The sequence below is a fragment of the Providencia sp. SP181 genome (assembly GCF_050446505.1).
Taxonomy (GTDB): domain Bacteria; phylum Pseudomonadota; class Gammaproteobacteria; order Enterobacterales; family Enterobacteriaceae; genus Providencia; species Providencia vermicola.
Window position 1 is genome coordinate 346028 of record NZ_JBBPXM010000001.1, and the last position, 230686, is coordinate 576713.

Annotated in this window: 247 protein-coding genes, 3 tRNA genes, 1 other RNA gene, 1 riboswitch and 1 other annotated feature (2 of these 253 cut by a window edge); of the genes, 99 read left to right on the forward strand and 152 right to left on the reverse strand. The window is 39.8% G+C overall.

What is annotated here, in order from left to right; genetic code table 11:
* On the reverse strand, positions 1 to 121 hold the 5' portion of the coding sequence (gene sra, locus AABS66_RS01595; protein ID WP_206084082.1) for a stationary-phase-induced ribosome-associated protein. It extends 68 nt beyond the left edge of the window; only the first 121 of its 189 coding nucleotides appear in the window; the start codon lies at positions 119 to 121; the stop codon falls past the left edge of the window.
* A 380-nt stretch (positions 122 to 501) separates the two neighbouring features.
* Entirely contained in the window at positions 502 to 915 is a 414-nt protein-coding gene (locus AABS66_RS01600; RefSeq protein WP_430224467.1) for a hypothetical protein, read from the reverse strand.
* A gap of 332 nt (positions 916 to 1247) precedes the next feature.
* Here AABS66_RS01600 and AABS66_RS01605 point away from each other — a divergent pair, with 332 nt between their 5' ends.
* The 3 genes from AABS66_RS01605 (at position 1248) to catA (ending at position 3344) form a co-directional block, all read left to right on the forward strand.
* Entirely contained in the window at positions 1248 to 1943 is a 696-nt protein-coding gene (locus tag AABS66_RS01605) for an aspartate/glutamate racemase family protein (protein ID WP_206084080.1), read from the forward strand.
* A 315-nt stretch (positions 1944 to 2258) separates the two neighbouring features.
* Positions 2259 to 2501 (forward strand): helix-turn-helix domain-containing protein, encoded by a 243-nt coding sequence (locus tag AABS66_RS01610; RefSeq protein ID WP_206084079.1) that lies wholly within the window; start codon positions 2259 to 2261, stop codon positions 2499 to 2501.
* A gap of 201 nt (positions 2502 to 2702) precedes the next feature.
* Entirely contained in the window at positions 2703 to 3344 is a 642-nt protein-coding gene (catA, locus tag AABS66_RS01615) for a type A chloramphenicol O-acetyltransferase (protein ID WP_430224468.1), read from the forward strand.
* Positions 3345 to 3602: 258 nt separating this feature from the next.
* On the opposite strand, the gene AABS66_RS01620 is transcribed toward catA, so the two are convergent.
* A complete protein-coding gene (locus AABS66_RS01620) occupies positions 3603 to 3749 on the reverse strand; it encodes a hypothetical protein (protein WP_206084077.1) in 147 nt (48 codons plus the stop codon).
* 274 nt (positions 3750 to 4023) lie between these two features.
* Between AABS66_RS01620 and ttcA the strand changes: the two genes are divergently transcribed.
* Positions 4024 to 4938, forward strand: coding sequence for a tRNA 2-thiocytidine(32) synthetase TtcA (ttcA, locus tag AABS66_RS01625; protein ID WP_206084076.1), 915 nt, complete (start codon positions 4024 to 4026; stop codon positions 4936 to 4938).
* A 261-nt stretch (positions 4939 to 5199) separates the two neighbouring features.
* Here the strand turns inward: ttcA and zntB are convergent, their stop codons facing one another.
* Both zntB and AABS66_RS01635 read right to left on the reverse strand, forming a co-directional pair.
* Positions 5200 to 6183 (reverse strand): zinc transporter ZntB, encoded by a 984-nt coding sequence (zntB, locus tag AABS66_RS01630; protein WP_206084075.1) that lies wholly within the window; start codon positions 6181 to 6183, stop codon positions 5200 to 5202.
* Between the two features lie 357 nt (positions 6184 to 6540).
* On the reverse strand, positions 6541 to 8163 hold the full coding sequence (locus tag AABS66_RS01635; RefSeq protein ID WP_430224469.1) for a peptide ABC transporter substrate-binding protein: 1623 nt from the start codon (positions 8161 to 8163) through the stop codon (positions 6541 to 6543).
* 649 nt (positions 8164 to 8812) lie between these two features.
* Here AABS66_RS01635 and tpx point away from each other — a divergent pair.
* Complete coding sequence (gene tpx, locus AABS66_RS01640) at positions 8813 to 9316, forward strand: thiol peroxidase (protein WP_272538591.1); 504 nt, start codon at positions 8813 to 8815, stop codon at positions 9314 to 9316.
* A gap of 90 nt (positions 9317 to 9406) precedes the next feature.
* Here the strand turns inward: tpx and AABS66_RS01645 are convergent, their stop codons facing one another.
* The 9 genes from AABS66_RS01645 to pspA all read right to left on the reverse strand — a co-directional run bounded on the left by AABS66_RS01645 (position 9407) and on the right by pspA (position 16359).
* Positions 9407 to 9781 carry an ATP-binding protein gene (locus tag AABS66_RS01645; RefSeq protein WP_206084072.1) on the reverse strand — a complete coding sequence of 125 codons (375 nt, stop codon included), beginning with the start codon at positions 9779 to 9781 and terminating at the stop codon, positions 9407 to 9409.
* A gap of 225 nt (positions 9782 to 10006) precedes the next feature.
* The gene (locus AABS66_RS01650) at positions 10007 to 10438 is read right to left on the reverse strand and encodes a hypothetical protein (RefSeq protein ID WP_272538592.1); all 432 of its coding nucleotides are present in this window, start codon (positions 10436 to 10438) and stop codon (positions 10007 to 10009) included.
* A gap of 5 nt (positions 10439 to 10443) precedes the next feature.
* Positions 10444 to 12003 carry a transcriptional regulator TyrR gene (gene tyrR / locus AABS66_RS01655; protein WP_206084070.1) on the reverse strand — a complete coding sequence of 520 codons (1560 nt, stop codon included), beginning with the start codon at positions 12001 to 12003 and terminating at the stop codon, positions 10444 to 10446.
* 237 nt (positions 12004 to 12240) lie between these two features.
* Positions 12241 to 13296 carry a YcjF family protein gene (locus AABS66_RS01660; RefSeq protein WP_430224470.1) on the reverse strand — a complete coding sequence of 352 codons (1056 nt, stop codon included), beginning with the start codon at positions 13294 to 13296 and terminating at the stop codon, positions 12241 to 12243.
* Positions 13293 to 14690, reverse strand: a complete 1398-nt coding sequence (locus tag AABS66_RS01665) for a YcjX family protein (protein WP_206084068.1) — start codon at positions 14688 to 14690, stop codon at positions 13293 to 13295. The genes AABS66_RS01660 and AABS66_RS01665 overlap by 4 nt, the downstream gene beginning before the upstream one ends.
* Before the next feature lie 83 nt (positions 14691 to 14773).
* A complete protein-coding gene (locus AABS66_RS01670; RefSeq protein WP_430224471.1) occupies positions 14774 to 14953 on the reverse strand; it encodes a hypothetical protein in 180 nt (59 codons plus the stop codon).
* An 83-nt stretch (positions 14954 to 15036) separates the two neighbouring features.
* Complete coding sequence (gene pspC, locus AABS66_RS01675; RefSeq protein ID WP_206084066.1) at positions 15037 to 15393, reverse strand: envelope stress response membrane protein PspC; 357 nt, start codon at positions 15391 to 15393, stop codon at positions 15037 to 15039.
* Entirely contained in the window at positions 15393 to 15623 is a 231-nt protein-coding gene (pspB, locus tag AABS66_RS01680) for an envelope stress response membrane protein PspB (RefSeq protein WP_206084065.1), read from the reverse strand. The genes pspC and pspB overlap by 1 nt, the downstream gene beginning before the upstream one ends.
* Positions 15624 to 15693: 70 nt before the next feature.
* Complete coding sequence (pspA, locus tag AABS66_RS01685) at positions 15694 to 16359, reverse strand: phage shock protein PspA (protein ID WP_206084064.1); 666 nt, start codon at positions 16357 to 16359, stop codon at positions 15694 to 15696.
* A 286-nt stretch (positions 16360 to 16645) separates the two neighbouring features.
* Here pspA and pspF point away from each other — a divergent pair, with 286 nt between their 5' ends.
* The 7 genes from pspF (at position 16646) to sapF (ending at position 24453) form a co-directional block, all read left to right on the forward strand.
* Entirely contained in the window at positions 16646 to 17653 is a 1008-nt protein-coding gene (pspF, locus tag AABS66_RS01690) for a phage shock protein operon transcriptional activator (RefSeq protein ID WP_272538594.1), read from the forward strand.
* A gap of 499 nt (positions 17654 to 18152) precedes the next feature.
* Entirely contained in the window at positions 18153 to 18773 is a 621-nt protein-coding gene (locus AABS66_RS01695) for a hypothetical protein (RefSeq protein WP_206084062.1), read from the forward strand.
* Between the two features lie 357 nt (positions 18774 to 19130).
* Positions 19131 to 20816, forward strand: a complete 1686-nt coding sequence (sapA, locus tag AABS66_RS01700; protein WP_272538595.1) for an ABC transporter substrate-binding protein SapA — start codon at positions 19131 to 19133, stop codon at positions 20814 to 20816.
* Complete coding sequence (sapB, locus tag AABS66_RS01705) at positions 20813 to 21778, forward strand: putrescine export ABC transporter permease SapB (protein ID WP_206084060.1); 966 nt, start codon at positions 20813 to 20815, stop codon at positions 21776 to 21778. The genes sapA and sapB overlap by 4 nt, the downstream gene beginning before the upstream one ends.
* Positions 21765 to 22655 (forward strand): putrescine export ABC transporter permease SapC, encoded by an 891-nt coding sequence (gene sapC, locus AABS66_RS01710; RefSeq protein WP_206084059.1) that lies wholly within the window; start codon positions 21765 to 21767, stop codon positions 22653 to 22655. Before sapB ends, sapC begins: the two co-directional genes overlap by 14 nt.
* Positions 22655 to 23650, forward strand: a complete 996-nt coding sequence (sapD, locus tag AABS66_RS01715) for a putrescine export ABC transporter ATP-binding protein SapD (protein WP_206084058.1) — start codon at positions 22655 to 22657, stop codon at positions 23648 to 23650. The genes sapC and sapD overlap by 1 nt, the downstream gene beginning before the upstream one ends.
* A complete protein-coding gene (gene sapF, locus AABS66_RS01720; protein ID WP_206084057.1) occupies positions 23650 to 24453 on the forward strand; it encodes a putrescine export ABC transporter ATP-binding protein SapF in 804 nt (267 codons plus the stop codon). Before sapD ends, sapF begins: the two co-directional genes overlap by 1 nt.
* 471 nt (positions 24454 to 24924) lie before the next feature.
* Here the strand turns inward: sapF and AABS66_RS01725 are convergent, their stop codons facing one another.
* Positions 24925 to 25791, reverse strand: a complete 867-nt coding sequence (locus AABS66_RS01725; protein WP_206084056.1) for a DUF817 domain-containing protein — start codon at positions 25789 to 25791, stop codon at positions 24925 to 24927.
* 306 nt (positions 25792 to 26097) lie between these two features.
* On the opposite strand from AABS66_RS01725, the gene gstA reads away from it, so the two are divergent.
* A complete protein-coding gene (gene gstA, locus AABS66_RS01730; RefSeq protein ID WP_206084055.1) occupies positions 26098 to 26703 on the forward strand; it encodes a glutathione transferase GstA in 606 nt (201 codons plus the stop codon).
* Between the two features lie 62 nt (positions 26704 to 26765).
* On the opposite strand, the gene pdxY is transcribed toward gstA, so the two are convergent.
* The 4 genes from pdxY to anmK form a co-directional block, all read right to left on the reverse strand.
* Positions 26766 to 27629, reverse strand: a complete 864-nt coding sequence (gene pdxY, locus AABS66_RS01735; protein ID WP_272538597.1) for a pyridoxal kinase PdxY — start codon at positions 27627 to 27629, stop codon at positions 26766 to 26768.
* A 236-nt stretch (positions 27630 to 27865) separates the two neighbouring features.
* Positions 27866 to 29140 carry a tyrosine--tRNA ligase gene (gene tyrS, locus AABS66_RS01740; protein WP_206084053.1) on the reverse strand — a complete coding sequence of 425 codons (1275 nt, stop codon included), beginning with the start codon at positions 29138 to 29140 and terminating at the stop codon, positions 27866 to 27868.
* 161 nt (positions 29141 to 29301) lie between these two features.
* Positions 29302 to 29955: a pyridoxamine 5'-phosphate oxidase gene (pdxH, locus tag AABS66_RS01745; RefSeq protein WP_225818251.1), complete on the reverse strand. Its 654-nt coding sequence runs from the start codon at positions 29953 to 29955 to the stop codon at positions 29302 to 29304.
* Positions 29956 to 29980: 25 nt separating this feature from the next.
* The gene (anmK, locus tag AABS66_RS01750) at positions 29981 to 31096 is read right to left on the reverse strand and encodes an anhydro-N-acetylmuramic acid kinase (protein WP_430224566.1); all 1116 of its coding nucleotides are present in this window, start codon (positions 31094 to 31096) and stop codon (positions 29981 to 29983) included.
* 527 nt (positions 31097 to 31623) lie between these two features.
* Between anmK and AABS66_RS01755 the strand changes: the two genes are divergently transcribed.
* Positions 31624 to 32091 carry a glycine zipper 2TM domain-containing protein gene (locus AABS66_RS01755; RefSeq protein WP_206084051.1) on the forward strand — a complete coding sequence of 156 codons (468 nt, stop codon included), beginning with the start codon at positions 31624 to 31626 and terminating at the stop codon, positions 32089 to 32091.
* Between the two features lie 495 nt (positions 32092 to 32586).
* Here AABS66_RS01755 and slyA read toward each other — a convergent pair whose 3' ends face one another.
* Together slyA and AABS66_RS01765 are read right to left on the reverse strand one after the other, a co-directional pair.
* Entirely contained in the window at positions 32587 to 33021 is a 435-nt protein-coding gene (gene slyA, locus AABS66_RS01760) for a transcriptional regulator SlyA (RefSeq protein ID WP_206084050.1), read from the reverse strand.
* 540 nt (positions 33022 to 33561) lie between these two features.
* Entirely contained in the window at positions 33562 to 33807 is a 246-nt protein-coding gene (locus tag AABS66_RS01765) for a DUF1289 domain-containing protein (protein ID WP_206084049.1), read from the reverse strand.
* Between the two features lie 181 nt (positions 33808 to 33988).
* On the opposite strand from AABS66_RS01765, the gene gloA reads away from it, so the two are divergent.
* Together gloA and rnt are read left to right on the forward strand one after the other, a co-directional pair.
* Positions 33989 to 34396 carry a lactoylglutathione lyase gene (gene gloA, locus AABS66_RS01770; protein WP_206084048.1) on the forward strand — a complete coding sequence of 136 codons (408 nt, stop codon included), beginning with the start codon at positions 33989 to 33991 and terminating at the stop codon, positions 34394 to 34396.
* A 128-nt stretch (positions 34397 to 34524) separates the two neighbouring features.
* A complete protein-coding gene (gene rnt, locus AABS66_RS01775; RefSeq protein ID WP_206084047.1) occupies positions 34525 to 35169 on the forward strand; it encodes a ribonuclease T in 645 nt (214 codons plus the stop codon).
* Positions 35170 to 35244: 75 nt separating this feature from the next.
* On the opposite strand, the gene AABS66_RS01780 is transcribed toward rnt, so the two are convergent.
* Positions 35245 to 35589 (reverse strand): Grx4 family monothiol glutaredoxin, encoded by a 345-nt coding sequence (locus tag AABS66_RS01780; RefSeq protein ID WP_206084046.1) that lies wholly within the window; start codon positions 35587 to 35589, stop codon positions 35245 to 35247.
* Positions 35590 to 35947: 358 nt separating this feature from the next.
* Here AABS66_RS01780 and AABS66_RS01785 point away from each other — a divergent pair, with 358 nt between their 5' ends.
* On the forward strand, positions 35948 to 36283 hold the full coding sequence (locus AABS66_RS01785) for a hypothetical protein (protein ID WP_430224472.1): 336 nt from the start codon (positions 35948 to 35950) through the stop codon (positions 36281 to 36283).
* Between the two features lie 58 nt (positions 36284 to 36341).
* On the opposite strand, the gene AABS66_RS01790 is transcribed toward AABS66_RS01785, so the two are convergent.
* Positions 36342 to 36611, reverse strand: a complete 270-nt coding sequence (locus AABS66_RS01790) for a helix-turn-helix domain-containing protein (RefSeq protein ID WP_430224473.1) — start codon at positions 36609 to 36611, stop codon at positions 36342 to 36344.
* 231 nt (positions 36612 to 36842) lie between these two features.
* Between AABS66_RS01790 and AABS66_RS01795 the strand changes: the two genes are divergently transcribed.
* The gene (locus tag AABS66_RS01795) at positions 36843 to 37142 is read left to right on the forward strand and encodes an HdeA/HdeB family chaperone (RefSeq protein ID WP_273804212.1); all 300 of its coding nucleotides are present in this window, start codon (positions 36843 to 36845) and stop codon (positions 37140 to 37142) included.
* 267 nt (positions 37143 to 37409) lie between these two features.
* On the forward strand, positions 37410 to 37820 hold the full coding sequence (uraH, locus tag AABS66_RS01800; RefSeq protein ID WP_430224474.1) for a hydroxyisourate hydrolase: 411 nt from the start codon (positions 37410 to 37412) through the stop codon (positions 37818 to 37820).
* A gap of 85 nt (positions 37821 to 37905) precedes the next feature.
* Here the strand turns inward: uraH and AABS66_RS01805 are convergent, their stop codons facing one another.
* The 13 genes from AABS66_RS01805 to AABS66_RS01865 all read right to left on the reverse strand — a co-directional run bounded on the left by AABS66_RS01805 (position 37906) and on the right by AABS66_RS01865 (position 53488).
* Positions 37906 to 38463: a DedA family protein gene (locus AABS66_RS01805; RefSeq protein ID WP_430224475.1), complete on the reverse strand. Its 558-nt coding sequence runs from the start codon at positions 38461 to 38463 to the stop codon at positions 37906 to 37908.
* A 199-nt stretch (positions 38464 to 38662) separates the two neighbouring features.
* The gene (locus tag AABS66_RS01810; RefSeq protein WP_430224476.1) at positions 38663 to 38929 is read right to left on the reverse strand and encodes a helix-turn-helix domain-containing protein; all 267 of its coding nucleotides are present in this window, start codon (positions 38927 to 38929) and stop codon (positions 38663 to 38665) included.
* 267 nt (positions 38930 to 39196) lie between these two features.
* Positions 39197 to 40702: a hypothetical protein gene (locus tag AABS66_RS01815; RefSeq protein WP_430224477.1), complete on the reverse strand. Its 1506-nt coding sequence runs from the start codon at positions 40700 to 40702 to the stop codon at positions 39197 to 39199.
* Positions 40703 to 40780: 78 nt separating this feature from the next.
* Positions 40781 to 41776: a DUF6453 family protein gene (locus tag AABS66_RS01820; protein ID WP_430224478.1), complete on the reverse strand. Its 996-nt coding sequence runs from the start codon at positions 41774 to 41776 to the stop codon at positions 40781 to 40783.
* A complete protein-coding gene (locus tag AABS66_RS01825) occupies positions 41766 to 46019 on the reverse strand; it encodes a phage tail tip protein J-related protein (RefSeq protein ID WP_430224479.1) in 4254 nt (1417 codons plus the stop codon). Before AABS66_RS01825 ends, AABS66_RS01820 begins: the two co-directional genes overlap by 11 nt.
* A complete protein-coding gene (locus tag AABS66_RS01830; protein ID WP_430224480.1) occupies positions 46020 to 46418 on the reverse strand; it encodes a DUF6950 family protein in 399 nt (132 codons plus the stop codon).
* A 57-nt stretch (positions 46419 to 46475) separates the two neighbouring features.
* A complete protein-coding gene (locus tag AABS66_RS01835; protein WP_430224481.1) occupies positions 46476 to 47135 on the reverse strand; it encodes a hypothetical protein in 660 nt (219 codons plus the stop codon).
* A gap of 48 nt (positions 47136 to 47183) precedes the next feature.
* On the reverse strand, positions 47184 to 47768 hold the full coding sequence (locus AABS66_RS01840; protein WP_430224482.1) for a hypothetical protein: 585 nt from the start codon (positions 47766 to 47768) through the stop codon (positions 47184 to 47186).
* The gene (locus tag AABS66_RS01845; RefSeq protein ID WP_430224483.1) at positions 47768 to 48364 is read right to left on the reverse strand and encodes a hypothetical protein; all 597 of its coding nucleotides are present in this window, start codon (positions 48362 to 48364) and stop codon (positions 47768 to 47770) included. Before AABS66_RS01845 ends, AABS66_RS01840 begins: the two co-directional genes overlap by 1 nt.
* A gap of 3 nt (positions 48365 to 48367) precedes the next feature.
* The gene (locus tag AABS66_RS01850; protein WP_430224484.1) at positions 48368 to 51775 is read right to left on the reverse strand and encodes a phage tail tape measure protein; all 3408 of its coding nucleotides are present in this window, start codon (positions 51773 to 51775) and stop codon (positions 48368 to 48370) included.
* A gap of 115 nt (positions 51776 to 51890) precedes the next feature.
* Positions 51891 to 52187: a hypothetical protein gene (locus AABS66_RS01855; RefSeq protein ID WP_430224485.1), complete on the reverse strand. Its 297-nt coding sequence runs from the start codon at positions 52185 to 52187 to the stop codon at positions 51891 to 51893.
* 73 nt (positions 52188 to 52260) lie between these two features.
* Positions 52261 to 53232, reverse strand: a complete 972-nt coding sequence (locus tag AABS66_RS01860; protein WP_430224486.1) for a trypsin-like peptidase domain-containing protein — start codon at positions 53230 to 53232, stop codon at positions 52261 to 52263.
* Between the two features lie 67 nt (positions 53233 to 53299).
* Entirely contained in the window at positions 53300 to 53488 is a 189-nt protein-coding gene (locus AABS66_RS01865) for a hypothetical protein (protein ID WP_319867924.1), read from the reverse strand.
* Positions 53489 to 53663: 175 nt separating this feature from the next.
* On the opposite strand from AABS66_RS01865, the gene tam reads away from it, so the two are divergent.
* Positions 53664 to 54434 (forward strand): trans-aconitate 2-methyltransferase, encoded by a 771-nt coding sequence (gene tam, locus AABS66_RS01870; protein WP_430224487.1) that lies wholly within the window; start codon positions 53664 to 53666, stop codon positions 54432 to 54434.
* 40 nt (positions 54435 to 54474) lie between these two features.
* Here tam and AABS66_RS01875 read toward each other — a convergent pair whose 3' ends face one another.
* Together AABS66_RS01875 and AABS66_RS01880 are read right to left on the reverse strand one after the other, a co-directional pair.
* On the reverse strand, positions 54475 to 54813 hold the full coding sequence (locus AABS66_RS01875; RefSeq protein WP_430224488.1) for a hypothetical protein: 339 nt from the start codon (positions 54811 to 54813) through the stop codon (positions 54475 to 54477).
* A 104-nt stretch (positions 54814 to 54917) separates the two neighbouring features.
* The gene (locus tag AABS66_RS01880; RefSeq protein WP_430224489.1) at positions 54918 to 55856 is read right to left on the reverse strand and encodes a hypothetical protein; all 939 of its coding nucleotides are present in this window, start codon (positions 55854 to 55856) and stop codon (positions 54918 to 54920) included.
* Between the two features lie 216 nt (positions 55857 to 56072).
* Here AABS66_RS01880 and AABS66_RS01885 point away from each other — a divergent pair, with 216 nt between their 5' ends.
* On the forward strand, positions 56073 to 56882 hold the full coding sequence (locus AABS66_RS01885) for a DUF3800 domain-containing protein (RefSeq protein WP_404460652.1): 810 nt from the start codon (positions 56073 to 56075) through the stop codon (positions 56880 to 56882).
* A gap of 174 nt (positions 56883 to 57056) precedes the next feature.
* On the opposite strand, the gene umuC is transcribed toward AABS66_RS01885, so the two are convergent.
* From umuC to AABS66_RS01980, 19 genes are all read right to left on the reverse strand, one after another.
* Positions 57057 to 58319 carry a translesion error-prone DNA polymerase V subunit UmuC gene (gene umuC, locus AABS66_RS01890; RefSeq protein WP_430224490.1) on the reverse strand — a complete coding sequence of 421 codons (1263 nt, stop codon included), beginning with the start codon at positions 58317 to 58319 and terminating at the stop codon, positions 57057 to 57059.
* Positions 58319 to 58732, reverse strand: coding sequence for a translesion error-prone DNA polymerase V autoproteolytic subunit (umuD, locus tag AABS66_RS01895; RefSeq protein WP_430224491.1), 414 nt, complete (start codon positions 58730 to 58732; stop codon positions 58319 to 58321). The genes umuC and umuD overlap by 1 nt, the downstream gene beginning before the upstream one ends.
* A gap of 319 nt (positions 58733 to 59051) precedes the next feature.
* Positions 59052 to 59312 carry a bacteriocin immunity protein gene (locus AABS66_RS01900; RefSeq protein ID WP_430224492.1) on the reverse strand — a complete coding sequence of 87 codons (261 nt, stop codon included), beginning with the start codon at positions 59310 to 59312 and terminating at the stop codon, positions 59052 to 59054.
* Positions 59313 to 59314: 2 nt separating this feature from the next.
* Positions 59315 to 61024: a colicin-like bacteriocin tRNase domain-containing protein gene (locus tag AABS66_RS01905; protein WP_430224493.1), complete on the reverse strand. Its 1710-nt coding sequence runs from the start codon at positions 61022 to 61024 to the stop codon at positions 59315 to 59317.
* A 121-nt stretch (positions 61025 to 61145) separates the two neighbouring features.
* Positions 61146 to 61310, reverse strand: coding sequence for a hypothetical protein (locus AABS66_RS01910; protein WP_430224494.1), 165 nt, complete (start codon positions 61308 to 61310; stop codon positions 61146 to 61148).
* Positions 61311 to 61477: 167 nt separating this feature from the next.
* Entirely contained in the window at positions 61478 to 61912 is a 435-nt protein-coding gene (locus AABS66_RS01915; protein WP_404460670.1) for a hypothetical protein, read from the reverse strand.
* A gap of 52 nt (positions 61913 to 61964) precedes the next feature.
* Entirely contained in the window at positions 61965 to 62897 is a 933-nt protein-coding gene (locus AABS66_RS01920) for a phage tail tube protein (RefSeq protein ID WP_430224495.1), read from the reverse strand.
* Positions 62898 to 62905: 8 nt separating this feature from the next.
* Positions 62906 to 63301 (reverse strand): phage tail terminator-like protein, encoded by a 396-nt coding sequence (locus tag AABS66_RS01925; RefSeq protein ID WP_430224496.1) that lies wholly within the window; start codon positions 63299 to 63301, stop codon positions 62906 to 62908.
* Positions 63298 to 63711, reverse strand: coding sequence for an HK97 gp10 family phage protein (locus AABS66_RS01930; protein ID WP_430224497.1), 414 nt, complete (start codon positions 63709 to 63711; stop codon positions 63298 to 63300). Before AABS66_RS01930 ends, AABS66_RS01925 begins: the two co-directional genes overlap by 4 nt.
* 1 nt (position 63712) lies before the next feature.
* Complete coding sequence (locus AABS66_RS01935; RefSeq protein ID WP_430224567.1) at positions 63713 to 64099, reverse strand: glutamate 5-kinase; 387 nt, start codon at positions 64097 to 64099, stop codon at positions 63713 to 63715.
* Between the two features lie 2 nt (positions 64100 to 64101).
* A complete protein-coding gene (locus AABS66_RS01940; RefSeq protein ID WP_430224498.1) occupies positions 64102 to 64494 on the reverse strand; it encodes a protein singed in 393 nt (130 codons plus the stop codon).
* A gap of 9 nt (positions 64495 to 64503) precedes the next feature.
* Positions 64504 to 64674 (reverse strand): hypothetical protein, encoded by a 171-nt coding sequence (locus tag AABS66_RS01945; RefSeq protein ID WP_404460684.1) that lies wholly within the window; start codon positions 64672 to 64674, stop codon positions 64504 to 64506.
* Positions 64675 to 64718: 44 nt separating this feature from the next.
* On the reverse strand, positions 64719 to 65852 hold the full coding sequence (locus AABS66_RS01950) for a P22 phage major capsid protein family protein (RefSeq protein WP_430224499.1): 1134 nt from the start codon (positions 65850 to 65852) through the stop codon (positions 64719 to 64721).
* Between the two features lie 90 nt (positions 65853 to 65942).
* The gene (locus tag AABS66_RS01955; protein WP_430224500.1) at positions 65943 to 66707 is read right to left on the reverse strand and encodes a DUF6651 domain-containing protein; all 765 of its coding nucleotides are present in this window, start codon (positions 66705 to 66707) and stop codon (positions 65943 to 65945) included.
* Between the two features lie 114 nt (positions 66708 to 66821).
* The gene (locus AABS66_RS01960; RefSeq protein WP_430224501.1) at positions 66822 to 67934 is read right to left on the reverse strand and encodes a phage minor head protein; all 1113 of its coding nucleotides are present in this window, start codon (positions 67932 to 67934) and stop codon (positions 66822 to 66824) included.
* A gap of 3 nt (positions 67935 to 67937) precedes the next feature.
* Positions 67938 to 69323, reverse strand: a complete 1386-nt coding sequence (locus AABS66_RS01965) for a DUF4055 domain-containing protein (RefSeq protein WP_430224502.1) — start codon at positions 69321 to 69323, stop codon at positions 67938 to 67940.
* A 3-nt stretch (positions 69324 to 69326) separates the two neighbouring features.
* Entirely contained in the window at positions 69327 to 70898 is a 1572-nt protein-coding gene (locus tag AABS66_RS01970; protein ID WP_430224503.1) for a terminase, read from the reverse strand.
* A complete protein-coding gene (locus AABS66_RS01975) occupies positions 70895 to 71470 on the reverse strand; it encodes a terminase small subunit (protein ID WP_273804178.1) in 576 nt (191 codons plus the stop codon). The genes AABS66_RS01970 and AABS66_RS01975 overlap by 4 nt, the downstream gene beginning before the upstream one ends.
* Positions 71471 to 71568: 98 nt before the next feature.
* Positions 71569 to 72084: a lipocalin family protein gene (locus AABS66_RS01980; protein ID WP_273804177.1), complete on the reverse strand. Its 516-nt coding sequence runs from the start codon at positions 72082 to 72084 to the stop codon at positions 71569 to 71571.
* A gap of 172 nt (positions 72085 to 72256) precedes the next feature.
* Here AABS66_RS01980 and AABS66_RS01985 point away from each other — a divergent pair, with 172 nt between their 5' ends.
* Positions 72257 to 72454, forward strand: coding sequence for a KTSC domain-containing protein (locus AABS66_RS01985; RefSeq protein ID WP_430224568.1), 198 nt, complete (start codon positions 72257 to 72259; stop codon positions 72452 to 72454).
* A 630-nt stretch (positions 72455 to 73084) separates the two neighbouring features.
* A complete protein-coding gene (locus tag AABS66_RS01990; RefSeq protein WP_273804176.1) occupies positions 73085 to 73216 on the forward strand; it encodes an entericidin A/B family lipoprotein in 132 nt (43 codons plus the stop codon).
* A gap of 347 nt (positions 73217 to 73563) precedes the next feature.
* On the opposite strand, the gene gss is transcribed toward AABS66_RS01990, so the two are convergent.
* Entirely contained in the window at positions 73564 to 75444 is a 1881-nt protein-coding gene (gene gss, locus AABS66_RS01995) for a bifunctional glutathionylspermidine amidase/synthase (protein ID WP_273804175.1), read from the reverse strand.
* A gap of 296 nt (positions 75445 to 75740) precedes the next feature.
* Here gss and AABS66_RS02000 point away from each other — a divergent pair, with 296 nt between their 5' ends.
* Complete coding sequence (locus tag AABS66_RS02000; protein WP_273838957.1) at positions 75741 to 76016, forward strand: DUF883 family protein; 276 nt, start codon at positions 75741 to 75743, stop codon at positions 76014 to 76016.
* Positions 76017 to 76908: 892 nt separating this feature from the next.
* Here the strand turns inward: AABS66_RS02000 and AABS66_RS02005 are convergent.
* The 3 genes from AABS66_RS02005 to AABS66_RS02015 all read right to left on the reverse strand — a co-directional run bounded on the left by AABS66_RS02005 (position 76909) and on the right by AABS66_RS02015 (position 78270).
* Positions 76909 to 77355: a lysis protein gene (locus AABS66_RS02005; protein WP_430224504.1), complete on the reverse strand. Its 447-nt coding sequence runs from the start codon at positions 77353 to 77355 to the stop codon at positions 76909 to 76911.
* Positions 77356 to 77530: 175 nt separating this feature from the next.
* Positions 77531 to 78001, reverse strand: a complete 471-nt coding sequence (locus AABS66_RS02010) for a lysozyme (protein ID WP_430224505.1) — start codon at positions 77999 to 78001, stop codon at positions 77531 to 77533.
* Positions 78001 to 78270: an HP1 family phage holin gene (locus AABS66_RS02015; protein ID WP_430224506.1), complete on the reverse strand. Its 270-nt coding sequence runs from the start codon at positions 78268 to 78270 to the stop codon at positions 78001 to 78003. Before AABS66_RS02015 ends, AABS66_RS02010 begins: the two co-directional genes overlap by 1 nt.
* 195 nt (positions 78271 to 78465) lie before the next feature.
* Here AABS66_RS02015 and AABS66_RS02020 point away from each other — a divergent pair, with 195 nt between their 5' ends.
* The gene (locus AABS66_RS02020) at positions 78466 to 79458 is read left to right on the forward strand and encodes an acetyltransferase (RefSeq protein ID WP_430224507.1); all 993 of its coding nucleotides are present in this window, start codon (positions 78466 to 78468) and stop codon (positions 79456 to 79458) included.
* Positions 79459 to 79631: 173 nt separating this feature from the next.
* On the opposite strand, the gene AABS66_RS02025 is transcribed toward AABS66_RS02020, so the two are convergent.
* Positions 79632 to 79979, reverse strand: coding sequence for an MliC family protein (locus AABS66_RS02025; RefSeq protein ID WP_273804170.1), 348 nt, complete (start codon positions 79977 to 79979; stop codon positions 79632 to 79634).
* Between the two features lie 597 nt (positions 79980 to 80576).
* On the opposite strand from AABS66_RS02025, the gene AABS66_RS02030 reads away from it, so the two are divergent.
* A complete protein-coding gene (locus tag AABS66_RS02030; protein WP_273804169.1) occupies positions 80577 to 80783 on the forward strand; it encodes a thiamine biosynthesis protein ApbE in 207 nt (68 codons plus the stop codon).
* A 92-nt stretch (positions 80784 to 80875) separates the two neighbouring features.
* On the opposite strand, the gene AABS66_RS02035 is transcribed toward AABS66_RS02030, so the two are convergent.
* The 12 genes from AABS66_RS02035 to AABS66_RS02090 all read right to left on the reverse strand — a co-directional run bounded on the left by AABS66_RS02035 (position 80876) and on the right by AABS66_RS02090 (position 87027).
* Entirely contained in the window at positions 80876 to 81268 is a 393-nt protein-coding gene (locus tag AABS66_RS02035; protein WP_273804168.1) for a YgiW/YdeI family stress tolerance OB fold protein, read from the reverse strand.
* 251 nt (positions 81269 to 81519) lie between these two features.
* Positions 81520 to 81903 carry an antiterminator Q family protein gene (locus AABS66_RS02040; RefSeq protein ID WP_273804167.1) on the reverse strand — a complete coding sequence of 128 codons (384 nt, stop codon included), beginning with the start codon at positions 81901 to 81903 and terminating at the stop codon, positions 81520 to 81522.
* Positions 81904 to 82228: 325 nt separating this feature from the next.
* Positions 82229 to 82846 (reverse strand): recombination protein NinG, encoded by a 618-nt coding sequence (locus AABS66_RS02045; RefSeq protein ID WP_430224508.1) that lies wholly within the window; start codon positions 82844 to 82846, stop codon positions 82229 to 82231.
* Between the two features lie 105 nt (positions 82847 to 82951).
* A complete protein-coding gene (locus AABS66_RS02050) occupies positions 82952 to 83167 on the reverse strand; it encodes a hypothetical protein (RefSeq protein ID WP_430224509.1) in 216 nt (71 codons plus the stop codon).
* Positions 83164 to 83613, reverse strand: coding sequence for a hypothetical protein (locus AABS66_RS02055; protein WP_430224510.1), 450 nt, complete (start codon positions 83611 to 83613; stop codon positions 83164 to 83166). The genes AABS66_RS02050 and AABS66_RS02055 overlap by 4 nt, the downstream gene beginning before the upstream one ends.
* The gene (locus AABS66_RS02060) at positions 83603 to 83818 is read right to left on the reverse strand and encodes a DUF7279 family protein (protein ID WP_430224511.1); all 216 of its coding nucleotides are present in this window, start codon (positions 83816 to 83818) and stop codon (positions 83603 to 83605) included. Before AABS66_RS02060 ends, AABS66_RS02055 begins: the two co-directional genes overlap by 11 nt.
* Before the next feature lie 187 nt (positions 83819 to 84005).
* Positions 84006 to 84389 carry a DUF551 domain-containing protein gene (locus AABS66_RS02065; protein ID WP_210781953.1) on the reverse strand — a complete coding sequence of 128 codons (384 nt, stop codon included), beginning with the start codon at positions 84387 to 84389 and terminating at the stop codon, positions 84006 to 84008.
* 45 nt (positions 84390 to 84434) lie between these two features.
* The gene (locus AABS66_RS02070; RefSeq protein ID WP_430224512.1) at positions 84435 to 84635 is read right to left on the reverse strand and encodes a hypothetical protein; all 201 of its coding nucleotides are present in this window, start codon (positions 84633 to 84635) and stop codon (positions 84435 to 84437) included.
* Between the two features lie 25 nt (positions 84636 to 84660).
* Entirely contained in the window at positions 84661 to 85395 is a 735-nt protein-coding gene (locus AABS66_RS02075) for a replication protein P (protein WP_430224514.1), read from the reverse strand.
* A complete protein-coding gene (locus AABS66_RS02080; protein ID WP_430224515.1) occupies positions 85392 to 86333 on the reverse strand; it encodes a replication protein in 942 nt (313 codons plus the stop codon). The genes AABS66_RS02075 and AABS66_RS02080 overlap by 4 nt, the downstream gene beginning before the upstream one ends.
* A gap of 66 nt (positions 86334 to 86399) precedes the next feature.
* A complete protein-coding gene (locus tag AABS66_RS02085; protein ID WP_430224516.1) occupies positions 86400 to 86726 on the reverse strand; it encodes a hypothetical protein in 327 nt (108 codons plus the stop codon).
* Positions 86727 to 86841: 115 nt separating this feature from the next.
* Positions 86842 to 87027 (reverse strand): Cro/CI family transcriptional regulator, encoded by a 186-nt coding sequence (locus tag AABS66_RS02090; RefSeq protein WP_042847907.1) that lies wholly within the window; start codon positions 87025 to 87027, stop codon positions 86842 to 86844.
* A gap of 107 nt (positions 87028 to 87134) precedes the next feature.
* Here AABS66_RS02090 and AABS66_RS02095 point away from each other — a divergent pair, with 107 nt between their 5' ends.
* The 23 genes from AABS66_RS02095 (at position 87135) to purR (ending at position 101045) form a co-directional block, all read left to right on the forward strand.
* Positions 87135 to 87845, forward strand: coding sequence for a LexA family protein (locus AABS66_RS02095; RefSeq protein ID WP_430224517.1), 711 nt, complete (start codon positions 87135 to 87137; stop codon positions 87843 to 87845).
* A 142-nt stretch (positions 87846 to 87987) separates the two neighbouring features.
* The gene (locus AABS66_RS02100; protein WP_262410967.1) at positions 87988 to 88122 is read left to right on the forward strand and encodes a hypothetical protein; all 135 of its coding nucleotides are present in this window, start codon (positions 87988 to 87990) and stop codon (positions 88120 to 88122) included.
* A gap of 41 nt (positions 88123 to 88163) precedes the next feature.
* A complete protein-coding gene (locus AABS66_RS02105) occupies positions 88164 to 88748 on the forward strand; it encodes a DUF6932 family protein (RefSeq protein WP_430224518.1) in 585 nt (194 codons plus the stop codon).
* Positions 88741 to 89631 (forward strand): hypothetical protein, encoded by an 891-nt coding sequence (locus tag AABS66_RS02110; protein ID WP_430224519.1) that lies wholly within the window; start codon positions 88741 to 88743, stop codon positions 89629 to 89631. Before AABS66_RS02105 ends, AABS66_RS02110 begins: the two co-directional genes overlap by 8 nt.
* 372 nt (positions 89632 to 90003) lie before the next feature.
* Positions 90004 to 90270 (forward strand): hypothetical protein, encoded by a 267-nt coding sequence (locus AABS66_RS02115; protein ID WP_430224520.1) that lies wholly within the window; start codon positions 90004 to 90006, stop codon positions 90268 to 90270.
* A 13-nt stretch (positions 90271 to 90283) separates the two neighbouring features.
* Entirely contained in the window at positions 90284 to 90559 is a 276-nt protein-coding gene (locus AABS66_RS02120; RefSeq protein WP_430224521.1) for a hypothetical protein, read from the forward strand.
* A 37-nt stretch (positions 90560 to 90596) separates the two neighbouring features.
* The gene (locus AABS66_RS02125; protein WP_430224522.1) at positions 90597 to 90944 is read left to right on the forward strand and encodes a hypothetical protein; all 348 of its coding nucleotides are present in this window, start codon (positions 90597 to 90599) and stop codon (positions 90942 to 90944) included.
* Between the two features lie 2 nt (positions 90945 to 90946).
* Positions 90947 to 91267 carry a hypothetical protein gene (locus AABS66_RS02130; RefSeq protein ID WP_430224523.1) on the forward strand — a complete coding sequence of 107 codons (321 nt, stop codon included), beginning with the start codon at positions 90947 to 90949 and terminating at the stop codon, positions 91265 to 91267.
* A 17-nt stretch (positions 91268 to 91284) separates the two neighbouring features.
* On the forward strand, positions 91285 to 91485 hold the full coding sequence (locus tag AABS66_RS02135) for a hypothetical protein (protein WP_430224524.1): 201 nt from the start codon (positions 91285 to 91287) through the stop codon (positions 91483 to 91485).
* The gene (locus AABS66_RS02140; RefSeq protein ID WP_430224525.1) at positions 91470 to 92468 is read left to right on the forward strand and encodes a hypothetical protein; all 999 of its coding nucleotides are present in this window, start codon (positions 91470 to 91472) and stop codon (positions 92466 to 92468) included. Before AABS66_RS02135 ends, AABS66_RS02140 begins: the two co-directional genes overlap by 16 nt.
* A gap of 127 nt (positions 92469 to 92595) precedes the next feature.
* Entirely contained in the window at positions 92596 to 92724 is a 129-nt protein-coding gene (locus AABS66_RS02145; protein WP_430224526.1) for a hypothetical protein, read from the forward strand.
* Complete coding sequence (locus AABS66_RS02150) at positions 92721 to 92921, forward strand: hypothetical protein (RefSeq protein WP_430224527.1); 201 nt, start codon at positions 92721 to 92723, stop codon at positions 92919 to 92921. Before AABS66_RS02145 ends, AABS66_RS02150 begins: the two co-directional genes overlap by 4 nt.
* Positions 92918 to 93391: a class I SAM-dependent methyltransferase gene (locus tag AABS66_RS02155; RefSeq protein ID WP_430224528.1), complete on the forward strand. Its 474-nt coding sequence runs from the start codon at positions 92918 to 92920 to the stop codon at positions 93389 to 93391. The genes AABS66_RS02150 and AABS66_RS02155 overlap by 4 nt, the downstream gene beginning before the upstream one ends.
* Before the next feature lie 141 nt (positions 93392 to 93532).
* Positions 93533 to 93886 carry a hypothetical protein gene (locus tag AABS66_RS02160; protein ID WP_430224529.1) on the forward strand — a complete coding sequence of 118 codons (354 nt, stop codon included), beginning with the start codon at positions 93533 to 93535 and terminating at the stop codon, positions 93884 to 93886.
* A 15-nt stretch (positions 93887 to 93901) separates the two neighbouring features.
* Complete coding sequence (locus AABS66_RS02165; protein ID WP_264403435.1) at positions 93902 to 94516, forward strand: ERF family protein; 615 nt, start codon at positions 93902 to 93904, stop codon at positions 94514 to 94516.
* Positions 94517 to 94981 carry a single-stranded DNA-binding protein gene (locus AABS66_RS02170; RefSeq protein WP_430224530.1) on the forward strand — a complete coding sequence of 155 codons (465 nt, stop codon included), beginning with the start codon at positions 94517 to 94519 and terminating at the stop codon, positions 94979 to 94981.
* A gap of 75 nt (positions 94982 to 95056) precedes the next feature.
* A complete protein-coding gene (locus AABS66_RS02175; RefSeq protein WP_172974374.1) occupies positions 95057 to 95218 on the forward strand; it encodes a hypothetical protein in 162 nt (53 codons plus the stop codon).
* Positions 95219 to 95349: 131 nt separating this feature from the next.
* On the forward strand, positions 95350 to 95973 hold the full coding sequence (locus AABS66_RS02180; protein WP_430224531.1) for a hypothetical protein: 624 nt from the start codon (positions 95350 to 95352) through the stop codon (positions 95971 to 95973).
* A 48-nt stretch (positions 95974 to 96021) separates the two neighbouring features.
* Complete coding sequence (locus AABS66_RS02185) at positions 96022 to 96231, forward strand: hypothetical protein (RefSeq protein ID WP_430224570.1); 210 nt, start codon at positions 96022 to 96024, stop codon at positions 96229 to 96231.
* A 367-nt stretch (positions 96232 to 96598) separates the two neighbouring features.
* On the forward strand, positions 96599 to 96865 hold the full coding sequence (locus AABS66_RS02190; RefSeq protein ID WP_430224532.1) for an excisionase: 267 nt from the start codon (positions 96599 to 96601) through the stop codon (positions 96863 to 96865).
* Positions 96822 to 97886: a tyrosine-type recombinase/integrase gene (locus tag AABS66_RS02195; protein WP_430224533.1), complete on the forward strand. Its 1065-nt coding sequence runs from the start codon at positions 96822 to 96824 to the stop codon at positions 97884 to 97886. The genes AABS66_RS02190 and AABS66_RS02195 overlap by 44 nt, the downstream gene beginning before the upstream one ends.
* 1121 nt (positions 97887 to 99007) lie before the next feature.
* On the forward strand, positions 99008 to 99586 hold the full coding sequence (gene sodB / locus AABS66_RS02200; RefSeq protein ID WP_430224534.1) for a superoxide dismutase [Fe]: 579 nt from the start codon (positions 99008 to 99010) through the stop codon (positions 99584 to 99586).
* Between the two features lie 433 nt (positions 99587 to 100019).
* A complete protein-coding gene (gene purR / locus AABS66_RS02205; RefSeq protein WP_206084044.1) occupies positions 100020 to 101045 on the forward strand; it encodes an HTH-type transcriptional repressor PurR in 1026 nt (341 codons plus the stop codon).
* On the opposite strand, the gene punR is transcribed toward purR, so the two are convergent.
* The gene (gene punR, locus AABS66_RS02210; RefSeq protein ID WP_272538600.1) at positions 101046 to 101957 is read right to left on the reverse strand and encodes a DNA-binding transcriptional activator PunR; all 912 of its coding nucleotides are present in this window, start codon (positions 101955 to 101957) and stop codon (positions 101046 to 101048) included.
* 123 nt (positions 101958 to 102080) lie between these two features.
* On the opposite strand from punR, the gene punC reads away from it, so the two are divergent.
* The 3 genes from punC to AABS66_RS02225 all read left to right on the forward strand — a co-directional run bounded on the left by punC (position 102081) and on the right by AABS66_RS02225 (position 104673).
* Positions 102081 to 103301: a purine nucleoside transporter PunC gene (gene punC, locus AABS66_RS02215; RefSeq protein ID WP_430224535.1), complete on the forward strand. Its 1221-nt coding sequence runs from the start codon at positions 102081 to 102083 to the stop codon at positions 103299 to 103301.
* Positions 103302 to 103617: 316 nt separating this feature from the next.
* On the forward strand, positions 103618 to 104376 hold the full coding sequence (locus tag AABS66_RS02220; protein WP_241016832.1) for a helix-turn-helix transcriptional regulator: 759 nt from the start codon (positions 103618 to 103620) through the stop codon (positions 104374 to 104376).
* A 24-nt stretch (positions 104377 to 104400) separates the two neighbouring features.
* Positions 104401 to 104673, forward strand: coding sequence for a putative quinol monooxygenase (locus AABS66_RS02225; RefSeq protein ID WP_206084041.1), 273 nt, complete (start codon positions 104401 to 104403; stop codon positions 104671 to 104673).
* A 188-nt stretch (positions 104674 to 104861) separates the two neighbouring features.
* Here the strand turns inward: AABS66_RS02225 and AABS66_RS02230 are convergent, their stop codons facing one another.
* Positions 104862 to 105527, reverse strand: a complete 666-nt coding sequence (locus tag AABS66_RS02230) for a riboflavin synthase subunit alpha (protein ID WP_206084040.1) — start codon at positions 105525 to 105527, stop codon at positions 104862 to 104864.
* Positions 105528 to 105803: 276 nt separating this feature from the next.
* Here AABS66_RS02230 and AABS66_RS02235 point away from each other — a divergent pair, with 276 nt between their 5' ends.
* From AABS66_RS02235 to AABS66_RS02260, 6 genes are all read left to right on the forward strand, one after another.
* Positions 105804 to 107177 carry an MATE family efflux transporter gene (locus tag AABS66_RS02235; protein ID WP_206084039.1) on the forward strand — a complete coding sequence of 458 codons (1374 nt, stop codon included), beginning with the start codon at positions 105804 to 105806 and terminating at the stop codon, positions 107175 to 107177.
* Between the two features lie 156 nt (positions 107178 to 107333).
* Positions 107334 to 107410 (forward strand) — tRNA-Val (locus AABS66_RS02240).
* A 30-nt stretch (positions 107411 to 107440) separates the two neighbouring features.
* A tRNA-Val gene (locus tag AABS66_RS02245) sits at positions 107441 to 107517 on the forward strand.
* A gap of 33 nt (positions 107518 to 107550) precedes the next feature.
* Positions 107551 to 107627: transfer RNA gene (locus AABS66_RS02250), tRNA-Val, on the forward strand.
* A gap of 405 nt (positions 107628 to 108032) precedes the next feature.
* On the forward strand, positions 108033 to 109445 hold the full coding sequence (gene pykF, locus AABS66_RS02255) for a pyruvate kinase PykF (RefSeq protein ID WP_206084038.1): 1413 nt from the start codon (positions 108033 to 108035) through the stop codon (positions 109443 to 109445).
* Between the two features lie 415 nt (positions 109446 to 109860).
* Positions 109861 to 110097, forward strand: coding sequence for a major outer membrane lipoprotein (locus AABS66_RS02260; protein WP_047756290.1), 237 nt, complete (start codon positions 109861 to 109863; stop codon positions 110095 to 110097).
* Between the two features lie 96 nt (positions 110098 to 110193).
* Here the strand turns inward: AABS66_RS02260 and AABS66_RS02265 are convergent, their stop codons facing one another.
* The 9 genes from AABS66_RS02265 to ydiJ form a co-directional block, all read right to left on the reverse strand.
* A complete protein-coding gene (locus AABS66_RS02265; RefSeq protein ID WP_206084037.1) occupies positions 110194 to 111258 on the reverse strand; it encodes a L,D-transpeptidase family protein in 1065 nt (354 codons plus the stop codon).
* Between the two features lie 204 nt (positions 111259 to 111462).
* The gene (gene sufE / locus AABS66_RS02270) at positions 111463 to 111879 is read right to left on the reverse strand and encodes a cysteine desulfuration protein SufE (protein ID WP_272538654.1); all 417 of its coding nucleotides are present in this window, start codon (positions 111877 to 111879) and stop codon (positions 111463 to 111465) included.
* A gap of 36 nt (positions 111880 to 111915) precedes the next feature.
* Positions 111916 to 113154 (reverse strand): cysteine desulfurase SufS, encoded by a 1239-nt coding sequence (sufS, locus tag AABS66_RS02275; protein ID WP_206084036.1) that lies wholly within the window; start codon positions 113152 to 113154, stop codon positions 111916 to 111918.
* 4 nt (positions 113155 to 113158) lie between these two features.
* Positions 113159 to 114466 (reverse strand): Fe-S cluster assembly protein SufD, encoded by a 1308-nt coding sequence (gene sufD, locus AABS66_RS02280; RefSeq protein ID WP_272573289.1) that lies wholly within the window; start codon positions 114464 to 114466, stop codon positions 113159 to 113161.
* Positions 114441 to 115187: a Fe-S cluster assembly ATPase SufC gene (gene sufC, locus AABS66_RS02285; RefSeq protein ID WP_047757043.1), complete on the reverse strand. Its 747-nt coding sequence runs from the start codon at positions 115185 to 115187 to the stop codon at positions 114441 to 114443. The genes sufD and sufC overlap by 26 nt, the downstream gene beginning before the upstream one ends.
* 45 nt (positions 115188 to 115232) lie before the next feature.
* On the reverse strand, positions 115233 to 116732 hold the full coding sequence (sufB, locus tag AABS66_RS02290) for a Fe-S cluster assembly protein SufB (RefSeq protein WP_206084034.1): 1500 nt from the start codon (positions 116730 to 116732) through the stop codon (positions 115233 to 115235).
* A 16-nt stretch (positions 116733 to 116748) separates the two neighbouring features.
* Positions 116749 to 117117, reverse strand: coding sequence for a Fe-S cluster assembly scaffold SufA (gene sufA, locus AABS66_RS02295; protein WP_047757040.1), 369 nt, complete (start codon positions 117115 to 117117; stop codon positions 116749 to 116751).
* Between the two features lie 408 nt (positions 117118 to 117525).
* The gene (gene menI / locus AABS66_RS02300) at positions 117526 to 117942 is read right to left on the reverse strand and encodes a 1,4-dihydroxy-2-naphthoyl-CoA hydrolase (protein WP_206084033.1); all 417 of its coding nucleotides are present in this window, start codon (positions 117940 to 117942) and stop codon (positions 117526 to 117528) included.
* On the reverse strand, positions 117942 to 120995 hold the full coding sequence (ydiJ, locus tag AABS66_RS02305; RefSeq protein WP_272538603.1) for a D-2-hydroxyglutarate dehydrogenase YdiJ: 3054 nt from the start codon (positions 120993 to 120995) through the stop codon (positions 117942 to 117944). The genes menI and ydiJ overlap by 1 nt, the downstream gene beginning before the upstream one ends.
* 256 nt (positions 120996 to 121251) lie before the next feature.
* Between ydiJ and ydiK the strand changes: the two genes are divergently transcribed.
* On the forward strand, positions 121252 to 122367 hold the full coding sequence (ydiK, locus tag AABS66_RS02310; protein WP_206084398.1) for an AI-2E family transporter YdiK: 1116 nt from the start codon (positions 121252 to 121254) through the stop codon (positions 122365 to 122367).
* Between the two features lie 226 nt (positions 122368 to 122593).
* Positions 122594 to 122704: antisense sRNA RprA (gene rprA / locus AABS66_RS02315), an RNA gene on the forward strand.
* A 375-nt stretch (positions 122705 to 123079) separates the two neighbouring features.
* On the opposite strand, the gene ppsA is transcribed toward rprA, so the two are convergent.
* Complete coding sequence (gene ppsA, locus AABS66_RS02320; protein WP_206084031.1) at positions 123080 to 125458, reverse strand: phosphoenolpyruvate synthase; 2379 nt, start codon at positions 125456 to 125458, stop codon at positions 123080 to 123082.
* 265 nt (positions 125459 to 125723) lie between these two features.
* Here ppsA and ppsR point away from each other — a divergent pair, with 265 nt between their 5' ends.
* From ppsR to AABS66_RS02355, 7 genes are all read left to right on the forward strand, one after another.
* Entirely contained in the window at positions 125724 to 126584 is an 861-nt protein-coding gene (gene ppsR / locus AABS66_RS02325) for a posphoenolpyruvate synthetase regulatory kinase/phosphorylase PpsR (protein ID WP_272516246.1), read from the forward strand.
* A gap of 124 nt (positions 126585 to 126708) precedes the next feature.
* On the forward strand, positions 126709 to 127758 hold the full coding sequence (locus AABS66_RS02330) for a 3-deoxy-7-phosphoheptulonate synthase (protein WP_272538605.1): 1050 nt from the start codon (positions 126709 to 126711) through the stop codon (positions 127756 to 127758).
* 254 nt (positions 127759 to 128012) lie between these two features.
* The gene (gene hemP / locus AABS66_RS02335) at positions 128013 to 128219 is read left to right on the forward strand and encodes a hemin uptake protein HemP (protein ID WP_206084029.1); all 207 of its coding nucleotides are present in this window, start codon (positions 128013 to 128015) and stop codon (positions 128217 to 128219) included.
* An 85-nt stretch (positions 128220 to 128304) separates the two neighbouring features.
* Positions 128305 to 130455 carry a TonB-dependent receptor domain-containing protein gene (locus AABS66_RS02340; protein WP_430224536.1) on the forward strand — a complete coding sequence of 717 codons (2151 nt, stop codon included), beginning with the start codon at positions 128305 to 128307 and terminating at the stop codon, positions 130453 to 130455.
* A 91-nt stretch (positions 130456 to 130546) separates the two neighbouring features.
* Positions 130547 to 131596, forward strand: a complete 1050-nt coding sequence (locus tag AABS66_RS02345) for a hemin-degrading factor (protein WP_206084027.1) — start codon at positions 130547 to 130549, stop codon at positions 131594 to 131596.
* Between the two features lie 84 nt (positions 131597 to 131680).
* Positions 131681 to 132427, forward strand: coding sequence for a heme/hemin ABC transporter substrate-binding protein (locus tag AABS66_RS02350; protein ID WP_272538608.1), 747 nt, complete (start codon positions 131681 to 131683; stop codon positions 132425 to 132427).
* A gap of 607 nt (positions 132428 to 133034) precedes the next feature.
* Entirely contained in the window at positions 133035 to 133406 is a 372-nt protein-coding gene (locus AABS66_RS02355; protein ID WP_206084025.1) for a helix-turn-helix domain-containing protein, read from the forward strand.
* Positions 133407 to 133485: 79 nt separating this feature from the next.
* On the opposite strand, the gene AABS66_RS02360 is transcribed toward AABS66_RS02355, so the two are convergent.
* From AABS66_RS02360 to btuC, 11 genes are all read right to left on the reverse strand, one after another.
* The gene (locus AABS66_RS02360) at positions 133486 to 134502 is read right to left on the reverse strand and encodes a lipoate--protein ligase A (RefSeq protein WP_206084024.1); all 1017 of its coding nucleotides are present in this window, start codon (positions 134500 to 134502) and stop codon (positions 133486 to 133488) included.
* 63 nt (positions 134503 to 134565) lie between these two features.
* On the reverse strand, positions 134566 to 135054 hold the full coding sequence (locus AABS66_RS02365) for a C40 family peptidase (protein WP_206084023.1): 489 nt from the start codon (positions 135052 to 135054) through the stop codon (positions 134566 to 134568).
* 91 nt (positions 135055 to 135145) lie between these two features.
* Positions 135146 to 135547 carry a 4-amino-4-deoxy-L-arabinose-phosphoundecaprenol flippase subunit ArnF gene (arnF, locus tag AABS66_RS02370; RefSeq protein WP_206084022.1) on the reverse strand — a complete coding sequence of 134 codons (402 nt, stop codon included), beginning with the start codon at positions 135545 to 135547 and terminating at the stop codon, positions 135146 to 135148.
* Entirely contained in the window at positions 135544 to 135891 is a 348-nt protein-coding gene (gene arnE / locus AABS66_RS02375) for a 4-amino-4-deoxy-L-arabinose-phosphoundecaprenol flippase subunit ArnE (protein ID WP_206084021.1), read from the reverse strand. Before arnE ends, arnF begins: the two co-directional genes overlap by 4 nt.
* Positions 135888 to 137546 (reverse strand): lipid IV(A) 4-amino-4-deoxy-L-arabinosyltransferase, encoded by a 1659-nt coding sequence (gene arnT / locus AABS66_RS02380; RefSeq protein WP_430224537.1) that lies wholly within the window; start codon positions 137544 to 137546, stop codon positions 135888 to 135890. The genes arnE and arnT overlap by 4 nt, the downstream gene beginning before the upstream one ends.
* A gap of 7 nt (positions 137547 to 137553) precedes the next feature.
* Positions 137554 to 138447 (reverse strand): 4-deoxy-4-formamido-L-arabinose-phosphoundecaprenol deformylase, encoded by an 894-nt coding sequence (gene arnD, locus AABS66_RS02385; protein ID WP_206084019.1) that lies wholly within the window; start codon positions 138445 to 138447, stop codon positions 137554 to 137556.
* The gene (arnA, locus tag AABS66_RS02390) at positions 138447 to 140432 is read right to left on the reverse strand and encodes a bifunctional UDP-4-amino-4-deoxy-L-arabinose formyltransferase/UDP-glucuronic acid oxidase ArnA (protein WP_206084018.1); all 1986 of its coding nucleotides are present in this window, start codon (positions 140430 to 140432) and stop codon (positions 138447 to 138449) included. Before arnA ends, arnD begins: the two co-directional genes overlap by 1 nt.
* On the reverse strand, positions 140432 to 141424 hold the full coding sequence (gene arnC, locus AABS66_RS02395; protein ID WP_206084017.1) for an undecaprenyl-phosphate 4-deoxy-4-formamido-L-arabinose transferase: 993 nt from the start codon (positions 141422 to 141424) through the stop codon (positions 140432 to 140434). Before arnC ends, arnA begins: the two co-directional genes overlap by 1 nt.
* Complete coding sequence (gene arnB / locus AABS66_RS02400; RefSeq protein WP_206084016.1) at positions 141424 to 142569, reverse strand: UDP-4-amino-4-deoxy-L-arabinose aminotransferase; 1146 nt, start codon at positions 142567 to 142569, stop codon at positions 141424 to 141426. Before arnB ends, arnC begins: the two co-directional genes overlap by 1 nt.
* 128 nt (positions 142570 to 142697) lie before the next feature.
* Positions 142698 to 143465 carry a vitamin B12 ABC transporter ATP-binding protein BtuD gene (gene btuD / locus AABS66_RS02405; RefSeq protein ID WP_206084015.1) on the reverse strand — a complete coding sequence of 256 codons (768 nt, stop codon included), beginning with the start codon at positions 143463 to 143465 and terminating at the stop codon, positions 142698 to 142700.
* A 5-nt stretch (positions 143466 to 143470) separates the two neighbouring features.
* On the reverse strand, positions 143471 to 144472 hold the full coding sequence (gene btuC / locus AABS66_RS02410; RefSeq protein WP_206084014.1) for a vitamin B12 ABC transporter permease BtuC: 1002 nt from the start codon (positions 144470 to 144472) through the stop codon (positions 143471 to 143473).
* Positions 144473 to 144584: 112 nt separating this feature from the next.
* Here btuC and AABS66_RS02415 point away from each other — a divergent pair, with 112 nt between their 5' ends.
* The gene (locus tag AABS66_RS02415; protein ID WP_430224538.1) at positions 144585 to 145691 is read left to right on the forward strand and encodes a RhoGAP domain-containing protein; all 1107 of its coding nucleotides are present in this window, start codon (positions 144585 to 144587) and stop codon (positions 145689 to 145691) included.
* Positions 145692 to 145758: 67 nt separating this feature from the next.
* On the opposite strand, the gene ihfA is transcribed toward AABS66_RS02415, so the two are convergent.
* The 14 genes from ihfA to fos all read right to left on the reverse strand — a co-directional run bounded on the left by ihfA (position 145759) and on the right by fos (position 156814).
* Positions 145759 to 146055: an integration host factor subunit alpha gene (gene ihfA / locus AABS66_RS02420; RefSeq protein ID WP_206084012.1), complete on the reverse strand. Its 297-nt coding sequence runs from the start codon at positions 146053 to 146055 to the stop codon at positions 145759 to 145761.
* A gap of 4 nt (positions 146056 to 146059) precedes the next feature.
* On the reverse strand, positions 146060 to 148447 hold the full coding sequence (gene pheT / locus AABS66_RS02425; RefSeq protein ID WP_430224539.1) for a phenylalanine--tRNA ligase subunit beta: 2388 nt from the start codon (positions 148445 to 148447) through the stop codon (positions 146060 to 146062).
* Between the two features lie 14 nt (positions 148448 to 148461).
* Complete coding sequence (gene pheS, locus AABS66_RS02430; RefSeq protein ID WP_048606990.1) at positions 148462 to 149445, reverse strand: phenylalanine--tRNA ligase subunit alpha; 984 nt, start codon at positions 149443 to 149445, stop codon at positions 148462 to 148464.
* Between the two features lie 123 nt (positions 149446 to 149568).
* Positions 149569 to 149696 (reverse strand) — a sequence feature (Phe leader region).
* Entirely contained in the window at positions 149646 to 149690 is a 45-nt protein-coding gene (gene pheM / locus AABS66_RS02435; RefSeq protein WP_206084394.1) for a pheST operon leader peptide PheM, read from the reverse strand. (Overlaps the previous feature by 45 nt.)
* A gap of 88 nt (positions 149697 to 149784) precedes the next feature.
* The gene (gene rplT / locus AABS66_RS02440) at positions 149785 to 150141 is read right to left on the reverse strand and encodes a 50S ribosomal protein L20 (RefSeq protein WP_004263714.1); all 357 of its coding nucleotides are present in this window, start codon (positions 150139 to 150141) and stop codon (positions 149785 to 149787) included.
* 45 nt (positions 150142 to 150186) lie between these two features.
* On the reverse strand, positions 150187 to 150384 hold the full coding sequence (gene rpmI / locus AABS66_RS02445; protein ID WP_004263702.1) for a 50S ribosomal protein L35: 198 nt from the start codon (positions 150382 to 150384) through the stop codon (positions 150187 to 150189).
* Positions 150385 to 150479: 95 nt separating this feature from the next.
* On the reverse strand, positions 150480 to 151019 hold the full coding sequence (gene infC / locus AABS66_RS02450; RefSeq protein WP_206084392.1) for a translation initiation factor IF-3: 540 nt from the start codon (positions 151017 to 151019) through the stop codon (positions 150480 to 150482).
* A 370-nt stretch (positions 151020 to 151389) separates the two neighbouring features.
* Positions 151390 to 151929, reverse strand: a complete 540-nt coding sequence (infC, locus tag AABS66_RS02455; RefSeq protein ID WP_206084385.1) for a translation initiation factor IF-3 — start codon at positions 151927 to 151929, stop codon at positions 151390 to 151392.
* Positions 151930 to 151932: 3 nt separating this feature from the next.
* A complete protein-coding gene (thrS, locus tag AABS66_RS02460) occupies positions 151933 to 153861 on the reverse strand; it encodes a threonine--tRNA ligase (protein ID WP_206084009.1) in 1929 nt (642 codons plus the stop codon).
* A gap of 258 nt (positions 153862 to 154119) precedes the next feature.
* Complete coding sequence (locus tag AABS66_RS02465) at positions 154120 to 154707, reverse strand: hypothetical protein (RefSeq protein ID WP_206084008.1); 588 nt, start codon at positions 154705 to 154707, stop codon at positions 154120 to 154122.
* A gap of 69 nt (positions 154708 to 154776) precedes the next feature.
* The gene (locus AABS66_RS02470; protein WP_206084007.1) at positions 154777 to 155226 is read right to left on the reverse strand and encodes a methyltransferase family protein; all 450 of its coding nucleotides are present in this window, start codon (positions 155224 to 155226) and stop codon (positions 154777 to 154779) included.
* A gap of 99 nt (positions 155227 to 155325) precedes the next feature.
* On the reverse strand, positions 155326 to 155724 hold the full coding sequence (locus tag AABS66_RS02475) for a hypothetical protein (RefSeq protein WP_206084006.1): 399 nt from the start codon (positions 155722 to 155724) through the stop codon (positions 155326 to 155328).
* 149 nt (positions 155725 to 155873) lie between these two features.
* On the reverse strand, positions 155874 to 156383 hold the full coding sequence (locus AABS66_RS02480) for a GNAT family N-acetyltransferase (RefSeq protein WP_206084005.1): 510 nt from the start codon (positions 156381 to 156383) through the stop codon (positions 155874 to 155876).
* A gap of 17 nt (positions 156384 to 156400) precedes the next feature.
* Positions 156401 to 156814 carry a fosfomycin resistance glutathione transferase gene (fos, locus tag AABS66_RS02485; RefSeq protein ID WP_206084004.1) on the reverse strand — a complete coding sequence of 138 codons (414 nt, stop codon included), beginning with the start codon at positions 156812 to 156814 and terminating at the stop codon, positions 156401 to 156403.
* A 466-nt stretch (positions 156815 to 157280) separates the two neighbouring features.
* On the opposite strand from fos, the gene AABS66_RS02490 reads away from it, so the two are divergent.
* Positions 157281 to 157985, forward strand: coding sequence for a MarC family NAAT transporter (locus AABS66_RS02490; protein ID WP_206084003.1), 705 nt, complete (start codon positions 157281 to 157283; stop codon positions 157983 to 157985).
* On the opposite strand, the gene AABS66_RS02495 is transcribed toward AABS66_RS02490, so the two are convergent.
* Positions 157979 to 158638 carry a transglycosylase SLT domain-containing protein gene (locus tag AABS66_RS02495; RefSeq protein WP_206084002.1) on the reverse strand — a complete coding sequence of 220 codons (660 nt, stop codon included), beginning with the start codon at positions 158636 to 158638 and terminating at the stop codon, positions 157979 to 157981. The genes AABS66_RS02490 and AABS66_RS02495 overlap by 7 nt on opposite strands.
* Positions 158639 to 158921: 283 nt before the next feature.
* On the opposite strand from AABS66_RS02495, the gene AABS66_RS02500 reads away from it, so the two are divergent.
* From AABS66_RS02500 to AABS66_RS02515, 4 genes are read left to right on the forward strand one after another with little or no spacing between them, the layout of a single operon-like run.
* Positions 158922 to 159833 carry a metal ABC transporter substrate-binding protein gene (locus AABS66_RS02500; RefSeq protein ID WP_206084001.1) on the forward strand — a complete coding sequence of 304 codons (912 nt, stop codon included), beginning with the start codon at positions 158922 to 158924 and terminating at the stop codon, positions 159831 to 159833.
* 1 nt (position 159834) lies between these two features.
* The gene (locus AABS66_RS02505; RefSeq protein WP_206084000.1) at positions 159835 to 160725 is read left to right on the forward strand and encodes a manganese/iron ABC transporter ATP-binding protein; all 891 of its coding nucleotides are present in this window, start codon (positions 159835 to 159837) and stop codon (positions 160723 to 160725) included.
* A complete protein-coding gene (locus AABS66_RS02510) occupies positions 160722 to 161603 on the forward strand; it encodes a metal ABC transporter permease (RefSeq protein ID WP_430224540.1) in 882 nt (293 codons plus the stop codon). Before AABS66_RS02505 ends, AABS66_RS02510 begins: the two co-directional genes overlap by 4 nt.
* Positions 161596 to 162462: a metal ABC transporter permease gene (locus AABS66_RS02515; protein WP_206083998.1), complete on the forward strand. Its 867-nt coding sequence runs from the start codon at positions 161596 to 161598 to the stop codon at positions 162460 to 162462. The genes AABS66_RS02510 and AABS66_RS02515 overlap by 8 nt, the downstream gene beginning before the upstream one ends.
* Positions 162463 to 162567: 105 nt before the next feature.
* Here AABS66_RS02515 and AABS66_RS02520 read toward each other — a convergent pair whose 3' ends face one another.
* Genes AABS66_RS02520 through AABS66_RS02540 form a run of 5 tightly spaced genes read right to left on the reverse strand, consistent with a single transcriptional unit; the run spans position 162568 to position 172691 of the window.
* Complete coding sequence (locus AABS66_RS02520) at positions 162568 to 163917, reverse strand: hypothetical protein (RefSeq protein ID WP_430224541.1); 1350 nt, start codon at positions 163915 to 163917, stop codon at positions 162568 to 162570.
* A complete protein-coding gene (locus tag AABS66_RS02525; protein ID WP_430224542.1) occupies positions 163914 to 170198 on the reverse strand; it encodes a protein kinase domain-containing protein in 6285 nt (2094 codons plus the stop codon). The genes AABS66_RS02520 and AABS66_RS02525 overlap by 4 nt, the downstream gene beginning before the upstream one ends.
* Positions 170199 to 170219: 21 nt before the next feature.
* Positions 170220 to 170849: a 4Fe-4S single cluster domain-containing protein gene (locus AABS66_RS02530; RefSeq protein ID WP_206083995.1), complete on the reverse strand. Its 630-nt coding sequence runs from the start codon at positions 170847 to 170849 to the stop codon at positions 170220 to 170222.
* Positions 170850 to 170853: 4 nt separating this feature from the next.
* Positions 170854 to 171846 carry an AAA family ATPase gene (locus tag AABS66_RS02535; protein WP_430224543.1) on the reverse strand — a complete coding sequence of 331 codons (993 nt, stop codon included), beginning with the start codon at positions 171844 to 171846 and terminating at the stop codon, positions 170854 to 170856.
* Entirely contained in the window at positions 171801 to 172691 is an 891-nt protein-coding gene (locus AABS66_RS02540) for a hypothetical protein (RefSeq protein WP_430224544.1), read from the reverse strand. Before AABS66_RS02540 ends, AABS66_RS02535 begins: the two co-directional genes overlap by 46 nt.
* A gap of 268 nt (positions 172692 to 172959) precedes the next feature.
* On the opposite strand from AABS66_RS02540, the gene AABS66_RS02545 reads away from it, so the two are divergent.
* On the forward strand, positions 172960 to 173826 hold the full coding sequence (locus AABS66_RS02545) for a fructosamine kinase family protein (protein ID WP_206083993.1): 867 nt from the start codon (positions 172960 to 172962) through the stop codon (positions 173824 to 173826).
* A gap of 513 nt (positions 173827 to 174339) precedes the next feature.
* Here AABS66_RS02545 and AABS66_RS02550 read toward each other — a convergent pair.
* Positions 174340 to 174879 (reverse strand): YniB family protein, encoded by a 540-nt coding sequence (locus AABS66_RS02550; RefSeq protein WP_430224545.1) that lies wholly within the window; start codon positions 174877 to 174879, stop codon positions 174340 to 174342.
* A gap of 365 nt (positions 174880 to 175244) precedes the next feature.
* Between AABS66_RS02550 and hxpB the strand changes: the two genes are divergently transcribed.
* The 4 genes from hxpB (at position 175245) to AABS66_RS02570 (ending at position 178885) form a co-directional block, all read left to right on the forward strand.
* Positions 175245 to 175910, forward strand: coding sequence for a hexitol phosphatase HxpB (hxpB, locus tag AABS66_RS02555; RefSeq protein WP_206083991.1), 666 nt, complete (start codon positions 175245 to 175247; stop codon positions 175908 to 175910).
* A gap of 191 nt (positions 175911 to 176101) precedes the next feature.
* Positions 176102 to 176677 carry a metal-dependent hydrolase gene (locus AABS66_RS02560; RefSeq protein WP_206083990.1) on the forward strand — a complete coding sequence of 192 codons (576 nt, stop codon included), beginning with the start codon at positions 176102 to 176104 and terminating at the stop codon, positions 176675 to 176677.
* A 180-nt stretch (positions 176678 to 176857) separates the two neighbouring features.
* Positions 176858 to 178249 (forward strand): L-cystine transporter, encoded by a 1392-nt coding sequence (locus AABS66_RS02565; protein ID WP_206083989.1) that lies wholly within the window; start codon positions 176858 to 176860, stop codon positions 178247 to 178249.
* Positions 178250 to 178498: 249 nt separating this feature from the next.
* Positions 178499 to 178885 carry a YkgJ family cysteine cluster protein gene (locus AABS66_RS02570; RefSeq protein WP_206083988.1) on the forward strand — a complete coding sequence of 129 codons (387 nt, stop codon included), beginning with the start codon at positions 178499 to 178501 and terminating at the stop codon, positions 178883 to 178885.
* Between the two features lie 93 nt (positions 178886 to 178978).
* Here the strand turns inward: AABS66_RS02570 and AABS66_RS02575 are convergent, their stop codons facing one another.
* On the reverse strand, positions 178979 to 179983 hold the full coding sequence (locus AABS66_RS02575) for a luciferase-like monooxygenase (RefSeq protein ID WP_206083987.1): 1005 nt from the start codon (positions 179981 to 179983) through the stop codon (positions 178979 to 178981).
* Positions 179984 to 180257: 274 nt separating this feature from the next.
* Here AABS66_RS02575 and AABS66_RS02580 point away from each other — a divergent pair, with 274 nt between their 5' ends.
* Both AABS66_RS02580 and AABS66_RS02585 read left to right on the forward strand, forming a co-directional pair.
* A complete protein-coding gene (locus AABS66_RS02580; protein ID WP_430224546.1) occupies positions 180258 to 180572 on the forward strand; it encodes a hypothetical protein in 315 nt (104 codons plus the stop codon).
* Positions 180573 to 180865: 293 nt separating this feature from the next.
* A complete protein-coding gene (locus AABS66_RS02585; RefSeq protein ID WP_206083985.1) occupies positions 180866 to 181054 on the forward strand; it encodes a YegP family protein in 189 nt (62 codons plus the stop codon).
* Positions 181055 to 181092: 38 nt separating this feature from the next.
* Here the strand turns inward: AABS66_RS02585 and AABS66_RS02590 are convergent, their stop codons facing one another.
* On the reverse strand, positions 181093 to 181410 hold the full coding sequence (locus tag AABS66_RS02590; protein WP_206083984.1) for an AzlD domain-containing protein: 318 nt from the start codon (positions 181408 to 181410) through the stop codon (positions 181093 to 181095).
* 2 nt (positions 181411 to 181412) lie between these two features.
* Positions 181413 to 182081 carry an AzlC family ABC transporter permease gene (locus AABS66_RS02595; RefSeq protein ID WP_206083983.1) on the reverse strand — a complete coding sequence of 223 codons (669 nt, stop codon included), beginning with the start codon at positions 182079 to 182081 and terminating at the stop codon, positions 181413 to 181415.
* A gap of 81 nt (positions 182082 to 182162) precedes the next feature.
* Between AABS66_RS02595 and AABS66_RS02600 the strand changes: the two genes are divergently transcribed.
* Both AABS66_RS02600 and AABS66_RS02605 read left to right on the forward strand, forming a co-directional pair.
* Complete coding sequence (locus tag AABS66_RS02600; RefSeq protein ID WP_206083982.1) at positions 182163 to 182723, forward strand: helix-turn-helix domain-containing protein; 561 nt, start codon at positions 182163 to 182165, stop codon at positions 182721 to 182723.
* 66 nt (positions 182724 to 182789) lie between these two features.
* Positions 182790 to 182966, forward strand: coding sequence for a DUF2526 family protein (locus tag AABS66_RS02605; protein ID WP_206083981.1), 177 nt, complete (start codon positions 182790 to 182792; stop codon positions 182964 to 182966).
* Positions 182967 to 183055: 89 nt separating this feature from the next.
* On the opposite strand, the gene AABS66_RS02610 is transcribed toward AABS66_RS02605, so the two are convergent.
* From AABS66_RS02610 to dalD, 6 genes are all read right to left on the reverse strand, one after another.
* Entirely contained in the window at positions 183056 to 184240 is a 1185-nt protein-coding gene (locus AABS66_RS02610; protein WP_430224547.1) for an amidohydrolase, read from the reverse strand.
* Between the two features lie 51 nt (positions 184241 to 184291).
* The gene (locus AABS66_RS02615) at positions 184292 to 185527 is read right to left on the reverse strand and encodes a Zn-dependent hydrolase (protein ID WP_206083979.1); all 1236 of its coding nucleotides are present in this window, start codon (positions 185525 to 185527) and stop codon (positions 184292 to 184294) included.
* Positions 185528 to 185533: 6 nt separating this feature from the next.
* Positions 185534 to 186757, reverse strand: coding sequence for a hypothetical protein (locus tag AABS66_RS02620; protein WP_206083978.1), 1224 nt, complete (start codon positions 186755 to 186757; stop codon positions 185534 to 185536).
* A 611-nt stretch (positions 186758 to 187368) separates the two neighbouring features.
* Positions 187369 to 188658, reverse strand: a complete 1290-nt coding sequence (locus AABS66_RS02625) for an MFS transporter (protein WP_206083977.1) — start codon at positions 188656 to 188658, stop codon at positions 187369 to 187371.
* Positions 188659 to 188746: 88 nt separating this feature from the next.
* Positions 188747 to 190216, reverse strand: a complete 1470-nt coding sequence (xylB, locus tag AABS66_RS02630) for a xylulokinase (RefSeq protein ID WP_206083976.1) — start codon at positions 190214 to 190216, stop codon at positions 188747 to 188749.
* An 11-nt stretch (positions 190217 to 190227) separates the two neighbouring features.
* Positions 190228 to 191616 carry a D-arabinitol 4-dehydrogenase gene (gene dalD / locus AABS66_RS02635; RefSeq protein ID WP_206083975.1) on the reverse strand — a complete coding sequence of 463 codons (1389 nt, stop codon included), beginning with the start codon at positions 191614 to 191616 and terminating at the stop codon, positions 190228 to 190230.
* Between the two features lie 177 nt (positions 191617 to 191793).
* Between dalD and AABS66_RS02640 the strand changes: the two genes are divergently transcribed.
* Positions 191794 to 192744, forward strand: coding sequence for a sugar-binding transcriptional regulator (locus tag AABS66_RS02640; protein ID WP_272538625.1), 951 nt, complete (start codon positions 191794 to 191796; stop codon positions 192742 to 192744).
* A gap of 51 nt (positions 192745 to 192795) precedes the next feature.
* Here AABS66_RS02640 and crcB read toward each other — a convergent pair whose 3' ends face one another.
* From crcB to AABS66_RS02670, 6 genes are all read right to left on the reverse strand, one after another.
* Positions 192796 to 193176 (reverse strand): fluoride efflux transporter CrcB, encoded by a 381-nt coding sequence (gene crcB / locus AABS66_RS02645; protein ID WP_430224548.1) that lies wholly within the window; start codon positions 193174 to 193176, stop codon positions 192796 to 192798.
* Between the two features lie 238 nt (positions 193177 to 193414).
* Positions 193415 to 193486: riboswitch (Fluoride riboswitch) on the reverse strand.
* A 254-nt stretch (positions 193487 to 193740) separates the two neighbouring features.
* Positions 193741 to 194703 carry a sugar-binding transcriptional regulator gene (locus tag AABS66_RS02650; protein ID WP_206083972.1) on the reverse strand — a complete coding sequence of 321 codons (963 nt, stop codon included), beginning with the start codon at positions 194701 to 194703 and terminating at the stop codon, positions 193741 to 193743.
* Positions 194704 to 194860: 157 nt separating this feature from the next.
* Positions 194861 to 195514 carry a dihydroxyacetone kinase subunit DhaL gene (gene dhaL / locus AABS66_RS02655; protein ID WP_206083971.1) on the reverse strand — a complete coding sequence of 218 codons (654 nt, stop codon included), beginning with the start codon at positions 195512 to 195514 and terminating at the stop codon, positions 194861 to 194863.
* An 11-nt stretch (positions 195515 to 195525) separates the two neighbouring features.
* On the reverse strand, positions 195526 to 196527 hold the full coding sequence (locus AABS66_RS02660) for a dihydroxyacetone kinase subunit DhaK (RefSeq protein ID WP_430224549.1): 1002 nt from the start codon (positions 196525 to 196527) through the stop codon (positions 195526 to 195528).
* 11 nt (positions 196528 to 196538) lie between these two features.
* Positions 196539 to 197804: an MFS transporter gene (locus AABS66_RS02665; protein ID WP_225818175.1), complete on the reverse strand. Its 1266-nt coding sequence runs from the start codon at positions 197802 to 197804 to the stop codon at positions 196539 to 196541.
* A gap of 123 nt (positions 197805 to 197927) precedes the next feature.
* Complete coding sequence (locus AABS66_RS02670; protein ID WP_272516243.1) at positions 197928 to 199040, reverse strand: MDR/zinc-dependent alcohol dehydrogenase-like family protein; 1113 nt, start codon at positions 199038 to 199040, stop codon at positions 197928 to 197930.
* A gap of 323 nt (positions 199041 to 199363) precedes the next feature.
* Between AABS66_RS02670 and rpiB the strand changes: the two genes are divergently transcribed.
* Both rpiB and tkt read left to right on the forward strand, forming a co-directional pair.
* Positions 199364 to 199816: a ribose 5-phosphate isomerase B gene (gene rpiB / locus AABS66_RS02675; RefSeq protein ID WP_206083968.1), complete on the forward strand. Its 453-nt coding sequence runs from the start codon at positions 199364 to 199366 to the stop codon at positions 199814 to 199816.
* A 32-nt stretch (positions 199817 to 199848) separates the two neighbouring features.
* Entirely contained in the window at positions 199849 to 201879 is a 2031-nt protein-coding gene (gene tkt / locus AABS66_RS02680) for a transketolase (protein WP_272538630.1), read from the forward strand.
* A 119-nt stretch (positions 201880 to 201998) separates the two neighbouring features.
* Here the strand turns inward: tkt and AABS66_RS02685 are convergent, their stop codons facing one another.
* A complete protein-coding gene (locus tag AABS66_RS02685; protein WP_272538631.1) occupies positions 201999 to 202760 on the reverse strand; it encodes an SDR family oxidoreductase in 762 nt (253 codons plus the stop codon).
* Between the two features lie 487 nt (positions 202761 to 203247).
* On the opposite strand from AABS66_RS02685, the gene fetA reads away from it, so the two are divergent.
* Complete coding sequence (fetA, locus tag AABS66_RS02690) at positions 203248 to 203898, forward strand: iron efflux ABC transporter ATP-binding subunit FetA (protein ID WP_206083965.1); 651 nt, start codon at positions 203248 to 203250, stop codon at positions 203896 to 203898.
* Between the two features lie 12 nt (positions 203899 to 203910).
* Positions 203911 to 204687, forward strand: coding sequence for an iron efflux ABC transporter permease subunit FetB (gene fetB, locus AABS66_RS02695; protein ID WP_206083964.1), 777 nt, complete (start codon positions 203911 to 203913; stop codon positions 204685 to 204687).
* A 59-nt stretch (positions 204688 to 204746) separates the two neighbouring features.
* Here the strand turns inward: fetB and AABS66_RS02700 are convergent, their stop codons facing one another.
* Complete coding sequence (locus AABS66_RS02700; RefSeq protein WP_206083963.1) at positions 204747 to 205775, reverse strand: LacI family DNA-binding transcriptional regulator; 1029 nt, start codon at positions 205773 to 205775, stop codon at positions 204747 to 204749.
* 234 nt (positions 205776 to 206009) lie between these two features.
* Here AABS66_RS02700 and AABS66_RS02705 point away from each other — a divergent pair, with 234 nt between their 5' ends.
* Together AABS66_RS02705 and AABS66_RS02710 are read left to right on the forward strand one after the other, a co-directional pair.
* A complete protein-coding gene (locus AABS66_RS02705; RefSeq protein WP_206083962.1) occupies positions 206010 to 206738 on the forward strand; it encodes an SDR family oxidoreductase in 729 nt (242 codons plus the stop codon).
* Between the two features lie 40 nt (positions 206739 to 206778).
* A complete protein-coding gene (locus AABS66_RS02710) occupies positions 206779 to 208398 on the forward strand; it encodes an FGGY-family carbohydrate kinase (RefSeq protein ID WP_272573339.1) in 1620 nt (539 codons plus the stop codon).
* A gap of 66 nt (positions 208399 to 208464) precedes the next feature.
* Here AABS66_RS02710 and AABS66_RS02715 read toward each other — a convergent pair whose 3' ends face one another.
* Positions 208465 to 208623, reverse strand: a complete 159-nt coding sequence (locus tag AABS66_RS02715) for a hypothetical protein (RefSeq protein WP_272538634.1) — start codon at positions 208621 to 208623, stop codon at positions 208465 to 208467.
* A 1276-nt stretch (positions 208624 to 209899) separates the two neighbouring features.
* On the opposite strand from AABS66_RS02715, the gene AABS66_RS02720 reads away from it, so the two are divergent.
* Positions 209900 to 210202, forward strand: coding sequence for a hypothetical protein (locus AABS66_RS02720; RefSeq protein WP_206083959.1), 303 nt, complete (start codon positions 209900 to 209902; stop codon positions 210200 to 210202).
* A gap of 43 nt (positions 210203 to 210245) precedes the next feature.
* Here the strand turns inward: AABS66_RS02720 and AABS66_RS02725 are convergent, their stop codons facing one another.
* Together AABS66_RS02725 and AABS66_RS02730 are read right to left on the reverse strand one after the other, a co-directional pair.
* Complete coding sequence (locus AABS66_RS02725; protein ID WP_272516242.1) at positions 210246 to 211139, reverse strand: endonuclease/exonuclease/phosphatase family protein; 894 nt, start codon at positions 211137 to 211139, stop codon at positions 210246 to 210248.
* 246 nt (positions 211140 to 211385) lie between these two features.
* Positions 211386 to 212420, reverse strand: coding sequence for a LacI family DNA-binding transcriptional regulator (locus AABS66_RS02730; protein ID WP_206083958.1), 1035 nt, complete (start codon positions 212418 to 212420; stop codon positions 211386 to 211388).
* Positions 212421 to 212650: 230 nt separating this feature from the next.
* Here AABS66_RS02730 and AABS66_RS02735 point away from each other — a divergent pair, with 230 nt between their 5' ends.
* The 3 genes from AABS66_RS02735 to AABS66_RS02745 are packed head-to-tail and all read left to right on the forward strand — an operon-like array spanning position 212651 to position 214674.
* Entirely contained in the window at positions 212651 to 213097 is a 447-nt protein-coding gene (locus AABS66_RS02735) for a PTS sugar transporter subunit IIA (protein WP_206083957.1), read from the forward strand.
* A 21-nt stretch (positions 213098 to 213118) separates the two neighbouring features.
* On the forward strand, positions 213119 to 213406 hold the full coding sequence (locus AABS66_RS02740; RefSeq protein ID WP_219248895.1) for a PTS sugar transporter subunit IIB: 288 nt from the start codon (positions 213119 to 213121) through the stop codon (positions 213404 to 213406).
* Positions 213407 to 213417: 11 nt separating this feature from the next.
* Positions 213418 to 214674 (forward strand): PTS ascorbate transporter subunit IIC, encoded by a 1257-nt coding sequence (locus AABS66_RS02745; protein WP_272516241.1) that lies wholly within the window; start codon positions 213418 to 213420, stop codon positions 214672 to 214674.
* 48 nt (positions 214675 to 214722) lie between these two features.
* Here the strand turns inward: AABS66_RS02745 and AABS66_RS02750 are convergent, their stop codons facing one another.
* The 6 genes from AABS66_RS02750 to AABS66_RS02775 all read right to left on the reverse strand — a co-directional run bounded on the left by AABS66_RS02750 (position 214723) and on the right by AABS66_RS02775 (position 218855).
* A complete protein-coding gene (locus AABS66_RS02750) occupies positions 214723 to 215529 on the reverse strand; it encodes a hypothetical protein (protein ID WP_206083954.1) in 807 nt (268 codons plus the stop codon).
* 207 nt (positions 215530 to 215736) lie between these two features.
* Positions 215737 to 215952, reverse strand: coding sequence for a GNAT family N-acetyltransferase (locus AABS66_RS02755; RefSeq protein WP_430224569.1), 216 nt, complete (start codon positions 215950 to 215952; stop codon positions 215737 to 215739).
* Positions 215859 to 216173 carry a hypothetical protein gene (locus AABS66_RS02760; protein WP_371007098.1) on the reverse strand — a complete coding sequence of 105 codons (315 nt, stop codon included), beginning with the start codon at positions 216171 to 216173 and terminating at the stop codon, positions 215859 to 215861. The genes AABS66_RS02755 and AABS66_RS02760 overlap by 94 nt, the downstream gene beginning before the upstream one ends.
* A 9-nt stretch (positions 216174 to 216182) precedes the next feature.
* Positions 216183 to 216692 carry a DUF523 domain-containing protein gene (locus AABS66_RS02765; protein WP_272573341.1) on the reverse strand — a complete coding sequence of 170 codons (510 nt, stop codon included), beginning with the start codon at positions 216690 to 216692 and terminating at the stop codon, positions 216183 to 216185.
* Positions 216693 to 216896: 204 nt separating this feature from the next.
* Positions 216897 to 217841, reverse strand: a complete 945-nt coding sequence (locus AABS66_RS02770) for an SPFH domain-containing protein (RefSeq protein ID WP_206083951.1) — start codon at positions 217839 to 217841, stop codon at positions 216897 to 216899.
* A 279-nt stretch (positions 217842 to 218120) separates the two neighbouring features.
* Entirely contained in the window at positions 218121 to 218855 is a 735-nt protein-coding gene (locus AABS66_RS02775; RefSeq protein WP_371007097.1) for an aspartate/glutamate racemase family protein, read from the reverse strand.
* Positions 218856 to 218978: 123 nt separating this feature from the next.
* On the opposite strand from AABS66_RS02775, the gene AABS66_RS02780 reads away from it, so the two are divergent.
* Positions 218979 to 219866 carry a LysR substrate-binding domain-containing protein gene (locus AABS66_RS02780; RefSeq protein WP_272516240.1) on the forward strand — a complete coding sequence of 296 codons (888 nt, stop codon included), beginning with the start codon at positions 218979 to 218981 and terminating at the stop codon, positions 219864 to 219866.
* An 86-nt stretch (positions 219867 to 219952) separates the two neighbouring features.
* Here AABS66_RS02780 and AABS66_RS02785 read toward each other — a convergent pair whose 3' ends face one another.
* Together AABS66_RS02785 and AABS66_RS02790 are read right to left on the reverse strand one after the other, a co-directional pair.
* Positions 219953 to 221236, reverse strand: a complete 1284-nt coding sequence (locus AABS66_RS02785) for a dicarboxylate/amino acid:cation symporter (protein ID WP_206083949.1) — start codon at positions 221234 to 221236, stop codon at positions 219953 to 219955.
* Between the two features lie 304 nt (positions 221237 to 221540).
* On the reverse strand, positions 221541 to 223010 hold the full coding sequence (locus AABS66_RS02790; RefSeq protein WP_272573342.1) for a PLP-dependent aminotransferase family protein: 1470 nt from the start codon (positions 223008 to 223010) through the stop codon (positions 221541 to 221543).
* A gap of 157 nt (positions 223011 to 223167) precedes the next feature.
* Here AABS66_RS02790 and AABS66_RS02795 point away from each other — a divergent pair, with 157 nt between their 5' ends.
* Positions 223168 to 223599: a carboxymuconolactone decarboxylase family protein gene (locus AABS66_RS02795; RefSeq protein ID WP_206083947.1), complete on the forward strand. Its 432-nt coding sequence runs from the start codon at positions 223168 to 223170 to the stop codon at positions 223597 to 223599.
* A 73-nt stretch (positions 223600 to 223672) separates the two neighbouring features.
* Here AABS66_RS02795 and map read toward each other — a convergent pair whose 3' ends face one another.
* A complete protein-coding gene (gene map, locus AABS66_RS02800; RefSeq protein WP_206083946.1) occupies positions 223673 to 224443 on the reverse strand; it encodes a type I methionyl aminopeptidase in 771 nt (256 codons plus the stop codon).
* Positions 224436 to 224642: a ParD-like family protein gene (locus tag AABS66_RS02805; protein WP_206083945.1), complete on the reverse strand. Its 207-nt coding sequence runs from the start codon at positions 224640 to 224642 to the stop codon at positions 224436 to 224438. Before AABS66_RS02805 ends, map begins: the two co-directional genes overlap by 8 nt.
* 325 nt (positions 224643 to 224967) lie before the next feature.
* Between AABS66_RS02805 and AABS66_RS02810 the strand changes: the two genes are divergently transcribed.
* Both AABS66_RS02810 and AABS66_RS02815 read left to right on the forward strand, forming a co-directional pair.
* A complete protein-coding gene (locus AABS66_RS02810; protein ID WP_206083944.1) occupies positions 224968 to 225393 on the forward strand; it encodes a universal stress protein in 426 nt (141 codons plus the stop codon).
* 132 nt (positions 225394 to 225525) lie between these two features.
* Positions 225526 to 225957: a hypothetical protein gene (locus tag AABS66_RS02815; RefSeq protein WP_206083943.1), complete on the forward strand. Its 432-nt coding sequence runs from the start codon at positions 225526 to 225528 to the stop codon at positions 225955 to 225957.
* Between the two features lie 4 nt (positions 225958 to 225961).
* Here the strand turns inward: AABS66_RS02815 and AABS66_RS02820 are convergent, their stop codons facing one another.
* The 3 genes from AABS66_RS02820 to AABS66_RS02830 all read right to left on the reverse strand — a co-directional run bounded on the left by AABS66_RS02820 (position 225962) and on the right by AABS66_RS02830 (position 228431).
* The gene (locus AABS66_RS02820; protein ID WP_430224550.1) at positions 225962 to 226738 is read right to left on the reverse strand and encodes a nucleotidyltransferase domain-containing protein; all 777 of its coding nucleotides are present in this window, start codon (positions 226736 to 226738) and stop codon (positions 225962 to 225964) included.
* 62 nt (positions 226739 to 226800) lie between these two features.
* The gene (locus AABS66_RS02825; RefSeq protein WP_206083941.1) at positions 226801 to 227187 is read right to left on the reverse strand and encodes a GFA family protein; all 387 of its coding nucleotides are present in this window, start codon (positions 227185 to 227187) and stop codon (positions 226801 to 226803) included.
* A gap of 38 nt (positions 227188 to 227225) precedes the next feature.
* Positions 227226 to 228431: a nicotinamide mononucleotide deamidase-related protein YfaY gene (locus AABS66_RS02830; protein ID WP_272538640.1), complete on the reverse strand. Its 1206-nt coding sequence runs from the start codon at positions 228429 to 228431 to the stop codon at positions 227226 to 227228.
* A gap of 408 nt (positions 228432 to 228839) precedes the next feature.
* On the opposite strand from AABS66_RS02830, the gene AABS66_RS02835 reads away from it, so the two are divergent.
* Both AABS66_RS02835 and AABS66_RS02840 read left to right on the forward strand, forming a co-directional pair.
* Positions 228840 to 229112 carry a toxin-antitoxin system YwqK family antitoxin gene (locus AABS66_RS02835; protein WP_375083567.1) on the forward strand — a complete coding sequence of 91 codons (273 nt, stop codon included), beginning with the start codon at positions 228840 to 228842 and terminating at the stop codon, positions 229110 to 229112.
* 139 nt (positions 229113 to 229251) lie between these two features.
* Positions 229252 to 229773 carry a YcxB family protein gene (locus AABS66_RS02840; RefSeq protein WP_206083939.1) on the forward strand — a complete coding sequence of 174 codons (522 nt, stop codon included), beginning with the start codon at positions 229252 to 229254 and terminating at the stop codon, positions 229771 to 229773.
* Between the two features lie 61 nt (positions 229774 to 229834).
* Here AABS66_RS02840 and fabV read toward each other — a convergent pair whose 3' ends face one another.
* A protein-coding gene (fabV, locus tag AABS66_RS02845; protein WP_206083938.1) for an enoyl-ACP reductase FabV crosses the window boundary here: on the reverse strand, positions 229835 to 230686 show its 3' portion. The gene runs 348 nt beyond the window's last position; only the last 852 of its 1200 coding nucleotides appear in the window; its start codon lies beyond the right edge, outside the window; the stop codon is at positions 229835 to 229837.

A 230686-nucleotide genomic window follows, 5' to 3' on the forward strand; every position in this document is an offset into this window, starting at 1 on the left:
TGTTTTGAATAGCAACAGTTTTATTCTCTTTTGAACCTATTGATACGCGAATATTTTTTTTAGAACGACTTTGCTTATAAGGCATTCCTAATAAGCGACGTGCACTGTTATTACTAACCATTATCGACTCCTTATACTAGTCAATTTAAATTCATTAATTTAATGAATATAAAAAATATAGTCATCGTTGACCACAAGGGTATTTTTTGTTTTACATCAAATATAAAACAAAATGTAACCTAACTAGTATAGCAGCAATTTAATGTTATTTAATGTAATTAAACTTATTAATTTCACTTTGAAACAAAAATCAAACAAGAACAGTATAAATATATCTGTGGTAAAAAATTCACCTCGGTAGATATTATTTTCTGTTTATCTATGCAACGTCTGTTATTAACACTAATTGAGCACCCTATTGTTTTAAATGCATCACTCCCAATACTGTATAAAAAATAGAATTAAGCAGGCCTGCTAATCAACATTTTAGCACGCATTTAATTACACTAAAGGAGATGCAGGACTAGAACACTTTTCGTTCCAAATCCGATTAACTTGTTCTGGTAATAAAATTTCATGACCACCTTCAACAAAGGGAATAGAGATATCCATTCGTGAATCGTCATCGCGAGTGTATGCTTTTACAATGAACCGTTTATATCCGTCTGGTTTATCATTTTTATAGCGAAACACTTCCCCACAAACATAGCCCACCTTACCGTTATCCTCAGTGTAGCGCGAAAAATGGTATTCAATATTTTTGAATTGTGCAGCTTGTGGATAAGCAAGAACATCATTTACATTTTTTTTTACTTGCTCAACTAAACTTAGCTGTGTGGGCTTCATGTACAATGTACCGAGTAAAAATGCAGCGCCAAAAATAAGTATTGCAATGATCGCTTTAAAAAAATTCATTTTATTGTCGCCATTAAGTGTAGACATAACGTATATTCATTCATGATGATAACCTTATATCAGCTAAAATCCATCATTAAAACGTAAATAATATTTACAACTTTCCTTAAATAAATGTGCTTACTTTTACATACATTAATAACCATACATTTATTAATGCTAACACCACAAATAAATACAACTTAAGCTAAACTTTGAAGTAAATCCAACTAATAAGTTACATCTCTATAACACCAGTATTTCTTCACTCATAGATGTTCTTGTATTGTGCATATATAAAAATTATCAGTATAGTGAGCACCTCAGCTAAATCATTTATTCGGAGTCTTCAAATGAAAACAATCGGCTTAATCGGTGGAATGAGTTGGGAGTCCACATTACTTTATTACCAACAAATCAATGAATCCATCAAGCAAAGTTTGGGTGGTTTACATTCTGCTAAAATTGTACTATATAGCGTTGATTTTGCTGAAATTGAGCACTATCAAACCCATGGTCAATGGGATCTTGCTGCTCAGTGCTTAGTAGATGCAGGAAAACGCTTAAAACTTGCTGGTGCAGACTTCCTTGTATTATGTACCAATACAATGCATAAGGTTGCTAATGAGATTGAATCTCATGTACACCTTCCATTATTACATATCGCCGATGCCACTGGTGAACGTATTGTTCAGGCAGGATTAAAGAAAGTTGGTCTATTGGGTACCGCGTTTACTATGGAGCAATCTTTTTATAAAGATAGGTTAGCCAAGCAATATGGATTGGATGTACTAACACCTAATAGTGACGATAGAAAGATTATCCATGACATTATTTATAATGAATTGTGTCTAGGAAAAGTTCTCCCTTCATCTAAAAAAGAATATCAACGAATTATGTCATATCTTGTCCAACAAGGCGCAGAAGGTATCATTTTAGGATGTACTGAAATTACATTACTGGTTGGCCTCAATGATACAACAGTAAAAGTTTTTGATACCACGGCTATTCATGCAGAAAAAACTGTCGAAATTGCATTATCAATTTAATATAAAAACATGTGAAGGTACTATCTTTAAATAAAAAAAATCAAGATAGTATCTTACTATTCATCACTTTTTTCATAGGCCAAAAAAATATCCAGATTCAAATTCAGAATAAAAATCTATATTTATATATTTTAGCTTCATTAAATTATTTAGATTAAAATCTTTTAATGACTAATTCATATTTTTATTAGTTTCAAAGATTTTTAACATTGATTATACAATTTTATTTGTCTATTTAATTTACAGATTTTTTCCCATTGAATATTCGTTTTTATCCATGATAATCGACGTAAATTTAACTTTAGGGAAATCATTATGACAAACAAAAAATCAGGAAATATAGCTTTAGGACATTTCATTAAGAAAAAACGCTTAGAATGCCAAATAACACCTCAAGAAATGGCGAAAAATATTTCCATTCCTGAAGCTACCTATCTTAGGTATGAAGATGGCTCATTATCAATATTCATTGACGACCTTGTCATATTGTCAAAAATCTTTAACCTTGATTTAAACTTATTATTCAATATTTATCTTAATCCTGAAATGCATCACTAAATTATGCGAATTAAAGATTGATGGTCGCATCAAACATGCTCTTTTTTTGATATAACGAATATTATTCTCGACAATATGTGTAGCTCTATTAATATAGTATTAACTATTCATGATTATTGCGAGGCAATATATGTTGTTTTCAAAAGCGGAAAGATCGCCCTTCTAATAACGTTATTTATTAATTATTAGAAGGGAAAAACAATGAGTTATACTCGATTCAACGTTGAAGCATGGCAACGAAAAGAACACTACCATGTTTATAATGAACAAGTAAACTGTGGGTTCAGCCTAACAGCAAAAATTGACATAACATCGCTATATAGTTTTATATCATTACGTGACTATCGCTTTTATCCTACGATGATTTACTTACTCTCATCCATAGTGAATAAACACGATGAATTTAAACTATCTAAAAAAAACAATGAGCTTATTTTATGGGACAAAGTACACCCCAGTTTCACTATTTTTCATAATCAAACAGAAACATTCTCCTCTTTGTGGTGCGAACATTCTGATAATATTCATATTTTTATGGATAATTATCATCTTCAGCTAGCATTATATAAAGATGATAACAAACTAGCCCCTCAACCAGTGCAAGCAGAAAATATTTTTTATATTTCTTCATTGCCTTGGGTTTCGTTTGACAGTTTTAATTTGAATATTGCCAATATCGCCAGCAATTTCACACCTATTTTTACAATGGGGAAATTCTATCGTGAAGGTAATAAAATACTATTACCCCTTTCAATTCAAGTACATCATGCTATCTGCGATGGGTTTCATGTAGGCCGATTCGTGAATGAATTACAAACGTTATGCAATCAATTAGCGGATTAATTGAACGATCTTAGTGTTATTATTCAATCATACAGATAAGCAAGGGCAGCAGTATGCTGCCCTTCAGACTACTGACAAATCGATTAGATTTGACTGCAGGTTGGACTGTTTTTGAAAATAGACGAGGAAAATCAATTCATTGATTTTTGGCTGATAACACAAAGCAGGAAAAACCACGCTTTTATCCTGCTTTGTCAACAACCTCAAGGGAAGCAGTATGCTTCCTTTTTAGATGGTACTTTCAGACAATTATTATCTCTACAACTCGCCAATAAGAAGCCAGCTAATATAGAGCACATCTCCGACAGCCCCACTTTGGAATACATAATCGATTGGGGTAACAACCATTTTTATGGTATTTGCGAGTGTTAACGCAATAAGATCTACAGGGTTCGTTGCTGGCATATTTCCTCCATTTTACCTTAGCCTAATTGGCAACTTTCCATTATTCAATCAGATAAACACGATAATGACACCTTTTATAGAATAAGTTTCACATGTTAAAAATGTCTTTTTACTAACAAGTATCACTCCCCCCCTCGATTCTGTTATTATGTGCTTCTTTTCACAGATTTTTGCTAATAGCGATTTATAAAAAACAATAAAAATACTAATTAAATTTTATAAAACTACTATCTATCAGCAACATAAATAACAATCCGCAACAGAATCTTATAGAATGACAACCAATAAAGAACAGTACAACTTAAACAAATTGCAAAAACGGATTCGCCGTGATGTTGGGCAAGCTATTGCTGACTTCAATATGATTGAAGATGGCGATCGTATCATGGTCTGTTTATCTGGTGGGAAAGATAGCTATACGTTACTTTCCATTTTGCAAAGTTTACAAAAAAGCGCGCCTATTCAGTTTTCGTTAGTCGCAGTTAATCTTGACCAAAAGCAACCAGGTTTTCCTGAGCATATTCTGCCAGCTTATCTCGATGATTTAGGTGTTGAATATAAAATTGTTGAAGAAAATACATACGGAATTGTGAAAGAAAAAATACCTGAAGGAAAAACAACCTGTTCTTTATGCTCACGTTTGCGTCGTGGCATTCTGTACCGTACAGCAACGGAATTAGGTGCAACCAAAATTGCATTAGGGCATCACCGTGATGACATTTTACAAACTATGTTCTTAAACATGTTTTATGGTGGCAAACTAAAAGGCATGCCACCAAAACTGATGAGTGATGATGGAAAACATATTGTTATTCGCCCACTCGCTTATTGCCGTGAAAAAGATATTGAACGCTTTGCTCAAGCGAAAGAATTCCCGATTATTCCTTGCAACTTGTGTGGTTCACAACCAAATTTACAGCGCCAAGTGATTAAAGAAATGCTGCGTGATTGGGATAAACGTTATCCAGGCCGGATTGAAACCATGTTCCGTGCAACACAAAATATTGTTCCCTCTCACTTATGTGACACTGAACTATTTGATTTCAAAAACATTTCGCATGGTGATGACGTTATCGCTGGCGGTGATTTAGCCTTTGATCGAGAAGATATACCAACACAACCTTTCATTGATGAAGATGATACACCCGATTTTACTACGCAGCGCTTGGATATTGTCGAAGTGAAATAAACCGTTAAATAGCCTCCTAACTGGAGGTTATTTTTTTGCTATCAGATTTTAAGCAAAAAAAAGCCGATGTAAATTACATCGGCATTACAGTGGTCAATTATTCTGTATAAGAACTCAATATGAGAAAAACTACAATTATGGAGCACAACGTTCATCGCTCAACGTTGCATTCACCTGCGGAAGTAATAGTGCCCTAAAACTCCATTAGTTTTATTGATTTATCTCAAACTAGGTCTGGTTATACAAAATAAGTCATCAAATTTAGAGCCAGCGGCTTTTTCGTAGCCACCACAGCACCGTTCCAATTAAAACGGCAAGTAATACGCAAAATACACTAAAAGCAAAACGAAATTCATTTCCAGGTATCCCGCCTAAGTTAACACCAAATAGCCCCGTCAAAAATGTCGTCGGTAAAAAAATCATCGCCATCAGTGACATCGTATAAATACGGCGATTCATCATCTCCGTCATCATATTAGTAATTTCATCAGAGATGATCGCGGTACGTGCAATAAAGCCATCTAAATCTTCGATACATCGGCCTAATCTATCTGAAATTTCTTGAAGTCTTCGACGATCAGTATCATCCAACCAAAGTAACTTTTCTGCCGTTAGGCGAGATAACATATCTCTTTGTGGTGCCATGTAACGACGAACAACAATAATTTGCTTACGTAATAATGCTAATTCACCACGTTCAGGAATTTCGCCATTTAATATGACATCTTCAAGCTCAATCAAGCGTTCATGCAAAGAATCCGTGAAATCACTAATTTCATCTGTGATAGAATCTGCCACTTCAACAAGCCAATCACCTGTACTTTGTGCTCCGACCCCTTCTTTCAGATCATCAATAACAGAGTCCAACGAATTCACTTTACGGTGTCGGCTTGAAATAATAATACGGTTATTGATAAATACACGGAATGCGACAAGTTGCTCTGGACGTTGCCCTGTATTGGTATTTAAGGTTTGTAATGTCAATAATATACCATCACCAACTCGAATTAACCGCCAGCGCCCTGATTGCCCTGACAACGCCGATTTAACTTGGTCATTAAATAACTCAGATTGTTGGATCCAATTAAAACTTTTTGGGTCTTTATAATCAAAATGAAGCCAAAATGGACATTGCTGCGTTGCACTCGCATTAACATCAATCGGGAGCAGGCCCCCATTTCCATTTAATTGAAATGCATGTACAGGATTTGAGTTTTCAAATAACGAACCATAAACCAACGCCATGCAATATCTCCCTTTTATAAATAATAAGTTATTTTTAATAGAATAGAGGAAATATTGCAATAATTTCAATGAAATGTTTGATAATGCTATTCACGTAGCTATTCGTAGGTAATTAACGAAATCAACAAGATACAAAATATAATCAAATGAGCTTTGATAAAAAAAAAGCGCCATTTTTGTTAAATAAGCATCACTGATTTGACACAAACGAGCAATAAACTCGCCTATAAATTTTTTATGATAAAAGTGTAGTGTTTATTCCTTTTTGGTCCTCCTTCCCATTCTCCAGTGGGAGGAGTTTTTTTCAAAAAATAAAAACGGCCCATATACAATACAGGCCGCTAATCGCATTTAAAATTAATGCTTAATAATATATAAACTGTGGCTATATGCTACATCTTCTGGATTTTCAATAGGATACCCTTTAAGCCACGGTTTAATTAACCGTGCGTTAGTATATTGATAAATCGGCGCAATAGGTGCTTCTTTCGCTAAAATAGCTTCTGCACTATTGTAATAACGGTTTCTCAATTGTGCATTGGTTTCTATACTTGCAGAGTTCATCACTTGGTCATATTGCTGGCTATTAAACTTTGGAATATTACCGCTATGCTGTGATGTCAAAAGCGATAAAAATGTTGACGGCTCATTAAAATCCCCAATCCAAGATGCTCGGATAACATCAAAATCCCCTGTATTACGGCTGTCGATGTACGTTTTCCATTCTTGATTCACTAATTTGACATTCACCCCTAATTTTTTCTTCCACATTGAAGCAATAGCGATGGCAATTTTTTGGTGATTTTCTGAACTGTTATACAATAAAGTCAGTTCTAAGGGATGGTTAAGTCCGAAACCCGCTTCTTGTAATAATATTTTCGCCTGTTGATCTAATTCTTTTTGCGAATGGCTATTATAAAGTCCTTTTTCAGGTTTAAAACCATCCGTCACATCAGGTGTAAAATAGTAAGCAGGTTTTTCACCTGTTCCTAATACTTTATTAGCAATTAATTGTCTATCAATTGCCATTGATAACGCCTTTCTTACCCTCACATCATTTGTTGGCGCACGTTGTGTATTAAAAGCATAGTAATAAGTCCCTAATTGGTCAGGTGTAAACACTTCATTAGGAATATCTTGTAATAATTTTTGATAACGTTGTTTCGGGAATGACTCTGTAATGTCTAAATCCCCCGCTAAATAACGGTTTGTCGCATGGGACTCTTGGTTAATAGGAACAAATGTGACTTGGGTGATAACTGTATTTTTGTGATCCCAATAATAAGGGTTTTGGGTTAAAACAATTTTTTCATTTACGACGCGGTCAGCTAGCGTAAAAGCGCCATTACCGACTAAATTACCTACTTTAATCCAATCCGCCCCTAATTTTTCAATAGTCCCACGGTGAACTGGGTATAAACTAAAATTTGCAGCTAAAGAGGGAAAGTAAGGGACTGGCTTATTAAGAACAATTTTTAGTGTGTGTTTATCAACCGCTTCCACACCTAACTGATCCACAGATAGTTTGCCATCAATAATATCTTGCGCATTATTAATCCCAGCCAATGCGGCAAACCACGCAAAAGGAGATGTATTTGCAGGTGCCACCAAACGCCGCCAACTGTAGACAAAATCATCGGCTGTTACAGGTTCACCATTTGACCAACGAGCATCTTGTCTGAGTGTAAATGTCCAAATACGGTTATCTGCGGTCTCCCATTTGAGCGCAACCCCAGGAACAGGTTTGCCATGGCTATCTTGGTTCACCAAGCCTTCGAACAAATCACGCATGACTTGTGCTTCGGTCAACCCCACTGATTTAATGGGATCTAATGACGCGGGCTCATCTTTCAAATGGCGAGTTACGGTTTGGTTATCAGCTAAAATTGTCCCAGCTGGGATAATTGCGCTAATAGCCGGTGTAGCAAGAAAAAGTGAAGCGAACAATACAGCTAAAGGAGAGAATGAAGGTTTATGCATGTTATTTTCTATCTTTGTTAATATAAACGAAATCAGCTAAATGTTTAGCGACACAGTATTGAAAAGAGACTAACGCATTAACAGCACGACCGAATTTATCGTGGGTACACCCATACAAAGTGGAATGTTTTCCTTTTTGCATCATATGCTTTCATGTTTTAAAAATCCATACATCCAGTTTAATTTATGAATGCGGTTACTGAATAACAAATTAATCTTTGGTACGATTTTTCAATAGATGGCTTACTTTAATTGTTATAGCCCTCTGATACATTCGTCCATCCCCATACAATTGTGCTGATAAACTGATGATCACTAAAGAAACCGATACTTATAACCTTACTTTTGTTACACTCAATAATGTATTTTAAAAGACAATATAATAAAAAACGTAAACTCGGCTAGCGATTGTCAGTTGTATAATCGCTGACTGTGAGAAACTTACCAGCCATACAAGTAACGTCCTTGCGCCGCATATACGTTAAGGTATACAGTTAGTTTTTTCGGTATACAGTTTATTTTGGTCATTAATAGAATGTAAAACTCAAAGGTCTAATTTAGCCTGAATGGAAACCTTTTATCGCAAAGATTTTCCTTAAGAAACTGGTTAAGTTGGCACTGATACAACTTATAAACGGGAGAAAAATTCATGTCGCAAACAGTTAAATTAAAAGGTAATGATATCGCAGTTAATGGTGTTTTCTTGCAATCTGGCACAAAAGCAAAACCTTTTACTTTAGTCGCAAAAGATCTTAGCGAAGCCACATTAGAAACATATGCTGGTAAACGCAAAGTATTAAATATTTTCCCAAGCGTTGATACAGGGGTTTGTGCGGCCTCTGTTCGTAAATTCAACCAACTTGCTAACGACCTTGATAACACAGTTGTCCTGTGCATTTCTGCTGACTTGCCTTTTGCTCAAGCACGTTTTTGTGGTGCTGAAGGCCTCGATAATGTCGTCACATTATCCACTTTCCGTAGCCCTTCTTTTGCTGATGATTATGGTGTTGCAATTGCAAGTGGCCCATTAAAAGGTTTAACCGCACGCTCTGTCGTTGTGTTAGATGAAAACGACAAAGTCATTTATAGCCAATTAGTATCTGAAATTACTGAAGAACCTGACTACGATAACGCATTAAATAGCCTGAAATAAGCTTATTTGATTATCGAGCTTCTAACATAAAAAAGCGGGATAATTTCCCGCTTTCTTGTATCTCAATTTTATCTTTCAATAGTTATCACATTAATCAACATACGCCCAATACAGAGGGTGGTGATTTTTAGCATTAACAACATTAACAAATAGCGGGTTACCTTTCATGTAACTAATCAATGTGTGGGATAACGTACTTAAGATTTTTAGCGCCTGATCCTGTGTAACAGGGCAACAAGATGTCAGAATATCAATAATCAAATCTCGGGGCTTATGGCCATTCTTAACCAAAACTTCCCATGTAAAACGGTTTTTCTTCGCTAAGTATTTAACTGCAGCTTTATTCATTAAATAAAGCTCTGCTGCTGACGCCGCAGACTCAAACATATCATTTTTGTAATGACATTGGCCCATATACTCGCGTAGCTTAAGGTTGACAACAAAATTAATCGTGAATTGATCCATGGCAACTCCTTGTAGGCTTAACCCCATTAAATAAGATAAGAACCCAATACAGCAGCTGTCTATGTTATATAGCAGGAAAAATAGTCAACAAGCAAGGAGATTGCTCAAAGTTTACTCAAGCAAGAAACTGTAGAAGAGATAAACTGCAAAAATAAGCCGAAAAGAGTTTAAAACAGGCACCTTGTCCTTCTCCACTTACTCACCATTGTGTTATTGAAGAGAAAATTAATCCATATGTTGAGTTATCGCTATCGTTGTACCTTGATTATCTTGCGTAAATTGTAAGTGTGTTTCACCACCCTCGAACTCCTGAACAATATTTAATTTTTTATCGCCATCCCAACGGTAATTAATGGCAATGCATCCTTCTACTGGGCAAGGCATTGCCATATTTTTTTTGATGACTAACTTTTCAGCTAAGAATAACTGACCATCTTCAATTAACCCACTACGATAGTGTTTATACGCCTCAGATAAAGAGCTTCCCGCAAAATAACACTTAGTCAAGGCTCCATTTTCATAGATTTCATCCATGGTTTGCTCTTCATCTTGGCAATATTTATTCAATCCATCATTTGGGATAGTTGTATTAGCCTGACTAGAAGCACTCGCACCCCAAAAAATTGTGGCAAATATAAACATTAAATATTTATTCATTTTATTTAATCTTGCTCTTTTTTTGCATTAAGGCCATATTCTCGGAGTTTATTGGCAATTGCTGTATGAGAAATATCCAAACGTTTTGCTAATTTACGCGTACTCGGGTAGTCACGATATAAACGTGATAACACCGACGCTTCATACCGTTTAGTTATTTCGTCCAGAGAACCATTCAATGAATCTAAAGCAAGAGTAGGCGTATTTACCACATCAGGCAATTGAATATTACCTGCCTCTAAAGTGCTACCTTCAAGCTCTGTTAGGCCTTGATACAGTGCATTTCTTAATTGGCGGACATTACCAGGCCAATAATAACTACTTAAATATTCAATTAATGAAGGTGCTAATTTGGGTTCTGCGACATGTAATTCTTTTGAAAAATTAGCAACAAACGTTTTTGTTAATGGAAGTAGGTCTTCTTTTCGCTCACGAAGAGGCGGGATCGTCAGTGTTAATACATTTAAACGATAATAAAGATCTTCTCGGAATTTCTTTTCTGCGACAAGTGCAGGAAGGTTTTTCTGTGTCGCACAAATCACACGCACATTCACTTTCACTTCACGCTCTTCACCGACACGCCTAAAGGTTCCATCATTTAAAAAACGCAGTAACTTAATCTGCATTTGTGGTGACATTTCGGCAATTTCGTCCAGCAACACCGTACCGCCATTAGCTTGTTCAAAAAAACCTTTTTTCCCTTCGACAGCATTTGGGTATGCCCCTGCGGCGTAGCCAAATAACTCGCTTTCAACCACATCATCAGGCATTGAGGCGCAATTTAAGCCTAAAAATGGCTCTTTGCCTCTGGCACTGTATAAGTGACAAGCTTTAGCTAAAATATCTTTCCCTGTTCCTGTTTCTCCCACCAGCAACAATGGTTCATCCAACATCGCAATGCGTTTTGCACGTTCGACGACATTTGACATCACGGGGCTCACAGCAATGATTTGCTCAAATCCGCTATTATCCACGTCTACCACTTGCTGACGTTGCTTATCCAAAATAGCGACCGACTTAAGCAGCAAAACAGCCCCTGTACAATGGGATTTACCCGTTTCATCCGCTAAAATAATTGGAGTGACCTGCATCAAATAGTCTTGGCCTTTGATCGTCACTTTTTCACTGTATGGTTCTGGAGATTCACGTTCAAACCAACGCACTAAGCCATTATTTCCAATCAGCTGAGAAAACGTTTTTTCCCGTATTTTGGTTTCATCATAACCAAATAACTGCAATGTCATTGGATTAACCAATTCTATATTTAACTTATTATCGATAGATAAAACCGCTTCAGGGAATGAATTCAATAATGCCCATACTGCTTTGTGTTCACGTTCTGATGGCATAAAAAAGATGCGACGTACATCCAACACGCCATTAATTCGACGTATTTCAGCCATCAACGAGCTAAATACCTGAAAATCGACAGGCGTAAAATTAAGGTAGATGCGACGCTGTGGGGATATTTCAATGCCTTTAAGATCAATATTTTGTAGAACTAAAAGATCAAGCAATTCACGCGTTAAACCAATTCGGTCTTGGCAAGTCACTTCGAGACGCATTGGGAGGAAACCTTATTAAAAAGTCGATTTGATGGGATTATTTTAACGTTAATCGCAATGAGAAGACAGTGTTTGTGTCACAAATTGTTGACACACTGTAACTCAATTAAAATTAACCGAATAAAATGGCACGCACGCCCACTTTTCATTCATTTTAGGAGGGGTTATCTACAATATTAATAAATAATGCTGCAGAGTGAGCAAAAACTGTCAACTCACCCTGCCATCGAAAAAACCTTAGCTTTTTGCCTTTTTATTTGGAATAACGCTCTTTAACTGACCAATTAACTGATGGCGAAAATCAGCCAGTCGTGGCTTATTTTCAATCCAAGGTAACGGTCGGCACAGTTCCATAGCCTTAATCCCTAAGCGCGCCGTTAATAACCCAGCTCCAATTCCTTGTGCCGCACGGGTAGATAACCTAGCAGTAATATCTTGCGATAACCAATCCATTCCAACTTCACGAATGAGTTCTGAAGCTCCCGCAAATGCAATATTTATCAATACCATACGAAATAATCGAATACGGCTATAATAACCTAACTCAATACCATAAATTGCCGCAATACGGTTAATTAATCGAATATTCCGCCAAGCAATAAACGCCATATCGACAATCGCTAATGGGCTCACCGCAATCATAATGGCGGATTCAGCACTACAGCGGCTAATTTCTTTTCGTGCTTGTTCGTCAAGGATTGGCTGAACCATCCGACTATATAATTCAACCACTTCGCGGTCATTATGCGAGTCATGTAACATACTTTGCCAACGTTGAACTGCGGGATGTTGCGCAGACAATGCTGACTGTTTAGCTAATTTTACACAGAAGTCTTTCCCCTTTCCCATGCCATGGCTATGCAGTAATTCACGAGCAAAATCCCGTTCCTCCGCACGTTCACGCAATTTATATAAACGACGCCATTCCCCGACAATAGAACCTGCTCCTGCAATAACAATCAAGCCACCTGCTGATGCTGTGCCTAATGCTGTCCAATCTTGCATCACCCATGATTGATGGATCCAAATGCCCAACTGAGCAACTACGCTAATAGCGAAGATCCCCGCTGCTGTCCCGATAAGCTTACGCCAAAAAGAACGCTTAGGTTTTAACGCTTCATTAATCAGGCTTTCAACTTCCCCATCTTGGGCTTCTTGCTCCGTGTCTAATTCGATAGGCGTAAAATTGTCAAATTCCTGGTCATCAAAGACATGTGCTTGTTTCAGTTTTTCTGCAGTTTCTTTAGTCATGCCATCAGCAAAATCAAGGCGTTGTTTTATTGGTCCATTCATTTTAGTTTATCTCCCAACAAAAATTCTAACGCGCTATCCATGCGTATATGGGGTAAGGGTTGGTCAATCGGTGTTGGTTGTGGCCTAAAGTTTTCAAATTGAAAACCTTGCTGTTGCCAAAATTGTTCCGTCGGTAAACGTTTAGGTACTTCTCCAGGGTAAAACGTTAATGGTTGCCCATCGCTTAAACGGTCACCTTTTAATGCAGGCAACTTTTCTCCTTTATAATCCACAACGCCACTTTTTGTTGCTTGAATGGAAGCTAGTCCCATACAATCCATACTAATACCTTCAAATGCAGCATGTTGCCACGCTTCTTGTACCAATTGTTGCAGTAAAGACACTAAATTCGCATGTTGATCAGGGGTGACGTGGTCAGATTTACTCGCAGCGAATAACAGCTTATCAATACATGGGGAAAATAAACGACGCAGTAACGTACGTTTCCCATAATGAAAACTACGCATTAATTGCGTCAGAGCCATCCGCATATCATTAAACGCTTCTGGCCCACTATTTAATGGCTGCAAGCAATCAACAAGAACAATTTGACGATCAAACCGTTGAAAATAGTCGCGGTAAAACCCTTTCACCACATGTTCACAGTAATATTGATAACGCTGTTGTAATGCACCAAAGTTAGTATTCTTTCCTGCTTGAGCCAAGGTTTTTAACCCATATTTTGCCACATTTGGCCAAGGGAAAAATTGTAAGGCTGGAGCACCATCCAATTCCGCAGGTAAAACAAAGCGGCCTGGCTGAATAAAATGTTGCCCTTGTGCTTTGCATTCAACTAAATACTGCGTATAGGCTTTAGAAATTTCAGCCAATAAATTTTCATCAACTGGCGCTAATGGGTCACATCGTTCACATAGGGCTAACCAATCTTGGGCTAAATGCGCCCTTTTCCCCTTGATCAGTATATTCATTTGCTCTGACCAATCGATAAAACTGAGATCTAACATCGGCAGATCTAGCAACCATTCACCTGGGTAATCAACAATTTCTAAATATAGGGATGAATTATCAACAAAATGGCGCAAAAAAGAGTCATCAGAGCGATAATGTAATTTCAAACGAATTTCGCTGACACCACGGGTTGGTGTTGGCCACTCAGGGGGTTGACCATATAAGGATGCAATTCCTTCATCATAAGCAAAACGCGGTACAGATAAATCACGGTGAGGAATGCGTTTTACACCTAATAACCGCTTGTCTCTTGCCGCTGAAAAAAGTGGCAAGCGAGCCCCTGTATTCACATTTAATAACTGATTAACCAGCGAAGTAATAAACGCAGTTTTACCACTACGACTTAGCCCCGTTACTGCCAGTCTGACATGACGATCAACGCTTCGGTTCATCAAGTCCGTCAATTCATTTTGCAGGCGTTTCATGCTCCTCCCGAGACTTACCGTTAGAAATTACGCTTAAACTTACTTATTATTTTGCGCAATAATTTGACATAAAACAAACTGTATTAGCTTAAACGTTTGATGAGCAGGTTAATTATCCATTTGCTGCTCAACAATTTGATGACTCTCCCTACTAGGCCTGCGGGGCCATATGTGAGTAAGAACAGAAAAAGAAGCTTAAACGCTTTCGCTAAAATACGTTGTTTTGCGTATTTTTTAATTTGCTGATGCGGTATGTTCGGCATATTGTGTACCCCAATTTCCTATACACAAAAATAAAAGGGATTTGGTCAAAACCTCACCCCTTTTTGTGATGGCTATATAATGATTATAAATCGCGGAATTTACTGTTTACAGTATAGGTGTCTGAAGTGACATAACGCTCAATTTGGCGTAGCTTCATTTCACCTGATTTCAGTTGCATATCGATTTGATTAATCAAGCTGCTAACTTCAGGACCAATATCTTGCTCAGATCGATACCCACTTGGTGCGGTTTCCACCACAAAACACATAACAATATAAAGAATTAATGTGATACCAAAGCTCACAAATAAAGCCAATACGGCCAGTGCCCTGACCAACGCAACAGGTAATTCTAAATATTCCGCAATACCAGAACAGACACCACCAAACACGCGTCTGTCTGACAAACGGTAAAGTTTACGGTTGCGAAGTTGAGTCATTATTTTTGCCTCCAATTCGGGTGTTCTGCATCCAAAATATCTTCAAGTGTCTTAATACGTTGTTGCATGCGCGAAGCTTGCTCAGCAAGTTGCATTAAACGCTGCACTTCATTTTCGGTTAGCTGGCTCCCCTGTCCGTTATTTTTTTTGCTGTAGTGCAACCACAACCAAACAGGCAGAACAAAAATAACAAAAATGATTAATACGAGAGACAGTAAAACGTAGCCCATCACATTTCCTTATCAATATGGTTAGTCTATTTGCCACTCTGGCACAAAACACCAAAGTGGCAAAATACAATTACTGGTCTTTATTAATTTTAGCTTTAAGTGCCGCTAACTGTGCGCTAATTTCATCATCCGCTTTAAGCTCAGCAAATTGCTGATCCAATGATTTTTGTTTTCCAATACCATAACTTTGCGCTTCACCTTCCATATGGTCAATACGGCGCTCAAACTGCTCAAAACGAGCCATTGCCTCATCCATTTTACCACTGTCTAATTGACGGCGGACATTACGGCTAGATTGCGCAGCTTCCATTCGAACTACCATAGATTGCTGCTTCGCACGCGTCTCTTGCAATTTATTTTCTAATTCTGAAATTTCACCTTTTAAGCGAGTCAATGTTTCATCAACAATAATCAGTTCATGTTTTAATGTATCAACCATTGCACTGACTTTTTGCTTTTCAATTAACGCCGCACGCGCTAAATCTTCTTTGTCCTTGACCAGAGCTAATTCAGCTTTTTCTTGCCAATCTGCAACTTGTTTTTCGCCCATTTCGATACGGCGTTCTAAGCCTTTTTTCTCTGCTAACGTACGCGCAGACGTTGAGCGAATTTCAACTAACATGTCTTCCATTTCCTGAATCATCAGGCGGATCATTTTTTGCGGATCTTCAGCTTTATCTAGCAGTGAAGCGATATTTGCATTAATGATGTCGGCAAAACGTGAAAAAATACCCATTATTTATTTCCTCTTGATGGATTTATCATTTCTGCAGCGCCTGACCTGATGTGGCTTCCAGCCAATCTGACGCTCCGTAAGTGAAACAATTTATTTTATGATACTCAATCTTTGGTACATCTTTCTAACTACTTCTTACCTATAACTTAGCAACCTACGTGCCAACTTTTTAAATTTTAAATAATCAATTGATTTTATTATGTTTAATAAAAAATCTTTACATCAAGCAGGTTTCGTTTATAGTTAAACCATCGGTCAAATAAACCAATTATTGGTAAATATAACCATGAAACAGACTAATGATACGATCCTCGGAGTTTCCAGTAATTTTTTAGATGTTCTCGAGCAAACATCCGAACTTGCCCAATTAAACAAACCTGTACTCGTCATTGGTGAACGTGGTACAGGTAAAGAATTGATAGCAGACCGCTTACATTACCTTTCTCCCCGTTGGCAAGAAGCCTTTATCTCTCTCAACTGCAGTGGACTCAATGAGAATTTACTGGATTCTGAACTATTCGGCCACGAAGCAGGTTCATTTACGGGTGCACAAAAGCGCCATCAAGGGCGTTTTGAACGCGCAGACAAAGGCTCATTATTCCTTGATGAACTCGCTACTGCGCCAATGTCAGTGCAAGAAAAGCTATTAAGAGTCATCGAATACGGTGAATTAGAACGTGTTGGGGGTAGCCAATCTCTGCGAGTTGATGTGCGTTTGATTTGTGCGACCAATGCCAATTTACCTGAGCTCGCCAAGCAAGGCAGATTTCGTGCCGATTTGCTCGATAGGCTTGCATTTGATGTCATCCGTATTCCTCCCCTACGCGAACGTCAGCCAGATATCTTATTATTAGCAGAACACTTTGCCATTTTAATGTGTGGGGAGTTAAAACGTTCGCATTTTACAGGATTTACACCTGACGCAGAGCAAGCATTATTGCAATACCCTTGGCCAGGAAATGTGCGAGAATTGAAAAATGTCATTGAGCGTTCAGTATACCGCCATGGAGATCAAGCGACTCCCGTCAACACCATTATTTTCAACCCATTTGGCGAAAAGCTAGCTGAGCTACATGAGACACCCACTAGCAAGGTTGACGTCGTGCCCGCACATTGCACTCTGCCAACACTCCCTTGTGATTTGCGACAATGGCAGCAACAGACTGAAAAACAGCTACTTGAACGTGCTCTCATCGCGAGTCACTACAATCAACGCAAAGCGGCCCAATCCCTATCCCTAAGCTATGATCAATTGCGAGGATTGGTAAAAAAATATCAAATTGAAAATGAATAGATATACCTAAAACAATATTCAGCGATATTGTTTTAGGTATTTACTCTCCTGATTTTTTAATTAATATTCAGAGAATATTTTTTCTTACTAAATATTTCAGTACTTTCAGTGTTTCTATTAATGTAATTACGTATTTACTCATAATAACAAATCATTATCCGATGCTTATTGAAATACGATTATTCACTTTTCATTTTACACCTTAATAAAAATATAATATTCATATAGTTCTATAACTAAAGCTCATTGACCAAACAAAAATTAACAATGAAAATCAGCATTAAGAAAACATTAGCGTTTTATTTATATACATTCGTTTTATCCAAATAGTTTATGATTTTATTTTTAATTCTTTATTCAAAGACGAAAATCATGTGGATATAAAACCTTTTTTCAATTTTTTTTATTTATTTTTACATATTGACATAATTCCCCACAACGAAAAATATATTTATATGGTATTTATGTTAATACTATTGCATAGCACAAGGAGCTTATTATGAAAAAACTAAACATATTTGCTATCCCTTGGTTGCTCCTAGGGATGTCTGCTATGACCCATGCCGAATCATTGATGCGTACATTTAGCTATTGCGATGCTTCTTTTTTTAAAAAAATAAATGAATACCCTGTACTTGAAGATATTTCAAAAACACTAAAACATACAAACATTAATGATAGCCCTTCACTTTCAGTTGACCTTCATTTTTCGCCAACAGGTTTTGTCACCTTTAACCGTTTTTTTGTTAGCCACAGTGACTTCGATAAGTATGATAATTTTACTTATATGGGGATGCGTGGGCAGTATTATTTTTGGGGGTTTGAAACAACACAAAGTCTTGATGAAGTCATCCGCTATACATCCTCAAAAATTAGCATTCTAAAAATAGGCAATAGCTATATTTATGCACCAATGATTAGACACAGTTTAGATGAAAAATGGGTATTTAATGAATATGCAGCTCAAAACTATGGGTTAAAACCTTATTCCGCGGAAAAAATGATGATTATCGAGAAAGATGAAAAACGCGGTGTCGTCCGCTTTTTATGTACACTACAAGGTAATGTTACAGAAGATGATTTAAAATTTGTTGGTTTAGACAAACCTGCTCAGCCATAATAGTCATAAAATGACAAGCCGTAGCCTTTTCTTATAAAAAGAACAAAAAAAAGCCAGCACCCAAGCTGGCTATCAAATAAAACACTGGAAGCAATGTGAGCAATGTCATGCCTTGTCACTATAGGTATACACCTAAGTGACAAAGCGAATGATAATAGTTATCAGTGTCATTTGTAAAGCTTTTTAATGCGATTTTTTCTCATTCAGACATACTTCAATGATAAACATCATAATTTTATTATTATCAGTTTTATCTAGATGGCTTTTCGTTCAGCGTTAACGTCAAATTTTTGCTTATACCCTGTTTGCTCTTTTTTACGCTACAATAGGTCAATTCAGGTTAACGATATCAGTGTTATGCGCCGACTAACTCTTTGCTTTTTATTTCTCATTCTTACATCTGCCAATGCGCTCAGTAACCAAGAGCGGTTTACAGATATTGTCGCTAATGAAGTCCCTGCAGATATTCGCCAGAAAGGTTTCATTTACTGTGTGAATGGGATTGTGACAACTTTTAACCCTCAACTCGTCAGTAGTGGGTTAATCGTTGATCCGCTAGGCGCACAAATTTATGACCGCTTACTGGATGTCGACCCATTTACATATCGTCTCATTCCAGAACTCGCTGAACGCTGGGAAGTGTTTGATAATGGCGCGACCTATCGTCTTTACCTAAGAAAAGATGTTAAGTTCCAAGAAACACCTTGGTTTACCCCTTCACGCAATATGAACGCAGATGATGTGGTTTTTAGCTTTGCTCGGATGTTTGAAGTTAACCATCCTTATCATTATATTAATGGCGGTCGTTATCCTTACTTTGATAGCCTGCAATTTGCCAGCAGTGTACAAAGCATTCGCAAAATTAATAATTACACCGTGGAATTTCGCCTAAATTCCCCTGATGCATCATTCTTATGGCATTTAGCGACTCACTACGCCCCTATTCTCTCGGCTCAGTATGCTGACTCGCTATCAAGTGTTAATCGCCAAGAATTGATTGATTGGCGCCCCATTGGTACAGGGCCATTTAAGCTAGATGACTACCAAGCCGGCCAATTTGTTCGCTTGCTAAGAAATGATCATTACTGGAAAGGCCAGCCACGTATGGAAGAAGTCGTGATCGATATGGGCGCTGGAGGCACAGGACGTATTTCAAAGCTGCTCACAGGGGAGTGTGATGTGTTAGCTTACCCTGCTGCGAGTCAACTAAAAGTCCTACGAGATGACCCTCGCCTGCGCATCTCCATGCGTTCAGGGATGAATATTGCCTATTTGGCGTTTAATACAAGCAAGCCGCCGCTGGATCAACTCAAAGTTCGTCAAGCGATTGCTTACGCCATTAATAATGAGCGACTGATGCAATCGATTTATTATGGCACCGCAGAAACAGCAGCATCAATCTTACCACGTGCATCTTGGGCTTATGATAACCAAGCTAAAATTACAGATTACAACCCTGAACTTTCCAAGCAAATGCTACAAGATATGGGGTTAGAAAATCTGAAATTAGATTTGTGGGTGCCTATTGCCTCACAATCGTATAATCCAAGCCCATTAAAAATGGCAGAGCTTATTCAAGCAGACTTAGCCCAAGTTGGCATCACCATGAATATCCGCTCAGTAGAAGGCCGCTTCCAAGAGAATCAGCTAATGGATAGAACTCACGATATGACATTAGCAGGTTGGACAACAGACAGTAACGACCCTGATAGTTTTTTCCGCCCGTTACTCAGTTGTGCAGCAATTGGTTCACAAACTAACTTAAGTCATTGGTGTAACCCCATATTTGATGAAGTTCTGCATAAAGCACTACTGACCCAACAATTAGCCTCACGGATTGATTACTACCATCAAGCTCAGCAAATTTTAGGTGAGGACTTACCTATTTTACCATTAGCCTATTCATTACGATTACAAGCTTATCGTTATGATATGAAAGGACTCGTGATCAGTGCCTTTGGTAATACTTCATTTGCAGGGGTATATCGTGAAATGGAACAAAAACCGAAAGTGGCACCGAAAAAACAAGGGGGGCAACCATGATTATTTACTCATTGCGCCGCTTTTTGTTATTACTGGTTACCGTCTTCTTTTTGTCATTGGTCAGTTTTAGCCTGAGCTACTTCACCCCTAATGCCCCGCTCAGCGGTGCCTCACTCTTAGATGCCTATATTTTCTACTTTGACGGTTTATTGCATTTTGATTTTGGTGTGTCCAGTATTAATGGTGAACCTATTACCGAACAACTTAAAGACACATTTCCTGCCACAATGGAGTTGTGCATTTTGGCATTTATTTTTGCTTTAACAACAGGTATCCCCCTTGGCATTATTGCTGCATTTTGGCGTAACAAACCCGCAGATATTGCCATTAGTGTGTTTGCCTTACTGGGTTTTTCCGTTCCTGTATTTGTTTTAGCTCTGGTACTGACTTTATTTTTCTCATTACATCTTGGCTGGCTTCCAGTTTCAGGCCGTATTGACCTATTATATAACCTAAAACCAGTCACTGGTTTTGCACTAATTGATGCATGGCTCTCTGAATCACCTTATCGTAAAGACATGATAATCAATGTGTTAGAACATATGATTTTACCTGTACTCACCCTCGCCTTAGCGCCAACGACTGAAGTCATTCGCTTAGTGAGAAACAGCACTGAAGAAATTGCAAGTGAAAACTATATCAAAGCTGCGGCTATCCGCGGGCTTTCTCGCCTTAAAATAATTCGCCGTCATATTTTTCATAATGCTATTCCCCCCATAATACCAAAGCTGGGTCTGCAATTTTCCACTATGCTTACACTCACCATGGTTACTGAATTAGTGTTTAACTGGCCAGGGCTTGGACGTTGGCTTGTCACTGCTATCCGACAAGAAGACTACTCCGCAATCTCTGCAGGTGTTATGTTAATTGGCGCACTCGTCATTACTGTCAACGTGTTATCCGATATTTTAGGCGCAATGATGGACCCGTTAAAACATAAGGATTGGTATGTCCTCAGATAATTTTTATCGTGAACAGAAAATGCCATCCCCTGCGCGGGTGGTATGGAATTTATTTTCATCAGACATCGTTTCGATGGTTGGCTTTTTTGGTGTGCTATTTTTGCTTATTTTGTGTTTTATCGGTCCTTATCTCGCACCTTACGCCTTAGATCAACAATTTTTAGGGTATCAATTAACGCCACCATCGTGGTCACATTACGGTGAAGTTGCTTTCTTCTTCGGCACAGATGATCTTGGCCGTGATATTTTAAGCCGCTTATTAATCGGGACTAAATCGACTTTTGGCTCTGCAATCCTTGTCACTTTTATTGCCACTGTTATCGGTTTAGTTCTAGGCTGCCTTGCAGGAATGACGAAAGGGTTAAAATCTGCCGTATTTAATCATATCCTCGACACTCTCTTATCTATCCCATCCTTACTGTTAGCGATTATTGTTGTCGCATTTATGGGAGCAAGTCTTGAAAATGCCATGTTGGCCATCTGCCTAGCATTGATACCGCGAATGGTAAGAACAATTTACGTTGCGGTGCATGATGAGTTAGACAAAGAATATATCGTTGCTGCCCGCCTTGATGGCGCATCTAACATTTTTATTTTGTGGTATACCGTATTACCGAACATTACCCCTATCTTAGTCACGGAATTAACCCGAGCGCTATCTATCGCTATTCTTGATATTGCCGCTTTAGGTTTTTTAGATTTAGGCGCACAGTTACCCTCTTCGGAATGGGGAGCCATGCTAGGTGATACCTTAGAATTGATTTATGTTGCCCCTTGGACAGTAATTTTACCTGGGGTCGCTATCATGATAAGTGTTTTATTTGTAAACTTACTAGGTGACGGATTACACCGAGCCATCAATGCGGGGGTTGAATAATGCCGCTCTTAGACATCCGCAATTTAACGATTGAGTTTATGACTGCCAACGGCCCTGTCAAAGCCGTTGACCGTGTCTCTATGACACTTTCTGAAGGTGAAATTCGCGGTTTAGTCGGTGAGTCTGGCTCAGGGAAAAGCTTGATTGCCAAAGCCATTTGTGGCGTAACAAAAGATAACATCCGCGTTACTGCCGACCGCTTTCGCTTCCAAGATATTGACTTATTAAAGCTTAGCCCCCGCAAGCGCCGTAAGTTAATTGGCCACAATATTTCGATGATATTCCAAGAACCACAATCGTGCTTAGACCCTGCAGCTGACATAGGTAAACAGCTCATTCAATCCATTCCTGGTTGGACTTATAAAGGCCGCTGGTGGCAACGTTTTAACTGGAGAAAACGTCGTGCAATTGAGCTTTTGCATCGGGTTGGTATTAAAGATCATAAAGATATCATGCACAGCTATCCTTATGAGCTAACAGATGGTGAGTGCCAAAAAGTCATGATAGCGATTGCTATCGCTAACCAACCTCGCTTGTTAATTGCAGATGAACCCACAAATGCCATGGAATCCACTACACAGGCACAGATTTTCCGCCTGCTAGATAAGCTGAATCAAAATAATAACATGGGGATTTTGCTAATCAGTCATGATATGGAAATGATGTCAAAATTAGTAGACCGCATTAATGTTTTATATTGTGGACAAACCGTGGAAAGTGCGACACCTGAAGATATCTTACAGCGACCACGCCACCCTTATACCCAAGCTTTGATTCGATCTATTCCTGATTTTGAAAGCCCAATCCCCCATAAAGGCCGTTTAAATACCTTGCCTGGCGCAATTCCATCATTAGAACATTTACCTATTGGCTGCCGGCTTGGGCCACGTTGTCCTTATGCACAGCGCACCTGTATTGAAGCCCCACAGCTACGTAATATCAAAAACCATTTAGTGGCTTGCCATTACCCACTCAATACTGAGGAGCAACCCTAATGGAAACGTTATTGGAAGTCCGTAATCTAACGAAAACCTTTCGGTTTCGTGAAGGTTTGTTCCATCGCCACGAACTGCAAGCCGTTAAGCCGATTAGCTTTAATTTACAAGCAGGCCAGACCCTGGCAATTATTGGAGCTAATGGTTCAGGAAAATCAACATTAGCCCGGATGCTCTCTGGGGTTGTAGAACCCACCAGCGGAGATATCATGATCCGCGGACAGCGTCTAAATTTTGGTGATTATAGTTACCGTAGTCAACGTATCCGTATGATCTTCCAAGACCCTAGTACCTCACTGAACCCCCGACAACGTATCGGCCAAACTTTGGAGTTACCGTTAAAGCTAAATACAGATTTAACAGGTATAGAGCGTGAAAGACGAATTATCCAAACGTTGCGCCAAGTCGGATTGTTAGCAGATCACGCAGAATATTACCCACATATGCTAGCGTCAGGGCAAAAACAACGTATCGCCCTTGCTCGCGCGCTTATTTTACAACCCGAAATTATCGTGGCGGATGAAGCACTGGCCTCACTTGATATGTCCATGCGCTCGCAAATTATTAACTTAATGTTAGACTTACAAGCCAAACATGACATCGCTTATATCTATGTAACTCAACACCTTGGGATGATGAAACATATTAGTGATAAAATGCTTGTGATGGATAAAGGCGAGGTTGTGGAGCGTGGCAATACAGCAGAAGTACTTGCCGCTCCACTTCACGATGTGACCCGCCGTTTAATTGAGAGCCACTTTGGCGAACCTCTGTCAATTGATGCGTGGCGGCAAGACCTGTAACCTCTAGCTACTTTCTATAAAATTGTACAACACTAAATGATAGTCTATGGATTAAAGAGGAAAGGGAAAAGGAATGAGCATTCAAATAGATATGGTACGTATCAGTAATTTTCGTGGCATTTCAACCCTTTAAAATACTCAAAAAGCAACTGCATATGCATTACAAGGCATAGCCGAAATACACGCATTAGATGATGAAAACATAGAAGCATTATCTGTTATCAATACAATTACAAATTTGACTGCAAGTCGTTTCGATAAGAATATTGAAGGAGAAATCACCCTAAATAAAATGGTTATAATTGCAAGAAATCGTTTTATTTTTCGCCAGTTACCCTAAACAGCGAATGATGCCTTGGGGAGATCAAAAACATCAACAAAAATCCCGCTTTCTTATTGAGATTGAATCTTAGCTACTTGGTTAAGGAATATCATTATCTCCTTAACCAACATACTTATGACAAAGTAACCTTAACGAGCCACTGTGACGTTCGCCTTAATATGTTTAAGGTGAACGACAATCGTAAAGGTGACAATCACCAATAAAGACCACGCTCCCCATTTGCCCGCATGCACCATTGACCATGCACCAATTTGGTTGGGATACTGCCAAACACCGAAAAAAGTCCCAAAATTTTCGGCTAGCCAAATAAAAAAACCGATTAACATAAAGGCAAGTAATAAAGGCATTTTGCGCTCTTTATCAAGTGGAGTATAAAAAACCACACTCCGTGCATACAAACCAAAAATAAAGGCGGTTAAATACCAACGATAATCGTCAATATAATGATGGCTAAAAAAATTAATATAAATCGCCAGTGCGACACACGTTGCCATCCAATAGGGTGGGTAATGTTCAATTCTAACTTTAAAAAAACGCCATGATTGAATAATGTAACTCCCCACAGCAGCATACATAAACCCCGTAAATAAAGGAACCCCCCAAAGTTTAGTCAATGCTGCATCGGGATATTGCCATGACGCTATGGTTGCGGACGTTTTAAATAACTCCATCATAAATCCGACCAAATGAAACACACAAATCGCCTTTAGTTCATCCCATGTTTCTAATTTTGACCACACTAATATGGCCTGAAATACGACAGCAAAAATCAGCAAGGCATCATAACGGGGTAATCCTAAAATACCTTTTGCGGGCACTAAAAATAGTGCTAAAAAGAAAAAACCAGCGAATAAACAAGAACGTGCATTGATAAGGCCAAAAAACCAAAATTCTAAAATAAAACGTTTAATGCCACGACTATTACTTGGCGTATGTGCCATGAGTTTTTGGTCTAATTTACCTAAAAATTTGAGCTTATGACTCATACTCCCCATTTATTCACTCACTTATTATTTAAATTTATTATTAATTTTTATGTGCCAATAAGTGAAGAATTTTATCAAATTAGTTTTTAATTCGATAAGGTAACTATCTTAAATCTCTTTGATTTTTTTCATTTTCAGTATGAATATCCAAATCTACGCGACAAGGCATTATTCACACTCCTTTTTATTTAAATTCACCTTTTATGGCATAACTCGCACCCGATGGCAATTTGCTAACAGAAAGTAGTGATATACTTAACAAGAGAGATTTTTATTTGCTAATTATTACCCATTTCAAAACTTAGGAGTCCTATGATGAAATTGTATTACGCTCCCGGTGCTTGTTCTCTTTCTCCACATATTATTTTGCGTGAAACTGGATTAGATTTCTCGATTGAACGTGTAAACATCAAAGAGAAAAAAACAGAGAAAGGTGAAGATTTCTTAGCAATAAACCCGAAAGGCCAAGTTCCTACTCTAGTGTTAGATAATGGGGATCAACTTACTGAAGGTGCTGTTATTGTTCAGTATCTTGCAGATCAAAAACCAGATAGAAATCTGATTGCTCTTGCTGGCTCAATGAAACGCTACCATCAAATGGAAGCGTTAAATTTCATCTCAACAGAACTTCATAAAAACTTCTCGCCTTTATTTACCCCTGGAACACCTGAGGATTATAAAGAAACAGCTCGCAAAGTATTATTGAATAAATTCAAATATGCTGACTCCGTATTAGCAAAGCAGGCGTTCTTTGCTGGCGACAATTTTAGCGTAGCAGATGCCTATTTATTTACAGTTAGTGGATGGGCAAAACACGTTGGCTTAGATTTATCAAGCTTAACGCATTTACAAGATTACATTACTAAAGTTGCAAAACGCCCGAATGTCCAAGAGGCACTAAAAGCAGAAGGTTTAATCTAAGATTTCAATCATAGCGCCCTAAAACTAGGGCGCTATTTTATTTCTAGTCAAAAACAGATAAATCAGTCTACCTGAGTGGCACAAAACTTGTGTTCTGGATTAACCATTTTATCTTGAGCTGCCACCAGTTGCAGTTCGTACTCACCCATTTCTTTTGTTTTAATCATTACTTCATAAACTGCAGCTGCAACATGTTCTAGTCCTTTATTAAGGGGTTCACCTTTTAATAAATTCACTAGCATCAAGCCACTCGTCAAATCGCCCACCCCTACAGGTTGCTTCTCGCCGAAATCAACTAATGGACGACTAACATGCCAGCTATGCTCCGCAGTAACCAAAATCATTTCAAAACGATCAGCCCTATAGGCTGCACGGCTCAAATGTTTCACAAGAATAATTTTGGGACCTTTATGACAAAGTTCTCTTGCTGCGCCAATGGCCTCTTCTACCGTCTTGATTGTTCTACCTGCGAGTGTTTCTAATTCAAGTAAGTTTGGTGCAATAACATCACTTGCCGCCAATGCTCTTTCACATAAGAATTCAGCAACGCCAGGAGCAACAATACAGCCTTTCTCAGGATGCCCCATTACTGGATCACAAAAATACAGGGCTTGTGGATTGGAAGCTTTCACTTTTTTCACGATCGCAAGTATATCGTCACCTTGTTCCGCGGAACCGATATAACCACTTAATACGGCATCACAGATTTCAAGTTTATGAATTTTAGCAAGCCCTTCAACAATGTCTGTTAAATGCTGAGCAGGAAATACGGTTCCCGTCCATTGAGGGTATTGCGTGTGATTAGAAAATTGTACGGTATTGAGTGGCCACACATCTACGCCCATACGGCACATAGGGAATGCAGCAGCACTGTTTCCTGCATGGCCGAAAACAACATGGGATTGAATTGATAATACGCTTTTCATTAAGAACCCAGAGAATTGTTATATCGAATGAAGAGAAATCAGTGATTAGCCATTGCTAATATGAATATACCCCAAATAATTCAAATTGCATGTCGTCGAAAAGAGAAGATAACCTGATGAACATATATAAGCATGTCATCAAGCTAGCTAAGTTCAGTTAACACCCATGCAACTTGAAATATGACGAGTATAGCCTGGAAAACTCCCCAGGCTGATATTACAAAGGTTAGTCAGAGCTATTTCCAATTAATTAAGCAGTCGTTTTTCTTACCACGACGGATCAAGGTATAACGGCCAAACAAACGGTCTGCGTCTGTAAAGACATACATTGGCTCAGTCTGTTTTTGACCATTGATAGAAACCGCATTAGAGCTAATTGCTGTTCTTGCTTGCCCACGTGATGGCGTTAATTCTGAATCAACTAATGCTTGTTGCAGGTCAGCACCCTCTTCTAAAGTGATGCATGGCATACCATCTTGTGCTAGTTGTTCAAGATCTGCTTCTGTTAAATCAGAAACCGCACCAGAGAACAAGCTTTCAGTAATGCGTTTAGCAGCCGCTAAACCCGCTTCGCCGTGAACTAATTTAGTCACCTGCTCCGCTAAAACGTATTGCGCACGTGGTGCTTTACCACTGTTTTTATCTTCTTCTTCCAGCGCGTTAATTTCATCGAGTTCCATGAAGGTGAAGAACTTGAGGAAGCGATAAACGTCTGCATCCGCAGTATTAATCCAGAACTGGTAGAATTTGTATTGGCTGGTTTTTTTCGGATCTAACCAAACTGCACCACCCTCAGTTTTACCGAATTTAGTCCCATCAGCTTTAGTGATCAGCGGAACGGTCATGCCAAACACTTGGTTTTGATGAAGACGGCGAGTTAAATCGATACCAGAGGTAATGTTACCCCATTGGTCGGAACCACCAATTTGCAGTTCTACACCCATTTCATGGTTCATATTTGCAAAGTCATAACCTTGTAATAGGTTATACGCAAATTCAGTAAAAGAGATACCAACATCATCACGGTTAAGACGTTGCTTAACGGATTCACGGTTAATCATTTGATTAACCGAAAAATGCTTACCAATATCACGTAAGAAAGTCAGTACATCCATTTTGCCAAACCAATCATAGTTGTTAGCAAGACGCGCACTGTTATCACCACAATCAAAGCTTAAAAATGGTGAAACTTGGTTACGGATTTTTTCTACCCACTCTTGAACGGTTTCTGCGGTATTTAATTTACGTTCAGTAGCTTTAAAGCTCGGATCACCAATAAGGCCCGTTGCGCCACCTACCAACGCCACAGGCTTGTGCCCGGCTAGTTGGAATCGTTTTAAACACAGCAAAGGAACCAGATGTCCCAAATGCAAGCTGTCAGCGGTAGGATCGAAACCACAATAGAGAGAGATAGGGCCCTGCGCCAGTCTCTCTGCTAACGCATCCTCATCCGTTACCTGGGCAACGAGGCCCCGCTCTTGCAATTGTTTAATCAGGTTATTGCTAGACATCAATGACTCCATCTGTTGTATTTTGTCTATCTACTTTAGTTTGAATGGCCAACGCGTTTTTGATGGATCTCACAAACGCGCCAGTATAATTTGTCAATTTTCTTAAACGAGTCTATAGCATAAAGCGCATATCAATTAAGTGCCAGCTAAAAAACATGATCCTAAGGGGCTAATCTATCAATTTTCCAGCCTTCCCCTTCCCTTTGGTATAAAAAACGGTCATGTAGGCGGTGAGCACCACCTTGCCAAAATTCGACACTATCAAATACCACACGAAAGCCCCCCCAAAAACTCGGCAAAGGCACTTCTCCATTTTTAAACTTTTGTTTTAATTCTAAAAATTTACCTTCTAAAATTCCTCTTGCTGAAATTTTAGAAGATTGTTCAGATGCCCAGGCTGCAATTTGGCTATCTTTAGGCCGGCTGTGGAAATATTTAACCACCTCAATCGGATTTAAACGTTCAGCAACGCCCGTAAAGTTCACTTGACGTTCAAGTGGATACCATGGGAAGTGCAAACTTATTTTATTATTTTTTTCAAGGTGTTGTGCCTTACGACTTCCCATATTGGTGTAAAATACTAAGCCCTTATCATCAAAATGCTTTAACAGTACTATCCGTTGATAGGGTTGCCCAGTTTCATCCACTGTCGCCACTGACATCGCAGTCGGGTCACTTAGTCGCGCCTCACACGCCTGTTTCATCCATAATTCAAAAAGGGTTAATGGGTTAGCCGTTAAGTCACTGCGTCGTAGACCGCCTTTTGTGTACTCACGACGAATAGAGGCGAGATCGACTTCACTTATCTCATTCATTTGATATCCTTTAATTCGATTATTTCTAGTCACTATTTTTAGGGTACACTGCACCTAAAACGGTTTCCCTTGTCGCGCCTGTCACTGAAGCAAGATTACCTGATAACCCAGCGACAGTACGTGCTGCTAACCAAGCAAACGCCAAAGCTTCCATATCATCACCACTAAGACCAAACTTATCACTTGCCGCTACTTCAATACCAGGTAACAGAGCTGATAAACGCTGCATCAAAAAGGCGTTTTTAGCGCCTCCACCACACACAATTAGCCGCTCACTTCCACCACATAATAAAACTTGTTCAGCAATAGAAGCTGCGGTGAGCTCACACAGTGTGGTTTGTACGTCCTGGGCAGATATTGAAGGGAACGCGACTAAATGTTGTTCTAGCCATTGCATATTAAAATATTCACGCCCTGTACTTTTTGGCGATGACCGTTTGAAGTAAGGATCATTCATCATGTTTTTAAGTAACAAATTATTAATATGACCCTGACTAGCCCATTCACCATCATTATCAAACGATTTTTGCTTAATACGCCAAGTCCAAGTATCCATTAGCATATTACCTGGCCCTGTGTCATAGCCTTTTACATAAGCGCCTGGTAATAACGCTGTGATATTCGCTATCCCACCAATATTTAAAACAATACGTTTTTCAGTTGGATGGCCTAAAACGGCTAAGTGGAAAGCAGGCACTAAGGGAGCACCTTGACCGCCATAAGCCATATCCCGACGCCTAAAATCACCAACAGTCGTGATCCCTGTTAACGCTGCAACACGATTATTATCACCAAGTTGCATAGTAAATGGCTGTTCTCCGTCAGGTTCATGCCAAACTGTCTGCCCATGGCACCCAATTGCAATGATATCTGCCGAAGTTAACCCTGTTTTTACCAATAATTGATTAATCGCGTCTGCATAAAGTGAACCTAATTCGCGGTCTATCTTACCAATTTCAGATAGTGTTGTTTCTTGGCCTTGGCAGATGTTTAAAATTCTTTTTTTCAAGTCAATTGGAAATGTGACACTCAAACTGGACTGTTCTGCAACAAATTTATCGCTAATTGCGGCGAGAACAACATCAACTCCATCGAGACTAGTTCCTGACATAACCCCTATGTAACGACCTGACTTAATCATCATTCTTGTTCCTTCAGAGTGTACATTCGCTTTCAATTTCAGTTATTAAAGATTGTGCTTTGAAGGAGAATTTTGTCAACAATTCGATGTAATTTCTCGTGCTGCTTCGCAGGAATAATAAATATTTATTTTTAGAGCAGAAATTGCTTTACAACCTAAATAAAAATGGCGTTTTTTAATATATGGATTTAAAATTCTAAACATAATGTTTTGCAATAAAATAATCTGCTAAACATGAAAGTGTTTCAATTTTAAACAGGCACTATTCGGATGCGTTTTAGCTATCAATGCGAAAGACATTCATAAAATGACTGTTCGTGAGGTATGTTTAACAAAGCGTGCCTTACTCAATGAAATAATGTTGAATTTGAGATATTTTACCTAGTGTTTACACTCTATTTAAATCAGAATCAGTATTCTAACCATCGCTTTAAATACCATTATTTTGATAGTTGTTGTGTTGATGGTGAAAACAAATATACGATGCTATGTTAGTGCCACAAACAGCAAATCTCATAGGAGTTATTATGCTTAAGAAAGTTTTTGTAGGTGTTGTTGCAGTTGCAGCGTTATCAGGCTGTGTCAATACCAGTACACTTTCTGGTGATACTATTTCGGCCAATGACGCAAAACAGGTTCAAACTGTGACCTATGGTACTGTTTTGAACGCTCGCCCTGTGACTATTCAAGCTGGTGAAGATGGTAATGTCATCGGTGCAATTGGTGGTGCAGTTCTAGGTGGCTTATTAGGTAATACCATTGGTGGTGGTACAGGAAATACTCTTGCAACTGCAGCGGGTGCTATTGCTGGTGGTCTAGCTGGGCAACAAGCGCAAGGCGCCTTAAATAGAAGCCAAGGTGTTCAACTAGAGATCCGTTTAGACAGCGGTAAAAATATTGTTGTTGTACAAAAACAAGATCCTAGTACATTTCGTAATGGCCAACGTGTCATGATTGCAAATAGCGGAAATACAGTTACAGTATCCCCTCGCTAATTTTGTCATATTAATGATTAAAGCATGTTCACCGACGACAATGTCGGTGAACATCACTTATCATCTGCCATTCAATAACATTCAACTATCTATCACATATAGTATTATCTTCATTGATTAACTAATGATGCGCACGTTAATCTTTAGATTATTTGTGTATAAACTAAAAAGACTGACTTATTTTTCCTGCGCAACATTGATGCATGTTGATATTACCATAAACGTATTTTTCTATTCTAAGTACTAAATTCCATATTAAACTAGTTAATGACACATTTTTTAACCAATATGATTAAACCCCTTTCCTATTCACAATAGTTATAGCACATTAAAATTGATCCATTGAAATAATATCACTCATGACTTTAATGATTGAAGCAAAAGTATATAGGTTATATATATGCTGTTCAAACTATTTAAAGCTACGTTTGGCTAACAAACATAACAAACCAAATAATTACAAATCCATTTATTATTCATGATATAATATAAATATCATGAATCACTCTGTAAGCGAATAATATTCCTTTCAAGCTTTAATAAAAGTTGAGACAGTAGGTCAAGCTCCTCTTGGTTAATGTTACTTAATATTTCAATTCGCGTATTGTTAATCACTTGATCAACTGTTTTAATAAATGGCTCTGATTCCTCAGTTAGTTTGATTCTTTTTGCACGTCTATCATTTGCACAAGTATGCCTTGAAATGAGTTTTTTTTCCTCTAATTGGTCTAATGTTCTGACGAGCGACGGCTGCTCAATTCCTATGGCTTTCGCCAGTTGGATCTGTGATTGTTCAGGTGGTAGCTGGCTAATATTATGTAGTGTAACCCAATGAGTTTGCGTTAGTTTTAGTGGTTTTAATCGATGGTCAATTAATGCTCTCCACATGCGAACTACACGTGATAGCTCTGTCCCTATTTGTGATTCCAATTTACCCTCCTTTTATATAATTATAATGTCTAAAAAATATACCAGACTCATATTATTTTTTAAATTATATATTAATTTCCTTTTATGTTTACAACTTTTTATTGACGTAAAAGCTAACAAATACCTATTTGTAGTGATATCTCCATCAGCTTAAAGTGATATGTATCAGGTTAATACATATCTATTTTAAATTGGAAAGTCTACTCAGGAAAATACCATAATCTATAAACTTTCTTACTAATAAGAATAGCTGGAGTCTTCTTTTGGATCTATCTATTTTAGTCTTTATGGTAATTACCAGAAACAATAGAAAATACAACTTAATATAACTCATTAAAAAACAAAACAATATAGTTAATCTTAAAAATATTCGATATGAAATTCATTTTAATTCAAGCATATTAAATTTTAATAAATAAAATTTAATTGAAATGTAAACACGGAAACTAATAAAATTAAAATAATTATAAATGAATTAATTTAGATGAGTTAATTTAGATGAAAACTATATGATTAAAATCAATCAACAATCTCCCAATGTTATTCATTAAAAAGTTGTTGCTGACTATCGATAACGTCACCTTGAACGACTTTTTTATTTATCGTTCTTAGATAGCGTTGGCGGCATAACCGAATGATATTGCGTTTTTCTGCATTCGAAAATTTTAACCAATTGAATCGTTCGTCACGAGTTCGATAGCAGCCTAGGCAATAACCTTGCTCATTCGTTTGGCAAATACTACGACAAGGGCTAGGAATGTCAAAAAACTCAAGTTGTTCAGCCATCGCTTCCCCTTCAACTGTAAAAACTATCGTAAAGGTATGATATACTCTTAAAAACTGAGTATTACCACTATTTGACCAAAAAATAAACTGCTATCGCTGTATTTAGCAATTTAACCACGTTATATTAATAGTTAATAGGTAAATCGATTCAGAAATGTTGAGTAAATTTTAAGAGGGTTATATGCGCTTACTTCATACCATGTTACGTGTTACTGATATGCAACGTTCAATTGATTTTTATACCAAAGTGTTAGGAATGCGTTTACTTAGAACAAGTGAAAATACTGAGTATAAATATTCTTTAGCTTTTGTTGGCTATAGTGATGAAAGTGAAGGCGCTGTTATTGAACTGACCTACAATTGGGGCGTTGATAGCTATGATATGGGGAATGCATATGGTCATATCGCTCTAGGCGTAGATGATGTTGCAAAAACTTGTGATGATATCCGCCATGCGGGGGGGAATGTGACTCGAGAAGCAGGCCCAGTTAAAGGTGGCTCAACAATCATTGCTTTCGTTGAAGACCCAGATGGCTATAAAATTGAATTGATCGAAAACAAAAGCGCAAGTAAAGGTTTAGGCCATTAATTGCATTTACTATTTCTAAGTTTAAGCGGTCAAATAGCCGTTTAAACTTTCTTCTGAGTTTCTCTGCCATTTTTTCCTGATTTAGGCATAATATATGCTAATCAGCAACTTTATAATCGAAAGTCCTAATGTCTGAAAAAAATAATCCGAATGCCCTAGTAAGCCGTTTTAGGGGATACTACCCTGTTGTGATTGATGTTGAAACGGGTGGGTTTAACGCGAAAACAGATGGTCTACTTGAAATCGCCGCTATCACACTAAAAATGGACAAAGATGGCTGGCTTTCAATGGATGAAACACTGCATTTCCATGTTGATCCATTTGAAGGTGCCAATTTAGAACCATCCGCTCTTGCGTTTACTGGTATTGACCCAACAAACCCATTGCGTGGTGCGGTTAGTGAGTATGATGCACTACATGCCATTTTTAAAGTCATCCGTAAAGGAATGAAAAATACTGATTGTAACCGCGCGATAATTGTTGCACATAACGCAAATTTCGATCACAGTTTTGTCATGAATGCTGCCGAACGTGCGGGGCTAAAACGCAACCCATTCCATCCTTTTGCGACTTTTGATACCGCAGCATTAAGTGGCTTAGTATTTGGTCAAACAATCTTAGCGAAAGCTTGTGTTAGTGCAGGAATACCATTCGATGGTAAACAGGCCCATGGTGCACTGTATGATACGAATCGCACTGCACTTTTATTTTGCGAAATTGTGAATAAATTCAAGAAACTTGGTGGTTGGCCAATTATTGAAGACGAAAAATAAACAGACAATAAAAAAACCGCAGTAGATAAACAGCTTTTGTTTTATCTACTGCGGTTTTTTATTACTATTCAGTGATTACGCGTTAGCGTCATCTTCTGGGCGATATTTATCCGCAGTTTCTTTGATTAGCGATTGCAGCTCACCACGTTGGAACATTTCCATAATAATGTCACAACCTCCAACTAACTCGCCATCTACCCATAACTGAGGAAAAGTCGGCCAATTTGCATATTTTGGCAATTCGGCACGAATGTCTGGGTTTTGTAAAATATCAACATAAGCGAAGCGCTCACCGCATGAAGATAGGGCTTGAACTGCTTGAGCTGAAAAACCACAGCTCGGAAGTTTTGGAGAACCTTTCATGTATAATAAAATTGGGTTTTCTTTAATTTGGCGCTCAATTCTTTCAATTGTTGTCATTTTTACTTCCTTAACATTAACATGATTAGCATATTCATTATAAATCAGCATGTTAGCTTGTATTTAGCCCAAGAAATATACTACATAATACTACACTTCACTCTAAATACATCAATGAGTTACTTTGTAATTTCGAATGAAAAAAGAGGGGTTTACCCCTCCTTTAATTTGTTACTATTGTGACTTATTTATGATTCAAGTCAAATAAATCTATTCGCTTAGCCTTATATCTCTCTCAATACAATTTCAGCTTTGTTTGTCACAATCTCATTTCACCAAATTTCAATATAATCCCGACCAATTCCGATATAACCCTATCTACTGGACACATATCATACAGCCCATACTTGGAGGTCACATGAACAACATTCAGCTACTTTTACTCACCCTAAATTGTATCAACGAAAATAGAGAGCCATCTCACGCAGAACGGTCACGTATTTATGTTTTCTATAAAACAGAGATAGAAAGCATGAATATTTCTATAGATATTTTTATGCTAACACTAATGAAAACTTTAGATATGACATTGATAAACTCACAAAAATCAGAAGATACATTTAATTTTCTTAATGTACTTATGAATGATGCAGCTATAAAATCTAAAAGCAGAAGCCTGATGGTAAATAAGGTTGGAGATAAGTTTATTCAAACGACTCAATTAGCTATTGATAAAAAAACTTACTCTCACTGAGTCTAAATAACTGTCGTGATCAAAGCCGCATATATAGCGACTTTGGCGTACTATCGGTTTATATATTTACATTGTAATCATCGGATTCTTTACTTATTTCATCAACTATTTGCTCAAAAAAACCACCCGCATTTATGTTAAGGGTCTTTAGCATTGATATCAGCGTATCGATATCAATTTTATTAACACCTCGTTCATAGCGATATAATTGCTGCTCACTTGTACAGCCGCTCAATTTTGCAAACTCACTAATGGTATATCCTGCATTACGCCTTAGTGTTTTAATTTTCTTTCCTATCAATGTTGACACAGTGCTTTCAGTATTCATACAAAGACTCCATTCAAAATAGTCAAAATCAATAAACTTACTGTTTTTAATGTATCTACTATCAGTTAAAGTATAGTCATCATTTATGACTCTTCCATAAATGATAGTTATATTTTGATATTTTCCGTTTTACTTTGCTATTTTATTGACATTACTGATATTACTTACTATTTATAAATGACATCTTTTATTTCTATATGCATCATTACTGGAAAATAGCGAGGAATATTTATGAATAGAATGCTGATTTCTGCTTGCGTTATAGTAACAAGTGCTCTGTCCTTTAGCACTTTTGCTGCTGAAAAAACAACTTCAACACCAGAAAGCATGACCTGCAAAGAATACGTGGACCTAAACCCTAAAAGCTGGGCTCCAGTTGCATTATGGGTAACATCAAAAGATACGCAATTTAAAAGTGGGGATTGGGTGGCGCTATCTGAACAGAGCATTGCAGAAGCTCCTTTAATCCTTGAGTTTTGCAAGAAAAAACCTGAAGGCACCCTTCAAGATTATCTTGCTAGCAAAAAATAAATTGTTTTCATTTCTAGAGCCGCTTTTATGCGGCTTATTAAAACTGAAGTGATAATACCAAAATAATATGATGTACCTCATAAAATTTAGTATGTGATATGATTTCAGCTCCCCTTTCTGTCCATAAAAAAATATACATTAATTAGCTGTAACTCATTAAATTTTCTTATGACGCAACTTAGATTAAAAAAATGTAATCAAGCTGTAAGGCCAATCATTAGCCTCTATTGATAAAGTATCCTCAATTTATCAATAGAGGATATCCAAATGAAAAAAAATCTACTTTTATTATTTATTCCTTTTATTTTAGCTCCAGTTGTTTCAATAGCATCAAATAGTATTTTAAGTGTTCATATTCTTAATCAGCAAACAGGGAGGCCAGCCTCTAATGTTGAGGTTACATTAGAGAAAAAGCAGGGAAACAATTGGGTACTCATAAACACAGAAAAGACAAGTAATGATGGTAGAATTATGTCTATCTTACCTGATAGTCCTGAGAAACCTTCTATAGGAGACTATAGAGTCATTTTTAAAACTGGTGAATATTTTAAGCAACAAGGTAAACATAGTTTCTTCCCTGAAATCCCCGTTGAATTTCAAATAGATAATTTAGATGAACATTACCATATTCCCTTGCTTTTAAACCAATATGGCTATTCAACATATAGAGGAAATTAACCTTTTCCAACTTATAAACCAATGCAGTATTAATCAGGAATTGATACTGCATTCGTATGATATAACCACAAGTAACCATCACATACTACTTTCTCATTTTTTTTAATAGATGCTTTCTCCAAAAAACTAACAACAACAATATACCTGCAGCTATTAGTATACTTATTGAAAAATGAACTGGTAGTGAAAGAACCAGCCTACTAATAAAATATCCTACAGAAACTATCACAGTCCCCCAAATCGAACCACCGATAAGATTTAATATAAAAAATTTAAATGGCCTTACATTACTAGCACCAATAATAATAGGTCCTATTGTCCGCAACCCATAAGCAAAGCGAATACCTATAACAACCCAATTTTCATTTTGCTGAATATATTTTTGCGCATATGCTATTTTATCTTTTTGGGTATGGAGTTTGGGTAAAATTTGCGCACCAAAATAACGACCTATAAAAAACAGTATATTATCACTAATGATCCCACCTAAAGAGGCTGCTATAACTACTTTAGGGTAAGAAAGTAATTGATTATGTGCGGCTATACCAGATAAAAAAGCTACCGTTTCTCCTTCAATCATGGAACCCAGAAAGACAGCTAAGTATCCATATTCAATTATCCAGTGAGATAATGCCTCCGACATATTATGATTAACCTTTATTATGAAGTTTATCAAAAACTATAAATATCATGTAATTAGTTCAATTGCGAGAATTAAATAAATCCGCCATATACTAGCATAACCATCACTTTATCACTCCTCCTTATATAGCAAAAACCAACTGTTTAAAGTTGGCTTTTGCTATATAACTCAAGTAAAATTAAATTTTATCTAAATAAATTTAATTTATATCTCCATTATATACAATTATAGTTTTATATATATCCAAATTACTAAAAAAAATCCCAACGTCAACATCTAATACTTTTAATATAGCAACTGCTTCCGCTATTCCTATCTTATCAATTTCATATTCATAACGATATAGTTGCTGCTCACTCTCTATTCCCGCCATTCTTGATAGCTCAAATACTGATAACCCAGCTTTTATCCTCAATTGACGAAGACTGCAAGCAATATGATTTGAAATCGAATTTTGGTTACTCATTAAAAATCTCCTATTATTAATTAGTATTTATATAAAAAGCCTTGAAGATAGCGGCTGTTTTATGGACTAATTAATAATATATGGAAACATTTACTTTATATCATATGCTGTAAGTATTAAAAATCTCATTACTCGACTTCCAACTCTACCTTTGCATACCCTTTAGCTGCCCATTTAGTAAGTAATTGAATACCAAAATTGGAGAATTCACATGATTAGATAATGTTCTAAATGCGCCAACCACTCGAGATGGCGCATTAGCTTTTATTACTGCTCTACGTGTTCCGCAGCTTCCTGCTCAGCCCTTTCCGCTTCTTCAGCAATACGTTTAGCTTCTTCTTGCGCTAATCGCTCTGCTTCTAGCTTAGCGAGTCTCTCAGCTTCAGCTTGCTTTTGATTGTAGAGTGAGTTAGGTGGCATTTCGACACGCATGTCTATCCAGCGCGATTCAGGTACATCACAAGGTTCGTAATTTTCGAAGTAAACGGGCACACCTTCTTCATCAAAGTGCTTAATGCGCTTGTTCTGGAAACGTTCTGGCATATCTGCGTTCTGTTGGTGGAAAACAAAAACTTCAATATCACCATCAGGTCTCACCTCGTAATCAATGAGAACCATGTTTTTACCGTTATGGTCTTGAGGAATAACAAAGCCGTTATTGATACCCCATGCACCATCGGCATTAAAGCCCACAACACCTTTAATGAGGTAATGGCCAACACCAAGATGTTCCATTTTAACACCTTCGGATTCATCATTTAACTCAATGTCATCAGCAAAAACTTTAACAATTGGCGATGCTGCTTTTAAGTTGCCATTTGAATCTTTAGTTGTGTTTGCTGTTGTGTAAAACCTTAAATAAGTGTCACTCCATACACCTGAGGTTTTAGCTCTATAGACCACTTCAGAGCGATGACCTGCTATTAAGAAAGCCTCATTACTATTACGGGAAGCCATAATAGCCGCACCGTAAACAGGATTCCCACCCGTTGTTTGTGGTGGCTTATTTAAAATATCAGCGACCCCACCTGGACCTGCATAAAACCCATTACGTTGGATATCATTATAGTCTTTGTTAGGTATTGCCATCCCATCGATAGTGCCTATCCCATAATCACCCACTTTCACTATTTCGGCGCTTCCAATTAATGCTTTTCCATTTGCAGTCAATTTTAATGTAATGCCAGAGCGCGTATTACTAATAGCAAAATCATCAGTTGTGTTCCCGTATCCAACAAGCCCTCTTCGATAGCCTGAAGCATCTAAGAAACCAATGTAGTTTGCTTGATTTTCTCCTGCCACCTTAATTGCTAGAGCTTGGTCATTTTTTGTTATTTGACCGCCACTTTTATCAAGTTTCCCATCTAGCTGCTTATCCTTTTCATGTTCGGTGCGTAATTTAACTTTCTGGCCATTTGGCAGCTCAAACTCAAGGGTGCCTGTACCTGTCATCAACTCAGTGAAAATATCAGTGAATATCTCGCTAGCAATGACTTGTGCTGTTGCTTTATTAACTCCGTCAGAAATAGAGTCAATCATTGTTGTTAGAATTCTATATTTAACATTCGTCAGTTTTGCTGATACAGGAAAGCCCAGAGTTAAAGCCGTGTTACTTTCAATCGAATCAATGCAGTTGATGATTAGAGTGGATCCATTTTCAATCAACACAATTTGTCCGACTGAGACAAGCGTGCTGTTATCTTTCCAGCGTGTGCCTGTCCCTGTTATTTTTGGACTATTCGCTGTGGTGGTAACGGTACCGATATTATACATAGGATTGATTCTCCGAAATTTAGACGTAAAAAAACCGCAATTAAGCGGCCTAGTTAGAATTTGGTAACTTTTTAGAAATTAAAAATAGTCATCTCGATTTAAAACAATGGTGTCACACTCAGAATAAAACGCATTACCTGCAGCGGTTTTATGCGAGCCAAATTTATAATAAGACCCTTGCCTTACGCTAACAGCACCATTAAGCATCCTTAATCCACCATGCCAACACCGATTGTTATTTGATGAACCAGTAAAAAATACCCCGTATCGAGCCAAGGGAACTAATGGCCTGTCATACACTTTTGATTCACTTCTTCCTATGTGAATAGTTCCTGGTGCTTTGATGGGTGGATAGTGATTAGTAATAACAGGCTGCCCCATTTTATTAAACAAAAACAGACCACTATCCCCTTTTTTTAATGGTGGAGTAAAACCGCTTTGAATGATAATAATATCCATCTTTACTGTATTGCCAGGTGTTAATACGCGATTAGTAATATGGTCATACTCAACAACTGCGCTAGGGTGATCCCAATAAGCAAGAACCAGTTGAGAATCACGATTAGGCAAGTTACTGGGTAATGTCATTGCGTCTGTTATTGTTCCACTATATGACCACACAATAAAACCGAGTTGAGTGTTACTTGTTATGGCCGTAAAGTCAGTCGCCCCCTTTATGTAAGCCCCCCAGCCTAAGCGCGTATTCTCATTATGTGTTTCAAAAACATGCAGCCTAGCAGCTGGATCTGTATATCCTCGATAGTCATTCTTGTAAAAATATGATGTTCTTAGCCCAACTCTCACCTTATTGCCTGAAACGCCTATATTTTCGATTACGATATGATTGAACCATCCCATGTCATCAAGCCAAGCATTTGTTGCTTGGAAGGGAACGGCTATCAATTTAGTGTCAGGTGATTTTTCCGTCACTGTCACTTCATGGGAATAAGTCCACTCGCCTAGCGGGGCTCTAGGCACATCAATCGTTCTTAAATAATTAAAACTCCTTGTTCCAGAAAGCCCATAGGGATTTTTTAAACCAATTTTATTAAACATATAAACGTCATACGCCAAAATTCCCCCCTTTCCAGTTGCCAATGAACAATTGTAAGTTTCCATCTTTGTCATACATCGAAATTTCATTATTTTTTTGGATCATCGAACCTGCATTATCAGATCCGTAAATTTCGACTATCCCATTCACCATATCTATCCTTGAGCCGATCCGCTTAACTGGATCATAGTTTTTAGAGCGCAAATCACTTCCCACAATAATTTTTTCAATTATGGCCTTGTTGATAAACGCTTCATTGATAAACACCTGTCCGTTTTCGACAAAGAAAACAGGCTCTAACTTGCCACTTGCTGGATTGAAAATACCGAAAGTATCTGCACTAAAACCAATTTGTGTGACAACCTTGCCGCTTTTTACTGTCGCACCGATCATCATTTGTGCTTCATAATACTGGCCATTGAGCATAACCGCTGATTTGATGCTAAATACCGATGAAGCATTTCCCTTATGATCAACTGAGGTCTCGGCGCGTCGTTCAATTGCCGCCTTGGTATCCTTGATTTCAGATTGAATTGTCTCATTAGTGCTGGCCTGAGCTTTTTCATTATCTGAAATCGCTTTTTCAATACGAGTAAAGCGAGCATTGCTTTGTTCATACTGCGCATTTAGCTGTAAGAACTTTTCAGCATGGGCCACTTCATTGGTCGCAATAAGCTTATTGGTCTCAATGATGCTAGCTTTAATTAAACGGGCATCTTTGCCCTGCTTCATATACTGAACAGCTAACTGTGAAAGGGTTTCCGCTTGGGAAGACTCTTTGTCTGTTTCTGTTTTCTGCATATGGGCAATATCGGCTTCATTACCCTCAAAACGGCTACTTGTTTTCTCCTCGTTTTCTGCAACGGTTTTATTAGTGTCAGCTATCGCATTGGTATTTTTAGTCACTGCTGAACTGACGTCAGAAAGGTCTTTACCTTGCTTATCAATGGCTTTTCCTTGTTCATCGATTTGCTGACCTTTCTCATCAATGTTTTTCTGCAGCTCTGCGCGAGTTTGCTCGGTGTGCTGGGTTTGGGCCTTGTCTTTCTCAGCGATTGACTCTGTGACGCGTACAAATGCCGCTTCCGTTTCATCATATTGCGCAGAGACTTTTTCTTCTAATGCAGCTTGAGCCTTTTCGTTGTCTGCAATCGTTTTTTCATTACGCTGAACCTGCGCTTTGATTTTACGATTGTCATTACGTGCCTTGCTGACTTCAGCAGTAGTTTGAGAAATCGCCTCAGCCTGTGACGATGCTTGATCCGCTTGGGTTTTACGTACCTGTGCAAAGTTAGCATGCATTTCTTCATAGATACTTTGCTGATTTTCTTTCGTTTCTGTTGTCGTTTCTTCCAAATTAGCAATAGCCGTTTTTTGAGAATCAACAACACTACTCACATCCGACAGTTCGCGCTCCTGTTTATCAATATCCCCCTTCAGTTTGTCATCACCCGCTTTAATATCCGCAGTGAGCTGCTCTCGGGTTTGTGCGAGTGCCTTGTCTTGTTCAACCTGAACCTTTTTTATTTCAGTGATATTTGCAGCAGTATCATCAATATGCGCTTTAAGCTGAACACCCGTTTCCGCTATCGCTTTGTCAGCTGTCGCAATCGCTTTGTCATTCCGTAAAATGCTAGCTTCTGAAGTGCGTAAGCGGTCAGTCATTTTGCTAAAGCTTGCAATAGTCTGCATTGCGGTTTCGGCTTGGGCGATTTCCTTGTTTGTATTCGCAATTTCCATGCGGGTGATCGCTCCGTAAATATCGCCAAATTCTGCAATTGTGGTTTGCTTGAACTCGGCCTGTGCTTTTTCCAGCGTGGCTGTCGCTTTTTCCACCTGTGTGACTCGCCCTGTCACGCCATCAACATCGGCTTTTACTTGGTCGATTTTTTCCGCTGAAGCTTTCTCATACGTGGCTTGTGCCTGTTTAACTTCTAAAATTGATGATGTATTAGAAGCTATCGTTGCACTCGTTTGAGTCTGCCAAAGTGCCGCGGCTTCTCTATCAGCAACTTGCACTTGCTTGATATCAAAGATTTCCGCTTTACGATCTTTAACTTCCTCATTCAGCTTAAAGTTTACGCGCGTTGTATACTGCACATTCTGCAGGACAGCTTCACCCACAATTTCAACGTTCGTATTGAGTTGAAAAACTTTGTTATCAAGTTCAATTGTCTTGCTATCAACATCAACGATGTCATGTTTGATATTGACTTGCTCTTCTTCAATATCCTCAATTCGAGACTCCATTCGCTGGCCAGCTTCATTACTGAGGAAATTATTTCCCAACTCATCAATCATATCCTTTGGCGTTCCGTCAGCCTTTCCTATGGCTTCAACAAACGGAGACTTTCCGTAGCTGTTAACAGTTCGAACATAAAACCAATAATCAGTGCCAGCTTTTAAATTCTCTTTACTCCAGAATTGCCCTTGGCCTTGGCGATTGGCTTTTTTAGTGACTTCAGTGTCATTCGTGCTGGCCAGTTTCTTGTCGCTGAACCAAAACTCAAACGTATAGCCATGTTGCGCGGTTTCGCCGCCATGAGGGATACAAGTCAGTGAGAACATGCCGCCGACCATTTCAACACTCACGGGTTTAGGTGGGGCTTGGATATCAAAATCAACAATGGCAGGGGCAGACATCGCACCAGCCGCATTGATAGAACGGACTTCGGCACGATAAGAGCCGTGCACAAGGCCCGATAAATCAACTCTATCTTGAGGCACTTGGATTGACTGTATTACTTTGCCATTTTCAATGATGTTTACTGTGTTATAGCGAACATCTGCAGCCGCTGATTGCCAGCTCAAATAGCCCTGAACAACTTCACCAATATTAGTGGCCACAAAAGCAAGGTTAAGCGGTGGGGCTACCCCGCCAGTGGGTAAAACAGTGAATGGAGGTCGAACGAAAGGCTTACCTATAATGTCTTCATAAATATAAGCTCCGTCTTCCTCGAGGAGAATATCAACCCCCTCTTGCGGGTGAAATTTCCACTCAGCCACACGACACTCAAAGTTCTGTATGCCAATGTGAGGTAAATTAAGTAAGCAAACATCCCCTGGTCTATACGCATAACCATCCATATTCATTTTTAATTGTATGCGACGACCCGCGCGCTTTTTGCGTAGATATAAATTAGAAAGGCGTGCTGCTTGGTATGGGCTAGTGACAAAGCGGTAATCGATGTTTTCTTTGATCTCTAGCCCATCTTCCTCAATCCATTCATCAACAATGACCGGTTCAAAATCAGTTTTAACATATTGCTGTTCAGCATCGACAAATGTACCGTAAATCGCATTAGTTGCATCACGTAGCGCAAGTTCAGGTGTGATGTTAACGGTGTCGATGATTTGATTAGGTTCAATGCGTAATACCGCTGGGCCATTGTATGCTTGCATCAGAATGCCATGCTTACCTGCAACATAAGTGGGCTCAGCAGCAATGCACCGGTGCATGTGATCAAGTAGTGATGATGGTGATTCAGAAAGCTCATAAGCCCCATTGATGGTATAGCGGGGTTCCGTGTTCCCTTCCGGGGTAACAACCGGCTCATAGCTTAAATCTGCTGCTGTTTTAAATTCATCAAAATTTAATTCTAAATCAGGTACATTGAGATAACTACGATAGTAATCAAGCGCAAGTAATACCCCGTTATCAGTCCAAACGTCTTTACCAATGCGCGGATCGAAAACCTCTTTACCCCACATTTCAACTTTGACATTAGGCACACCATAAGGGAATTTTTCAGCATCGTATTTCAGTGTTAACCGCAACCACGCTAAATTTTCGCCGATCATGTCATCTTTCCATGAGGGCGCATGCTTTAATAAATACGGGTCACTTGTGGTGCGGCCGTTATGAAACTCGTAACTGACCTTGTCACCAAAGGTTTCTATCAAATCATCATTTAACCAAATGCGGCCAATTTTATGAATCGGGTGGGCGGCTAATGCAATGGCCATAAATAAGCGCTCACCATCTGACTGATCGCCCTTTTCTTCTTCTGCAAAAAAGAGAAGACCTGAGCACACCGTTTTACCGACAACCACAGTCTCTGGCGCCACTGCAGAACGCAGCATTTGCTTGCGTTCTGATTGGTCTCGATACCCCATTGATGGCATTTTATCTTTAAATAATCTTGAACCTGCGAATTGAGTTGCCATGCCCGCCGCAATCATAGCCCAACCTGCTGGGCCACCCATCATGGCACCCGCAATCATTAAGCCAGTAGAAACGATATTTGATACAACTTTACCCATCTACTCGACCCTCCATGCTTTGATTGGTTGATGGTTAACAGGTAAAACCCCGCTTTCAGTGACAGACCACACTTTGCCAGCCCAAAGCACACCAAGAGTTTTACCTTCATCACCATTAAACATAACAATGTCGCCCCTTGTGGCTTTGGTTGGTTCAATTTCGATAAAGAAACTTGATAGGCCCGACTCTAAATCACCAAATTCCGACTTTAAGACTCGCATAGCCCCTGATTTTGTCTTATAGCGACCACGAGCTTTTTCAGCAATATCGATACCACATACAGCAAGCGCGCAATCAGCCGCAAATAAACAACAGTCATGCTCACCCCATGAAAAAGGGCGACTCATTGCCGCCCTTAAGGTTTCAGGTAATTTTATGGTCCATTGAGGATATCGCATTTACTTACTCCAGACATAAAAAAGCCCGCCATATTAGCGGGCTGTGTGTTAAAAATTTCAATGCTGACCTCGTTGTTTCTTACATATTTCTTCTGCGATAGAATAACTGAGGTAGTATCGAGAATAACCTTGTTCTGTTTCTAGGTTTTTCCTGTCTCCTGTGAAGGCATATTCTAAATCAATAGAAAAATAGTCTTTGTATTGATCCGCAGTAAGATTAATAGTCAGATTTTCACCTTCAAAAAAATAATATCGCTCCATTGTATCTATACTTCTCGCACGTTGAAGCACACCATATTTCTTTTTTAGACTATTAGTAATTTTATTAAGAAGACTATAATATTCCCGCACATTTGCAGGCTTACTTTTATAACTGATCGCCATTAACCCACTGAAAGAAATACCTTCATATTTTGGCATAATGAGTAGTTCATATTCCCCAGTGTCTTTTATTACTTCATCTAAGCTATTCGCTTTTACGATTGTAAATGGGCATGTATCTAGATCTTCAATTATTTCATATTGCCCCGTAAGCTTGCTTTTAACTTCATTTAAATCATCGCCCCACTTAAATCCAAATGGAGCAGAATCTAAGTCACTAGTAGCGTTTTTAGCGGTTATCTTTGTCGATGGTATTGATTCTTTACTTGAATTAGCCCAAGTAGTTATAGATATTAAGGATATAAGTAACAAGGAAATTATATTTAATCTTTTCACTGGAATAACACCACTTCAGAATTAATATTGCATTCATGATGCCAGCACTTATTTGTAAATAAAAGCTGGCGCATCCTTTTTGCTACCCCAATAAATCGAACGCTCTGCCATCTGGGCAACATATCGAAATATACGGTCACCATTGTGACGTTTAGACCACGATTCATCTGTGAAGCGGTCAGGTAGCCCAATTGACCAGCGTTCAAAGCGGTTTGATACCGTTAGCCCTATTTTATTCTCTTCACCTGTGGTGACGCTTAGATTCGCTATTTGCCCTGCGAAAATAACATCCGCCAATATCGGTTGCCCATTATCTTCATCTATTGCCACCAGCATAAGACGAACGTCTCGCCCACGACTGCGTTCATTGAGCACTTCACCGACTAACTTTGAATCAAAACCGCTTAGTGATAGCAATAGTTGAGTTGGGCTGGTTGATAGCCCCTCTTTTACTGATTCAATTGCGCCAAGTTGCCCCACACCTTGATAAACTTCGCCTGCGATAATGAGATTGCCAGTTCCTGTATGAACGCACGTCACGCCTGACTTTAAATCAAGCTTTGCCGCGACAACCAAATAGCAATCATCATTAATAGCTTTAACCATTTCGTCAGATAAGGGATGGTAAATCATCAGTAAAGCGCCTCCTCAAATTCAAGAGAAACATCCGACAGTAAGTAAGGGTGAAATTGAAAATCCCCTTGCTCATTGTCTACCGGCTTAAAAATCCCATACGGTTTGGCAACTTCCACTTTCTCATTGAGAACCGGTGAATATCGAAGCATCGGGGAAATGGCAATAACCGCATTCCCACTTGCATCACTTTTGATATTCTCGGTCACCATTTTTAGTTCATTATTAACAGTAAGATAATCCCCTTTTCTCAGTACGTTAGAATTCGGCTTCCAACCTTTCGTTTGCAGATATCGCCCCGTTTGATTGGACACACTCACTAATGGCGTCCCCATATTAGCAACGCCTTTTCGTGCCCAATGAGATAACTTAACCCGCCCACTCTCACCGTCGAGCGATGCCATGAGAACTTCAAGTTCTCTTGATTCATCATCTGTTAGGTTTGTGAAGCTGAGTGAGCAATGCCATTTACTGCCAGGGAAACGTACTGTTTGGGAACTACCTGTGAATACTGAGGTGAAGGTTTTACTGTTACTAATTAACCGCCATGACATTTCGCTAGGGTTAATACCCGAAGGCCATTCGATAACAGACATAATTTATTTCTCTAATAGTTTTCTCGTGTTTCCATTCGTGGCAAAGTCACGCTGAATTCTAGCCACCGCTTCATCAGCTCCTCTTTTTGCACCAACTGATGCTGCTTGTTGTAATGCTTTTATGAGTGCTTTATCTCCATTTCCATTCACAGAGATAGTTTGTTCAATAGTTTGATGAATGGTGATAGTCGCCTGAGAATTTTCATTGGTTTCAGTTGCATTGTTAACGCTCGAATTATTTGTGGTGTTATTAGTCTGGCTTGCAGGGTGAAGATATTTCATTGCATATTGATCAGGGTGTGTGCCGTTAGAAAACTCTGTCAGTAGCTTATCCAGCCGAGCTGAAGTATCTTGAGTCATTACTCGCTCGCCCTTTTCCAACAACCAAGTGCCTGTTTCTGGCACTCTATCAATACCGCTGTGAGCCATACCGGTTAAACTTAAATTTCCATACGCTCCAGTAGAAAACGCATTGACACTTGAGCTAGAACCGCCAAATATACCGCCACCACCAAACATTCCAGATACCGCATTAGTAATCTGTGCCTGAATAGCAATTCGGATTAAGTCTTTAATGATGGATTTAGACAAATCGCCAAAGAAGTCACCAATCGCATCAAACGCATTTTTAGAGTTGGTCACAATGTCAGTTAGAGCATCAGCCGAACCATCTGTAATGTTTTGCAACGTGCCGGTGATGAAACCTTCCGCTTGCTGGCTATAGTTGCGAGTATTATCAACATAATTTCTAAGTCCTTCCTCAACCCCGTTTTGCCAGTTAAAACGCAACCCATCAATATTGGCCTGATGAACTTGCATCATAACCAAACGCTTATCGAGTTCGTTTTTGATGACTTGAGTTTCTTTATCGTACTGTTCCTTTGTGATACCTGTTGATTTGTCGTTAAACTGTGCAGTTAGCGCTTCCTGTTTCTTCAAGTATTCCTCTTTAAGCCTTAACTCCTCTTGTAATCGACCTCTAGCCAGCGTTCCCATACCAGCGCCCTTAAGCTCCATATCATACGCTCGCTGAGCCTGTGCGGTTTCTTCCATGAGTTGCTTGTTGTAGGCGGCTATTTTGACTTCGGCTTCACGGTTTTTGATGTACTGTTCTAATTGAACGTTTTTATCAAATTCAGCCTTAATCAACGCCTCATTGGCAAGCAAAGACTTCTGGTCGGCTGTGAGTTGTTTCTTCCCTTTGATTTGAGCTATTTCATCAAGAAATTTAGCTCGAGCCTGTTCTTGTGAACCAAGCTTGTCATTCGTCTTACTTTGTAGGTTTAATACAGCCTGTTGTTCTTTCAGGCTACCGATTAGCTTTTGAGCGGCAGATTCAGAATAAGTAGCATTTTTAGATTTAGTTAACTCCCTTTGTTTTTCAAGGTTGTCATACTCAATCCCTGCTAACCTAATAGCTTCTTTAATACCTTCAGGATTAGCGCCCGATCTCATTGCAGCTTGTTCCGCGGCTAATTGAGCACGTGCTTTACCTGTTTTCTCTGATAATTCAACCTGCTGCTTAAGACCTTGGATAAATTTGTTGGCATCATCACCGCCGTAATTCAACAATAATGATTGAGCGTTAAACTGCTTCATTGCATTCGTAGTAATGCCAATTTTTTGAGCGAGGAATGCTTGTGCATCTGAAAGTATTTTTACTTTAGGTTCTAATGTGTCTAAAGCATCTTGCTGCTGGCGAGCGGCTTGCATTTGTTCTTTAAAACTTAATGTGAGCTGTTTATTTACCTGCGTTTGAGATTCTTCCGCCAGAGAAAGTTTAGTAACTATTATTTGTCGTTCTGCATAGGCGAGTTTCAAATCGTCAGATGCTTTCTTAGCGGCCTCTACTGCCTCTTGCCTATCCCATGAAAGCCCCTTACCTGAATCAACAACCTTCTGCGCTCTTTCATATGTGCCCTTGAGCTTTTCGATGCCTTCATCTGCTGTAGCTAAGTCCTCTTTAAGTTGAGTAATATTTTTAATTAATTTAACTGACGCCGCATCTAGTTCAATCTTATTAAGCTTTTTTAGGTTACTAATGAGATCAGGTATTTCATCAGTAAATGCACGAGTTTTCTCTCTAGCTTGCTCCGCTTGCTGCCAGTAATAATAAATAGCACCACCGGCTATCATTGCTGCACCTAATGGTCCACCAATTAAATTTAATGAGCTTTTAAGAAGACTACTTGCAATATTTGCTCTATTTTTAGCTGCAGCTAATTCATCAGTTGCCACTGTCTCCGCTTTGGTTGCTGCTGTCAGTACTGCTGTTTGATTTGCTAACTGAGTTTTCAGTGATATACGCTGAACTTCTGTAGCTGCAGCTGCTTGCTGTGCTTTTGTTGATTCAACCGCCGCTAATGCCACTGCTTTTTCATTTTGAGCTTGAATTAATGTCGTCCTTGCAACGTTAACTTTATCTACAGCTAGCTTTCTATTAGCTATAGCGTTATCAGCCAGTTTTTTTGTATTATCGTAAATACTAGTAGTTAGATTTCCTACATAACGAGCTGCGCCAATTCCGACTAAGGCAGTTAATGTTGTAGCTACTTCATCAAAATTATCACTAATACTCGCTAGTCCTGCCGACATAGAGCGAGTAATACCAAGGCTTTGGTTCATTTCGCCGTAATAGGCTTTTACTGAGTTGGTTACACGAGTAAATCCATCTGCAACTGTGTTATCCATGCTGTCAGCTAAAGCGTTATTTGCATCTTTCGCCGCCATTACTGCATCAGCGAATAATTTAAACGAGATCTTACCTTCCGCTGCTAATTTCTTGACTTCCATTTCGGTGACTTTAATACCACCGTTTTGCTTTTCTAACTGTTTAGCAATATCACCTAGTAAAGTAGGCGTGGCATTCATTATCGAGTTCCAGTTTTCACCAGCCACCTTGCCTGCAATCATCGATTTATTAAGCGCATTTTGCATCGATAGAACTTCATTTACGCTTGATGCGTTTGCAGTCATTGATGATGATAATGATTCTATATAATCAATTGTTTGCGTGGTGTTATATCCAAGTTCTTGCATTGATGTTGCGGCACCAATGTATAACAACTGGCTATCTTCGATATTCTTACCATTACGGTTACTGATAACTAAAAGTCGCTCTTGAATATCAGTATAACTTTTGATGTCACCCTCAACCGATTTAAGTGTATTTTTCATTCGAGCAGCAACCTGCCCCCACCCGTCCGCCATTTTGATTACTGACGCAATAGACATCGCGCCCGCGGCTGATGCTGCTAGACGCTTGAATGAAAACCCTAATTCATCAGTTGAGCCTGACGCTTTATCACCCTGCTCCGTTAAACGCTCCAGTGATGTTGCCAGTGTGTCTGCATTTCTTTTTGCGCCTGTGCTATCTAATATGATCGCAAGGCGCGAGGTTTGTTCTGCCATAATTACTTTCCTCTAGAAAAAAGAAAGCCCCGTCAATTTGACAGGGCTGTTAGCTAAAACGAAAAACCCCGCTTATTAGCGAGGTTAATTTGATTAATTCATTAGGGGTTATTGATTATTTAGTATTAATTCCAAAATAATCATCTAATCGATTTACATTCTCACAGTATTCTTTCTCATCATCTGGAACTTGTCCATTTTTCATCCATAAGTCACATGACCTAGATACCTTTCCGTAACTATATGCTCCAGTCATAGCCATATGAACTAGCTTTTCACATTCTGTTTTATCACTGTGTTTTTTACATATCCATTCTTTAAGTTCATTCATATCATCAACACCATCTGCATTTGCAGGCATTGACAGGAATGAACCTAATACAAAAAAAGCACTTAATAAGATTTTCTTCACGCTACCTCCTACTGGTTTTAATTAATGGTAGCTAATCATTGGCGTAATTGGGAGCAAATTAACTGGCTAATGCCTATTTTAAAGCCCCACAACAATGTCTAAATTTTTTACCGCTTCCGCAATCACATGGGCGGTTTCTTCTCATTCGCGTAGGATCATTTTTATCAATCTCAATACTTTCAACAATTCCGCTCACAGTTTTATAATAATTTTCACTTATATTATCCACTATTTTTTCAAAACCTAAGATTTCTGATGCGTGAATAACATAGCCTAAATTCATTGTCGTTTTACTAATTACTGTTTTAGTTTCTTCTGTTGATATTTCAGTATCTATTATCTCACCTTCTACGGAAAAAAGAGGCCCTCCCCACAATATGCCTAAAAGAGCAACTCTGCTTCCAAAAACTATCTCTCCATTTTTATCTATATAGTTGCCAATATTAGCTAAAAATACAGGGGATCCACTAGAACCATTAAAGCAAGCCGCATCAATTACAAATTCAGGTCTACCGTTGTATTTAATTCTCGGGTGTGTCGCTGTTATACCTTTTCTGATAATTGGTAGATTATTAATTTTGTCCCATAAGGAGTTGGGATATCCAATCATCACTATATCTTCAAATGCAGATAAGCTTTCTAGTAATTCGTCTTTGGCTATAAATTCTTGTTCAAGTATTGTGAAGAAAAATTCATCTCCTTCTTTTTTTGAGGCATTCAATGCCTGAGCTAATGGAAGCAAAGCTAAATCAACATCATTATCTGGATGCCCATGCCAGTAATCACTGGCGTCCTGAAAGATGATAACTTTATGCTTTCCAATATCAGGCTTTCCTTTTTCTTTTAGTCTTGTCAGGGTTATTCTGATTTCATTTGATTTTTTTAACACATGCCTATTAGTTATAACTGTTAAAAATGTACCCTGTTTTCTTTCGAAACCAAATACAAATCCAGTCCCTGTTGATGTTGTGCCATCAGTGTTTTCACAATAAATTCGCACAGTACAGTGTAACAAATGCCCTAATAGATTTTTCACATTATCCATATTGTGCCTTATAGAAATGAGTTAACTTTTCTATAATATTCGCATCAACCAAGAATCAATACACGACTTATTTTTCTTTGCTCAACTCTTGAACCTTCGTTTCTAATTCCACGATTCTTGCAGTTATAGTTGAAAATATTTTCGTTAAATGTGGGTCTTCAATAAAAACACCACCACCCTCAAGTGGTATACCAATACTATTTGCATCAGTTTTGCTGATAAAACCGTTCTGTTTATCCATTATGATTTTATTCATAATTACCTCATAAGTTTTAATTTATACAAAGCAAAAAACCTCAATCAAGAGGCATGATGTGTGATCTGGATTACAAGCCCAAGGACGGGCTAGTCTTGCACTACAATTGTTTAACGCTATGCCATAATTGTGCTAACTTCTATTCGTTATTGGGCAATTCAAACGAGGTTATCCCATGCCAGATTGGAATCCAAAGCTTTATTTGCAATTCAAAAATGAAAGAAATCGTGCTTCACTAGATCTAATTCAACACATTAATCACCCTCAAGCTGTTTTTATCACTGACTTAGGGTGTGGCCCGGGTAACTCAACAAAAGTGCTACGTAACACATACCCATCGGCGCACATAACTGGTATTGACAATTCACAATCAATGCTAAAAGAAGCTCAAGCCAGTTTACCTGAGTGTTATTTTGAAAATGTAGATATGTCCGAGTGGAACCCCCTACACAAACAAGACATTATTTTTGCAAATGCTTCACTTCAGTGGCTATCAGGTCATCAAGATCTAATTCCTCACTTCGCTTCGCAGTTAAATGAAAATGGAGTGCTGGCTATCCAAATGCCAGATAATTGGAACGAGCCAAGCCATGCACACATGCGCAAAATTGCTAGCGAATTTAAAATATCAGAGCTAGATAGGGAGTCTATATTAACAACACATGATTACTATGACTTATTATCGAAATCAGGGTGTGCCATTGATATGTGGAGAACCACTTATTATCACGTCATGCCATCAATCACATCAATTATTGACTGGGTTAAAGGCACTCGGCTTCGACCATACCTAGAAAAGCTAGATGAAGCAGCGCAAGGCCAGTTTATTGAAAAATATCATCGCTTACTTACAAACTCTTACCCTGCACAGCACGATGGGAATATCTTAATGCCATTCCCTAGATTGTTTATTGTTGCCAGAAAACAAAAAACACCTGATAAATAACAAGCTTCGCACTAATTAGCCCAAGGACGGGCTAGATTAGCTATTGAGCGATATAATCAGCGGTCAATATCATTATATTTCCACCATATCCGTTGCAATCAATCCTGACTACATGTTTGGGTGTCCATGTTGTTAATGTATACGTATATTTAAGGTTACTTATTGATGTTAATTTATGCTCCATTGCACCAGATGTATAAATAGCCGCCACTGATAGCTTACATAAGTCATAGCGCATTTTTTCAGCATAAATAAAATCCCAATCACCATAATTAGACCTTTTTTCATCTGCTACTAATGAGTTAATACTATTGCTCGAATGTGCATTAAAACCAAAGCTAGCAATCATTAGCAAGCTAGCAACTACGTATCCTTTCATCTCACCATTCCATCAATTAGTTTCAGTAATGTTTGCTCAGCGGGAGTGCAAATTGAAGCAAACAAAAAACCTGCCGAAGCAGGTCTAGTTTAAATTCCAAATCGCTACTCTGTGGCAAAGAAGTACGTTTTACCTTCTTTTATTACCATGGCTGGAAGTCCAAATTTATACATTGGCTCAAAATAAAAAACAAACCATGGTGGTAGATTTTCACTTAATTTTTGTGCGATTATCATTTTTTTTCTTTGTAGAACCACATCACTAGCAATTGTTCTCGTAGGCATTTCGACTGGATAAATATTTATGCTTGATGGTAGCACTCTGTCATCATTCCTAGGTGTAAATAAATAATTCTTTCCTGTGCTATTTGATGGCAAGAATGATGGTGTTGTATACATTCCTCGAGGAAAACCTTGTGAGATATACACACTTGAGCATTCGCGTTTTTCTTGTTTTTTCCGATCTGGAATATCACATATTATATTTTTATCAAATTGGTCAAAGTATATATCCGCCAATCTTGTAGTTTGATTATAAGTACCGCTCATTGCAGCCTGTATAATGCCAGTGTCTCCACCATAACCATCTTTGTTATTTTTATCTTTGTATCTATTATTTGCGTTACCATATGCTTTTCTCACTGCATTTTCCATTGTAACGACAACTAATTCTCTTGCATCTTCTGGATTTGCAGCTAACTCACTTGGAACCCAAACAAAAAGACCTCCTATTTCAAAATCCTGTTTAGACCAACCGACGTTATAGCTTGGCATCACAGAAGAGAAATCGACAAGACTTAAATTGTGCTCTTTGTCACTTAAGTCTTTCCATTTCCATTCTGCATTGCCAGATATATTCTTGGCTATATATTCATCCTTAACATCTTTAAATGATTCTTTTTTTGCAGCAGTAGATATGTTCCAAGCGTCACTGTGCTTAGCATCATACTTATACTCCCCCATGGTTAAATCATGGACATTTGATAAAACTGCTGTACATCCAGTAATTAAGAACGCAAATAAAACCACCAATCCCTTTTTCATACATCACCATATTTTAGTTAAGTACGCGAATACTAGAATAGATGCAGAGTTCAGGCAATAAAAAACCCACCGAAGTGGGTTGGTGATACATGTTGGTTACTCACAGTGCTGTGAAGCGACGCTAACTCATAAGTAATCTTTATTGTAATAAACTCTCAAATGATCAATATTAAGTCATATCAACTGATTAATTCATATGCACATGTGATTGGTGACATGACAACTAGTGAAAATAACCCAGGCAAATTAATTTGGCATGTTTCCTGTGATGAATCAGGAATAGATGGCCAGAAATATTATGGATTTGGCAGCTTATGGATGAAATATCAGCGCCGTGGTGACTTTGTACGATTAATTAGAGAGTTAAGAGAAAAACATGGCTTTTTCAATGAAATTAAATGGCAGAAGGCCCACGCAAAAAAGAATGCAGAGTTCCATGCAGAACTGATTGATTTTTTCTTTAAGCATCCGTGGCTAGCATTTCACTGTATTATTATTGAGAAATCAATCGTAAATAAAGCATTGCATGATGGGGATTATGACCTAGCAATGAGGAAGCATTTTGGCACCCTTATATACGCTAAAATTAACAATGTCATTTCAGCACATCCAGACAGAGACTGTGAGTTCAGAATAGAAGTCGACCCACTCCCTTCTCGCTACAAGAAGGCGGACGAAGCATTCCATGTTATATGCAATAATAGGCTAGCAAAAAGACACGGGAAGAAAAATATCATATCTACCGTTGTAACCAAAGATTCAAAATCATCAGAACACATCCAAATTGCTGATTTCTTACTTGGCTCTGTGATGTGCGCATACCAAGGGAAAGCATCTTCCGAAGCTAAGCTCGCTGTATCTGATAATGTTGCCAGTTATCTTGGATGGGACACGATGCTTCATGATACATGGAACAATGAACGGAAATTTAATATTTGGACATTTCATGACCCTACAAGGGGCTCTAGAAGGGTAGAAACAAAAGCAGTAAATCTCAAATACAAGCTTCCAGATAGGAAGAAGTGATGCCGACCTCACAGCCAGCATGGTTGGAGTTCCAGTCAATCGACGAAGTGACCAACTAGGCGGGATCATTTCTGGGGGCCGCCTCCGCATTCCCAAAACCTTTAATTCAATTCCTATAAATTAGCTTATATGCCAGTTAATTTCAATGAGCTGACTCGAAAAAATAACACGTCGTCAAGATTTAACCACAGGCAGCTCATCGAAATTTGTTGTGTACGCAGGTGACAGCATTTCGCGCTTCATCTGGTACCCGCTATCGCCGCCTTTCGCGGCAAACCAGACTTTGCCTAGACCACTATTGTTTATCGCGTCTAATGTTTTCATCAGTTCATCACCATTCTTAAATGGCTTCTGAGTCGAGAACATGTCGAACTGAGTAATATCTGAATCTGTGAAGTCGGACAGCATTATCCCTGCCTTGTAGTACCGATAACCGTCTCGCCATATGGAATCCAATCCACGCATGGCAGCATTGATGATGTCCCGCGTGTCGCTGCTATGGTATTCAAGCTTGATGCTCGCACTATTGGCGTAATCTTCACCTGATGCATGTCGGCTAGTTTGGATAAACATGCCAATGATTCGGCATCGCTGCTTTTCTTCGCGTAGCTTCTCTGCTGCACGTTCTGCGTAATCACAAACGGCCTTGCGCATAGTTTCTATATCTAAAACTTTCTTACCGAACGAGCGAGAACATAGTATTTGCTGCTTCACTTTCCTGACTTCTTCAAGTTCAATGCAGGACTCGCCATTAAGCTCTCGGAGTGTCCTTTCTAGTGTCACACCAAAGGTTTTACGTACTGTGGCCACTGGCGCATTGGCTAAGTCTAAAGCAGTATAGATACCCATAACTCTTAACTTGGTTGAGATTTTACGACCAATGCCCCACACTTCCTCAATCGGAATAAGTGACAGTAATTTTCTCTGCCGACTTCTATCAGATAGCTCAACAATACCGCCCGTTTTCTTCCACGTTTTAGCTGCATGGTTAGCAATCTTCGCGAGTGTTTTAGTTGGGCCAATTCCAACACCCACGGGTAAATGAGTTCGCTGCAATATCGTTGATTGAATCTCTCGACCGTACTCTTCTAAGTCGAATGTATGGGCCATACCAGTGAAATCAAGGAACGCTTCGTCTATCGAATATATCTCTAAGCGCGGGGCATACATTGATAACAAAGACATCACTCTATTGCTCATGTCGGCGTACAAAGCATAGTTAGAACTAAATATGTTGATGTTGTTTTGTCGGTAATAACTTCGTCGCTCATAGTAGAGCTCACCCATTTTCACGCCAAGTTTTTTGGCTTCAGAAGAACGAGCAATCACACAACCATCATTGTTGCTCAGTACGATTAGTGGCTTTCCCGCTAAGTCTGGCCTAAATACTTTCTCGCAGCTTGCATAAAACGAATTAACATCAACTAAGGCAAACATTACTGAGCCTTGTGAATAATGAATGTGACCACACCAAATATCTGTAAATCCTGCGAATCTCCGATGAGTATCGGCGAATACTCAGGATTCATTGGCATCAACATAGGCGGATGAGACTTCAGTCTCTTTACTGTGAATTCACCATCAACGCTAGCGATAACAATATCCCCATCCTTTGCCGCCAACGCGCTATCGACAATAACAACGTCTCCATCGTTAATATTTGCATCAATCATCGAATTACCTTCGACGCGTAACATGTACGTACTGTCAGGATGCTTAATCAGCGTACTGTTAAGGTTTATCCTCTCTTCCATATAGTCAGCCGCAGGTGATGGAAACCCCGCAGGCACACGGTCTAGGAAAAGTGGAATATTGATAATTGACTCGGAGTCGATAAGTTCTAGCTTCATGATGCACCAAATATAACTGTGTTTATATACAGTATATTCTAAGCATTTAAGTTGTAAAGATCATTTTTAGGAACTAAAACAATACACGCATACACAATAAAACCTGTTTAGCGCACATAAATACTAGGGTATTACCGCACTATTTTTTATGTATCAATTCTAAAGCTTTTGACTCCATCAGTTGGATGTCTTTAAATACAGCCGCTTTATCTTTGACGTTGAGTAAACTCATTACCTGAAATGGCAGGAGGATAAGCATCAACAATTCATCCTTAAATTATTGATGCTTTATATTAAGCTATTCCATTAGCTGTAGTTTTTAACCTTTCTTGAAACCAGGCTTACCATTTTTAGCTCGCCACTCTTTGACAACCTTTAAAATACCAACTGGAGAATCATCGGCGCCATCCTCTGGATAGTAAATAAGATCACTTCCACTCGGATGTTCTGTTACTCTCTCAAAGTGAGTCACAAGCTTAATTTGCTCTTCCTCATTTGCTGTATCTGCATTACAAATAATTGTTAAAAACTTTAAAAATTCAGATTCTGTATAATCAGTAATATTATTTTTTAGTTCCATTATTATTTACCTCTATGGATATCAATATGTCTTTTAGGGGTAGTAACTCTTAAATTGTCCATGTCATAGACTTCTCCCCCTTCACTAATTGGGTTGTCATGGTGCAACTCATGTACCTTTCTACCACCAACTTGATCTTTTTTCCTAGCAAAAGGTGAATACCCTTTAGAAACGAGAGTTTTATTATTCTTACTAAGGTTTTTAATCAACTCTGGAAATTTTGATATTTCATCCCAGATAGCTTTCCTGAACTCATCAAAGCTGTTGAATTTCTTCCCTCGTAATTTATTAGCCACTTGCTCTGGAATAGGGGCACCATTTTCTTTGCCAGCATCATTAAGCCATTTATCCCCAACCTTTTTACCTTTACCTGTAGCTGTGCCTGGCTTTTTACGCTTTTCTTCCTTTTGTTTTTTATCCTTTGCTTTTTTCTCTTTAGCCTCAGCTTTTTTTCGTTTTTCTAAAGCTATAGGGAGCTCTTTGTTAATCGTGTTATTTAAAGCAGTTAAGTGCCCTTTGGCTTTATTTAATTCATTATTCTTGTTTTTAATATGCTTTTCATAACTCTTAACCTCAGTACTCCAGCTAGGCCCCCATTCATGAGGAGGGTTATAAGTAACAAAGAAGTCAAGTTGTCTTTCTGCTTCTTTAACAGCTTTTTCTGCATTTAAAATTGCTAGCTCAGCTGCTGGAATCGCCTTTTTAGCAAGTTCAATTTTATTTTTTAGAGCAACTATATTTTTATCTTCTGCATCCAATGCTTTCTTCGCATCTTCATACTCTAAAGTAGCAGCTTCAATTGGATTATGAATTTCCCAATCAATTTTCGCCGTTTCCGCTTGTTTTTTTTCTTCTTCCTCAGTCAGATTTTTGGAAATGGAGATATAAATGGGAGCATGGTCACCACCGAAATCAACAATCCCTTGATATGTCTCAGACGTTACACTCGGAATAACCGATTCAGGCTTAACATTGTCATAAGACGGAGTTTTAAACGATTTACTCGGCTTTTTATCAGTCATGCCAATCTGTAATGCCGGCTTCCCTGGTGCAATTTCGACAGAATACACACCTGGTCGCCCAGTTTTTTTAGCTTGCACCACATTGACTTGCTGAGGGTTTTTAGTCATTGCGGGCGTAACTTTATTCTTTTCTGGCGAAACAACCTGTTCAACCACAACCTTAGCCTGCACTGTTTTTTGACGAGAAATATCTTTAACGGGCGTATCTGTCACGATGCTGACAGGAAGCGCTGTTAATGAATATGTTTGACTTTGTAATTTCTGATTAGCGACTAAATTGGCTAATTGTTGCTGATGTTCCCGAAAAGCGGGATCAATAGTATCTAAAGCAATTGGAGACGGTGAAAGTAAAGCACCAACGGCAGTTAAACGACCAGCCATCGGTAAGCTACTCTCCAACAATCCTGCCAAACGAGCAAAAGGAGAAGTGAGCGCAGTCGTATTAATTGTAATACCCCAAGTCCCCTCAACTATCGCTATTTGGGACGGAATAGTCATCAACATGGCGGAAGCGACTGATTGTTTTTCAGGCGTTTTGCTAAAATTTACTGATGAGTTGTTCCCACCACTGCCTGAGTTACCACCGTTACCATTGCCCTCAGGACCAGTTCCTTTTCCACTGTTATCATTCCCACCGAATGGATCATTCTCTGAACTCCATCCTGAGCCATCTGAAGCATGTACACCCATAAAAATTTCCTTTTTTTATTAAAAATCCGTTTCAAACTACTGTACAAATATACAGTTTAATAAATATAAACCTAATTTATGAATAAGTCAAAATACTAATAAATATTATTTTTTATTTGCATTATCTTTTGACTTCCCTTTCCTGCTCCCTCACCCACTCTTCACGAAATAAATCATCAAGCGCAAAAATAGCTACATCAAACTCTTTGCGGCTTATGGCTGTTGGCCTTGCAGATAGGTATCTATCGATATCAGTAAGCGATAGTGGAAGTGGACATCCTGACATTCCTGTGTAACGACGACCTCGCGAAATTAAGCCATAAGCAACCAATAGCTCATTCGTTACACCGCCAAACTCTGGCGCAGGTATGTCAGGCAGTCCGAGTTGCTTTCGCTTCCATCTTGCCTTATCCCCAAGTTCACCGCCGAACTCAGCTAGCCACCCCTGAGCCTCTAGTGCTTTTTTACCGTTTCGGCTACTTGTTCAGACTCTTCTTTGCCTAGTTCAATTGCGGTATTAAGAATTTTCCAGTAAAACTCGGGGTTTTGTTTTAATAGTATCGCCCCACGCTCAGGCGTGTATTCAATGGCGACTTGTTTACCTTTCGCACTCAGCTCACCCACACCTTGCCAATCTTTCAACAAATAACGTGCGGTTGTGGCCATTAATAAATCATCAGGCGTTTGAGTGATATCAATTTTGGTGATGTCAAACTCGGGTGTGCCTACGTTCATTTTGTTATCAAGTCGGTCAATATGGCGGTAGATAGTTGCGCTTGTTGTGCGGTAATTTTCATTTTCAATTGAACCCACGAGCAATTTCACGCCTTCTTGCGGTTCAATCCATTTTGTTACTTCTAATTTTGAATCTTCATTGAGAATTAGCATTAGTTTACCTTTAGCGATAAAAAGCCCGAATCAACGGGCTTAAAGTGTTATATTACTTACCCGATTCAACCACTGGCGGGATACGTGTAATGGTTGGCGGTGTGTCTGCAGCAGTGATATTGAGTTGAACCTGAATAATGTCAGTATTGCCACCATCTGGCCAATCACCATCAACCTGTACCGCTGGGAATAAAAACGTATAGCCCCCTTCCGCATTTTGCAGCGTGAACTCAAACGGGATAGTTTCACCAGTTAATGTTTTCTTCCAAATTTCCCATGCCGCTTTAGACCAGGAGAGCGTAATGCTGCCTGATGGGGTAAAGGTGGTCGGGATATTCGCCCCCGCAAAGGGTGTTCCAGTACCAATACAGCGCTGAACCTGCATATTGTTGTCAAAGTTCAAGCTAAATGAATCAACACAGAAGCCATTACCACCTTGAATACCATTGAGCTTAAGATTAGTGACCTCTTTAAAGCTGTAACGCAATTTGCCCGCATTATCGACTGGTTCAGTATGGTATTTAGTGCCATCACCTTTCGAGTCGAACCCAAGCCCAGCAAAGGTGATCGAGACTGTTACGTCACCATCCGCAGGCGTTTCGAGTTGCATTGCGCCAACCTGACAACCGCGAGCAATTGACGCGACACCAATGTCAGCGGCAAATGTTGCTAATGAGAAAGTGATCCGCTCATTGCCCATTGTTAAGGTATTGCTTACCCACTCAGCGCCAAAGCAAGATGCTAAAAATGCATCATGTTGCCCATAGCGAAACTTAGCCCCGATATCGCCGCCTACGTCGACGGTGGTGAGTGACTTGCCTTGCGCCATGCGAGAGCCACCAATTTCGTCATTATCAGACGTATTTTGTGTGGGTTTTACGCCATAACTTGTTCGCGTTAATAAATCCCACTTGCCACTTGTCGGAGTGACACCCGTTGTTGTCTCACGGATAAACGCCGTGATGACCTTAGCACCTGATGACATTTAGCCTCCTATAGTGCGCGATATGGAATAGATAAATTTAGTTGATACCAGCCATGCCCTTCATCACCAACATCATCAGCAGACACCGAAAAGTAATCCAATTGACCGTCTGTTTGGTTCTCAAATAAATCTTTCAGTTTGTCTGCCGTTTGAGTGATAAAAAGCGTGCCTGTTTCCAAGGGAACAAATAATTGAATAAATGCTATGCCGGTACGATGAACCACAGGACCACTTCCAATTTCTTGTGTGCCCGATAAGCCATACTTGATAGTCAAACGTGCCCAAATAGATTTCCCCGTTGGGTCATATGGCTTATCGTTGGGATATCTCACATCGTTTTTAGCAATAGCGGTCTGCGCCGTCATCCGTTGAATGATGGCGTTTCTAATTTCCGTTAATGTCATTTGTATGCCTGTGCTATGCTTTCGAACGACAATCGATAAACACCCTCTGGCGCTTGACCAGAATGACCATTTTCAAGACTTGAAGCATAGGGAAGATTGTTTTGAATATAGATGACAGGAAAACGCTCGCGACTGGCTTCGCCTATTTTACCAATACCTATCGAATACGCCTGTACACCACTGCTTGAACCACGCTCTAACTTTGCCCCTCCCGTAAAGCCTGTTTCGCTGTAATCAGGATGTTGAATGCTCACCGCGTTGTTATTGCGAAACCGCCCCGTATCAACTGGTGAGCGTTGCACAATCTCAGTCAGTAACTGTATGGCGATAACTCGCATTTTTCGGTTTACATCGGCCTCAACAAGCCCCGCAAATGCGGAGGGAGGAATAGACCAACTTTGCTTCGCCATATTATCCCCCTCTTAATTGAATAGAGTAGGTCGCCCCTGTTGGGTCAGTCCCCACCGATTTAACGATGTACGCTCTCAACTCATGAGTTACAAGGTCCTTTGTCGTAATGGTGTGGTTAACTTGAGGTATTCCAGTGACTTCATTGGTTAATGCGGTAAGTTTTAAATCCCCCATGAGGATATTCACGTTATCGATTTTTGACGTCGCATAGCGCGATAAAACACCCCGCCCTGAATACTCAATAACCGTATCAGTGCTGGTTTCTGTTACGGGGTCCCAATCATCGCCCTTGATAATATATTTCCCATCAAAAGCGTTGACAGCGTCCGCGAGGTCTTCATCAAATACGGCAGCTAATTCAGCTTGTAGTTCGTCACGAAGTCCCATCATTACCCCCTACGCAATCGAACTTGGTGAGTGTTAACCCCGTATTGGCTAAGTAATGCTAACGCCAGTTGCAAATCGGGATCTAAACGTGTTGTACTGCCTGAATTCAACTCCGCATAGGATTTAGATACTGAGGCTCCATCTGCATCAACTTTTTTACTGGTCAACGACCCCATATCCGATTGCTGGTAAAGTTTACCTTTAGAAGCAACCTCAGCCGCATAAGCGCCTGCTTGTTTTATATCATCAGGAATGTCACCATGACCAAAATCACGAAGGTTCAGTGAGGTTAGCCACGTGTTGGCCGATAGCACGGATTTAGGCTTTTTAGCCTCATCAGTCCAATCAGCCCCCAGTTTTAAATCGACATCCTCAATCGTGATATATTCGACCATGAAATGCCCTTACTTAGCCTGCCAGCCCTCATTCGTCCAGCGTTCAACTTCATTGGGATGAACATCTGCATCAATACCACCCCGAGTCATCACAACCAGCTCAATGCTTTTTTCTTGCTGTTCATCGGGCGTTTCATTTGACTGTTCTACATCCGCTTTTTTATTCGGTGCCTTGGCCATATTCATTTCTCCAAAGAAAAAAGGAGCCAGAGCCCCTTTATGATTTAACCCAAGATAATGCAGCTGTGCTCTGCCTTAACAGGCGCAACACCCCATGACAGACCAACTTCAAAACGCACTTGGCGGTATTGGCGATAAAGTGCCACTTGGAAAGTGATACCTGATACAGGGTCTGTCACATTCATGACATCATTTGCGGTATCGCCACCTTCAGGCATTGCAGGAGTACGTGCTGCTAGCAAGAATGCGTTACGGTCAAAGGCCATATTGGCAGTGTAAGTTCCAAGAACAGTAATAACCGTGTCATCGGCTAAGTCCTGACGTAAACCAGGAGCCACTAAGGTGATAGTTGATGCTGTCGCTACCGCAACAACATATTGATGATCATCGTTTTCAAACGTGACAACATCACCCGCTTTAAACCCACCTGTGCCTGTATCAACGGCAATGAGAATATCACCCTCTTTCTTCTCACCATTGACCAAATAACCCGTAGCTGTCGAAGCGTGTTTTTTAACGCCCGCCGATTCGTGGATATTAAAGCCCTCTAAGCGACCGATAATACCTTCACGCAATAGCGCATCAGTGCCCGATTCGTTCACTTTAAATAGAACAGACTGCTTACCTCTCAAATTAGCAATTGCAGAAGAACCCAACACCATCTGTAAATCAGTGGTTGGTGACCCGTTATCACTCATAACTTGTCGTGCATTTGCAGCATCACTTAAATCACCCGCTACACCAAACGGTGTCGTTCCAGCCTTGCCGACTGCGCGAGAGGTTGCGTAATAAAGTGCGCCAAGGTCAGCATCTACCTCATTGGATAGTGCTCGGAATGCCTGCTTGAATTGGTCTGCAAGAATTGTGTTATAGGTTCCCGCTGGGCCTAATGCGAGTTGTTCCTCACCATTCCATTTGACAGGTGCCATTTTTGATTTGGTAATTTTGACTTCCACACTACCAATTGTTTGGTCACCATCATTTGGGGCGGTTGTACCTGGTTCAATATCTACTGTGGTTGCTGCAGGTGCGACTGGCGCTGTGACTGAAGTTCCTTTCGCTGCTGCATCCGCTTTTGCGTTACGTGATACTGCAGGGATAAAGCCGACTTGTTCGCGAGAGACGGTGTCTAGCGCGGTGTAAATAGTCGGGATAAGCCCTGTTAATGTATTGGACATGTATTATTCCTTATGGAGTTAAATATGATTTATTTTTTGATGGCCTATCCAGACCTAGCGATGCCCATCATCCGAAAGGCATCAGGAGGGTTAATCTACGATTGTTACTTTATCGGCTAATGCCGCACTTTTAGCTGACGGGTCAAGTGAATCAAACGCTGAGCGCTTCATTGTCTTTTGCCCTGCTTGGTGCTGACTTGCTTTTGACCCCATGCCGCTGTTATCAGAGGCCTTTAAAATGTGGTCTTTCTGCGGATACTGTTCCACTAAGAATTCTAACGCTTCATCAAATCCTGCTAACTCACCTGGCTTAGCACGAGAATAGATTTTGTTACCTGACGGGTCATAGGCTACGACATTGCCGTCTTCAATTTTGAATGACTGACCGAAACGAGCTTGAACAAAATCAGCAGGAATGGCCATTTTGTCAGTGATGAATTTAGAGCCAGCAAAGCTGCCGCCAATCATTGAGTTATAAAGCTGCTCTTGGAGTGTATTAGCCTTGCTGTTTGCTTCATCCAGCTGCCCTTGGAATGATTTGGTAATATCAGCTCTGACCTGATCCACTGCACCTGCATCAATCAATTTCTTTTGGTCGATTTTAGTTAACGTCTCAATAGCTTCTAACGCTTTTTTCGGGTCTTCAATACCCGCGAATTTAGCCAGATTCGCTTCCGCCGCTTCTTTGGCTTCACGATGTGACTTTGCCTCACCATTCAATGAAGCAATTTTGCTAACCGCTTGCGCCGCATCGAAACCGATTTCTTTACCATCATCGTGCTGATAAATAGGAAAGCCTTTATCATCAATTTCAGCATAGCTTTTGCCATTCACTTCGATTGTTTTTAACTTCATTTTATCTTCCTCGCCTTCCGGCTTTAAAAGGTCATCCGACCGTTCGTTATGGGTATCCGCCGAATAACAGGTATAAAAAAAGACCCCGTTAGGAGTCTTGGTAATCAATTGGTTTTACAGCCCAGCGCGACGAAACGCTTCACTGTCTATTCGTTTAAGTTGCTCTAGTGATAAATACTCACCTTTGTCGGTATAAAACTCATCAAACGATAAGCCACCGTCACGCATGAGTGAGGCGCGAGTTTTACCCAGTATTTCATTTTGCCTATCTGACTTTTGGTTTTTCAGCCAATCCGAATAATTAATCTCTGAGGGGATTTGTCCATCCATACTGGCTCTGGAGCTATCAGGAATATCGCGAATATCAAGGCCTAACTCCTTTGCCGATTTCAAAACAAGCACCTCAGTCGAACGGCAACAAAAATGTAGTTTCCCTGGTCCTTGCAGATACGGAATTTTATGGCCAATCGGTTTGTTGTCCATTGTGTACATGAGCTGATCACGAATTCGGCATTCGGGGGTTGTTCGATTATCTAACGTTGATATCCAGCGTTTGCCTTTCACGATATCACTGTTTGCATTAGCAAAATGATCGCGGCTCACGGATGCCATATGCCCTAATGCCGTTTTGGTAATGCTAATGGCATTTGAACGGCTTAATTGCAATGCGCTATCCTGATAGCCTTTATTGGCATGACCGCGTACCTTTCGGGCTATCTGCTCGGTGGTATCACCCAACAAAAAGCCCTGCCTCACCACATTTGATATTCTGGCCATGCGATCTGCTTCAAGGTTCTTCATCCAACCTTTCAATAATCGCCCTTGAAATGGTTGAGACATTGCAGCGGAATAGGCTTGTTGTGCAGAGATACTCTGCAGGGAAACCTGCTTAATAACTTGCTCAGGGATAGCGGTAGTAAATAACGACAACTGATAACCAGCTTCGTGTTGTGCAAAAGCTAACATTTCACTAGATAAGCTAGCCTGAATAGAATCAATCGCCTGTTTATTGACTTCTCGCACACTACCCAACAGGCTTTCTAATCGCTCTACAGTGAAGCTCTTAGCATCTAGTCCGTCCATCGCCACCAACAACCGAGCCACTAGCTCAGCATCACTCTGGTTAAGTAAGTTAACTATTCGCTTAGCTACGCCAGTGCTGTACCGACTGACCCAAATGGCGTGAGCAATACTTCCATTTTGGATAAAGTCATTTGCTGTCGCCATACGCTACTCCATGAATGAGGGGGCTTGATTTTTTAACTCATCAATAACCTCTTCTGGCTTAGTATCCTGGTCAATTAAACCTAACGCTTGTAATGCGCGAGTCGCGTCAATACGACGAATATCCCCACCTTGGCGCAAGGCTTGAACCGCCAGCGCGGCTGTCGAGTTGATCTCTTTATCACTGATTTCTAGCTCGGTTCTGACATCCACATTACCGCCGCTTGGCAAACCTTTATATTCAGCAAAGATTTGTAAAATGTTATCAAGCGCATCCTCAAGCGAAATAGCCATCGTGTAGAGTGGCGAGTTTTCCTGCATTTTCTCTTCGTTGGTTTGCTCGACAGATTTTGTTGATGTGTTGTCACCCTTAATCAGCTTTGCGCCCGCTTGGCGCATTTGCTGCTCTAAATCGGCAATCGATTCTTTACCAGCACCAATTGCAGACCCAGAGTGTTCTACATATTCAAGGCCCGCTTTAGTCTTATCGTCAAACTTAGTGGCCGATGATGAGCCGATAGTGAGTTCCGCACCGTCATTCAATCCATAGGCAACCAGTAAAGGGACCCGTGCAACGTGCAAAATATTGTCTTGCTCGCTTTGGCTCTGCCAGTGTTTGATATTCAAGATTGCTAAATTGAGTAGTGGCGGTGACCCACGCATAAACCCAGTGCGCTTTGTATAAAGTGTAACGAGAGGAATATCGTCACGTGACGTTTTCCATTCTTCATGTGGTACCCACACATCGCTACCGTTATTGCCTTTATTTCGACGGTAAATGACAACCTGACGGGGCATAATGTGGCGTATTTGTTCCACCTTTGTTTGACCGAAGTCATCACCATCCACCGTGATAATTTCTTTCACTCGCAATTCAGTTAAGTATGTTTTCCCACCTTTGGTTTCGGATTTCCAACCAATAACCTGTCGAGGATTGAGCATGGTTACATACGGTCTAGCGCCAAGTTTCTTTTCATCACTTTTGGTTTTTACTGCGTTTAAATCCGCTCTCGGATAATCAACCAAAGCATGTGCCAAGCCGTACTGTAATGAAATACTGAAAAATTGTTGCGCCCAGACATCAAGGCGGCTCCCCTCCATGTCAACATCGGTGGCGATTTCTATCACTTCTGGTGGGGTTTCCTCACTCAACACTATAGGTGCCGCGAGAACACGCCCCACATTTTGATTAATGGTTTCCTCGTAAGCGGGAAGTAACGTTGCTGTCGCTAACCTTTCCTTATATGAATCGTTCTCTTCATTAGGCCACTTAGGCATGTATTGCTCACCTAATGTGCGCATGTACAACGTTCCGCCCATTAAGGCATCGTTGATATCCCAAGCCTCAACCATATCGTTATAGTCAAGGTTGGGAGTTGAAATATCAGGCATGATTTATATCCTAAGTTTAGTTACTGTTCCGGTAGGTTTATATGGCTTATGGAGAACGCGATAACGTGTGCTATCCCAGTCATGATCTTCTTGCTCGGTATCTACATCATCAGGGTTTTTAGAGTCGCGAACTAAAACAGGAACTCGACTGATCCAGCCTCGGCAATAGTCAAAGACATAAAATGCCGCCTTTTCTGGTATGCCTGACTCTTTTTTCTTGCCTTCAATCACGGCCTCGAGCATATCGGCAAAAAGTGATGCACCATTAATACGGGAGCCAGGGTTTTTATTTGCCATCATCCATTCGACACCTTGAGCCTCCATTTTTTGTGCAATGGAGTCCTCGTCATCGTTAGGGGTATAAATCGAGTTATCAGCAGGACCTTTAATCACCTTTTTACAGATATTAGGCATAATATTCATTTGTCCCTGAGTAATACCGTCTTGGATTATTTCGCTAGGGATAACGCTATCTAAGCCAGCCAAGCGCTCATCAATCCACTTAATGCCTTTAGCGACGTTAGTTGACGACATGTTCAACCCTTTGTTGAGTTCATCAGGCGGGCACCCATACCACTCGCCAATCAAAATTAATGAACCCGCAGGAGGGCAAAATATACGACCATCAGGTAACGAGGCTTCGGTTCCATCCGATTGCGCCCACCATAAGTTAGAAAATGGTTTTGACTCCCCCCAGTCATGGGAGCGGTCAATCGTCCAGCTATCTGGAATTCGAAACGGCTTAATAACGTGGTGTGTTGCGTTCCAAAGATGGTCAAACCGTCCACCGCTCGTCACATCCCAAGAGCCTTCTACCCATGCTTTTTTACGGTTAGGGTCTTTAATACTCATGAGCGTGGCGATGTATTGGGGATCTAAATATGGGTTTTCTTTAAATGAACCATGAATGGCAACGCGAGTTAATGTAATTTCTTCGTCGCGCTCAGTTTGGGGATTAAATACTTTTTGTGTTTCCCGAATCACCGTTCCACGAGGCTTAGGCTCGATAAATCGTTTTTTCACCCATGTATGACCAATCCCAAAAGGATTGGTGGTGCTGAATGTTTCTAGCGGTATCGGTTTTAGCAATGCACCATTTTCAAGTGGGTAATCTTCCGGTCTAAATGATGACCGACGACAAGAGAACATCGCTTCATAGAAATCGGCTGATTTTTGCTTGGTTAATTCGTTAAAGCCAATGAACGGGAACTCTTGCCCATGATAGTCCCAATAATCGTCCGCTTCTTTACCAAATCGGAATAGCAGCTCTTCTCCTGTAGGCCATACCCAACGTAATTCAGAGGCTGAAGCAAGAAAGCGAGCGCCATCTTTAAACAACCGATACATACGCTTAGATTGAGTAATGATATCTGCAAGATTTTTGTATTCCGTATCAAATATGATACCGCGCCAAAATGAACCGTAACCCACTCCGACATTGCGCCTAAATCTCGCTAATTGGGCCGCGGTTTTACCAGGACCTCGCGTGCCTTCATACAGGATTTCATTGCATGGGCAACTTAATGATAATGACTGCGAACCAGGTAAGGGTTTCCATACTACGTTGTAATTCATCCACCTAATACCTCACCCTGTTGCTGCTGTGCAGCCTTTTCCCAATCATCCACATTGGTACATGATGGAACTGGCATAATGTTGTGTGTCGCTTCAACTTTCTGCTCAATCTGTTCTTTGAATGCTTGTACTTTGACGTGCTTACCAAGTAGCTCAAGATTTTTCACTTTGTCAGGCCATTTGATCTTCTTCATGATACCAACCAAGTCACGCTCACCATCTTTGGACTCAAACATTTCAGCTAAGTCCATGCCACTTAATGACGTACGCCAAACTTTAGGCCACTCATGAATAGGCTTAATACCCCCGTCATCGTGAAGAATATCCAACACATCCATTTGGTCTATATCGACTAAACGCTTAAGCACGTAGTCAGCATCGATATCTAGCCTTTCGCTACGCCTATTCATCAGCTCTTGGATTCGTTTTTCAATGTCAAGTTTTGACAATAATTGAGCTGCTATTCTGTTAGCAGTTTTTTCGCTGTACCCCGCACGTATAGCCGCCTGAGTAGCGTTTAAGTCTACGAGGTACTCACGACAAAACATTTCTTGTTTATCGTTTAGTGCCATAGTTTATACCCAATAAAAAACCCGCACGAGGCGGGTCATATATTTCACTTCTTGAATTTTCAATAAAAAATATCAAAGCAGATAATTAAGAGGTAGTTCTATTGAAATATCAATATTTGCTTCCTATCAAAACCATGGTTACTTGCAAAGCTAAGGTATTCATTTAATAACTCTGGTGGCATAGTTGGCGTGCGAGATAAAACCCATAGATAATCTTTATTAGGCCCAACAACTAATGAATATTGATAGTTTTCATCAAGCTTAATAATATTATACCCACCGTAAAAAGGACCAAAGAAAGAAACTTTCAAAGCTCCTACATCAGAAGATTCAACATAATAGGCTTTCCCCACGCTTTCTTTCCATTTTTTATTCTCTGAATCCCACCCTCTATTCACTACTTTTACACCTCCGTCACCACGAAGAGAATAGTTAGCTGAGACCTTGATTAATCCTTTTTCAAATCGATTATCGATTCGGGCTATCTCATGCCATTCACCAAGGTAGCGAGATAAATCAAAATTCTTAACTGGTGATATATCCTTTGGTACTTTAACACTGCATCCGTTAAGTAAAAGCATGCTTAAAAACATAAAAACTGACTTTATCTGCATTGTAACCTCACTAAATATCACCGATAAGATACTTTCGCATAAAAAAGGTCTCCGAACGACCTAATCATCTGTAAATTCTAACTAAATATTTGATATTACTAAGAGCCATACTACACTTTCAAATACTCTTATTATGTGTTTTACATAAAGGCTCAATATGTATAGATTATTAATGAATTTAGTAGAAATTGAATCTATTGAATACAATCATGACAATAAAACCTTGGAAATTGGTTTCCATAACAAGCTAACTCATCAGTACAAAAATGTCCCCTACATAGAATATCAGAGATTAATCATATCTAAAGATATACCGCTATATATTAACAGGTGTATAAAAGATAAATATATCGAAGTTTCAAAATGTTAAGAATACTTTATCCACTCTTATTATTGGTGATATTTTGGTCATGTTTATTGTGGGAATTGGTATATTTTATCGCTGCTTATACTACCAAGGTGTTTAACCCCACCAATACTAAAAAATAGTTTGCATATACTGAAAAATTAACTACATTTAATACGATATTCAACTACATAAAGCAGCATTTTTAGCCCACTTCATCTTTGTGGGCTTTTTTTATTTCATAATCTTTGTGATTATCCATTTCTTCCATTCACTACTTTGGATACTACCCTACAAAAAAGACCGTGGCATTACCTAGCCAATTAGGTAATGCTATTGATGATAATAACAAAAGAAAACCAACTAATAAGTATTGGAAAATATGAAGCATACGGATAAATAGCTCTTTTAATATCATAGAGTGTACCCTTTTTTGCTAATGTTGATTAATCACAAAATAAGTATTAACACTTAGAATATAGCAGCTAATTTTCATTTGTCAGGTATCACTAATCATATTAACTCCACAAAGATATGATGGGTTTAATACTGAAACTCTTATTCCCTACAGATAAAAATAGTAAGTTAATTATTCTGCTATAATTATAAATGATCTTCTGTAGCTTATAACTTCACATTAAAAAGGAAGAAAATATGTTGAAAAAAATCAGTTTCCTCATCTGCTCATTAGCTGTTGCTTTCACACTAACTGCCTGTAACACAACTAAAGGTGTTGGTGAAGACATAGAGGCTGGAGGAGAGGCAATACAAAGAGCAGCTAAGTAACCTCCCCCCTTACCTAAAACACTAGGGGATAAGCTTACTTTGTCCTTCTAGTGTTTTCTTATACTTTTAACGACACTCATATTCGTATTTTCTTTTCCGTATTTGCTTACACTTAATCCATGTGGAAAATTTACTAATCATCTATGCTGATAGTGTATTCAAACTATTGCTTCGTTTTATTTTGCCCCAGTAATGGGGCATTTCTTTGTTGCTCAACTTTCCTTTAAGCAAAGGCCATCAGCTATTAACTGATGGCTTGAGATACTGAGGAAATAGTATTGCTGGGACCAACTTTAACAAGGTAATCATATGAAGTTTAAGAGATATATTTTCTGATATCGTATCCATTATAAAAAATCATTATCATCAAGCACCCATAATGGCTCTATATTACTATCCTTTTTGATAACTAATGATGGATCTGATCGTAAACATGCTCCTCCATAATGTCCCCCAACAGTAAATGTGCAGACTTGAATAAAACGACCTTCTATATTTGGTAAACACCATAATTGTTGGTAAATATTTTCCTGTTGACCAAATTGACCTGAAGTTTCATCTAAAACTGTATCGCACTTATCAACTAATCCTATGTTGTCACCACAACGGCCAGCTATTGGCTTAATCGCATAACCACTCAAACGTAATTCATCACTGATGTCAAAACTTGTATTCAAAAGATAAGGGTGATGAGGAAATAACGACCAAAGAATAGGTAATATAGCTTTATTACTTGGAATGACTGTCCATAAAGGCTCAAAGACGCGAATCTCAGGTTTTAATAATACATCAACTAGTCTGACGTCATTATATTCTGAGTGCCCAGTACGAATTTGTAGAGCTGAATGCTCATAATCTTTCTCACATTCTTGTCGAATTTGCTCAAGAGCAGTTTCCCACGCCCATGTTTTCCATACACACTCTAATATACGGCCATCACTATCAACAACTTGACCTGTTTCATTCCAAAATAATTCTTCTAAACCATGAATGATTTTATAATCGAATCCAGCTTCGGTAATTGCATATGCCATGTATTGCGAATGATAATCTTCTTCACTATCTGCATCCTGCATAATGTGAATAAAAGGTTTAGCAGAAGAGTGTTCCCATGTGCTAGAAAGTAATTCGGTTAAGTGGCCACTTGGGTTTTTGCCATCTTTCAGTTGCCCTGCTTTTGCCCACCTATCAATAATGACCCCTGCCTCTGTATGACAAGAAGCTGAATCCGCATTATATTCATAGACTTTTAATCCTCGTTCATCTAAACAAAAGTCTAATCTTCCTGTAATCATATCATGGCGCCGATTCTTCCATGATAAACGTATACGAGGCCAAAGCATTTCTGGAATGTTAAAAAGTTTCAATAGATTATCACTCTTTAACACTTTTTCTGTCGCATGCAGATACATAAGATGAACTTCATTGGTTGCTTGTATCAATTTATTTTCAGCTGTGCTAGATATTGTAAAATATTCATGAAGAGCACTATTTAGCTTACGACCTTGCCTAGCTTGAATATATTTATTTTCTATGGGATTTGATTCATTCAACCATTCTTTATTATAGTCAATTTTATTATCTATTTTTGCAGCATGAATTTTTAGCAACTCAGGATTAGTATACGGCCCTGAATAAGCATGTTCATCACTATCTGTTTGTATCATCCACCCTAAAATTTTAGTGTCTGGGAAAGTATCTGATAGTGTATATCTTTCTTTATCTCTTTTCAGAGGCAATTCCCGTGTCCACTGCTGACCTATAGGCAATTTATGATGGATGACATTTTGCTCAGCGATGCGAACTTTATCATCATAAACCTGCGTAATAATTGCTATATGGCCTGTTTTATTAAACTCGCCACCCTCATCCCAAATTAACAATGCCCCCGCGGTAGGCTTGATAGGACTCCCGTTAACAAAAGCTTTTAGCGGTAAAATGTCATCATCAACTACGTGCCGTAAAAAACGCAAAGAAAATATTTCATATGCCATACCGACATCACTAAAAACAACTCCATAATTGAGATATAAAAAACGACGAGCAAACTCAACACATTGCCATTTATAACCCATATATTCATTACCAATATAGCTACGAAAAGAAATATCATTTTTGCTATCAAAATTAGATAATGAATCGTAATCTGATGAATATATTGCTACACCTCCAGGAGCATATCCGAGTAAGGCCCCAAAATGCTCACGTTCATTACTAATTAATCTCATGCTCTAACTCCACCTTAATCATAAACCTATGCTGGCCATGAGCATCAGTGTACGCTTATTAAATATAAAAAATCTACTATTGATTAGCTGATAACTGTCTGAGTACAACATAATAATATTAACCAATCTAACTTAACACACGAATACCTGCTAATCCTGTAGGGTTATAAATTAATAAGTTAATATTATATAATTCTTGCATAATTAAATATTATGATGCTTTAATGTATAAAGTTTCAACGGAATTGTTTATTTTTATAACTTACACTTACTTAATCAAACATAGAGGTAGCATTATGGCACTTTTTGATAAAGCTGAAGGTAAAGTTGCAGAAGCAGCAGGCAAGGCCCAAGATAAATATGGGGAGCTAACTGAGTCAAATAAGCACCAAATCGAAGGTAAAGCAAAGGAAATCTACGGTAAGGGCAAGCAAGTAACTGCTGACATGCTAGAAACAGCACAAGATTATAGTCAAAATGCTCAGACAAAAATTAAACAAAATCCACTCACTGCAGTAGCCATATCTGCTAGTGTTGGATTAATTGTTGGTTTTCTCCTAGGCAGAAAATAACCCTCCCTTTATGACCTCCTCCTTACACATTGAGGGGAGGCATATTACCTCCTATTATTGTTAATTATATAAATTACAAAATAACTTATATTTATAATTTTAAAAATCTCTATAACTAACCCTTTCCAATTATAAATACTAATAATATCAATGAAGTATGAGGCAACTTTCATTCTTTGCATAGTCTCATAAGAATACTTATTTTTCTAGTATTAATACATTTCTTATTTAATTAACAATCTAATTTAGATAAATAGTCGTACTAGTTTGCATCTAGTTATTAGTGAAAATGTTATAAAGCAAAATTTAAAATAGTAATGTTCTCCCCAATTATCCCATGCTGAATATTATTTCCCTAATATGCTTACTTAATGAATCCTATTTACGGGCCTAAAAATGGCGCTCACCATAACTTGAAATATTTTTTTTCCTTTTGTTACACACTGACACCTATTAATTTATTATTCTATATTCGTTACTATAAAGGTAGTAAGAATAATGATAACCAAGATGTGTGCTGGTATTATGTTAGCCCGTTAGTCTTCCTGGCACGGGCTATTTTTTTACCTTATTCATTTTATACATAACTTTGTCATCGGCTAGTGCTTGAACTTTTCAATTTTCATTACAATCAGGCCTAAGATAGTTGAGGATATAATTTGGTATATTATTAATTTTATTATCCTTATATATACAAACAGTAGACGCAGAGTTAACAGCTGAAGATGTATCAAACATTTCATCATGTTCATGCAACGAAGCAACTATCTTAACCTGCTGCTCAGTAAGCATTTCAAGTATAAGTACTATTAGTATGACTAAGAATAATGCGTATGATAAATTGAACCAATCCACGGATAACCGTTATTTTTTAGCTAGACTGTTTCATTCATCACAAACACTCCGTTCTAATATAATCTTGCAGCCCCAATATCATTTGCGTTTGTTTTGCTATCCTGCTTCTGAGTAGCCAATAATTTCTGACAGCGGTGTCAGTAGGTCTGGCGGTTGTTGCATCATCCAAGCTGGGGGTGGTAATGCCTTCGGCTTCTTTACAACTAGCTTTGATGTACACCCGTTCAGGATTGCGCTCAGCAGCAATACGCAACTTATCAATTTCACTTTTTGCATTGGCTAGTTCCTGAATATGTTTAGCATCGAGTTTATGAAGTGATTGGACTCGTTCTTGGTAAGCTTCATTGATTTTGACTTGCTCTGTTAGCTCGACGAGTAGTGCGGCATTCTTAGTATTTAGCTCACCTATTCTCTCGTGTTGCTTCCACATTCCCCATATGGCTACCCACGCTGCGATAAATAATGCGACTCTGACTGTATTCATGGCGATTACCATATAGAAGATTAAAAATTAACTTGCTGACCTTTATAGTGATCGATGGCTTTCTGGCAGCGCTTTTCTAAGCTGGCTTTATCAATACCGCATGTATTATCTGTCATACAATAAGCACCGAAAGCAATTATTGATATCGCGAGTAGCATGAAACACATTACAACCACTATAGGTTTCCATGGCATATGGTCGCCTCCGCTTCTCGGCGATTAACGAGCCCACGCCATACCTTGCCACCAGCGTAAACCCATTTTTTAAGTTCTTCACAAGCACCGTGTTGGTCACTTTCGTTAAGCTTTTTAAGCATTGTCGACTTAGCGAATGCCCCAGTACCCACGTTAAAAGCAAATGAATAAAGGGCTGCTTTTGTATGTTCATCAACAGGAACTTTAACTAGGCGATCTACCTGCAGCTTAGTTCTCATAAAATCAAGTGCTAATAGCTCGTTGCATTCTTCTTTGGTATAAGTTTTATTGGGAACAATATCTTTCCCCGTGTGACCATAGCAAACTGTTAATACCCTGCCCACATCTTCATAAGGCTCATATCTAACACCTTCAAAATGCGCAATCACCGTTAAAGCGATAGCCGAAGCCCCTGCGCCAACAAGCACAGTTAGTTTTTGTTTGAGTGACATTAGATATCCTTAAGAGCTTTAGCCATAAGTTCGGCGGCTTTTCGTGCAGTGTCTGATGGGTTTTGTGGGTCGGTTTTATTAACAAGTTCTTCAAATAAACGGGTCCGCTTTCGCTGCTCTCGTCGATTCATAAAAAAGGTAGCGAGACCTAAAAGAATGCTAAACGCCATCCCGATAATAAAGCCCCATTCATAAAGCGATAAGCTAGCAAAAAATGCTGTAAGCCCAGCACTACCGTAGGCTGCGTTGCTATATTTATCCATACGCATGATTTCACCCCCTACGGAGTGTTCCGATGTTTAGTTAATAGAAAGCTACCAACTACAGTAGCCCAGGTTTAAATTCATGGAACTAATATTCATTCAAGATAAGTTAAAATTGTTTCTTGATTATTTCCAAGGAATTCATTTCAAATAAGTATATCAATACAGTACAATGAGCTGATTCTTATACAGGGCGTGCATATGAAACAACAAATTAAGCCTGTGTCAAATAATATTACCCAACCATATTGGCCCACGTTGAAGCTCATATTGAGCTCTCTTATTGTTTTTAATTTCTACTTAAATTTAGTCGATAAAAATAAAGCCTCATTTCTTATTAGTATTTTCGACTTAACATTAATTCCTATGTTTGTATTCATAGTTGCATTCGTAACGAAGAATGCCTCTTGGAAATCTTTGAAGCTTAGTTTGCTTCCATCTATTATAATTTATTTAATATTTCAAACAGTTGATGCAATCCCACTATACTTTTCCGGCCAATTAAGCTTAAAACTTTATCTCTTTGAACCTCAAAATGGAGTATGGTTTTTTTTAGCCATACCTGTTTGGCAAGCTTTTTTTTTATTGTTACCACAAAAGTTCAAATCTAACAGTTTAATATTATTTATTATTTTGGCGATATCATTATTTTTTTCTTATTTAGCAAGTAATTACTTAATTAGTGCATCCAGTTTCTTTTCCATTATTAAATATTTTCCATTCTTTGTAGTTGCTTATTTTATTAATGGTGAAAAAATATCTTCACTTAGAAAAAAACCTCATTATATGATTATAATCACTGCAGCCTTAGCTATAGCTGCACTTTATTATGAAGAAAATATCAATAGAACAATTTTAAATATTACTAAAGCTGATTTCTTATTATACTTTTTTGTTGTTTATATTTTAAAGTTCTTTATAAGCATAGTTTTAGGCTCTAGCATTATTTACTTTTCTTTATCAACTGATAAATATTCAAGGGTATCAAATAATGCTTTAGGTGTTTATTTAATTCATCCTATTATTTGTTTTATTCTTTTACAAACCTTAACTTACTTCCATGTAGAATATAGTTTATTATTAATAATATTACTAACACTATCAACTATTAGCATCGCTCTTTTATTGTCTTTTAACTCAACTATCCACTGGTTTATTGAACCTAAGTTAAATTTTAACAAACTAACACGGTAGGCCGGCTAGCTCCACCTTCCCACTTGGGATTCTCTACATTGGCACCAGTTATCAATGTAGTCTAACCAATCACAATGTTATTACATATTGATAACGATTTTCGGTGGCTATATATGAAAAAGGCCACGCAATGCACAGCCCTTGTGAGTTGATATGGTTAAGGAAAAGAAAAATTAATCTAGTTGTGTGGATATGCAATTCGAGAAAACAATATCACCATTTTCTTTTACTAACTCTGCTTTATCACCTTTAGTATGCAAAACTAGGTTTTCTTTTCCTGAATCAGATTTATAGCTGGCGCCAGATGCCATTTCAATTATTTTCATTGGTATGATGCGATTATCAAACCCAATTACAGCATAACTATTTTCTACATCATTAATAAATACTGCATTAAACGTTTGATTATTTGCACAGTTATAATTCACATTGATGAAGTCTTCTGACTTATTTGTGCTGGACCATGCTGAAACTGATAGTAATGACGTGCCAATTATTGTTGCTAGCATCAATTTATTCATGACTGTTCCTTACTAAATTTCTAGACTGGAAATAGTTGCACTTCAATTATAGTATAAGTCAGATATATAAAATTTATACAGGTTCATTATTAACCTGTAAATCAGTCATACAGTGAGAGCATGCAATAACAGTGTTTGTAGTCATACTTTCAACTTTCTGTAATGCACCGTATTCACCAAAATAGTAACCCACATAAGTCGCACTGCTATACTGAATAAGTTGTGGGCATGCTTTTTTGTGTAATATGACCAATCCGTCGCGGTCACTTTTTGTTAAATAATAATCCATATGCCCTGCCTCACTCTTTTTCCATCATTTTAACCTAGCAAATGGATGACTCCGTATCAACGAATAGATCTAAAACAGATAAAATAATAGTAAAAATAGATAGGTGACTAGGCTTGGCATTCTCCACAATGAAAAGGTAACTCCCAGCTTTACGGGTGGAGTTCAAGAGCGACAGGCCTACCACTTGAGTTACCTTATCGTTATAAAAAATAAATAAGCCGCTTTGGCCGATTTTATGAATTACTTTGCACTTCACGCTTAACCTTTAGTAGCATCAAGAATTACCCTTTAAAAATAGGATAAGTAGTATGCATAAAAATAAAGCTATATTGGCATGTTTTGTTATCGCTTTAGTAACTAGTTGTTCATCAAACACTAACCCCCAAACTAAGCCTGACACTTGCGTGATAAAGATGGATACCCCAGAAGGCAACTTGCCGGGTCAAATAGAGCAATCCAGTGGAAATAGTCCCGAATGTAAAGCGATTGAAAGAGCTATAGATAAAGCTATCTAGCATATGAATTAGGCAGAAGTTGGTAAATAGAGTTTTTTCAGTGCAGAAAAGCCCCCGATTATCCAATCATGGGGCTCATTAAATATTTAGAGCTACTTATTGATAATGGTTACTCGCTTCACATCAACTTCTAATGAAGCCCACTCTTTATCAATTTCACCATCTAAACGAACTTTTGTCTCAGGCGTCACAACCTGTCCACGCCAGCGCCTATCATCAATATCTACAGAGATTGAGCCAGTACTATCTTTAAACTCGTAAAGCTCTTTACCAATCTGTTTAACAATATGACCTTCAAGTGAGACCCACGCATCATCAGGAAGCTCTTTCGCTTGAACGACAGTTGTCACTGCTTGCGCCGTTGCAACAAACCCACCTTTTGGACCTACAGAACCATCATTAGAAACAAACCCACCAGCATGATTGTTAGCTAACACACCAAATGAAGCTGCTGATAATACGAGTGCAATAATTGCCTTATTCATAATAATTCCTTTTGTCTGTTAATTTTTTATAGTCTATCAATTAAATCTTAACAGGATCTTAAGGGAAATAATTAACACTTTTGATCGGTTATTGCATATAACTGCACATGTAATTCTGACAAATAGGAACCGCAAGTCTTATGTTTATTTAGGCATAAAAAAAACCACATTGCGAGGTTTCATTCTGTAAGTCAGGTGACAACGTATTCACTCTTATCACAATATCAGCTATTTTACGATCGTAAAGTGACTTAATGGATTATTTCTATGTATTTATCCATTTCCAAAGTAATATCCAACCACATCAACATACCATCAATTTGCCCCTCTGCCTTTTGTAATTTTTTACCGATGTGAGTATCAGAGCATCTATGTTTTTTTGCCAACTGAATGAATGTCTTACCAAATAGATAGTAATCAAGTAGCAGGTCGTGCATTTCGCTATCTTTCCTATTTAGCTGCGCCATGCATTCAGAGATGATCATTGCATCATCTTCGCAGCACTGGTCTCGTGACTTAACCTTGCTTGGAATTAAACTGCTAAATCCAGCCGCCACAGAATACCATTGCACTGACTCTGTATTATCCGCTGCCCAAGCTCCCCAGCGTTCTAACACTTGTTGAATATCACGCATTGTTCACCTCATGTTAATTTGCGAGCTTTTGCAGTCAGCTTCAGATTTAATATATTCAGTATTTGAAACGGTACTATCTAATTCTTTGGCTAGGCGCGAAGTGCCTTTTTTTAATTTAGTAATCATCTTACCCCCGTCGATACTGTTCCGTTTCCATCGTCTTTAGTGGAAAACATAACTCTCACTTTAGAGCTTTCACATAGCCATCTATGTTAGTTGGCTTTCATGAGACCACATCCTATTTGAACAACTGCATAATCTCGTCTGTTTTTAGCCCGAGACCATCTGACTTCTTTAATTGCTACGTCTTCAATATCCGTAAACATTAAGTTGCCTCCATGAGTTGCTTTCGCTTTTTCTCATACCAACGGGCTCTTCGAGCGAATATTGATTTCATTCGCTTGAGATATTCGATATCGAATTTACGGACCGAGTTATTGCGCTCTAAGCGTGTTACTCGCTCTTCGCCGATTTTATTGATGAGATTGATACGGTATGGAATTGGATTTCCTGACAGGTCCCTATTGCAGTGAACACAGCCAGCATGAATGTTGAGAAGATTAAACCTTAAATGACTTGCCGTACCTCTTGACCTGTAATGACTTGCATCTACGGCCCCACCTCTTACCCCGTAATTTAAGGGCCTACCACAAGCAATACATGGCTGACCGTAATCTCGCCAGAATATGTATTTGTTTACTGCCGATTGGGCCTCTTTGTTCCAGTCTGATTTTTTCTTTAACTTTTCCTTGCGGGCCCGCAATATTTTACGCTCCTCAGATAGTTTCTTTCGACGGGCCTTATTTTCAGCTCGTTTAACTTCTTTGGCGGCAAATAGTATTGCGCAGGATGTAGAGCAGACTTTTTGAGTTGATAGGTAGGGAGTAAATTCTTTATCGCATTCTTTACAGATTTTCAGCTTCGGCTTTTTAGCCTTAGCCATATATCGCCGCCTTAAATATCAAAATTGCAGCAATCAAACAGGCAAATATGGCTACCATAAATAACTTGGCTCCAAGGGTTAAATTTGGGTATTTACGCTTCATCATTACACCTCTTGGATATCAGCAACTTTGACTATTTCGTCGTTAAGCAATATGGATGTTTCCAAATCTCCACTAACCATTCTTATAATTACGTTGTGCAGTGGCTCCCCATCAGTTTCTCTTGGGTATGTAGAGTGGTATTCAGCTCGGTTATGCTTGTGGTAAAAATCCAAAGCCTGTTCTGATATCTCGTAGACCTTTCCTTTTTCTAGTTTCATCGCTCTTGCTGCTCCTTGAGTTTCATGTATTCGCTGTCGTTTGGGATGATGATTGGAATGCCTTTTTCAATACACCATGCTTCGTGTTTCTCCATCATGTAGAGCATCCGTGCTTTATCCATCTTGCGGGTTTTCTCACGCTCTCCGTTTTCATCACGACCTAGCCAGTGACCAACAAAATACTCGTGTGTTTCTTCGTTAGTGATTGGCTTTGATAGAACGACTTCGCCGTAACCATTTTTAATATCAATAACAACGCCGCGAGCACGCAGCCAATCGCCTGTGGTTTCTATCCACATACGCCATGTTTTGTTCATTGGTATTGTTCTGAGGTCACGCCATTCGGTGATTTTGATTCGGTAACGTTTACCGGTTTCTGTTACTTCTGAGAGGGTTTTGAAAATGCCTTTGAGATTGGATTTATGGAGACAGATGTCATCTGTCAATTAACCTCCCATTCTCTTGCCTTTTCTGAGCCGCTTTAAGCTTAGGGATGTATTTCTTCTTAAAGTGCCGTATTTGTTTCTTTGTTGGTTTGACTGGATAAATAATCGCATCATGTTGATTGTCGATGTAGATATTAAGTGAGAATAACCTTGGCAACTGACGATGGGCTAGATAGTAAAAATCTACTATTACCTTATCACTCACTGTTAGCTCTCCTGTTCCAACTATTATTTATTTAGACCTTCCCAAGTCCATACCCACCCAAGTAAAATGTCGTGTCTTATCAGGCCTTTCATTTCTAGTGACTTTAATGTTCTAGGTGAGGCATCTGGCTTTTTATTTCCCTTGCGAACTTCGCTCAATGCTATTTTCTGCTTTGATGTTAGTTTCATCATTCACCCTCTGGCATTGGTGGGAGCTCGTGCCAATACTTGATGTTTTCTAATCCCACTCCCGATAAAAACTCTCCATCATCCCATTTGCCATCAAAGTCACTGATGTGCATGATGTGAAGCATGGTTCCCAATTTAACAATTACTGGCTTACCAACTTCTGGCATTTTGTCGGAACACTTAACCCATTGTCCGTTAATAAATGCCTTGGCTCTTTCTCTCCAACTAGCTCTCCAAGCGCGATATCGCTTATCAATTTCTTCATGCTTGTAAGCAGTGCCACCAAGAATATTTTTATTGCGCTGCATGACCATATACTCAACTGTGTGCCCCATTTCATCAGCGCACCACTGTTCAAAGTCTGTTGGGTTAGTTCCCTGCATTAGATGCCTCCATCTGTTAACGTTGTTCCTTTCATCACTCAACCCTCACTGCTCCCACTCATAACCAACTTTAATTGCCTTGGCTTGCTTAAGAGTATTTGTTACCACTTCAGTGTTAGAAATGACCCCGTAACAATTGCACTCTACCTGCGTTAGGTAGTATTCAGTTTCTATCCCGTTGTAAGTAAATGTTTTACGAATCGGATCACCTAATACCTTGGTGACGGTATGCGTTAATAGATTCATCTAGAAGTCCTTATGATTTGGCGTGTTACTTGCGAAGTATTTTTAATCGGGCATCGTAGAATTGATGGCGATACTCTTCTAGGCTCAAGTTGCATCCCAGACTGCGCTTCAAATGCCACAAACTGCGTATTGCATAATCCTCATCAGATGGAGTGCGCTTTTTCTCAATCAGAGGAACTGGATCTGGTATTTTCTCGCCTGATTTGATTTTGTTGGCCATGACTTTAAGTTCAGATGCACAAAGTTTTATAACCTCTGAATCAGATAGGTTGCGGCTTCGCATTTCTGAGTAAATTTTAGTGACCATCCAGTAACAAGCGTTAGACTGCCAATTGAATCGCCGCCAACCTCTCACTGAGCAATATTCTTTGAACATATCGAAAAGCTCATCATCCGTAGGCAGACCCAGCGCTGTATAGTCACCCTGCTTGCACCATTGAACAAACTGACCAGGAGAAGGTAAAAACGGATTGGTTTGTTGCCTTGCAATTTTCATCCCGATATTTATTTGCTCCAGAGTCCTAATGCCATTTTCAATAAATGCGATGGTCCATTGGCGTTTAAATTCGTCAAGGTCGCTTTGTTCTTTGAAGTTGGCTATCGCCGCTGGGAAGGTTGCTTTGAGTTGTCTGAAGAGTTCGTTAAATACTTGGGCTACTTGCTGCTTTACAGCTTGTTTTTGCTGTGGTGGTGCATGTGTTGCCATTGCTTGCAGTGCCGTTGAATCACGTTGCTGGATTGCTGTAACTAGTGATTTCATACATCGATACCCTCCATCCATTCAGTGCTTTCGTAGTCTATCGATTGTCTTGCTGGCTGCTGGCTTCCTGACGCTCTTTGCGTGCGGTTTGGCTGCTGACTTTGAATAACCAGCGTTGCCCACTTCTCACGGAGTTTTGCTGGCGATAAAACATTGCTACACCAGAACGAATCTTTGCTCGCCCATTTGAACATTTTGCAAATGTCTTGGTGGGTATGCCCGTCTAGCTGTCTCATCAGTCGAACATCGTTAGCCCATGTTGCCCAGTTAGGTTCATTGGTTGCTGGGCTGACTATCAGGACCTGTGAGTAAATCCATTGAGCGGCTTTCAGGTCGTCAGCATTTCCCCACTTGTTACCTTTGGGTGAGCTAACAACCGCATCAGGCTTAACAGCTAAAACTTTTTCAGATGGTCGGTCAGAGGATTCGTTAGAATTCTCGGACGAAGAGTTATTAATATCTTTTACTGTATTTGAAATAATGTCTTTGGTGATCCCCTTTTTCGGGGATACCGCTACACGTTTTCGGGGATGGTTATCCCCGTTTTCAGGGATGGCTTTCCTTGTTTTCGTGTATACCCATTCTGAGACGTTTTTATTGATAGAAATGTATCGGTTTTGACCTATTCGTCTAACGTGAATAATCCCTCTAATTTCAAGCACTCCGACCGATTCAGATACAGGATTCCTACCTAGTTTAGTTTTCTCTTCAATCAAGATGTTTTGTATTCTGTCCTCTTTCTTTTGCCACCCCCACGTTAAGCGAATAATGGCGTTTAATACCTGCCATTCCCTACCTGCTAGTTGGAGAGCGCACAGAGCATCTTGAATTTCATTTGCTACCCGAAGGTAGCCATTATCAAGATCAGCCACCTTAACCTCTGGTTTGTCTGGTATCAGTTGTTTGTTAGCAAAGTCCACATGCTTAACAACGTTCATAACGACCTCCATATCGATTTGTTGTGTAATTAATATTCATGTATAATTACTCCCGTGAATGATTTACTAATGCGCCTCAACTGTTCTCGCAGCTGGGGCGTTTTCTTTTGTCCTCATCAAAGAAAGCTCGCCGATCTGCTTCCACAAAAAGCGATATTCTTCCTCAGATATTTTTCTCTCACCTTCCAGCACAAAATCTTTAATCCCCGAAGCTGCCAGCGTTTCGCATAGCTCAGGAAATTTGTCAGTTCTGCGTAGAATGGTTGAATCATGGACACCTAATGTTTTAGCCACTACCGATTGAGACTTAGCTCTCAATGCTTGTAATGCCGTAGCGATTAGATGATTTGATACGAATTGATTGAAGTTTTTGCGTGTTGTTGCGTAGTCCATAATTTAATATTCCATATTATTGATACAGTTAGTCCGTTACTCACGATCCTGTGAGTTGATTGGTTGCTCCAAGAGTGCCTAGAGCGATTTAAATTGTTTAAAGAGCGGGTGATTCTTATTTTTTACTACTTGGGAATGGCTTAATTTCTATGGCCTTAATTCCATTCTCAGTTTCAGTTAATAAAATATTTCTACCCTCACGAAGGGCTTTACTAATTGCTGTTTGGTGAACCCCAATTAGTGATGCTGCCTTTTCCTGACTGTTCTCTTTTACAAATTCAGATAAAGGAATTCTTTCCATGGTAAATCTCCTTTTTATTCCACACACAAATAATACTGAAAGTATTAATAAAGGTCAATACATATGGTATTAACAAATTTAATAGCTTTGGTATTAGAATTGGCGCTATGAGCAATAAGAACAAATTGACGACAGAACAGCTTGAAGATGCAAATCGACTGAAAGCTTTGTATGAGTCCAAGAAAAGATCATTGGGAATAACGCAACAGCAAATTGCTGACATGCTAGATATTAGCCAAGGCGGTGTAGGCCATTATCTGAATGGTCGAAACCCGCTTAATGTTCAGATTGCTTCTGTTTTTTCCAATGTGCTTCAAGTCCCTATCGGTGACTTTAGTCCAACTTTGGCTAAAGAAGCTGAGATGATCACTAATGCACTCTCGCCCAACGTCTCTAATCCTAGGCCATACAGACCTGCACCTAAATACCCTGTAATCAGTTGGGTGCAAGCTGGGTCATGGAACGAAGCGTGTGAGCCTTACACACTAGATCAGATTGATGAGTGGTATGAGTCAGAGGTGCACGTGCAAGGCTCTGCCTTCTGGTTAAGGGTTGAGGGTGACTCAATGACTGCGCTATCAGGCCAAAGCGTTCCAGATGGGTCATTAGTTTTAGTGGACACTGGTAGAGAACCTATAAATAACAGCTTAGTCATCGCAAAATTAACAGACTACAACGAAGCCACATTCAAAAAGCTAGTCATTGATGGCGGTCAGAAATTCTTAAAGGGATTAAACCCCGCATGGCCAATTACGCCAATCAATGGAAACTGTAAAATTATCGGTGTCGCTGTGCAGATGATGATGAAACTAGTCTAGTGGCCTGACGACACGTTTTAATATGAAGAGACTGCTAGAACTGATATCCAACGCTAACATAATGATACTGCTAGTTATTATTGCGGTGCTGGATATCATTCTATTGTTACTGATTGCTTTTGATAATTAGTGAGGGTTCGATATGAAAAAATTATTAGAACTCATCAGTAAAAATAAGCTGCTGATTGTTATGTTAATAATAGCGCTAGCAGTTGGAGCAGTGTTGCAGTTTGCAGAAGAGCCTTTTGCTTGGATTTCGATTTTCAATGCAGAGTGACGGCACGTTTTAGGGTGTGGGTGATTTTAAAAAGGACTATAATGAACAATAACATTCCTTCTTGGAACTCTATCGGGATATTACCTCCGGTAAATGAATTTGATCCTGTAGGGTTTGGACGTTCCCCGTATAAAACAAACACGATAGAGCTTGTTGATAGTTATGCTTTTAATAATAAAAGAGCATCTATTTTAATTGGCTTTTTAGCTTTTAGGGACAGATTATATAAAACTGGAATGAGCAATGGATTTCAGTGGGTTGATGGAAGCTTTACTGAAAATATAGAGCTAACAGAGTCAAGAAAACCGAATGATATTGATGTAGTTACCTTCTTTAAAGTTCCACCTGGAGAGACGCAATCATCAATAATTAGCAGAGAAATAGATTTGTTTCATCCAGCAAAAGGCGATTGGAGGAAAACAAATTTTTTGGTTGATGCATACTTTCAATGTTTAGATGTTGACCCTATTTCTCTGGTAGAAAGATCTGTATATTGGTACAGTATGTGGTCTCACAAAAGAGATATGTCTTGGAAAGGATTTTTACAGGTGCCACTTTCTAAAGATGACGATATTAAGGCTAACGCCTTGTTACAGCAACGGATATTAGGAGGCTTCAATGAATAAAGATGAATACATCTATGTTCTTAGTGAACGTAGCCAAGTATTATCCATGCTTGAATCAATGGATGAAAGTGATGTAATAAGCAGAATGAGTCTAGAATATAGACTATCCCAGCTTGATGAAGAGATAGAAAATGCAAACCTTAATATTCACTCTCCTGCAAAGGCAGTAATTACATTTAAAGGCGACCCCGTTTTAGGTACCGTTGGTATTTCGTCTGCATTTGGCGCAAAAATATTAAAAGCATTCAATGCCGCAATAACACAAGTATCAACATCACTAATGCCTGTCATTGGCAGCCAAAGAATTGAACCAATGATTATCACTGGCATCGCCAAAGGTTCATTTGGCTTTGTTTTAGAAGAGCCAGCACGTGGTGATGTGTTAGATTTTGACGATAAGTCAATAACATCCTTATCTCTTGAAAAAACATACAAAATATTAAGCTCTGCAATAAGTAGTGATGATGAATTATTATCTACTGAATTAGAAGATCTTGATGAAAAATCCATAAAAAAACTAAGAGAATTTATTGATATTTTAGTTAATGAAAGAACTATTTTCACAATTAAAAATAGTGATTTTTCTTTAGTTGTTAGAAATCCACAACAACTGGAAACTATCAGCTATAAGCTGAGCGTAGACAACATAAAAGAAGAAATTATAACACTGGACGTTACGTTTACTGGCGTATTACCAAACAGAAGAAGATGCGAATTTAAATTAATTAACGATGAGACCAACATAGAAGTGGCGGTAATAAGCCCTAACATAAAGTCTCCAGAAGTTATAAATACCTTAATCGGTAAAGCAGTCCAAGCCAAATTCTTATGTACCACTGTAGGTAGCGGCAAAACAAAATACTCCCTTAGAGACCTGCCTTAATTAAGCATACTGCTATATCAGCCCTCCCCGCGAGGGCTTTTTTGTGCCCGCAATTCCCCGCCAGTGTGATTTCCCTCGCAAGATAAATAATTTTTGAAAATAAATCCCCTTTAAATTCAAGCAAATAATACTTTTGGTATTTATTTTAATATCATTAGTATTGACCATCATTAATACCTTTAGTATTATTAATCACATCAAAGGCAAGCTGGATCCATTAGCAAGCCATGCTCTTTAAAAAATAGACAAACATGATTCAGGCATTCTTGAATCACCACTGAGTGGTTTTTGGGATTGGTTATCGCTCCGCTAAGCGTGAATGGTAGATGAGTGCGCTACCACCAATCACCAAAGATCACTTAGGAGGCAAATATGGCAACGATAAAAGTCATTGAAAGAAGTAATTACTCTCAACGCAGATATGAGCGCAGAGCTGCATTTCTAGCTCGTAAACGTGAAGAAGTAAAAACGCCAAGCCGCTCAGTGGAAGAAATATGGGACTCAATCATCAAACCAGTAGACGAAACCGATGTACTGGCCAACTTACTTATCGGGATAAAAGACATACCCGATGTAGAACGCAAGCAACCACGGCTACGCAAGCCGATTATGAGTGATGGAAGTGTTACAGCACGTTAAATAGGAGATAGAGATGGAAATATGGTTCAAACAATTTGAGTCACATGAACGTCAGATTCTGGTTAAAAAAGTACATAACACCGAAGAGTCAAAGGTCGGGGTTCAGTATTGTTGGCCAGAGAAGCTTTTTGAGGTCGATTTTGGATTATGGATAGATTACGACGACGATGATGAGGAAAGTTGTGAGGAAGCAGAAAAATCTCGCGATAAGCTGTTTGATTCCATCAATCAAGAATCAGTAGATAGCACGGTTAGCGATTTAATTCAAAAACTCAAGCTTGATGACTAGCATCGTGTTTAGTTAATAACGAATATGAGGTAGAGGTATGTTTCACGTAGACAGAGAAAAAAACTTTGAAATATGTGAGGGGATTTCAAGGTGGGGCTACAAGTGGAGAATAGATAAGCATTTTGGCGATACTGAATTTTTCTATATAGTTCAAAACGACATAGGTAAAGAGATCATTTCTGTAAACACCGCTATTGCTGGAAGAGATGGTTGTCACATGATTATGACTTCATATGACATTTTAAATATTACATCTAAGTTACTCAGTAAGCTAAAGGTACTAATTGATGATAATCCAGAAACAAAAACAAAAGAGGTCGAATGTGTTATAGAAAATGCTGAATGGGTAATAGGTGTTATTAATAATTCATTTGGGAGTAATTAACCGTGGGAAATAACAAGCATGTCAAACATGATTGGCATATTGAAATAAATAATGAAGATTTTGAGATAGTAAACAGCAATGGAAACTCTGTATGTAGTTTTCTTGATCATAAAGATGTGTTTAGAAGTGCAATTTTAGTTACCAATAGTCCATTTCTACTAAATTCATTAGTAGAAATTTTTTTGGAACTTAGAAGGCTTAATAAAATTGATGGGTTAAATGGCCTTAAAGGCAAGACAGTGCGGGGCGATAATAGTGATGACCTTGTATTCGCAAGAGATTTAATTGAATTTTGTCACGTTAAAATTCCAACAGAAACTTAGTTAATAGCGGAGGGAGTATGACAGATAAAACAGTGGTTAAAGAATTGATGTTGTCTGATATCTCTTTTAGAGATTACCTAGCTGCTGAGGCTATGAATGCAATGATTACAACAGCGGCTACACCAGTATTAACTTCAATGGCTGAGCTAGAGAATCATATCGCTATTAATAGTGAGGAATACGCACATAAGGAACATAGGAAATGGCAAATGAATTAGTCGTAATCGAGAAAGAAAATAGGCTCTCTATTTTTACTGAACCAGAGAAAGCTGGCAACTTATTATTAGCTATCAAAGTTAAGGCCAATCAAAAAAGAGAGGAGCTTGGCGAGCTGGATTTGTCTAAGGAGGTTAACAGAAAGAAGCTAGTTTCTTTAGCGTATGAAGTAACTCGCTCGAAAACTTATATTGAATCAAAAGGAAAAGAATTAGCCGCAGAGTTAAAAGAAATTCCGAAAAAGATTGATGCGGCTCGAGCTGAATTTAAAAGGGAACTTGATGCCTTAGCATCTGAAATTAAAAAACCAGCGGATGATTGGGAGTTAGCTGAAAAGGAAAGAAAGGCTGAGTTAGAGAGAATCGAAGCAGAAAAGCAAATGTTAGCGTGGCACGAAGAAGCGCTAGAAATGAATGAGGCTTTCGACAAGGCACTTGCTGAGCGTATCGAGTCAGATCATGAAATCGCCCTGCTCATGAATGAGAAATTCGACCGAGATTTAGCAGAAGCTAAAGCCGAAGCAGAACGCCAACGTATTGCACACGAAGAAGAGCTGAAGAAACAAGCAGCAGAGCAAGCTAGGTTAGAAGCCGAACAAAAAGCACAGCAAGAAATCGAAGCAGCAGCACAGCGCGAACGTGAAGCAAAGGAAGCCGCCGAACGTGCAGAGCGTGAAAAGCAGGAAGCTATTCAGCGTGCCGAGCAAAAAGCTAAAGAAGCTCAGGAGAGAGCCGAGCGTGAGAAACAAGCAGCTATCGAAGCTGAGCGCAAGAAAGCTCTTGAAGCTGAACAAACGCGATTAGCGGAAGAAGAACGCAAACGTAAGGAAGATGCTAAACGTCAAGAAGATAAAGAACATCGCCGCAAGTATAACCAAGAAACATTACAAGCTTTAGTCAGTAACGGATTTGATGAAAAATTAGCGACTGAATTTATTAAGCTAGTCGCAAGTAACCAAATCCCACACATGACAATGAATTACTAATACCCATCGCACCAACACCAGAACACTTTAAATAACTATGTGAGGACATCACATGGGCGATAACTATTACTACGCAGCCTTAATCATTATGACTGCAATCCTATTACCTCTATTAACGAGATAAATCATGCAAATCGACAAACATTTTCTACGTCTGGCACAGGCACAGGCGCGAATCGCTATAAGCCAACGTTGTGATGATGTTTGGTGGTTAGCGATGGAATTTCTCAAAGCGAGTTACGGGAGGTCTGAATGAACAAGCTTATTTTTGAATCCAAAAACATGTACACGCAAACGGAACCTGCGGCATGTGGTGGAACAAGAGCAATCATTCACATGGATAGTGGATATCTCATTGAAACGGACGACCCTGAAACTCTTATTTTAAGCATGAATGTAACAAAGGAACTGTTGCAAAAAATACTCAAGGAACGGCATGAGGACGCAGCATGAAACAGATACTAGATATGTGCTGCGGTAGTCGCATGTTTTGGTTTGATAGGCAAGACAACAGAGTAATTTACAGTGATATAAGGGTAGAAAAACACATTTTATGTGATGGCAGGAAGCTAAACATAACACCAGATATTATCGCTGATTTTAAAAACCTACCCTTCCCTGATAACTCATTCCATCAAGTTGTATTCGACCCACCTCACTTAATTCGCGCTGGCCACAATGGTTGGATGTTTAAAAAGTACGGGCGATTAAATAAAGAATCGTGGAAAGAGGATTTAGCGAAAGGATTTAGTGAAGCATTTCGAGTGCTGCGGACAAACGGAACACTGGCTTTCAAGTGGAACGAAACCCAAATTCCAACAAAGCAAGTGTTAGCTCTTACTGACTATAAACCAACGATAGTTCAGCGCGTCGGCAAGAACGACAAAACTCACTGGATATTATTCATTAAGGACGCAGCATGAGAATTTCAGAGTATGAACTTAAGCAAAGGCAGGATGCCGAAAGACGACGCAGGGAGCGTGAGGAAGAAGCTGAATACTATCGCATGGAAAGCCTTGGCATTCAGACTCAGTCAACTCCTAGTAGGTGGATGAGAGGTGAATATGGGTAAGTATTTAATACCTGCATTCCCTAGTCATAAAAGCAAGGATGCTGCCCTGAAATATGCTTTATCAATGATTGATGAAGATATCGAAAGGCGGAGAGTGCGCGACCTAACGGACGATGAAATTCAACCAGTTGAAAGGATTTCAACACTAGAATTAGCTCTCGCCGCACTAGTTAAAAGTCAAAACTTAGAAATGTCTCAATTCTACCCTCCTCTACCTGAACACATTCAAGCGCAACGAAGACAGGCTAACTTGGAGAGATATGCAAGGCATTTATCCAAAGATAACTTTGACCCATATCGTGGCGCCACAGAGATTCCATTAGGCGGCAGGGTTGTAGGTGACTAATTTTCGGAGGGAATTATGAGTGAGGTATACAAAGCAATAAGTAATGTTGCCAAGGAGTTGGCAGAAAAAGGCATTAGCAAGGAGAAGCCAAAAGGTGGCGGCGTAAATTATGCGTTTAGGGGTATTGATGCGGTTTATAACGCCCTAGCCCCTGCATTAGTTAAGCATGGATTGCTTATCTTAACTCGCTGTACTGAGCGCTCGGTATGTGAGCGCCTTAGCCAGAAAGGCACACCATTGTTTTACGTAACCGTCAAAGCTGAGTTTGATTTTGTATCTGTCACGGATGGCAGTAAGCACACAGTCATGACTTATGGTGAAGCTATGGATAGCGGGGATAAGGCTACAAACAAAGCAATGTCGATTGCATACAAGTACGCAGCATTTCAAGCGTTCTGTATACCGACCGAGGAAACAGCGGTCGATGCTGACGCAGAGGTACATAACGTAGCACCGAGAACACCAGAGCAAATATTAAGTGATTACACAGGCTTTTTGCATGAAGCAACTAGCGAACTTGCGATCACGAATGAGTACAAAAAAGTATGGAATGAATTAAGCGGTACTCATCAAGAAGAGTGCAAGCGACTAACTGGAATAAGAATTAGCGAACTTAAAAAGGCGGTGTAAATGGCAAGTAAAGGTGTAAACAAAGTAATTCTCATTGGTCACTTAGGCCAAGACCCTGAAATACGCTACATGCCTAATGGTGGCGCAGTAGCAAGTCTAACACTAGCCACATCAGAATCATGGCGTGACAAACAATCGGGTGAAATGCGCGAGAAAACTGAGTGGCATAGGGTGTGCATCTTCAGCAAATTAGCGGAAGTTGCAGGTGAATATCTGAAAAAAGGATCACAAGTCTATATCGAAGGTTCTCTGCAAACGCGCAAATGGCAAGACCAAAGCGGTCAAGACCGATACACAACGGAAGTGGTAGTAAATATCGGTGGGTCTATGCAAATGCTAGGCGGTAACGGTGGCAATCAGGCAGGAAGCCAACAACCAACGCGACAACCTCAGCAACGGCAACAAGCGCCAACGCCACAAAATAACGAACCACCGATGGACTTTGACGACGACATTCCGTTCTAGCCACCATTCCCTATGTGATTTAACCAAAAGATATAACCATTACTCAGTGCAAGGATGCAAACAGGAGATAGATATATGAATAATGAAAATTGTAGTTTTGAAGAATGGCACGATTTATTAATGCAAGTTGCTGCAGACCACGGCGGTAGCGCAGCAGATGCAGATGCATGGCGTGATGATTACGAAGCAGGAAAAACACCACTTGAAGCGTGGGTTGATGAATGGGGTGAGGATTAATCAGGGAAAGGCTTAATTTAACTAGCAGGGATGCAATGAAAGTGAAGACACATATGTATTAATTCAGTCTTTTGGGTGTGGATTAGTCACATGGATGTGAGTATGATTCCTGCTTTAAATAAGGAGGGATTATGAATAGAAGTTGGTTGTTAAACATAGCTTTGGGAGTCGCTATTTTTTTTGCTATAACTTACGCAATTTTCTTTTATTGGAATATTGATAACAATAATAAATGGAGTACATTTTTTAGCTTTACATCTACATTTGGTATAGTTGCCACAATTACTATTTATTTTTTACAAAAAAAACACTCAATAGAGTTAGAAAATAAAAAAAATGAAAGAATAGATTCATCGATATCAAAAATATTATTAATGGAATGCCAGAGAATTAGTTACGATGTAGAATTTATGCAAAAATCATACATGTTTTTATCGCAAAAAAAACCTGATAATCCAGAGGTAAAAAAGGAGGGGATATACTACTATATAATTTCTGGATTCGGTGAACGAAAAACGCATGCGAGATGTTTTTATAGCATGGACACATCAAAACTTATGGAGGCTTTGAGACTAGCTGTAAATAATAATAGCAAACACTTTGATACTATTTATCAATTCATTGATGCTATTGAAATGGCAAATAAAAACTTAAATGACTGTCTATTTGATATAAAATATCTATATCAAGAAAATAATCTGTACAACATGAGCTTAAATGATATTAATATAATAATTCATGAAATTTATCATTAACCCTGCACTAGCAGGGTTTTTTATACCTAAAATTCAGACTAACAATTCATGCAAATAATCGGATATGTATTACTCATGCTAATACAGGGTTCTGCTGTGCCTGTATCTGAGCAAATATTCACACAGCAAGAATGCGAGAGCCGTGCGTGGCAGGTAATGCAAGTTGAGCTCATCTACAGCGATGAAATGAAGAAAAATGAAAAGAACCGCCAACTTAGACGGTATGAATTCAAACAAAAGAAATCAATCGTTAATTGAAACCTAGCAAACACACTTCACCAACGATACTACACTACCCCCAACAAATAGATAGAAATTTATTAATTGAAATAAAAAAACCGCCACCTAGGGGTACCCGATGACGGTAAGGATTGTGTAGGGATAATTATATTTTCACTGTGTTAGCTATTTAAGGATAGTTGGCTGGGCGAATTTAACAAGGAAGTTAGACAAAAAAATGCCGAGGCATGGGCGCATCGGCAAAGACTACACAGCGAATACTTGGAAAGATTGAATTAACTATAGTTCATACATTAAGAATGCTGATGAATTATTTTAATCGTTGAGATTAAAGAAAAAATAATATTGGGCTACTACGTCCATAAACCGGAAAAGGAATCTAATTATGGTTAGATACTTCACAGTAAGAGAGTTTGCAAGTAAGCATCGCAGAAGTGATGAGACAGTTAGGAGATGGATAAGTGCTGGGAAAATATACCCTTCACCATCATTTGATGGATATCAATATTTAATTCATCCATCAGCACAAAAAATAAGTAATTACGAAAAAATAAATCCAACTATTTTATTAAACAATAACTGTAAACTGTTAAAAAGGATTGAAACAGATGGCAAGAAACAGAAAACCAAAAAACGCATATTTACCACCTAACTTATATTGCCGTAAAGGCTATTATAGCTATAGAAATCCTGAAACTGGCATAGAGTACGGTATAGGAAGGAATAAAGCAGAAGCAATCAATGAGGCTATTGCTGCAAATTATCAAATTTTATCTTCAAAAGTAAAACCTAATTTAGTCGAACGAATATCAGGGAACGGAATTCTTTTGCATGAGTGGATTTTAGAATATATTAAGGCTCTAGAGGATAGAAACCTAAAGAAAAGCACATTCAAAGGTTATATCAGTAAATTAAATATAATAAAAGAGCATATCCCCAATATAGATATCTCATTGATAACCACACAATTAATATCTCAATTAATAGATGAAGTTTATAATAGTGGAAAAAAATCTATGGCAATGCACGTTAGATTAACAGCCATTGATTTATTTAAAGAAGCAATAATGAAAGGCAACTTGAAAGAAAATCCTGCATCACCAACAAGAGCACCCAGAACTCAAGTAGAACGTTCAAGACTATCTTTTGATGATTTTATTAAAATAAAAAATGAGATAAAAGCTTATGGTAGGCAATACGAACTTATAATGGAACTTGGATTACTTACAGGTCAGCGAATTGGCGATTTAATCAAATTACAAAAATCCAATATTACTAATGATAGATTGCTGATTATCCAAGCCAAAACAGGAACCAAATTATCTATCCCTCTAACCTTATCTATGGGAAAAATAGAAAAGTCAGTAGGTGACGTTGTAACTGAGCTAATTAGTAGCTCATTTTCAGATAATTTATTTACTAATAGTAACGGCAATCCCTTGCGGTATGAAAGTGTATTTCGCCAATTTTCTACTGCTAGAAAAAACACTGGGTTATCTTGGGGCGATAAAACTCCTCCCTCCTTCCATGAAATACGAAGCCTTGCGGCTAGATTGTACAAAAAAGAAAAAAATGGGGAGTTTGCCCAAAGCCTTTTGGGGCATAAAAGTATAGCTATGACAGAAAAATATCAAGATAGTCGCTCTGATGACTGGAATATCATTTCGGAATAATTTAGAAGAATTTTGGAGAGGCAGTTATATAGTATTGATTAAATAGCACTTTATTTAAAGTCATGTTAACTTCCTTAACATTAAATATGATTAGTATATTCTTATTTATCAATTAGATAATTGATTTTTAGCCCTAAAATATACTACGTAATACGATATTTTGCTTTGAATATGTCAACGGCTATTGTATGAAAAAAGAGGGGGAATCCCCCTCCTTTGATTTGCTACTATTGTGACTTATTTATGATTCAAGTCAAACAAAACTATACCTTGTTTTATAGCGAAACATCATTTTCACTAAGAGTATATTGTCTATATTTAACGGTGATCTATCTGCCAATTTGATGTCTTTAACAATATGTTTAACTTCATATTTTGCTAATTGTTTTGCATTAATCTAAACAAATAACAATAAATCAACGTGAGGGTAGCAATAAAATACGGTATAACTATACTTAGCAACGTAAATCTACTTGATATGCCCCACATAGCTCTCTCATCATACTTGCACAACTCTGCAATAAGGATAGAATTATATTTTTCTAAAATATGAATCTTATGCATAGCAATCCCATTACAACCTTACTAATAGTCATCCCATTTTTTGTATTTATGATATTTTTTATTATTAAAGATCGGGTGCAACCAGACATAACCCCTCTTTTCTTCAAGGCTTTTATCTACTTGCTTACAACTATCATTTTCATCAATGTCATTTTTTTGATTAGAACTTTCATTGGCTGGAACTAATGTCAACCACTGGCAAATAAATACTAAAAATTCAAAGTATTATGCCAATCCTCTGCAATATTGCCCCCATTGATGACAGTCCTTTAGAACCACCCTCGCTCGTTATTATTTCTACATGTTCTCTGTATGCAAGAACCGAACACATCACTTAATCCAATAACAATAAAATATTATTCAAACATTTTATTGTTAACATGCGATTAACGCGATTACATTTACCCTTTGTAGGGTTAATCGTGTTACTATTAATATATTAAGAATCATACAGGCCATTTGGCAAAACTGTAGATAAACAATGAAGTACGACACTTAGCTCACTTTACGAGCAAACACCCATATGTTTTGATACAAAAGCAATCAAGGAGTACGTTATGTCATTTGAACTTCCCGCTCTACCGTATGCAAAAGATGCTTTAGAACCTCATATCTCTGCTGAGACCTTAGAATACCACTACGGTAAGCACCACAATACCTACGTTGTTAACTTAAACAACCTAATCAAAGGCACTAATTTTGAAGGTAAATCGTTAGAAGAAATCATTAAGACTTCTGAAGCTGGGGTATTTAACAATGCGGCTCAGGTTTGGAACCATACCTTCTATTGGCACTGCTTAGCACCAAATGCAGGTGGCGAACCAACGGGGAAAGTTGCAGACGCTATCAATAAAACCTTTGGTTCTTTCGCCGAGTTTAAAGCACAATTTACGGATGCAGCAACCAAAAACTTTGGGGCTGGCTGGACTTGGTTAGTGAAAAAAGCCGATGGTAATTTAGCTATTGTTAACACATCTAACGCAGCAACACCAATCTCTGGTGATGATAAACCTGTGTTAACATTAGATATTTGGGAACACGCTTATTATATTGATTACCGTAATGCACGCCCTAAATATTTAGAAAATTTCTGGGCACTAGTTAACTGGAAATTTGTAGAAGAAAATTTAGCTTAATTATTAAACAGTTATTCTAGATCGATTAAGGGCGAGTTAAAACTCGCCCTTATGCATTCACCCAATGAAGATGAAACACAAATTAGAAGATATGTGCAGCAATAAAAATAATCATTGCTAATGAACCCAGCGCAGCTAGTAATCCATATTTAACATCTGTATCCATGAGTTCCTCTCATCCTAACAAAATTGAATTAACAATAACCACTCAAACTATAAGGTTATTAAGTATACACATCCAAAAAAGCGAAACCAGTGTCTATATCACATGTTATAACATCAATTATTTCTTTCGTTTTTGCGCTAGATCAGACAAAATCGACAACAAATCGCTAAATTATTGCCAGCGAAGGATCTATGCATCAATATGCAGGTAATTTTTTAACTAGAATTCTTAGAGAGACCTATAGTTGGTCAGGAGTTTTATTCCCCCATGGCAACGATTAAAGATGTGGCGAAACGCGCTGGCGTCTCTACCACCACCGTATCCCATGTTATTAATAAAACGCGCTTTGTGGCTGATGACACCAAGGCTGCGGTTTGGGCTGCCATCAAAGCGCTCAATTATTCACCTAGTGCGGTTGCCCGTAGTTTAAAAGTGAATCACACGAAATCAATTGGTTTGTTAGCGACGTCGAGTGAGGCGCCTTATTTTGCTGAAGTTATCGAATCCGTTGAAAACAGCTGTTATGAAAAAGGCTACACACTGATCCTCTGTAACTCTCATAATAATTTGGGTAAACAAAAAGCCTACTTGCAAATGCTTGCACAAAAACGTGTCGATGGCCTGCTGGTAATGTGTTCTGAATATCCTGATACACTCATTGGCATGCTCGAAGATTATCGCAATATTCCGATGGTGGTAATGGATTGGGGCACATCGAGAGGGGATTTTACCGATAGCATCATCGATAATTCATTCCATGGGGGCTATCTTGCAGGACGTTATCTCATTGATAGAGGACATCGTGATATTGGTGTGATCCCAGGCTCCCTTGAGCGGAATACTGGGATTGGGCGTCTGACTGGCTTCCAAAAAGCAATGGAAGAAGCCAAAGTGACCTTAAAAGACGAATGGATTGTCCAAGGGGATTTTGAACCTGAGTCTGGCTATAAAGCGATGATGCAGATTTTGAGCCATAAACAGCGCCCTACCGCCGTTTTCTGTGGTGGTGATATCATGGCAATGGGGGCGATTTGTGCGGCAGATGAAATGGGCTTGCGCGTTCCACAGGATATCTCAATCATCGGTTACGACAATGTGCGCAATGCGCGCTATTTTACGCCTGCATTGACTACTATCCACCAACCTAAAGAGCGTTTAGGGCAAATGGCGTTCGCTATGTTATTAGACCGTATAGTGAATAAGCGCGAAGACGCTCAAACTATCGAAGTTCATCCTCGTCTTGTTGAGCGTCGTTCGGTTGCTGATGGACCATTTATTGACTATCGTCGATAATCAATATGATGTTGATAACCATTCTGCGTTGAGCGTTTCATTATCGCCAAGATAATCTAATAACCAGCTCAGTGCGGGAGAGGTGTTTTTTTCTACCCATGTTAAACAACATGGGCTGGGTGGAAATGGCTGTGCTAATGTCAATTCCACCAGTTTACCTTCTGCGCATAAAGGAGCTGCTCGATGTTCGGGCACCATCCCCACACAAAGGCCATTTGCCAAACAAGCTAAGCCATTTTCCCAATAGGGAACCACTAAACGCCGTTGGTTATCCAGCGCCCAAGTATCTCGTTTAGGTAAACTTCGAGAAGTATCTTCTAAGCACAAACTTGGATATGCACGCATTTCATCGTCTGTTAGGCTATGTTCTATTTTTGCTAATGGATGTTCAGGGCTTGCGACACACATCCACGACATAAACCCCATATCACGAAAGCTGTAACGTTCGCCAATCGGTGAAGCTCGGGTGGCACCAATCGCCACATCCACGCGGCCATCCGCTAAGGCATCCCAAACACCATTAAATACTTCTGGGTGTATATACAATTCAATGTCAGGGAAATGGCGATAAAAATCGAGAATAAGTTGCTCAGTCCGCTGTGGTTTAACGATGCAGTCAACTGCAATGCTGAACTGCCCACGCCAACCATTAGCCGCTTGTTGGCATTGATGACGTGTCTCTGTCATTTTTTTGATAACAGAACGGCTTTCTTTAATAAAAATCAGCCCTGCTTCGGTTAAAATGACGTCCCGGTGTCGACGTTCAAACAAGGGAACGGCTAACCATTCTTCAACTTGTTTGACGGTATAGCTGATTGCTGAAGGTACGCGGTGTAACTCATCTGCGGCACCACTGAAACTCCCCGTTCTTGCAACGGCATCAATTACTTCAAGTGCATGAGCTGACCACATAGTCTCTCCTTTCAAATATTTTGATAGCAAGATCCAAATATTACCGTTTCACAAGACAAAAAAATAGCCTATACAATGTCATCACCGTTAACATTTTTTTAAATATCAGATAAGTAAATCATTATGACGACTGTGAAAAAAAATTCCCCTGGATTTATGCTGTACCTTGCAGGATTAAGCATGTTGGGGTTTTTAGCCATTGATATGTACCTGCCTGCTTTTGGTGCAATGCAGACCTCTTTGCGCACAACAGAAGGGGCTATCAGTGCTTCTCTCAGTATCTTTTTAGCAGGCTTCGCGTTTGCTCAGCTACTTTGGGGCCCACTTTCAGATAAACTTGGCCGCAAGCCTGTGCTCATCGTTGGTCTTACTATCTTTATTGTGAGCAGTTTAGCGATTTTTTGGGCCACGACAGCAACACAATTATTAACCTTGCGTTTTTTACAAGCCGTTGGTGTGTGCTCCGCCGCCGTTTTATGGCAAGCCCTTGTTATCGACCGTTATGATGAAGCAAGCACACAAAAAGTTTTCGCATCTATCATGCCATTAGTCGCGCTCTCCCCTGCGCTTGCGCCGTTATTAGGTGCATGGGTGCTGGAACACCAAACTTGGGAAGCTATCTTTTTAATCTTAATGGCTGTCGGTGTTTTATTACTCTTACCGACATTTTTCCTCAAAAATATTTCTGTAAAAAAACACGAAGATGAAAACCAGCCTCAAACCAAAATCTCATTTGGTAAGTTACTGAGCTCTCCCATTTTTAGTGGCAACGTCTTAGTCTATGCCTCTTGTAGTGCAGGCTTTTTTGCTTGGTTAACTGGCTCCCCCTTTATCCTACGTAATATGGGCTTTAACCCAGCGGATATTGGATTGAGCTATATCCCCCAAACACTTGCTTTCATTGTTGGTGGCTATGGTTGTCGCCTTGTTTTGGCCAAGGTGCGTGCTGAAATCTTATTCCCACTACTCTTAATTGGTTATGCAGTTAGCATGTCTATATTATTCATCATGGCTATCTATACTAAACCATCATTAACCATGATTTTAATTCCATTTTGCTTTATGGCTGCCATGAACGGAGCATCGTATCCAATAGCTGTTTCAAAAGCATTAAATACCTTCCCTACAGCAAGTGGTAAAGCAGCGGCATTACAAAACGCTTTACAACTTGGCTTATGCTTCTTAGCTAGCTTGTTAGTTTCCGCTTTAACTTTTGACCCACTTCTTGCAACAACGGGTGTGATGGCCTTTACCATTATTCCAATGGCGATTGGTTATTTTATGCAGCGCTGCGCTGTCAAAGATGAAAAAACGTTAAAACCAGTTGATTGCCAAGCAAATTAATTCCTTTAGATTCGTTATACGCTGTGCCGCTACTATGCGGTACAGTTTTTCACTATCACTTCCCCATTAATCAAATATATTATTCTTAAGCTAACTGTAGGCATTGACTACGCTTTTGTCATATTCCGTAGCAGGTGATATTTGCTTAAAAATGCGGTTTAACGCATTATCCATTAGCGAGCTTTACCTAATTAAAGCGTATTTCACTAAAAAAAAGCTATTTTATTTTTTTATCTTCTAAAACTCATGCTTTCAATGGTTATTTTTCTTGTCAAAAAACGCTATCATTACCATAACAAATAATGAGTGCTCAAGTATGATGTTGAAACAGTATTATCCACCAGATGAATTGAAAGGCTTTGTTAGTTCTATTTTGATTATCAAAGAGTTCACCAGTGCGATTAAAATTTTTCCAGGGACAGGGGCTGAAATTTGGGTTTCATCGGATCCAATTTGTATGTCTGCTGACGGCCACTCTACGACTAACTCATTTCAACTCATCATACCGAGAATCAATACGTTTACAGCAAACCCTAATCATGCAAAAACCATGGTATTGCGTATTCGCCACGACGCATTACGCTTTTTGTTACCCCAACGGACATTCAATTATACGGATAGGCCCATTGCCCTTGCTGATATTTGGCAAGATAACTGGTTTGAAGCGCTTGCCTGTTCATCTTTTAAAGAGCTATTAGATTGCTTTACTCAAACTAAAGCGACCAAAAAACCGCATTTCACGGATGAAATCATCGAATTGCTCTACCGTAATCCAACAAAAAAAATCACCGATATTGCCGATGAGACAGGTTTTCATCTGCGTGTCATTCAAAAAGAGTTTTTAAAAGAGTACGGTATTACACCCAAACGCTACCAGATCAATTGCCGCTTAGAACACGTTTTAAAAAACATGGTAATAGATCATGATACTTATCGCTGGTTTGAAACAGGCTATTATGATCAATCTCATTTTTATCGAGATTTCAAAAGATACTTTACTATGACCCCGTCCGCCTTTTTAAAATCAGATTATTCGCTTTTTTACAATACAAAAACCAAGTACCCATTAAGATAGTTCTTAATACATAAGGAGAACGGAATGAGTATTGTTGTGTATGCCCAAATTACAACTGAAAGAACGGATGGGTATTTAACGAGAGAAATCATTCGTGACTTAGCAAAGCTGAGCCGCCGCGAGAAAGGATGCATTCAATATGATCTTATGGCTAAAGAAAACGGCTATATTGTTTTCGAAGAGTGGGAAAGCACTCAGGCACTCGAAATGCACAAAAACAGTCCGCACTTTAGGCGCTTAGTTGAAGCGATTGAACGTGATAATGCCAGCTTTTCTGTTAATTTTAGTGAAAAGTAACCGATTAAAAAACAAGGTTTTAATCAAATTAGCTATTTTGGTAGTCTGTGGTGTTATTGACTTGATGTTTTTAGCAACTTTACACTTGATTAAACACCTTTATCCTAACAACTCTAAAATTTTCATGTTATTAAGGCTATAGTATGACTATATCTACTATAGCCTCATATTCTTCCGCTGTTGATGAATTATTCTGATTTAGCCTTTTCGACAGCGTCATTTCCTTGTTGCAATAACTTTTCTTGTTCTTTTTGGTTGAGCACTCGCTCAACAGTATCCACTATTGCTTGAGTTTGTGGGTCTATCTCAATATTAATCTTATCCCCTAAACGCTTTTGCCCTAATGTTGTTCTTTCTAACGTTTCAGGGATTAAATGTACACAAAAACGGTTATTGATAACATCACCAACCGTGAGGCTAATTCCATCAATGGCAACAAAACCTTTGTGTAAAATATATTTCATCAATGCTTTATCATGAATAGATAGCCATATTTGATGGTTATCTTCTGAAGTGAAAATTTTACTGATTTCTGCGGTTGTCATAATGTGTCCAGATACCACATGACCACCAATTTCATCACCGTATTTCGCTGCACGTTCAATATTGACAACATCCCCCTCTTGTAGCGCACCCAAATTTGTCAGACGGAGCGTTTCTTTAATTAAATCAAAGCTAACCCTTTCACCATCAATTTTAGTGACCGTCAAACAGCAACCATTGTGGGCTACTGAGGCTCCCGTTTCTAAACCAACCAGTAATTCAGGGGTGAATTTCATGACATGAGTGCGAAAATTCGCTCTTTCCGTAATTTCAATAATTGGAGCGGTCGCTTGAACAATACCTGTAAACATAATGACTCTCTGTGTCGTGAATTAATTTGTCCAGTTTACCTAAGAATTTTTTGAGATCTATCTTATTTGAGTGATGAGATACAGACTGAATAACTACCTGTAATCAAATACACTAAGAGACAAAAGTGCTCTTTCATCAATAAGCAGTATATCTTTATTGGAATACATTGGTAAAAGGGATAGAATAAAGGGTTTTTAATAACATTTTGATTTATTGCTAAATCATTTATTTTTCTCGTTTTTCTTCTTCATTATTTTTATTATAAAGGTGTATGCGTGCAGAAATATTTTACAGAAGCGCGTAGCTTGTTGGCTCTCGGGATCCCTATCGTTTTAGCTCAGTTTTCACAAACCGCCATGGGGTTTGTCGATACGGTTATGGCAGGTAGTGTCAGTGAAATCGAGATGTCCGCAGTTGCAGTTGGGTTTTCCATCTGGCTGCCAGCTATTCTTTTTGGTCAAGGTTTACTAATGGCATTGACCCCGATCGTTGCTCAAATGAACGGGTCTGGCCGCCGTAACTTAATTGGCGATCAAATTCAACAAGGTCTGTGGTTAGCGCTATTTTTAGCCTTGGGTATTATGTGTTTGCTTTATAATAGCCAACTAATTATTAGCAACATGCCACACATTGATCCAGAACTTGCCGACAAATCCGTTCGTTTCTTACATGCCATCATGTGGGGTGCGCCTGGGTATTTATTCTACCAAGTCTACCGTAGTCAATGCGAAGGCCTGTCGAAAACTAAGCCGGGGATGGTGATTGGTTTTCTAGGCTTAATGGTCAATATCCCAATTAACTATATCTTTATCTATGGCCACTTTGGTGCACCTGCTCTCGGTGGGGTTGGTTGTGGTGTCGCGACTGCATCAGTGTATTGGGCAATGTGCATGATGATGAGATGGTACGTGAAACGCGCTTCAGCTCAGCGCGATATTCGTCCGACTGTACCTTTTACATCGCCAAATCCATTAATTTTAAAACGAATTATTGTATTAGGTACGCCAATTGGCTTAGCGTTGTTCTTTGAAGTTACATTATTTGCCGTTGTTGCACTGCTAGTTGCACCATTAGGGGTTGTTGCCGTTGCAGGCCACCAAGTTGCACTGAACTTTAGTTCAGTCATGTTCATGTTCCCATTATCCCTGGGGATCGCCGCGACAATTCGCGTCGGTTATAACTTAGGCCAACAATCTACTGAGGCGGCGAAAGTCTCTTCTTATACTGGCCTTGCTGTTGGTTTAATGATTGCAACAATTACCGCAATTTTTACCGCTGTTTTCCGCGAACCGATTGCAATGATGTATAACAAAAATCCAGAAGTGGTTGTTTTAGCAACTAGTTTGATGCTTTATGCCGCTATCTATCAGTTATCCGATTCTGTGCAAGTTATTGGCGCAGGGATTTTACGTGGCTATAAAGATACGCGTTCAATCTTCTTTATTACGTTCACTGCATATTGGTTATTAGGTTTACCAGCTGGCTATATTTTAGCACTGACCGACTATGTTGGACCTGCAATGGGCCCCAAAGGTTTCTGGATAGGCTTTATTATTGGACTCAGCGCCGCAGCGGTGGGTATGGCAACACGAATTATGTGGATCCATAAGCAACCTGAGCAAGCTGTTCTGTTACGTTCAACACGCTAATCGCCAGTTTTTTAAGCAATTAATTGTGTGGGAAGATGTATTTCGCACCAGATAGTTTTAAATACGAGCAAACTGTCGCAAAATTACATTTTCCCCTTGCCAGATTCACAGCATAACGTTAATATTCGTCCCCGTTGTCACCTAGAAGTTTTAAGCGCGTCCGTAGCTCAGTTGGTTAGAGCACCACCTTGACATGGTGGGGGTCGGTAGTTCGAGTCTACTCGGACGCACCATTCTAGTTAGCACAACACGTTAATTTCAGTGCGTCCGTAGCTCAGTTGGTTAGAGCACCACCTTGACATGGTGGGGGTCGGTAGTTCGAGTCTACTCGGACGCACCATTTCAAGTTAACACAATAGGTTAATTTCTCAGTGCGTCCGTAGCTCAGTTGGTTAGAGCACCACCTTGACATGGTGGGGGTCGGTAGTTCGAGTCTACTCGGACGCACCATTTCCTAACTACTTCATTTATATTCCAATATTTTCCTTGATTGTCACTTAAAATTGCCTTATTTTGTTGCGCAACAAAATAACCCACACAAAATCAACCGAATAATTGATCTTAGCTATCTCTTCATTCAATTTAGTAAAATTTGATTTGTCTCACAGTTTTTTGTTGTCTATAATACTCTCGCTGGCTGAAAGGTTTCACCAGCAATAAATCAGTATGTTAGCTTTAATGAAACTTGTCGACTACACTATTATTAGAATCAAATTGTGACAAGTTTCATTATAGTATTGAATTTAATACCAGACTGTCGCCTATTCTTATAAATGAGTTGCGCAACAAGTTTTATCATGCGCACTAAGCGTCGGCGGCAATACCGATTTCCTTTATAACCTTAGATAGACTGCCATGAAAAAAACCAAAATTGTTTGTACTATCGGCCCAAAAACCGAATCTGAAGAAAAACTGACCCAACTCTTAGATGCAGGCATGAATGTCATGCGTCTGAACTTCTCCCACGGTGACTATGAAGAACACGGTCAACGTATCAAAAATCTTCGCTCTGTTTGTGCAAAAACTGGTAAGCAAGCAGCTATCCTGCTAGACACTAAAGGCCCTGAAATCCGCACCATGAAACTAGAAGGCGGCAACGATGTTTCCCTCGTTGCAGGTCAAACCTTTACCTTTACCACAGACACATCTGTAGTCGGTAATAAAGATAAAGTAGCCGTCACCTATGCTGGCTTAACAGCTGATCTAAAAGTAGGTAACACTGTTTTAGTCGATGATGGCCTTATTGGCATGAAAGTCACCAATGTCACCGCAACTGAAGTGGTTTGTGAAGTATTAAACAATGGTGATCTTGGTGAGAAAAAAGGTGTCAACTTACCAGGCGTTTCAATTGGTCTACCTGCATTAGCAGAAAAAGATAAAGAAGACCTTGTGTTCGGTTGTGAACAAGGTGTTGATTTCGTTGCTGCATCATTTATCCGTAAACGCTCTGATGTTGAAGAAATTCGTGCGCACCTGAAAAAACACGGCGGCGAAAATATCCAAATTATTTCTAAAATTGAGAACCAAGAAGGTTTAAACAATTTTGATGAGATTTTAGAAGCCTCTGACGGCATCATGGTTGCTCGTGGAGACTTAGGCGTTGAGATCCCAGTTGAAGAAGTTATCTTCGCGCAAAAAATGATGATTGAAAAATGTGTTAAGGCTCGCAAGGTCGTTATCACAGCAACACAAATGTTAGATTCAATGATCAAAAACCCACGCCCTACTCGTGCTGAGGCTGGTGACGTAGCGAACGCCATTTTAGACGGTACTGATGCGGTTATGTTGTCAGGTGAAAGTGCGAAAGGTAAATACCCAGTAGAAGCTGTGACCATTATGGCAACTATCTGTGAACGTACTGACCGCGTGATGCCAACCCGTATTGATAACCAAAAACCAAGCCAGCGCTTACGTGTTACTGAAGCGGTATGCCGTGGTGCGGTTGAAATGTCTGAAAAGCTAGACGTTCCACTGATTGTTGTCGCGACCTACGGTGGTAAATCAGCGAAGTCTGTTCGTAAATACTTCCCGACTGCGCCAATTCTTGCCTTAACCACTAATGAAGAAACTGCACGCCAGTTACTGTTAGTTAAAGGTGTGATCCCAATGATTGTCGGCGGTTTCACTTCTACGGATGATTTCTACCGTGAAGGTAAACGTGCTGCATTAGAAAGCGGTTTAGCGGTTGAAGGGGATGCCGTTGTGATGGTGTCAGGTGCACTTGTTCAAAGCGGAACAACCAATACCTCTTCTGTTCACGTTCTATAATTAATATTATATAGAATACGAAAAGGCCGATAGTTGTTAATTCAGTTATCGGCCTTTTTTATTTTAAGTTAACATTTAGTGCTACCTTGACTTAACTATTTACCCGTTTAGGTTTCTTTAGCAAATATCCTATCTCTATTTAAGCGTAATATCACAAAATGTTCTTTGATTGTTCAAATAACAACCTTCATTAATCTTAATTTAAATTTTTCTTCTTTTTCCTACGACTAAATGTAAAGTATTTCTAGCAAATCTTTAAATTAAGTACTAGCATAAGACTTAGTAAGTGCCATACCCTAATTTTCATTAGGTTGTTTTAAAGGGATATAGCAAGCTTAAAGATAATCGTCTTGGCTCTATTATTTGGTGACTTGCTCTTTATATTTTCAAGATAATCAATCTAGAGGGTAAAATAATGATTCGTACTAAAATTCTACTGGGCTCTATCGTATTAGCTTCAGCATTACTAGCGGGTTGTTCTAACAGCACTGAAGTGCAAAAACTCTCTTCAGACGTACAAACTCTGAATGGTAAAGTTGATCAGCTGAGCAACGACGTTCAGTCACTGCGCTCTGATGTTCAGACAGCTCAAGAAGAAGCAGCACGTGCTAACCAGCGTCTGGACAACCAAGTTCGTACTTACAAAAAATAAGTTCGAATTGGTCGTTATCTAGTTAAAACGACGCTTTTTAGAAGCTGATAGTATTTATGAGGGCCTATGAAAATAGGCCCTTATTTTTTGTGCTGATTATTGAGCAGCTAAAGAGGAGCGGTATTTTGTGGGTAATAATGCGCCAATTTTACCATCGTAAATCGGGCCAGGCTGTGAAATGGTGAATGGCTCAATAGGGGTTAGCCCTTCATATTGGTTTTCATGCACAGGTTCATTAGTGCCCTGATCATTATTTATACGTACAGGCATTCCAGAACGCCTAGCAAGCTCTTTTTGTACTAAAGCCTTATCAATCCCTTCATTTTCAAGAAAACGCTTGAAATCATCAGAGAGCTTGATTGGCATAGTTTGTGGATCATCGTGACTCGAACGGGATAACGGTTGATGCACCTCAATGTAATAGCTTCCATCTGCTTCTTTAGAATATTTCACCGCTTGGTCAATAACTTGGACACGAGTTCCTCTCGGAACTGTTTTAAACAGTGCTTCAATATCATTGGGGCGTAACCGGATACAACCAGAACTTACTCGCATTCCAATACCGAAGTCAGCGTTAGTACCATGGATTAGATATTCGCCACGACCATAGGCTAAACGTAAGGCATACAATCCCATTGGGTTTTCAGGGCCTGCTGGCACTACAGCGGGTAATGTAATCCCTTCTTTTGCATAATTCTTACGAATATTTGCTGTCGGTGTCCATGTTGGGTCTTTAATCGATTGACTGACTGACGTGACCATTTCTGGGGTATCACGACCTAATTGACCAATACCAATTGGATAAACAACGACATTGTCGCTATTTGCAGGGTAGTAATATAAACGCAGCTCTGCCAAGTTAATCACGATACCTGTTCTTGGCGTTGACGGTAATAACATTTGCGCAGGGATAATCAGCTCTTTACCTGCTTCAGGCAGATAAGGGTCAGTACCTGGGTTTGCCTCAAGCATTCCCAACAAGCCAATTTCATGCTCACTGGCAATCGCCTCAAGAGGACGGCCATCATTCGGCACCACATACGTGTAATTTTCTCCGATGAGTCGGGTGTTACTGTCAGGTAATGGGTACTCTTTTGCCTGAGCTGGCGCTAACAACGCGCTCATGACAAATAAACTTGCCACCGTTAAAACTCTTTTCATACCTACTCCAAGGAAAATAGTGTGCTTACAATAATGCAATGATTATTGCTCATAATAGCAACTATTCTTAATATCTTTAATACTTAATGAATATTTTAGTTAACTAATATTATTGAACAAATCTTTATTGGATGATAGAGCGTTGACAAAGCACTAAGTTAGGGGGGAAATAGACGAGGGAGCTGGGTTACTCCCTCGGTAAAATTAAACTAATTCATTTGCACGGGCTAAGATGGTGCGGATCATCGCATTCAACCCTTGTGTTCGCGAAGGGGTTAAATGTTGTTCTAACGCTAATTGCTCAAAAAAAGATTTTACATCTAACGCTAAAATTTGCTGTGGTGTTTTACCTTGAAAAAGAATAATGACAATCGCCACCAGCCCTTTAACGATTGCAGCGTCGCTATCCCCTGCAAAGGCAATTGTGCCATCAGATTGTAACTGCATATCAATCCACACTTGGCTTTGGCAACCCGCGATAAGATTGCTCTCGCTTTTTTGTGTTTCATTAAGTTCAGGCAAGCGACCACCCAGCTCAATCATATACAAATAACGTTCTTCCCAATCCTGGCAACGCGCAAAATTACGTAATAATTTATTTTCATCGGGTAATGCAGGCATACTCACTTCCTTTACCATTCACTTATTTCTTTGTGCTTAGCCTAACAATTTTTTAATACGCTGTAACGCATTGAATAACGCATCAATATCTTCTTTAGTGGTATAAATTCCCACCGAAGCACGGCACATAGCAGGAACGTGGTAATGTTCCATCAATGGTAAAGCGCAGTGGTGCCCTGTTCGAATAGCAATACCATACCTATCCAAAAAAGACCCCACATCGTAGGCATGGTGTTCACCAAGGTTAAAAGCCAAAACGCCTTCACGCTGGTCGTTACCGTATAACCTGATGGACGGGATGTCTTTGAGCTTTTGCGATGCATACGCCATAATTTGCGCTTCATAAGCAAAAACATCGCGTAAATTTAATGCAGTTAAATAGTCAAACGCGGCACCTAACCCAATAATTGCACTCACATTTGGCGTGCCCGCCTCAAAACGCCAAGGCGCATCCGCAAAGGTAATCCCCTTAGTTAGGCTAACTTGGCGGATCATCGCCCCGCCGCCTTCCCATGGTGGCATCACATCTAAGATAGCCTTTTTCCCGAACAAAATACCAATACCCGTTGGCCCGTATAATTTGTGCCCCGAGAACACATAAAAATCACAGTCCAGATCCTGTACATCAACCTGTTGATGCATCGCACCTTGGGCACCATCCACTAAAATTGCCAGTTCACTGCTTTTTTGCGAGGCAATATCACGTGCTTGCTGGATAATTTCTTTAACTGGGTTTACAGTGCCTAGCACATTCGAAATATGTGTGAAGCTCAGTAACCGTGTTCGTGCATCGATAAATTCATTGAGTTTATCTAGCTGCAAGGTTCCATCATCTGAAATAGGGATCACTCGCACTTCAAAACCAATTTCTTCGGCTAATAGAAACCAAGGAACGATATTGGCATGGTGCTCCATTTCGGTGATGACGATATTGTCGCCTTCAAAGAGATGTTTGCGCCCGTAGCTATTGGCAACGAGGTTAATCCCTTCTGTGGTACCTTTAACAAAAACAATTTCTTCGTTTGAGCCTGCATTGATGAAATCTGCGGCCTTTTGGCGCACCTCTTCCATCATGGTTGTCGCATTGGCACTGAGCGTGTGAATGCCGCGGTGAACCGCGGCATACTGATGTAACGTAAATTCACTCTCTCGCTCAATAACTTGCAACGGTTTTTGTGCACTCGCTGCACTGTCTAAATAGACGAGTGGATGGTTATTCACTGATTGTGATAAGGCAGGAAAATCCTGCCTGACTAACGCAACATCAAATGACATGGGATTAAACCTCCGCTAAGCGCTGGCGGATGTTTGCCATCACAGCGTGTTTTAACTCTTCTGACTCAATAGACTCAGTCAATTCCGCAGCAAATGCGATGATAATCATATGCTTAGCAGCTTTACCATCAATTCCTCTTGAGCGCAGATAAAATAATTGCTCGTCATCGATTCGACCGACTGTCGCACCATGGCCACATTTCACGTCGTCTGCATAAATTTCAAGCTGTGGCTTGGTATCAATTTCAGCCTTATCACCGAGCAACAAGGTATTGTTCGTCATTTGGCCATCAGTTTTCAGCGCATTTGGGGCAACTTTGATCATCCCATTAAACACCGCTTTACTGCTGTCCATCGCAATCACTTTATGCAATTGACGGCTGTTACAGAAACTGTTGTTGTGTTCTAAATACGTCCGCGTATCTGCAATTTCGCTATCTTTTGGCAACAATAAGCTATTAAGCTCAAGCTCTGTATTTTCACCATCAAGACGAGCACTCGTGTGGTTACGTGTTAAACCCGCACCCAACAAGAAACTGGTACTTTTAACGCGGCTATCACGCCCAACTACAATATCATTATGGGCGAAATGTTGTGCCTGTGAACTTTCCACATTGAGTTTGAAGTGGCTAAAGTCTGCATTGTCACCCACTTCGGCGGTTAAACGACTCCCCGTCATGTGCGCTTGACCATTTAAACTAACAAAGTGCTCAATGACCTGCGCTTTACTGTTGGTATCGAGTGTTAAATGATAACGATACTGGCTGATATTCATCGCCTGTTCATCATTTTTGCCACTCGAAATATTCAGTAAATACAACGGTTTTTCTGCTATTTTATTCGCGGCCAAGTGAATCACTAACGGCTGTACTGCCAAGCTTTCCGTTAAATGCAAAAAGATTTCGCTATTGACTGGCGCAGGGAGTAAATCTTGATTATCGAGCAGAGACACTTGGAAAGGCCCGACATCAATAGAACTCAGAGCTGAACTATAGCGCCCATCAATTAATACAATACGGTAAGCATCAATTGGTAAGGCTAACTTTTCACATTCACTCGCGACGGCATCTGCATCACTAAACTGATATTGAGTATTCAGTACGCTATTTAGTGGTGTGTAGTGCCAATCTTCATGGCGAAACGCAGGTAAGCCGACCTGTTTAGCCTGTTCCCAATGGTTTTTTGCGTGCTGTGAATTTTCGCCTAAGCGTTGTTCGAATAGCTTCGCAAAGCGTGACATAGCTTGCTCATTCAGTGCAGCAACTTCAGCACGCTTTTGTGCTCTTTCACTGTTGGTCAATAAGCCAGCCATAACCCTGCTCCTCCAGTTTTTTCGCCAAACTGAAATCACCTGATTTGATGATTTTCCCTTGATATAAAACGTGGACGAAGTCAGGTTTTACATAATCTAAAATGCGCTGATAGTGTGTCACAATAATAAATGAACGTTCAGGAGAACGCAGTGAATTCACACCGTTAGCGACAATTTTCAAGGCATCAATATCCAGCCCCGAATCCGTTTCATCAAGAATACACAGTTGTGGTTCTAATGCGGCCATTTGCAGGATATCATTACGTTTTTTTTCACCGCCAGAGAAACCGACGTTAACTGAACGCGCTAATAAATCCTCTGGCATTTCCAATAATTTAATTTTATCTTCGATAAAATCTTGGAAATCAAAACGGTCTAATGCATCTTGCTGGCGATATTCACGCACTGCGTTAACAGCTGTTTGTAAGAAAAATTGGTTACTCACGCCAGGAATTTCAACTGGGTATTGGAAGGCTAAGAAAACACCTTCGCCCGCTCGTTCTTCAGGGTCTAATTCAAAGAGATCTTTACCTTTGAAAGTCACTGAACCGCTATCAATTTCATATTCTTCGCGACCCGCAAGCGTTGCCGATAATGTACTTTTGCCTGAACCATTTGGGCCCATGATAGCGTGAACTTCCCCTGGTTTCACTTCCAGAGATAACCCTTTTAAAATTTCATTACCTTCTACACTCACGTGTAAATCTTTAACACTTAACATATTTACATGCCTTTAGCGCTCACGCGCAAATAAACTCGATAAGGATCAGCCAACGCTGTGCTCTAAGCTGATCGCCAGCAATTTTTGTGCTTCTACGGCAAACTCTAATGGAAGTTCCGAGAACACATCTTTACAGAAACCATTTACAATCATAGAAATAGCATCATCTTCGCTAATTCCCCGTTGTAAGCAGTAAAATAGCTGGTCTTCGCCAATACGTGAAGTTGTGGCTTCGTGCTCAAGCTGTGCAGTATTATTTTTAACTTCTACATAGGGGAACGTATGTGCCCCACATTGCGTGCCGATTAACATGGAATCACACTGCGTGAAGTTACGTGCATTTTGCGCGCTTGGCAGGATTTTGACTAAACCACGGTAGCTGTTTTGGCTCTTACCCGCAGAGATCCCTTTTGAGATAATCGTTGAACGGGTATTTTTCCCGATGTGGATCATCTTGGTTCCCGTATCTGCTTGCTGGTTACCGTTTGTCAGTGCCACAGAGAAAAACTCACCGACTGAGTTATCCCCTTTAAGGATCACGCTTGGGTATTTCCAAGTTATCGCCGAGCCTGTTTCAGACTGCGTCCACGACATTTTAGAGTTTTCGCCCTCACACAGTGCACGCTTAGTCACAAAGTTTAAAATACCGCCTTCTTCGCTATCCCCACCAGAGAACCAGTTTTGAACAGTGGAATATTTAACTTCGGCATCTTTATGAATAATCACTTCGACCACCGCGGCGTGCAACTGGTAGCTATCACGAACAGGAGCAGAACACCCTTCGATATAGCTGACGTAACTGCCTTCATCTGCAATTAAAATGGTGCGTTCAAATTGCCCCGTTTTGGCTGCATTAATGCGAAAATAGGTGGAGAGTTCCATTGGGCAATGTACCCCTTTCGGGATGTACACAAAGGTGCCATCAGAAGCCACCGCCGCATTTAACGCTGCAAAAAAGTTATCGTGGCTTGAAACGACGCTACCCAAGTATTTCTGAACTAATTCAGGGTATTCTTGGATAGCCTCGCTAAATGAACAGAAGATCACGCCATGTTTAGCAAGATCCTCACGATAAGTCGTAGATACTGATACGGAGTCAAAAATCGCATCCACTGCAACCGCTTTACCTTCACGAACAGGCACACCTAATTGGTTGAAAGCTTCTTCGACTTCTGCCGTTAAGTAATTATTGGTCTCGGCAACGCCCGTTGCTTGGGTTGCCCCAGATTGGGAACCACAGGTATCATCACACGAGCCACAAGATGGCGCAGAATAATAGCTGTAATCCTGATAATCAAGATTTGGGTAATGAGCTTTGAGCCAATGGGGCTCTTCCATGCCTTTCCAGTGATTAAAGGCATCAAGGCGGAATTGTAACATCCACTCAGGCTCATTACGTTTCGCTGAAATAGCGCGGACAACATCTTCGTTGATCCCTTTTGCCATTTCATCTGTTGCGACTTCCGTAAAGAAGCCCTCTTTATAACGCTGGTCATCAAGCCAGCTTTGAACATCATCGCCAACTTCTACATTGCTCTGTGACATAATCTGACTTCACATGTTAAACGCCGAAGCTTTCACCACACCCACAGGCATGTTGGGCTTTCGGGTTATTAAATTTGAAAATTTGATTCAGCCCTTCTTGGACATAATCAACGACTGTGCCATCAATAAATGGCATTGCTTCTTTTGGCACATAAAGGTGCGCGCCATCGAGTTCAAATAACAGATGGTTGTCGGTTGGATTTTCGATCATTTCAAAAACATAACCGAAACCCGCGCAGCCAGACTGTTTAACGCCGAGTGAAAGCCCTTTGGTATTTGGGTTTTGCACCATCAATTTTTTGATTTGTTTTGCAGCGCTTTGTGTCAGGCTAACTCCCTGCCAATTGTTTTCATCAAATGAAAATGTCTCTACACCGTCAGTCATATTGACCCCACATTTCTTATGGCTTTTCAGCCTGTTATCAGGAGATTAACTCTGTCTACCCTATGGTAATGATTACCTATGCTACTTCAACCATTTGTTTTAAGAGGTTATAGCTATTTTAGCGTTTTTTTTATTCAAATTGAGCTTATTTATTAACCAAAAACAACCGACAACCCACCTAACACAATGAAAAATAACAGATAAATAGAGTTGCATTTTTTATTCAATTTTGTACTAATAAATACACAAAAATGACACAAATTAATAAAGATGCATTTATTATACAACTTAATTTATTTGAGAAAAATGAAAATGCATTCATCTGAATATATAGATGGGGTCAGTTAATAAAAACAACAACTCGTTTTCGAGATATTTTCCCGAAAACGAGGTAGACAAAGAAAGGATTTACTCAAATAACACAGCGGTTGTCAGACGTGATGTACAACATAGCTTGCCTTGTTCATTGAAAATTTCAATGTTCCAGACTTGCTGACGGCGACCTAGATGAATGGGCTTGCAAACGCCACGCACAATACCTGAACGCGCTGCGCGAACATGGTTAGCATTAATTTCAACGCCCACCACGCGCTGTTCACCTTCAGTACACATATAACCTGCGATAGAGCCTAGTGATTCAGCCAATACAACGGATGCACCACCATGCAACAAACCAAAAGGCTGCTTCGTTCGTTCATCCACAGGCATCGTTCCTTCCATATAATCATCACCCACTTTGGTGATTTCGATACCAATGTGCCCTAACATGCAAGTTTTTGCCATTTCAGCTAATTGCGTTAAATCAAATTGACGTTTCCAAATCATTAAACAATCTCCAACAAGGCTTGAATTGGGTGTTTTATTAATGTATTTTCCATGCGTTTTACTTGGCTGCGGCAAGAATAACCTGAACTTAAACAACGCTCTTTTGGCAGTGACGACATAGCCCCTTTCCAAGATAAGTTATAAATTCCTTTTGAGTTTTCTAGGTTTGCAACCTCGTGCCCATAAGTCCCCGCCATTCCACAACAACCCACACTCACATTATTAAGCTGATGCCCGAAGCGCGCAAATAAAGACGCCCATTGGTTCGCACTATTTGGCAGTGCTGTCGATTCGGTACAATGACCAAAAAAGTACCATGGCTGTGCTGCGCTTGTTTGTACAATTTGTGGTTCAGGCAAGGTAATTAGCCATTCATGGGCCAACATTACCGTAAATTGGCACTGGTCTTTGCCTAAGATTTCGTGGTATTCATCGCGATAACACAAGACTAACGCAGGGTCGACGCCCACCATTGGCAATTGCAATTTTGCCACGCGATTTAAGAAATCTGCGGTCTTACGGGCTGTTTTCGCGAATTTAGCCAGAAAACCTTTGATATGTTGCGCTTTACCATTCGGTGAAAACGGCAACAACACAGGTTTATAACCCAATTTTTCGATTAAACGCACGAAATCAGCAACAACTTTCGCATCGTAATAGCTGGTAAATGGGTCTTGCACCACTAGCACATAGCTTTCCCGTTGGCTTGCCCCCATCCCTTCAAGCTGCTCTAATGTCATGGATACTGCAGCATGGCCTGAAAGCTCTTGTTTTAAAGTTGGCTGCGAAAATAGCGGTAAATCCACCATACCGATAGTGCGCTCACTGAGTTTCTGCACAATGTTTTGGCGTAAAAAAAAGTTAAAAACACCTGGCGCTTTTGACAGTAATGGCGCACTTGATTCCACATTCGCAACAATATGATCACGAACTGGGCGCAAATAACGGCCGTGATATAACGCTAAAAATTTCGCTCTAAACGATGGCACATCAATTTTGATTGGGCATTGTGTTGAACACGCCTTACACGCCAAACACCCTGACATCGAGGCTTTTACTTCATGGGAAAAGTCATAATCCCCTTGCTTAGCTCGCCAGCTGTTGCGCGTTTTCTCAATCAACCCGCGTAATGATGGTTGGCTTTGCGTGATGCCTTTTTCAAGATGCTCTGGTGTCACACCTTGCTCGGCAAGTAATCTCAGCCATTCCCGCACCAAGGTAGCACGCCCTTTTGGTGAATGAATACGTTGCCCACTGATTTTCATTGATGGGCACATCGGGCTCTTCACATCAAAGTTAAAACAAAGCCCATTACCATTACAGTCCATTGCCCCACGAAACTCTTGACGCATCTGTATAGGAATTTGCCTGTCATAAGTTCCTCGTTTAATGCCATCCACTTGTTTCATTGGCACATCTAAACCCGCTGGCGGGCAAATTTTACCTGGGTTCAAACGGTTATCAGGGTCGAAAGCTGCTTTGATATTGCGCAACTCACCGTACAGCACCTCACCAAAAAACTCAGGACTGTACTCCGCACGGAAACCTTTACCGTGCTCCCCCCAAAGGAGCCCTCCGTATTTCGCTGTTAATGCAACAATTTCATCAGAAATTTGTTTCATCAATATTTCTTGCTGCGGGTCACACATATCTAACGCAGGACGCACATGTAAAACCCCTGCATCCACGTGGCCAAACATGCCATAATTGAGTTTATGGTTATCCAACAATGCCCTGAATTCAACAATATAATCAGCAAGATGCTCAGGGGGAACACATGTATCCTCAACAAATGGGATAGGCTTAGCGGCCCCTTTACTGTTGCCCAGTAAACCAACCGCCTTTTTACGCATATTATAAATGCGCGTGATATCTTCAAGATCATGACAAGTTTGGTAGCCAATCACGCCTGCCTGGTTGCTTGCCATTAATTCATCTAAGCGCTGGCACAGGCTTTCCGTCAATTGATTAATTTCATCTTCATCGTCACCACTAAATTCAACAATGTTTAGTCCTAACATTTCTTTGTTTGGCACATCTGTAATTAACGCTTTGACGGAGTGCCAAACGATGTCTTCTTTTGCAAGGTTAAGGACTTTTGAATCCACCGTTTCAACCGATAACGCTTTGGCTTGTACCATAAATGGTGCATTACGCAGCGCAGACTCAAATGAATCGTATTTCACATTCACTAAACGGCGCACTTTAGGAAGCGGCGTAATATCCAAAGTCGCTTCCGTGATAAAGGCAAGAGACCCTTCTGACCCCGTCAAAATACGCGTAAGGTCAAACTCCGTTAATTCATCATTAAATACATGACGTAAATCGTAGCCCGTTAAGAACCGATTAAGTTTGGGGAATTTTGTTTCAATTAATTGACGTTGTTCAAGGCAGCGTTCTAAAACCGTTTTATAGATACGTCCTATTACTGAATCTTCAGACGCAATCGTTTGGGCGAGAGCAATAGGCATAGCGCGTGTATCAAGGCATTCACCTCCCAATACCATTGCTTTAACGCCTAATACGTGGTCCGAGGTTTTACCGTACACCAGCGAACCTTGCCCCGATGCATCTGTGTTAATCATCCCGCCTAATGTGGCGCGGTTACTGGTCGATAATTCGGGCGAGAAAAAATAGCCATAAGGTTTAAGAAACTGATTAAGCTGGTCTTTAATAACACCTGCCTCGACCTTAACCCAGCCCTGCTCAGGGTTAATTTCTAAAATGCGGTTCATATAACGAGACATATCGACAACAATCCCTTCTGTTAAGGATTGTCCGTTCGTTCCCGTACCACCGCCACGTGGTGTGAAAGTGAGCTCACGGTATTTTTCTTGTCCAGCAACACGTGTAATAATTTGCACGTCAGCACTGGAACGCGGGAAAACGACAGCTTGGGGCAGCAACTGGTAGATACTGTTGTCTGTCGCCATTGATAATCTTTCTGCATAACTGGTGCCATTATCACCCGTAAAACCTTGTTCTTGTAGCTCATGCAAGAACGTGATGACGAGTTGGCTGAGATGAGGTGCTTCTGATATACGCGGGATCATTATTAACGATGACTCTTGTTGTTTAGTGTTCGCATTACTCGTTATGTACTATCTTTATTTTAAGTTGCACAATAGTGTCTTAGGTTTATGAAAAATGGTATTCACAGCCTGTAAAGACAGTACAGCCGCTGATGACATTGTCGTCATGAACCATATCACAATATTGTTTTTTTTAACCGTGAAAAATAATTACGTTATTTTCACCTTAAAAAAGGCCATACAAGCAGAATTTTCATTTGTTAAGGATCAATCATTAATGGAAAAATCGCAAAAACGTTTGGACCTTCCCAAACTTATTTTCGGGCTGTTATCCATCGTTTTAATGATAGCGGCCTGTTTTTGGGTGCTTAACCCCTTTATTCTGGGTTTTGTTTGGGCTGGAATGATGGTCATTGCGACTTGGCCGTTGTTATTACACCTCGAGGCGCGCCTATGGAATAAAAGATGGCTTGCTGCCTTAATGATGGTTCTCCTCATTTTACTGCTGTTTGTTATTCCACTTGGTATCTTAATCGGCAGTATCATTGAGAATAGCTCCCCACTCATTGAGCTAGCAAAATCGCCATCTAGTCTCACATTACCAGACTTAGAGTGGTTAAATACCATTCCAATGGTGGGTGAGAAAATTTATTACGCATGGCACAGCTTGGTAGCAAGTGGCGGTAATGCCCTGCTGGCAAAAATTCAGCCATACTTTGGGCAAGCAGCAGGTTGGTTTGCCACACAAGCGATTAGTGCAGGACGCTTTGTTTTCCACTTAGTATTAATGTTGCTCTTTAGTGGGCTACTCTACCTAAAAGGCGAAACAGTCATGTTAGGCATGCGTCATTTTGCCGTTCGCTTGGCGGGGATCCGTGGTGATGCAGCTGTTGTCTTAGCCGCACAATCCATTCGTGCAGTTGCACTTGGTGTGGTGGTGACCGCATTGATTCAAGCGATTGTCGGTGGTATTGGCCTTGCACTCTCTGGCATCAGCTATGCGGCTATTCTGACCGTATTGCTGTTTATTTGCTGTGTAGCGCAATTAGGGCCCTTATTAATCATGATCCCTTCAGTATTATGGTTATTTTGGACTGGCGACACCACATGGGGCATTATTTTGGCGGTTTGGGCTGCAATAGTGGCCACCATGGATGGTGTACTACGTCCATGGCTGATTAAAATGGGCGCTGATTTACCGATGGTACTGATCCTTGTTGGGGTTATCGGCGGAATTTTATCATTTGGTATGATAGGGTTATTTATTGGCCCTGTTGTTTTGGCGGTTTCATACAGCCTATTAAAGGCTTGGATGAACGAAGTCGCCCCTCCTAATGAAGACCTAAGCGAAACCGAAAAGTTTCTTGAGGAAGAATTTTTGATTAAGAAATAGTTTTAGCTAATTGAAGCAGATATGTTTATCAATAGACATGTCTGTTTCATTAATGATTTCCTTGCCATTAATATTTAGAAACAATATTTAACACTCTAACGTTAGTATTCAGCTTAATTTATGTTAACATAAAACAACTGAATATTTCTCTTTACGTAACAATAGGTAACATTAATATTGAGAGTGTTCTTAATGATTGTATAATGTAATTAGCTTATTATCTAATTATTGAATCAAATAAATTTAATCACTATGCCAACCTTTTATAGGCGTAGTGATATAAACGAATTGCTGTGTGTAGTCTTTGCCTGTCAGCCCATGATAGGCTTTTTTTTTGCCTAAATATTCAATATGAATAATATTCACATCCAAATTAAATCATCAGTTTACAAACATTGATTGAAATCAATTTTCAGTTTACGTTAAATAAGTGAATATACTCCTTTAGTATTATCTTCCCCACTTTCGTTTTAATTAATCACGCGAATTATTAACTCAATACTCATATTATTACACATATTAAGAGTATTAATGTGTATATATTTATAATGCGCATGACATATTAAATGCATAATCATTCGCTACTTTTTTATATCTATCGTATTAAATAATCGTTATTACCAATTGCAATTATCGGTATTTTAAATGAGTAAAAAGGCCAATTGGGAGATACCCAATCGGCCTTTTCAACTAATGGTAATAAATCGTTTTATTATTGGTTTTCTGCGATTGTTAGCCACGTTTGAACCACAGTATCTGGGTTCAATGATAAGCTATCAATACCTTCATCAACTAACCACTGAGCAAAGTCTTGATGGTCAGATGGGCCTTGTCCACAAATTCCAACATATTTATTCTGACGTTTTGCCGCTTTAATCGCCATAGAAAGCATCGCTTTAACAGCATCATTACGCTCATCAAATAGCTCTGAAACAACACCAGAGTCTCTATCCAAGCCTAATGTTAGCTGAGTCATATCATTAGAGCCGATTGAAAAACCATCAAAATGCTCAAGGAATTGTTCAGCTAATAGTGCGTTTGAAGGAATTTCACACATCATAATCACTTTTAAGCCATTTTCACCACGCCTTAAATCATGCTTCGCCAGCTCAGCAATGACAGACTCAGCTTGTGCAACAGTACGCACAAACGGGATCATCACTTCAACGTTAGTTAACCCCATGGTGTTACGCACACGTTTAACCGCTTCACACTCCAACGCAAAACATGCGCGGAAGCTATCAGAGACGTAACGCCCTGCACCACGGAAACCTAACATTGGGTTTTCTTCTTCTGGCTCATAAATATCACCACCTACTAAGTTGGCGTATTCATTCGATTTAAAGTCAGATAAACGAACAATCACACGTTTCGGCCAGAATGCTGCCGCTAAAGTTGAGATCCCTTCAGTTAATTTGCCGATATAAAACTCAATCGGATCTTCATAACCTGCCATCATTTCACGAATTTCAACTTGTAATTCAGGGGATTGTTTATCAAATTCCAGTAATGCTCTTGGATGAACTCCAATCATACGGTTAATGATAAATTCCAAACGTGCCAAACCCACACCTTCGTTTGGTAAACAAGCAAAATCAAATGCGCGATCAGGGTTACCCACGTTCATCATAATTTTGACGTTTAAATCAGGCATATCGCTGACTTCTGAACTGTGAATTTCAAATGCTAACTCACCGCCATACACAAAACCTGTATCACCTTCTGCACAAGAAACCGTCACATTTTGGCCTTCTTGTAAGCGCTCTGTTGCATCCCCACACCCCACTACCGCAGGGATGCCTAATTCACGAGCAATAATTGCAGCGTGGCATGTACGTCCACCACGGTTTGTGACGATAGCGGCAGCCTTTTTCATGATAGGTTCCCAATCAGGGTCTGTCATGTCAGTGACCAACACATCACCAGGCTGAATTCTATCCATTTCGCTAAGGTTATGGATAACTTTCACCTTACCTGCACCAATACGATGACCAATGGCGCGGCCTTCTACCAATACTTGACCTTGCTGTTTTAACTGGTAACGCTCCATCACTTGTTGATTAGAGCGCACAGTTTCTGGCCTTGCTTGAACAATATACAGACGCCCATTATGGCCATCTTTTGCCCATTCTATATCCATTGGACGACCATAGTGTTTTTCAATCTGTAGTGCTTGGCGAGCCAGCTCTTCAACCTCAAGATCAGTCAAAGAGAAACGATTGCGTAACCCTTCTGGCACATCTTCAATTTGCACTTGTTTACCGTGCTCTTTACTGTTGGCATATACCATTTGTAATTTTTTAGAGCCAAGGGTACGGCGCACAATTGCAGGACGGTTATTTTTCAGGGTTGGCTTGTGTACATAGAACTCATCAGGGTTCACAGCACCTTGTACCACCATCTCACCTAAACCATAAGCTGAGGTGATGAAAACAACCTGATCAAAGCCCGATTCAGTATCAATGGTGAACATAACACCCGATGACGCTAAGTCAGAACGAACCATTCTTTGCACACCTGCAGATAATGCCACACCACGGTGGTCATAACCTTGGTGTACACGATAAGAGATTGCACGGTCATTAAACAAAGATGCAAATACGTGTTTAATCGCAACTAAAACAGCATCAATACCTTGAACGTTCAAGAATGTTTCTTGTTGCCCTGCAAACGAAGCATCTGGCATATCTTCTGCAGTAGCAGACGAACGCACAGCAAATGAAGCTTCAGCTTCACCTTCAGAAAGCTGAGCAAATGCATCACGAATATCTTGTTCCAACTCCTTCGTCAGTGGAGTATCAATCACCCATTGACGGATCTGAGCACCTGCTACAGCCAGTTGGTTCACATCATCAATATCCGTTTCATCTAGCAGGTTATAAATGCGCTGATTTACACCGCTCTGCTCCAGAAAATCATTAAACGCCTGTGCGGTTGTCGCGAAACCGTTAGGTACGGATACACCCAGATCAGATAAGTTAGTGATCATTTCACCGAGAGAGGCATTTTTGCCACCAACACGGTCAACATCATTCATCCCTAATTGGTTATACCAAAGTACATTACACGGAGTGAGGCCATTTGTGGACATTGAAAGCGATCCTTTTATAGCAATTTAGTGACAGAGTACAAATCGTAAAAAATCTCGTTGGCGAAATATCGCCTCGTGAAATAGACTAGCACAGACGGTATGAGAAGATGGACTGGTGAATCGTTCCATCAATTAAGAAAACTTTTTTGTTCTAAAAATCGTTCAAAAAATGGCTATACTTCCCCTGATAAACTAATTTTTAAACTTTAAACAAAGATAATATCCCTCAATATCCAGTGATAAATACAATAAGAGGCTAATAATAATGACCGAATTAGGAGCAATGAATACGATGGCAAGCCAAGTTCAACGCACTGTTTTCTTTATTTCTGATGGCACAGCGATCACCGCTGAAACTATAGGGCATGCAGTACTTTCGCAGTTTCCTCTTTCATTTACCTCTTACACATTACCGTTTGTCACCACGCCGACTCGGGCAGAAGAAATCAAACAAAAAATAGATACACTTTATGCAGAAACACAGATCCGTCCTTTGGTGTTCTATTCCATCATCTCCCCAGAAGTTAAACAGATAATCACTCAGAGCTTAGGGTTTTGCCAAGATATCGTCCAAAGTTTAGTCGCTCCGATCCAAAAGGAGGTTGGTCTTGAACCCGAGCCAAAGCTAAACCGAACCCACGGTTTATCTATGCAGAATATGAACCAATACGATGCACGTATTGCTGCCATTGAATATACACTGGCTCATGATGATGGTATTTCCTTAAGAAATCTCGACCAAGCTCAAGTCATTCTGATTGGCGTTTCCCGTTGTGGTAAAACCCCAACTAGCCTTTATTTAGCAATGCAATTTGGTATTCAAGCGGCAAATTACCCTTTCACCGCTGATGATATGGATAATTTGCAGTTACCTGTCGCGTTACGTCCTTACACCCACAAATTATTTGGTTTAACCATTAGTCCAGAGCGATTAGCGGCAATCCGTGAAGAGCGCCGTGAAAATAGCCGTTATGCATCGATTAGGCAGTGCCGAATTGAAATTGCTGAAGTCGAAGCCTTATTTAGACAAAATAAAATCAATTACTTAAATACGACGAACTATTCTGTAGAGGAAATTTCTGCCAAAGTGATTGATACCATGGGGTTACAAAGACGTATATTCTAGTGAATATAAAATAAAAAAAATTATTCATTCAATTTACGCTGGAGGTTGAAATTAAGCCATATTCGTTTATTGTGATCTTTATCACTTATATGGCGACAGCCTATTCAAGTTTCTGAGAACAAAAATGCACAAAACTGATGAGTTACGTACAGCGAGAGTGGACAGCTTAATCACACCACAAACTCTTGCCGATGAATTTCCTATTTCCGCAAAAGTTGCCGAAAACGTGACAGCGTCACGAAAACGTATTGAACAGATTTTATCAGGCCAAGACCCTCGTTTGCTGGTGATTGTCGGCCCTTGTTCTATTCATGATATTGATGCCGCTATTGAATATGCAACGAAATTAAATGCATTAAGAGAACGCCATCAAGACCGCTTAGAAATTGTCATGCGCACCTATTTTGAAAAACCGCGCACCGTTGTGGGCTGGAAAGGCTTAATTTCTGATCCAAATTTAGACAATTCATGCCAAGTCAATACGGGTATTCGCCTTGCACGAAAATTACTGATTGAAGTTAACCAGTTAGGATTAGCCACTGCCACCGAGTTCCTCGATATGGTGACGGGTCAATATATTGCTGATTTGATAAGCTGGGGCGCAATTGGTGCGCGTACAACCGAAAGTCAAATCCATCGTGAAATGGCTTCAGCACTGTCTTGCCCTGTCGGTTTTAAAAATGGCACCGATGGCAACATTAATATTGCTATTGATGCTATCAGAGCGGCAAAAGCCCAACACATGTTTTTATCCCCAGATAAAAATGGCCAAATGACCATCTACCAAACCAGTGGTAACCCACACGGGCATGTCATTATGCGTGGTGGTAAACAGCCAAATTACAGCGCTGGTGACCTTGCAGCCGCATGCGATAAACTCCGTAAGTTTGAATTACCAGAGCATTTAGTGGTTGATTTTAGCCATGGTAATTGCCAAAAAATTCATCGTCGCCAACTTGAGGTTGCACGGGATATAGCGGAGCAAATTAAAGATGGTTCAACCGCGATTAGTGGCATAATGGCAGAGAGTTTTTTAGTTGAAGGCACGCAAAAAGTAAGCTCTGAACAACCATTAGTTTACGGTCAATCTATTACCGACCCTTGCCTTGGTTGGGATGATACTGAACAACTGATTGAAATTCTTGCTCAAGCTGTGGATCACCGCTTTAAATAGTTTTTCACTGCATCTCTCTCGCTTTGGTAAATCACTCACCAAAGCGAGCCTCAAACATCACCAAAAAAAATAAAAAAACAAAACCAATAAATCCCACGATATTAATATCTATTAATTTTTAATAATCATTTAATTTAATCCAAAAAATTCTTGACCCCCCATACATTAACGATAATAATTCTCACTACTAACACGCAACTCGTTAGAAAGCACATGAGAACAATTTTATGACCTTATTAAAAAAGACAAATCAAATGGTAACGAAGGATCTTTTTTTAGCTAAGAGAGAAGACCCCACTCTGGTACCTATTGAAGCAAAATCGACCCAAGCGATGTTAGCAACACACATCGTTGATAGTCAGCAACTACTTAATAAGGAAGGAAAAGTTGAAATTCTACACCGTGGGGAAATTTACCAACTAAAGCAAACCCGCTCAGGTAAATTAATTCTAACGAAATAAATAAGTTATATCGATAATCTATAGCACGCCACCCAGACATCATCAAGGCAGCCAGCTTAAACCACACATAAGGAAAGGATTTCCTATGCCATTTAAACTGATGCCTACATCAATTTCTAACCCTCAACACCAATATAAATTCCGTTTTTCAACGCTTGCTACCGCTTTGGCAATTTCGAGTACGAGTCATACTGCACTCGCCCAAAATGAAGCAAAAGACGTTATGTATGTATCTCAATCGCCATTTAGTTATGAAAAAATTGCTGTTGCTCAGCAAGTTGAGGTTATTAATGCCCAAGCCCCTGAATTGCAATCTGCGACTTCAGTATTGGATTTACTCAAAGGCCAAGCAGGGGTACTCGTCACGGGTGCAGGTAGCACATATGGGCAGAGTCTTCAAATGCGAGGCTATGATCAACGAGGCGTAAAAATTACTATCGATAATGTCACCCAAGATTTTAACTCTGGCTTATTTGATGCCACTTTTATTGACCCTGCCCTAGTTAAAAAAGTTACCGTTCATAAAGGCGGTGGTTCGCTTCACCATGGTAACGGTGCACTCGCAGGTGTCGTCTCCATAAAAACCCTCAACGCATCTGATTTATTAAAACCTGGGCAACATTTTGGTGGGCATGTTACCACTGGTATTAACCGGAATGATCATAGCTATCATGCAGGTGCAACTCTGTTTAGCCATGTCGATACTTTCGATACCATCTTAAGCTACCAGCAACGTAAAATACAACTCAATAACCCATACGTAGCCCAAGGCCTAGAGACCAATGAAGAAATTCATAATTGGATGTTGAAAACAACGTGGTTTGCTCACCCAGCCTATCAAACCACAATACAACTTAAAGAATACCGTAATAACAGCATTGGCCAAAAACAGCCAAGTATATCTTTTAATCAAACCCTCTTTCCAAACACCCCACATGAAAGGAGTTCACTACAACGAGATATCCACATTGGCCAACACTTCTCACCCAATAATACGCTTAATTGGCAGGCAAACTGGGACTTTTACTACTCAAGTATCGCACTTAATCAGTTAGACCTCATTAAAGTGAAAAAAACACCAAACGATTACCGTGAAGAAGATCGAGACCAATATACATACGGGACCAAATTCACCAATAGCTTCATAGTACCTATGAATAATTGGGCGAATAACGCAATTCAAAGTGGCTTCGAATATTATCAACAAGAACAAAAATCTAATGAGTATTCAATCAGCTATCCTAATGCCCATCTATTAAATAGTTCAGGGTGGCTAAACAACGATCTCACATTACACCACTTACCTATTACATTTTCAGCAGGAACACGTTTTACTTATTATAAAACCTCTCGTAAAGATATCGCGGAAGATAGTCATACAAATTGGTCATCAAGGTTCGCTGTGAGTGCAACACCATCACATTGGCTGAATCTATTTTCTTCCTATTCAGAAGGCTACCGAACACCTCGTATGGCAGAGTTATACAATAACTCTCATCATTTTCGTGTTCCATTTATAGGATATACATCGGACTTTATCCCTTCACCAGATCTAAAACCTGAAACAAATAAAACAGTTGAAGCAGGTATGAAATTCAGCTTCGACGAACTAGCATTGACAGGGGACTCACTTCAGTTTGGTAGCACGGTGTTTCATACTAAAGCCAAAAATCATATTGCCCTTGATGCTCAATACAAAAAAAGAATTGATCGAAGCTTAAAGTTTTTTTGGCTACCTGAAAAGATTTATTATATCAATGTGCCATCTGCGACCATCAAAGGTGTTGAGAGCTTCGTTCACTATAAAACACATTGGTTTGACCTCGATGTTAGCCATAACCTCATTGTTGGAAAAGAAGATGAAACACACCATACCCTTTCCTCTCTTCGCCCAAATTCCTTAGTTGCCCGTTTTAATGCACCGATAGCACACACAGGGGTCAATCTTGGATGGGTTGGTGAATTTGCAGCACGCAGCAAATTTGATGGGGACGATACTTACGTATTACCTGGGCAAAAATCAGTGGAGAAGTTAGATCGCTATCGCCGTGAAGTCATTCAATATCCTGGTTATAGCCTTCATGACTTCTACATTAGCTATCAAGCAGACCAATTCATTAAAGGTCTCAGTTCTACCTTAGCACTCAAAAATGCGTTCGATAAAAATTACGTTTCTTCCATGGGGGTTCCACAAGAAGGCCGTAATTTCTATTTTAACCTGAATTATAAATGGTAACGAAATAATTAAGTAGGCTAGTTGGGCCTATTAACACAGTAAATAAGCCCAACTAATTATTATTGGATACAATATAAATAAGGAAATAATTGTGAACTCAGTATATTACAAAGACTACTTACAGTTAAAGCAACAGTTTCCAAATAAGTATGCTCGGGATTTAGCTACTCAGCTTAATATCACTGAAGCTGAGCTTTTATATCGCCGAGTTGGTCATGACAATGTAAAACGGCTTTCAGGTCATTTACCTGAACTACTTCATACGCTATCAACGATAGGCCAGGCTAAAGCCATTACACGCAACAATTACGCCGTCAGTATTCAAACTGGCGTATATGATAACCCACGTTTTAGTGACCATGCGGGCCTATTCCTTAATCCAGGAAAACTGGATTTGAGAATGTTTTTTGCACAATGGGATTCCATATTCACGCTCTCGGAACAAATAGGGAATGACATTCGGCACAGCATTCAATTTTTTGATAAGAATGGGGATGCCATACATAAAGTTTATTCCTGTGAACACACTGACATGAAAGTGTGGCAAGACATTATTACTCACTATACGTCCATCGATAACCCCCCACTACAACTCGATACTGTTTTATCATTTTCAAATAGCGAAATTAGTGATGAAACTAAGCAACAAATTGAACAACAATGGCGCGATATGTCCGATGTTCATCAATTTTTCACCTTATTAAAAACGCATAATTTAAGTCGCCAGCAAGTTTTTCGTATAGTAAGTAACGAACTCGCTTGGCAAGTCCCAACAAATTCACTATCACAGTTACTCTCTCTCGCCCACCAAGCCAAAAATGAGATTATGCTTTTTATTGGTAATCGTGGATGCGTCCAAATTTTCACGGGTGTTATCAACAAACTCTCACCACTGAAAATTGAAAGCTCACAAACAGATTGGCTTAATGTGTCTAGTAATGATTTCAATTTGCATATTATTGAGAATGGTATTTCTGAATGCTGGGTGACGAGAAAACCGACACAAGACGGGTTTGTGACAAGCCTAGAAGTCTTCGATAATCAAGGTAACCAAATCATACAAATGTATGGGCAGCGCACTGAGGGGGTTCCTGAGCAAACTCAGTGGAGCCAACAAATACTTTCTTTACATCGAATTTAATTACTAAATTATTTTATGCAATATTGGCTTCTAATGTTCATAACACTTTGTATCTCAAATTGTACATGGTCAAAAGAACGCATAGTGTCTTTGGGGAATGATATCACCGAAATTATTTTTGCCCTTAATTTCGGTGGCAATATCATTGCTCAAGGTACTTCGGGTTCTGTAGAACAGCAACCTCCAACTATTGAAGATATAAAACAAATTAATCCTCAACACATTGTTTCAATGCAACCTACCCTTGTTTTAGCCAGTGATCAAGTCAGGCCTTCTTCTGCCCTGTTACATATACAAAGCCAAGGAATACACGTTATTAAAGTTGCTCGCGGAATGACATTAGAAGCCATTCCTAAAAAAATTCGTACAATTGCCAAACAAATAAATCAAGTCCATTTAGGGGAACAACTTATCCAAAAATTTCAGAGTGACCTTAGCAAAATTAAGACATCACCAATAAATAAAAATGTTCTCTTTATTATCAATAAAGGTGGTGTTATCCCCTTAATTGCTGGGAAAAATACAACTGCAGATAAACTTATTACCGCAATTGGTGCTAAAAATGCGATGGCAAACATTGAACTATATCAGCCTCTTTCTCCCGAAGCCATTATCGAAGGACAACCTGATTTAATCGTTGTATGCCATGAGAGCGCAAAAACTCTCGGGGGCGCAAAGAGTATTTGGCGGCTTCCAGGTATCTCAATGACACCCGCGGGTCGAAATAAAGCATTAGTCATCGTCGATGATATAGGAATGCTAAACTTTAGCCTAGGAACTCCCTTAGTGATGTTACAGATACGTCAAAAATTAGAACAGCTACCTGATTAATATTTCATAGATAGAAAATGACTCGACCTATAATTTTATTACCTATTGATTTTAAATGGTTTTTACGAAAACCCTTTCTTCGGTTTTTTATAGTAAATAACCCTCATAAACAACAATATCGCTCTTAAAAATATTGCGTTTCCACATATTTATCTAGATAACGTTAATTCTTTTAACATTCGTGATAAAGATGATATTTAATCTTAATTATGCTGTATTTTTAGTTGTTTTCACTAAAACAATTACCTCGGAATTTCCTGTCTATTGTTATATAAAATCTATAATATAATTTTTCAATTATTTACTTGGTTAATAAATTAGAACTGCTTAGTCAAAATATTTGACTGATTATTATAAAATAATTTTTTATTGGAAATAAAAAACAAAATTCAAGCATAACTATTTGTATTTAAATAAATTTAAACATACGTAAGTGTATGTTTAAATCATTGATTTTTTCAACGACTATCATATCAATAGTTATTATCATATAAAAAAAGCACGTTTGGCCTATCGATATATCGGAAAAAAAGGAAGAATAGACCCTAATTTCGTGAGTTATTATTAGTTATTAATGAACAATAGCCTACTTGAGTAGGAGGTAAATATGTCAGAAAGTGTAGTCAACGATATCGTGAAATGGCTTGAAAGCCAGTTGCAACGCAATGAAGGCATCAAAATCGACACAATAGCCGATAAAAGTGGTTATTCTAAATGGCATTTACAGCGTGTTTTCAAAGAAATGAAAGGATGCACGCTTGGCGAATACGTCCGTAAACGTCGTTTGTTAGAGGCTGCTAAATCATTACGTGAAGGCAACTTACCAATCCTTGATATTGCTCTGCAATATGGATTCAGTTCACAAGCTACATTTACTCGTATCTTTAAAAAACATTTTGATACGACGCCAGCAAAATTCCGTCAAACTGGTGAACTGCCTGAATGCAAAAGTTTTATGACATGCAGTTGTCATAACTAGTTAGTTTCAAGATCATTCCTTCCTATTAGTTGTTAGTATTTTGAAGTCTATGTCTGAGCCGACCATGTCGGCTCATTTTTTAACTTAGTTCATGCACTAACCAGTTCTCTAAATCGTTAAGTTGATCTTGTAACTCAGGCCACTGTTGCTTCATCTGGCAACATAATTTTTTGATCGTTTCAGTTTGATAAACTTTCCCCAACATTTGCTCGCTCAGCCACTCAAGGGGCGTTGGGTCTAAACTATCGGTAAAAAACTGACAACGACTAATTACCCCTTTTTCAATATCAAAATGAAATTCAATCCCACCCCAAGGAAAACGAGTATCTGAATAATGGGAAAATGCAGGCGCTTGGCCAAAATTCCATTCCCAGCTACTTTGCTTGGCAAATGTTTCCGTGAAATTAGGCAGGTCAGGCAGTTTTTCAGGAGAGATATACTCCGCTTTAACTGTTTCACCAAAATGATCAAAAAAGCTTTTAATCACCCCTTCACAGACAGTTTCATGGCTGATGTTAGGCACTAGTTCAGAAAGATTCGCAACACGCGAGCGAACCGAGGTAATTCCTTTTGCCTGTAATTTTTTGGGATCAGGATTAAGGTAATTGGCTAGTCGGCTTAAATCTGCATTAATCAATAGTGTACCGTGGTGAAACCCGCGATCTTTCGTTTCGCGATAAGCAGAACCCGAAATTTTGCGTGGGCCATTTTCCGTATTGAGCACTAAATCATTACGCCCTGAAACTTCAGCCACAATGCCCACATTAGCCAATCCATCGACAATAATTTGTGTAGAAACCGTTTTATCGTATTCAGGTTTACCCGCCATAAACGTAAAACAAGTATTGCCTAAGTCATGGAAGACAGCTCCACCGCCACTACTGCGACGTGCTAAGCGAACATTGTCTTCTTCCATTCGGCGAGTATTACATTCTTTCCACGGGTTTTGGGCACGACCAATGACCACCGTATCAGCATTACGCCATAAAAACATCACACGCTGATCGGCAGACATTTGCCTAAAAATAGTTTCCTCGACCGCAAGGTTAAACCAAGGGTCAAACGATTCTGAAATGAGTAAACGCAATGTTGACATGGAGCTATCCTAAAAACAAAACTTGCTCTTAAGATAGCATAATGACTGAAAAAAATTGCGCATTTAAATGCGCCTTGCCTGCCAGAACACTTTTCGCCAATACACGTTGTCCATTGACGAGCGGATCACACCTTTACTGGTTGATGCATGAATAAAAGTGTTATCGGTATCATAAATACCAACGTGTAACCCATTTTCGCCAGAGCCAGTTTTAAAAAACACGAGATCGCCAGGCATTAAATCCGTTTTATCGATACGCGTACCAAGCTGTGTTTGGTCGACGGTAGTTCTAGGTAGTTGAATAGCAAAGCGATCATTAAAAGTTCGATAAACAAAACCTGAGCAATCAACACCGTTTTGACTCATCCCACCATAATGATAAGGCGTGCCATACCATTGTTCTAGCTGGTCTTTTAACTGAGCGATGGTCATGATAGGGTCTGATAGCTGGGTTTTTAACGGTGGCGGTGCAGTGCGCTTAACGGATGTTGATGAACAACCAATTAAAACCAAGCACAGTAATAATGGTAAGTGTTGTATTTTAATCACCATAAAGCACCTTAATCATCCATCTTATTGCTATATTTAACTTATATCATAACGTGCGATGAATAAAAAACAAACAATTCATCACATTATGCTATTAATGCCTATCTTGTGGTTTAGTTGAGCGACTAATTAACCAAACACCCAGCAAGATAAATGCAATTCCAGCGACTTTCAACCATGAAGCTGGCTCATTAAACCAAGGCAAGACAACCGCTAAGATATAGACAAATACATAACTCAAGCTAATTAGTGGATATGCTTTATTTAAGGCTATATATTTTAGTGCAAACAGCCAGCACAACATCGATAAGACATAACACACTAACCCTAACAAGATAATGCTTAAACTGGTGATATTTGCCAACAACCAATCAACTTGCAACCAATGCCAACCTAAAGAAAAAGACGGTAATTCAACTACCCCCATCTTTAAGCTAAGCTGAGCTACGGTCACTAATAAGGCGCTACCAATCACCCATAAATAGCCTTTATTCATACGCTAATACTCATGAGTAATATCCCTATCATAATAGCAACTACACCAAGCCAATGGTTTAACCCTGTTTTCTCTTTGTATACAAATTGGCCAATCAACGTGATCAGAATAAAATTAATGCTAAGCATTGGGTAGGCAATACTCAGGGGCATGGTTTCAAGGAGTTTTAACCAAAACAACATGCCTAGGCCTAGCATTAAAACAGCCAACACCAGCCACTTTATGGCTGATGCGGTTTTATTTACTTTTTCACTTTGCCAATTCACCACAGCTTGCTTTTGAGCTACTTGCCCAATACAGGTCAGTACACTGACAAGCAGTAACAACAGTAATTGCGCAATCATTGTTGATGATAAACCACAATTGCCATACGTGAATTTTTGATGACTTCATCTGGCTTAGGTATATCAGGGAGAGCTTCATTACGGCCTAATAAAAACACCACCGTAACCTGCCCTTCTTTACGTGCTTTGCTTAACCACTGTGCAAATGCATTTGGCTTAACGATACGATGCTGGCTATCTGGGTACTCTAAACCGTAGCTAAGTTCACCACTGCTATTATAAAGATAAATATTGGAATTCTGTGTTTCCCACGCTAACCCAGCCGCTACACCTACATTACTTGCCATCAAATACTTACTATTCATTAATAAATCATGATTTTGATGAATAAAATTCTGCGGCAGTTTGGAGTCGATGGTGTTATTCGGCAGAGCGCTACCAATACATAGGCTGATCGCTAAGGAGCACGAGGCCGCCCACAGCCAATATTTAGCATTTAGGACAGTACATAAATAACCAATTATCGCCCAAATAGAGAAAGCAACCACACCCAAAACCATTTTCGACCATTCGTCAGGCTCATATAATGGTTTTTTAATGACAGTACTCACTACAATCACGGCAATAACCGCTGCAATCCCCAATATGATATTAATGATGCCATTCGCTTTTAGCGCTCGCATGGTACCATTTCGTACACAATCAACACCATATTTTGCCATCAATAGCGCCAGTGGAGCCATAAACGGCAGCATATAAGTAGGTAGTTTGCCACGTGAAACACTAAAAAATAGAACGGGAACAACAAACCAACACAGTAAGAAGAACATATCAGGACTTGATTTGCGTTCTTTCCAACCTTTTATTAGAGATCCAGGTACTAACCCCGCCCATGGGAGTGCACCAAGTAGAATAATAGGAATATAGTACCAGAATGGAGCTATGTGCTGCGCGTCATCAGCGGTAAAACGCTTGATGTGTTCAATCCAGAAAAAATAATTCCAATAATCAGGCTCTTGCTTAGCTATTGCCAACGCCCACGGCAAGCTAATGATAACTGCTGAAATAATAGCGAGTGGGCCATATTTTATCAGTTCAAGGAACCGTTTTTGGTAAATAGTAACAGGCAACATAACAATGACAGGAATAGCAAGGGCTAAGAACCCTTTCGTCATAAAGGCCATACCACAGGCTAACCCTAAGCAAACCCATGCAGCAAGCTTTGTTTTGACCTCCCTCGCTTTCATTGCCCACAAGCAACAAAACATACTGGCTGCAATCCACAACGATAGCATGGGATCGAGCACACTGTAGGTCCCGACAGAAAAAACAAGGAACATTGAGATATAAATTAAGCTTGCAACATAAGCAACATGGTTATTACGCCACATCATTTTTGCCATGCGATAGACGAGCAATGCACTGAGAAGAATACAAAAAACTGAACCAAAGCGAACCGCAAAATTCGTTTCACCAAAAATCATTTGGCTAATGTTATTTATCCAATACCCTGCCACTGGTTTTTCAAAATAGCGCACATCCAACATGTAAGGAACAATCCAATCTCCACGTTGAAGCATTTCTCGGCTAATTTCCGCATAGCGGGTTTCATCTGGTTGCCAAAGTAAACGACTATTCAACGGCAAGAAATAGGTTAGGATAAAAAAAAGAGCCAGCAGAGAGGCTCCTACTTTGCTCGCTCGATTATTTAACATGGTGTGTTTATTCCTCTTCTTGGCAACCCAGCCAACCTTCACGTCCTGGGAACGGTGCTCTCACCACTCGCCCCTTTGGTAATGAATTCAGATCGTCAGGTAGCAATTCGCTTAATGTACAGAATTGGATTTCTTCTTGTGAAATTCGTTCCAATAATTGTGAAAATTGTTCTGACTTAGACATTCCTTCCACTTCAGTGTGGATAGTATAAACGGGAACACCGCTATCATCTTTAATCGCTTGAAGAATATAATCATTGAATGCTTCGTCAGCAACTACCGTTCCAACGACTTCATCGTAAGTCGGTAATGTGACAGGAATTTGCACCGTCCCTAACGAACCATCACGCAAAATAGGCCTGAAAGGAAATTTCCCACGACAATCGCTGTTATAGTCAAAATTAAACTTTTGTTTAACCTCTAACACACGCTCATCGCCTCGCCAGCCCGCAACCGCAGAGCAGGTAACACGCTGCCCAATTGCGCACTCAAGGGCATCCACACCAAGCTTAACTTGCTCAGCGAGTTGGACCTCACTCCATTTAGCCACTTTGGCTTGCCAGCCTTGATGATCCCATGCATGTAAGCCAACTTCATGGCCTGCATCCAAAGTTTGTTTCATCAAGTAGCCTAAATCTTTAGCAATTTTTTTGCCTGGCCATGCTGTACCCGCTAATAATATATCTAACCCATACAGGGATGCTGCATTAGACCTGAGCATTTTCCACAGAAATTTAGGACGCAAAAGGCGCCATAAATGGCGCCCCATGTTATCGGGTCCTACACTGAAGAAAAAGCTGGCCTGAATGTTGTGCTCTTTAAGCACTTTGAGTAATTGTGGAACCCCTTTTAGCGTACCTTGGTAGGTATCCACATCAATTCTCAAGCCAACTTTTTTCATTAGTCTTTGTTACCTAACTCTTCAACAGCACCCTGTAAGAAGAAATCTAACGTTTCTTCGATAGTATCTTTCATGTCGATAGTCGGAACCCAGTCAAGTAGACGACGCGCGTTCTCAACACTTGGTTTACGGTGCTCGACATCTTGATAGCCTTGGCCGTAGTAGCTGCTGCTTTCAATTTCACGGAAGCCCGCAAACGGAGGGAACTTGCTGCGCTCTGGATGATTTTCAAAGCTTGCTAATAGCATTTCTGCTAGTTCACGAATACTTGCTTCGTTCGTTGGGTTACCGATGTTGATGATTTGCCCATCACATTTGCCGTCTTTGTTTTCGATAATGCGGAACAGTGCTTCGATACCGTCTTTAATATCCGTAAAGCAACGTTTCTGTGCACCACCGTCAACCAATTTGATTGGCGAGCCTTCAACTAAGTTTAAAATCAGCTGAGTAATCGCACGTGAACTACCAATACGTGCAGAGTTTAGGCTGTCTAAACGTGGTCCCATCCAGTTAAACGGACGGAACAAGGTGAACTTCAGGCCTTCTTTCGCACCGTATGCCCAAATAACTCGGTCAAGTAACTGTTTAGAAACAGAGTAAATCCAACGTTGTTTGTTGATTGGACCAACAATCAGGCGGGATTCGTCTTCATCAAACTCTTTATCATCACACATACCGTAAACTTCTGAGGTAGATGGGAAAATAATACGTTTGTTGTATTTCACGCAGTAACGAACTACTTTCAGGTTTTCTTCGAAGTCTAATTCAAAGACACGCAGTGGGTTACGGGTGTATTCGATTGGTGTTGCAATCGCAACCAGTGGAAGAATGACGTCACATTTTTTGATGTGATACTCAATCCACTCTGTGTGAATGCTGACATCGCCTTCAATAAAGTGAAAACGTGGGTTACCAATAAAGCGTTCAATTGCAGATGAGCCAATATCCATACCATAGATATCATAGTTGCCATCTTTTAACAGGCGCTCAGTTAAATGGTTACCGATGAAACCATTCACACCTAAAATCAGTACGCGAGTACGGCGTTTAACTTGTGCAGTTGGTTTAGCACCTACACGGACATCAGTCACGATACCCATTTCGTTTGCAAGGCGGTTACCTTGCATGTAAAGACCCGTTTCGCTTTGACCGCTAACAACTTCAATCGCGCCTTGGCCACAAGCAATACGCAGTGGGTCATTAGACAGTACAGTACCTGCAGCTTTACCTTGGTTGTCATCCAACACGCGAGCGCGCCAAATAATCATTTTACGTGCGCCCAAATATGTGAATGCACCTGGGTATGGCTCAGTCACTGCACGAATTAAGCAGTTAATTTCTTTTGCGCTACGGTTCCAATCGATTTGACCATCTTCTGCAGTACGGCGACCAAAATAAGTCGCTTGGCTTTCATCTTGAGCAACAGCTTTGTAGCTACCCGCTTCAATCAGAGGCAATGTTTTGTCTAATAATGTTTCCGCTGCTTCACGAACTTTAGCGTGTAATGTTAAGCCAGTGTCAGTATCAGTGATTGTGACTTTCTCTTGCGCAATGATGTCACCCGCGTCTGCTTTCGCAACCATTTTATGTAAGGTTACACCCGTTTCGCTTTCACCGTTTAATAATGCCCAATTAATTGGTGCACGACCACGGTATTTCGGCAGTAATGAGCCATGTAGGTTGAAAGCCCCTTTCGGTGCGATTGCTAGTAATTCTTCACTTAACATATCGCGGTAATAGAAAGAGAAAATCACATCAGGTTTCATTTCGCGAATACGTTCAATCCATAATGGGTGGTTGACGTTTTCTGGCGCAAAAACAGGAAGTTCCATATCGGCACTTAGGCGTGCTACGGAAGAGTAAAAATGGTTTTCATTAGGGTCATCAGTGTGTGTAAATACAGCCTGAATATCAAAACCTGCTTTTTCAAGCGCTTTTAGCCCTACGCAGCCAATATCATGATAGGCAAAAACAATAGCTTTCATTAGTCTTCTTCCTGATTTTTGTCGGATTTAAGGTCTGCACCGACGACTTTTTGAATAAAATAACGAGGTCTCGCACGTACATCATTGTAAATTCGACCGATGTATTCGCCCAGTAGACCCATAGCAACAAATTGTGCACCAATAAACATAAATAGCACAGCGAACAGAGTGAATACGCCATCTGCGGCCCACTCTGCACCAAAAATCAAACGTAATGCAATTAATAGTACCGCAAGCAAAAAACCACCTGCTGCAATCACACTACCGACCACACTGAGCAAACGCAGCGGTGCTGTCGTTAAACAAGTCAGTAAGTCATACATTAAATTAATCAGCTTCATAAAGCTGTATTTCGAATCACCAAATTCACGTTCCGCATGCGCCACATCAATTTCGATGGTTCTACGAGCAAATGTATTAGCTAAAATCGGTATAAATGTACTTCTTTCATGGCATTGCAACATCGCCTGAATAATATGGCGACGGTATGCTCGTAACATACAGCCATAATCCCCCATTGAGCGGCCTGTTGCTTTAGTGATCATCGCATTAATCATCTTAGATGCCGTTTTACGGAACCAAGAGTCTTGACGATTAGCACGGCGAGTCCCAACAACATCATAACCTTGCATCGCTGTTTGCACTAAGCGAGGAATTTCTTCTGGTGGGTTTTGTAAATCTGCATCAAGCGTAATGACTAAGTCCCCATCCGCTTGGTTAAACCCAGCCATAATCGCAGAATGCTGCCCATAGTTACGGTTAAGGATAATCGCAATCACATGGTTATCAGGGTTTTCTGCTGCTTGAGTTAACATCGCGGCTGACCGGTCACTACTGCCGTCATCCACTAAAATTAATTCGTAGCTTTGTGTTAATTGCTTGCACGATTTAATCGTGCGTTCAAGTAATTGCGGCAAGCTCTGCTCTTCATTATAGACAGGGATTACCACTGAGACTTTTTTTATCTCATCAAATTCATCTGCGTGTGACACTATTTTGACTCCAAAAGAACTGCTTCTACCGCATTAACAACCCGCTCAACATCTGCATTTGTCATATCAGGGAACAAAGGCAACGAACACAACGTCGCGCTATTCCATGTTGATTCTGGCAGTGTTAATTCAGGATATTTTTCACGGTAATATTTTTGCGTATGTGCTGCACGGAAGTGTAGCCCCGTCCCTATATCATGTGCTTTTAATTTTTCCATGAATGCATCGCGGTCAATACCACAAATATCTTTATCAACACGCACCATAAATAAATGATTGGCATGTAAATGCGGATATTCAGGGACACTGAGCATTTGTAACGGGGAGTTTTTCAGCAATTCGCGGTAATGCGCCGTTAATTCAGCACGACGTTGGTTTAACTGCTCCACACGGGACAGTTGCACAACCGCTATCGCAGCATGAATATCGGATAAGTTATATTTAAAGCCAGGCTCAACAACCTCCGCCTGTGGTTTACGTCCTTGCATTTGTCTATCAAATGCATCAACACCTAAACCATGGAACTTGAGTGTGCGAACACGTTGAGCAAGTTCATCGTCATCAGTGGCAACTAAACCACCTTCTGCACATGTCACATTCTTAATGGCATGAAATGAAAAAATAGATGTACCTTTCTCACCAATCCATTCATTTTTATAGCGTGTACCCACAGCATGAGCAGCATCTTCAATTAGCGCAACACCTGCTTTTTGTGCGATTAAACGCAACGCGTCTAAATCACAAGGTGCCCCCGCATAGTGAACAGGAATAATCGCTTTTGTTTTTGCTGTTAAAGCGTGTTCTACGGCTTCGGGTTGGATCATCAGTGTATCGCGATCGACATCAATCATGACAGGTGTTGCACCGAGCAACTCAATCATATTAATAGTTGAAACCCATGTTTGTGAAGGTGTGATCACTTCATCACCAGGGCCAATACCCAATGCCATCAAAACGACATGCATCCCCGCGGTTGCAGAGGACAATGCAATTGCATGTTTACAGCCATAACGTTGGCAAAAATCTTCTTCTAACTGATGGTTCTGTGGACCTGTGGTAATCCAGCCTGAACGCAGAACCTTTTCAACTGCCTTGACCTCTTCATCACCAATTGCGGGTTTTGAAAATGGTAAGAAATTGCTCATATTGTTTATAGCCTAGTTTTCATTGTGAATAGAATATTCTAGTTAATTGTACTTTAACCGAACCTCAACACCGACAAACATTGCTGCATTATCCCGCATAAAAACGAGTGATTAAAACAACTTTTTGGCTAATCGTCAAAATTTATAATTTGCCATTGTCTATAGGATGTGCTCTGACTTATCTTAATTTCAGTTTTAAAAATGTCAGATAAATTATGTTCCGTCATCACCTCAGCAGGTTTCCCTGAAGCAAATAATTGGCCTTGTTTTAATAGCCAAATTCGCGATGCATTTTTATAAGAATGATTCAGGTCATGCCCACTCATTATAACGGTTCCTTCGCAATCACAAAAATATTTAATCCATTTATCTAGCATCGCCTGTTGAATAATATCCAAATTATTGGTTGGCTCATCAAATAAAATAATTTTCCCTGTTAAGTCTCTATCATCCCAAACTTGTAAAAATGCTGCGCAAACTCTCACTCGTTGCCATTCCCCTCCAGAGAGTTGATAAATGCCTTTATGTAAAAGTGGTGATAATTGAAAATCATCACACAGCCGCACAAAAATATCCGCAGCAACAGGTGTTAATGGCAGAAACAGTTCGAGGTATTGAAAAACTTTTATGATAGGTGCATTGCTCGCAAGCTGAATAAAATAAGCCCTTTGCTTAGCTAACTGAGCAATAGAACAATGGTGAATATTTTCACCATTGAGCCAAATTTCACCTGTGACAGGAAGATAGCCACTTAGCGCAGAAAGTAACGTACTTTTCCCAGCGCCATTGGCCCCTAAAAGATGGATTTGCTCACCTGAAAACACATATTCAGTAAAATTGATTAAGCGGTTTTCTGAGGTAATATTCTTAATATCAATAATTATCTGTGTATTCATTTGATTCACCGCCATTGCTGATGACGAATAAGCAACAGAATAAATATTGGCGCACCCAATGTGGCAGTAATAACGCCAATAGGCACTTCAGCATTCGCAATTAATAACCGTGATAATAAATCAGCTAATAACAGGCCTAATGCCCCAGCGATTGCACAAGCAGGTAACAGTAAACGATGATTGGTTAAACCACTTAATCGTAAAATATGCGGGATCACTAAACCAATAAAGCTAATGGCACCAGCAATAGCAACGCTCAAACCAATTAATACACCACTAATGATAATGAGAATAATACGCCACTTATGTACTGATACACCTAATTGATAAGCTTGTAGCGAGCCCAAAGAAAGGTAATTTAATATTTTACCTTGGCATCCAGCCCACACTAAAAATGGCATACAGGCGACGACTAAACCAAATTGCCGCCAATCAACACCGCTAAAGCTCCCCATCATCCAATATAATAGTTGGCGCAGGTCGAGGTTACTGCTCATATACACCATCCATGTCATACAAGCGCCACTCACGACGCCTAAAGCGACGCCAACCAGTAATAAACTGGCATTATTCAAGTTTTTTCGTTTGGCAAAATAGAGCAATAAGGCCGTGAGCAATAAAGCCCCTGTAATCGCGCTAGCACTCAGTATTCCATAGTGTGTGATGCCTGATGACATTAGTATCGTGAATACGACTGCAACACCAGCGCCATTACTGATCCCCAAGAGACCAGGTTCAGCCAGAGGATTTTCAAATAGAGCCTGCATAATCGCCCCCGTAACCGCGAGCCCTGCCCCTACGACGATTACAGCAAGCATTCTTGGCAATCGTATTTGCCAAACAAACAGCTGTGCGGAGTTATCCATCCATTGATTTGGCCAATACCATATCTCTCCAGCGCTGAGTGAAACTATCGCCACAATACAAAGAGTGAACAACAAGAAAACAATCAAGCGAATGTCTGATTTTTCCTGTTGTTTTTGTAGCTGAAATAAAGAGTAGCTCATCGATAGATTGACTTATTTATTATTAAGTTAAGCAATTATAGCTTTTTATGTAAGAGATAGCACATGAATGAATTTAAACTTATTTTGGCTTTTTAACTTTGGAGTAATGCACATGTCATCTTTAAAAATAAATACGAGTCTAGTACACACTAATAAAGAAAAACCACCTGAGAAGATACAAAATACGTCTTTTATTCACTCACTAAAAAGCGTTAAAAACACAGTAATTCAATCCATTATTTCCACATATCATAAACTCAGATTTATGCTAAAACAGAAATTGGCAAAGATTGAAATTGTAGAGAACCCCGCATATCTTAAAAATACAACAGCAAGCTTACACGTACCTATCAATAACCAATATACTGAAAACTCAGTAAATCAACGTCTTGAGCCACATCATACCAAACAGCATCAAAAGATAGGAAAAGAATTATTAACTCAGCAGCAACCTCAAAGAGCCCAAGAAGCCGAACAAGAAAAGGCTAAATCCAACAATATCAGCTCAAAGAACATTGAATTAATCAAGCAGTATGCTGATATATCAGAGGATGATAAAAAAGATTTTATTAGCATGAACAAAGCCATTTCAGCTTTACAGAGCAACCCAGCATTTATTAAACAAGAAGGTATCTTTAGAAGCAATGGCATTAACTCTAAGATATCTGAGCTCTTATCAAGACTTGCTGATCATCCGACTCTTGGTCAACAGTTAAATACAGAACAGAGTTTTAATCAAAACGAACTTACGGGTGCGATCAAGACATTACGAAACAAAATACTCACCGATCATCCAAAGGAAAAAGACAAACTTGATAAGTTAATTAGTACATACAAAGAATCTATTAATCAGGAAAATGCAACAAAAGAATATGTTGCAAACATGCCCCCTGACAAGCGAGATAAAATTTTACAGATAGCGAAAAACAACGCAGATAAAAGATTACCTAGGTTGCAAGAACTGCCATTACATTTACAAATTTGTATGCCTCTGTTTGTTGAAGTTGCTAAGCATTCACAAGAAAATAAAATGGAACCAATGAATATTGCCATTGCTTTTGGAGGGGGTTTGCACTCAACTAAAAGAACAATTGCTGAAGAAAAAGCGTTCAACAAATTAAACAACGAGCAACAAAAAGAATTGATTAAGCAAGAAACTGCTCATATTGATCTCGCAAATAAACTCCTTATGGAGCTAATTAATAAACAGCTTAAATAGTTTAGGTTTCAATAAAACAAAAGACCGCCTAGGCGGTCTTTTTCTATACCAAATTGAATTGATATGATTACTCTTTTGGCGTTGCTTTTTCCACGCGGCTTTTTAATTTTTGGCCTGGGCGGAAGGTAACAACACGTCGTGCAGTAATTGGAATATCTTCCCCAGTTTTTGGGTTACGTCCGGGACGTTGATTTTTATCACGTAAATCAAAGTTACCGAATCCAGATAATTTTACTTGCTCACCGTTTTCTAAAGAAAGGCGAACCTCTTCAAAGAAGGTTTCGACTAGTTCTTTAGCATCACGTTTGCTAACACCCAATTTTTCAAACACATTTTCTGACATTTCAGCTTTAGTAAGCGCCATAGGTTTAGTCCCTCAAGGAGGCTTGGAATCGCTGTTTTAACGCAGCAACACACAGATCAACGGTAGCGGTAATCTCTTCTTCTTCCATCGTACGCTGGGTATCTTGGAAGACGAGACTGATAGCAAGGCTCTTATAACCCTCCGCTATCCCTTCACCACAATACACATCAAACAAGTTTATGCCAACTATATGATTTATGCCAACTTTTTTACACTCTGCTAAAACTTCTGCAGCAGCTACATTTTCTGGCACGACCACAGCGATGTCACGGCGGTTCGATGGATAGCGTGAAATCGCCTTAGCTTCAGGGATGACACGTTGTGCTATCGCATCACTACGAACCTCAAACACCACCGTACGACCATTTAAATCGAGTTTACGTTCTAATTCTGGGTGAACAACACCAATAAAGCCAATATGTTCATTTTCCAGATAAATCCCAGCACTTTGGCCTGGATGTAACGCAGGATGTGCCTCAGATTTAAATGTAATTTGATTTAGTTTCCCAGTCAATTCAAAAACAGCTTCAAGATCACCTTTTAAATCAAAGAAGTCAACAACTTGTTTATCTAATGACCAATGTTCTTCAAATCTATTGCCCGTGATCACACCTGCAAGCATAGGTTCTTGGCGAATTCCATATTCTGCTTGATTATCAGGAATAAAGCGCAGACCCGTTTCAAATAAACGAATTCGATTCTGCTGACGATTTTGATTATAGACAACCGTCCCCAATAAGCCAGTCCACAGCGACAAACGCATCGCTGACATATCCGCTGAAATTGGGTTTGGTAACAGTAATGCTTCTTGTGCTGGGTGCAATAAAGCCTGAACTTTCGGGTCAACAAAGCTATACGTAATCGCTTCTTGATAGCCACGGTCTACTAACATTGCTTTAAGGCGTTTTAATGGCAAATTGGCTTCTTTATGATTGGTCATAATGAGGTCAGCACGTAATGGCACATCAGGAATACTGTTGTAACCATAAACACGTGCAACTTCCTCGACTAAATCTTCTTCAATTTGCATATCGAAGCGCCAGCTCGGAGCAACAACATCCCATGTATTTTCCGAAGCAGTCACTTTGCATCCTAAGCGAGTTAAAATATCGGTGACTAAATTGTCCTCAATAAAATGACCAATTAAACGGTCTAATTTATGACGAGTCAGTTTGATATTTGCCGCTTTTGGTAAATACTGTTCGCTAGTGACATCGATGATCTCACCCACTTCACCACCACAAATATCTACAATCAACGCTGTTGCACGTTCAATCGCTTTGAATTGCAGTTCTGGGTCTACACCACGCTCAAAGCGGTGTGATGCATCAGTATGTAAGCCATAGTTACGAGCACGGCCAGTAATCGATAGTGGATTAAAGAATGCGCATTCTAATAGGATATTTTTCGTTTCTGTGTTCACACCTGAGTGCTCACCACCGAAAATACCCGCAATACCCAGTGCTTTAGACTCATCCGCAATCACTAGTGTGTCTGATTTTAGCGTAGCTTCATTACCATCAAGCAGAACCAGTTTTTCACCATCTTTCGCCATACGCGCAACGATAGCACCGTCTAAACGGTCTAAATCGTAGGCGTGTTGTGGTTGCCCCATTTCCAGTAAGACATAGTTGGTGATATCAACAACTGCATCAATAGAACGAACACCACCACGGCGCAGTTTCTCTTTCATCCATAACGGCGTTGGTGCAGAAACATCGATATTTTTAATTACACGGCCCACAAAACGCGGACAGGCTTCTGGCGCTTCAACACGAATTGGGAAAGTGTCTTCCGTGGTCACTGGAACTACATTAATTGCAGGTTCTGTTAATTCTAATTTATTGATAACCGCCACATCACGTGCAACCCCTAAAATGCTTAGGCAATCTGCACGATTTGGTGTAATGCTGATTTCAATCGCATTATCATCCAATTTTAAATATTCACGGATATCGGTACCAATGGTTGCATCGAGTGGTAATTCAATGATGCCACTGTGGTCATCTGAAATACCCAGCTCTGAATACGAGCACAACATCCCTTCAGATGGCTCACCACGTAATTTAGCGGCTTTAATTTTAAAGTCACCAGGTAATACTGCGCCGACTGTTGCTACTGCAACTTTTAAGCCTTGGCGGCAGTTCGGGGCACCACAAACAATATCTAATAAACGCTCACCACCCACGTTGACTTTTGTCACGCGCAGTTTGTCTGCATTTGGGTGTTGACCACATTCAACCACTTCACCAACAACAACGCCGTGAAATTGACCAGCTACACCTTCAACGCCATCAACTTCAAGGCCAGCCATAGTAATTTGGTCTGATAATGCTTCGCTACTGATCGCCGGGTTCACCCACTCGCGTAACCAGAGTTCACTGAATTTCATGAGATAAACCCGCCTTATTTAAACTGTTTGAGGAAACGAAGATCATTTTCGAAGAATGCACGCAGGTCAGAAACACCGTAACGTAACATTGTCAGACGTTCCATTCCCATACCGAATGCAAATCCAGAGTAAACTTCTGGATCAATACCCACATTGCGCAATACATTTGGGTGTACCATTCCGCAACCTAATACTTCTAGCCATTTGCCGTTTTTACCCATGACATCAACTTCTGCTGAAGGCTCAGTAAACGGGAAATAAGATGGACGGAAGCGCACTTGAACTTCTTCTTCAAAGAAATTATTCAAGAAATCATGCAGTGTACCTTTTAAGTTGGTAAAGCTAATGTCTTTATCAACTATCAAACCTTCTGTTTGGTGAAACATTGGCGTATGTGTTTGGTCGTAGTCATTACGATAGACGCGACCAGGCGCAATAATACGAATTGGTGGCTGCTGTCCATTCATAGTACGAATTTGCACACCAGAGGTCTGGGTGCGTAGCAGACGTTTTGCATCAAACCAAAACGTATCGTGATCCGCACGTGCTGGGTGATGGGCAGGAATATTTAATGCATCAAAGTTATGATAATCATCTTCGATTTCAGGGCCAGTTTCTACGGAGAAACCTAACTCGCCAAAAAACTCTTCAATTCGCTGAATTGTGCGGGTAACAGGATGTAACCCACCATTTTCCATACGACGCCCAGGTAGTGACACATCAACTTTTTCAGATGCGAGGCGCGCATTAAGGATCTCAGCTTGCATCGCATCCTTACGGGCGTTCAGTGCATCTTGAACCTGTACTTTGGCTTCATTTATCACAGCCCCTGCTGCTGGACGTTCATCAGCAGGCAGATCACGCAACGTTTTCATCTGGAGTGTGAAATGGCCGCTTTTGCCTAAAAATTCAACACGCACTGACTCCAACGTAGCAACATCTTGGGCCTGTTCAATGGCTGCTTTTGCCTGTGCAACCAACTCAGCGAGATGTGGCATTGTTTCCCCTTTATGACCACTTGGTCTTTTTGCTAGTTATTCACTAAATTTATTAAGCTTCACATTCCATTACATAATGGATGAGTACTTAACTGATTTTACTGCATTTAATCTTAAACTAAAAACAAAAAAGCCTCCCTAAGGAGGCTTTAGCGTAACTTTTCGTTTCTTCTTTATTTACGCGAAAAAGCCCCCGAACCTCAGGTGCTAAAGTAAAAAAAGAAACGAAAAATAACAGTGTGCATGTGATATCTTTCCAATAAAATTGTATTTTAAAGTAGTAACACAAATAGCTATAAATGAAAAGAGGAAGTTACCTTCCCCTTTTCAAGCAAACAATTAAGCTAAAGCGCCTTTCGCTTTTTCAACTAAAGCAGTGAATGCTGCTTTATCGAAAACTGCGATGTCTGCTAAAATCTTACGGTCGATTTCAATTGAAGCTTTTTTCAAGCCATTGATGAAACGGCTGTAAGACAGACCGTTCTGACGAGCCGCTGCGTTGATACGCGCGATCCACAGTTGACGGAACTGACGTTTACGTTGACGGCGGTCACGGTAAGCATATTGACCAGCTTTGATTACCGCTTGAAACGCTACGCGGTAAACACGTGAACGTGCACCATAGTAACCTTTCGCCTGTTTCAGAATTTTTTTGTGACGTGCACGTGCGATTACACCACGTTTTGCGCGAGCCATAGCTATCTCCTATCGTCTTTTATCTTAATTAACTAAATTGTCTACTTATGCGTAAGGCAGGCAAGCAACTACCAGACCCAGATCGCCTTTAGATACCATTCCTTTCGGACGTAAATGGCGTTTACGCTTAGTTGACTTTTTAGTCAGGATATGACGAAGGTTTGCATGCTTACGCTTAAAGCCACCGCCTGCAGTTTTTTTAAAGCGCTTTGCTGCGCCACGTACAGTTTTAATCTTTGGCATTTCTTTAATTTCCAACTTCGCATTGTGATTAACTACGAATTAATTAGGCGAATAACAACCATATTGCTATGGATGCGTATTACTTGCAGGCCTAATTATTTCTTCTTCGGTCCCAGCACCATGATCATCTGACGACCTTCAATTCTTGAAGGGAAAGATTCCACAGATGCCAGTTCTTCAAGATCAGCTTTGATGCGGTTAAGCATTTCCAGACCAATCTGTTGGTGAGCCATTTCACGACCACGAAAACGTAGCGTGACTTTTGCTTTATCACCATCTTCCAGAAAGCGAATCAGGTTGCGTAGTTTGACCTGATAATCACCTTCATCTGTACCAGGGCGGAATTTAATTTCCTTCACCTGAACAACTTTTTGTTTCTTTTTCTGCTCTTTTTGAGACTTGCTCTTCTCATAAAGGAATTTGCCGTAGTCCATGATACGACAAACTGGCGGCTCAGCATTTGGACTGATTTCAACGAGGTCTACACCTGCTTCTTCAGCTTTTTCAAGCGCTTCACGCGCGCTCATAATGCCTAACTGTTCACCGTCTAAACCTGTTAAACGGACCTCAGGAACACGGATTTCATCGTTAATACGATTTGGACGTGCTGTTGGGATTCTTTTTCCGCCTTTAATACTTCATTCCTCCAACTGGGTAAAGAGATTTGCATATTCTCTCAAGCAAATACACCCGTTATGTTGTTAAAACTTAACGTGTATACGATATTCTTTGTTTGTCTTGGCTCTATAAGCCGTCGACAATATGATTCGACCGCGGATTTTAATGCTTATTGTCCGATTACTCAAGTAAATCTTGAAATAAATCACGCTAACATATTTGAAAACTTAGCTTTTGCGTAAGATTTTTAATCTTAGGAGGGTCGAGAGTACCAGTTTTATACTCGAAAAAACGCTATGAGCATGCGAAAAATCGCCTCATATTACTAAAAAATACGTTAAACAGCGTTCAAATGAACGCTGTTTAACTATTACCATACTGGCTTAATTATTTTTTCTTTGGTGCCAATACCATGATCATCTGGCGTCCTTCAATTCTTGAAGGGAATGATTCCACTGATGCCAGTTCATCCAGATCAGTTTTGATGCGATTAAGCACTTCCAAACCAATCTGTTGGTGTGCCATTTCACGACCACGAAAACGTAGCGTAACTTTAGCTTTGTCACCATCTTCCAAAAAGCGAATCAAACTACGCAGTTTAACTTGGTAGTCACCTTCGTCTGTTCCTGGACGGAATTTAATTTCCTTCACTTGAACAACTTTTTGTTTTTTCTTTTGTTCTTTCTGAGACTTACTCTTCTCATAAAGATATTTACCGTAGTCCATAATACGGCAAACTGGCGGCTCAGCATTTGGGCTGATTTCGACTAAGTCGACACCCGCTTCTTCTGCTTTAAAGAGTGCTTCACGCACGCTCATGACACCAAGTTGCTCACCGTCTAAACCAGTGACACGGATTTCGGTTGCACGGATCTCTTCGTTGATACGATTAGGACGTGCTGTTGGGAGTTTTTTTCCGCCTTTAATACCTTATTCCTCCATCTGATTGAGTTGACGACTGCGGATCTCTTTTAGCAGTTCAGTCGTGAATTCGTTGACATCAATGCTGCCTAAATCTTTACCACGACGGGTACGTACGGCAACTTTACCTGACTCAACTTCTTTATCACCACAGACTAACATGTAAGGGACACGACGCAGTGTGTGTTCGCGGATCTTAAAGCCGATTTTCTCGTTACGTAAGTCCGCTTTCGCACGAATGCCAACACTTTGCAGCTTGCTTACTAATTCTTGAACATAGTCGGCTTGACCGTCCGTAATGTTCATAACAACCACTTGTTGTGGTGCTAACCATGTAGGGAAGAAACCTGCATACTCTTCAGTTAAAATCCCGATGAAGCGTTCTAATGAACCCAACACTGCACGGTGGATCATAACAGGAACAATGCGCTCATTGTTCTCACCCACATAGGAAGCTGTTAAACGACCTGGTAAGAAAAAGTCTAGCTGAACAGTACCGCATTGCCATGCACGGTCAAGGCAGTCGTACAGTGTAAACTCAATTTTCGGGCCGTAGAATGCACCTTCACCTGGCTGGTATTCAAATTCAATACCTTTTGATTTCAGTGCATTCGCTAAATCTTCCTCTGCCTTATCCCACATCTCATCAGTTCCGATGCGTTTTTCAGGACGAGTTGACAGCTTAACGACGATTTTTTCGAAACCGAACGTCGCATAAACGTCATAAATCATTTCAATACAGCTGGTCACTTCACTTAAGATTTGCTCTTCAGTACAGAAGATATGCGCGTCGTCTTGCGTAAAGCCACGTACACGCATTAAGCCGTGCAGTGCGCCTGATGGCTCATTGCGGTGACAGCTACCAAATTCTGCCATGCGCAGTGGTAAATCACGGTAAGATTTTAAACCTTGGTTGAAAATCTGTACGTGACCTGGGCAGTTCATTGGCTTAACACAATATTCACGGTTTTCAGACGAGGTTGTGAACATCGCATCTTTGTAGTTTTCCCAGTGGCCTGTTTTTTCCCACAGTACACGGTCCATCATAAATGGGCCTTTAACTTCCTGATAGTTATATGCTTTCAGTTTTGTACGTACGAAAGTTTCCAGTTCACGGAAAATTGTCCAACCATCGTTATGCCAGAATGCCATACCTGGCGCTTCTTCTTGCATATGGTATAAGTCTAGTTGTTTACCAATTTTACGGTGGTCACGTTTAGCCGCTTCTTCTAAACGTAATAAATAAGCCGCTAATTGCTTTTTATCAGCCCATGCTGTGCCGTAAATACGTTGCAGCATTTTGTTGTCGCTATTGCCGCGCCAGTAGGCACCAGCCACTTTTTGTAGTTTAAAGTGGTGGCAAAAACGCATATTAGGAACGTGCGGGCCACGGCACATATCCACATATTCTTCGTGATGATATAAACCTGGGCGGTCATCTTGGCTAATGTTTTGGTCCAAGATTTCGACTTTATAGTCTTCGCCGCGAGCGACAAACGTTTCGCGAGCTTCAGCCCAAGAAACTCGTTTTTTCACCACGTCATAATCTGTTTTGGCAAGCTCAAGCATACGCTTTTCAAGCTTTTCCAAATCTTCCTGCGTCAGCATGTGGTCTAAATCGATATCATAGTAAAAACCATTATCGATAGTTGGACCGATAGCCATTTTAGTGTTTGGCCATAATTGTTTGATTGCATGACCCAATAAGTGGGCACAAGAGTGACGAATAATTTCGAGTCCGTCATCATCTTTACTCGTAATAATGGACACGTTTGCATCATGTTCAATCATTTCACATGCATCAACACGCTCACCATTAATACGGCCAGCAATACATGCTTTAGCTAAACCCGCGCCAATATCGCGAGCAACATCCATCACAGAAACAGGATGGTCAAACTGACGCTGACTTCCATCAGGAAGAGTAATAACAGGCATTAAAAAATCCTTATCAGCAGTGGTGACCCACACGCCAGATCACTTGCTTGATTATTCCAAAGTTTATAAATCAATACGTTACTAACGATTTCTCGCTTCACTGTGCGAGATATGTACACAATTATAGATAATTTAAGACAACATAAATTGATACATCGCTAGTTACTCAACTATCAATGATAACACAGACATATTTTATGGCGATAGCGCAAAGCCGTTTATTGTGCCTCAATATATGAAGAATCAACACCTTCCCGATTAAATGGCGAATAAACTCTCCAAGGCAGGAATTCGTTTTCCTTTTTTCATGAATGAAAGGCGATACCAATGCGATCCACTAGGCGCGACTAATTCTTCAGTAATAATCTTATTTTGTTTCATCGCAATGAAGTTTTGGATGGTATTCCATAACGAATACAAAATATATGCTTCAAACATTAAAGCGAATACCTGCACATAAATATTATTCACAAAATAGATTTGCTGAAAAATATACACACAGAAAAAAGCTTGAATCAGCCCTCTTAAAATAAGTGCTTTACTAAAGAATGATTGACCTTGCTGTAAAATTGCAAAACAAGGGTTCGCTAAAGACTGTCTTTTTTCCTCAACAGGAATACCTTGGATATAAATCATCCAATCAGATACATCACTATTTTTTAAAACAATCCCCTTTTCTTTCATTGCATGGATTTTAAAAGAAACGACTACAGCCCATACCACCCCGATAGCCAGTAAGTATACAATAAACCCACTAACTGAAAAAAAAACCAAAAAAAGACTTATCACAATCAAACACGCTAACTTTGCAGAATTAATCCAAAGTGGCGCAACTTGGTAGTTCATTGAAATTCCTAATTATCATAAAAAAACAATGATTCATCATAATTGAGAAAATGTCTCATTAACATTAATTTATAACCAACGTCGAGTCTGTTTGCGATAACGTTCCCATTCTTCACTGAATGTGACAGATAAAAAACGTTCTTCTTGCGGGATGGTGTATAAATCTGTCATTAGCCAGAAGACTAATCCAGAAACCAAAAAGTAAGGTGAGTGTGTAAAAAATGCCAACGCTAAGCTCATGGAAGTAAACGCTAAATACATTGGATTTCGAGATAGTCGATAGGGGCCATTAGTGACAAGGTGCGTTGCTTGAACACTTGGATTTGGTGAGGTCTTATGTTTATAAAAATAAAATAAACTCGTCGCGACCCAGCTAGCACTTTCAAAAGCAACTAAAATGCCAAGTATTCCCATCCAACCTGAAAATTGCCAAATTAATGCATCCTGTTTGAATAGAAAATAAATGGCCACACCATTTGCGATTAGCCAGTTTAACAATGGATATTTTAAAATTCTCATTATGCACCTTAAACTCTAAATGAGGTTAATTAGCATACCATAAAACAGCGAGGAAACTTTGTGGTGTCTATTGTGAAGTGGAAGAATGGACTCAAAAAACTAATTATTGTGCCCTAATGAGAACACACTTTTTAAGCCTTCTAATTTGCTGTATTCCTGTTGGCATACTAAATTACGGACATCCGCAGGCATTGAGTCTATCCTCACCTGTATATTGGCTAATTGCTCATCTAGGCTATTCATACCTTTTATATCCACAATATCCTGATTCACTTTCAGATAGTTAGCGAAACTCTGTAAGTTATTTTCCAAACTATCACAAACATTATTACTGACAAGTCCTTGAGGCAATACAGAACTTAACGATGCAGGGATTACTTGTGACAAACTAGGATAAATGTTTTCTTTCCATTGCTGGGGAAAAACAATGAGCATTATTGCGATAGCTAAAATAAATAACATTGATGCCCCAGCAAACGTCGCTATCAGCTTTTTCATACTCATTCCTACTGTTCAAAATAACTTGAACATAGGATATACAATTGTGCGTAAAGCAATTTTTAAAATTAAAAATACTTTGTAAAGAAAACTCTAGCGACTTTCGGCTATTTAAAGAAACATCATCATTGGAATTTATTCAGTGTGCTTTAAACCAGCAGCTTATAAAAAAATGTCGTCCCTTCAAATCGACCTTGTGAATTAACCACAAAATTTGGAATTTCACCAACCTCTTTATACCCTTGTTTTCGGTATAAAACAGATGCAACATCCTGACTACGAGTATCTAATACTAATAATGTACGATTATTTTTCAGTGCTATTTTCTCAACAACATTAAGTAATTGAGTCGCAATTCCTTGTTGACGAAATTGACTATGAACCATTAATTTTTCAACATCCGCACGGTGTAGCCCATTAGCCTTTAGGCATAACGCAATTTGTACGGCGCCCACAATTTTATCATCATTAATACATGCTATAAGAAAGCGTTTTTGTTGCACTAAATCTGGCTTTATTTGCTGCCAATAACCCGAGGCTTCATCAATAGATAAAGGGGCGAGAAAGCCCACAGAAGCACCATGTTCTACACTATCAATTAATAACGAAGCAAGCTGCTGTTCATAGTTATCAAGTGAAGTAATTGTAACGATTTCCATATTCACCTCATTATTGATTAATAAAATTCCATACCGTCATAAGGTGAACTCTGGCAACTTTTTAAGCGTTGAGTTAAATCACCTACATGCAACTCTAATTTGTGCCCATCTGGATCGAGAAAATAAAAAGAATCCCCTTCACTCTTATTTTCCTTCCACACCACAACTTCGTTCTCTTTTAGCTTATTGACGAGTAGAGCGAAATTGCTCTCTGATATGGAAAATGCATAGTGAGTGTAATCTGTTTCACTCGGCGCTAAGTGTTGGCGTGATATATCGACAGACAAGCACAACCATAAATCACCACAAGAAATATACGCTCCATGTTTCCACTTAGCGTGTAGTTTCATCCCTAATAACGATTGATAAAAATAAATGCTTCTTATTATGTCACTCACGGCCAAGGTTAAATGATTAATCCCATTTAGCATATTATTTCTCTCTTTTTATATACTTTAAAAATATCTTTTAATGAATTTACATAAATTATCAGTACATCACATTGCAGAAGGTATACTCAATAACACATCGACATTAGATAACCTGTTAATAGATGCCCTTGACCTTTTTATGACCCCCCATAAGAAGGTTTTTTTTTGCCTATCAAAATTGCATACTTTTAGCACAAGCAGCTATCCAATTGTAAGTTAAGTATTTATCTTGGTTATTCACAAACGAATGCGGCAGTTATCCACAGTAAATGTGAACAACTTCAACCTCCCCCTGATTCTTTATAATAGTAAGCACTTATTCTGAATATTCATTGCATTAATTCCTATTCAATAATAAAACATTAACCTAATTAAAAATGCTAAGATACAGATCTATAACAATTTTCGTTATTATTTAGGATAAGGAAAATTACTTACATTTATCAGGAGATTGAATTTAATTACTATGACAAATTTCCTAGAACTCTTTCAAGCTGTTGGTATTGGCCTTGTTTTGCTTCTCCCCCTTGCTAATCCATTAACAGCAATTGCAGTTATGCTCAGCATCTCAGCAAACATGACCAAAGAGCAACGCAACCACCAAGCTTTTCTCGCCTCAATTTATGTTTTTGCCATCATGACCATTGCTTTTTATGCGGGTCAACTTGTGATGAATACATTTGGTATATCAATACCAGGTTTACGTATTGCTGGTGGGTTAATTGTTGCTTTTATTGGTTTTGGGATGTTATTTCCTAATAGTGATCCATCAGATGATTCACCGACAACCCCATTAGATGACCCCAGTGTTCCCAAAAAACGCCAAGAATCCCCCAATATTGCCTTTGTTCCCTTGGCTATGCCAAGTACAGCGGGGCCTGGTACCATTGCGATGATCATCAGTTCAACTGCGTCGCTGCAAGGAAACGTAACCTTTGCGCCTTGGGTGCTTAAAGTCGCCCCCGTCATTACCTTTCTTTTAGCCAGTTTAATTGTGTGGATTGGTTTGCGAGGGGCAACGTCAATTATGAGATGGTTAGGAAATAGTGGTATTGATGCGATTGCTCGCGTAATGGGTTTTTTATTAATTTGTATGGGAGTGCAATTTGTCATCAACGGGATTGTTGAAATTATCGCGCAGCTCCCACACTTACTCACAGAATATCAATAAGACATCGCTAAAGCATTGTAGGCATTTTTCACTTTCCACAAATATCGTGGTGCCTGCGGTGCTGGGTGCTTAGATTGTACATGCTGATAAAATTCTTCAGGCGATAAATTATTAATCATCGCGATCGCCCGACCTTTATCATTATCAAAGGTTCTTAGTAATGCCCCAGCGCCATTGACGTATGCAACAACAGTTGCATAATACAACGTTTGCGGATGATTGATCCCAGCAAGGTGCTGATCCCTTAAAATTCGAATATAAGCTGTGCCGATATCGATATTTTTTTGCGGGTCTTTCAAATCATTGGAACTTGGTTCCCCTGATTTGCCTTGGAAACGATAAGCATCACGCCCTGCTGTCGAGGCTTTAATTTGCATAAGACCAATTGCATTTGATTTACTCACCACTTCTGGCCTAAAGTTTGATTCAACCTCAATGATTGCCCTAATAAGCGTTTCATCGACGCTATAACGGGAAGCAGAGTCACGAATAAATTCATCAAAAGGCGTACGTGGAAACGTGGTATTTTGTGCCGTTGTTGGCAGCGTATTACGATTGTCCAACATCCGCGTTTTTGTTGTTTGCCTATCAGGCTCGCTAGAGCAACCGGCAAGTAGCAGTAGCACAAAAGTACCGCTGATTATTTTTTTCACTGTTGTATCCTCTGCTATCAAAGCCACTGGGAGAATAACTAATCCCAAGAAAAATAAAATAATTTTTACTTAACTTTTACTTCAGGACGTGTTTTAGTCATACAAAATAACAGTAGGAAATCAAAACCCATAATAACTATAGATGTAATTCCCCATTTTTTATGTTTATTTTTACAAATGATATTGATAATCATTATCAACTAAGTTATAAAGTATAATTGTTATCAACCTTAACAACTATACTGTTAAAAATGCTAAGTCTATAATGTCAGGGTCAACTTTTATGAAGAAGAACTTATCTCGATTATCCGCACCTTTACTTACCACTGTATTTGCGCTCGCGGCAATGCTCTTTGTGAGTCAACCCGCCTTTGCTAAAAAATTTAAAGTGGTCACCACATTTACCATTATACAAGATATCGCTCAAAATGTAGCCGGAGATGCCGCTGTTGTCGAATCAATTACAAAACCTGGCGCTGAAATCCATGGCTATCAACCCACACCTAAAGATATTATGAAGGCCTATGATGCCGATTTAATCTTATGGAATGGCATGAATTTAGAGGTTTGGTTCCAACGTTTCTTTGAAAACCTTAACAATGTTCCCGCTGTTATTGTGACCGAAGGGATTGAGCCAATGCCTATTCGTGAAGGGGAATACAAAGATAATCCAAACCCACATGCTTGGATGTCTCCTGCAAATGCCAAGATTTACATCGAAAACATTCGTCAAGCCTTGGTCAAGTATGACCCTGAAAATGCTGAAACCTACAATACAAATGCCAAAAACTACACGCAACAAATTGAAGCCCTTGATGCACCACTGCGTGAACGTTTAAACCGCATTCCTGAAAATGAACGCTGGTTAGTATCCAGTGAAGGCGCATTTAGCTACCTGACGAAAGATTACGGCTTTAAAGAAGTCTATTTGTGGCCAATCAATGCGGAAGAGCAAGGTACTCCTCTACAAGTTAAAAAAGTGATTGATACTGTTCGTCAATATAATATCCCTGTTGTATTTAGCGAAAGCACAATTTCTGACAAACCCGCTCGCCAAGTCAGCAAAGAAACAGGGGCTAAATATGGTGGTATCTTATATGTAGATTCACTTTCCACCGCTGATGGCCCAGTACCAACTTATATCGACCTGTTAAAAACCACTGTAGACACGATAGCTAAAGGATTTTCACAGTAATATGACTCACTCTAATCAATTTGAGCACCCCAATCTGGTCGTTGATGATGCAACCGTAACATACAATAACGGTCACACCGCAATTTATGATGCGAGTTTTAATATTACGGGAGGCTCCATTTGTGCACTCGTTGGTGTAAACGGTAGTGGAAAATCGACGCTCTTTAAAACCATTATGGGGCTTGTCACCCCATCATCTGGCAGCGTGACATTAAATGCCCAACCGATTAAAACTGCTTTAAAAGAAAACATTATTGCTTATGTCCCGCAAACAGAAGAAGTTGACTGGAACTTTCCTGTTTTAGTGTCGGATGTTGTCATGATGGGGCGCTACGGGAAAATGGGCTTTTTCCGTATTCCCAAAAAAGAAGATAAAGATGCCGTGAAGATGGCACTGGAACGTGTTGACCTTGCTGGCCTTGAACATCGTCAAATCGGTGAACTTTCTGGTGGGCAGAAAAAACGGGTGTTTTTGGCTCGTGCCCTTGCCCAGCAAGGTAAAGTTTTGCTTTTAGATGAACCATTTACGGGGGTTGACGTAAAAACCGAAAATGCCATCATCGATCTGCTACGCAGTTTACGTGATGAAGGCCACCTCATTTTGGTTTCCACTCATAACTTAGGGAGCGTCCCTGAGTTCTGCGACCAAGTCATCTTGATTAACCGTACCGTATTAGCCAGTGGCCCAACTGAAACGACGTTTACACAAAGAAACCTTCAGCAGGCCTTTGGAGGAGTACTACGCCACATCAATCTGTCAGGGCAAGAACTGCATGATGATGATGACCCTCGCTCAATTACCGTCATTACCGATGATGAAAGGGCTGCGGTTTTTTATGGTCATGATCACGATGCGCCAGTGAGAAAAAATCAGCCAAAGGGTGAAGAATGATTGATTTGTTATTAGAGCCCTTTAAATACGATTTTATGATAAAAGCCATTTGGGTGAGCGCCATTGTCGGTGCCGTCTGTGCATTCTTATCTGCGTATTTAATGCTAAAAGGCTGGTCATTAATGGGTGATGCCCTTTCCCACTCCGTTGTTCCAGGGGTAGCTGGAGCTTATGCATTAGGCTTACCTTATGCTGCAGGTGCTTTTTTTACGGGGATCCTCGCGGCACTTGCCATGACGCTGGTAAAACATTTAACTCGCCTGCGTGAAGATGCTGTTATCGGCTTTATCTTTTCCACTTTCTTCGCTGCGGGATTATTAATTGTTTCATTAAACCCAACCTCGGTAAACGTGCAAAGCATTATATTTGGTAATATTTTAGGCATTGCAGATGCGGATGTGCTTCAAGTTGAAATAATTATCGGTGTTTCATTCATCGTTTTATTATGCTTATGGAAAGACCTTTTAGCCGTCTTTTTCGATGAAAGCCATGCGCGCTCCATCGGTTTAAACCCCTTACGCTTAAAAATCATTTTCTTTACATTATTAAGCGCCTGTACAGTCGCCGCACTGCAAACGGTTGGGGCTATTTTAGTGATAGCAATGGTTGTCACGCCTGGCGCCACGGCCTACTTACTGACTGACCAATTTAAGCGATTGTTAATCATCTCCGTGACTATCGGTACTGTGACCAGCGCAGTTGGTGCATATATCAGCTACTACCTTAATGGCGCAACAGGTGGGTTAATCGTCACGTTGCAAACCATAATTTTCTTATTGGCTTTCTTCTTTGCACCGAAGCACGGCATTTTTGCCTCTCGTCGCAAGGCGAAAAAAGAAGTCGCCCGATTACACCAGCAAGGAGCCTCTCATGAGTGATTTTATTGACTTATTGATGGCACCATTCGCATTTCCTTTTATGCAGAAGGCATTAATCACCGCTATCGTAACAGGAACTGTGTGTGCGATTTTATCTTGCTTTTTGGTGTTAAAAGGCTGGTCTCTTATGGGAGACGCTATTTCCCATGCTGTTTTACCAGGGATCATTATTGCCTCGCTGCTGGGTATCCCATTAGCAATTGGGGCATTTGCCTCAGGGTTATTTTGTGCCGTCGCTACGGGTTATCTCAAAGAAAACAGTCGAATAAAAGAAGATACGGTCATGGGGATTGTGTTTTCAGGAATGTTTGCTATCGGTTTAGTGATGTTTGCTAAAATCGATACAGAGCAACACCTGACGCACATCTTATTTGGCGATATTCTGGGGATCACCGATAGCGAATTTAAACAGATTTTACTGTTTGCTGGGATCACGATTGCAATTATTTTACTGAAACGTAAAGATTTTATGCTGTATTGCTTCGACCCAAACCAAGCTCGCGTGATTGGCTTACCCGTTAAGTTGATTCATTATGGTTTGTTATCGTTATTAGCGTTGACCATTGTTGCCTCACTGCAAGCTGTTGGGATCATTCTTGTCATTGCCATGCTGATTTCACCAGGAATTATTGCGTTCGTTCTTTGTCGTAGCTTTGGCAAAATGCTGGTCGTCGCCATTATCGCTTCAGTGACATCTAGCGTCATTGGTACTATTCTTAGCTTTCATATTAATGCAACAACAGGGCCAACCATCGTGGTGACTCAAGCTGTTTATTTTGTTATTGCCCTAATCTATAGCAAGCTGGTATTAGCCCGTAAACGGAGCCAGACAAATCCCCAAAGTATGCACACAGCTTAAACTAAAATCATACGTTCATATAAAAAGGCTGATCTAAGCTATTGAATTTACCCTATATAGTTAGAGCAGCCTTTTTTTGAAATATGATAAATTATGAGTAATCGCTTATTTACGTAGTGTGCGAGGTCGCTGGTGTACAACGGTATTTCTCTGCAGTTCAGCCGCTTCCATATCATAAACTTTCATTTCGCCGCTTCCTGCGGGCAATGCACGTTCAACCACTAGCTCGGCGTCCGATTGAGCAACTAACGCTTGCAATTGCTGATGCTGACTACACCAAATTGCATCAATATCTTTGTCTCGTTGAGTGTCCCTTTCTGTGGATAATGCCACTGTACGTGTTTGAAAACGAGCTTGTTTTCCCCCCAACTCTAAACCATATCCTGGGGTTGCAGGGTGCCTGACCACGACTTTACCATCATCCATCCAGGTTTTAACATCCGTTTCTTGGACTTGATAACCCAGCTTACCTAAGCCGTCTAGCACCGTTCTTCTTTGCGCCTCTGCGACAAACGCCTGTTCCGCGAAATTAATTCGTGCATCTAATTGTTCAGCCAGTGACATCAACTCAGCAACTGAGCTTAAATGCGTTGAAGCTAATGCCTCATTAATAATTATTGTATTTTCCTCATCAGAAAAAATAGCAAGCTCAGCACAAAGCTGTTCAATTTTTTCAACTAACTCAGTATGTTGCTGGCTTTCTTTCAACTGCTTAGCCAACATTAGGATGAGTGAATCGGCTCGTAAGTGGCGCTGTGGGCTTTCATTCATGGCTTGAATTTCAGTGAGCTGTTGCTGTGCACTTTGTACTTCAGACAAATATTCCACCAGTTTAAGCTTTTCAATCATCAGTAAAATTTGCTCACATTGCTTGGCAAATGGTGATAATGGTGCTCCGTGCTGCCAAAATTGAGGGACACCATCAGATTGTGCTTTTAACTGATCTAATAATTGATTAGCAAATGGTGAAAGCTGATTTTGCACGTCATTTAATACGGCGAGTGCGCGGAAAATGAGTGAGCTCGTGGCCTTTTCGGTCATCGTATCTGCATTTTCTAACTCCGCAATTAGCTGTTTTTCATGGGGAAGTTTTTCACGAACTAACGCGGCTAAAGATTCAAGGTTGTGCTGTCGGTGCGCGTTTGTTCTTGCCACTAATGCCTGTTGTTCAAGTTGTTGTTCGCGAACGGTTTGAATCTCGTGTTTCAATGTGCCATTCAACTCACTTAATTGATTTTTCAACACCGTTAACTGGCGTGCAGGCAATGTGGCAGTGTCACTCGTTGAAAGCTGCTGAAATAATGTGGCTAATTGCTCAATACGTGACTGATGATACTGGGTTGTATTGGCCATTTTTTGCCATTGTTGAAACATTTTACTTGTCACAGCCAATTGCCGACGGCACTGGATTTCATTCATTTCCCTAACGCTGATACGATGCACAGATGAACTCATAACTCGCCCTCTTGATTAGTCGCCATGCTCTTAGAGCCATTTAAATTTAATGATGCGTGGACAATCGCGTCTTGTAACTGTTGCTGCGCTAATGCTCTATTGTTATACCAGTCAATAATCGAAATGCGGTGACGTTGGGGGATCACGCGACTTAAAATATTGCTGCGCCATAACTCTCGCGCTCTAGCCGTATGCAAAAGTGGGTGTGAGGGCATGTCACATTCAATACCAATGAGTAATTGCCCAGTTATTTTATCTTCAATCAGGCAATCAAAATGAAACACTTCTTTTTTTGTAGATACCGTTACCTGCCAACCATTTTCCTGAATAAATTCAACGACTGAAGCGACAAACGCACTTGGTTCCTCAAGTGTATCCTGCACGGCAAACTGAGTTTGGCACATTCGGTTAAGCAATTTTTGGTTTTCTTTCTGTTTTGTCGGATCACATGCGTCTTTTGCATAAGCTAAATAACCTTGTAAGTAATCTCGCGGGCTTTCAGGCTTACGATAGGTTGTCAATAAATCCGATATTTCTTCAATAGGCATCGAAGACATAATGACCACACGTTGTCGTGCCCGTGTGACCGCAACATTTAAACGACGTTCTCCCCCTGATTGCCCTAATACGCCAAAATTACGCCTAAATGTCCCTTGTGTATTACGGCCAAATGTAGTGGAAAATAAAATCACATCACGCTCGTCTCCTTGCACGTTTTCCACATTTTTGACAAAAAAGGACATGTCTTCTTCATCTAAAAAACGTTGATTTTCTTGAGTATAGGCAGCCAAGAATTCGTCGTCCTGCTCCGCACGCAAACGAATATGTTGATTAATCAATGTTGTTTGCTTTTGGTTAAAGGTGACCACGCCTACTGACGGGCGTTGTGCAAAAGGTAATTGCCATAATGTTGCAAGATGGTCGACAATCGCTGCTGCTTCTGCCTCATTTGTTTGATTTGTATACACACCATTAACCGCCACAAGTTGTAGCGGCTTAATTTTATTAACTAATTTTGCTGAAAATTGTGCTGGGATATTTAACCGGTTTTCATAGAAAGCAAAGTTTGAAAAGTTGATCAGTTCCCGATATGCCGAACGGTAGTGGATATCTAGAGTATGCACAGGCAATACGGTACGCGCTAAATGCAGCAAGTCAGGGCAATCACTAATTTGCCGATAATCCCATTCCTCATCGGCCTCTTCCTGCTGTTCATCTTCATCATCATGATTGTCTTCTTCAACCAGCTTCCCTGTGAAGAATTTCGATGGTGGCATTTGCTTCTCATCACCACTGACAATGGCTTGTTTCGCTCTAAACAAGGTAGATAATGCAAATTCAATCGGCATTTGAGACGCTTCATCATAAATTACACTATCAAACATTGCCGCTTGCAATGGCAATACTTGGCTTGCCACATCAGGTGTCATCAGCCAAATTGGGCGTAATTGCATCAAGCCAATTTCGCGTCCTTCATTAATAAACTCCCTTAAACGGCGCGCCCTTGGCCCTGCAAGGCGTGTAATTTCTTCCCATTCACGGCGCCCCCCCATTTTAGCTAAGTCATAATTGCGTGTCAGCGCTGTACGATTAAACGATTGCAGTTGTTTCTGTGCGCTTTCAAGTTCCGCTAAATCCGCCATAAATTGTATATTATTAGTTGAAAGTGCAGGTAATTTGGCATCAAATTGCGCTTTGACAAAGTGATAGAAACCGTAGCTAATGGTTTGGCTCAGTACCGCAACCCAATCTTTTTGGTGGCTATTCTCATGAATATATTGCGCAGCGACAGGGTATAATATTGATAAAACTTGCCAATGTTGTTGAGTAAAATTAGCCGTTTCCATTCTAAATAATTGATATTTTGATAAGTTATTTTTTTCTTGGAATATTTGGGCTAATTCGTCCGTAAATGATTCTCCTTTATTAATGGCACATTGGAAACGTTCAACCGTCTGAGGTGAAAAAACAGACGCCATACGTTTTAATTGGCTCGTGCTTTCACGTTGTGCTTTAACTCTTGCAATCGCAGACTGCACCTCAAGGCACTGGCGTTCAAACCCGATTTGTTGTTCATCAATAATAGCGAATAAAAAATGTGAAATTTCAGGGTATTGAAGTAATAATTGGCTCGTATTATCCACCCATTTTAATTGCTCAATTAATTGCGGTAAGTGAGCTCGCCAATCCTGTTCAAAATTAACACCCATTTTTTGATAAATAGGCATAATTTCTTGTGCAATCAAACGCCATTGTTGCTCTACCTCAATCGTTGCTTGCAACACAGGCAAACTCGTCTGATTTACCCCACTTTGCGCTATAAATTGCTGTAACAGGTTATGGCGCCCGTAATAAAATGGGTTGAGGAAGCGTAACCATGAACCTTGCATTGACTCAATTGCTGCGCGAGATAGCTGAGCCAGTTTTTTCGACTCAATCCCCTTAAACAATGGGAACAACAGTGAATCTGTATTCACCACGTCAATCAATAATAAGCGTTGATAGTATTGTTCTAATTGTTCAATAACTGTTTTACCTGTGGTGACTGAACCCTGTAAATTGATAAACAAAGCTAGCCACTGGGATAAGCTTTGCCACTGCGCCTGCGTTTGCAGGCCCAAATGCCGTTTTAGTTGTTCCAGAATTAATTCATGGCTTGTCAGTTCAGTGAGTTGAATACGGTGATAATCCGATTGGTACACCTGATCACGCTGCTTTTCAGCCTCTATAAATAATGCAATATATTGATTAAACAGCATATATTGATGGTCGTTCACAGAAAACAGGGCCAATGCTTTTAGTGCACTATTTTCATAATCGAGTTGCCACCAGGCCTGAGCATGCTGGTTTACATCATCAAAAAGTTGGGCAAATTTGGTTTGATTAAACTCATTAAATACTGGGGCTAACGCATCATTCTGGATGTTTAAGCGCTCTGAATCTTCAACCTCAATTAATTGACTTAAAATTTGCTTATAAGACAGCTGCCAATACTCATCAACATGGTTGAGTGCATGGTAATAACCATCGAGTTTTTGCTCAAAAAATTGTACTCGGTAGAGTAAATTAGCGCGTTCTTCCTGCCAATCTTGTTCAAATAATACGCTGTTTTCTTTGTTCCACAGTTGCTCGATTTGTTCACGTACCGCCAAAATAATATCACGGCCCTTTTGGTTCTGGTTGATGAGCAACGCTCTGTCGCCTAAACCATTGGCAACCAATCGCTTATATACCACCTCAAGCGCCGCAGGCTTTTGGCATACCACTAATACTGTCTGTTGATGGCCTAATGCATCTGCAATTAAACTAACGATGGTTTGGCTTTTCCCTGTTCCTGGTGGCCCTTCAATCAATAGTCCAGTTTGTTGCTGTGCCGCTTGAACGACACGTTCTTGAGAGGGGTCAGCAAGGGACAACGCAAATGGGCTCAGGATATTTTCGGAGTCCATAACAGGTTCTTGAATATTAACTGAATTCACTTTCAGTAAGGTCGACAACGCCGTTTGAGCAATAGAGGTATTCGCGATTTGCTGTAGATCGCTACTCATCGCCTGCCCAATAAATGAGGTATGAAATAGCACCGCGGAACAGGCAATTTGCGCACAGTTTTCAGCAACTGGGTCGGTTAATGCAGGTAATGGAGCTAAATCAAGGTCTTGTACTGGCAGCAATGCTGACAAACTTTCCATGACTTCACCAATGGTCAAGCCTGCTTTAGACAATAACGTGTCTAACGCTCCCTGCCATTGACTCATCGCAGGAATACCGACAAAACTCGCTAATGCAGGGTTAAGACGGACGGCTCCTCGTTCGTGGTCAAAATTCAATTGGATGGGACTTTGTTGTGCAATAGCTGATTGCATTGAAATTGGCCATAAAAATAATGGGGCAATTCGGGGTTTAATTTGGTTTGGCTGGGTATTCAGTACTAAAAAAGGAAATCCCAGATACATTCCATTTATACCTGTATCCCTTTGATATAATTGCGTATCTGCTTGCAACATTCTTAAGCGGCTATTCACACCTTTTCGCTGTAGCAACATATCGCTATCAATCGTTATCAACCCTTTTTTACGATTAAGTAGATGTTCCAATAATGTGCTTGCACGGCGAACTGCACTATCACACTCAGTTAAATCAATACGCCCTGTATTTGGCGTTAAACACATGCGAACTAAATTACCCCGCTGTGTCACCGCCGTTAGTTTTTGGTTAAAAAAGCGCAACACTTCTAGTACATATTTTTGTGATTCAGGAACTTGCCAGTGTTCTACGGGTACTGCCAGTAATACCAATATTTTCTTAAGTGAAAGCCTACGCATCAATAAAAACTGGTCAACCCAACTGTCTAAAACGGCCAACCCAATACGCTTGAAGTCACTTACTCGTTCACTAAGCAGTAAATACAATTCCTTACGCGTTAGTGAAAGCTGCTTTTTGGCGATTTCATGATCAAAATTATGAATATCGTTTTGTTTAGCGAGTTCAAATGCCTGTTCAACTAATGCTGACACTGAAATAAATTGGCCAATATCCGCACTCAATAATAGAATGTAATCAATTTCTTGTGGACTTTGCCTGTCAAATAGCCCTTGTAAACTTTCATTATGTGAATCAGGGAATTGGGCATGAAAGAGCGCCCATCTTGCCGATAATTGATTGATTGACGTAATCAATAAATACAATCTGAGGCTTTCTTCATTCAAAATGATGTTTAACTGATTTGCACGTTCACGCACCAAGTATTGGCGATGATAAAGCTGTACTAGCCAATGCTGTGGGTCAATATCTTGAACGTATTGGTTAAGAGGTTCGCTAATCAATGCAAAAGCTAAATTTGGGTTTTCTAACAACCATGCAGGGGTAATTATCTCACCGCGGTAAATCAACGGAATGTTTTCATTCAAGATTTTTAAAGCGAAGGTCAGCTTAATATCATCGAGATTTTCTTGATGAAAATCACTATCCAGCAATGCCTGCAATTTTACTAATTGCGCTTGGCTATTTTCAAATTGTGCGAGCCAAGAGCTTATATCCCCCCGAAATAAAAGTGGCAACGCATCATCCCAATGGCTAGCTTCCGCGGCCATCAATGCAAATACATCAGGTTGCTGGAATTGCCGCCCTGCAAACGTCAGCGTGTGGAAATGGCTTTGTCTATTGGTTTCTTGAATTTGAGGAGCTTGTTGAGGCTTCCCTTGTAGCCAAGCTGATACTTGTGGCCATTGCCAACGTAAAAAACGATCACGACACAACAACCCGCGTAATAACAACTGAATATTCGGATGTAAATCGTCAGGTAAATCAACGCCATTCGTCATAACCTGGATAAGAAAGGCATTATCTTGAACCTGGGTAAAGCACTGCCCTTGGGTGAGTTGTTCCAAGAGAATAATTCCTAGGCTCCACCAATCAGATGCTGCGCTGACACCACCCGCTAGCGTTTCAGGTGCTGAATAACGAGAAATATCCAGCGGTGTAACAATATCAAGGTCAAACTCAGATAGGCAGGCGGAACCATATTCAATCACAACGATATCTAAGGGATGACGACGACGAATAAGTAAATTAGCGGGACACAAATTACGATGACGCAGCCCATGTTCTGCAAACGCCGCAAGAGCCTGCCCCATTTCTTCCACTAATCTAGGAATTTCATGAGGTTGCCAAAATTCACCTTGTTGTATAAATTGGCTTAATGATCCCCCCTCAAGCATTTCAGTCACATGCCATGCACGGTTTTCATAGCGGCCTATTTCATAAAACTCGGGAACATGCTCAGTTGGGGTACGCTTAATGACTTGATAAATATTGGGATCTGGCTCCTCCCCTTTTTGATACAGGGTCAGTACACCACGTTTTTCTTCAGTACAATGCGTGACAAAGTAGCGTTCTCGGGGGCTATCACTACCATTAATCCGTCTTTCTATACGCCAAGAGCCTATTTGAGGATAGGATGACGATACAACTTCAATGACGGGTTCTACTGCGACATCAGCCCCACACTCGAGGCAAATAAAGTCATCTGCAGCTATTAGGTGTCCATTTTCACAGTAGCGTACTTGACGGTTATCTGTTTCTCTTTGATGACTGTTTGAAGCTGAAGTTTCGAGCGGAGTCACTTGCTCTTTTTCTGGTCGCCATCCTTTTGGATGAATAGGCTCTAATGTTAGGTCCCAACTACAGCGTTGGAAACTTCCTTGCTCTGTTTGGATTTGCCCCGCACAAAATATTTCCGTCAGCGGCCGTTCTGTTAAACAATGCGGGCAAAAGCGTATCATCGTCATCCTTCTCTCTCGTTGCTATTTTTTGAGTTGTTTTAAGGTGTTATCTTGCAGAGCAAGGAGTTGACTCAACCGCGACATATCATCACGTTCAGGGATCCCCGCCAGAAACAGTCTCCCTTGTTCATCGAAGGCTAAATCCAATTTCTTATCTTCTGGTGTTATAACGCGTTGGTATTGCTTAAATAATGTCTTTCCGAGCGGTGTTAGAAGGTGAAGCTGTTGGTTATCACTGCCTCTTAACATCAATGTTTGCGGTATTTCGACTTTAAAGGGTTCGCTGATCAACGCATCAATGTAGGGATTCATTCGCTTAACTCTATCTTCAATCACATCCCATTCATAACCGCTATATACTAAGATATCCCCTTGAAATCGCTGTTTTATTTCACGTATAAGTTCAAATAAAGCATCTGGCTGCTCGAATGGCTCGCCCCCTGAAATGGTGATACCATCCGCAACAGGATACCATTCTACAATTTGGTTAATCAGCTTTGCCACCGTAAGATAACTTTCTTTCACATGCCAAGTATCGGGAGATAAACACCCTTTACAGCGCAATGAACAACCTTGAAACCAGATACCAATACGCTTCCCTGGTCCTAAGGTTGTTACAGGAAAATGAATACGTGAGACGCTAATATTCATTAAGTTAATTACCAACCGCGGTTAACATGATTTGCGTATTTTCCCCCATTTGAATGGACGTAATTTGATAAGCGCTATTGGTTTGTATGTCTTGATCAAAAATTGCTCTCGATAATGGATTAATCAAATGCATTTCCAATTGATTACGGATCCCACGTCCACCATTAGAAAGATCCGCCAAGCAACTCACTTTTAACGCCTCTTTGGCTTCAGCGGATATTGAAATAGTTAAAAGCTGCTTTTCTAAGCCTAACAAAATGTTATCCACCATTTGCTCAAAAATCTGCTCAGCAACGTCTGGACGAATAAAGTCAAAAACAATAATGTTTTCACCAATACGGTTAAGTAGCTCAGGGCGATTAAGTACCAATTTAAAATGGCGTTCTATTTCATTTTTTACATTACGCGTAACCGTTTCAAACGGTTCATGTGGCTGGACGTTGGCCACCCGCTCCCCATTAGTATCTAAACGGTAGATACCGAGGTTTGACGTAAAAATAATCAACGATTCCGAAAAATATACGCGATCACCACGCCCAGATGTTAAAACTCCATCATCAATAATCTGTAAGAATTTATCCATTAAATGAGGGTGGGCTTTTTCAATCTCATCAAACAAAACCACGCTAAATGGCTTTTCACGGATCGCATTGGTTAATTCACCACCAGAATCATACCCCACATAACCTGGGGGGGCTCCAATCAGTCTCTGGTCTGCATGTTCGGCACTAAATTCAGACATATCAAAGCGAATATAAGCACTTTCGTCACCAAACAGTAATTGCGTCACCGTTTTGGCAAGTTCCGTTTTACCAACACCTGTAGGCCCTGCTAAAAACAATACACCGCGAGGACGCCCACCTTTATGGCTACCAACCCCTGTCATTGCACGTTTGATAATATCTAATAAATGCGTAACAGCATGTTGTTGACCTTTTACTCTACGTGAAATCACAGCTGGAGCATGATGAATTTTTTGCTTATCAATTTTTTCCACGGATCTTCGGTGATCCCCACTTTATATCGGCGAACGGCATCGCGAATACTGGCTGCAGGCACCTGCTCAATACGCGCCAACTGCACAATTGCCGTTAAATCCAATAAAAGCAACCCTTCGGTTTCATCAACAAAGTCATTAATTATCTGTGGCTTATCAGCTTCTTCAATACCATTAAAATCCACCAGCGAGCCTAATAAACTTTGGGCTAATAAACGGCGCACTTGACCATCAGGTTTGGCAACAGGAATAGCTCGAATACGTGGGTTATTAATGACAAACCAATCGGGTAAATCTGTTTCTTTTTCGACTATCCAAAACACCGTATTATAGAACGGCTGATGATGCTGCCCTGCTGGCCTTGCCTTGCTTTGATGTGATGCAACTAATGCACGAGTAAATAAACTGTGTTCTGCAGGGGTGAGGTTATCATGATGGGAAATTAAACAAGAAGCGAAGTCGATACATAAGGCAATAGGCTCTTGTTTATCTTGAATAAGCCGTTCAAGCAGATGATTCAACATATCAATGCCACCAGCTGCTTTACCCTCAGTAATATTTAACCCAAGCCGTTGCATAACGGCCTCAGTTTCTTGAGCATCTTGCGCGGGGTTTGCTAAGCATTGAAAGCCCACTAATGGCGTGTAAGTCAGCGCATATGCATATCCTGCTTTAAATAAGCTATTAAATAAAGACTGGTTAAATGGTAAAGGCGTGACAACTGAAGGTGCAATTTCACTGGCTTGTAAATCGCGAACATTACCAAATAACACAAACTGACTTTTCAGCGGGATAAATCGCAGTAAGTCCCTTAACCAACGTGGATTTTGAAAATCAGTATGCATGGCTTCCCCTCATTATTTCATTTTTTGCAGTTTACCTGAATAAAACAAGGAACGCGCTGGCATATCGCTTTAATAGACAAATATCTGAACATTCTCAATCTGTTCAAAAACAGCTATCTTTAAATTTGTGATAATTTATTTTAATGAATAAAATTCTTAAACGGTTATTTCGTGATAGGTGCTTCTTTTTAAATAATTATCACTGTTAATTCCCAAACTGCCGCTATAGTATTGTGTTAATGAAGACCAAAGCAGAGCGAGGTGAGTCATGTGGCAAGCAATGTGTCGTTTATTAAGTGAACACTTAGGTGAAGCGGAGCTGCGTAACAAAGTCATTCTCTCTGGTGGTGATATTCACCATACGCTAAGAATCGACTATGGCGAACACACAGTATTCGTTAAACAAAATCGACGTGAGTTTCTACCTTTGTTTAAGCAAGAAGCTGAACAGCTTGAAATGCTCGCCAAAAGCCAAACAATCACCGTTCCCAAGGTATATGGCGTGGGGAGTAATAAGCACCATAGTTTTCTTCTTCTTGAATACTTCCCTTTAAAACCGTTTGATACCACCAACGCTTGGCATTTTGGTCAACAGCTTGCCCGTTTACACCAATGGGAAGAACAGCCTAGTTATGGTTTTGATTTTGACACCATGTTAAGTACTATTATTCAACCAAATGGCTGGGAAAAACGCTGGAATTCGTTCTTTGCGGAAAAACGCATTGGCTTACAATTACAATTAGCCTCTGAAAAAGGCATGGTATTTGGTGATATTCAGCGAATTGTCGATATTGTTAAAAATAAATTAACAGGTCACCAACCACAACCCTCTTTATTACATGGTGATTTATGGCCAGCTAACTGTGCCATTACCCATCAAATCGATGGAGTTCTTTATGATCCTGCATGTTATTGGGGTGATAGAGAATGCGACATTGCGATGTTGCCATTGTATAAAAATATTCCCATTCAAATTATTGATGGTTACCAAAGTGTTTGGCCGCTGCCAAATGGCTTTTTAGATAGGCAACCTATTTACCAATTATATTATTTACTTAATCAAGCCCATATTTTCGGTAATGAGCAAAGCTACCTGCACGCCCAAAAGATAGTTGATTTGTTATTAAAGGAATAAAAAGGAACAATAGGCAAGTGAAGCCAACATCGCTACAGGTCAAAGTATGACCAAAATGTATTTTCTAAATAATTCGGACTGCAGCTAGGCGGCAAACGAAGGCACCCTTAATCACATACATAAGTATGTGACTAAGGTAACTGAGTGCAGACAACAACGCTGCGGTTTGAATAACACGCGGGATCCATCCCCTAAATAGTTCAAGCTGCAGCTAGGCGACAAGTGAATGAGTCGTTAGGAGCATACACAAGTATGTGACTAGCGCGAATGAGCGTAGTCAACAACGCTGCGGTTTGAAATATGACGGGGATGAGGAGCATACACAAGTATGTGACTTAAGATACTGAGTGAGGCCAACACCGCTACAGGTCAAAGTATGACAAAAACGTATTTTCTAAATAATTCGGACTGTAGCTAGGCGGCAAACGAAGATAGCTTGGGGAGCATACACAAGTATGTGACCCAAGTAGCTGAGTGAGGCCAACACCGCTACAGTTCGAAGTATGACGAAAATTACCAGTTAAGTAATTTAAGGATAAAATACAGCCCTATTAAAAGTACAACTGGCCAGAAATAAAGAATAAAAAATTGGGTAAAAATGGTGTGCCTTGGAATGGTGACGTTTGCTTCCAGCTCTGCTTTGGACAGCTCGGTACCTTTGGCTTTTTCCAAAATCACATGATCTTCAAGGCTTTCGCGAATAAATTTAATTTGTCGGTACATTCTTAGCCCTGATGCACTGAGAGCCAAACCAACAAAAATAAAGATAAAGATAAGAATAAAGCCAAGGTTGCTACCTGAAAAACCATTGGCAACTTGTGGTACAGGCGAATTATTCCAGAAGAAATTTAAAAATGGTGTGGTTTGCCGTGTCATTTCCGCCATTAGTTTAATAAAATCATTGGCAACAGCGTTGATCCCCTCACCTGTCAGCCCTTTCATCCCCGCGAGTTTAACTAAAGACGTCAACGTCGAAATTAAAGCTACCAGAAAAACAACCCAACCCAGAATACGTTTGCCGATTGCGACATAATTAGCATTGTGGTAATTCATTACTGCTCTTCCTCAGAGTTATTATTCTCGATAAATTTTCATGGTGACTTTTCAGGGATAATAATAGCCGAAATTATTAAATGCCTCCAAATTTACCTTGTAAAATGATGATTGTGTAATAACTTTCAGAACTTTAAACATTTTTAAAAACACATTAGATAAACAACTTTCACCATCTGTGCCTATTCGCTTTAGTGTTGAGTTGTTACAATCACCCATTCAATTAATACGAATATTTGTTCGTTTGCTGATATCATAGTCAGTTAGTAAATAAATACTATTATCGCTGGGTAAGTTCCCTTAATTCCTACTGCCACAAGGGTAAAGCTTATTGGCAATAGGGTTTACATGAATGGAGTTTTAACATGTACCATAACCTTCCCATCCAATCCGTTATTTTTGATATGGATGGTTTATTGATCGATTCGGAACCTTTTTGGGAGCAAGCTGAACTTGAGGTCTTTTCACAGTTAGGCGTTGACCTTGCGATTGCCAACACTCTGCCTGATACTTTGGGTTTACGTATTGACCATGTTGTTGAGCTTTGGTACCAAGCCTCACCTTGGCATGGATGCAGCCAACAAGAAGCCAAACAACGGATTATCGACCGCGTTGTGGGCTTAGTTGAAGAAACCCGCCCTATTTTACCTGGTGTACAACATGCTATGGAACTGTGTCGTTCAATGGATTTAAAAATTGCACTGGCATCTGCATCACCATTGTATATGCTTGAAAAAGTGTTAAATCTGCTGGATATTCGCGACTATTTTTCTGCTGTCATTTCAGCGGCTGACTTACCATTGAGTAAACCACACCCTGAAGTTTATCTGAAAGCTGCTTCTGCACTATCAACCAAACCAATTCATTGTGCATCTTTAGAAGATTCATTTAATGGTATGATTTCAGCCAAAGCCGCGAGAATGCGCTCTATTGTCGTGCCAGATAGCAAACACTTTAATGATCCACGTTTTGGTTTAGCGGATATTAAATTAAGCTCTCTAAATGAATTAGAATCAAAACATTTACGCTAGTTATAGCCATGTGTGTAATTTATGTTCACCCCTATCTGACTTAGGTAGGGGAATAACCAAAAAATATTAAATCCTTTCCTTATTTGCTAATAAATAAGAGTTTTTTTACCTTGTCTCCTCTATCTTATTCTTTTCAAACACTTTATACTGCCAATTAACTGTATAGATAAACAGATGGTATTTTATCCACCATGACCGCTGAAGGGCATCTGCTTTTTTCCGTCGCCTCTTTGATAATGGCCCATAAACTCCAAGTCACCCCTGAGCTTGCTCAAGGTGATTGGCTGCACTTGGTTCCAGGCGCGTTATTAGGTGCATTATTACCCGATATTGATCATCCATCTTCTCTACCTGGACGGCTACTACGTATTTTTTCACTTCCCATTTCTAAGCTATGTGGTCACCGCGGTTTCACTCATAGCTTACTTGCATGGTTGTTATTAATGCTTTCATGTTATCAGTGGATCCCCGTGCAATGGCCTATTCCTAATGACCTCATTCACGCTTTTTTATTAGGCTATTTGAGCCATTTAGTCGCTGATATGCTAACACCGTCAGGGGTGCCATTTTTATGGCCATTACCTCAACGTTTCTGTTTTCCCATTATCCGTGGCAAAAATAGCAAACGTAGTGAACGTTTTATTGCAATCGTTTTGACGGTTTGTGCCTGCTTATTGCCTACAGGGTATCACTTTGATTTTTATTCTCAGGTAGAAAGTGTAATAAAATATATACAAAATCAGCTAGATATACGCTTCCCTACATAATTTTCAGTTTTGTAATATAATGTAAGCATGAATAATACTATCTTATTACTATTTAGTATAAGAAATGTGTTTTCTCTGTTGATATCATATAACCAGTTGTTAGAAGCAACTAAATCCTTATAACTAATAAGGATTAAAGGGCTAGTCACATACCTTATAAAAAACGATTTGGAGTTCGGAATGAATATTCCTCTAATTATTAATGTGCTCGGCTTTGTAGCACTGCTGATACTGTTGGCAAAACTGGGAGCAAAAGGCTGGAGTCTGTCTAAAAAAGTGTTAGTCGGTCTGGTCTTTGGTGTCGCTTATGGTGTCGTGCTGCATCTCGTTTACGGAAGCGGCCACCAGACAGTAAAAGACTCCATTCTTTGGTTTAATATTGTTGGTAATGGTTATGTGCAGCTATTACAAATGGTGATTATGCCATTGGTATTCGCATCTATCTTAAGTGCTGTTGCAAGACTGCACAAAGCGTCTTCCTTGGGCAAAATTAGTTTCTTAACGATTGGAACATTACTGTTAACGACCGCAATCGCAGCCCTAGTCGGTATTTTGATTGCCAACCTGTTTGGCCTGACTGCAGAAGGCTTAGTACAAGGTCAGTCAGAAACTGCACGTTTAAGCGCCATTGAAACTAACTATATTGGTAAAGTTTCTGATTTAACCGTACCGCAACTGATTTTATCGTTTATTCCAAAAAATCCATTTGCGGATTTAACTGGAGCAAACCCGACATCAATTATTAGTGTGGTTATTTTTGCAGCCTTCTTAGGGGTAGCTGCATTACAACTGTTTAAAGACGATAAAGAGCGCGGTGAAAAAGCGTTAGCGGCAATTGATGTTATGCAAGCTTGGGCAATGAAATTAGTTCGTTTGGTCATGCGTTTAACACCTTACGGTGTCATGGCCCTGATGATCAAAGTAGTCGCAAGCTCGAATCTTCACGATATCATTAACTTAGGCACCTTTGTTATTGCGTCTTACGTCGCTCTCGGCATTATGTTTGTTGTCCACGGTATTTTTGTCGCAACAACTGGCTTAAATCCAATTAAATTCTTTAAGAAAGCTGGCCCTGTTCTGACATTCGCCTTTACCAGCCGTTCAAGTGCTGCAAGTATCCCTTTGAATATTGAAACGCAAACACGCCGTTTCGGTATCCCTGAGTCTATTGCAAGCTTCTCGGCATCTTTTGGTGCAACAATTGGCCAAAACGGTTGTGCAGGTATTTACCCTGCAATGTTAGCAGTCATGGTCGCTCCAACCATGGGAATTAACCCGTTTGACCCACTTTGGATCGCAACGTTAGTCGGTATTGTCACTGTGAGCTCAGCAGGTGTTGCTGGTGTGGGTGGTGGTGCGACGTTTGCTGCATTAATCGTCCTGCCTGCTATGGGCCTACCAGTAACCTTAGTTGCGCTGTTGATTTCCGTTGAACCATTAATTGATATGGGCCGTACAGCCCTTAACGTCAGCGGCTCAATGACAGCAGGAACAGTGACTAGTCAATTAATGGGTGAAACAGATAAAGCGGTGTTTAATCAAGATGATGATGCTGAACTAAAACACGTTTAGTCTCTTAGCTTATTTTTACTGGAAAAACCTGCCGACACAGCAGGTTTTTTTATGACTGTAAATTGCCGTTTAATTTTATTTAAATCAAAAATAACTATCTAACCTAGTCTTTTCCACTAAAAACCATTGCAATTCACTGGATTTACATAAGATAATAAAATTCGAGCAACGTTTTCTTGAGCTTCCTGCTTGTGTTGCGTCAACCCGTATTCTACGGGGATATTATCAACATCAATATCTGGTTTTGTTATGTCAAATATTCATATTCTAAAAACCGACCCTTCAGAGAACCCTTGTATAAGCTGCGGTGCTTGTTGTGCCTATTTTCGTGTCTCTTTTTATTGGGCTGAGGCAGAAAGTGGCGGTGGCGTTGTTCCACAACATTTAACCGAGCAAATCACCCCTTTCATGAGCTGCATGCATGGCACCAATCAAAAGCAAAATACACGCTGTAGCGCGCTACAAGGCACGGTAGGGGAATGTGTGTCTTGCTCCATTTATGCACAACGGCCTACGCCTTGTCGTGAATTTGAGCAATCTTGGCAAGATGGTATCTATAATGAGGCATGCGACCGTGCACGTGCAGCTCATGGGCTACCTCCCCTTGAACCACATCATCCACAAATCGCTTGCTAACCCGTCAATGACCCAGAGTTTTTCTGGGTTATCTTTTGATTCATTTTTAAATCAAACAATTGCTTCCCTGCAAATATCGTCCTTTCAAATAAATTAGATCAATTCATTCATAACTTGCATCGCCAGTTCAAACGAATATAGGCGCGATTGATGATCAAAAATTTGCCCATTCACCATGATTTCATCCGCTTGTGTTTGCCGTAAAATTGTTTCTAAGCCATGTCGAACTTTGGATTTATCCCCAACCAATGACATCCCAAGTGCTTGCTGAACACCATATTCTTCAGCTGGAGACCAAATATTAGCCATGTTTTCAACGGGTGGTGGTAATTGGGAGGTCTGCCCACGACGCAGCATAACAAAAGCTTGCTGCATCGAGGTAAATAAGAATTCGGCCTCACGCTGTGTATCTGCCGCAATGATATTAATACACACCATCGCATAAGGTTTTGCTAGCCTTGCCGATGGCTGGAAATTAGTGCGGTAAACCTCTAATGCTTGCAATAGCAAATCAGGGGCAAAATGGGAGGCAAATGCAAAAGGTAAGCCTAATTTTGCAGCAAGTGTCGCGCTATAAAGGCTTGATCCTAATAACCAAACAGGGATTTTTTCACCAAAACCAGGAACAGGGCGAACTCCTGGGTCAGGATTAGTCGCATCAAACCAATTGACTATCTGGGCAATATCTTGTGGGAAACTGTCAAGATCCGTGCTCATATGGCGGCGCAGAGCCTGCATCGTTTGCTGGTTACTCCCTGGTGCACGCCCTATCCCTAAATCAATACGTTCTGGGTAGAGTGTATTAAGCGTACCAAACTGCTCGGCAATCACTAAAGGTGAATGATTCGGTAGCATGATTCCTCCCGAACCTAACCGTAACAATTGCGTATTCGCAGCTAAATAGCCAATGAGTACCGATGTCGCTGCACTGGCAATCCCAGTCATATTATGGTGCTCAGCAAGCCAATAACGATGATACCCCAGTTTTTCTGCTAATTTAGCAAGGTCAAGAGAATGGGAAAAAGCCTCTTTTGCCGTTGATCCTTCAGTTATTGGAGCAAGATCGAGCAAAGAAAGAGGGATTTTTTTATCTGACATATACGCTCACTTTGTTAGGATTATGGTGATATTGAACCTAACTTACCATCCTAGTCTATTGCGTCCTTAGCCTCCACAATAGAAATCCTCATTAGCACAACTGGAATAAAAATGTAAACTTTAGTCTACTAACCCACTGTTTTTACTAAATTATGAATTAAGCATGCATAAAAAGTGCAGTAATTATGAAGCTTCAGTCAAGGGAGGTAAAAGCGATTGAGCTACGAAAAATTTTCGTGAATGATGGTTTCATCAACCAGATGAGGAAATTGAAATGAAAAAATTAAATGCAGGTTTATTCGCTTTAGCGTTAATGTCAGTGGGTTTTGCAGCAACCGCAGCGAATATGGGCAATGGTGGGAATAACAACATGCAACGCCCACATATGGGTAATCATCATAATATGGTGTACAGCGTAGCTGAACAAACCACGACGCCAAATGAAACAGTGAAAAAATTGGCGAATAATGCGCCTAAAATTGAAGATGGCAAACGCTATGTTGTAAAAGTTACTGTAATGGAAGCCCCTGAATTTACTACGAATAACACACCTATGCCAAAACCTGCTAACGCCTCCACAGCGCAGTAAAGGGTAATATTGATTAACCTTGTTAATGGTATCGGTAAAACCTTTTTTATTGATAAGCATAACCAAATAGCATAATCAATAAGATACCGATATGCTGAAAGGACAATAAAGAGTTCTATATATCCTACGATTGCCTCTGTTTATCAGGGGCTTTTTTTATAGTTTCTCTTAAATACTGTCCCCTCACTAGTAATAATACCTAACAACAGCTAATCTTATTTTAAGTGGAACGTTTTTTCTGCTTATTTCCTTATTTAGATATTTAGTTTTCCATTTAAACGCAGGAGCTTATCATGGGCTATTATGAATTGAAAAAATCCACGAAAGATGTGGCTCAGCCTTATTACTTTGTATTAAAAGCGGCTAATCATGAAATTATTGCCACCAGTGAGATGTATGCTTCTAAACAATCTGCACTAAAAGGCATCGCCTCCGTGCAAAAAAATGGGTCCTCTGAAACCATTAAAGACCTCACCGTATAATTCGTTTGCCCCTATATACCAATAGGGGCAATTTTTTATTAGATTAAGCGTAATAATGCCGTAACAGCAGCAGCAGACAATACAATAAGAATAAAGGGCTTTTTATACCAAGTAAGTACCCCTGCCACCAAAACGCCCAAAACCTTTGGCCAATCTGAAAATGCATCCCCAGCGAATAACGTCGAGGTCACTGCAACAGAAAATAAAATCACAATCGCAGCAGCAGAAAACAACACTTTACTATTTTCTGATAACACCACGCGCCCTTTAAGTAAGGCCCCTGAGGCTCGCATAAGGTATGTGCCAACAGCTAATATCATGATGCCTGTAAAAATTAACCACGGATTACCCATCATGATTATTTCCTTATATAAATAACTAAGCTCAATAGCGCCAATAAAACAGGGATACCAGCAGGTAAATAAGGAGTGGTTGCAACAGCAATCACCGCACCAATAATGGCGGTTAACCTTAATCGTTTATCTTTTAATGCGGGTAATGAAAGTGCTAAAATAATCGCAGGGAACATAGCATCCATACCGAATACGTGGGTATCATCCATAAAACTACCTAATACCTCTCCGATAATCACCCCAAGTGGCCAACAAAGTAAAATACCGATACCACACAGCCAAAAAGCAGCACGCTTCTCTTTTTCTGTTTCTTGAGCAAGACCAAAAACCACACTTTCATCGTTCATAATGTGGTAACCCAAAAGTGCCTTCTTTCCCTTCCCTGTTAAATCACCCACTGCAAAACTAAATGGAATATGACGTGAATTAACCAGCAAACCAGCTAAAGCAGCGGAAATAGGGCTTCCCCCCGTAAAGATTACCCCGATAAATAAAAACTCAGATGCTCCCGCAAGCACTAATATTGATAGTGTTAAAGGCACCCAAAAGTCAAACCCCTGAGAATGTGCCAATGCACCGTATGAAATTCCCACAATTAAGTCAGCAAAACACACAAGAGCGATGTTTTTCACTGTGCTATTATTCAGTGTGGAATTGAATGTTGAAGTTAGCATTTCCAATCCGTTCGATATAAAATACATTTGTTCATTATGATGATCATCACGGCGAAGTGCAATCTAAATAGGATATGAAAATTGAATTTACCCACACCACCCATTGACCTTATCGCAAAAGCCCTCGCTCGCGAACGGCAAAAAAGTGGGTTGTCGCTCTCTGAATTGTCACGCAAGGCAGGCATTGCCAAGTCCACCCTGTCACAACTGGAGTCGGGCAGCGGAAACCCAAGTATTGAAACATTGTGGGCACTTTGCGTTGCGTTAGATATCCCTTTTGCACGTTTAATTGAAGAAAAACAAGAGACTGTAACCGTAATACGCCACGGTGAAGCAATTCCTGTCAGCGCAGAACACGCCAATTATTTAGCCTTTTTATTATCATCAGCCCCAGATAACTCTCGTCGCGATATTTACACTGTGATTGCACAACCAGGACGTGACCGTGTGTCAGAACCGCATATGCGAGGTGTTAGTGAGCACATTATTATCACTGCTGGTAGGGCCTTAGTCGGCCCATTAGATAACCCTATTGAGTTAGCTGTTGGGGATTATATTCACTACCCTGGTGATGACCCCCACATTATGCGCGCATTAGAACCTAATACCATGGCAGTTATGATCATCGATAAACAAAACTAATCGCATAACCATCAATGCTGTTTTGCATTATGATTACACCAAAACAAATACGTTGGAGTTGTAACTATGTCCCACTATGATGAAATTGTTAAAAAAGTGAATTTACTGCTTGATGAAAATTCCGTTCACAATATGAACGAAATGCTTATGCAGCTTTCCCATGATGCAGAACTCAACCAAGAGCAACGCTTTGAGCAGCAACAGCGCTTAAGAGAGGCTATTTTTGTGCATCATGATGTATAAGGATTTCACCCTATACTGAAACTTAATGGCTAATCAGTATAGGATGCCATGCTAATAGCAAAAACACTATTTACGAGCTTATCGTATTTTTAAAAATCCGTTTGTTGCAAGTACGCCCATGCATATTGTGCGTGCAACTCAGCACCAGTGACCATTGTGTCTTCATCAATATTAAAGCAACCATGGTGATGTGCCCATTGCGTGTCTTTTTCCGCATTTCCTGTGCCTAACAACGCGAAACAACCTGGAATATTTTCAATATAGAAACTGAAATCTTCCCCACCTGGCGTTGGTCTTTCCGTGATTAAGGATTGCTCACCAAAGGCTTCAGAAATAATAGATTGTGCCAATAACGCACTACGTTCTTCATTGATCACAGGCAACGTTCCATAGATATAATCAACCTGAGCTGTAGCTCCGTAGATGGCGGCTGTATGTTCTGCATAACGGCGAATAGCGGCTTCAATGCGATCGCGTGTCGCGATATCAAAACAGCGAACAGTACCATCCAGTACCGCATTTTCCGCAATCACGTTAAAACGCGTACCGACATCCATTTTTCCAATTGTCACAACCGCAGAATCTAATGAAGATGTTTCACGGGAAACAATAGCTTGCAAATTCATCACAAAGGCCGATGCAACAACCGCCGCGTCAATTGTAGCTTCTGGCATAGAACCATGACCGCCACGGCCTTTGAACGTGACCTTTAATAGATCCGCGGAGGCAAAACTCCCCCCTACATTACAAGAAACCTTACCTGATGGCGTTGTCGTCCAGATGTGCATCCCAAATACGTTATCGACATTTTCAATAGCACCTTGCTTGATCATCGCCAGTGCACCTTGTGCAATCTCTTCCGCAGGTTGAAAAATCAAACGCACATTACCCTCAAGCTCGTCTTTAACCTCAACCAATGCTTTCGCTGCAGTTAATAACATCGCCGTGTGGGCATCATGGCCGCACGCATGCATTTTGCCTTCAATCGTCGACTTATATTCTAAAGAATCATTAAGTTCCAACACTGGCAGTGCATCTATATCCGCACGTAATGCGACGGTTTTACCTGGTTTTCCACCTTTAATTTCAGCAATCAGACCCGTTGGCTCTGTGAGACGATATTCGATACCGATTTTGTCTAGTTCTTCAGCAATTCGCTGTGTTGTACGCACTTCTTCGAATGGCAATTCAGGGTGAGCGTGTAGATCACGACGAAAAGCAATCATCTCTGATGTGTGTTTTTTGATTGCAGCTGTAATAATTGGACTGATCATTTTTCTACCTTTACCCTTTTCAATACTGTACTTTGGTGTTTTTCTTAATTATTAACATTCAATAAGTGACTTCACAGTGGCAAACATCACGTCAACGCCACGTGCAATTTGCGCATAATCTGTCCATTCATCAGGGTGATGGCTTAACCCATTACGACTAGGCACAAAAATCAATCCTGTTTGAGTGATCCCTGCAAAAATCATCGTGTCATGCCCTGCACCACTGACCATAGTTCTAAATTTTAAATTTTGTTCACTTGCATGCTGCTGCATTAAGCCAATGATTTCATTATTTAACTCAGTTGGTTGTACATAAAGTGGTTGAATAATCTCGCTATCAATGCCTGCTGACTCACTGGTTTTTTCTGTCAGTTCAATGATTTTCTCAATGATTTTACGCAAAGCAGTATCATTTTTTGAACGAATATCGACGCTAAATACCACTTCACTTGGGATAACATTCGCGCCATTAGGGAGAACATTGAGCCGGCCAACTGTCGCAACCGTATTGTCCCCTGCGGCTTTTGCCAGTGCTGGGATTTCGCTGATAATCTGACTTGCGCACACTAAAGCATCCGCACGCATATTCATTGGGGTTGTTCCTGCATGGCCCGCTTTGCCAGTCAGCTTAATCTCTAACTGGCTAATACCCACTATGGTCTCTACAATCCCCACATCTTCACCCGCCTGTTCAAGCACAGGGCCTTGTTCAATATGTAGCTCAAGAAATGCTTTAACATTTTTTGGGTCTAATACCGCATCCGCCGCTTTGTCTGCATTAAATCCCGCTGCAGCCATGCGTTCTGCAGCGCTGACGCCTTGCCTATCTTTAAGTTGATAGAGCTCTTTAGTACCGATTAAACCCGTGATCACACTGGATGCCATCAAACCACGGCCGAAGCTGGTGCCTTCTTCTTCCACTAGTGCGATCACTTCGAGTGGGTATTTTGGCGTTAAATTTTGTTCCCGAATACGCGCAACCACATCCAGTCCAGTCACTATCCCCGCAGGGCCATCAAACGCGCCACCATGGGGAACAGAGTCAAAATGTGAGCCAATAATCACCGCAGGCAAATCCGCTTGCAGCCCTTCTAGACGACCATAAATGTTGCCAATTGCATCTTCACGAACTTGTAAACCAAGCGCCACCATTTGCTGTTTTAAATATTGGCGGGCCTGTTTATCTTGCTCACTATAGCTCATACGCGTTGTGCCTTGGCCTGGCGTCGCGGTGTATTCTGCCAATTGTTCTAAATGACGTTGAATTCGAGATGTACTTGTTTCCATAATTATTTACCCTGCAACTGGAACAATGTAAGCGACCATAATGCCCGCTAAGACAACAGACACCATGGTGACGGAAATGAAACCACCGACTAACATTGGTCCTAACATATGGCTAGTGAGAATTTGACGCTCTTTTTCGTCTTTTGTTAGTGCGTTAATCGCTTCGTTAGTAATGATGTAATCCGCTGGAAAGCCATACAGGGCAGTTAATGCCACCGCAAAAGCCATCTCTTTAGTGACACCCAACATTTTGCCAACTATCCATGACGCGAGGTACATTCCAATAACGGCGGCACTAATTAACACCACCATTGGATAAACAAGGCGCAATAACATATCTGGTGTTGCATGGTTTAAAGTATCAAAGATAAATAACATCAATGCCATGATAGCAAAACCAAACCCATTGGCTTTTTGCAGAGGTTGCCTTTCTAAGAAACCTAATGAAGATGCAATAACTCCAAATAATAAGCACAGCACGAATGGGCTGATATTCACGTAAGGTGCAGCATAAGATGATGCTAAGTAGGCCAAATACCCTACCGCTGCCAAACGTAAGAATTTGAAATAACTCGTGTTATAGTGATTAGGGATTTTTTTAAACATGCGCGGCATTTCGTCTTCCGATACCACGGTTTTCACTTCGACCTCTTTGGCACCCTCTACAGAAAGTGTTTCTTCCCACTGCCCACTACGGTATTTTTCCAGTACGCGACGCCCTTCTTTTTTCAGCATCACTGCCGTCAGCGGATAACCCGCAAACCCTTGCATAACATAGATTAATATTGCAAAAACGGAGAGATCTACTAGCCCTGCTTCCGCAGCACCTTTTGACATAATCAATGAAGAAACAATACCACCTACCAATGGTGGAACAGCAACTAATACCGTATTCATATCAAACAAGGCAACACCGATAATAAAGGTGAGAAAAATAATGCCTAGAATACCCGCCAATGAAATAAGAATGGTTTTCCATTGGCGTAATAATTCTTTCAGGGACAATAAAGTGCCCATATTGGTAATTAATAAGTACATTAGGGAGACAGCAACAACCTGTGGAATACCCGCAATACTAACGATATCTTTCGGGAAGATTGTCCAATACCCTAATAGAAACAATACTGCGCACACGAAAACGGAAGGGATCCAGGCTTTGGTGCGTACCGCTATCGCATCCCCGATATATAATATTCCGACTATCAAAAACAGAGCTAACATCTGCGACATAACTTTTTCCCCGCGTATATCTTTTTATTTGTTTATTTTTTTAGTATTAGAAGCCATTAATATTAGTTAATTACTAATTTACAGCTTATTTATGAATGATAAACCATCAATATAAAGAGCATTTCGCTGCAAACATACAATTTCGCAACAAAATTCATCATAACATTGAAAATACAGATGTATAGATAACTGAACAAGATTAAATCAGGCAGGAATAATGGCAATAAACTTATTAGACAGTGAATTATTACACTGAAAAGCATTTAGACATAAATATTCTTTTATTACCGAGGCGATTCAGTAGCGTAAAATATCAACACAGACTTAATTGAGAATCAGATTCACTTTCGTTTATTTTTTAGCCTTTTAAATTATATTCTATTGTAAAAGGATCAAATTTCAATAATTCACACAATCCATGGCGGAAAAACAAAATAAACACGACCAATTTTTACATTTAAATAAAATATTATACTTAATTTTATCGTTAACTATTTTCTCTACAATTAGGACAAACAAAGGCAGATAACCCTTTATCAATGTATAGAATTATTGACAGCAAAAATAAAAAACCCATAAATCACAATTTATGGGCCATTATAAAAACAGATTTAGTTATTAGCTTGCTGCTCAGTCATCATTTTAACCGATTTAATTTTACGGTTATTCTCAAAGCCTGGCTGAGGAACTTTTATAAAGAACGTCAGAATTCCTGCAAAGATATACAACCCAGTATATGCCCAAACAACCCCGACAATATCGAAGAAAGGCAATACCAAGCTCGCAATCGCTGGGGCAGCAAAGTTACTTAAACCCGCAGATAAATTATAAATCGAAACGGCTGCGCCCTTATGGTGTGGTTCAATACTTGGGAATACCGCAGTCATTGGCACAAAGGCCGCAACAAAAATACCCAGTAAAATGGCTGGGATCAGGGCAATCGCAAAATTGTGCCCAAAGTAAACAGGTAAATAATAAAACAGCAGGCTTGAAACAGCCATACCTAAACAACCAAACCACCTGACTTGGCGGATCCAGCCGATATGTTCCCCAACAATGCCCCAAAAAATATTGGTAAAAATAGTCACAAAGAAGAACACAGCCCAAATTTGTAGCCACTCAGAAATAGTAAAGCCTAAGCGGTCAACAAATAGCAATGGCATGATAATCGCAAAGCCAAATAACGAAATCGTATTGATGATACGGATCAAGCTCGCCATAAAAATATTTTTATTGGTAAATAAGATTGTCGCTGCCCGGGATAACTCCGCCATTTTGTCTTTCATTGGCAAATCCACTTTCGAGCGGTCAACAGGGATATTACGCAAGCTAAAGTAAGCAATTATACCGCCGATTGCCACCCAACCTATCGCCATCCAAAGTGTACCTGTTTCCCCCATCATCGGGATTGAGAAACTGGGTAAATAGCTGCCGATGACGCCAATTCCCACTGAGTACATCGCCCAGAACCAGCCCGTTGCGGCCGCGAGGTGAGCACGAGGAATAACCTGCACCAACATCATCATAAAGGAATAAATAAACAGCGGGTAAGCCAACCCACGGATGCCATAAAACAGCAACATCATGCTGTAGCTTTTCATACCTAAGCCAAAAGCCATAAACAGTGCATGCATGACAATCCACAAAACAAAACCGATCATCATGGCTTTTAATGGTGTGATAATTTCAGCAACCACACCCGATGCCCATGCGGCTACTGCAGCCATCAAGCCATAAACGGTGAACACCATTGCTGATTGTGTCGGCGTAAAACCTAAGTCAGTAATATGTTTCGATAAAAAAGCCATCTCAAAACCATCACCACTCATAAAAATAGCGATGGCGATAAACCCCCAGAACAAATGCTTAGGTAGACCAAGCCAATACTGCTGTTGTTCCATTGCAGTTTCCTCATTTTATGTTGTTGTTTTAATTAATTGCGAAGCGCGAGCGATAAAAGCGGTAGGTAGGGAATACCGCCTTTTCGGCCTATTGCGGCATAAGTTCTCTTGCTTGTTTTTGTTGCTGATACAATAAACGGAATACCTCAAGCCGTTGGTTAAGTACCTGTTGATTAAGAGATTGCGGCAAATAGGTGTTAAGAATGTCAGGTTTTTGACACACCTTATCCACATCGCCCCCGTCAGCTAACCATGCAAGGCGTGCAGCACCTAAAGCCCCTGAAGAACTTGCAGGGTGTGTAACGATAGGCACATTAATCACATCTGCAATGAGTTGTGCCCAAATTGGGCTGCGAGCCCCACCCCCTGTTAAGCTACAACGCGGCATTTTTGTCCCTGTTTGTTGTAATACATCCATGCCATCCGCTAAGGCAAAAGTTACCCCTTCAATCACGGCGTAACCCAACTCTGCTCGTGTTGTTTCATTGCGCAGAGCAAAAAAGGAACCTGTGGCATAAGGGTCATTGTGCGGTGTTCTTTCCCCTGAAAGATAAGGCAAAAATATCGGCGCGCGTTTTTTCTGCTCATCCGTTAATTGACCAACCTCGTCCATCAGTTGGTTTTCCGTCGTTGACAATAACTGGCAGGCCCAACGCAAGCAGTTTGCGGCACTTAACATCACACTCATTTGGTGCCAACGGTTTGGCAAGGCATGGGCAAAGGCGTGAACACCATGTTGAGGGTCGGCTTGTAGCTGGTTATTCACCACAAAAATCACCCCTGAAGTGCCAAGGGAAATCAGAGCATCTCCTTCATTAATCGCCCCGACACCTACCGCAGAAGCCGCATTATCACCACCGCCACCCGCGATAATTACATCTGCACTCAGCCCCCAATGTGAAGCTAAGTCAGCACGCAAGACACCACTTTTTTCAGCCCCTTCGACCAAAGATGGCATCTGTTCACGGGTTAAATTTGTGGCTGCTAACAATTCATCAGACCAATCACGTTTAGCGACATCAAGCCACAGTGTGCCTGACGCATCCGACATTTCACTGAGAAATTGTCCCGTCATCTTCCAGCGCAAGTAGTCCTTCGGTAACAACACTTTGCTAATTTTACTGAAAACCTGAGGCTCATGTCGCGCCACCCACAAGAGCTTCGGCGCAGTAAAACCAGGCATCACCAAGTTCGCCCCAACGGTCAGGAATTCTGGGTGCTGCTCCATCAACCACTCGCACTCTTTGGCACTACGAGTGTCATTCCATAAGATGCAATCACGTAGCACCTTGTTGTGCTTATCCAATAAAACGGCGCCATGCATTTGCCCCGATAAGCCAATCCCTTTGACTGCCGCCCACGCTTCTGGTGCTTTTTGTTTTAACGTTGCCACGACTGCATTTGTTGCCTCCCACCAGCTATCTGGGGATTGCTCCGCCCATTGAGGGTGAGGCCGTTGCACCGTCAGCGCCATATGGCTTGATGCAACAATTTCCCCTTGGCTGTTAATCAAAACCGCTTTGAGCTCAGAGGTGCCAAGGTCAATTCCAAGGTACATTGCCTTTCTCCTTACAGCGATTGCTGCGGTGATTTTAGCCAAGTGTTGATATTGGCGACCGTTTTACGTATGAGTTCATGGAATTCAGGTGAATGCGCAAGGGAACCAAAAAGCATTTCGCTCGAGACAAATTGCGTTAATGCATCTGGTGAGTTCATCATTTTTTGGTAATATTCCTCATCTAACACACCATCTTGGTATTCATAAGGCAACTCACCTTTTGCCCAGCGTTGCAAGTAAACAAAAAAGAGCGCGGGCAATACCGCCGTTGCCGCGGGCACTTGGTTACGTTGGTAACATTCTTGCAGTGTCGGTGTAATGAACCCAGGAATTTTCGATAAGCCATCAGCGGCAACACGTTGATTAGTGTCTTTAATATAAGGATTACTAAAGCGCTCGAGTACCACATCACGGTACTGTTCTAAATCCAGCGGGCTTGGCGTCAATGAAGGGATTACGTCTTGAGTGACGTAATTCCAGGCCATTTGTTTGATTGGCAATTCGCGCGTGCTGTCGTCGATAAAATTCAAGCCGATTAGTGTCCCTGCCCAAGCAATACAGCTGTGACTTGCATTCAGGATTCGAATTTTAGCTTCTTCCCACGGCAGTACAGACTCCACCATTTCGACATCCACATTTTCCAATGCAGGCCGTCCGTTAATGAAATCATCTTCAATTACCCACTGAATAAAAGCCTCACCCATGACGGGTGCTTTATCGTCCCAGTTAGTGTGCTGTTTCACGCGTTCTGCCACATCAGGGGTTGGGCGAGGCGTTATTCTATCCACCATGGTATTTGGTGAACGAGTATGGTCTTTCACCCATTGGTAGAGGTCATTTTCGCCTTTTAATTGTAAGAACGATAAAAAACCATGGCGAAAACGTTCACCATTATGACGTAAGTTATCACAGTTTAATAAGGTGACTGGCTCGCCGTGGGCTGTAAGCCGTGCACGCAGGATCTCAGTTAATGCCCCATAAATTGTGATCATTTTTCCCGATAAATCTGCTTGGATATCGGGTTGCTGGACATCTAACTCATGTTGAGGGGTTAAATAATAACCTGCTTCGGTTACCGTAAAAGCGATTACGCGAGTGGCTTTATCACGGCCTTGCTCAACAAGTTGGCTTAAATTTTCATCCCAGTGCAAGATTTTGCGCACTGACGTGATTTTTTCGTAGTGGCGCTCACCTTCTGGCGAAACAGTTTCAAGGGTGTATTCGCCATTTTGCTTCGCTAAGTTATCAAGCAATGCATTTGCATCATTACGAATATTACCTAGCGCAATAGACCAGCTGTCATCGCCCTGTGCAATTAAGCGGTGTAAATACCAAGCTTGGTGAGCACGATGGAATGATCCAGCACCAATGTGCATCCATACGGATTTCTGCTTTAGCATTGTGACTCCTTAACTTAAAAGTAAATATTTGCCATTTTTATGGGCATCTGCCCGTTTGTTATATTTTAGTTTCAATCTACCAAGAATTACTGCGATAATGGTCACAGTAATAACTTTTGCCCTTTTAATAAGCAATTGCCCAGAATTACAATGATGAAAAAAGGCAGGAGAGCGTCCATGCAGAAAGAATTAAAAAAAATGGAACAAGCCGCGAGAGCCGCGTGGCTGTATTTTGTGGCAGGTAAAACGCAACAAGAAATTGCACAGGAATTGGGGCTATCACGCCAAGTCGCTCAGCGACTGATCTCTTTAGCTAAAGAGCAAGGTATGGTGCATGTGCAAATCACCCACCCTGTTACTGAATGCTTACGGCTGGCCAATGAGATACAGCAAAAATACCATCTCACCCATTGTTATGTAGTACCTTCAGGGCAACTTGATACCGATGCTACGTTGGATATGATCGCCGTTGCGGGCGCAGAATTAATGGAACAATTAATTGAGCAGGATAAACCCCAAGTTATCGGTATCGGTTCAGGTAGAACATTACGCAGCATTATAGATGCACTGCCTTACCTTGAGCTGCCTCAACACCAATGTGTCTCATTAATTGGCGCAATTGCCCGCGATAGCTCTGCAACACGTTACGATATTCCCTTACGTTTTGCAGAAAAACTGCAATGTCGCCACTATATTCTCCCCGCGCCGTTGTATGCGGACAGCCCAGAAGACAAGGCCATGTGGTGCCAACACCGCGTCTATAAAGAGGTCACTGAAAAAGGCTTAAATGCTGATATTACCTTTATTGGTATTGGAGAGGTGGGAAAGAATTGCCCACTAAATTCAGAAGGGTTTGTCACTGATGAGCAACTAGAAATGTTACTGGAAAAAGGTGTCGCGGGAGAACTCTTAGGCCACTTTATTAAAGCCAACGGTGAGCGTTTAGCCACCAGCTTAGATGACACACACACGAGTGTGCCACTATTTTCCCCTCCCATACACCCAGTGATTGCTTTTGCTGGAGGATCACATAAAACGCAAGCGATTCAAGCCGTCCTCAACGGCGGTTGGATAACGGGTTTAGTCACTGATGAAGCCACGGCTCAACATTTGTTAGCGAATGATTAGTCCAAATATTCAAGCGGCAATAATGTCGCTTGAATATTTTATTGCTCAAACTTATCCTTGAGCCAGCCAGTTATGGCATAGCATGCCAAGCAAAGTAAAGATCAACGCGCCAATCACATGAATAGCGATAGCGCTAATCGCAAAGCCCAATTTCCCTTCTTGGATGAGCACTAACACTTCTAATGAAAAGGTCGAAAAGGTGGTAAAGGCACCGCAAAAGCCTGTCACAATAAAGAGCTTATACGCGGGACTGATATTAGCACTGGCAAAATAGGAAATGGCAAAGCCGATGACGAAGCCACCAACAAGGTTAACCGCAACGGTACCAAGGGGAATATTCGGATAGAGGTGGTTCATTTTCAGGCTAACAAACCACCGAAGCCAGCCACCAAGAACAGAACCAATCGCAATTGCAAATAAAGAGGCGTACATAGAAACTTCCCATAAAGCGTTAGGAGGGATAAATGAAAGGAAAGTCTCCCTGTTATACTCTAAATAATTCGAGTGGCATGTAGGCGACAAGCAAAGATAGTTCGATGAGCATACACAAGTATGTGACTCGGCTATCGTAGTACAGTCAACACCCATGTAACTTGAAGTATTTCGAGTATCGTTCATTTATGCCCTAAATTCAGGGCACATAAACCTACGTACCCCGTCAAATTAACAGGTTAACGTAGGCATCATTAGCCCAACTGGGCGGTTTCTTAACAGCAGGAGGAATGCCATCTCCCTAAATACTTACCTTAAAATAATAAGGCAACTAATTAGGAGATGTAAACCTATTTTATAATAGATGCTATTAATAAGCCGTTAGGCACATACATCAATATGTGGCTAATGCGAATCTGCGGTTTGAATAACACGCGGGATCCATCCCCTAAAAAGTTCAAATTGCAGCTAGGCGTCAAACGAAGATATCCTTAGGAGCATACACCAGTATGTGACTAAGGTACTGACCGCTGTCAACAACGCTGCGGTTTGAAGTATGACGAGCTATTGGGACATTTTTAAAATCGTCCGCACATTACTCGCACTGGTTGCGATAATATCAATCGCCCCTGTGCGCAGTGCGCCCATAATCGCCATAGATTTGGACGATTCAGAGGCAATCGCAATCACACAGGGAATTTTTCTCAGCTCATCAATACTCAAACCTATCACGCGGTCATTCATGACGGTATCCACATGCTGCCCTTGTGCATTGAAAAAATCATATCCTGCAATATCACCGATTACGCCTTGGTTTAAACTTGCATCCACGATTTCGCGGGGCGTAAACCAGCCCAGTTTGACCATATAACTATCTTCATTCATATCGCCTATACCGATTAAGGCAATATCCGCTTTACGAGCACGATCTAGGGTTTCTTTTATGGTGCCATTTTTCATAAAAGCTTGTTTAAGCTCGTTATTTTCCACATACGCTGGGGCGTATAATGTTTCACTGGTTCCCCCAAATTTTTTAGCAAGGCGGCGGCTGATATGGTCGGCGTTTATCGAATCGCCAGGACGATGCGTACCGCCAATACCACAAATAAACCGGCAATCTTTTTCAGGTACGGCACCGCCACTATCGGCAACAACCGCCACATTACGCCCTTGTCCCACCGTGACAATCATATTATCTCGCAGTGTGGTTGATAAATAATTCGCAACCAATGTCCCCACCTGATTACGCTGTTGTTCTTCATCTGGGTGATCTAACGCAATCAACGCGCGGGAAATAGGAAAACGAGAGAGTAACTGTTGCTCAAGCTGGGTACTAAAAATTGGGTGATAGCGAACATTAATTTCAACAATCCCCTCTTCTTTTGCACGCTTTAATAAGCGCCCCACCTTAATTCGCGATATTCCAAACTTATTGGCGATCTCTTCCTGTGTAATTTCATCGCGATAATACGCAATCGCAATTTCAGTCAGTAGCTCGATATCGGAAGATGCTTGTGATCTATCCATAAGGTAGTGGTTTCCTCTCAATTGGTGTTAATCGCGACAAGGATAATACGATTTTAGTATAGCGTTTCTAGTGACAATTAATAAGCGAGTTGTCAAAGACAGTGGATATAAAGCAATGTTTTCGACTCTATATCCACTAAAAAAATAGAATAAACTGTTATGCGCTGGCTAAAGCGCCATGTTTTTCAACGCTTTGGGCAAGTTGGCAAAGTAATAAACAGCAAGATGTGGCCCCTGCATCTAATACCCCACGCGAACGTTCCCCTAACCGACTCGCGCGTCCAATTTTTGCCACTAAGTCTAATGTTGAATCACGTCCTGCAATAGCCGCAGTTTGCATTGCATCTAGCGCTTGCTTGAAATCCTTACCTGCATTAGTTGCAGATTCAAACGCATTAATTGCAGGGATCAGTGTATCCATTAAGCATTTATCCCCCACGTTTGCGCTACTAATGTCTTGCAACTCCGATAAGCCGTTTTGTAGCATCGCCAGGAAATCTTGCTGTGAAAGCTCACTTTTACCTGAAATACTGTCAGACATCCCCATAAAGAAGCTGCCGTACAGTGGCCCCATCGAACCACCGATACCTTCCATTAGCGCATCCGAGATCTCTTCAAAACCTTCACTGAGGGATAATTCACGGCCTTCAATCGCTTTAGCGCATAGGTTGAAACCTTTCGCCATATTAATACCGTGGTCACCATCGCCAATTGCACCATCGATTTCACTGAGGTATTCACGGTTAGACACAATGATGTGGACTAAATCCAGCGTTATTTCATTACCACGTTCCGTTGAGATAACTTGCATAATGAGCTCCTTTACTTAACCTGTGTTAAACCTAATGAATACGCAGGGACATCCATCAATGTCTTTAATTCTTCATCCACTTTCATTAATGTCAGTGTGACGCCCATCATTTCGAGTGAGGTAAAATAATTGCCCACATAGTTACGCACGATACGAACGCCTTTCTCACGTAATAATTTTTCGACTTCAGCGTAATAGATGTACAACTCCATCACAGGGGTCGCACCTAACCCAGAAACCAATACGACAACCTCATCCCCTTGTTTTGCCTGCATATCGCTTAAAATTGGCGCTAACATCGTTTGTGCCATTTGCGCCGCTGATTGGATTGGCATAATTTCAATGCCTGGTTCACCATGGTGACCGATGCCAAGCTCCATCATACCATCTTCGATATGGAAATTCGGGTGCCCCACCGCCGGAATTGTGCAAGACGTCAAACCAACACCAATTGAGTGGCAATTATTAATGGCTTTTTGTGCCGCATTAATCACCCCATCAAGGTCATAACCTTTACTTGCCGCCGCCGAGCCAACTTTCCACATTAAAATTTCACCCGCAACACCACGGCGCTTCTCTTTTTCACTTGCGGGTGCAGAGGCAACATCGTCAGTCGCAACAACAGTTTTAATCTTCATGCCCGCTTTTTCGGCTTTTTTCATCGCCATTTTCACGTTCATGTTGTCGCCTGCGTAGTTACCATACAAACAGGCAACACCAGCACCACTATCTGCGGCTTTGAACGCATCTAAAAAAGCCCCTGCGGTTGGTGAAGAGAAAATCTCACCGATAGCCACCGCATCTAACATGTTTTCACCCACATAACCTAAAAATGCGGGCTCATGACCTGATCCTCCCCCAGTGACAATCCCCACTTTTCCTTGGATTGGCGCCTTCGGATATTTCAGAACGCGGGCGTTATCGGTCTGCGCAAAATATTCAGGGTGCGCTTTTAAATAGCCTTGAATAGCGTCTTCAACAACTAGGTCAGGTTCATTAATGATTCTGTTCATAATTCCCTCTTTTACTTATTTTCTGGTGTTAGCTGCATTTTTGCTGACTGATCAAGAAGTTCTTGCGGTACGGTGATAAACCTCATCAATATCGCACTGAACAAATAAAGCCCTGAGAAAATCCAAATCACACCAAATGCCCCGACACTGCTAATAAATATCCCAACAAGTGCAGGACCAACGAAGGTACTGAGCCCCGCACCCAAATTCAGTACGGACATCGCAGCGCCTTTATTTTCAGGTGCGAGTGATGGCATGATGGCAGAGAGCGGTACGTAACCTGCAAGGCACGCCCCAAATAACCCAGCCGCTATCATCATCAGGGTATAGTTATGGCCGAAGTAATACGGCACGTAATAGAACATTAGGGTACAAAGCATACAACCGACGCATCCGAACCAAATCACAATATTGCGCCAACCAATACGATCACTGACGACACCGAAAATGAGGTTGAAGGCAATATTCACGGTCCAAAGTGCGGCATAGATATGTAACCATTCTGTGCGGGAAAAGCCAAAATCAGCAAGAAACATTGGCATGAAGATCACAAAACCGTAAGCCGCTGATGTATTTATGGTTCTAACAATTCCCCCTAAGCCAATTTTAGGGTTTTCAAATGCAATGGTGATCCCTTTAAACACATAGTTAAGCGACACTTTTTGTTTTGGTTGTTCGCCGCCCTCATGGTTTCGGTTAAGGGCAATCGCAATAAATGCCCCGATGGTGACAAAAATCAGCCCGCTCCATAACGTTGCCATTTCACCTAAAATCGGTAAGGCATAACTTGAATACATCACACCCAAGACACCTAACCCGCCACTGTAGACGAACCAGAAGATCCCCACGGCGGAGCCCAATTTTTTAATAGGCGCTTCATATGCCACCCAAACTAAGAAACCGTATGCAAACATTGGGTAACCGAATCCACGTAATGCATAGGTTGGGATCATGATAGATAAGCTGTTACTTGGCAGGCCAATCGATAAGAAAATGACTGAACCAATCACAAACATCACAAACCCGAAAATCATCACTCGGCGAGCAGTATAAATTTCCGCTAAAACGCCAGACAACCACGCCGCAACCGCAGCAAAAAAACCATATACGCTGAACAGTAATGAAGATTGTTCAATACTCATTCCGCGGCTAATGATAAAAGGTGAAAGCCACCCTTGTTCGAGCCCTTCCCCCATCATGAAGATAAGAACACCAAAATAGCCAAGGAGCAACTTTGGCGAAAACCCCGTTACTTTAGACAGTTTATTGATTATCATATTGTTAACCTCAGTGCGTGTTCGCTGGGCTAGGACCTGAATAACAAGCCTTGGTAGGGTGACATTTATTCAGGTCCAATTTTTCTCATTATTGTTTTATTTGCTTGTGAACCCACGACAGCATTACAGGTTCGGGTCTAAGACCACCTTGATATGCGGGTCGCCCTTCGCCATCATGGAAAAACCTTCCGCAAATTTATCTAACGGTAAAATATCCGTTACCACACCTTTTGTCGGGAAATCACCATTGCCGATACCTTCGATAACCAATGGATAGCAATATGGGCCTAAGTGAGAACCTAATAAATCCAGTTCTTTACGGTCACTGATAATGCTCCAATCAACGGTAACAGGGTCTTTAAAGACAGAGAACTCAACGAATGTACCGAGTTTACGGATCATTTTGAGTCCCTGTTCAACAGATTTCGGTGCACCAGTCGCTTCAATGTAGATGTCGCAACCATACCCTTCCGTCATCCCTTTAATGATTTTGTCCACATCATCACGTTTAGGGTTCAGAACCATATCTGCGCCAAATTCTTTAGCGAGTTCTAATCGCTTATCGAATAAATCCAGTACCACTAATTTGCCTGCACCCGATTTTTTGATTGCACCAATCATGCCTAAACCAAGCGTTCCTGCGCCCGAAAGCACCACAACATCGCCCAGTTTCACATTCGCGCGTTGTACTGCATGCAATGAACAGGCATACGGCTCAATCAAAATTGCGTCTTCAATCGGCATATCCACAGGCACATGGTAGTTGATGGCTTCTTTAGTAAATTTCATATACTGAGCCATACCGCCATTGACATTATTCTGGAAACCATACAGGTCGTGTTTTTCACACATCCAATATTCACCCCGTTTACAGAAACGGCATTCCCAGCAAGGAACTATTTGCTCGGAGATTACGCGGTCACCTAATGCAAAACCTTCTACTTTTGAGCCAAAGCCAACAACGTGGCCGATAAATTCGTGCCCTGGGATCATGGGCGCTTTAATATAGGCAGGTTGCTCAGCATCTCCCCAAAAGCTTGGAGCTCCTTCAAACGCTTTCACATCACCAGCACAAATCCCGCACGCTTCGACGCGAACTAATATTTCTTCTTCACCAATTTTTGGAACATCGACAGTTTCTAAACGGTAATCTTTCGGTGCATAAGCCACTACCGCTTTCATTTTTTCTGGAATGCCTTCGCTCATCGTGGCTTTTGGATCACAGTGTTCACACATAGTTTTACCCTCGGCGGTTTGTTAAATGAACATAAGTTCAATGAAGATACAAATTAACCATACCTTCTTTTAATCATCGATGCACATCACCAGATTCTCAAAGTGTGATTCAGAGCAAATATTCCTATAAAATCGACGTAAAATGATGACTTTGAGCTTTTTTAGCAAAAATAAGTGGATTTAAGGCCGTAGATCACAAAATAAAGCTTATTTAAACTAAAAACATATGTTCACCTATTGATTATTTGTTCATAAGATCCTATTTTCTAATCAGTACATTTGAATTGCAAATGAACTTTTGTTCAACCATAAGGATCTCAATCATGCTATCTATTGCCATTGGTGCAGACGACGCCGCATTTGAAATGAAAGATTTGATCAAACAACACCTCGCAGCGCTGAATATTCAAGTCACCGATTATTGTTTAAATACAGGGGTTAAGGATGAAATGTACCCAGATGTTGCCCATGCCGTTGCAACGGCTATTGCCCAAGGAAAACATCAGCGTGGGATACTCATTTGTGGAACAGGGATTGGAATGTCTATTGTTGCCAACAAAGTCACTGGCATTCGAGCCGCACTTTGCCACGATACCTACTCCGCAGAACGTGCCCAAAAAAGTAACGATGCGCAAATTATTACCTTTGGTGCTCGTGTCATTGGACCTGAACTCGCAAAAACTATCGTAGATACTTGGTTGGCTTCACATTATGAAGGTGGTCGCTCTGCCCCAAAAGTGGCTCGCATCAGTGAATATGAAAATGGGGAACGTTAGTTTCACGTAGACAGTTTTTCAGGAGTGTTTTCATGTACACGCAGATACAAAATCCGTTAGCAAATGCCATCCGCTTTCTTTCCATTGATGCTGTGCAAAAGGCCAATTCAGGCCATCCTGGTGCGCCGATGGGAATGGCGGATATCGCCGAAGTGCTCTGGCGGGACTACTTACAGCATAATCCTGCCGACCCAACTTGGCCAAACCGTGACCGTTTTGTCCTATCAAATGGGCATGCTTCGATGCTGCTATATAGCCTTTTACACTTAACAGGCTACGATGTTTCTATTGAAGACTTAAAACAATTTAGACAGTTGCACTCAAAAACCCCCGGCCACCCTGAACTCGGCTATACCCCTGGTGTTGAAACGACGACAGGGCCACTCGGGCAAGGTATTGCCAACGCGGTTGGAATGGCCATTGCAGAAAAAACGCTCAGTGCGACATTTAACCGCTCAGGTTTCCCTGTTGTTGACCACTTTACTTATGTTTTTTTAGGTGATGGCTGTTTAATGGAGGGGATCTCCCACGAAGTGTGCTCTCTTGCTGGCACCTTGAAACTGAATAAACTCATCGCTTTTTATGATGATAACCAAATCTCTATTGATGGAGATACCAAAGGTTGGTTTACGGATAACACCGCTGAACGTTTTGAAGCTTATGGCTGGCATGTTATTCGCCGAATAGATGGCCATTCAAGGCCTGCTATCAAAGCCGCTATTGAGCAAGCTCGCCAACAAACAGATAAGCCGACGCTAATCATTTGCCGTACGACCATCGGTTATGGTTCACCTAATAAAGCGGGAACCGCAAATTCACACGGCGCACCACTTGGTTCGGAAGAAATAGCCCTCACACGTCAACAGCTTGGATGGGAATATCCACCCTTTGAAATTCCTGGTGAAATTTATCAGTCATGGAATGCCATAGAGCGGGGTTCGGAGCAACAATTACAGTGGGAGCAAGCGATTAGAGAGTATGCAAAGCAATATCCAGAACTTGCTGAGCAACTTATTAAACGGTTATCCAATCAAACGCCACACGCGTTCACGTCTGTCATGGCAGATTACATTCAAAAATTGAATGATAACCCTGAAACAATCGCCACTCGTAAAGCATCGCAAAATACCCTCAATGTCATTGGCCCTGTTTTACCCGCATTAATCGGGGGATCCGCAGATTTAGCACCCAGCAATCTAACCTATTGGTCTGGATCAGTGCCGATTAATGAACAACCTGCGGGTAACTATATTCATTATGGTGTCCGGGAATTTGGCATGACCGCCATTGCTAACGGCATCGCATTACACGGTGGTTTTCGCCCTTATACCGCCACATTTTTGATGTTCTGCGAATACGCACAAAATGCCGTGCGAATGGCAGCATTGATGAAGTTACCCCAAGTACTTGTTTATACCCATGATTCTATTGGGCTAGGGGAAGATGGACCAACACATCAGCCAGTAGAGCAACTCGCCTCTTTACGTGCAACCCCGAATTTGTCTGTCTGGCGCCCTTGCTGCCAAGTGGAAACAGCGGTTGCTTGGCAACAAGCCATCACCAACCAACAAACACCAACTGCTTTGATCCTGTCACGGCAAAATTTACAACAACATTCCCGTACTCCCCAGCAATTAGCCCTTATTCAACGTGGGGGTTATATATTACGCAGTAATTGCCAAACCCCTGAACTGCTGCTTATTGCAACGGGCTCTGAAGTCACCTTAGCGGTTGAAGCTTGGCAATATCTCACCGAGCAAGGCTTCAAAGTGAACGTTATTTCCATGCCATCAACAGATACCTTTGATAAACAGCCCATGGACTATCAACAACATGTATTACCTAATCATGTTCGCAACCGCATTGCTATCGAAGCCAGTATCAGTGATTACTGGAGAAAATATGTCGGCCTTGATGGATTAGTTATGGGAATGAATAGTTTTGGCGAATCCGCACCTGCTGAGCAGTTATTTGATTATTTTGGCTTTACCGTGGAGAAACTTATTCAGCAATCTTTATCATTATTACAGCCTAAAGCGGTAATCAATCGCGACATTATTTAAATCTGTTATCCTACTTTGTAATTTATATTACAGGCCAAATAATAAAATCATTATTTGGCCCTTTTTAATGACTCTTATTAATAAGCGAATAACGTATATTCTCCGCATATTAAATTTAATCACTGAATGCTATACCCACCATCAATCACTAAATTATGCCCAGTGATCATATCGGAAGCATCGCTGGCTAAAAAGAGCGCGCAGGCAGCAATTTCTGACGGTTCCGCAAAACGTCTCGCTGGAATTTTTTCTTTCATTTCATCACCTTTAGGCCCTTCCCACGCTTTTTTTCCCAACTCAGTTAAGACAATAGTCGGTGAAATTGCATTAGTTTGAATACCTTTAGGGCTCCATTCTAATGCCAAAACTTGGGTTAAACCAATAATAGCAGCCTTACTCGCACAGTAGGCTGCATGCTGATCCAACGCAATGACCCCAGCCTGTGATGCCATATTGATTATTTTACCTTTTCCTTGTTTAATCATGATATTACCTGCTGCTTGGCATACAAGGAAAGTACCTTTGAGATTGACATTCATGGTCAAATCCCAGTCCTGCTCACTTAAGCTTTCTGCGGGTGCCAATGCAACAATCCCCGCGCTATTAACCGCAATATCCAATGCACCATAATGCTTTACCACCTGCTCAACCATTTGCGATACAGAATCTGAATTTGTAATATCACATTGAATACCAATAGTATTTTTCATTCCATTAGCAACATCAATGACTTTATCTGACTTATCCACCAAGGCAACTTTAGCACCTTTTTCCACATAGAGTTGTGCGATTGCCAGACCGATCCCCGCAGCGCCCCCCGTAATCAATGCAACGTTGCCATCAAGAGAGAATTGGGTATTAAAACCATTAAATTTTTTCATTTTAATTCCTTAACATCATGACGTGATATATAAGATTGGGAAATATAGATATTGAGTCTCTTTCAAAACCCTAATGACCTATAAACGTGTCGTTATTTAATTAAGATAATATATTATTATTTAAATGTTATGGCTATATCCATCATTTAAAATAAAGCGCCACATCCCATTATTTAAATAATAATAAAAGTCATAAGAACATATGTTCAAAATAAAATTTCATTTGATTATTTGTTATCTATTTTAAAATCATCCAATAATTTTTATTGCCTAAAATAACATCATATACACATAATAATCGTATTCAAACTGACCTTAAATAATCTGCCTTTACATAATGCAGTGTAAATTTCACAATAACTAGCGCATACTATTAGTTATATCTAAATTGATATCAGACAAAACTAACATGCTGATATCAGATAAAATGAAGAAATAGCTCTCATTCGCGTTAATCACGTGAATTGATTACATAGGTCATGGAAAAATGGAAAAAAACTGCTCACTACTGCAACTAAAGGATATTAGCTATTCGATTGATGGAAAAACTATTCTTGATAATGTGCAGATTAACCTACGTGCAGGTGAATTTAAATTAATCACGGGGCCATCAGGTTGCGGAAAAAGCACTTTATTAAAAATTGTAGCATCCCTAATTTCTCCAACTCAAGGAAATATCCTCTTTAACGGGCAAGACATTAATGCACTCTCTCCGGAGACCTACCGCCAGCAAGTGTCTTATTGCACCCAAACCCCCTCATTATTCGGGGCCACAGTGTATGATAATGTCGTTTTCCCTTACCAAATCAGAAAGCAGCCTTTTGATAAAACAAAAATTATCAGTGACTTACAGTATTTTTCATTACCTGAAACCATCCTTGAAAAAGGAATTAATGAGCTTTCTGGGGGCGAAAAACAGCGCATTTCATTAATTCGAAATTTACAGTTTCTTCCCCAAATTTTATTGTTAGATGAAATTACGAGTGCCCTAGATGAAGAAAATAAAGTGAAGGTGAATGAGTTAATTCACAAACTGGCTATAGAAAAAGGTATTGGAGTTTTATGGGTTACTCACGACCAAGATGAAATTGCCCATGCAAATGAAGTCATCACCCTTCCCGTTTATCTGGCTAAATAATAGGATATCATCGTGCATCAGCCTACCATTTCCAATGAGTCGCTCACTTTTTCTATCATGTTAGTCTTAGTGGCGATTTTTATTAGTCACAAAGAAAAGCTTTCTTTGGAAAAAGATATTATTTGGAGTACTTGTCGCGCTATTGTTCAATTATTGATAGCTGGTTATATTTTAAAATATATTTTTAACGTTGATCATGAACTTCTCACTGTAGCGTTGGTGCTATTTATTTGTGTCAATGCTGCGTGGAATGCCAAAAAACGTAGTAAGTATTTAGATAAAATCTATCTCACAGCCTTCGTTGCTATTACCTCAGGTACTTTCCTCACTCTACTGGTTTTAATTCTCACTAAAGCCATTGCGTTTACACCAATGCAAGTCATACCGATTACAGGGATGATTGCAGGAAATGCGATGATAGCCGTCGGGCTCTGCTTTAATAATTTAGGGCAACGATTTGCCAGCCAACAGCAGCAAATTCAAGAAATGTTAAGCCTTGGAGCAACCCCTAAAGTAGCTTCTGCATCAATCATTCGGGAAAGTATTCGCGCCTCGTTAATCCCCACGGTTGATTCGGCAAAGACTGTTGGTATTGTTAGCCTACCAGGAATGATGTCTGGATTGATTTTTGCAGGGGTCGACCCACTACAAGCCGTAAAATACCAAATTATGGTAACCTTTATGTTATTAGCCACCGCGAGTCTTTCGACAATATTAGCAGGCTATATGACCTATATTAAATTTTATAATCAACGTCATCAGTTATTGGTTGAAACTTTAAATAAATAACCCTCAGAGCCTTGTGTTGCCTGTTTTACCACAGGTAACACTTAATTTATATTTTGCATTTATCTTATACCTACAGGTAATACTTCAATCAATTGCGCCTGACTATTTCCATCATCAATCAATTTGAAAATATGATTGAGCATTGTGGGTACGTCCTGTTTTACCATCTCAATATCATTACCTAGCAACGCGACAAATGGATCCCAGTCAAAGCATCCCAAATTAGGTTGATTTTCACCTGTATACCCTTGTGTTCCTAACCAACGCATTACCCCTTCTAATGAAATAGTGGAGTTAATAAATAGGCCACCTTGGGCTATTTTTTGCAGATTTTCACTGCGTTTCTTAATAAAAGTGGACAATGCTTTTTCTGCTTTTTCAGGCGCATAGCCGCACGCTAAAATATTTTCATTTGGAACCGTAATACCCATTTCATTATGAGCATCAATGAATCCGCGTATACGTTCACGTGTATTATGGTCATGTTCACGCCCACCAATAAAAATTAGCGGCTGGTTTAATACTTGACTACGGCTTTTTTTACTTAAAATACGCTGAGTGAGTTTTTTTGCACCAAGGTAATTATCTGAAATCACTGATGCTGCTAATGTGCCTGGTAGATCTAAATTTAGTGTCGGTACGCCAGAAGATTGGCAAATTTGTGTGATTTTATCTGGGTTCGTTGCCCCTGTCGAAATCAGCCAGTCCACCTGATAAGATAACATGGTACGTGCAGCTTCTATCTCCAATTTAGGATCACGGCGCGTACAGGTAATAATCGGAAACAGCCCCCTTTCTCGTGCCATTTCTTCAAAATGTTCCACTATAGAGCCAAAGTACCGGTTATCATATTTTGGCACCAGCATACCAATGATTTTTGATTTATTGCTGCGTAGTAAGCTAGCTTGTTTATTAACTGAGTAATTTTGCTCCTGCGCAATGCGCATCACTTTTTCAGCCAATTGCGCACTAATACGCCTTTTTTGCCAATTTCCATTGAGCACAGCACTCACAGCACTCGCTGAAACACCCGCCAATTCCGCAAGGTCATAGATCGTTGTTTTCTTATTTTGTCTGATCTTTGTCACAGATTCATATCTCCATTTTTTCCTAGCTTGACACCAAAGTAAAAAAGTCGCAATACTGCTCCATCGATTGAGCAATATTGAAATTGATGAAGCATGAGTTGGTATAATGAAAAAGACTTAATATCAATCCATCCTATGCAGCCACCTTAACCATTCCCGTGACTCATTGTCATCTCATTGATTTCATTATTTTTCACTTACTTTTCCGCTAAAATCCGATTGGAGTAAATCATTATGGCTATTTCCATTGAAAACAAAGTCGCAGCAATTACGGGCGCAGCATCTGGCATTGGTCTTGAATGTGCTCGCACGCTGATCAATGCAGGTGTCAAAGTGGTTCTAATTGACCGTGCTGAAGATAGATTAAATCAACTTGTTGCTGAACTAGGCGAAAATGCGATCCCTCTAGTCATTGATTTAATGAACACAAAACAAGTCGATGGCATGCTAGATGCAATCCTCGCTAAAGCAGGCCGTTTAGATATTTTTCATGCAAATGCAGGTGCTTATATTGGTGGCCCTGTGGCAGAAGGCGATCCAGATGTTTGGGATAAAGTTTTAAATCTCAATATTAATGCTGCCTTCCGTAGTGTTCGTGCCGTTTTACCTCATTTTATTGCCCAAAAATCTGGCGATGTATTATTTACCAGCTCAATCGCAGGCGTTGTGCCCGTTATTTGGGAACCCATTTACACCGCGTCTAAATTTGCGGTTCAAGCTTTTGTTCACTCAACTCGCCGCCAAGTTTCAGAACACGGGGTTCGTGTGGGTGCCGTTTTACCAGGTCCTGTAGTCACTGCGTTATTAGATGATTGGCCAAAAGAAAAAATGGAAGAAGCACTGGCAAATGGTAGCTTAATGCAACCTATTGAAGTGGCTGAAGCGGTACTCTTTATGTTAACTCGTCCAAAACATGTCACTGTCCGTGACCTTGTCATTGTACCAAACAGTGTTGATCTGTAGCGTTTTTCTTAGTTCATAATGATTAATTTTTGGAGGTAAAATGCAACGTTCAACCCCTCAAAATGATAAAGTGGTTATAGGCATTGATGTTGGTACAGGCAGTGCACGCGCGGGTGTATTCGACATGACAGGCAAAATGTTAGCATCTGCTAAACACGATATTACACTCTACCGCGACAGTGCTCATTTCGCAGAGCAGTCTAGTAACCAAATTTGGGAGGCAGTTTGTTATTGTGTTAAGCAAGCTGTAGCAACTTCAAATATTTCACCACAACAGGTCGCAGGAATTGGCTTCGATGCAACCTGTTCACTCGTCGTGATTGGCCACGATAAACAGCCTATTTCCGTTAGCCCAAGTGCTGATCCAGACCGTAATATTATTGTCTGGATGGATCACCGCGCCACAGAACAAGCTGAACGTATTAATCAGCTAAAACATCCTGTCTTAAATTATGTGGGGGGTAAGATCTCCCCAGAAATGGAAACGCCAAAGATTTTATGGTTAAAAGAAAACCTGCCTCAATCCTATGAAAAAGCATGGCAGTTTTTTGATTTGGCTGATTTCTTAACATGGAAATCAACTGACTCGTTAGCTCGCTCAACCTGTACAGTCACCTGTAAATGGACTTATCTCGCTCATGAAAAACGTTGGGATACTGATTACTTCCATCAAATTGGTTTATCTGAACTTGCTGATGAAAAATTTGCTCGTATTGGCCAATTGATTGTTGAACCAGGCACTCCTTGCGGTTCTGGCTTAACGAACGATGCAGCAAAACAGATGGGCTTATTAGTCGGTACCCCTGTTGCATCAGGCATGATTGATGCCCATGCAGGGGGGATTGGTACAGTGGGTGTCAATGGTGATGCAACAGCCAACATGGCGTATGTTTTCGGAACCTCATCTTGCACAATGACAACGACTAAAGAGCCTGTTTTCATACCTGGTGTTTGGGGGCCTTATTACAGTGCGATGGTACCAGGTATGTGGTTAAACGAGGGTGGGCAAAGTGCCGCTGGCGCTGCGATTGATCAACTTCTTTCCCTTCACCCTGCTTGCATAAGTGCAAAAATTACCGCAAAAGAGCAAGGAAAACCACTTCCCGTCTATTTAGCTGACCTTGTGTTAGAAAAAACGGTCTCTGCATCTCAGTCTGTTGAACTCGCTGAAAAAATTCACGTTGTCCCTGAGTTTTTAGGTAACCGCGCACCATTCGCTGACCCACATGCAAGGGCGGTAATTGCAGGCCTTACCATGGACAATAGCTTAGAAAATCTGCTGTCATTTTATGTTGCTGGTGTGTGTGGTATTGGTTATGGCTTAAGGCAAATCATTGAAGCACAAGCAAAATCAGGCGCTGCAATTGAAAATATTGTGGTGAGTGGTGGCGCAGGACAGCATCCATTAATTCGCCAGTTATTAGCAGATACATGTGGCGTTCCCGTGATTTCTACACAAGCGAGTGAACCTGTTTTACTTGGTTCAGCCATTTTAGGTGCCGTCGCGGGTAAAATTTGTGATAACGTCGCCCAAGCTATGGATCAATTTAGTGAAATTGATTTAACTTATTATGCAGAGGAAAGCTATCAAACACGTCATGATTTACGTTTCGCTTCCTTCTTACAGCTTCAGCAATGTGCGAGAGAACTAAGAGGATAAACTCACATATCACCCTTTAAAGAAAGCCAATTGGCTTTCTTTATTGAGTGCTTTTCGTACACATAATTAGAAGCAATACTTGTCCCATAACGAATTCATCATTTCCATTGGTAATAAGTCATAATCCCCTTCCACAAGTGGTATGGACATCGTGACTCTTCCATTCTTATCATTATAGGCTTTCACAACAAACTTTTTATAGCCCTCTAACCGCGCATTCTTCACACGAAATACCTCTCCACAGACATAGCCTAAGTCTCCTTTGTTGGCTGTTTGTCGAATGAAATTATATTTCACATTTCGAAAAGAAGCCGATTCAGGATATGACAAATAATCCTCTACATTAGCCTTTGCCATTTTGACCAAATCAGGAGTTGGGGAATAGTTCAGAGTGACCCCCAAAATAAAAGAGCACCCCGTTAACAATAGAATTGTGAGCAATTTGATTATGTTCATATAGTTAAGCTCTCATAAACACAGTAACACATCCAATTGACCAAAATTGTTCACCACACCTTTACATAAAAGGTATGTAAGTAGATATATTTAGTTAATTGTAAGAAAGTAATAATTATTTTAATAATAGGATTGATAATCCACATAAGAATATCTTATTAGAACGCTACTATCTCTAATATCTATTATAGATAAAAATTATGGTTAGCAAAAAAATCGATTTACTCTAATCAATGCGACCAAACCCGTATTTATACTTCATTTTACCCATTACATGAGTAAGTATACCAGTATTAAACCTTGAATATAAATAGTACCTTAAAGATTAACTGTTGCAATTTGTATTTTTTATACAGCAAAGGTTTCATACTTACAGAACCAGAAACAATAATTCACCTTAACAGTTTAATACTGTTTAATATTACTTATATTGAATATATTATTAAATAATACAATGTACATAATAATGTTGCCAATTGTGAATAAACTCCAATTATGCGTAATAATACCCAGATAATGCGTAAACAAAATATCTAACATATACTCTCTTTTAATCAACCAAAATTAAAACAAGAAGAAAAAAATAGAAAAACACAATAAATTCAAATGGATAAAATTAATTGAATAATTAATTTCTTTATCAGTCAAAATATCTTTTAGGATATTTTTTATTCCTATTATTTTATATTTCTTATTAACAAAACTGCAAAACCCTCAAACCAATAATGCATAACACACTGATTATTATAAATAAAAATAAAAACATTGCAGACTGGGCTTTATTAACAGCTTGAAAAACAAAAATAAATAACAATATATTAACATAACAATCATAAGAATATTTAACTTAATTTTAATTTAAAACACTATTGCATTTTTAATATAAAGTTATTAATCCTTGTCCTGTCATATCATAAATCGCCAAAAATACAGAATATTCTTACAAACTCTAAGTATTTAACGAAAACATAAAATTATCCGACGAATATTGACAAAACAAAATTATAAAATCAGGTAATATTTTCCGCCTATAAAAGGGGATTCCATGACTAACATTCAACTACTATTGCTTGCAACAAACAATCTCACGAATAATACGGAGCTCAGCCATTCACAAGAATCCTATGTCTACCAGTATTACTACACACATGTGGCTAATCAATTTAAAAGCATTGCAGACTTCATGTCTGATTTTGTCTATAAAACGACTGATGCTATAAGTGATAACAGCTTAGTCTCTATACCCCGTGAAAAAATCTATCAAACTATTGAGGAATATCTGCTCATTGTTGAAAAGCGTTATATTGAAAGACAAAGGTTATTGAAAAACTCTATAGAAAAAAAATAAAAAAGACCCCATAAGGGGCCTAGCTTATAAACATCAAGTTTATTTATTGCTCCTGTAATTCCAACTCAGCAATAATTGGAAGATGGTCGCTAACACTCGACCATTGGAACTCTTCACTGTCAGTTGGGATCTGCATATTCTTCACATCCCATACTTGACCTTTAAATGTGAAAATATGGTCAATATCAATCGCTGGGTTTACTGCTGGCCAACTACGATAATCAACCCCTTGCTTCTCGACAGGGTTCCACATATAACGAATTTCCTGAATAGGCTGCTCATTTGCCGTGGAATTAAAGTCCCCTGCTAATATTTTTATTGAAGCCGCGATATTATCAAAACCTGTATCTGTATCACCGATACTCGCATCTAAAATATGACGAACCTGACCGATACGAATGGTCGGATCTTTTTGCCAGTCAAGGTGTGTGCCCATCACAATAATCGGTGCATCAAAACCAGGCTTAGTTATTTGAGAGATTAATACCACACGCTGCTCTGCATCACCTGATGGCAAATTAACAACTTGGGACTTATCTATTTTATATTTTGATAAAATTCCGACCCCATATTCACCACCATCGAAATCCAATGCTTTACCAAAAGCAAAATCCATCTTATTCGCTTTCGCGATTTCTTCTAGCTGATGAACTTTTTTACTGCGCGCAGTTTTATTATCAATCTCCGTTAAAACAATAACATCTGCGTCTATCTTACCAATTGCCTTACTCAAATTATCTAAATTCGCCACATCTTGAGCTAATTCATTTTTGCCAATATTGTAAGTTGCGACTTTAATGGTTGGTTTATTTGCTGTGTAGACTTTATTCGGTGTACCGCCATCTTGTACTTTTAAGACTTCAGAACCTGTTGTTGCAGCACTAACACTACAAGAAACTAAAATTGCAGTTGAAATAACAGTTTTAAGAAATTTCATGGTGACTCCCCAGTAATGACTCAATCAATTCATCGAGTAATAGACTTCTAATATGCAGGCAGTTAACCGCCCTCTTTATACATTAGCAGGGAATAAATAGGATACAGTGACCCAGCCGACAATCTTATTTCGAGATACAAAAAAACAATCCTATTTTTCATCAAAAAGTGATTTATACCACTATATCTTGTCGGCTAGAGATTAAATTTCATACTGCAACGTTAATTTAAACTGGAGAGTTATATTTTATGCACTTTGTCTGGCTTCAAACTTATAGGGAAAAATGATTTCATCTTGAGTTTCAGAAAAGTCAGTATCAGGATCGGCTAACCACTTCTGTAATTTTTTAGCCGTTTCTCGCGCCATTTTACTGTAATCAATACGGACAGATGTAAGTGATGGCTGGATATGGTCGCAATTTGATGAGCCTTCTACGCAGGCAAGCGCTAGCATTTTTGGTACTTGTATTAACCGCCTTTGACACTCAAAAAGCACACCAAGTGCTATCATTTCATGACTACAAATAACAGCTTCAAGTTCTGGTTGCCGTGTTAACATTTCACTAATCGCCTGACGGCCAAAGTCCATTGTTGCGACATACGGCGTAGTAATACTTTGTTCAGCACTTTGGTTATAAGCTAGCATCGCCTTATTCCAACCGCTCAGCTGTTGGCTTTGCATTTTGCTATCCATCTGAGCCCCGATATAGCCTATTTTTTTATAGCCTTTTTGTAGCAAAAAATGGGTTAAAAAATTAACCGCTTCGCCAATGTTACTTTTAATATTCAAAGTAACAGGATGACTGGATTCCCCAGCCACGTTAATAACTGGAATATCTAAATTTTTAAGGTAATTAAAAACGCTTTGTGAATTAACTGCACCAAATATGATCAGCGCCGCAGGGTTACTTTGTAATAAGGTCGATAAAACTTCTGATTCTTTTTTCTGCTGATAATCGTGGCTACCAATCACAACTTGATAAGTGTTTTTGTTAAGCACTTCCTGTAATGCTTGCAGAAAAACTGAACTCGCATTGTCACGCAAAGAAGGAATTAACACGGCAACAGTTCGGCTTTGCCCTGAAGCTAAAATCCCCGCGGCAGAATTTGGAATATAGCCAAGCTCCTCAACGGCTGCGTTAATTTTTTCACGCAAATTATCTGATACTAACTCAGGCGTTCGCAAAGCACGAGATACCGTCATAGAGCCAACGCCTGCGTATTTAGCGACATCCTGTAATGTCACTCGCCCTGTATTTTTTCTTTTTCGTGTTTTTTGCATGTAATACTTTTATTTAGCCTAAACTTATTATTCAACAACACTAACTTAGCACAGGTTGAATTTGTTAATCAGCTTACAAGTCTATTCATTTAGCCTTTGTTCGCAATATTTATTCAAAATGATAGCGCTATCACGAAAATGAACAAATCAGCTAGATAGCGCTACCATAGATCACTACTATTCACTCAACCATTAAAAAGATAAAAATTTAACCAACCAGGAGCAACCCGATGCTTACGACTTTACTGACCTCGAACGTTATTCAGGTCGTCGAAAGTGCCACAGATTGGCAAGATGCGATCAAAATCGCCTGTAAACCATTAATTAATAATAAGTTAATCGAACCGCAATATATCGATGCGATTATCAAATCACATGAAAAGATTGGCCCTTATTATGTCTTAGGCCCAGGGATTGCCATGCCTCATGCTCGTCCTGAAGATGGTGTAAACCAGCTATCCCTTGGTTTAACCGTGATTAAACAAGGCGTTGAGTTCGGTTCAGATGGCAACGACCCAATCAAACTGCTTATCGTTCTTGCTGCTACAGATAGCAATAGTCACATCGGGGCTATCGCAAAACTTGCTGAACTTTTTGATAATCAAGAAGATATTGATAGCATCATGCACTCAGAAAACGTCGATGACATTCTTCAAATCATCGCTAAATACGAATAATTACATATTAAGGTAAACATTATGAAAATCACCGTTGTTTGTGGAAATGGCTTAGGCACCAGTTTAATGATGGAAATGAGCATCAAAAATATTTTAAAAGACATGCAAGTCAGTGCTGAAGTTGACCATGTGGATTTAGGCTCAGCAAAAGGCACTGTTAGTGATATTTTTGTTGGTACAAGTGATATTGCAGAGCAGCTTGTTGCTCAACAAGTGGGTGGTGAAATCGTCGCACTGGAAAATATGATTGATAAAGTTGCCATGAAAGAGCGCCTCACTGTTGCATTACAAAAACTTGGTGCGATGTAAACGGAGGCTCTATGTCATTTTTTCGTTTTCTGATGCAGGATGTTTTATCTGAACCTGCTATTTTAGTCGGTCTTATTGCCCTTATCGGTTTGATTGCACAGAAAAAACCAGTAACAGAATGCATTAAAGGTACCATTAAAACCATTATGGGTTTTGTGATCTTAGGTGCTGGTGCAGGTTTAGTGGTTAGCTCATTGGGTGATTTCTCTGCCATCTTCCAACATGCTTTTGGCATCAACGGTGTAGTACCTAACAATGAAGCCATTGTGTCTATTGCACAAAAAAGCTTTGGCCGTGAGATGGCAATGATCATGTTCTTTGCGATGTTAATCAATATCTTGATTGCTCGCTTAACACCATGGAAGTTCATCTTTCTGACAGGTCACCACACATTATTCATGTCGATGATGATCGCCGTTATTCTAGCAACGGCAGGAATGGAAGGAACTATGCTGGTGACTGTTGGCTCTTTAATTGTGGGCTTCTGTATGGTGTTCTTCCCTGCCATCGCACACCCATATATGAAAAAAGTTACAGGCTCTGACGACGTTGCTATTGGGCACTTCTCAACCATTTCTTATGTATTAGCAGGTTTTATTGGGAGCAAATTTGGTAATAAAGAACATTCAACAGAAGATATGAATGTACCAAAAAGCTTGCTATTCCTACGTGATACACCTGTGGCTATTTCATTCACTATGTTCATCATCTTTATCATTACTTGCTTATTTGCGGGCGGTGATTTTGTGCGTGAAGTCAGTGGCGGCAAAAACTGGTTTATGTTCTCATTAATGCAGTCTATTACCTTCGCAGCTGGGGTATACATTATCCTGCAAGGTGTGCGTATGGTCATTGCTGAAATTGTTCCTGCATTTAAAGGAATATCAGACAAACTCGTGCCAAATGCAAAACCTGCATTAGACTGCCCAGTGGTATTCCCTTATGCCCCAAACGCCGTATTAGTCGGTTTCTTAAGTAGCTTTGCAGCGGGCGTCATCGGCATGTTCTTATTATATGCCTTGAATATGACAGTGATTATTCCAGGTGTTGTACCACACTTCTTTGTAGGAGCTGCAGCTGGGGTATTTGGTAACGCAACAGGCGGTCGCCGTGGCGCTATTTTAGGTGCATTTGCGCAAGGCTTACTAATCACCTTCTTACCTGTATTCTTATTACCTGTACTTGGGGATATTGGTATCGCAAATACAACATTCAGTGATGCTGACTTTGGTGCTATCGGAATTTTATTAGGTATTATTGTTCGCTAATCTAATAAGCTCCCCAAGATATATTACTTGGGGAGCTTTATTTCTATTCTACTTTCCCAACCATGCACCATCCTTAAATAAGAATTCCTGCAATAAAACTAAGTCATCAGGAACAACGTGGATCATCCCCTCTCCTGGCACATCAATTTCAGCAATCATGAATAATGCCAATGTGGTTAATGAGGGTAAAATTAGGATCAACCAATTTTTCCCCTTAGTACCGCGAATATTGTAGCCAATAAGGACATTGGAACAGACAGCAAAAAAGATGAGGAGAAACCAAGTCGCATTCGGAATTTGATGCCGCCAACTTGCCATTGTTTTTTGCTGAGAAAGATAAAGATCACTAAATGCGCTTAATACGGAGGCGACAACAGGGTTTGGTGATTGATTTGCTTCTTTGACAGCAATTTCCCAAAGCTGGTTTTGTTTCTCTAGCGAGACCATGCGCCATTGGTTATTTTCATCACTGATCCCTGATTTAAAAAACTCAACACGCGCTTCTAAATATTGCTGGATAAGGTGGGATGCTTTATTTCGATCATCAGCATTCAATAGCTGGGCACGTTGATATGCTGTACCAATCGCGATAGCTTCATTTTCTTCTGTCTGTTGGCGGTTATTATAGCCATTAATAGAAATAGAGAGCACAAAGCCAATTAGCAAACCTAACAGTGATAAAATTGCCCCTAGAATAATTTTAGCTTCATCATCAGCAATTTCTTCATGAACTGATTTACGCTTAAAAATATATTTGCCAATGTAAGCAGATAAAATTAACAAAACAAACGTGATTACAAATAAAAGAATCGAATCTATTGGCGAATCATTAATCAACTCAGAGATATTAAACATTATGTTAACTCATCAGATTTATTTTCCGATGATATACCATATCTATAAGATAACTATCTAGCAGACAAACAGATCCACATTATATTCAAACGAAAATACTGATAAGGCATCCAATAATGACCTTAATAATTCTGTGTTAAGCGAAAATAATCCTCACGCTAGCATTATAAAACATGAATTTAACCTAGGTGTAAAAATAAAAGTATTTTAAAGTTCAACCGTATAAATATGCTCTTCATTCACTATTTCACCCGTAAACTTAAAGCCATGATTCATATATACTTTCTTAGCTATATTGTTTTCAACCGCTAAACCCAAAAAAATCCTTTTTATTCCGAGCCGTTTGAGATATTCAACGATCGCAAAAAAGATTGATTGCCTAATCCTTGGCCAATAAATTTGTGGTCTAACATAAAACGACAGATAAAGGCTTCATTCGGTTTATCAGCTAATATTTTGTACATAAAAAAGCCTATCAATACTTCCCCTTGGTAAAGCGCACGCGGCTGATATTCAGGATAAAAGTGAGACTCTGCGATTGAAAAGGCATTGCAACAGATATATTCCTCTAAAACAGTAGCAACTCCATCCGCATTAGAAGTGAGTTCCCCCAACATCCCAAAAATTGAATTTATCGACAGCACGGATTTGTATCATAAATTATCTACCTCCGTTTTTACGCTTTCCTGATCAAATAAAGCATTGACCACTTCAATTAAATTTGGGGAGTTTTCATCCAAAATTTGGATACCATTTTGTCTAAATAAGGCCGCGCACACACCCATACCGTCTTTTAGTGAACCATTAAACTCACCACTATAAATCTGTTGGCTACCACACGATGGACTATTTGCCTTAAGAACAACAAAACGAATATTTAAGTCTTGTATTTTTTTTAATGCAATCTTAGCACCTTCAATAAAGGCTTCAGTAAGATCAACGCTTTCACTATCAATGACTTTTGCTTGACCTAATAGGACATCATTGCCATTACCACCCATAATTTCAGCGGGTGCTCGTGGTGTGGGTAACCCACCAAACACTTCAGGGCAGATGCTAATCACTTTTCCTGCATCATAAAGTTGTTTTAAAGGTGTATAAAGCTGATGCTTACCATCATACCTTACACAAAATCCTAATAAACATGAGCTGACCGCTATCACGTTAACCTCATCATTGGTTATTTCATCTCAGAATTTTTGCATTTAATATCATAATAGCGACTATTAAACACTGTTTCATACTGGCTCTTCGCGCCAATAATGCTTATTTTAAATAGAAAAAAACCCCAGTAATTGGTTATCCAACTATTTGGGGTCACTTCATAAAAATGGGTTTCTGTTTTTATTTAGCCTTATAAAACTAGCTTATTGATTACTGCGCATATCCATAATCATCTTGCCATCATAATCAGCACCAACAACAATATTAGGCACTTCACCTTTATATTTATGCGCTTTAATCTGTTCAATCTCTAACTGTTTCCAATTGATCATTTCGCGGGTGATTGTGCGCTGTAATATTGCATTAGACTCTGATTCTTTTTGTGCTGCATATAATTTTGCATCCGCCTCTTGGCGCATTGCAAATGCATTTGCTTGCGCATTACGTTCTCTAGCTATAGCTTGTTGCTCCGCAGACTCACGTTCAGCTTCTGCAATGACAACCTTCTTCTGTGCTAACTCACGTTCTTTTTCTGCTTCTGCTTTCGCTTGGTTAATTTGCTCTTGGCGCATTTTAGTATTAACCACTTGCTCTTGAACCACCTCTGGCAAAGTAATATCTTGGATCATAATTTCTTTAATCGTGTAACCATATGGCGATGCATAGCTTTGAATTGCGTCTCTAATGGAGTCTTGTAATTTTCTTTGCGTATCTGCAGTATAAAGATCTTGCGCGTTTGCCACATCTTTACCAAATTCTAAAATTGTCGAGATTAACTTTTGGCGTACATATTTATCCAATGCTTCACTCTCGGTACCACCATTAATACGCAATACAGGGGCTTTTGCACCATCAAATTGCAACATAACGGTAATATCAACAATTGATTTTAATTTATCTTGTGAAGGAACTCGAAGTTCCTTTAACGAAACACGAATATCTTTCGTTGAGTATGTATCGAAAGTTGTAAATGGGTTAATAGGGAAGTGCAGTCCAGCATCATATGCTACAGGATCCACTTTTCCTAAAAATGTTCCAACTTTCACTGACCCATCTTGAACGATAGTATATGAGTTAATCCCAACCAATCCAAGAACAAGCAGCACCGCTGCGCCAATAACCAATTTAACCATCGATTTAAATTGCATGAGTAGATCCCTATCTGACAATAACTAATAATTATAATAAAACGTCTATTGTCGCTACTCTCCCATTAACTACAAGTTAAAAAAGTCCTAAACTTTCAAATAAATTAAAAAAATGTTTTTTCACAACTAAAAGATGTCAATGAAACATATAGATCTTCAGTTTATTTATCAGCCCATAAATAAAAAAATTAAATAACACCCACCTATTAAATTTATATTAATTTAACAGTTAAATTTAAAAATCACCCTGATGTTGGCTATACGAAACAATTAAAATAACTATTGATAATTCTCATTTATCATTTCTTTTTCAAATCGTTCATCACCAAAATTATACCAATCAATAGCCTCTTTGATTAAAGCCTCAGTAGCATCAATGAATTCATCGGGTGAGCAATTAACTACCTCATCTAAGATTAAAGGTATCTCTGTACATCCCATAACAAATTTATTTACGCCATCAGACTTTAGCATATTAATATAGGGATAAATTAACTCCTTTGCTTTATCAATATCACCTGCTTTATAGGCAATAATACTTTGCATTATTTTATACTGATTAATCTCATCAGGAACAATGCACTCCACATTATTCAAACTGAGCTTTTCCTGGTATAATTTCGTACGTATTGTTGCTGTCGTTGCTAATAAAGCTACTTTTCTAATTTTATTAGAAATAATATTTTTACATGCTGCATCTATAATGCTAATAAAAGGAACTTTAACTTCCTTCATTAAATCCTCATACCAATAATGCGCGGTATTGCAAGGCATAACAATACAAGAAACCCCTGCATTCTCAAGTAGTTTTAATGAGTTTATCATAGCAGGTAGTGGTGATGGTCCATCATAAATAATATTTTCTGTTCTATCTGGAATATCAGGAATTGAGACAATAATAACAGGTATGTGCTCCTGATCTTTAGATGCTTTAGTATTATTGATTAATTTATAAAATGCATCTGCCGTTGCACCTGGCCCCATTCCCCCGAGCATGCCTAATATTTTTTTCATAATCCGCCCCCATAAAATATAATAATATAATCGCATAATGATCACCTTTCGTAATTGCAGAGTTTCTATAAGTTATGCTAAATTTGCATAGGAAATAAATAACTATAATCAAAAGAGGATACAATGATCAGTAATCTAGAAATTAAATGGTTGCACGATATTGTTGTTCTAGAAGAATGTCGAAGTTTTACTTTAGCGGCAGAGAAAAGAAATATATCGCAATCATCCTTTAGTCGAAGAATTCAATCTATCGAATCCTCTGTTGGTTTTGAAATATTTGATAGAAACACCAATCCATTGCAGCTCACCCCACAAGGAAAAAGCTTCATTGTTTATGCTAGAAACTTACTTGATGATATCTATTTTCAAATAAATAGAATTAAAGGTGTCGATAACGACAAGCAGAAAATTAATATCTCAGCGGCACATTCACTTTCTGTTTTTCTTCTTCCTGATTTTATTTCCCAGTTCTCACAGAATATTGATAAGATTTTTTTTGTTGAATCAATTAATGTTGATGAAGCCGTCCATAAGCTAAAAGAAGGGCAAAGTGATTTTATTCTATCCTTCTATAACGAAGAATTAATGTCATCTCCATTTCTGCATGCGAAAATTCTTGAAAGCCGTTTACATCTTGTTTCATTGTGCGACAGAAACAAGAAACCTCTTTTTAAATTAGATGGTACAACCCTGCCTTTAATGAAATATACCGATGAAAGCTACATGGGGAGACAAGTCAACCAATTAATGGATAAATCTACTGACTTGCCTTTTGAACTATCATTTGTCTCATCTATGAGCGACGTCCTGAAGCGTATGGTGCTTAACGGAAGTGGCGTGGGCTGGTTGCCGGACTATTCAATTAAAAATGAACTTCAAAAAAATGAACTTGCTATCCTAGATAACACGCTTTCCATCACGATGGGAGTATATATTTATCGAACAGAAGCGAGACTCAATATTTCATCAGAACGTTTTTGGCAATTTATGCGTAACCAAACAAGTAAATAATATTCTACTATTCATCTGAATAAAGCAAAAACCCTTCTAAAGTTAACCAACTCAGAAGGGTTTCAATTGCTAAACGCTCTTAAATTTTATGATGTTGATGTCACTTTTTCATTAATAATCACATCTGAGTCTTCTTTGAAACCGCCTTTTCTTTCTTCCAACTTGGAAATAACTGCTGTAGAGATACTGTTACCAACCACATTCGTTGCAGTTCTTCCCATATCAAGGAATTGATCAATCGCCAGTAACAACAGTATTCCTGCTTCTGGTAAACTAAACATTGGCAATGTTGCAGCAACGACCACGATAGAAGCACGAGCAACCCCTGCCATCCCCTTACTTGTTACCATCAGCGTTAACAAAATGAGAATTTGTTCAGTAATACTCAAATCAATACCGTACGCATTAGCAATAAATAACACTGCAAATGACTGGTACATCATCGAGCCATCTAGGTTAAAGGAATAACCCAGCGGTAAAACAAAGCTAGTCACTTTTTTCGGAACACCATATTGATTCAGAGCTTCCATTGTTTTTGGATAAGCAGATTCACTACTTGCGGTGGCAAAAGCCAGCGCAACAGGCTCACGAATTAATTTTCCTAAACTAAATACAGATTTACCTAGGAACACATAACCTGCAAAGAACAGTACGCCCCATAATACGGCTAACGCAACATAAAAAAGACCAATTAATTTTCCATAGTCGTACAACAACCCTAGACCTTCAACTGTTACCGCAGATGCAATCGCAGCAAACACGGCAATTGGTGCAAAGCTCATTACATAGTCTGTAATACGGAACATGATACGCGACAAGTCTTCGATTAATGTCACAATCGGACTTTTTTTATCTTTGCAGATAAACGCAAGGCCTGATCCAAAAAAGATAGAGAATACTAATATTTGTAGAATTTCATTGTTTGCCATCGCTTCAGCAAAACTTTTTGGAAAAATGTGAGTAATAAACGCTTTTAATGTAAAGCCAGAGGTATTTAACCCACTATCAACAGCAACGGCTGGAACTGTTAAATTTAATCCCACACCTAATTGGAAAACATTAACAAAAACCATTCCAATTAATAATGAAATAACAGCGGCTGAAATAAACCATACCATAGCTTTGATGGTAATACTCCCAACAGAAGATGATCCTCCCATGGAAACAATACCAGAAACAATCGTAGCAAAAACCAGTGGTGCGATAATCATTTTTATTAATCTTAAAAATACATCAGTAATAATATTGAGATAAGATGCAATATCTTTTGCTTCTTCCACTGATGCAGCATAATTATGACATCCCCAGCCTAATATAATACCAAGCACAATCGCTATCATAATTTGTTTCATGAGTTTATGTCTGTTCATTCGTACCCCTATTTTATTTATGTAAAATTATAGTTGGAGCTATAACCTTTTATCGGATGCGACTCTTGAGCCTGATTTGGATAGTTACATTTTTTTAACTTAAAGAGAAATGCAAATGGACTTAATCTTATGCAAAAATTGCATACCTAGAAAAACAAAATCAACCTATTGATTTAGTTTATAAAAATAAATTTATTTTGTTATTAAAATTTAATTACAAAGCTTAAAATTAAGTTTCCAATTTAAATTAAACAATAAAAAACCACCTATAAATACAACTTAAGTTAAATAAACCAAATTTTCTTTATTTAGATCTTCCTGATGATAACAACTTCAGGTTAATTTCCTTTAATTTTTGACACAATATCAATGCTTCCTGCTTATCTTTTATATTGGTAAAACCCAATAATAAAAAAGCACTTTCTTTTTTATTTATCAACCAGTCATCTAAAGCTTCAACTTTTAATCCATGATATGCGGCTGATTGGGAAAATTGAATTGCCGATATTCCATTGATAATTTTGACAACAAGATGCATGCCACCAGCCTGTAATTCTATGTCAAAAACATCACTCAATTTTATTTTTATCGCCTCTATTAAAAAAGATCTTCTTTGGTGATAGAGATGGCGCATTTTACGTAAATGACGGGAAAAGTGACCTTCTTGAATAAATACGCTGGTAATTTCCTGCTGCCAACTTGGGCATTGATTCCCCATTATCATAGCCGTGGAATGGAAATGATCATGGTAGCTAGAAGGAACGACAATATAAGATAGGCGTAATGCAGGGTACAATACTTTGCTAAACGTCCCACAGTAAATAACACGTTCTTGGCTATCCAAACTTTTCAATGCAGGTAACGGGCGGCCTTGATAGTGAAATTCACCATCATAATCGTCTTCAATTATCCAACTACCTTGTTGGTTTGCCCATTCAAGTAATGCTAATCTGCGTTCTAAAGTTAATGTTGCGTTTGTTGGACTTTGATGTGTTGGTGTGACGAGCGCAAATTTAGCTACTGGTGCCACTTCAACACCTTGCGTAACATTAATCCCTTGGTCGTCCACGCTTATAGGCATTAGTTTTAATCCTATTTGCTGTAAAAAATCACGCGCAATATGGTAGCCAGGCTCCTCAAACCACCCCGTATCTCCTGCTGTAAATAAGCTTTGAGCAATTAATTGTAAACTTGCACGATGACCAAAACTAATAAATATTTGTTCTGGGGAGCAGTCAATTCCTCGTGATATCATTAAATAACGAGCTAAACCTTCTCTTAACTGTTTTAGCCCTTGAACATCAGGGTAACTTAGCAAATTAAAATGGCTATCACGTAATATTTTTGCAGAAATTCTAGCCCATAATTTATGTGGAAAAGCATCTAACGCTGGAATACCTAATTGAAATGCTAAAACTGTATAATCACTAAAATTCCGCTTTGAACGATTATTTACCAGCACGGCCTTATTCGAAGCTTTCTCTTCAAGATACAAGTCTTCTGGATCTTTGAATTTATTTATTGGAAGGTTTTTTATCGTTTGGGAAATAAAGGTTCCTTTCGCACCTTTAGTTTCAAGTAGCCCTTCACTAACTAATAACTGATATGCCAATTCAATCGTACCTCGAGCAACATTGAGTTCACTCGCTAATACTCTTACTGCAGGCAAACGCTGCTCAGCTTTTAGTTGGCCACTTTTAATTCCCTCATTAATTCTCTGGTAAATTTGCAGGTAAATTGGTGTATTAATATTGCTATCAATTTTTAAAAACATACGCTCCCCCAATGACATTCACCTGAAACTTGTCCTAGTAAAATCAGTTATTCTTGTCCCTTTAAACTAGGCCAAGATAACCTTAAAATGAGGCCATAACAATCGCTATTACTGTACTTTGCATTTTATCTACTGATTAAATATATGAGGAAACACCATGAGCGCACTTAGATTAGCGTATAACACATTATCTCCTGAAGCCTATAAAGGACTCATTGATTGTAAAAACGCCCTCGATAAAAGTGGATTAGGTAAAGAACTAGTTGAACTGGTTTATTTAAGAGTGTCACAAATAAATGGCTGTGCATTTTGCCTTGATATGCATGCGAACTCCTTACGCAATGCTGGCCTAAGCAATAAAAAAATTGATACCCTTGCAGGGTGGCAAGTAAGTCATCATTTTAGTGTTCAAGAACGTGCCGTATTAGCATGGACTGAAGCGGTTGTTAATATTGTCGAAAGTGGCACTCCTGATAACTTATTTGATGAGCTAAAACGCCATTTTAGTGATGTACAGATTTCTGATTTAACAATAGCAATTGGATTAATGAGTGCATTTAATCGCATTGCGATTGCATTAAGACAATAGTTAAGACTCACTGCAAACAAAATGAGTTTGCTACCCTTTTGGCTAACAAACTCATTATAATAAGACTTAAAAACTATTTTTCTTCATCACGCAAAGTTAATACTTCATATCCTTCTTTCGTCACTAAAATGGTATGTTCAGATTGTGCTGACAGCTTTTTATCTCTTGTAACTACCGTCCAACCATCTTTTTTCGTTTTAATTTTCATACCCCCTTGGTTAATCATAGGTTCAATAGTAAATGTCATACCTTCTTTTAACTCTATGCCTTTACCTTTAACACCATAATGCAGTACTTGTGGATCTTCATGCATTTCGCGACCAATACCATGCCCACAGTATTCACGAACAACACTATAACCTTTTGATTCTGCATAATGTTGAATAGCAGAGCCAATGTCTCCTAATGTTGCACCAGGCTTAACTTGCTTAATACCTTCCCACATTGCAAAATAGGTGTCTTTAACAAGCTTACGTGCTAGTGGCGATGCATCTGGCATGACATACATTTTACTTGAGTCGGCAATAAAACCATTTTTTTCCAAGGTAATATCAACATTAATGATATCTTTATTTTTTAAGATTTCATCTGTCTTAGGTATGCCATGGCATACTACTTCATTTAATGAGGTATTTAACACATACTGGTAACCATATTGCCCTTTACTCGCAGGGCGTGCTTGTAATTCTTCAATAATATAACGTTCTACTTTGTCGTTAATTTCCATGGTCGAAATGCCTGGTACAATAACTGAATCAAGCATTTTAAATACACGCGCCAATAGTTTCCCTGACTCACGCATCAGTTCAATTTCTTCTGCTGTTTTTATTGTAATATTATTCATGAACTTTCCCTTTTACCTCAGATAACTCTTTTTCTAGCATCTCATTGATTAACATTGTAAATGTCTTATCTGGATTTAACTCCGCTTGCATACCTATTTTTATCCAAAACTCAGCTTGAGAGTTTATAGAGCGTGACATCACCTGGCTTGCATGACGCAAATAATCATGCAGTTCATCTGAAATTTTTACGATCCCCAAAATGCCCTCGACTCGACAATACGAAATATATATAAATTATAATAAATCATATAACAATGACATCGCAATGCAAAGCTAAGGCGATTTAAATAGCACAAGTAGCATGAAAAATAGCAGGTGTTTTTCTATTAACTTGCTTAAGATGAATCCGCCGTCAAAGTATTTATATTGTTAATCGGCTATGATCAATTTGCGAAATTTTGGTTGACTCGCTTGCTAGCCTTTTCGCGTTTCATTTAGCAAAAGGCTAATATAAATTAGCATCTATTTATAATTCTAAATTCGATTACAGCATGGACTCATTAAATGAAAGCTGGAGAAAAACATGTATAATAAAATCTTAGTACCTATTGATATTACAGAGAAAAGCTTAGCTCATCTGGTCATGTCACATATTCAATATTTAGCTGAATATGAAAATGCACATATCCATTTTTTAGCCATCATTCCGACTGTTCCTTTTTATACTACGATGGGTTTTGGCTTTGCTGAAAAAGCAGATAGTGAACAAGAAAATGTAACTAAACAGCTTGCTGAAATCATCAAAGAATTTAATATTTCCACGAATAAATATAGCGCTCAAGTATTAATGGGCACACCAAGAGATGAAATATTACGCGTTGCTGAAGAAATTTCAGCCGATTTGATCGTAATTGGCTCAAGAAGACCAGGGATGTCCACCTATTTCCTCGGTTCAACGGCGTCGATGGTTATTCAAAACTCAAAAATCTCTGTTTTAACTGTCCGCTAGATTATCACTGATACTTATTCGTAAGGTAGCTCATTGATTAGAGCTATCTTAATTTTCATGTTATTCCTAGAGACAAAAATGTACAACGGAATTACCTTGTTTTTATACTCAATTTTTCAATCAAGGAATGTAATGAAAAAGTATTTTCTCGGAATTAGTATTAGCATTAATATTATTTTACTCGTGGCACTGATTATTGCTATGCTCATGTTTTTCAATATGAAAAATAAGGTGTTAACCTTAGTTGAACAGGTTAAATCTGGGGAATATATTGAGATTATTAAACAAAATTCAGAGCAATTAATACCAAATACCTTAAAGGACTTACAAGCGATAGAAATAAGTGATAACCCTTGCGAATATTTTTATCAAAAAGTCGACACTGCTGTTGAATACTTAAACAAAAATCCCGATATTATCGGTGCAGAAGCATACGCAAGCCAATTGTCTACACTTAAAAGTACTATTGATAAAACACCCTCACTTTTAAAAGATAAAGCCTGCAAAAAAGGGATCTCAAGCTTTAACTATATTATTGAAGCAGTACAACCTAACGAAAAATAGTCGTTCAGAATTTCGTTATATGATCTCTTTCATACGAAAGCCAATTCATAAATTCATATAGGTGAAAAGTAAACTGCTGGTCATGAGCAGATGGTTCCCTTGCCTGAGCTAAAAAATATTGTATTGGCCTTTTTTGTTTAGGATAGCGCTGTATTATTTTTTGCACATAATCTTCAAGGCTATCAGGCCAGTCTTTATCTGCTTCTTTGCGTAAAAGATCGGTAGAGCGGATTAACTTCCTAGAAGCAGCTCTTTGCAAAAACTTTCGCTTAGTTAAATCACGACAAGTGTCGATTTGATGTATATAGCCATTTAATACCTCGAGGAAATCACCATTGACTGCATCCACAATTTTCTTTGAAGGCAAAAATGGCATAAACTTTTTGCTCAGATCATCACCATAAAGGCAGCGACAGTGGTGTTTTATCCAATAACCCCAGCTATATAAATTAGTCTTATCCATGACATCTGAATAGGTGCCAATATCAAAATCAACTTTACTAGCGACTTGGTAGTCTGAAGCCAAGATCACTTGCAGTTGCGCTAAATGAGATACTTCGATTTGGTTGACAGGTTGATTAACAATGACACAGAGATCAAGGTCAGATTTATATGGCGTTGCTTGCCCTTTCGCCACGCTACCATAAATATAAATACTGTGAAGGTTCTTGTTTAATAAAGCACTAAGGCAATTGATTGACTCAGTTATTACTTGCTGAAATTCTGATTGATAAGGCTGCTCGCCAAGAACAAGAATACAACCATTTTTATCTAAAGCCACTATTTCACCATTACCATCTAACCGAATTTTTACGACCTTAACACGTTTTAAAGCAAGCACAATTACTGTTCATAACTGATTAAGTGACGCCACCAAGCTGGCGCTAAATCAACAAAAGAATGATATTCTAATGGTAACTCTAACTGCGCAGGATCATCCATCACGCCAGTTAGTAAAGCAACTGTAGGTTCGTCATCAATGGCACCCAGTGAGCTACCACATAGCGAGCAAAATGCCCTACTTGAATGATTAGATGAACGATAGGTTGCAGGTTTTCCACCCTTTCCTACCCATTCAACATTTTCAGCTGCAAATTCAAGCCAGACTAAAGTCTGTGCACCTGTTTGCTTTTGGCAAATATCACATGAACACGAGTGAACATTACGAGGGGCTTTTGCCTGAAAACGAATATCACCACAAAGGCATCCTCCAGAAATCAAGTTGCTCATAAACCACCTTAATTTATTAATAGTTAAGTCCGTATCCACTAATTATCCAAAATAAGTGATTCAGTTTGAACCAACCATTCATAATACCCAATGACTTCACGACCATTTAACCAACGAGAAAGCATATCTAACATAAGCATCACACTGACTTCTTGCTTTTCTTTCTTTGAGTGATTATTGGGTAAATAATGTACCCTTTGTGCATAACACTTTTCAGGGGTAGATAATGCGAAATTTAAAAACTGACCATCAAACTCCCCTATTACCAATCCTATAGAAGCTAATTGAGCTTTAGCGATATTTTTTGCTCGGTCTATTAATGTTGTGAGTGTTTGTTCTGGATCATTCTCAATCACATAGCTCATATTATTCAAAGCTTCTGCTGAACTTAGTGTCCAACTTAATAGCCCCGCACTAAACTGCTCACTCACTGCAACTTTTAATTGTCTTTCTTGTAATTGTTTGCTGATTTTCTTAGCAAAACCCTCAGTACCTTCAAAAATCAGGTTATCCCCGACACTTTGCTTAATGCTGTGCCAGTGTTGTTCCATAAGCACTTTTTGAGAAGCTGGCCCAGTCAATTTTAATTCAATTATTGGCATAGAAGAGCGATAACCGAGTACGCATGCATCAGGCAACTCAATATGATCGAATTGTTTTGCTAAACTGCTTTCACTACGTCCAAAACTGGTTAAACGTAAGCAGATGGGCGGCTCAGGTAAGGTAAAACGCGCCCGTAATCGAGGAAGTATTTGGTCATTCACCATGACTTTAAATTCTGACGGTACACCTGGAGTAAAAAATAACAAACAGTCATTAAGCATTATTGAAAACCCACACGCTGTGCCCACTGGATTATCAATTAATTCTGCATTTTCAGGAAGTAATGCTTGTTTACGATTAGTTTCAGGCATGACTCGCCCACGGCTAATAAAATAGCGCTCCATCACTTCAATCCACTGCGTATGCTCAATCAATGGTACACCCGCTGCTTTTGCTGCGGCTAATGCACTGAGGTCATCACTCGTTGGCCCAAGCCCACCGTTCACAATAAGAATATCCGCATGCTGACTACGCTCTAAAAAAGCATTAACTAAGCTTTCTAAATTATCCCCCACCGTCGTTCTTGTACTTAAAGGGATACCTTGCTGGAAAAAACAATCAGCCAACCATGCTGCATTGGTATCAACGATTTGACCATGTAGAACTTCATCACCAGTGCTTAGCATCTCAACAACTAACATTCGCAACTCTCTTTATCACAAAATAATATTCTAACGCTAAATTACCTTATTACCTCAGCGACTAAAATCACTATTTTTAAATTCATAAAAATAGACAATAACAAAATAAATAGTTTAAGAAAATTCTCACCATAATTCGTCATAAAACGTCTATAGCCATATAGCTAATTGAATAAACTAATTTTTCACAGCAATAGATAGGGTTAATATGTTAAAAATAAATCAATTAAAATCTGTCGCATTTTTTCTTTTGCACTAATTATTTCTGGCTGCCAAGTTGGGGGATTATCCAGCTCAAGTTCAAAATATGATTCACTTGAAGAACTCCGAAAAATTGAATTTCCTTCAACTGAAGCCCCAGAAGGAATTCATGATGGAGCATTTGAAATCAAATACGATAACGGTAAGATGGAATCTGATATTAGCCTTAAAAACTGCCAAGTTGATGGTTTAGTCCGTACATATCATGATGATGGACGTATTTATATTGAAATGACAGCTTCCAATGGAAAATTATCAGGCTCATTTAAAATTTACCACAATACCCCCTCTAGTAAGCCCCATATCATAGGTACTTTTAATAATGGTGAGCTTGCGGATGAAATTACTGAATTCGATGAAAACGGATCTGTGACAACTAAAGGCTATTTTCGTAACGGTAAAGTTTATTTAGACCAATAATTTTTTCCCCGAACTCCGTTCGGGGGAATTTATCTAATTGTTAACCCTATTCCTATCTAACCAATTTACACCCGATACGCTTACCGCTATTATCCCAACAACACCTATTCTCTAACAAAAATAATTAAGATATCCGTTTATGATAAATCCAATTTTGGTTTCACTTAACCGCACTGATTACATAAGGTTTAGCCGTTACTGTTTTAAAAACAAATATTTTTCGAAAAAGAAAACGAGTAGCTTACCCTTTACTCTTTTTATACTTGTTTTTATTGTCGCGTGCGCCTCTGCCTTTCGATATTTTCAAGCAACCTTACCAATCATTTTCATTTCTTTTTTATTGGCTGTATTGCTATTTATTACCTTTACGCTACGTATAGTACAAAGCTTTAATAAAGCTATTCCTGATGATGATGGATTTCTATTTATTGAACGTGAATATCGGTTTGATGATGAAGGTATGCATGAGACCAGTAATCAAGGTTCTTCATCGATAAAATGGAGTGCAGTGCAGTTTATCCGAACGGATGGTGATTTATTGTATCTATTTTTAGATAGAGTCTATGCAGTGATTATTCCTGCTCGCAGCTTTACATCAGAACAAGAAAGCCAGCAATTTATTTTGTTTGTTAAAAGCAAAATATCCTCACCACTAAATTAGACTATAAAAAACCCGCATGCATATGCGGGTTTTATGTATTAAATGAATGATGAGTAGCTTATTAAACCAGTTCAATCACTTCAAAGTTAACTTCGCCACTTAAATCTGCATCATAATCGACGCCATTCAAGCCAAAACCAAATAGACGCAGGAATTCAGCTTTATAACCTTGATAATCAGTCAACTCATTGATGTTGTTATCATTAAGCTGTTTCCAAATTTCACGGCAAGTATTTTGGACATCATCACGTAATTCCCAATCATCTAAACGCAGACGGTGTTTTTCATCAGTATCTGGTGCAGTACCGCTGAACAACTTAGTTGCAAATAAACGTTGAATTTGTTCGATACAACCTTCGTGAATGCCTTGTTCTTTCATTATCTTAAACACGATAGAGATATATAATGGCATAACAGGAATAGCTGAAGATGCTTGCGTAACCACTGATTTTAATACTGCGACATAAGCTGAGCCGCCTTTTGCCTGCAATTTTTGGTTAATTGCATGCGCTGCACGGTCTAAATCTTCTTTGGCCTTTCCTAAAGTACCATGCCAGTAAATTGGCCACGTTAAATCGGTACCGATGTAAGAATAAGCCACTGACTGCGCGTTATCCGCCAGAACACCAGCTTCATCTAACGCATTCATCCACAGTTCCCAGTCCTGACCGCCCATCACTTTAACAGTATCAGCGATTTCTTGTTCATTCGCTGGCTCAACAACCGCTTCAATCAATACATCTTTGTTAGTATCTAATGCAACAGATTTGTACGGCTCGCCAATCGGTTTCAACGCAGAACGTACGATTTCACCCGTTTCTGGCATTTTACGCACAGGGGAAGCCAGTGAATAAACAACTAAATCAATTTGGCCTAAATCTTGTTTAATTAAATCAATGACTGTTTGACGGCA

Coding starts and splice junctions, on each gene's coding strand:
- AABS66_RS01600 (WP_430224467.1), bottom strand. CDS start 915: ATGAATTTTTTTAAAGCGATCATTGCAATACTTATTTTTGGCGCTGCA.
- AABS66_RS01605 (WP_206084080.1), top strand. CDS start 1,248: ATGAAAACAATCGGCTTAATCGGTGGAATGAGTTGGGAGTCCACATTA.
- AABS66_RS01610 (WP_206084079.1), top strand. CDS start 2,259: ATGACAAACAAAAAATCAGGAAATATAGCTTTAGGACATTTCATTAAG.
- catA (WP_430224468.1), top strand. CDS start 2,703: ATGAGTTATACTCGATTCAACGTTGAAGCATGGCAACGAAAAGAACAC.
- AABS66_RS01620 (WP_206084077.1), bottom strand. CDS start 3,749: ATGCCAGCAACGAACCCTGTAGATCTTATTGCGTTAACACTCGCAAAT.
- ttcA (WP_206084076.1), top strand. CDS start 4,024: ATGACAACCAATAAAGAACAGTACAACTTAAACAAATTGCAAAAACGG.
- zntB (WP_206084075.1), bottom strand. CDS start 6,183: ATGGCGTTGGTTTATGGTTCGTTATTTGAAAACTCAAATCCTGTACAT.
- AABS66_RS01635 (WP_430224469.1), bottom strand. CDS start 8,163: ATGCATAAACCTTCATTCTCTCCTTTAGCTGTATTGTTCGCTTCACTT.
- tpx (WP_272538591.1), top strand. CDS start 8,813: ATGTCGCAAACAGTTAAATTAAAAGGTAATGATATCGCAGTTAATGGT.
- AABS66_RS01645 (WP_206084072.1), bottom strand. CDS start 9,781: ATGGATCAATTCACGATTAATTTTGTTGTCAACCTTAAGCTACGCGAG.
- AABS66_RS01650 (WP_272538592.1), bottom strand. CDS start 10,438: ATGAATAAATATTTAATGTTTATATTTGCCACAATTTTTTGGGGTGCG.
- tyrR (WP_206084070.1), bottom strand. CDS start 12,003: ATGCGTCTCGAAGTGACTTGCCAAGACCGAATTGGTTTAACGCGTGAA.
- AABS66_RS01660 (WP_430224470.1), bottom strand. CDS start 13,296: ATGAATGGACCAATAAAACAACGCCTTGATTTTGCTGATGGCATGACT.
- AABS66_RS01665 (WP_206084068.1), bottom strand. CDS start 14,690: ATGAAACGCCTGCAAAATGAATTGACGGACTTGATGAACCGAAGCGTT.
- AABS66_RS01670 (WP_430224471.1), bottom strand. CDS start 14,953: ATGCCGAACATACCGCATCAGCAAATTAAAAAATACGCAAAACAACGT.
- pspC (WP_206084066.1), bottom strand. CDS start 15,393: ATGACTCAACTTCGCAACCGTAAACTTTACCGTTTGTCAGACAGACGC.
- pspB (WP_206084065.1), bottom strand. CDS start 15,623: ATGGGCTACGTTTTACTGTCTCTCGTATTAATCATTTTTGTTATTTTT.
- pspA (WP_206084064.1), bottom strand. CDS start 16,359: ATGGGTATTTTTTCACGTTTTGCCGACATCATTAATGCAAATATCGCT.
- pspF (WP_272538594.1), top strand. CDS start 16,646: ATGAAACAGACTAATGATACGATCCTCGGAGTTTCCAGTAATTTTTTA.
- AABS66_RS01695 (WP_206084062.1), top strand. CDS start 18,153: ATGAAAAAACTAAACATATTTGCTATCCCTTGGTTGCTCCTAGGGATG.
- sapA (WP_272538595.1), top strand. CDS start 19,131: ATGCGCCGACTAACTCTTTGCTTTTTATTTCTCATTCTTACATCTGCC.
- sapB (WP_206084060.1), top strand. CDS start 20,813: ATGATTATTTACTCATTGCGCCGCTTTTTGTTATTACTGGTTACCGTC.
- sapC (WP_206084059.1), top strand. CDS start 21,765: ATGTCCTCAGATAATTTTTATCGTGAACAGAAAATGCCATCCCCTGCG.
- sapD (WP_206084058.1), top strand. CDS start 22,655: ATGCCGCTCTTAGACATCCGCAATTTAACGATTGAGTTTATGACTGCC.
- sapF (WP_206084057.1), top strand. CDS start 23,650: ATGGAAACGTTATTGGAAGTCCGTAATCTAACGAAAACCTTTCGGTTT.
- AABS66_RS01725 (WP_206084056.1), bottom strand. CDS start 25,791: ATGGGGAGTATGAGTCATAAGCTCAAATTTTTAGGTAAATTAGACCAA.
- gstA (WP_206084055.1), top strand. CDS start 26,098: ATGAAATTGTATTACGCTCCCGGTGCTTGTTCTCTTTCTCCACATATT.
- pdxY (WP_272538597.1), bottom strand. CDS start 27,629: ATGAAAAGCGTATTATCAATTCAATCCCATGTTGTTTTCGGCCATGCA.
- tyrS (WP_206084053.1), bottom strand. CDS start 29,140: ATGTCTAGCAATAACCTGATTAAACAATTGCAAGAGCGGGGCCTCGTT.
- pdxH (WP_225818251.1), bottom strand. CDS start 29,955: ATGAATGAGATAAGTGAAGTCGATCTCGCCTCTATTCGTCGTGAGTAC.
- anmK (WP_430224566.1), bottom strand. CDS start 31,096: ATGATTAAGTCAGGTCGTTACATAGGGGTTATGTCAGGAACTAGTCTC.
- AABS66_RS01755 (WP_206084051.1), top strand. CDS start 31,624: ATGCTTAAGAAAGTTTTTGTAGGTGTTGTTGCAGTTGCAGCGTTATCA.
- AABS66_RS01765 (WP_206084049.1), bottom strand. CDS start 33,807: ATGGCTGAACAACTTGAGTTTTTTGACATTCCTAGCCCTTGTCGTAGT.
- gloA (WP_206084048.1), top strand. CDS start 33,989: ATGCGCTTACTTCATACCATGTTACGTGTTACTGATATGCAACGTTCA.
- rnt (WP_206084047.1), top strand. CDS start 34,525: ATGTCTGAAAAAAATAATCCGAATGCCCTAGTAAGCCGTTTTAGGGGA.
- AABS66_RS01780 (WP_206084046.1), bottom strand. CDS start 35,589: ATGACAACAATTGAAAGAATTGAGCGCCAAATTAAAGAAAACCCAATT.
- AABS66_RS01785 (WP_430224472.1), top strand. CDS start 35,948: ATGAACAACATTCAGCTACTTTTACTCACCCTAAATTGTATCAACGAA.
- AABS66_RS01790 (WP_430224473.1), bottom strand. CDS start 36,611: ATGAATACTGAAAGCACTGTGTCAACATTGATAGGAAAGAAAATTAAA.
- AABS66_RS01795 (WP_273804212.1), top strand. CDS start 36,843: ATGAATAGAATGCTGATTTCTGCTTGCGTTATAGTAACAAGTGCTCTG.
- uraH (WP_430224474.1), top strand. CDS start 37,410: ATGAAAAAAAATCTACTTTTATTATTTATTCCTTTTATTTTAGCTCCA.
- AABS66_RS01805 (WP_430224475.1), bottom strand. CDS start 38,463: ATGTCGGAGGCATTATCTCACTGGATAATTGAATATGGATACTTAGCT.
- AABS66_RS01810 (WP_430224476.1), bottom strand. CDS start 38,929: ATGAGTAACCAAAATTCGATTTCAAATCATATTGCTTGCAGTCTTCGT.
- AABS66_RS01815 (WP_430224477.1), bottom strand. CDS start 40,702: ATGTATAATATCGGTACCGTTACCACCACAGCGAATAGTCCAAAAATA.
- AABS66_RS01825 (WP_430224479.1), bottom strand. CDS start 46,019: ATGGGTAAAGTTGTATCAAATATCGTTTCTACTGGCTTAATGATTGCG.
- AABS66_RS01830 (WP_430224480.1), bottom strand. CDS start 46,418: ATGCGATATCCTCAATGGACCATAAAATTACCTGAAACCTTAAGGGCG.
- AABS66_RS01840 (WP_430224482.1), bottom strand. CDS start 47,768: ATGATTTACCATCCCTTATCTGACGAAATGGTTAAAGCTATTAATGAT.
- AABS66_RS01845 (WP_430224483.1), bottom strand. CDS start 48,364: ATGTCTGTTATCGAATGGCCTTCGGGTATTAACCCTAGCGAAATGTCA.
- AABS66_RS01850 (WP_430224484.1), bottom strand. CDS start 51,775: ATGGCAGAACAAACCTCGCGCCTTGCGATCATATTAGATAGCACAGGC.
- AABS66_RS01860 (WP_430224486.1), bottom strand. CDS start 53,232: ATGGATAATGTGAAAAATCTATTAGGGCATTTGTTACACTGTACTGTG.
- AABS66_RS01865 (WP_319867924.1), bottom strand. CDS start 53,488: ATGAATAAAATCATAATGGATAAACAGAACGGTTTTATCAGCAAAACT.
- tam (WP_430224487.1), top strand. CDS start 53,664: ATGCCAGATTGGAATCCAAAGCTTTATTTGCAATTCAAAAATGAAAGA.
- AABS66_RS01875 (WP_430224488.1), bottom strand. CDS start 54,813: ATGAAAGGATACGTAGTTGCTAGCTTGCTAATGATTGCTAGCTTTGGT.
- AABS66_RS01880 (WP_430224489.1), bottom strand. CDS start 55,856: ATGAAAAAGGGATTGGTGGTTTTATTTGCGTTCTTAATTACTGGATGT.
- AABS66_RS01885 (WP_404460652.1), top strand. CDS start 56,073: ATGACAACTAGTGAAAATAACCCAGGCAAATTAATTTGGCATGTTTCC.
- umuC (WP_430224490.1), bottom strand. CDS start 58,319: ATGTTTGCCTTAGTTGATGTTAATTCGTTTTATGCAAGCTGCGAGAAA.
- umuD (WP_430224491.1), bottom strand. CDS start 58,732: ATGAAGCTAGAACTTATCGACTCCGAGTCAATTATCAATATTCCACTT.
- AABS66_RS01900 (WP_430224492.1), bottom strand. CDS start 59,312: ATGGAACTAAAAAATAATATTACTGATTATACAGAATCTGAATTTTTA.
- AABS66_RS01905 (WP_430224493.1), bottom strand. CDS start 61,024: ATGGGTGTACATGCTTCAGATGGCTCAGGATGGAGTTCAGAGAATGAT.
- AABS66_RS01910 (WP_430224494.1), bottom strand. CDS start 61,310: ATGTCAGGATGTCCACTTCCACTATCGCTTACTGATATCGATAGATAC.
- AABS66_RS01915 (WP_404460670.1), bottom strand. CDS start 61,912: ATGCTAATTCTCAATGAAGATTCAAAATTAGAAGTAACAAAATGGATT.
- AABS66_RS01920 (WP_430224495.1), bottom strand. CDS start 62,897: ATGTCATCAGGTGCTAAGGTCATCACGGCGTTTATCCGTGAGACAACA.
- AABS66_RS01925 (WP_430224496.1), bottom strand. CDS start 63,301: ATGACATTAACGGAAATTAGAAACGCCATCATTCAACGGATGACGGCG.
- AABS66_RS01930 (WP_430224497.1), bottom strand. CDS start 63,711: ATGGCGAAGCAAAGTTGGTCTATTCCTCCCTCCGCATTTGCGGGGCTT.
- AABS66_RS01935 (WP_430224567.1), bottom strand. CDS start 64,099: ATGGGACTTCGTGACGAACTACAAGCTGAATTAGCTGCCGTATTTGAT.
- AABS66_RS01940 (WP_430224498.1), bottom strand. CDS start 64,494: ATGGTCGAATATATCACGATTGAGGATGTCGATTTAAAACTGGGGGCT.
- AABS66_RS01945 (WP_404460684.1), bottom strand. CDS start 64,674: ATGGCCAAGGCACCGAATAAAAAAGCGGATGTAGAACAGTCAAATGAA.
- AABS66_RS01950 (WP_430224499.1), bottom strand. CDS start 65,852: ATGTCCAATACATTAACAGGGCTTATCCCGACTATTTACACCGCGCTA.
- AABS66_RS01955 (WP_430224500.1), bottom strand. CDS start 66,707: ATGAAGTTAAAAACAATCGAAGTGAATGGCAAAAGCTATGCTGAAATT.
- AABS66_RS01960 (WP_430224501.1), bottom strand. CDS start 67,934: ATGGCGACAGCAAATGACTTTATCCAAAATGGAAGTATTGCTCACGCC.
- AABS66_RS01965 (WP_430224502.1), bottom strand. CDS start 69,323: ATGCCTGATATTTCAACTCCCAACCTTGACTATAACGATATGGTTGAG.
- AABS66_RS01970 (WP_430224503.1), bottom strand. CDS start 70,898: ATGAATTACAACGTAGTATGGAAACCCTTACCTGGTTCGCAGTCATTA.
- AABS66_RS01975 (WP_273804178.1), bottom strand. CDS start 71,470: ATGGCACTAAACGATAAACAAGAAATGTTTTGTCGTGAGTACCTCGTA.
- AABS66_RS01980 (WP_273804177.1), bottom strand. CDS start 72,084: ATGCAGATAAAGTCAGTTTTTATGTTTTTAAGCATGCTTTTACTTAAC.
- AABS66_RS01985 (WP_430224568.1), top strand. CDS start 72,257: ATGAATTTAGTAGAAATTGAATCTATTGAATACAATCATGACAATAAA.
- AABS66_RS01990 (WP_273804176.1), top strand. CDS start 73,085: ATGTTGAAAAAAATCAGTTTCCTCATCTGCTCATTAGCTGTTGCTTTC.
- gss (WP_273804175.1), bottom strand. CDS start 75,444: ATGAGATTAATTAGTAATGAACGTGAGCATTTTGGGGCCTTACTCGGA.
- AABS66_RS02000 (WP_273838957.1), top strand. CDS start 75,741: ATGGCACTTTTTGATAAAGCTGAAGGTAAAGTTGCAGAAGCAGCAGGC.
- AABS66_RS02005 (WP_430224504.1), bottom strand. CDS start 77,355: ATGAATACAGTCAGAGTCGCATTATTTATCGCAGCGTGGGTAGCCATA.
- AABS66_RS02010 (WP_430224505.1), bottom strand. CDS start 78,001: ATGTCACTCAAACAAAAACTAACTGTGCTTGTTGGCGCAGGGGCTTCG.
- AABS66_RS02015 (WP_430224506.1), bottom strand. CDS start 78,270: ATGCGTATGGATAAATATAGCAACGCAGCCTACGGTAGTGCTGGGCTT.
- AABS66_RS02020 (WP_430224507.1), top strand. CDS start 78,466: ATGAAACAACAAATTAAGCCTGTGTCAAATAATATTACCCAACCATAT.
- AABS66_RS02025 (WP_273804170.1), bottom strand. CDS start 79,979: ATGAATAAATTGATGCTAGCAACAATAATTGGCACGTCATTACTATCA.
- AABS66_RS02030 (WP_273804169.1), top strand. CDS start 80,577: ATGCATAAAAATAAAGCTATATTGGCATGTTTTGTTATCGCTTTAGTA.
- AABS66_RS02035 (WP_273804168.1), bottom strand. CDS start 81,268: ATGAATAAGGCAATTATTGCACTCGTATTATCAGCAGCTTCATTTGGT.
- AABS66_RS02040 (WP_273804167.1), bottom strand. CDS start 81,903: ATGCGTGATATTCAACAAGTGTTAGAACGCTGGGGAGCTTGGGCAGCG.
- AABS66_RS02045 (WP_430224508.1), bottom strand. CDS start 82,846: ATGGCTAAGGCTAAAAAGCCGAAGCTGAAAATCTGTAAAGAATGCGAT.
- AABS66_RS02050 (WP_430224509.1), bottom strand. CDS start 83,167: ATGAAACTAGAAAAAGGAAAGGTCTACGAGATATCAGAACAGGCTTTG.
- AABS66_RS02065 (WP_210781953.1), bottom strand. CDS start 84,389: ATGCAGGGAACTAACCCAACAGACTTTGAACAGTGGTGCGCTGATGAA.
- AABS66_RS02070 (WP_430224512.1), bottom strand. CDS start 84,635: ATGAATCTATTAACGCATACCGTCACCAAGGTATTAGGTGATCCGATT.
- AABS66_RS02075 (WP_430224514.1), bottom strand. CDS start 85,395: ATGAAATCACTAGTTACAGCAATCCAGCAACGTGATTCAACGGCACTG.
- AABS66_RS02080 (WP_430224515.1), bottom strand. CDS start 86,333: ATGAACGTTGTTAAGCATGTGGACTTTGCTAACAAACAACTGATACCA.
- AABS66_RS02085 (WP_430224516.1), bottom strand. CDS start 86,726: ATGGACTACGCAACAACACGCAAAAACTTCAATCAATTCGTATCAAAT.
- AABS66_RS02090 (WP_042847907.1), bottom strand. CDS start 87,027: ATGGAAAGAATTCCTTTATCTGAATTTGTAAAAGAGAACAGTCAGGAA.
- AABS66_RS02095 (WP_430224517.1), top strand. CDS start 87,135: ATGAGCAATAAGAACAAATTGACGACAGAACAGCTTGAAGATGCAAAT.
- AABS66_RS02100 (WP_262410967.1), top strand. CDS start 87,988: ATGAAAAAATTATTAGAACTCATCAGTAAAAATAAGCTGCTGATTGTT.
- AABS66_RS02105 (WP_430224518.1), top strand. CDS start 88,164: ATGAACAATAACATTCCTTCTTGGAACTCTATCGGGATATTACCTCCG.
- AABS66_RS02110 (WP_430224519.1), top strand. CDS start 88,741: ATGAATAAAGATGAATACATCTATGTTCTTAGTGAACGTAGCCAAGTA.
- AABS66_RS02115 (WP_430224520.1), top strand. CDS start 90,004: ATGGCAACGATAAAAGTCATTGAAAGAAGTAATTACTCTCAACGCAGA.
- AABS66_RS02120 (WP_430224521.1), top strand. CDS start 90,284: ATGGAAATATGGTTCAAACAATTTGAGTCACATGAACGTCAGATTCTG.
- AABS66_RS02125 (WP_430224522.1), top strand. CDS start 90,597: ATGTTTCACGTAGACAGAGAAAAAAACTTTGAAATATGTGAGGGGATT.
- AABS66_RS02135 (WP_430224524.1), top strand. CDS start 91,285: ATGACAGATAAAACAGTGGTTAAAGAATTGATGTTGTCTGATATCTCT.
- AABS66_RS02140 (WP_430224525.1), top strand. CDS start 91,470: ATGGCAAATGAATTAGTCGTAATCGAGAAAGAAAATAGGCTCTCTATT.
- AABS66_RS02145 (WP_430224526.1), top strand. CDS start 92,596: ATGCAAATCGACAAACATTTTCTACGTCTGGCACAGGCACAGGCGCGA.
- AABS66_RS02150 (WP_430224527.1), top strand. CDS start 92,721: ATGAACAAGCTTATTTTTGAATCCAAAAACATGTACACGCAAACGGAA.
- AABS66_RS02155 (WP_430224528.1), top strand. CDS start 92,918: ATGAAACAGATACTAGATATGTGCTGCGGTAGTCGCATGTTTTGGTTT.
- AABS66_RS02160 (WP_430224529.1), top strand. CDS start 93,533: ATGGGTAAGTATTTAATACCTGCATTCCCTAGTCATAAAAGCAAGGAT.
- AABS66_RS02165 (WP_264403435.1), top strand. CDS start 93,902: ATGAGTGAGGTATACAAAGCAATAAGTAATGTTGCCAAGGAGTTGGCA.
- AABS66_RS02170 (WP_430224530.1), top strand. CDS start 94,517: ATGGCAAGTAAAGGTGTAAACAAAGTAATTCTCATTGGTCACTTAGGC.
- AABS66_RS02175 (WP_172974374.1), top strand. CDS start 95,057: ATGAATAATGAAAATTGTAGTTTTGAAGAATGGCACGATTTATTAATG.
- AABS66_RS02180 (WP_430224531.1), top strand. CDS start 95,350: ATGAATAGAAGTTGGTTGTTAAACATAGCTTTGGGAGTCGCTATTTTT.
- AABS66_RS02185 (WP_430224570.1), top strand. CDS start 96,022: ATGCAAATAATCGGATATGTATTACTCATGCTAATACAGGGTTCTGCT.
- AABS66_RS02190 (WP_430224532.1), top strand. CDS start 96,599: ATGGTTAGATACTTCACAGTAAGAGAGTTTGCAAGTAAGCATCGCAGA.
- AABS66_RS02195 (WP_430224533.1), top strand. CDS start 96,822: ATGGCAAGAAACAGAAAACCAAAAAACGCATATTTACCACCTAACTTA.
- sodB (WP_430224534.1), top strand. CDS start 99,008: ATGTCATTTGAACTTCCCGCTCTACCGTATGCAAAAGATGCTTTAGAA.
- purR (WP_206084044.1), top strand. CDS start 100,020: ATGGCAACGATTAAAGATGTGGCGAAACGCGCTGGCGTCTCTACCACC.
- punR (WP_272538600.1), bottom strand. CDS start 101,957: ATGTGGTCAGCTCATGCACTTGAAGTAATTGATGCCGTTGCAAGAACG.
- punC (WP_430224535.1), top strand. CDS start 102,081: ATGACGACTGTGAAAAAAAATTCCCCTGGATTTATGCTGTACCTTGCA.
- AABS66_RS02220 (WP_241016832.1), top strand. CDS start 103,618: ATGATGTTGAAACAGTATTATCCACCAGATGAATTGAAAGGCTTTGTT.
- AABS66_RS02225 (WP_206084041.1), top strand. CDS start 104,401: ATGAGTATTGTTGTGTATGCCCAAATTACAACTGAAAGAACGGATGGG.
- AABS66_RS02230 (WP_206084040.1), bottom strand. CDS start 105,527: ATGTTTACAGGTATTGTTCAAGCGACCGCTCCAATTATTGAAATTACG.
- pykF (WP_206084038.1), top strand. CDS start 108,033: ATGAAAAAAACCAAAATTGTTTGTACTATCGGCCCAAAAACCGAATCT.
- AABS66_RS02260 (WP_047756290.1), top strand. CDS start 109,861: ATGATTCGTACTAAAATTCTACTGGGCTCTATCGTATTAGCTTCAGCA.
- AABS66_RS02265 (WP_206084037.1), bottom strand. CDS start 111,258: ATGAAAAGAGTTTTAACGGTGGCAAGTTTATTTGTCATGAGCGCGTTG.
- sufE (WP_272538654.1), bottom strand. CDS start 111,879: ATGCCTGCATTACCCGATGAAAATAAATTATTACGTAATTTTGCGCGT.
- sufS (WP_206084036.1), bottom strand. CDS start 113,154: ATGTCATTTGATGTTGCGTTAGTCAGGCAGGATTTTCCTGCCTTATCA.
- sufD (WP_272573289.1), bottom strand. CDS start 114,466: ATGGCTGGCTTATTGACCAACAGTGAAAGAGCACAAAAGCGTGCTGAA.
- sufC (WP_047757043.1), bottom strand. CDS start 115,187: ATGTTAAGTGTTAAAGATTTACACGTGAGTGTAGAAGGTAATGAAATT.
- sufB (WP_206084034.1), bottom strand. CDS start 116,732: ATGTCACAGAGCAATGTAGAAGTTGGCGATGATGTTCAAAGCTGGCTT.
- sufA (WP_047757040.1), bottom strand. CDS start 117,117: ATGACTGACGGTGTAGAGACATTTTCATTTGATGAAAACAATTGGCAG.
- menI (WP_206084033.1), bottom strand. CDS start 117,942: ATGATTTGGAAACGTCAATTTGATTTAACGCAATTAGCTGAAATGGCA.
- ydiJ (WP_272538603.1), bottom strand. CDS start 120,995: ATGATCCCGCGTATATCAGAAGCACCTCATCTCAGCCAACTCGTCATC.
- ydiK (WP_206084398.1), top strand. CDS start 121,252: ATGGAAAAATCGCAAAAACGTTTGGACCTTCCCAAACTTATTTTCGGG.
- ppsA (WP_206084031.1), bottom strand. CDS start 125,458: ATGTCCACAAATGGCCTCACTCCGTGTAATGTACTTTGGTATAACCAA.
- ppsR (WP_272516246.1), top strand. CDS start 125,724: ATGACCGAATTAGGAGCAATGAATACGATGGCAAGCCAAGTTCAACGC.
- AABS66_RS02330 (WP_272538605.1), top strand. CDS start 126,709: ATGCACAAAACTGATGAGTTACGTACAGCGAGAGTGGACAGCTTAATC.
- hemP (WP_206084029.1), top strand. CDS start 128,013: ATGGTAACGAAGGATCTTTTTTTAGCTAAGAGAGAAGACCCCACTCTG.
- AABS66_RS02340 (WP_430224536.1), top strand. CDS start 128,305: ATGCCATTTAAACTGATGCCTACATCAATTTCTAACCCTCAACACCAA.
- AABS66_RS02355 (WP_206084025.1), top strand. CDS start 133,035: ATGTCAGAAAGTGTAGTCAACGATATCGTGAAATGGCTTGAAAGCCAG.
- AABS66_RS02360 (WP_206084024.1), bottom strand. CDS start 134,502: ATGTCAACATTGCGTTTACTCATTTCAGAATCGTTTGACCCTTGGTTT.
- AABS66_RS02365 (WP_206084023.1), bottom strand. CDS start 135,054: ATGGTGATTAAAATACAACACTTACCATTATTACTGTGCTTGGTTTTA.
- arnF (WP_206084022.1), bottom strand. CDS start 135,547: ATGAATAAAGGCTATTTATGGGTGATTGGTAGCGCCTTATTAGTGACC.
- arnE (WP_206084021.1), bottom strand. CDS start 135,891: ATGATTGCGCAATTACTGTTGTTACTGCTTGTCAGTGTACTGACCTGT.
- arnT (WP_430224537.1), bottom strand. CDS start 137,546: ATGTTAAATAATCGAGCGAGCAAAGTAGGAGCCTCTCTGCTGGCTCTT.
- arnD (WP_206084019.1), bottom strand. CDS start 138,447: ATGAAAAAAGTTGGCTTGAGAATTGATGTGGATACCTACCAAGGTACG.
- arnA (WP_206084018.1), bottom strand. CDS start 140,432: ATGAAAGCTATTGTTTTTGCCTATCATGATATTGGCTGCGTAGGGCTA.
- arnB (WP_206084016.1), bottom strand. CDS start 142,569: ATGAGCAATTTCTTACCATTTTCAAAACCCGCAATTGGTGATGAAGAG.
- btuD (WP_206084015.1), bottom strand. CDS start 143,465: ATGAATACACAGATAATTATTGATATTAAGAATATTACCTCAGAAAAC.
- btuC (WP_206084014.1), bottom strand. CDS start 144,472: ATGAGCTACTCTTTATTTCAGCTACAAAAACAACAGGAAAAATCAGAC.
- AABS66_RS02415 (WP_430224538.1), top strand. CDS start 144,585: ATGTCATCTTTAAAAATAAATACGAGTCTAGTACACACTAATAAAGAA.
- ihfA (WP_206084012.1), bottom strand. CDS start 146,055: ATGGCGCTTACTAAAGCTGAAATGTCAGAAAATGTGTTTGAAAAATTG.
- pheT (WP_430224539.1), bottom strand. CDS start 148,447: ATGAAATTCAGTGAACTCTGGTTACGCGAGTGGGTGAACCCGGCGATC.
- pheS (WP_048606990.1), bottom strand. CDS start 149,445: ATGCCACATCTCGCTGAGTTGGTTGCACAGGCAAAAGCAGCCATTGAA.
- rplT (WP_004263714.1), bottom strand. CDS start 150,141: ATGGCTCGCGCAAAACGTGGTGTAATCGCACGTGCACGTCACAAAAAA.
- rpmI (WP_004263702.1), bottom strand. CDS start 150,384: ATGCCAAAGATTAAAACTGTACGTGGCGCAGCAAAGCGCTTTAAAAAA.
- thrS (WP_206084009.1), bottom strand. CDS start 153,861: ATGCCTGTTATTACTCTTCCTGATGGAAGTCAGCGTCAGTTTGACCAT.
- AABS66_RS02465 (WP_206084008.1), bottom strand. CDS start 154,707: ATGAACTACCAAGTTGCGCCACTTTGGATTAATTCTGCAAAGTTAGCG.
- AABS66_RS02470 (WP_206084007.1), bottom strand. CDS start 155,226: ATGAGAATTTTAAAATATCCATTGTTAAACTGGCTAATCGCAAATGGT.
- AABS66_RS02475 (WP_206084006.1), bottom strand. CDS start 155,724: ATGAAAAAGCTGATAGCGACGTTTGCTGGGGCATCAATGTTATTTATT.
- AABS66_RS02480 (WP_206084005.1), bottom strand. CDS start 156,383: ATGGAAATCGTTACAATTACTTCACTTGATAACTATGAACAGCAGCTT.
- fos (WP_206084004.1), bottom strand. CDS start 156,814: ATGCTAAATGGGATTAATCATTTAACCTTGGCCGTGAGTGACATAATA.
- AABS66_RS02490 (WP_206084003.1), top strand. CDS start 157,281: ATGACAAATTTCCTAGAACTCTTTCAAGCTGTTGGTATTGGCCTTGTT.
- AABS66_RS02500 (WP_206084001.1), top strand. CDS start 158,922: ATGAAGAAGAACTTATCTCGATTATCCGCACCTTTACTTACCACTGTA.
- AABS66_RS02505 (WP_206084000.1), top strand. CDS start 159,835: ATGACTCACTCTAATCAATTTGAGCACCCCAATCTGGTCGTTGATGAT.
- AABS66_RS02510 (WP_430224540.1), top strand. CDS start 160,722: ATGATTGATTTGTTATTAGAGCCCTTTAAATACGATTTTATGATAAAA.
- AABS66_RS02515 (WP_206083998.1), top strand. CDS start 161,596: ATGAGTGATTTTATTGACTTATTGATGGCACCATTCGCATTTCCTTTT.
- AABS66_RS02520 (WP_430224541.1), bottom strand. CDS start 163,917: ATGAGTTCATCTGTGCATCGTATCAGCGTTAGGGAAATGAATGAAATC.
- AABS66_RS02525 (WP_430224542.1), bottom strand. CDS start 170,198: ATGATACGCTTTTGCCCGCATTGTTTAACAGAACGGCCGCTGACGGAA.
- AABS66_RS02530 (WP_206083995.1), bottom strand. CDS start 170,849: ATGAATATTAGCGTCTCACGTATTCATTTTCCTGTAACAACCTTAGGA.
- AABS66_RS02540 (WP_430224544.1), bottom strand. CDS start 172,691: ATGCATACTGATTTTCAAAATCCACGTTGGTTAAGGGACTTACTGCGA.
- AABS66_RS02545 (WP_206083993.1), top strand. CDS start 172,960: ATGTGGCAAGCAATGTGTCGTTTATTAAGTGAACACTTAGGTGAAGCG.
- AABS66_RS02550 (WP_430224545.1), bottom strand. CDS start 174,879: ATGAATTACCACAATGCTAATTATGTCGCAATCGGCAAACGTATTCTG.
- hxpB (WP_206083991.1), top strand. CDS start 175,245: ATGTACCATAACCTTCCCATCCAATCCGTTATTTTTGATATGGATGGT.
- AABS66_RS02560 (WP_206083990.1), top strand. CDS start 176,102: ATGACCGCTGAAGGGCATCTGCTTTTTTCCGTCGCCTCTTTGATAATG.
- AABS66_RS02565 (WP_206083989.1), top strand. CDS start 176,858: ATGAATATTCCTCTAATTATTAATGTGCTCGGCTTTGTAGCACTGCTG.
- AABS66_RS02570 (WP_206083988.1), top strand. CDS start 178,499: ATGTCAAATATTCATATTCTAAAAACCGACCCTTCAGAGAACCCTTGT.
- AABS66_RS02575 (WP_206083987.1), bottom strand. CDS start 179,983: ATGTCAGATAAAAAAATCCCTCTTTCTTTGCTCGATCTTGCTCCAATA.
- AABS66_RS02580 (WP_430224546.1), top strand. CDS start 180,258: ATGAAAAAATTAAATGCAGGTTTATTCGCTTTAGCGTTAATGTCAGTG.
- AABS66_RS02585 (WP_206083985.1), top strand. CDS start 180,866: ATGGGCTATTATGAATTGAAAAAATCCACGAAAGATGTGGCTCAGCCT.
- AABS66_RS02590 (WP_206083984.1), bottom strand. CDS start 181,410: ATGATGGGTAATCCGTGGTTAATTTTTACAGGCATCATGATATTAGCT.
- AABS66_RS02595 (WP_206083983.1), bottom strand. CDS start 182,081: ATGCTAACTTCAACATTCAATTCCACACTGAATAATAGCACAGTGAAA.
- AABS66_RS02605 (WP_206083981.1), top strand. CDS start 182,790: ATGTCCCACTATGATGAAATTGTTAAAAAAGTGAATTTACTGCTTGAT.
- AABS66_RS02610 (WP_430224547.1), bottom strand. CDS start 184,240: ATGATCAGTCCAATTATTACAGCTGCAATCAAAAAACACACATCAGAG.
- AABS66_RS02615 (WP_206083979.1), bottom strand. CDS start 185,527: ATGGAAACAAGTACATCTCGAATTCAACGTCATTTAGAACAATTGGCA.
- AABS66_RS02620 (WP_206083978.1), bottom strand. CDS start 186,757: ATGTCGCAGATGTTAGCTCTGTTTTTGATAGTCGGAATATTATATATC.
- AABS66_RS02625 (WP_206083977.1), bottom strand. CDS start 188,658: ATGGAACAACAGCAGTATTGGCTTGGTCTACCTAAGCATTTGTTCTGG.
- xylB (WP_206083976.1), bottom strand. CDS start 190,216: ATGTACCTTGGAATTGACCTTGGCACCTCTGAGCTCAAAGCGGTTTTG.
- dalD (WP_206083975.1), bottom strand. CDS start 191,616: ATGCTAAAGCAGAAATCCGTATGGATGCACATTGGTGCTGGATCATTC.
- AABS66_RS02640 (WP_272538625.1), top strand. CDS start 191,794: ATGCAGAAAGAATTAAAAAAAATGGAACAAGCCGCGAGAGCCGCGTGG.
- crcB (WP_430224548.1), bottom strand. CDS start 193,176: ATGTACGCCTCTTTATTTGCAATTGCGATTGGTTCTGTTCTTGGTGGC.
- AABS66_RS02650 (WP_206083972.1), bottom strand. CDS start 194,703: ATGGATAGATCACAAGCATCTTCCGATATCGAGCTACTGACTGAAATT.
- dhaL (WP_206083971.1), bottom strand. CDS start 195,514: ATGCAAGTTATCTCAACGGAACGTGGTAATGAAATAACGCTGGATTTA.
- AABS66_RS02660 (WP_430224549.1), bottom strand. CDS start 196,527: ATGAACAGAATCATTAATGAACCTGACCTAGTTGTTGAAGACGCTATT.
- AABS66_RS02665 (WP_225818175.1), bottom strand. CDS start 197,804: ATGATAATCAATAAACTGTCTAAAGTAACGGGGTTTTCGCCAAAGTTG.
- AABS66_RS02670 (WP_272516243.1), bottom strand. CDS start 199,040: ATGTGTGAACACTGTGATCCAAAAGCCACGATGAGCGAAGGCATTCCA.
- rpiB (WP_206083968.1), top strand. CDS start 199,364: ATGCTATCTATTGCCATTGGTGCAGACGACGCCGCATTTGAAATGAAA.
- tkt (WP_272538630.1), top strand. CDS start 199,849: ATGTACACGCAGATACAAAATCCGTTAGCAAATGCCATCCGCTTTCTT.
- AABS66_RS02685 (WP_272538631.1), bottom strand. CDS start 202,760: ATGAAAAAATTTAATGGTTTTAATACCCAATTCTCTCTTGATGGCAAC.
- fetA (WP_206083965.1), top strand. CDS start 203,248: ATGGAAAAAAACTGCTCACTACTGCAACTAAAGGATATTAGCTATTCG.
- AABS66_RS02705 (WP_206083962.1), top strand. CDS start 206,010: ATGGCTATTTCCATTGAAAACAAAGTCGCAGCAATTACGGGCGCAGCA.
- AABS66_RS02710 (WP_272573339.1), top strand. CDS start 206,779: ATGCAACGTTCAACCCCTCAAAATGATAAAGTGGTTATAGGCATTGAT.
- AABS66_RS02720 (WP_206083959.1), top strand. CDS start 209,900: ATGACTAACATTCAACTACTATTGCTTGCAACAAACAATCTCACGAAT.
- AABS66_RS02725 (WP_272516242.1), bottom strand. CDS start 211,139: ATGAAATTTCTTAAAACTGTTATTTCAACTGCAATTTTAGTTTCTTGT.
- AABS66_RS02730 (WP_206083958.1), bottom strand. CDS start 212,420: ATGCAAAAAACACGAAAAAGAAAAAATACAGGGCGAGTGACATTACAG.
- AABS66_RS02735 (WP_206083957.1), top strand. CDS start 212,651: ATGCTTACGACTTTACTGACCTCGAACGTTATTCAGGTCGTCGAAAGT.
- AABS66_RS02740 (WP_219248895.1), top strand. CDS start 213,119: ATGAAAATCACCGTTGTTTGTGGAAATGGCTTAGGCACCAGTTTAATG.
- AABS66_RS02745 (WP_272516241.1), top strand. CDS start 213,418: ATGTCATTTTTTCGTTTTCTGATGCAGGATGTTTTATCTGAACCTGCT.
- AABS66_RS02750 (WP_206083954.1), bottom strand. CDS start 215,529: ATGTTTAATATCTCTGAGTTGATTAATGATTCGCCAATAGATTCGATT.
- AABS66_RS02770 (WP_206083951.1), bottom strand. CDS start 217,841: ATGCAATTTAAATCGATGGTTAAATTGGTTATTGGCGCAGCGGTGCTG.
- AABS66_RS02775 (WP_371007097.1), bottom strand. CDS start 218,855: ATGAAAAAAATATTAGGCATGCTCGGGGGAATGGGGCCAGGTGCAACG.
- AABS66_RS02780 (WP_272516240.1), top strand. CDS start 218,979: ATGATCAGTAATCTAGAAATTAAATGGTTGCACGATATTGTTGTTCTA.
- AABS66_RS02785 (WP_206083949.1), bottom strand. CDS start 221,236: ATGAACAGACATAAACTCATGAAACAAATTATGATAGCGATTGTGCTT.
- AABS66_RS02790 (WP_272573342.1), bottom strand. CDS start 223,010: ATGTTTTTAAAAATTGATAGCAATATTAATACACCAATTTACCTGCAA.
- AABS66_RS02795 (WP_206083947.1), top strand. CDS start 223,168: ATGAGCGCACTTAGATTAGCGTATAACACATTATCTCCTGAAGCCTAT.
- map (WP_206083946.1), bottom strand. CDS start 224,443: ATGAATAATATTACAATAAAAACAGCAGAAGAAATTGAACTGATGCGT.
- AABS66_RS02810 (WP_206083944.1), top strand. CDS start 224,968: ATGTATAATAAAATCTTAGTACCTATTGATATTACAGAGAAAAGCTTA.
- AABS66_RS02815 (WP_206083943.1), top strand. CDS start 225,526: ATGAAAAAGTATTTTCTCGGAATTAGTATTAGCATTAATATTATTTTA.
- AABS66_RS02825 (WP_206083941.1), bottom strand. CDS start 227,187: ATGAGCAACTTGATTTCTGGAGGATGCCTTTGTGGTGATATTCGTTTT.
- AABS66_RS02830 (WP_272538640.1), bottom strand. CDS start 228,431: ATGTTAGTTGTTGAGATGCTAAGCACTGGTGATGAAGTTCTACATGGT.
- AABS66_RS02835 (WP_375083567.1), top strand. CDS start 228,840: ATGGAATCTGATATTAGCCTTAAAAACTGCCAAGTTGATGGTTTAGTC.
- AABS66_RS02840 (WP_206083939.1), top strand. CDS start 229,252: ATGATAAATCCAATTTTGGTTTCACTTAACCGCACTGATTACATAAGG.